This is a genomic window from Fodinicurvata sediminis DSM 21159 (assembly GCF_000420625.1).
Classification (GTDB): Bacteria; Pseudomonadota; Alphaproteobacteria; order Kiloniellales; family DSM-21159; genus Fodinicurvata; species Fodinicurvata sediminis.
This window is the reverse complement of sequence record NZ_ATVH01000013.1, coordinates 111248-336069: the sequence shown is the minus strand read 5'-3', so window position 1 is coordinate 336069 and position 224822 is coordinate 111248. Positions and strand designations below refer to the sequence as shown.

216 protein-coding genes, 2 tRNA genes, 1 pseudogene and 1 riboswitch (2 of these 220 running past the window's edge) are annotated in these 224822 nt (G+C 62.3%); of the genes and pseudogenes, 74 read left to right on the top strand and 145 right to left on the bottom strand.

Annotation, left to right across the window (positions count from 1 at the left end; all coding sequences use genetic code 11):
• Together G502_RS19030 and G502_RS0106625 are read right to left on the bottom strand one after the other, a co-directional pair.
• Positions 1-748: the 5' portion of an ABC transporter permease gene (locus G502_RS19030; RefSeq protein ID WP_022727876.1), read on the bottom strand. The gene continues 35 nt to the left of window position 1, outside the view; the window shows 748 of its 783 coding nt (coding positions 1-748); the start codon lies at positions 746-748; the stop codon falls past the left edge of the window.
• A gap of 12 nt (positions 749-760) precedes the next feature.
• Positions 761-1513, bottom strand: a complete 753-nt coding sequence (locus G502_RS0106625; RefSeq protein WP_051152097.1) for an ABC transporter permease — start codon at positions 1511-1513, stop codon at positions 761-763.
• Between the two features lie 195 nt (positions 1514-1708).
• On the opposite strand from G502_RS0106625, the gene G502_RS19025 reads away from it, so the two are divergent.
• Both G502_RS19025 and G502_RS0106615 read left to right on the top strand, forming a co-directional pair.
• Positions 1709-2326, top strand: a complete 618-nt coding sequence (locus G502_RS19025) for a regulatory protein RecX (protein ID WP_022727874.1) — start codon at positions 1709-1711, stop codon at positions 2324-2326.
• 65 nt (positions 2327-2391) lie between these two features.
• Entirely contained in the window at positions 2392-3015 is a 624-nt protein-coding gene (locus tag G502_RS0106615; protein WP_022727873.1) for an FMN-binding negative transcriptional regulator, read from the top strand.
• A gap of 9 nt (positions 3016-3024) precedes the next feature.
• Here G502_RS0106615 and G502_RS0106610 read toward each other — a convergent pair whose 3' ends face one another.
• From G502_RS0106610 to G502_RS19020, 3 genes are read right to left on the bottom strand one after another with little or no spacing between them, the layout of a single operon-like run.
• Entirely contained in the window at positions 3025-3489 is a 465-nt protein-coding gene (locus G502_RS0106610) for a (deoxy)nucleoside triphosphate pyrophosphohydrolase (RefSeq protein WP_022727872.1), read from the bottom strand.
• A complete protein-coding gene (argJ, locus tag G502_RS0106605; protein WP_022727871.1) occupies positions 3490-4719 on the bottom strand; it encodes a bifunctional glutamate N-acetyltransferase/amino-acid acetyltransferase ArgJ in 1230 nt (409 codons plus the stop codon).
• 38 nt (positions 4720-4757) lie between these two features.
• Complete coding sequence (locus tag G502_RS19020) at positions 4758-5759, bottom strand: peptidylprolyl isomerase (protein ID WP_022727870.1); 1002 nt, start codon at positions 5757-5759, stop codon at positions 4758-4760.
• 254 nt (positions 5760-6013) lie between these two features.
• Between G502_RS19020 and secA the strand changes: the two genes are divergently transcribed.
• Entirely contained in the window at positions 6014-8740 is a 2727-nt protein-coding gene (secA, locus tag G502_RS0106595) for a preprotein translocase subunit SecA (RefSeq protein ID WP_022727869.1), read from the top strand.
• Positions 8741-8831: 91 nt separating this feature from the next.
• Here secA and G502_RS0106590 read toward each other — a convergent pair whose 3' ends face one another.
• On the bottom strand, positions 8832-9788 hold the full coding sequence (locus tag G502_RS0106590) for an acetyl-CoA carboxylase carboxyltransferase subunit alpha (protein WP_022727868.1): 957 nt from the start codon (positions 9786-9788) through the stop codon (positions 8832-8834).
• Between the two features lie 96 nt (positions 9789-9884).
• Here G502_RS0106590 and G502_RS0106585 point away from each other — a divergent pair, with 96 nt between their 5' ends.
• Positions 9885-10091, top strand: a complete 207-nt coding sequence (locus G502_RS0106585) for a DUF6494 family protein (RefSeq protein WP_022727867.1) — start codon at positions 9885-9887, stop codon at positions 10089-10091.
• A gap of 25 nt (positions 10092-10116) precedes the next feature.
• Here G502_RS0106585 and G502_RS0106580 read toward each other — a convergent pair whose 3' ends face one another.
• From G502_RS0106580 to zapE, 5 genes are all read right to left on the bottom strand, one after another.
• Positions 10117-10899 (bottom strand): succinate dehydrogenase iron-sulfur subunit, encoded by a 783-nt coding sequence (locus tag G502_RS0106580; RefSeq protein WP_022727866.1) that lies wholly within the window; start codon positions 10897-10899, stop codon positions 10117-10119.
• A gap of 36 nt (positions 10900-10935) precedes the next feature.
• Complete coding sequence (sdhA, locus tag G502_RS0106575; protein ID WP_022727865.1) at positions 10936-12723, bottom strand: succinate dehydrogenase flavoprotein subunit; 1788 nt, start codon at positions 12721-12723, stop codon at positions 10936-10938.
• A 26-nt stretch (positions 12724-12749) separates the two neighbouring features.
• Complete coding sequence (gene sdhD, locus G502_RS0106570) at positions 12750-13127, bottom strand: succinate dehydrogenase, hydrophobic membrane anchor protein (protein ID WP_022727864.1); 378 nt, start codon at positions 13125-13127, stop codon at positions 12750-12752.
• 12 nt (positions 13128-13139) lie between these two features.
• Positions 13140-13526 carry a succinate dehydrogenase, cytochrome b556 subunit gene (sdhC, locus tag G502_RS0106565; protein WP_022727863.1) on the bottom strand — a complete coding sequence of 129 codons (387 nt, stop codon included), beginning with the start codon at positions 13524-13526 and terminating at the stop codon, positions 13140-13142.
• Between the two features lie 124 nt (positions 13527-13650).
• Positions 13651-14847 carry a cell division protein ZapE gene (zapE, locus tag G502_RS19015; RefSeq protein WP_245560726.1) on the bottom strand — a complete coding sequence of 399 codons (1197 nt, stop codon included), beginning with the start codon at positions 14845-14847 and terminating at the stop codon, positions 13651-13653.
• Between the two features lie 119 nt (positions 14848-14966).
• Here zapE and G502_RS19010 point away from each other — a divergent pair, with 119 nt between their 5' ends.
• A complete protein-coding gene (locus G502_RS19010; protein ID WP_155957804.1) occupies positions 14967-17471 on the top strand; it encodes a mechanosensitive ion channel family protein in 2505 nt (834 codons plus the stop codon).
• Positions 17472-17551: 80 nt separating this feature from the next.
• Positions 17552-18769, top strand: a complete 1218-nt coding sequence (locus G502_RS0106540; protein ID WP_022727860.1) for an NAD(P)/FAD-dependent oxidoreductase — start codon at positions 17552-17554, stop codon at positions 18767-18769.
• A 15-nt stretch (positions 18770-18784) separates the two neighbouring features.
• On the opposite strand, the gene G502_RS0106535 is transcribed toward G502_RS0106540, so the two are convergent.
• The 10 genes from G502_RS0106535 to G502_RS19000 all read right to left on the bottom strand — a co-directional run bounded on the left by G502_RS0106535 (position 18785) and on the right by G502_RS19000 (position 33156).
• The gene (locus G502_RS0106535; RefSeq protein WP_162140952.1) at positions 18785-19369 is read right to left on the bottom strand and encodes a septation protein A; all 585 of its coding nucleotides are present in this window, start codon (positions 19367-19369) and stop codon (positions 18785-18787) included.
• Positions 19370-19464: 95 nt separating this feature from the next.
• A complete protein-coding gene (locus G502_RS0106530; RefSeq protein ID WP_022727858.1) occupies positions 19465-20625 on the bottom strand; it encodes an FUSC family protein in 1161 nt (386 codons plus the stop codon).
• 42 nt (positions 20626-20667) lie between these two features.
• On the bottom strand, positions 20668-21870 hold the full coding sequence (locus tag G502_RS0106525) for an aspartate transaminase (RefSeq protein ID WP_022727857.1): 1203 nt from the start codon (positions 21868-21870) through the stop codon (positions 20668-20670).
• A 129-nt stretch (positions 21871-21999) separates the two neighbouring features.
• Positions 22000-23214: an MFS transporter gene (locus G502_RS0106520; protein WP_022727856.1), complete on the bottom strand. Its 1215-nt coding sequence runs from the start codon at positions 23212-23214 to the stop codon at positions 22000-22002.
• Complete coding sequence (meaB, locus tag G502_RS0106515) at positions 23211-24257, bottom strand: methylmalonyl Co-A mutase-associated GTPase MeaB (RefSeq protein ID WP_022727855.1); 1047 nt, start codon at positions 24255-24257, stop codon at positions 23211-23213. The genes G502_RS0106520 and meaB overlap by 4 nt, the downstream gene beginning before the upstream one ends.
• Before the next feature lie 76 nt (positions 24258-24333).
• The gene (locus G502_RS19005) at positions 24334-26121 is read right to left on the bottom strand and encodes an ABCB family ABC transporter ATP-binding protein/permease (protein WP_022727854.1); all 1788 of its coding nucleotides are present in this window, start codon (positions 26119-26121) and stop codon (positions 24334-24336) included.
• Positions 26122-26176: 55 nt separating this feature from the next.
• Complete coding sequence (locus tag G502_RS0106505) at positions 26177-28729, bottom strand: coiled-coil domain-containing protein (protein WP_022727853.1); 2553 nt, start codon at positions 28727-28729, stop codon at positions 26177-26179.
• Positions 28716-30875 carry a methylmalonyl-CoA mutase gene (scpA, locus tag G502_RS0106500; RefSeq protein ID WP_022727852.1) on the bottom strand — a complete coding sequence of 720 codons (2160 nt, stop codon included), beginning with the start codon at positions 30873-30875 and terminating at the stop codon, positions 28716-28718. The genes G502_RS0106505 and scpA overlap by 14 nt, the downstream gene beginning before the upstream one ends.
• A gap of 126 nt (positions 30876-31001) precedes the next feature.
• Entirely contained in the window at positions 31002-31892 is an 891-nt protein-coding gene (locus G502_RS0106495) for a TIGR01459 family HAD-type hydrolase (protein ID WP_022727851.1), read from the bottom strand.
• A gap of 70 nt (positions 31893-31962) precedes the next feature.
• Positions 31963-33156: an EAL domain-containing protein gene (locus tag G502_RS19000; RefSeq protein WP_022727850.1), complete on the bottom strand. Its 1194-nt coding sequence runs from the start codon at positions 33154-33156 to the stop codon at positions 31963-31965.
• A gap of 122 nt (positions 33157-33278) precedes the next feature.
• Here G502_RS19000 and arsC point away from each other — a divergent pair, with 122 nt between their 5' ends.
• Positions 33279-33626: an arsenate reductase (glutaredoxin) gene (gene arsC / locus G502_RS0106485; protein ID WP_022727849.1), complete on the top strand. Its 348-nt coding sequence runs from the start codon at positions 33279-33281 to the stop codon at positions 33624-33626.
• A gap of 10 nt (positions 33627-33636) precedes the next feature.
• Here the strand turns inward: arsC and G502_RS0106480 are convergent, their stop codons facing one another.
• Together G502_RS0106480 and G502_RS0106475 are read right to left on the bottom strand one after the other, a co-directional pair.
• Positions 33637-34695, bottom strand: a complete 1059-nt coding sequence (locus tag G502_RS0106480) for a quinone-dependent dihydroorotate dehydrogenase (RefSeq protein ID WP_022727848.1) — start codon at positions 34693-34695, stop codon at positions 33637-33639.
• A 4-nt stretch (positions 34696-34699) separates the two neighbouring features.
• Positions 34700-35065 carry a DUF952 domain-containing protein gene (locus tag G502_RS0106475; RefSeq protein ID WP_022727847.1) on the bottom strand — a complete coding sequence of 122 codons (366 nt, stop codon included), beginning with the start codon at positions 35063-35065 and terminating at the stop codon, positions 34700-34702.
• 190 nt (positions 35066-35255) lie between these two features.
• On the opposite strand from G502_RS0106475, the gene G502_RS0106470 reads away from it, so the two are divergent.
• The 5 genes from G502_RS0106470 (at position 35256) to G502_RS0106450 (ending at position 40007) form a co-directional block, all read left to right on the top strand.
• Entirely contained in the window at positions 35256-36092 is an 837-nt protein-coding gene (locus G502_RS0106470) for a branched-chain amino acid aminotransferase (RefSeq protein ID WP_026989155.1), read from the top strand.
• Positions 36093-36168: 76 nt separating this feature from the next.
• Positions 36169-37008, top strand: a complete 840-nt coding sequence (dapF, locus tag G502_RS0106465) for a diaminopimelate epimerase (RefSeq protein WP_026989154.1) — start codon at positions 36169-36171, stop codon at positions 37006-37008.
• A 64-nt stretch (positions 37009-37072) separates the two neighbouring features.
• A complete protein-coding gene (mtaB, locus tag G502_RS0106460) occupies positions 37073-38380 on the top strand; it encodes a tRNA (N(6)-L-threonylcarbamoyladenosine(37)-C(2))-methylthiotransferase MtaB (protein WP_022727845.1) in 1308 nt (435 codons plus the stop codon).
• The gene (gene ftsY, locus G502_RS0106455) at positions 38377-39315 is read left to right on the top strand and encodes a signal recognition particle-docking protein FtsY (RefSeq protein WP_022727844.1); all 939 of its coding nucleotides are present in this window, start codon (positions 38377-38379) and stop codon (positions 39313-39315) included. Before mtaB ends, ftsY begins: the two co-directional genes overlap by 4 nt.
• A 2-nt stretch (positions 39316-39317) precedes the next feature.
• The gene (locus tag G502_RS0106450; RefSeq protein ID WP_022727843.1) at positions 39318-40007 is read left to right on the top strand and encodes a YggS family pyridoxal phosphate-dependent enzyme; all 690 of its coding nucleotides are present in this window, start codon (positions 39318-39320) and stop codon (positions 40005-40007) included.
• Positions 40008-40017: 10 nt separating this feature from the next.
• Here the strand turns inward: G502_RS0106450 and G502_RS0106445 are convergent, their stop codons facing one another.
• The 3 genes from G502_RS0106445 to G502_RS0106435 all read right to left on the bottom strand — a co-directional run bounded on the left by G502_RS0106445 (position 40018) and on the right by G502_RS0106435 (position 41933).
• Positions 40018-40545 (bottom strand): L,D-transpeptidase family protein, encoded by a 528-nt coding sequence (locus G502_RS0106445; RefSeq protein ID WP_155957803.1) that lies wholly within the window; start codon positions 40543-40545, stop codon positions 40018-40020.
• A 157-nt stretch (positions 40546-40702) separates the two neighbouring features.
• Positions 40703-41254 carry an alkylhydroperoxidase, AhpD family gene (gene ahpD / locus G502_RS0106440; RefSeq protein WP_022727841.1) on the bottom strand — a complete coding sequence of 184 codons (552 nt, stop codon included), beginning with the start codon at positions 41252-41254 and terminating at the stop codon, positions 40703-40705.
• A gap of 130 nt (positions 41255-41384) precedes the next feature.
• Positions 41385-41933 carry a peroxiredoxin gene (locus tag G502_RS0106435; protein ID WP_022727840.1) on the bottom strand — a complete coding sequence of 183 codons (549 nt, stop codon included), beginning with the start codon at positions 41931-41933 and terminating at the stop codon, positions 41385-41387.
• Between the two features lie 324 nt (positions 41934-42257).
• Between G502_RS0106435 and uvrB the strand changes: the two genes are divergently transcribed.
• The 10 genes from uvrB (at position 42258) to G502_RS0106385 (ending at position 53172) form a co-directional block, all read left to right on the top strand.
• Positions 42258-44453 carry an excinuclease ABC subunit UvrB gene (gene uvrB, locus G502_RS18995; protein WP_022727839.1) on the top strand — a complete coding sequence of 732 codons (2196 nt, stop codon included), beginning with the start codon at positions 42258-42260 and terminating at the stop codon, positions 44451-44453.
• 169 nt (positions 44454-44622) lie between these two features.
• On the top strand, positions 44623-45597 hold the full coding sequence (locus G502_RS0106425) for a calcium/sodium antiporter (protein ID WP_022727838.1): 975 nt from the start codon (positions 44623-44625) through the stop codon (positions 45595-45597).
• Between the two features lie 102 nt (positions 45598-45699).
• On the top strand, positions 45700-45894 hold the full coding sequence (locus G502_RS0106420) for a twin transmembrane helix small protein (RefSeq protein ID WP_022727837.1): 195 nt from the start codon (positions 45700-45702) through the stop codon (positions 45892-45894).
• A 40-nt stretch (positions 45895-45934) separates the two neighbouring features.
• Positions 45935-46504, top strand: coding sequence for a cob(I)yrinic acid a,c-diamide adenosyltransferase (locus G502_RS0106415; RefSeq protein ID WP_022727836.1), 570 nt, complete (start codon positions 45935-45937; stop codon positions 46502-46504).
• A 243-nt stretch (positions 46505-46747) separates the two neighbouring features.
• On the top strand, positions 46748-47497 hold the full coding sequence (locus G502_RS0106410; protein WP_022727835.1) for an electron transfer flavoprotein subunit beta/FixA family protein: 750 nt from the start codon (positions 46748-46750) through the stop codon (positions 47495-47497).
• Positions 47497-48444 (top strand): electron transfer flavoprotein subunit alpha/FixB family protein, encoded by a 948-nt coding sequence (locus G502_RS0106405; protein ID WP_022727834.1) that lies wholly within the window; start codon positions 47497-47499, stop codon positions 48442-48444. The genes G502_RS0106410 and G502_RS0106405 overlap by 1 nt, the downstream gene beginning before the upstream one ends.
• Before the next feature lie 48 nt (positions 48445-48492).
• On the top strand, positions 48493-49395 hold the full coding sequence (locus G502_RS0106400) for a 3-hydroxybutyryl-CoA dehydrogenase (RefSeq protein ID WP_022727833.1): 903 nt from the start codon (positions 48493-48495) through the stop codon (positions 49393-49395).
• A 129-nt stretch (positions 49396-49524) separates the two neighbouring features.
• A riboswitch (SAM riboswitch) is annotated at positions 49525-49601 on the top strand.
• 102 nt (positions 49602-49703) lie between these two features.
• A complete protein-coding gene (metZ, locus tag G502_RS0106395) occupies positions 49704-50933 on the top strand; it encodes an O-succinylhomoserine sulfhydrylase (protein WP_022727832.1) in 1230 nt (409 codons plus the stop codon).
• A 261-nt stretch (positions 50934-51194) separates the two neighbouring features.
• Entirely contained in the window at positions 51195-51761 is a 567-nt protein-coding gene (locus G502_RS0106390) for a DUF924 family protein (protein WP_022727831.1), read from the top strand.
• 151 nt (positions 51762-51912) lie between these two features.
• Positions 51913-53172 (top strand): pentapeptide repeat-containing protein, encoded by a 1260-nt coding sequence (locus G502_RS0106385; protein WP_022727830.1) that lies wholly within the window; start codon positions 51913-51915, stop codon positions 53170-53172.
• A gap of 44 nt (positions 53173-53216) precedes the next feature.
• Here the strand turns inward: G502_RS0106385 and G502_RS18990 are convergent, their stop codons facing one another.
• The 4 genes from G502_RS18990 to argH form a co-directional block, all read right to left on the bottom strand.
• Complete coding sequence (locus G502_RS18990) at positions 53217-55721, bottom strand: TIGR02302 family protein (protein WP_022727829.1); 2505 nt, start codon at positions 55719-55721, stop codon at positions 53217-53219.
• Between the two features lie 287 nt (positions 55722-56008).
• Positions 56009-57274, bottom strand: a complete 1266-nt coding sequence (gene lysA / locus G502_RS0106375; RefSeq protein WP_022727828.1) for a diaminopimelate decarboxylase — start codon at positions 57272-57274, stop codon at positions 56009-56011.
• 24 nt (positions 57275-57298) lie between these two features.
• Positions 57299-57478 (bottom strand): hypothetical protein, encoded by a 180-nt coding sequence (locus G502_RS0106370; protein ID WP_022727827.1) that lies wholly within the window; start codon positions 57476-57478, stop codon positions 57299-57301.
• Positions 57475-58950, bottom strand: a complete 1476-nt coding sequence (gene argH / locus G502_RS0106365) for an argininosuccinate lyase (protein ID WP_022727826.1) — start codon at positions 58948-58950, stop codon at positions 57475-57477. Before argH ends, G502_RS0106370 begins: the two co-directional genes overlap by 4 nt.
• 28 nt (positions 58951-58978) lie before the next feature.
• On the opposite strand from argH, the gene G502_RS18985 reads away from it, so the two are divergent.
• Entirely contained in the window at positions 58979-59557 is a 579-nt protein-coding gene (locus G502_RS18985) for a TlpA disulfide reductase family protein (protein ID WP_162140951.1), read from the top strand.
• 36 nt (positions 59558-59593) lie between these two features.
• Here G502_RS18985 and G502_RS18980 read toward each other — a convergent pair whose 3' ends face one another.
• From G502_RS18980 to ftsE, 5 genes are all read right to left on the bottom strand, one after another.
• Positions 59594-61315 (bottom strand): adenosylcobalamin-dependent ribonucleoside-diphosphate reductase, encoded by a 1722-nt coding sequence (locus G502_RS18980; RefSeq protein WP_022727824.1) that lies wholly within the window; start codon positions 61313-61315, stop codon positions 59594-59596.
• 89 nt (positions 61316-61404) lie between these two features.
• On the bottom strand, positions 61405-62142 hold the full coding sequence (locus G502_RS0106350) for a lysophospholipid acyltransferase family protein (RefSeq protein WP_022727823.1): 738 nt from the start codon (positions 62140-62142) through the stop codon (positions 61405-61407).
• Positions 62139-62780, bottom strand: a complete 642-nt coding sequence (locus G502_RS18975) for a YdcF family protein (protein WP_022727822.1) — start codon at positions 62778-62780, stop codon at positions 62139-62141. Before G502_RS18975 ends, G502_RS0106350 begins: the two co-directional genes overlap by 4 nt.
• The gene (locus tag G502_RS0106340; RefSeq protein ID WP_022727821.1) at positions 62777-63676 is read right to left on the bottom strand and encodes a cell division protein FtsX; all 900 of its coding nucleotides are present in this window, start codon (positions 63674-63676) and stop codon (positions 62777-62779) included. Before G502_RS0106340 ends, G502_RS18975 begins: the two co-directional genes overlap by 4 nt.
• The gene (ftsE, locus tag G502_RS18970; protein ID WP_022727820.1) at positions 63673-64395 is read right to left on the bottom strand and encodes a cell division ATP-binding protein FtsE; all 723 of its coding nucleotides are present in this window, start codon (positions 64393-64395) and stop codon (positions 63673-63675) included. The genes G502_RS0106340 and ftsE overlap by 4 nt, the downstream gene beginning before the upstream one ends.
• A 152-nt stretch (positions 64396-64547) precedes the next feature.
• Here ftsE and G502_RS22815 point away from each other — a divergent pair.
• The 4 genes and pseudogenes from G502_RS22815 to G502_RS0106320 all read left to right on the top strand — a co-directional run.
• Positions 64548-64646: pseudogene (locus tag G502_RS22815) on the top strand (MJ0042-type zinc finger domain-containing protein); the annotation flags it as partial.
• Positions 64647-64721: 75 nt separating this feature from the next.
• The gene (locus G502_RS0106330; protein ID WP_022727819.1) at positions 64722-65273 is read left to right on the top strand and encodes a DUF3426 domain-containing protein; all 552 of its coding nucleotides are present in this window, start codon (positions 64722-64724) and stop codon (positions 65271-65273) included.
• Between the two features lie 115 nt (positions 65274-65388).
• A complete protein-coding gene (locus G502_RS0106325; protein WP_022727818.1) occupies positions 65389-65760 on the top strand; it encodes a response regulator in 372 nt (123 codons plus the stop codon).
• A 161-nt stretch (positions 65761-65921) separates the two neighbouring features.
• Positions 65922-67100: a diguanylate cyclase gene (locus G502_RS0106320; RefSeq protein ID WP_022727817.1), complete on the top strand. Its 1179-nt coding sequence runs from the start codon at positions 65922-65924 to the stop codon at positions 67098-67100.
• A gap of 267 nt (positions 67101-67367) precedes the next feature.
• Here G502_RS0106320 and G502_RS22230 read toward each other — a convergent pair whose 3' ends face one another.
• Positions 67368-67853: a hypothetical protein gene (locus G502_RS22230; protein ID WP_155957802.1), complete on the bottom strand. Its 486-nt coding sequence runs from the start codon at positions 67851-67853 to the stop codon at positions 67368-67370.
• Between the two features lie 317 nt (positions 67854-68170).
• Positions 68171-68245, bottom strand: a tRNA-Gln gene (locus tag G502_RS0106315).
• 289 nt (positions 68246-68534) lie between these two features.
• On the opposite strand from G502_RS0106315, the gene acs reads away from it, so the two are divergent.
• Entirely contained in the window at positions 68535-70475 is a 1941-nt protein-coding gene (gene acs / locus G502_RS0106310) for an acetate--CoA ligase (RefSeq protein ID WP_022727816.1), read from the top strand.
• A gap of 113 nt (positions 70476-70588) precedes the next feature.
• Here the strand turns inward: acs and lepA are convergent, their stop codons facing one another.
• Positions 70589-72394 carry a translation elongation factor 4 gene (lepA, locus tag G502_RS0106305; protein WP_022727815.1) on the bottom strand — a complete coding sequence of 602 codons (1806 nt, stop codon included), beginning with the start codon at positions 72392-72394 and terminating at the stop codon, positions 70589-70591.
• 202 nt (positions 72395-72596) lie between these two features.
• On the opposite strand from lepA, the gene G502_RS0106300 reads away from it, so the two are divergent.
• Entirely contained in the window at positions 72597-73265 is a 669-nt protein-coding gene (locus G502_RS0106300) for a glutathione S-transferase family protein (protein WP_026989146.1), read from the top strand.
• 244 nt (positions 73266-73509) lie between these two features.
• Here G502_RS0106300 and G502_RS21350 read toward each other — a convergent pair whose 3' ends face one another.
• The gene (locus G502_RS21350) at positions 73510-74364 is read right to left on the bottom strand and encodes a tetratricopeptide repeat protein (protein WP_022727813.1); all 855 of its coding nucleotides are present in this window, start codon (positions 74362-74364) and stop codon (positions 73510-73512) included.
• Positions 74365-74424: 60 nt separating this feature from the next.
• On the opposite strand from G502_RS21350, the gene G502_RS18960 reads away from it, so the two are divergent.
• On the top strand, positions 74425-75324 hold the full coding sequence (locus tag G502_RS18960; protein ID WP_022727812.1) for an SDR family oxidoreductase: 900 nt from the start codon (positions 74425-74427) through the stop codon (positions 75322-75324).
• Between the two features lie 25 nt (positions 75325-75349).
• On the opposite strand, the gene G502_RS0106285 is transcribed toward G502_RS18960, so the two are convergent.
• Entirely contained in the window at positions 75350-76117 is a 768-nt protein-coding gene (locus G502_RS0106285) for an alpha/beta hydrolase (RefSeq protein ID WP_022727811.1), read from the bottom strand.
• A 142-nt stretch (positions 76118-76259) separates the two neighbouring features.
• Here G502_RS0106285 and thrS point away from each other — a divergent pair, with 142 nt between their 5' ends.
• Together thrS and infC are read left to right on the top strand one after the other, a co-directional pair.
• On the top strand, positions 76260-78182 hold the full coding sequence (gene thrS / locus G502_RS0106280) for a threonine--tRNA ligase (RefSeq protein WP_022727810.1): 1923 nt from the start codon (positions 76260-76262) through the stop codon (positions 78180-78182).
• 70 nt (positions 78183-78252) lie between these two features.
• Positions 78253-78774, top strand: coding sequence for a translation initiation factor IF-3 (gene infC / locus G502_RS0106275; RefSeq protein WP_022727809.1), 522 nt, complete (start codon positions 78253-78255; stop codon positions 78772-78774).
• 90 nt (positions 78775-78864) lie between these two features.
• Here infC and G502_RS0106270 read toward each other — a convergent pair whose 3' ends face one another.
• On the bottom strand, positions 78865-79689 hold the full coding sequence (locus G502_RS0106270) for a universal stress protein (protein ID WP_022727808.1): 825 nt from the start codon (positions 79687-79689) through the stop codon (positions 78865-78867).
• 337 nt (positions 79690-80026) lie between these two features.
• On the opposite strand from G502_RS0106270, the gene G502_RS18955 reads away from it, so the two are divergent.
• On the top strand, positions 80027-81319 hold the full coding sequence (locus G502_RS18955) for a DEAD/DEAH box helicase (protein ID WP_022727807.1): 1293 nt from the start codon (positions 80027-80029) through the stop codon (positions 81317-81319).
• A gap of 12 nt (positions 81320-81331) precedes the next feature.
• On the opposite strand, the gene G502_RS18950 is transcribed toward G502_RS18955, so the two are convergent.
• From G502_RS18950 to ribA, 14 genes are all read right to left on the bottom strand, one after another.
• Positions 81332-82075: an ABC transporter permease gene (locus tag G502_RS18950; RefSeq protein WP_022727806.1), complete on the bottom strand. Its 744-nt coding sequence runs from the start codon at positions 82073-82075 to the stop codon at positions 81332-81334.
• A 4-nt stretch (positions 82076-82079) separates the two neighbouring features.
• Positions 82080-82769, bottom strand: a complete 690-nt coding sequence (locus G502_RS0106255) for an ABC transporter permease (protein WP_022727805.1) — start codon at positions 82767-82769, stop codon at positions 82080-82082.
• An 82-nt stretch (positions 82770-82851) separates the two neighbouring features.
• Entirely contained in the window at positions 82852-83649 is a 798-nt protein-coding gene (locus G502_RS0106250; protein WP_022727804.1) for an ABC transporter substrate-binding protein, read from the bottom strand.
• 59 nt (positions 83650-83708) lie between these two features.
• Positions 83709-84488: an ABC transporter ATP-binding protein gene (locus tag G502_RS0106245; RefSeq protein ID WP_022727803.1), complete on the bottom strand. Its 780-nt coding sequence runs from the start codon at positions 84486-84488 to the stop codon at positions 83709-83711.
• 156 nt (positions 84489-84644) lie between these two features.
• Positions 84645-85796: a c-type cytochrome biogenesis protein CcmI gene (ccmI, locus tag G502_RS18945; RefSeq protein ID WP_040487718.1), complete on the bottom strand. Its 1152-nt coding sequence runs from the start codon at positions 85794-85796 to the stop codon at positions 84645-84647.
• Positions 85793-86263 (bottom strand): cytochrome c-type biogenesis protein, encoded by a 471-nt coding sequence (locus G502_RS0106235; protein WP_022727801.1) that lies wholly within the window; start codon positions 86261-86263, stop codon positions 85793-85795. Before G502_RS0106235 ends, ccmI begins: the two co-directional genes overlap by 4 nt.
• Positions 86260-86823, bottom strand: coding sequence for a DsbE family thiol:disulfide interchange protein (locus G502_RS0106230; RefSeq protein WP_022727800.1), 564 nt, complete (start codon positions 86821-86823; stop codon positions 86260-86262). Before G502_RS0106230 ends, G502_RS0106235 begins: the two co-directional genes overlap by 4 nt.
• Before the next feature lie 5 nt (positions 86824-86828).
• Entirely contained in the window at positions 86829-88820 is a 1992-nt protein-coding gene (locus G502_RS0106225; RefSeq protein WP_022727799.1) for a heme lyase CcmF/NrfE family subunit, read from the bottom strand.
• A complete protein-coding gene (gene ccmE, locus G502_RS0106220; protein ID WP_022727798.1) occupies positions 88817-89284 on the bottom strand; it encodes a cytochrome c maturation protein CcmE in 468 nt (155 codons plus the stop codon). The genes G502_RS0106225 and ccmE overlap by 4 nt, the downstream gene beginning before the upstream one ends.
• Positions 89281-89490 carry a heme exporter protein CcmD gene (gene ccmD, locus G502_RS0106215; RefSeq protein WP_022727797.1) on the bottom strand — a complete coding sequence of 70 codons (210 nt, stop codon included), beginning with the start codon at positions 89488-89490 and terminating at the stop codon, positions 89281-89283. The genes ccmE and ccmD overlap by 4 nt, the downstream gene beginning before the upstream one ends.
• 5 nt (positions 89491-89495) lie before the next feature.
• Entirely contained in the window at positions 89496-90266 is a 771-nt protein-coding gene (locus G502_RS0106210; RefSeq protein ID WP_022727796.1) for a heme ABC transporter permease, read from the bottom strand.
• Between the two features lie 176 nt (positions 90267-90442).
• The gene (ccmB, locus tag G502_RS0106205; protein ID WP_022727795.1) at positions 90443-91108 is read right to left on the bottom strand and encodes a heme exporter protein CcmB; all 666 of its coding nucleotides are present in this window, start codon (positions 91106-91108) and stop codon (positions 90443-90445) included.
• Entirely contained in the window at positions 91105-91800 is a 696-nt protein-coding gene (ccmA, locus tag G502_RS18940; RefSeq protein WP_022727794.1) for a heme ABC exporter ATP-binding protein CcmA, read from the bottom strand. The genes ccmB and ccmA overlap by 4 nt, the downstream gene beginning before the upstream one ends.
• 259 nt (positions 91801-92059) lie before the next feature.
• A complete protein-coding gene (gene ribA, locus G502_RS0106195) occupies positions 92060-93211 on the bottom strand; it encodes a GTP cyclohydrolase II (protein ID WP_026989142.1) in 1152 nt (383 codons plus the stop codon).
• A 238-nt stretch (positions 93212-93449) separates the two neighbouring features.
• Here ribA and G502_RS0106190 point away from each other — a divergent pair, with 238 nt between their 5' ends.
• Both G502_RS0106190 and G502_RS0106185 read left to right on the top strand, forming a co-directional pair.
• Positions 93450-94322, top strand: coding sequence for an alpha/beta hydrolase (locus G502_RS0106190; RefSeq protein WP_022727792.1), 873 nt, complete (start codon positions 93450-93452; stop codon positions 94320-94322).
• A 46-nt stretch (positions 94323-94368) separates the two neighbouring features.
• A complete protein-coding gene (locus G502_RS0106185; RefSeq protein WP_022727791.1) occupies positions 94369-95064 on the top strand; it encodes a response regulator transcription factor in 696 nt (231 codons plus the stop codon).
• 6 nt (positions 95065-95070) lie between these two features.
• Here G502_RS0106185 and G502_RS0106180 read toward each other — a convergent pair whose 3' ends face one another.
• The 3 genes from G502_RS0106180 to G502_RS0106170 form a co-directional block, all read right to left on the bottom strand.
• On the bottom strand, positions 95071-95592 hold the full coding sequence (locus G502_RS0106180; protein WP_022727790.1) for a hypothetical protein: 522 nt from the start codon (positions 95590-95592) through the stop codon (positions 95071-95073).
• Complete coding sequence (gene xth / locus G502_RS0106175) at positions 95589-96383, bottom strand: exodeoxyribonuclease III (protein WP_022727789.1); 795 nt, start codon at positions 96381-96383, stop codon at positions 95589-95591. The genes G502_RS0106180 and xth overlap by 4 nt, the downstream gene beginning before the upstream one ends.
• Positions 96384-96836: 453 nt before the next feature.
• Positions 96837-97613 (bottom strand): gamma-glutamyl-gamma-aminobutyrate hydrolase family protein, encoded by a 777-nt coding sequence (locus G502_RS0106170; protein WP_022727788.1) that lies wholly within the window; start codon positions 97611-97613, stop codon positions 96837-96839.
• Positions 97614-97704: 91 nt separating this feature from the next.
• Here G502_RS0106170 and G502_RS0106165 point away from each other — a divergent pair, with 91 nt between their 5' ends.
• On the top strand, positions 97705-98523 hold the full coding sequence (locus tag G502_RS0106165; protein ID WP_022727787.1) for a sterol desaturase family protein: 819 nt from the start codon (positions 97705-97707) through the stop codon (positions 98521-98523).
• 6 nt (positions 98524-98529) lie between these two features.
• On the opposite strand, the gene G502_RS18935 is transcribed toward G502_RS0106165, so the two are convergent.
• From G502_RS18935 to G502_RS0106150, 3 genes are all read right to left on the bottom strand, one after another.
• Positions 98530-99246, bottom strand: coding sequence for a LolA family protein (locus tag G502_RS18935; RefSeq protein WP_022727786.1), 717 nt, complete (start codon positions 99244-99246; stop codon positions 98530-98532).
• Between the two features lie 81 nt (positions 99247-99327).
• Positions 99328-101721: a DNA translocase FtsK gene (locus G502_RS0106155; RefSeq protein ID WP_022727785.1), complete on the bottom strand. Its 2394-nt coding sequence runs from the start codon at positions 101719-101721 to the stop codon at positions 99328-99330.
• 39 nt (positions 101722-101760) lie between these two features.
• On the bottom strand, positions 101761-103002 hold the full coding sequence (locus G502_RS0106150) for an aminotransferase class I/II-fold pyridoxal phosphate-dependent enzyme (RefSeq protein WP_022727784.1): 1242 nt from the start codon (positions 103000-103002) through the stop codon (positions 101761-101763).
• Between the two features lie 272 nt (positions 103003-103274).
• Between G502_RS0106150 and G502_RS0106145 the strand changes: the two genes are divergently transcribed.
• From G502_RS0106145 to G502_RS0106120, 6 genes are all read left to right on the top strand, one after another.
• Positions 103275-103622: a DUF4112 domain-containing protein gene (locus G502_RS0106145; protein ID WP_026989138.1), complete on the top strand. Its 348-nt coding sequence runs from the start codon at positions 103275-103277 to the stop codon at positions 103620-103622.
• A 225-nt stretch (positions 103623-103847) separates the two neighbouring features.
• Positions 103848-105977, top strand: coding sequence for a TonB-dependent receptor domain-containing protein (locus G502_RS0106140; RefSeq protein ID WP_026989137.1), 2130 nt, complete (start codon positions 103848-103850; stop codon positions 105975-105977).
• Between the two features lie 24 nt (positions 105978-106001).
• The gene (locus tag G502_RS0106135; RefSeq protein WP_022727781.1) at positions 106002-107072 is read left to right on the top strand and encodes a hemin-degrading factor; all 1071 of its coding nucleotides are present in this window, start codon (positions 106002-106004) and stop codon (positions 107070-107072) included.
• Positions 107069-107962, top strand: a complete 894-nt coding sequence (locus G502_RS18930) for a heme/hemin ABC transporter substrate-binding protein (protein WP_022727780.1) — start codon at positions 107069-107071, stop codon at positions 107960-107962. Before G502_RS0106135 ends, G502_RS18930 begins: the two co-directional genes overlap by 4 nt.
• 4 nt (positions 107963-107966) lie before the next feature.
• Positions 107967-109067, top strand: a complete 1101-nt coding sequence (locus G502_RS0106125; protein WP_022727779.1) for a FecCD family ABC transporter permease — start codon at positions 107967-107969, stop codon at positions 109065-109067.
• Positions 109061-109873: a heme ABC transporter ATP-binding protein gene (locus G502_RS0106120; protein ID WP_022727778.1), complete on the top strand. Its 813-nt coding sequence runs from the start codon at positions 109061-109063 to the stop codon at positions 109871-109873. Before G502_RS0106125 ends, G502_RS0106120 begins: the two co-directional genes overlap by 7 nt.
• Positions 109874-109960: 87 nt before the next feature.
• On the opposite strand, the gene amt is transcribed toward G502_RS0106120, so the two are convergent.
• Together amt and G502_RS0106110 are read right to left on the bottom strand one after the other, a co-directional pair.
• Positions 109961-111337, bottom strand: a complete 1377-nt coding sequence (amt, locus tag G502_RS0106115) for an ammonium transporter (protein ID WP_022727777.1) — start codon at positions 111335-111337, stop codon at positions 109961-109963.
• Positions 111338-111347: 10 nt separating this feature from the next.
• Positions 111348-111686 (bottom strand): P-II family nitrogen regulator, encoded by a 339-nt coding sequence (locus tag G502_RS0106110; protein ID WP_022727776.1) that lies wholly within the window; start codon positions 111684-111686, stop codon positions 111348-111350.
• A gap of 302 nt (positions 111687-111988) precedes the next feature.
• Here G502_RS0106110 and G502_RS0106105 point away from each other — a divergent pair, with 302 nt between their 5' ends.
• Positions 111989-113281: a UbiH/UbiF/VisC/COQ6 family ubiquinone biosynthesis hydroxylase gene (locus tag G502_RS0106105; RefSeq protein WP_022727775.1), complete on the top strand. Its 1293-nt coding sequence runs from the start codon at positions 111989-111991 to the stop codon at positions 113279-113281.
• A 12-nt stretch (positions 113282-113293) separates the two neighbouring features.
• Here G502_RS0106105 and G502_RS0106100 read toward each other — a convergent pair whose 3' ends face one another.
• From G502_RS0106100 to G502_RS0106075, 6 genes are all read right to left on the bottom strand, one after another.
• On the bottom strand, positions 113294-113800 hold the full coding sequence (locus tag G502_RS0106100) for a PAS domain-containing protein (protein WP_022727774.1): 507 nt from the start codon (positions 113798-113800) through the stop codon (positions 113294-113296).
• An 85-nt stretch (positions 113801-113885) separates the two neighbouring features.
• The gene (locus G502_RS0106095; protein WP_022727773.1) at positions 113886-114269 is read right to left on the bottom strand and encodes a gamma-butyrobetaine hydroxylase family protein; all 384 of its coding nucleotides are present in this window, start codon (positions 114267-114269) and stop codon (positions 113886-113888) included.
• 27 nt (positions 114270-114296) lie between these two features.
• On the bottom strand, positions 114297-114500 hold the full coding sequence (locus G502_RS0106090; protein WP_026989133.1) for a Trm112 family protein: 204 nt from the start codon (positions 114498-114500) through the stop codon (positions 114297-114299).
• A 33-nt stretch (positions 114501-114533) separates the two neighbouring features.
• Entirely contained in the window at positions 114534-115220 is a 687-nt protein-coding gene (locus tag G502_RS0106085; protein ID WP_022727771.1) for an LON peptidase substrate-binding domain-containing protein, read from the bottom strand.
• Complete coding sequence (trxA, locus tag G502_RS0106080) at positions 115217-116161, bottom strand: thioredoxin (protein ID WP_022727770.1); 945 nt, start codon at positions 116159-116161, stop codon at positions 115217-115219. The genes G502_RS0106085 and trxA overlap by 4 nt, the downstream gene beginning before the upstream one ends.
• Positions 116162-116326: 165 nt before the next feature.
• The gene (locus tag G502_RS0106075; RefSeq protein ID WP_051152092.1) at positions 116327-116872 is read right to left on the bottom strand and encodes a prolyl-tRNA synthetase associated domain-containing protein; all 546 of its coding nucleotides are present in this window, start codon (positions 116870-116872) and stop codon (positions 116327-116329) included.
• Positions 116873-117004: 132 nt separating this feature from the next.
• On the opposite strand from G502_RS0106075, the gene G502_RS0106070 reads away from it, so the two are divergent.
• Positions 117005-117079: transfer RNA gene (locus G502_RS0106070), tRNA-Gly, on the top strand.
• A gap of 243 nt (positions 117080-117322) precedes the next feature.
• Here the strand turns inward: G502_RS0106070 and G502_RS0106060 are convergent.
• Positions 117323-117757 carry a GFA family protein gene (locus G502_RS0106060; RefSeq protein ID WP_022727768.1) on the bottom strand — a complete coding sequence of 145 codons (435 nt, stop codon included), beginning with the start codon at positions 117755-117757 and terminating at the stop codon, positions 117323-117325.
• A gap of 200 nt (positions 117758-117957) precedes the next feature.
• Positions 117958-118326, bottom strand: coding sequence for a truncated hemoglobin (locus G502_RS0106055; protein WP_022727767.1), 369 nt, complete (start codon positions 118324-118326; stop codon positions 117958-117960).
• A gap of 105 nt (positions 118327-118431) precedes the next feature.
• On the opposite strand from G502_RS0106055, the gene G502_RS0106050 reads away from it, so the two are divergent.
• A complete protein-coding gene (locus G502_RS0106050; RefSeq protein ID WP_022727766.1) occupies positions 118432-120477 on the top strand; it encodes an ATP-binding protein in 2046 nt (681 codons plus the stop codon).
• A gap of 221 nt (positions 120478-120698) precedes the next feature.
• On the opposite strand, the gene G502_RS0106045 is transcribed toward G502_RS0106050, so the two are convergent.
• Complete coding sequence (locus tag G502_RS0106045; protein ID WP_022727765.1) at positions 120699-122348, bottom strand: BCCT family transporter; 1650 nt, start codon at positions 122346-122348, stop codon at positions 120699-120701.
• Positions 122349-122394: 46 nt separating this feature from the next.
• On the bottom strand, positions 122395-122808 hold the full coding sequence (locus G502_RS0106040) for a universal stress protein (protein ID WP_022727764.1): 414 nt from the start codon (positions 122806-122808) through the stop codon (positions 122395-122397).
• Positions 122809-123110: 302 nt separating this feature from the next.
• Between G502_RS0106040 and G502_RS0106035 the strand changes: the two genes are divergently transcribed.
• Entirely contained in the window at positions 123111-123437 is a 327-nt protein-coding gene (locus G502_RS0106035; protein WP_022727763.1) for a DUF167 domain-containing protein, read from the top strand.
• A 3-nt stretch (positions 123438-123440) separates the two neighbouring features.
• Here G502_RS0106035 and G502_RS0106030 read toward each other — a convergent pair whose 3' ends face one another.
• The 4 genes from G502_RS0106030 to cobS all read right to left on the bottom strand — a co-directional run bounded on the left by G502_RS0106030 (position 123441) and on the right by cobS (position 126454).
• On the bottom strand, positions 123441-124079 hold the full coding sequence (locus G502_RS0106030) for an SCO family protein (protein WP_022727762.1): 639 nt from the start codon (positions 124077-124079) through the stop codon (positions 123441-123443).
• 159 nt (positions 124080-124238) lie between these two features.
• Positions 124239-124991, bottom strand: a complete 753-nt coding sequence (locus G502_RS18925) for a lipid-binding SYLF domain-containing protein (RefSeq protein WP_022727761.1) — start codon at positions 124989-124991, stop codon at positions 124239-124241.
• A 45-nt stretch (positions 124992-125036) separates the two neighbouring features.
• Positions 125037-125681: a histidine phosphatase family protein gene (locus G502_RS18920; RefSeq protein WP_022727760.1), complete on the bottom strand. Its 645-nt coding sequence runs from the start codon at positions 125679-125681 to the stop codon at positions 125037-125039.
• A 20-nt stretch (positions 125682-125701) separates the two neighbouring features.
• Positions 125702-126454 carry an adenosylcobinamide-GDP ribazoletransferase gene (gene cobS, locus G502_RS0106015; RefSeq protein ID WP_022727759.1) on the bottom strand — a complete coding sequence of 251 codons (753 nt, stop codon included), beginning with the start codon at positions 126452-126454 and terminating at the stop codon, positions 125702-125704.
• Positions 126455-126631: 177 nt separating this feature from the next.
• Between cobS and cobT the strand changes: the two genes are divergently transcribed.
• Positions 126632-127666 carry a nicotinate-nucleotide--dimethylbenzimidazole phosphoribosyltransferase gene (gene cobT / locus G502_RS0106010; protein WP_022727758.1) on the top strand — a complete coding sequence of 345 codons (1035 nt, stop codon included), beginning with the start codon at positions 126632-126634 and terminating at the stop codon, positions 127664-127666.
• 36 nt (positions 127667-127702) lie between these two features.
• On the opposite strand, the gene G502_RS18915 is transcribed toward cobT, so the two are convergent.
• Positions 127703-128605 carry a LysR substrate-binding domain-containing protein gene (locus G502_RS18915; RefSeq protein WP_022727757.1) on the bottom strand — a complete coding sequence of 301 codons (903 nt, stop codon included), beginning with the start codon at positions 128603-128605 and terminating at the stop codon, positions 127703-127705.
• 117 nt (positions 128606-128722) lie between these two features.
• Between G502_RS18915 and G502_RS0106000 the strand changes: the two genes are divergently transcribed.
• The 3 genes from G502_RS0106000 to G502_RS22525 all read left to right on the top strand — a co-directional run bounded on the left by G502_RS0106000 (position 128723) and on the right by G502_RS22525 (position 132996).
• Entirely contained in the window at positions 128723-131071 is a 2349-nt protein-coding gene (locus G502_RS0106000) for a trimethylamine N-oxide demethylase (RefSeq protein ID WP_026989129.1), read from the top strand.
• Between the two features lie 90 nt (positions 131072-131161).
• The gene (locus G502_RS0105995) at positions 131162-132826 is read left to right on the top strand and encodes a sodium:solute symporter family protein (protein WP_022727755.1); all 1665 of its coding nucleotides are present in this window, start codon (positions 131162-131164) and stop codon (positions 132824-132826) included.
• 41 nt (positions 132827-132867) lie between these two features.
• Positions 132868-132996 carry a putative transporter small subunit gene (locus G502_RS22525; protein ID WP_022727754.1) on the top strand — a complete coding sequence of 43 codons (129 nt, stop codon included), beginning with the start codon at positions 132868-132870 and terminating at the stop codon, positions 132994-132996.
• A 75-nt stretch (positions 132997-133071) separates the two neighbouring features.
• Here the strand turns inward: G502_RS22525 and cyoD are convergent, their stop codons facing one another.
• From cyoD to G502_RS18900, 9 genes are all read right to left on the bottom strand, one after another.
• Positions 133072-133404, bottom strand: coding sequence for a cytochrome o ubiquinol oxidase subunit IV (gene cyoD / locus G502_RS0105985; RefSeq protein ID WP_022727753.1), 333 nt, complete (start codon positions 133402-133404; stop codon positions 133072-133074).
• Positions 133401-134012, bottom strand: a complete 612-nt coding sequence (gene cyoC / locus G502_RS0105980) for a cytochrome o ubiquinol oxidase subunit III (protein ID WP_022727752.1) — start codon at positions 134010-134012, stop codon at positions 133401-133403. Before cyoC ends, cyoD begins: the two co-directional genes overlap by 4 nt.
• Positions 134009-136054 carry a cytochrome o ubiquinol oxidase subunit I gene (gene cyoB, locus G502_RS18910; RefSeq protein ID WP_022727751.1) on the bottom strand — a complete coding sequence of 682 codons (2046 nt, stop codon included), beginning with the start codon at positions 136052-136054 and terminating at the stop codon, positions 134009-134011. Before cyoB ends, cyoC begins: the two co-directional genes overlap by 4 nt.
• Entirely contained in the window at positions 136044-136958 is a 915-nt protein-coding gene (cyoA, locus tag G502_RS18905; RefSeq protein WP_211217804.1) for a ubiquinol oxidase subunit II, read from the bottom strand. The genes cyoB and cyoA overlap by 11 nt, the downstream gene beginning before the upstream one ends.
• A gap of 129 nt (positions 136959-137087) precedes the next feature.
• A complete protein-coding gene (locus tag G502_RS0105965) occupies positions 137088-137957 on the bottom strand; it encodes a type 1 glutamine amidotransferase (protein WP_022727749.1) in 870 nt (289 codons plus the stop codon).
• Entirely contained in the window at positions 137957-139132 is a 1176-nt protein-coding gene (locus G502_RS0105960) for an iron-containing alcohol dehydrogenase (RefSeq protein ID WP_022727748.1), read from the bottom strand. The genes G502_RS0105965 and G502_RS0105960 overlap by 1 nt, the downstream gene beginning before the upstream one ends.
• A gap of 57 nt (positions 139133-139189) precedes the next feature.
• The gene (locus G502_RS0105955; protein ID WP_026989126.1) at positions 139190-140581 is read right to left on the bottom strand and encodes an aldehyde dehydrogenase family protein; all 1392 of its coding nucleotides are present in this window, start codon (positions 140579-140581) and stop codon (positions 139190-139192) included.
• A 12-nt stretch (positions 140582-140593) separates the two neighbouring features.
• A complete protein-coding gene (locus G502_RS0105950) occupies positions 140594-141964 on the bottom strand; it encodes a glutamine synthetase family protein (protein ID WP_022727746.1) in 1371 nt (456 codons plus the stop codon).
• Between the two features lie 194 nt (positions 141965-142158).
• Positions 142159-143049: a MurR/RpiR family transcriptional regulator gene (locus G502_RS18900; protein ID WP_022727745.1), complete on the bottom strand. Its 891-nt coding sequence runs from the start codon at positions 143047-143049 to the stop codon at positions 142159-142161.
• A 310-nt stretch (positions 143050-143359) separates the two neighbouring features.
• Here G502_RS18900 and G502_RS0105940 point away from each other — a divergent pair, with 310 nt between their 5' ends.
• The gene (locus tag G502_RS0105940) at positions 143360-148237 is read left to right on the top strand and encodes an NAD-glutamate dehydrogenase (protein ID WP_022727744.1); all 4878 of its coding nucleotides are present in this window, start codon (positions 143360-143362) and stop codon (positions 148235-148237) included.
• A gap of 42 nt (positions 148238-148279) precedes the next feature.
• Here the strand turns inward: G502_RS0105940 and G502_RS21345 are convergent, their stop codons facing one another.
• The 4 genes from G502_RS21345 to G502_RS0105920 all read right to left on the bottom strand — a co-directional run bounded on the left by G502_RS21345 (position 148280) and on the right by G502_RS0105920 (position 154334).
• Positions 148280-149413, bottom strand: coding sequence for a hypothetical protein (locus G502_RS21345; protein ID WP_022727743.1), 1134 nt, complete (start codon positions 149411-149413; stop codon positions 148280-148282).
• Positions 149414-149585: 172 nt separating this feature from the next.
• Positions 149586-151007 carry a homospermidine synthase gene (locus G502_RS0105930; protein ID WP_022727742.1) on the bottom strand — a complete coding sequence of 474 codons (1422 nt, stop codon included), beginning with the start codon at positions 151005-151007 and terminating at the stop codon, positions 149586-149588.
• An 89-nt stretch (positions 151008-151096) separates the two neighbouring features.
• Positions 151097-153790, bottom strand: coding sequence for an AMP-binding protein (locus tag G502_RS18890; RefSeq protein ID WP_022727741.1), 2694 nt, complete (start codon positions 153788-153790; stop codon positions 151097-151099).
• A gap of 130 nt (positions 153791-153920) precedes the next feature.
• On the bottom strand, positions 153921-154334 hold the full coding sequence (locus tag G502_RS0105920) for a metallopeptidase family protein (protein WP_022727740.1): 414 nt from the start codon (positions 154332-154334) through the stop codon (positions 153921-153923).
• A 59-nt stretch (positions 154335-154393) separates the two neighbouring features.
• Between G502_RS0105920 and G502_RS0105915 the strand changes: the two genes are divergently transcribed.
• Positions 154394-154744, top strand: coding sequence for a 4a-hydroxytetrahydrobiopterin dehydratase (locus G502_RS0105915; RefSeq protein WP_281170022.1), 351 nt, complete (start codon positions 154394-154396; stop codon positions 154742-154744).
• A 6-nt stretch (positions 154745-154750) separates the two neighbouring features.
• On the opposite strand, the gene lpdA is transcribed toward G502_RS0105915, so the two are convergent.
• Entirely contained in the window at positions 154751-156151 is a 1401-nt protein-coding gene (lpdA, locus tag G502_RS0105910; RefSeq protein WP_022727738.1) for a dihydrolipoyl dehydrogenase, read from the bottom strand.
• A 187-nt stretch (positions 156152-156338) separates the two neighbouring features.
• Positions 156339-157610 carry a multidrug effflux MFS transporter gene (locus G502_RS0105905; protein ID WP_245560725.1) on the bottom strand — a complete coding sequence of 424 codons (1272 nt, stop codon included), beginning with the start codon at positions 157608-157610 and terminating at the stop codon, positions 156339-156341.
• 252 nt (positions 157611-157862) lie between these two features.
• Here G502_RS0105905 and G502_RS0105900 point away from each other — a divergent pair, with 252 nt between their 5' ends.
• On the top strand, positions 157863-158813 hold the full coding sequence (locus G502_RS0105900) for a radical SAM protein (RefSeq protein ID WP_022727736.1): 951 nt from the start codon (positions 157863-157865) through the stop codon (positions 158811-158813).
• A 9-nt stretch (positions 158814-158822) separates the two neighbouring features.
• On the opposite strand, the gene G502_RS18885 is transcribed toward G502_RS0105900, so the two are convergent.
• From G502_RS18885 to G502_RS0105775, 24 genes are all read right to left on the bottom strand, one after another.
• A complete protein-coding gene (locus tag G502_RS18885) occupies positions 158823-159239 on the bottom strand; it encodes a hypothetical protein (protein WP_022727735.1) in 417 nt (138 codons plus the stop codon).
• Between the two features lie 148 nt (positions 159240-159387).
• Positions 159388-161508 (bottom strand): polyribonucleotide nucleotidyltransferase, encoded by a 2121-nt coding sequence (pnp, locus tag G502_RS0105885; RefSeq protein ID WP_022727733.1) that lies wholly within the window; start codon positions 161506-161508, stop codon positions 159388-159390.
• 232 nt (positions 161509-161740) lie between these two features.
• Complete coding sequence (rpsO, locus tag G502_RS0105880; RefSeq protein ID WP_022727732.1) at positions 161741-162010, bottom strand: 30S ribosomal protein S15; 270 nt, start codon at positions 162008-162010, stop codon at positions 161741-161743.
• 18 nt (positions 162011-162028) lie between these two features.
• Complete coding sequence (truB, locus tag G502_RS0105875; RefSeq protein WP_022727731.1) at positions 162029-162955, bottom strand: tRNA pseudouridine(55) synthase TruB; 927 nt, start codon at positions 162953-162955, stop codon at positions 162029-162031.
• A complete protein-coding gene (gene rbfA, locus G502_RS0105870; protein ID WP_022727730.1) occupies positions 162939-163379 on the bottom strand; it encodes a 30S ribosome-binding factor RbfA in 441 nt (146 codons plus the stop codon). The genes truB and rbfA overlap by 17 nt, the downstream gene beginning before the upstream one ends.
• A 40-nt stretch (positions 163380-163419) precedes the next feature.
• Positions 163420-166041, bottom strand: coding sequence for a translation initiation factor IF-2 (infB, locus tag G502_RS0105865; RefSeq protein WP_026989123.1), 2622 nt, complete (start codon positions 166039-166041; stop codon positions 163420-163422).
• A gap of 4 nt (positions 166042-166045) precedes the next feature.
• The gene (locus tag G502_RS18880) at positions 166046-166705 is read right to left on the bottom strand and encodes an RNA-binding protein (protein WP_022727728.1); all 660 of its coding nucleotides are present in this window, start codon (positions 166703-166705) and stop codon (positions 166046-166048) included.
• Positions 166706-166715: 10 nt separating this feature from the next.
• Positions 166716-168251, bottom strand: a complete 1536-nt coding sequence (gene nusA, locus G502_RS0105855) for a transcription termination factor NusA (protein WP_026989122.1) — start codon at positions 168249-168251, stop codon at positions 166716-166718.
• Positions 168252-168256: 5 nt separating this feature from the next.
• Complete coding sequence (gene rimP, locus G502_RS0105850; protein ID WP_022727726.1) at positions 168257-168820, bottom strand: ribosome maturation factor RimP; 564 nt, start codon at positions 168818-168820, stop codon at positions 168257-168259.
• Positions 168821-168988: 168 nt separating this feature from the next.
• The gene (gene trmB / locus G502_RS0105845; RefSeq protein ID WP_022727725.1) at positions 168989-169684 is read right to left on the bottom strand and encodes a tRNA (guanosine(46)-N7)-methyltransferase TrmB; all 696 of its coding nucleotides are present in this window, start codon (positions 169682-169684) and stop codon (positions 168989-168991) included.
• Positions 169685-169692: 8 nt separating this feature from the next.
• Positions 169693-170865, bottom strand: a complete 1173-nt coding sequence (gene metK, locus G502_RS0105840; RefSeq protein ID WP_022727724.1) for a methionine adenosyltransferase — start codon at positions 170863-170865, stop codon at positions 169693-169695.
• A gap of 111 nt (positions 170866-170976) precedes the next feature.
• Complete coding sequence (locus G502_RS0105835; RefSeq protein WP_026989120.1) at positions 170977-171441, bottom strand: helix-turn-helix domain-containing protein; 465 nt, start codon at positions 171439-171441, stop codon at positions 170977-170979.
• 169 nt (positions 171442-171610) lie between these two features.
• Positions 171611-173215, bottom strand: coding sequence for an apolipoprotein N-acyltransferase (gene lnt, locus G502_RS18875; RefSeq protein ID WP_022727722.1), 1605 nt, complete (start codon positions 173213-173215; stop codon positions 171611-171613).
• On the bottom strand, positions 173212-174171 hold the full coding sequence (locus G502_RS18870) for a hemolysin family protein (RefSeq protein ID WP_022727721.1): 960 nt from the start codon (positions 174169-174171) through the stop codon (positions 173212-173214). Before G502_RS18870 ends, lnt begins: the two co-directional genes overlap by 4 nt.
• Positions 174168-174701 (bottom strand): rRNA maturation RNase YbeY, encoded by a 534-nt coding sequence (gene ybeY, locus G502_RS0105820; protein ID WP_022727720.1) that lies wholly within the window; start codon positions 174699-174701, stop codon positions 174168-174170. The genes G502_RS18870 and ybeY overlap by 4 nt, the downstream gene beginning before the upstream one ends.
• A complete protein-coding gene (locus G502_RS18865) occupies positions 174698-175729 on the bottom strand; it encodes a PhoH family protein (protein ID WP_022727719.1) in 1032 nt (343 codons plus the stop codon). The genes ybeY and G502_RS18865 overlap by 4 nt, the downstream gene beginning before the upstream one ends.
• Positions 175726-177150, bottom strand: a complete 1425-nt coding sequence (miaB, locus tag G502_RS18860) for a tRNA (N6-isopentenyl adenosine(37)-C2)-methylthiotransferase MiaB (protein WP_051152058.1) — start codon at positions 177148-177150, stop codon at positions 175726-175728. The genes G502_RS18865 and miaB overlap by 4 nt, the downstream gene beginning before the upstream one ends.
• A 69-nt stretch (positions 177151-177219) precedes the next feature.
• Positions 177220-178110 carry a lysophospholipid acyltransferase family protein gene (locus tag G502_RS18855; RefSeq protein ID WP_245560724.1) on the bottom strand — a complete coding sequence of 297 codons (891 nt, stop codon included), beginning with the start codon at positions 178108-178110 and terminating at the stop codon, positions 177220-177222.
• A 20-nt stretch (positions 178111-178130) separates the two neighbouring features.
• The gene (locus G502_RS18850) at positions 178131-178967 is read right to left on the bottom strand and encodes a GNAT family N-acetyltransferase (RefSeq protein WP_022727716.1); all 837 of its coding nucleotides are present in this window, start codon (positions 178965-178967) and stop codon (positions 178131-178133) included.
• A 57-nt stretch (positions 178968-179024) separates the two neighbouring features.
• Positions 179025-179498 carry a Fur family transcriptional regulator gene (locus G502_RS18845; protein WP_022727715.1) on the bottom strand — a complete coding sequence of 158 codons (474 nt, stop codon included), beginning with the start codon at positions 179496-179498 and terminating at the stop codon, positions 179025-179027.
• Between the two features lie 102 nt (positions 179499-179600).
• Positions 179601-180005, bottom strand: a complete 405-nt coding sequence (locus tag G502_RS0105790) for a Ros/MucR family transcriptional regulator (RefSeq protein WP_022727714.1) — start codon at positions 180003-180005, stop codon at positions 179601-179603.
• A gap of 186 nt (positions 180006-180191) precedes the next feature.
• Positions 180192-180686, bottom strand: a complete 495-nt coding sequence (locus tag G502_RS0105785; RefSeq protein WP_022727713.1) for a GNAT family N-acetyltransferase — start codon at positions 180684-180686, stop codon at positions 180192-180194.
• Positions 180683-181399 carry a tRNA (adenosine(37)-N6)-threonylcarbamoyltransferase complex dimerization subunit type 1 TsaB gene (gene tsaB / locus G502_RS0105780; protein WP_022727712.1) on the bottom strand — a complete coding sequence of 239 codons (717 nt, stop codon included), beginning with the start codon at positions 181397-181399 and terminating at the stop codon, positions 180683-180685. Before tsaB ends, G502_RS0105785 begins: the two co-directional genes overlap by 4 nt.
• Entirely contained in the window at positions 181396-182025 is a 630-nt protein-coding gene (locus tag G502_RS0105775; RefSeq protein ID WP_437123808.1) for a malonic semialdehyde reductase, read from the bottom strand. The genes tsaB and G502_RS0105775 overlap by 4 nt, the downstream gene beginning before the upstream one ends.
• A 215-nt stretch (positions 182026-182240) precedes the next feature.
• Between G502_RS0105775 and G502_RS0105770 the strand changes: the two genes are divergently transcribed.
• A complete protein-coding gene (locus G502_RS0105770; protein ID WP_081649701.1) occupies positions 182241-183317 on the top strand; it encodes a polysaccharide deacetylase family protein in 1077 nt (358 codons plus the stop codon).
• A gap of 30 nt (positions 183318-183347) precedes the next feature.
• On the opposite strand, the gene G502_RS18840 is transcribed toward G502_RS0105770, so the two are convergent.
• The 7 genes from G502_RS18840 to murJ form a co-directional block, all read right to left on the bottom strand.
• A complete protein-coding gene (locus tag G502_RS18840; protein WP_051152054.1) occupies positions 183348-184451 on the bottom strand; it encodes a glucosaminidase domain-containing protein in 1104 nt (367 codons plus the stop codon).
• Between the two features lie 79 nt (positions 184452-184530).
• A complete protein-coding gene (locus G502_RS0105760; protein ID WP_022727708.1) occupies positions 184531-185088 on the bottom strand; it encodes a NifU family protein in 558 nt (185 codons plus the stop codon).
• A 130-nt stretch (positions 185089-185218) separates the two neighbouring features.
• Entirely contained in the window at positions 185219-185746 is a 528-nt protein-coding gene (locus G502_RS0105755) for a universal stress protein (protein ID WP_022727707.1), read from the bottom strand.
• A gap of 41 nt (positions 185747-185787) precedes the next feature.
• Positions 185788-186534, bottom strand: a complete 747-nt coding sequence (locus G502_RS0105750) for a TIGR02186 family protein (RefSeq protein WP_022727706.1) — start codon at positions 186532-186534, stop codon at positions 185788-185790.
• Entirely contained in the window at positions 186531-187442 is a 912-nt protein-coding gene (locus tag G502_RS0105745; RefSeq protein ID WP_022727705.1) for a sulfite exporter TauE/SafE family protein, read from the bottom strand. Before G502_RS0105745 ends, G502_RS0105750 begins: the two co-directional genes overlap by 4 nt.
• Before the next feature lie 220 nt (positions 187443-187662).
• Complete coding sequence (gene trpS / locus G502_RS0105740) at positions 187663-188691, bottom strand: tryptophan--tRNA ligase (protein WP_022727704.1); 1029 nt, start codon at positions 188689-188691, stop codon at positions 187663-187665.
• Positions 188692-188757: 66 nt separating this feature from the next.
• Positions 188758-190332: a murein biosynthesis integral membrane protein MurJ gene (gene murJ / locus G502_RS0105735; protein ID WP_022727703.1), complete on the bottom strand. Its 1575-nt coding sequence runs from the start codon at positions 190330-190332 to the stop codon at positions 188758-188760.
• Between the two features lie 407 nt (positions 190333-190739).
• On the opposite strand from murJ, the gene G502_RS0105730 reads away from it, so the two are divergent.
• On the top strand, positions 190740-191135 hold the full coding sequence (locus G502_RS0105730) for a (R)-mandelonitrile lyase (RefSeq protein WP_022727702.1): 396 nt from the start codon (positions 190740-190742) through the stop codon (positions 191133-191135).
• Positions 191136-191211: 76 nt separating this feature from the next.
• Here the strand turns inward: G502_RS0105730 and G502_RS22885 are convergent, their stop codons facing one another.
• Positions 191212-191451: a VOC family protein gene (locus tag G502_RS22885; protein WP_245560733.1), complete on the bottom strand. Its 240-nt coding sequence runs from the start codon at positions 191449-191451 to the stop codon at positions 191212-191214.
• Positions 191364-191612, bottom strand: a complete 249-nt coding sequence (locus G502_RS22665) for a VOC family protein (RefSeq protein ID WP_245560723.1) — start codon at positions 191610-191612, stop codon at positions 191364-191366. Before G502_RS22665 ends, G502_RS22885 begins: the two co-directional genes overlap by 88 nt.
• Positions 191613-191853: 241 nt before the next feature.
• On the opposite strand from G502_RS22665, the gene G502_RS0105720 reads away from it, so the two are divergent.
• Positions 191854-192915 (top strand): DUF3179 domain-containing protein, encoded by a 1062-nt coding sequence (locus G502_RS0105720; protein ID WP_022727701.1) that lies wholly within the window; start codon positions 191854-191856, stop codon positions 192913-192915.
• Positions 192902-193468 (top strand): hypothetical protein, encoded by a 567-nt coding sequence (locus G502_RS18830; protein ID WP_022727700.1) that lies wholly within the window; start codon positions 192902-192904, stop codon positions 193466-193468. The genes G502_RS0105720 and G502_RS18830 overlap by 14 nt, the downstream gene beginning before the upstream one ends.
• Before the next feature lie 36 nt (positions 193469-193504).
• Here G502_RS18830 and G502_RS0105710 read toward each other — a convergent pair whose 3' ends face one another.
• The 5 genes from G502_RS0105710 to G502_RS0105690 all read right to left on the bottom strand — a co-directional run bounded on the left by G502_RS0105710 (position 193505) and on the right by G502_RS0105690 (position 198454).
• Positions 193505-194293: an ABC transporter permease gene (locus G502_RS0105710; RefSeq protein ID WP_022727699.1), complete on the bottom strand. Its 789-nt coding sequence runs from the start codon at positions 194291-194293 to the stop codon at positions 193505-193507.
• A complete protein-coding gene (locus G502_RS0105705) occupies positions 194290-195060 on the bottom strand; it encodes an ABC transporter ATP-binding protein (RefSeq protein ID WP_022727698.1) in 771 nt (256 codons plus the stop codon). The genes G502_RS0105710 and G502_RS0105705 overlap by 4 nt, the downstream gene beginning before the upstream one ends.
• A gap of 59 nt (positions 195061-195119) precedes the next feature.
• Entirely contained in the window at positions 195120-195812 is a 693-nt protein-coding gene (locus tag G502_RS21925) for an NnrU family protein (protein ID WP_022727697.1), read from the bottom strand.
• A gap of 75 nt (positions 195813-195887) precedes the next feature.
• On the bottom strand, positions 195888-197126 hold the full coding sequence (locus G502_RS0105695) for an MFS transporter (RefSeq protein WP_022727696.1): 1239 nt from the start codon (positions 197124-197126) through the stop codon (positions 195888-195890).
• 8 nt (positions 197127-197134) lie between these two features.
• Positions 197135-198454, bottom strand: a complete 1320-nt coding sequence (locus G502_RS0105690) for a tetratricopeptide repeat protein (protein WP_022727695.1) — start codon at positions 198452-198454, stop codon at positions 197135-197137.
• A 206-nt stretch (positions 198455-198660) separates the two neighbouring features.
• Here G502_RS0105690 and G502_RS18825 point away from each other — a divergent pair, with 206 nt between their 5' ends.
• A complete protein-coding gene (locus G502_RS18825; protein ID WP_022727694.1) occupies positions 198661-199239 on the top strand; it encodes a DUF2244 domain-containing protein in 579 nt (192 codons plus the stop codon).
• Between the two features lie 4 nt (positions 199240-199243).
• On the opposite strand, the gene dapB is transcribed toward G502_RS18825, so the two are convergent.
• Positions 199244-200041 (bottom strand): 4-hydroxy-tetrahydrodipicolinate reductase, encoded by a 798-nt coding sequence (dapB, locus tag G502_RS0105680; protein WP_026989115.1) that lies wholly within the window; start codon positions 200039-200041, stop codon positions 199244-199246.
• A gap of 74 nt (positions 200042-200115) precedes the next feature.
• Between dapB and G502_RS0105675 the strand changes: the two genes are divergently transcribed.
• The 3 genes from G502_RS0105675 to G502_RS0105665 all read left to right on the top strand — a co-directional run bounded on the left by G502_RS0105675 (position 200116) and on the right by G502_RS0105665 (position 203095).
• The gene (locus G502_RS0105675) at positions 200116-200502 is read left to right on the top strand and encodes a thiol-disulfide oxidoreductase DCC family protein (RefSeq protein WP_022727692.1); all 387 of its coding nucleotides are present in this window, start codon (positions 200116-200118) and stop codon (positions 200500-200502) included.
• A 139-nt stretch (positions 200503-200641) separates the two neighbouring features.
• Positions 200642-201844: a multidrug effflux MFS transporter gene (locus tag G502_RS0105670; protein WP_022727691.1), complete on the top strand. Its 1203-nt coding sequence runs from the start codon at positions 200642-200644 to the stop codon at positions 201842-201844.
• A gap of 42 nt (positions 201845-201886) precedes the next feature.
• Positions 201887-203095: a class I SAM-dependent rRNA methyltransferase gene (locus G502_RS0105665; RefSeq protein ID WP_022727690.1), complete on the top strand. Its 1209-nt coding sequence runs from the start codon at positions 201887-201889 to the stop codon at positions 203093-203095.
• A 28-nt stretch (positions 203096-203123) separates the two neighbouring features.
• Here G502_RS0105665 and G502_RS18820 read toward each other — a convergent pair whose 3' ends face one another.
• Positions 203124-203852, bottom strand: coding sequence for a hypothetical protein (locus tag G502_RS18820; RefSeq protein ID WP_022727689.1), 729 nt, complete (start codon positions 203850-203852; stop codon positions 203124-203126).
• A 164-nt stretch (positions 203853-204016) separates the two neighbouring features.
• Here G502_RS18820 and G502_RS0105655 point away from each other — a divergent pair, with 164 nt between their 5' ends.
• From G502_RS0105655 to G502_RS0105640, 4 genes are all read left to right on the top strand, one after another.
• Positions 204017-204346 carry a DMT family transporter gene (locus G502_RS0105655; protein WP_022727688.1) on the top strand — a complete coding sequence of 110 codons (330 nt, stop codon included), beginning with the start codon at positions 204017-204019 and terminating at the stop codon, positions 204344-204346.
• Positions 204347-204498: 152 nt separating this feature from the next.
• Positions 204499-204867, top strand: coding sequence for a DsrE family protein (locus G502_RS0105650; protein ID WP_022727687.1), 369 nt, complete (start codon positions 204499-204501; stop codon positions 204865-204867).
• Between the two features lie 58 nt (positions 204868-204925).
• Positions 204926-205798 carry a class I SAM-dependent methyltransferase gene (locus G502_RS0105645; protein WP_022727686.1) on the top strand — a complete coding sequence of 291 codons (873 nt, stop codon included), beginning with the start codon at positions 204926-204928 and terminating at the stop codon, positions 205796-205798.
• Between the two features lie 31 nt (positions 205799-205829).
• Positions 205830-206213: a MerC family mercury resistance protein gene (locus G502_RS0105640; RefSeq protein ID WP_022727685.1), complete on the top strand. Its 384-nt coding sequence runs from the start codon at positions 205830-205832 to the stop codon at positions 206211-206213.
• A gap of 61 nt (positions 206214-206274) precedes the next feature.
• Here G502_RS0105640 and G502_RS0105635 read toward each other — a convergent pair whose 3' ends face one another.
• A complete protein-coding gene (locus tag G502_RS0105635; protein WP_026989114.1) occupies positions 206275-206970 on the bottom strand; it encodes a response regulator transcription factor in 696 nt (231 codons plus the stop codon).
• A gap of 553 nt (positions 206971-207523) precedes the next feature.
• On the opposite strand from G502_RS0105635, the gene G502_RS0105630 reads away from it, so the two are divergent.
• Positions 207524-207907, top strand: a complete 384-nt coding sequence (locus G502_RS0105630; protein WP_022727683.1) for a hypothetical protein — start codon at positions 207524-207526, stop codon at positions 207905-207907.
• Positions 207908-208029: 122 nt separating this feature from the next.
• On the opposite strand, the gene G502_RS0105625 is transcribed toward G502_RS0105630, so the two are convergent.
• From G502_RS0105625 to G502_RS18815, 5 genes are all read right to left on the bottom strand, one after another.
• Positions 208030-209514: a sensor histidine kinase gene (locus G502_RS0105625; RefSeq protein ID WP_022727682.1), complete on the bottom strand. Its 1485-nt coding sequence runs from the start codon at positions 209512-209514 to the stop codon at positions 208030-208032.
• Positions 209515-209522: 8 nt separating this feature from the next.
• Positions 209523-210959 (bottom strand): dihydrolipoyl dehydrogenase family protein, encoded by a 1437-nt coding sequence (locus tag G502_RS0105620; RefSeq protein ID WP_022727681.1) that lies wholly within the window; start codon positions 210957-210959, stop codon positions 209523-209525.
• The gene (locus G502_RS0105615) at positions 210956-211747 is read right to left on the bottom strand and encodes a TVP38/TMEM64 family protein (RefSeq protein WP_026989111.1); all 792 of its coding nucleotides are present in this window, start codon (positions 211745-211747) and stop codon (positions 210956-210958) included. Before G502_RS0105615 ends, G502_RS0105620 begins: the two co-directional genes overlap by 4 nt.
• Positions 211748-211972: 225 nt before the next feature.
• Complete coding sequence (locus G502_RS0105610; RefSeq protein ID WP_022727679.1) at positions 211973-212542, bottom strand: carboxymuconolactone decarboxylase family protein; 570 nt, start codon at positions 212540-212542, stop codon at positions 211973-211975.
• Between the two features lie 92 nt (positions 212543-212634).
• Positions 212635-213324, bottom strand: a complete 690-nt coding sequence (locus G502_RS18815) for a metallophosphoesterase family protein (protein WP_022727678.1) — start codon at positions 213322-213324, stop codon at positions 212635-212637.
• Between the two features lie 80 nt (positions 213325-213404).
• Here G502_RS18815 and rpmH point away from each other — a divergent pair, with 80 nt between their 5' ends.
• The 7 genes from rpmH to G502_RS0105575 are packed head-to-tail and all read left to right on the top strand — an operon-like array spanning position 213405 to position 219150.
• Positions 213405-213539, top strand: a complete 135-nt coding sequence (rpmH, locus tag G502_RS0105600; protein WP_022727677.1) for a 50S ribosomal protein L34 — start codon at positions 213405-213407, stop codon at positions 213537-213539.
• 4 nt (positions 213540-213543) lie between these two features.
• A complete protein-coding gene (gene rnpA / locus G502_RS0105595) occupies positions 213544-213978 on the top strand; it encodes a ribonuclease P protein component (protein WP_022727676.1) in 435 nt (144 codons plus the stop codon).
• Complete coding sequence (gene yidD, locus G502_RS21920; RefSeq protein ID WP_081649699.1) at positions 213975-214286, top strand: membrane protein insertion efficiency factor YidD; 312 nt, start codon at positions 213975-213977, stop codon at positions 214284-214286. Before rnpA ends, yidD begins: the two co-directional genes overlap by 4 nt.
• 24 nt (positions 214287-214310) lie before the next feature.
• On the top strand, positions 214311-216272 hold the full coding sequence (yidC, locus tag G502_RS18810; protein ID WP_022727675.1) for a membrane protein insertase YidC: 1962 nt from the start codon (positions 214311-214313) through the stop codon (positions 216270-216272).
• A 5-nt stretch (positions 216273-216277) separates the two neighbouring features.
• Positions 216278-216961 (top strand): ribosome biogenesis GTP-binding protein YihA/YsxC, encoded by a 684-nt coding sequence (gene yihA / locus G502_RS18805; RefSeq protein ID WP_022727674.1) that lies wholly within the window; start codon positions 216278-216280, stop codon positions 216959-216961.
• Positions 216962-216990: 29 nt separating this feature from the next.
• A complete protein-coding gene (argB, locus tag G502_RS0105580) occupies positions 216991-217908 on the top strand; it encodes an acetylglutamate kinase (RefSeq protein WP_022727673.1) in 918 nt (305 codons plus the stop codon).
• Positions 217909-217944: 36 nt separating this feature from the next.
• On the top strand, positions 217945-219150 hold the full coding sequence (locus G502_RS0105575) for a phosphoglycerate kinase (RefSeq protein ID WP_022727672.1): 1206 nt from the start codon (positions 217945-217947) through the stop codon (positions 219148-219150).
• A 6-nt stretch (positions 219151-219156) separates the two neighbouring features.
• On the opposite strand, the gene G502_RS0105570 is transcribed toward G502_RS0105575, so the two are convergent.
• From G502_RS0105570 to htpX, 5 genes are all read right to left on the bottom strand, one after another.
• A complete protein-coding gene (locus tag G502_RS0105570) occupies positions 219157-219513 on the bottom strand; it encodes an AzlD domain-containing protein (RefSeq protein ID WP_022727671.1) in 357 nt (118 codons plus the stop codon).
• Positions 219510-220226, bottom strand: a complete 717-nt coding sequence (locus G502_RS0105565; RefSeq protein WP_081649698.1) for an AzlC family ABC transporter permease — start codon at positions 220224-220226, stop codon at positions 219510-219512. Before G502_RS0105565 ends, G502_RS0105570 begins: the two co-directional genes overlap by 4 nt.
• Before the next feature lie 114 nt (positions 220227-220340).
• A complete protein-coding gene (locus G502_RS21340) occupies positions 220341-221903 on the bottom strand; it encodes a PAS domain-containing sensor histidine kinase (RefSeq protein ID WP_022727669.1) in 1563 nt (520 codons plus the stop codon).
• A gap of 61 nt (positions 221904-221964) precedes the next feature.
• The gene (locus G502_RS0105555) at positions 221965-223107 is read right to left on the bottom strand and encodes a DUF2336 domain-containing protein (protein ID WP_026989109.1); all 1143 of its coding nucleotides are present in this window, start codon (positions 223105-223107) and stop codon (positions 221965-221967) included.
• Between the two features lie 299 nt (positions 223108-223406).
• Complete coding sequence (gene htpX, locus G502_RS0105550; protein ID WP_022727667.1) at positions 223407-224279, bottom strand: zinc metalloprotease HtpX; 873 nt, start codon at positions 224277-224279, stop codon at positions 223407-223409.
• Between the two features lie 59 nt (positions 224280-224338).
• Between htpX and G502_RS0105545 the strand changes: the two genes are divergently transcribed.
• Positions 224339-224566, top strand: a complete 228-nt coding sequence (locus tag G502_RS0105545) for a DUF1674 domain-containing protein (protein WP_022727666.1) — start codon at positions 224339-224341, stop codon at positions 224564-224566.
• Positions 224567-224617: 51 nt separating this feature from the next.
• Here G502_RS0105545 and G502_RS18795 read toward each other — a convergent pair whose 3' ends face one another.
• On the bottom strand, positions 224618-224822 hold the 3' portion of the coding sequence (locus G502_RS18795) for a DUF2332 domain-containing protein (RefSeq protein ID WP_245560731.1). It continues 692 nt past the right edge of the window; 205 of the gene's 897 nt are visible here — the last part of the coding sequence; its start codon lies off the right edge, out of view — the gene reads right to left on this strand; its stop codon occupies positions 224618-224620.

Below are 224822 nucleotides of genomic sequence, written 5' to 3'. Positions count from 1 at the left end.
GCCAGGTGAAATAGAACAGGAGCATGCTCGGCATCAGGCTCAGCAGAGGACCGAGCCAACCACTGCTCTCCGTGGTTCCGGTAAAGCCGCCGCGAAAGCCGTCGATGATGTGGAAGACAGGATTGCCGAGAATGGCCAGCTGGCCCGTATCGGGCAGGCTGTCCAACGTGAAGAAGGCACCAGAGAGGAGGCCCAGGGGCAGAACCAGGAAATTCTCCACCAGTGCGAACTGGTCCCACTTTTCGGCCCAGAGTCCGGTCAGACTGCCGATCAGGGAAAAGAGGACACAGCCGACAAGTGCGAAACCGGCGCTGCGCCAGGGTGTGGACAGGGGTATATCGATGAAGATGGAAAAGAGGCCCAGCATGATCGCGCCGGTCACCAGGCCGCAGCAGACACCTGGCAGGACATAGCCGGCCAGGCGTTCCAGCGGTGAAAGCGGTGCCATCATGATGTCCTGAATCATGCCTTCCATGCGATCGAACAGCAGAGGAAAACCGACGTTGTCGAAGGCGCTAGAAAACATGCCCCAGGCGATCAGGCCGGGAACCAGGAACTGCAGGGCGTCAACACCGGGCTGAAAGGTCGTGCCGTCCGGCAATGCCACAGAGAAGACCAGCAGGAAAAGCAGGCCCATGCCCGCTGTTCCACCGGCCATCTCGGGCAGGCTGCGCAGATAACGCACCATCCCACGTCGCAGAAGTGCCCAGAGACCGCGCCAGTTGGGACCGGAAGACAGCCTGTGCAAAGGGCCCCCGTCCTAAGGCTTTAGCTTGTAGCCCGTGGCCATCATCCGATAGGTCAGGGTCCAGAGCAGAACATTGACCACGGCCACGATCAGGGCGCCCATCCAGATGGGACTGTCACTGTGACCGATAATTCCATAGCGAAAGCCGTCGATCAGATAGAAGAAGGGATTGAGGTGGGCCACAAAAACCCAGTTATCAGGCAGCCGCTCGACCGAATAGAAGGTCCCGGACAGGAAGGACAGGGGCATGATTACGAAATTCGTGACGGCTGCGATGTGATCGAACTTGTCGGCCCAGACACCGCCGAGAATCCCCAGAAGCGAGAGCATCATGGATGCGTTGATGGCGTAATAGATGATGGCAAGCGGATCGTGGATGCCATAGCGCACGAATGGCCAGACGGCCAGGCCGGCCACGAATCCCACCAGCAGTCCGCGCGTCATGCCGCCGCCCACATAGCCCAGGACCAATTCGCCTGGTGAAAGGGGCGGCATGAGAACATCGACGATATTGCCTTGAACCTTTGCGATCACCAGGGAGGACGAGGTGTTTGCGAAGGAATTCTGCAGCATCTGCATGATGATCAGGCCGGGCGCCAGGAAGACCGGATAGGGAATGCCTGCAACCGACATGGAACCCCGGCCAAGCGCCAGTGTGAAGACGGCCAGGAACAGGAGTGACATGACCACGGGCGCGACCACCGTCTGGGTCAGGACGTTCAGGAACCGCCGGACTTCCTTCAGGTAAAGCGTCCAGAGCCCCATGAGATTGAAGCGGCCCAAGAGGCGCGGACCGACCTGGGTGACGGGTTCGGCGCGGGACTGAGCGGTTGCTGTCGAGGCGGTTGAAGGCGTATCACTGATCTCGGTCATGCGCTAGGAGATATACCCGGCGCAGGCGGGAAACAAGCGCACTGGTTACAGTTCGCATCTGCGTACGGCACATGGCAGACTGCGCTCATGGATGGCACAAGACGACAGGAACGAGATTCCGACGAGAAGGCAAAGCCGAAGCAAAGGCGCCAGCCGCGCCGGATAACGCCAGGTTATCTGGAACGGGCCGCGCTCTTCTATCTGGAGCGCTATGTGAGCTCAGAGGCCAATCTTCGGCGTATCCTGCGGCGCAAGGTGAAACGTTCTTTCGAGGTGCATGGCGGAGACTTCGAGCAGGCCGAGCGCTGGATTGACGAGCTGATCCTTCGCTTGCGGCGCAACGGTTTCCTGGACGATGCGGCCTATGCCCGTGGGGTGGCGCGGAGCCTGCACCGCAGGGGCAAGTCGGCGCGGGCCATCGAGGGCAAGCTGCGCGAAAAGGGGGTTGAGGCTTCGCAGATCGAAACGGCCCTCATGGAGCTGGAGGAAGAAAAGCCGAATTCAGAATTCCAGGCAGCTGTGGCTTTTGCCCGCCGACGGCGGCTTGGTCCCTTTCGTGAGAGATCTATGCGCGAGGAGCGCCGTGAGCGCGATCTTGCGGCACTGGGGCGCCAGGGCTTCAGCTATGCACTTGCCAGGTGCGTCATCGAAGCTGAGGATGCGGAGGAATTGGAGGCGATTCTGGCGAACGAAGCAGGACTGTAGCCGGGAAGGCAAACCGCGCCCGCCTCCGGATCGAGACGGCCGCGTCGGCCAGGAGGAAAGCCGCCATGTACAGACCCCCACATTTCCGTGTTGAGAATCGCGAAGAAATCCATCAGATGATGCGTGCGACACGCCTGTGCAATCTGGTGACCTCCGGCCCGGAAGGCATACATGCGACAGCCCTGCCCTTGATCCTTGACGATCGGGAGGGCGAACTGGGCACGCTCTACGGACACCTGTCTCGTGCCAACCCCCAATGGACCTCGGAGATCCAGGGCGACGCACTGGCCATCTTCATGGGCCCGAGCGCGTATGTGACACCGGCCTGGTATGGCGCCAAGCAGGAGACGGGCAAGGTGGTGCCCACATGGAACTACACGGCGGTTCACGCCTATGGGACCGTGGAATTCTTCACCGACCGTGAAGCCATGCTGCGGATCGTCTCGCGCTTGACGGAACTCAATGAATCCACGCGTGACTTGCCTTGGGCTGTCAAGGATGCACCAGAGGATTTCGTGGAGGCCAAGCTGAAGGGCATAGTCGGACTGCGCCTGCAGATCACGCAGCTTGAGGGCAAGGCGAAGATGAGCCAGGACAAGTCGTCTGAGGATCGCCAGCGGATCGCAGAGGGACTCTGCGAAAGCGATGACGCGGAAAACCGGGCTGTTTCAAGGTTGATCCCGCGTTAAGGAAGCCCTTTAGAGAAAATCGCGCAACAGGGCGACCAACGGCAGATCGGCCGGCGGCATGGGATAGTCCATCATCCGGACCGGCTTGACCCAGGCCAGGGCTTGGCCTTCCTGACCCTGTGGGGTGCCCTGCCAGACGCGGCAGGCGAAGAGAGGCATCAGGAGGTGAAAAGACTCGTAGGCGTGGGAGGTGAAGGCCAGGGCCGCCAGGCAACTCTGCCGCGTATCGATCCCCAGCTCTTCCTTGAGTTCACGGATCAGGGCGGCTTCAGGCGTTTCCCCGGCATGCACCTTTCCGCCCGGAAATTCCCAGAGGCCTGCCATGTCCTTGCCCTCGGGGCGTTGGGTTAGCAGGATGCGCCCGTCGATATCCACAAGGGCGGCGGCTGCCACCAGAAGCAGATCCGTTGATTCCTGTGACTGGGTTTCGCGCGCACCGGCCTGCCAGCACCCGCTCTCGGCCGGCGGCATCATTCAGCTCCGGTAGTCGGCATTGATATCGATGTAGCCATGGGTCAGATCGCAGGTCCAGACCCGAGCGCGGCCGCGCCCCACACCGGCGTCCACCTGAATCAGTATGTCTTGGCCCTTTACGTGATTGGCTACCGGCGTTTCGTCGTAGTCCGCGACGCGTTGGCCGTTCCGGGCAATCTCCACGCCCCCGATCGAAATGGCCAGACGATCGCGGTCGGCCCGTTCCCCTGACTTGCCCACGGCCATCACGATCCGTCCCCAATTCGCGTCTTCCCCGGCAATGGCGGTTTTCACCAGGGGTGAATTGGCGATGGCCAGGCCCATGCGGCGGGCTGATCGTGCGCTGGTGGCGCCTGTGACTTCAATCGTGATGAACTTGCTGGCACCTTCACCATCCTTCACGACCTGTTGGGCCAGATCGATCAGCAGTTCCTCGAGCGCCCGCGAGAAGCGCCGCAGACGCGGATCGGTGGTACTGCGGATAGGCGTGTTCCCGGCCTTGCCCGTCGCTGCCAGGAGCAGTGTGTCACTTGTCGAGGTGTCACCGTCGACGGTTATGGAATTGAACGAACGGTTGTTCGCACGAGAGAGTAGTTGTTGCAGAACATCGGCGGAAAGATCGGCGTCGGTGGCAACAAATGCCAGCATGGTCGCCATGTCGGGCGCAATCATGCCGGAACCCTTGGCGATGCCATTCAGGGTCACGCGCTTGCCATCGATTTCTGTCGTCCGCGTGGCTCCCTTGGGAAAGGTGTCGGTGGTCATGATGGCCCGTGCCGCAGCTTCCCAGCTGTCCTGACTCAAGCCGTCCTGAAGCAGAGGCAGGTTCTCGGTCAGCTTCTCATCCGGCAGAGGCTCGCCAATCACGCCCGTGGAAGCCACGAAAACTTCCCGGTTCGAGCAATCCAGCGCATTTGCCGTGGCGGTGACGCAGCGCTCCACCGAGGCAATGCCGGCCCGGCCGGTAAAGGCATTCGCGTTACCGGAGTTGACCAGAAAAGCCTGTGCCCGGCCACCAGCCAGGGCTTCGCGGCACCAGAGAACTGGGGCTCCTGCCGTTTGCGAGCGGGTGAGAACCCCGGCCACGGTCGTGCCCGGCGAGAAACGCATCAGCAGGGCATCTGAGCGTCCCTTGTAGCGCAAGCCCGTTGCCGCCGTTGCCAGTTCCACGCCCTCGACTGGCGGAAGGAGGGGGAAGGAATCGGGGGCCAACGGCGACAACTCAGGCATGTCCGGTTTTCTCTCTGGGTTTGGATGGAATGAAGCGGTTACTGGTTCGAGGTCCCGGTCTCGGGAAGGTCCTCTTCCTCCAGAGCGTCTTCTGGAACCGACTGCGGTGCTGTGCCTTTCATCTCGATATCGGCATCGGAGCGCAGATCGGCGAGAATTTCCTCAATGGCCTCGGACGCAATCTGCTGTTCCAGTTCGCCGCGAACCTCGCTCATCTGAGGCGGTTCGGTCATCCGGCTGTCCTCGACCTTGATCACGTGCCAGCCGAATTCGGTCTCTACAGGTTCCTTGCTGTAGCTTCCGTCCTCCATCTCGAAGGCTGCATCCGCGAAGGGTGCGACCATGCGGTCCTGGGTGAAATACCCGAGATCTCCGCCTTCGGTGCCTTCATCCATTGAGTGTTCGTCTGCCAGCTCGGCGAAATCAGCGCCTGCGTCCAGTTCGGCAATCAGGTCTTCGGCCTGTTCCTTCTCCTCAACCAGGATGTGACGTGCGCGCACTTCTTCCTGGGCCTCGAAATCGGCCTTGTACTGCTCATAGGCGGCCTGCAGGCGTTCGTCGGTGGCCGCTTCGTCAATTGCCTGTTGCAGGTAAACCTGCCCGATGGCTTCGCTCTCGGCGCGCGCTACGGCTTCGCGGACTTGCTCGTTCTCGGCCAGTCCGTTCTCGCGTCCGGCTTCCTCCAGCAGCTTGAAGTCGATCTGCCGCTCCACCAGCGCTGGAAACAGGCTGGAAAGCTGTGACTGGTACTGCTGAGGCAAGTCTTGGGCCGTGGCGATGACATCGGCCATGGTGACGTCCTTGCCATTGACCGTTGCAAGCACGCGATCCGGATCGAACCCGGCACCCGCGTCATCTGCCTGAGCGGACTGCTCGGTTGCGTCGTCTTGGGCCTGCACCTGGATTGCACCGCCGGGCACCAATGCACTGCCGGCCGAAAGGAGCGCGGCCAGTGTCAGCGCCGACAGGAGCCGCCGTGAAGATGAGGCTAGGCGTGGCTCGGTTTGGGCAGAAGACAGGGCAGGGATCTGGAATGACATAAAACCTCCGTTACATTTGTAGGCCGGCCGCAATGAGCCGACCGCTAGGGCAAATATGCAGATGGTGCACGAAATCACAAGTGAAGCCCTTGGGATGGTGTTCGTTGCAGCCGGGTTCAAGGTCGCGGCTTTTTGGCCCCGGTCGCTCGCTCACGCGTTGACAGAATGCAGCAGGGGTCATATCTGTCAGACTTGTCGAGCAAGCCCTTACGGGTTCCTGCGCATCTATACGTTCCTCCGACACCGAGGGTTTCATGCTGAGCGCGATTGCCAAGCGCCTCTTCGGGTCTGCCAATGACCGTTACATAAAGTCCCTGCGCCGCGACGTTGAAGCGATCAATGCGCTGGAGCCAGAGCTCGAGACGCTCGACGACGAAGCTCTGCGTGCGCGCACCTTCCAGTTCCGCGAGCGCCTGGAAAAGGGAGAGACGCTGGATGACCTGATGGTCGAGGCCTTTGCCACTGTGCGCGAAGCGGCCAAGCGGACACTTAGCCAGCGCCATTTCGATGTGCAGTTGATCGGCGGCATGGTCCTGCATAAAGGCATGATCTCCGAGATGAAGACCGGTGAGGGCAAGACGCTGGTCGCGACGTTGGCGGTCTATCTCAATGCGCTGTCCGGCAAGGGCGTGCATGTGGTGACGGTGAACGATTACCTGGCTCGCCGTGACTCCGAATGGATGGGCCAGATCTATCGCTTCCTGGGGCTCGAGGTAGGCTGCATCGTGCCGGGCCTGCCCGACGAGGAACGGCGTCAGCAGTATGCCTGTGACGTAACCTACGCCACCAACAACGAGCTGGGCTTCGACTACCTGCGCGACAACATGAAGTACCGCCTGGAAGACATGGTCCAGCGCGAGTTCAACTACGCCATTGTCGACGAGGTGGACTCGATCCTGATCGACGAGTCCCGCACGCCGCTGATCATCTCGGGGCCGGCCGAAGATTCCTCGGACATGTACCGCGCGGTCGACAAGGTCATGCCGAAGGTGACCGAGGAGCATTACGAGAAGGACGAGAAGGCACGTTCGGTTACGCTGACGGACAGCGGGACGGAATATGTGGAAGAGTTGCTCCTGGCTGAAGGCTTGATCGAGGAGGGATCGCTCTACGACATCCAGAACGTCGCCGTCCTGCACCACATCACCCAGGCGTTGCGCGCCCACACGCTTTTCAGCCGGGATACGGACTACATCGTCAAGGATGACAAGGTCGTCATCATCGACGAGTTCACCGGCCGCATGATGGAAGGCCGCCGCTATTCTGATGGCCTGCACCAGGCCTTGGAAGCCAAGGAAGGCGTGACCATCCAGAACGAGAACCAGACTCTGGCCTCGATCACCTTCCAGAATTTCTTCCGCCTCTATCCCAAGCTGGCCGGTATGACGGGAACAGCGGTCACCGAGGCTGGTGAATTCGGTGAAATCTACAGCTTGGAGGTGGTCGAGATTCCGACCAACGTCCCGGTTCAGCGCATCGATTACGACGACGAGGTCTATCGGACGACGGACGAGAAGTATACTGCGATAATAGAGCAGATCGACACCTGTCAGAAGCGGGGTCAGCCGGTTTTGGTCGGTACTGTGTCTATCGACAAGTCCGAACTTCTCTCGAGCATGCTGACAAAGCGCAAGATCGCGCACCAGGTGCTCAATGCCCGCTATCACGAGCAGGAAGCCTATATCATCGCCCAGGCGGGTGCGCCCGGCGCAGTGACCATTGCCACTAACATGGCGGGGCGCGGAACCGACATCCAGCTGGGCGGCAATGTAGACATGCGCATCCAGCAGGAAGCCATGATCCTGGATGACGAAGCGGCGCGTACGGCAAAGACCGAGGAAATCCGCAAGGACATCGAGACCAAGCGCGCCAAGGCGCTGGAAGGCGGAGGTCTCTTCGTGCTGGGAACCGAACGCCACGAGAGCCGACGCATCGACAACCAGTTGCGTGGTCGCTCCGGGCGCCAGGGCGATCCAGGTGGCTCCAAGTTCTTCCTGTCCCTTGAAGACGACCTGATGCGTATCTTCGGGTCGGAACGCATGGATGGCATGCTGAAACGCCTGGGCCTTGAGGAAGGCGAGGCGATCAAGCACCCTTGGGTCAACCGGGCGCTGGAAAAGGCGCAGGAGAAGGTCGAGGCGCGCAACTACGAAGTTCGCAAGAATCTGCTGCGCTTCGACGATGTGATGAACGACCAGCGAAAGGTCATCTTCGAGCAGCGCAAGGACATGATGCGCGCCGAGGATGTCCACGACACGGTCCTGGGCATGCGCGACGAAGTGACTTCCAGCTTGGTATCGCGCTGCATCCCACCAAAGGCCTATGCTGAGCAGTGGGATATCGACACGCTGCATGAGGAATGCCTGCGCCTGTTCGGGCTGGATTTACCGGTCCACGACTGGTCGAAAGAGGAGGGCATTGCAGACCAGGAGATTCTGGAACGCATTCGCCAGGCCATTGAGCAGAAGATGCAGGAGAAGGAAGAGGCCTTCGGCGCCGAACTCATGCGCTCGGCGGAAAAGCAGATTCTGCTCAGCACCCTGGACAAGATGTGGAAGGAACACCTGCTGGCGCTGGATCACATGCGCCACAGCATAGGCCTGCGGGCCTATGCTCAGCGCAACCCGCTGAACGAGTACAAGGCCGAGGCCTTCAACCTGTTCGAAAGTATGCTGGGCAAGGTGCGCGAGGAAGTGACCCTGCTGCTGTGCCACGTCTCGATTCGTGTGCAGGAGCCCGAGTCCCTGATGCCGAAGCGCACGCCACAGCAAATGCAGGAAAGTCGCGAGGATCCAGCCTTTGCTCAGCAGGGTGGTGCAGGTGCCGCGGCCGGCGGATCGGCAGCTGCGTCAGGTGGTGCCGCTGCGACGGTAGAGATGGATCCCAACGATCCCTCAACCTGGACCAAGACCGGCCGAAATTCACCTTGCCCCTGTGGATCTGGCAAAAAGTACAAGCACTGCCACGGCAAACTGAACTGAGGCAAAGCCTGAACTGAGACAAGGTCGGCGACATCTTGCATCGCTCTGGATGGGATCTCTTGTCGGAGATCCCCGTTTGGAGCGGCTGGTGTCAGGACAGGCCCTTCTGTCCCATGGCCAGAAACTTTTCGCGCCGCTCCTTGCGCAGGCTGTCGGGATCCTTGCCGTCTAGTTCCTTCAAGCAGTCGGCAACGGCCTGGCCCACGGCACGAATGGTTTCCGTGCGGGCACGGTGTGCTCCACCGATGGGTTCGCGGATCAGGCGGTCGATCACCCCCAGTTTTTCCAGATCCTGCGCGGTGAGGCGCAGAGCCTCGGCGGCATCCCGTGACTGGTCCGATGAACGCCAGAGAATCGAGGCGCAACCTTCCGGTGAGATCACCGAATAGATCGAATGTTCCAGCATCAGGATGCGGTCGCCGGTGGCCAGTGCAATTGCACCGCCTGAACCGCCTTCACCGATGACGACGCAGACCACGGGGACCGAGAGCCGCAGGGATAGTTCCATGCAGCGCGCAATGGCTTCGGCCTGGCCGCGTTCCTCGGCGCCGACACCGGGATATGCGCCCGGGGTGTCCACAAGGGTGATGAGGGGAAGCTTGAAGCGCTCGGCCATGTCCATCAGGCGCTGGGCCTTGCGATAGCCTTCGGGCCGCGCCATGCCGAAGTTATGAGCAACGCGGCTGCTGGTGTCGTGGCCTTTCTCTTGGCCCACCAGGACGCAGCTGCGTCCACGAAAGCGCCCAAGACCGCCCACGACAGCCTGATCCTCGCCATAGAGCCGATCCCCGGCCAGCGGCGTGAAATCCTCGACCAGCGCCGAGATGTACTCGCGTACATGCGGACGCTCGGGATGGCGTGCCACCTGGCACTTTTGCCAGGGCGAGAGCTTGCTGTAGATGCTGTTCAGCTCCCGCTCGGCCTTGTTCTGCAGATGCGTGACCTCCTCGGCGATATTGATATCGCTGTCGCTGGAGAGGTGCCGCAACTCCTCGATCTTGTTTTCGAGTTCGGCAACGGACTTTTCGAAATCAAGGTAATGTTTCATGATGACCGGGACATATCACAAGCAGGACGGCAGGCCCATAACCTTTTGCTGGTTATACCGGGCTGTCGAACGCTTTTGGCAAGGAAGGGTGACAGCATGATAGACGAAGATGCCTTCAACATGGAACTGCGCAAATTTCTCAAGCGCGTCGGAGTAACCTCCCAGAAGGTGATCGAGGAGACGGTCCGCGAAGGTCTGGAATCGGGCAAGATCGGCGAGGGGCCGATCAAGGCGCGCATGGTGCTGACGCTCGACGGCCTTGACGAACCCCATGTGGTGGAAGGCGAAATCCCACTGAAGTGACGGGACAGCCTGCCGGACGCCACTTCTAGCTCTTGCGTTCCACCATTAGCTTCTTGATCTCGGCGATGGCTTTCGCCGGGTTGAGATGCTTGGGGCAGGTCTTGGTGCAGTTCATGATGGTGTGGCAGCGATAGAGCCGGAAGGGGTCCTCCAGCTGGTCCAGGCGCTCGCCGGTGTATTCATCGCGCGTGTCGGCAATCCAGCGATAGGCTTGCAGCAGGATGGCTGGACCCAGGTAGCGCTCGCCGTTCCACCAGTAGCTGGGGCAGGAGGTCGTGCAGCAAAAGCAGAGAATGCACTCCCAGAGGCCATCCAGCTTCTCGCGATCCTCGGGGGATTGCAGCCGCTCGCGCTCGGGGGGCGGGGTGGAAGTCTTCAGCCAGGGTTCGATGGATTCCAGCTGGGCATAGGCATGGCTCAGGTCCGGGATCAGATCCTTGACCACTGGCATGTGCGGCAGGGGATAGACCTTCACGTCTCCCTCGACCTCGTCCAGATTCAGGGTACAGGCCAGGGTGTTCGTGCCATCTATGTTCATGGCGCAGGAGCCGCAGACACCTTCGCGGCAGGAGCGACGGAAGGTCAGCGTGGGGTCGATCTCGTTCTTGATCTTGATCAGGGCATCCAGAACCATTGGGCCACAGCTGTCCAGATTGACCTCATAGGTATCCATCTTGGGATTTCCGCCGTCATCGGGATTCCAGCGATAGACCTTGAAACGCTTGATGTTCTTCGAGCTGTCACTGCCGGCGGACCAGGTCTTGCCGTCCTTGATCCGGGAGTTGGCGGGGAGCGTTAGAGCAACCATCGATCGTCTGCCTGATTAATTCTCGTTGAACGGAGTTTAGTAGACGCGGGCCTTCGGCGGGAAGGTCTGTACGTCGTTGGTCATCGGCTGCATGTGCACGGGACGCGAATCCAGTGTTGCCTTGCCCTTGTCATCGACCCAGACCACCGAATGCTTCATCCATTTCTCGTCGTCGCGGTCGGGGAAATCCTCGCGGGCGTGCGCCCCGCGGCTTTCCTCGCGGGCGCCGGCGGATTCCATCGTGGCAACGGCCTGGTAGATCAGGTTGTCATATTCCAGGGTTTCCATCAGGTCCGAATTCCAGATCAAAGAACGGTCGGAGACCGAGATATCCTGCCGCCGGGTCCAGACATCCTTCAGCTTGCTGCTGCCTTCGCCCAGGGTTTCCCCGGTTCGGAAAACGGCGGCATGGGTCTGCATGACCTTCTGCATGTCCAGACGATGGGCAGCGGTCGGCGTTTCGCCCTTGGCATTGCGGAAATGATCCAGGCGTGAGAGTGACATCTCATCGGCATCGGCCGGAAGCGCACGGTGGCCTTCGCCCGGAGTCATAGTTTCCGCACAGCGCTTACCGGCGGCACGCCCGAAGACCACGAGATCCAGCAAGGAGTTGGACCCCAGGCGATTGGCGCCGTGCACGGAGACACAGGCGGCTTCGCCGATAGCCATCAGCCCGGGCACCACCGTGTTGGGGTCGCCGTCCTTCACCGTCAGGACTTCGCCGTGGTAGTTCGTCGGAATGCCGCCCATGTTGTAGTGACAGGTCGGCAGGACCGGGATCGGCTCCTTGGTCACGTCCACACCGGCAAAGATCTTGGCCGATTCCGAGATACCGGGCAGGCGCTGATGCAGGACCTCGGGATCCAGATGCTCCAGATGCAGATGTATGTGGTCCTTGTTCGTCCCGACACCGCGGCCTTCGTTGATTTCCATGGTCATGGAACGGCTGACCACGTCGCGGCTGGCCAGGTCCTTGGCCGATGGCGCGTAGCGTTCCATGAAGCGCTCGCCTTCGGCATTGGTCAGATAGCCGCCTTCGCCGCGCGCACCCTCGGTGATCAGGCAGCCGGCGCCATAGATTCCGGTGGGATGAAACTGCACGAACTCCATGTCCTGCAGCGGCAATCCGGCGCGCAGTACCATGGCGTTGCCGTCGCCCGTGCAGGTATGCGCAGAGGTGCAGGAGAAGTAGACGCGGCCATAGCCGCCGGTGGCCAGGATCACGCGGTGGGCGCGGAAGCGGTGAATGGTGCCGTCATCCAGGTTCCAGGCCACGACGCCCCGGCATTCCCCGTCCTCCATGATGAGGTCGAGGGCGAAATATTCGATGAAGAATTCCGCGTGATTGCGCAGGGACTGCTGGTAGAGGGTGTGCAGGATGGCGTGTCCGGTTCGGTCGGCCGCAGCGCAGGTGCGCTGGGCCGTGCCCTTGCCGTAGTCTGTGGTCATGCCGCCAAAGGGCCGCTGATAGATCTTGCCGGCCTCGGTGCGGCTGAAGGGCACGCCATAGTGTTCCAGCTCGATGATGGCCGGAATGGCCTCCTTGGTCATGTATTCGATGGCATCCTGATCGCCCAGCCAGTCCGAGCCCTTTACGGTGTCGTACATGTGCCAGCGCCAGTCATCCTCGCCCATGTTGCCAAGGGCTGCGGAGATGCCGCCCTGGGCGGCCACGGTATGACTGCGTGTGGGGAACACCTTTGAGATGCAGGCTGTCTTCAGCCCCGCGCGAGCCAGTTCCAGAGTGGCGCGCAGGCCGGCACCGCCGGCGCCGACCACCACCACGTCATAGGTGTGGTCGATTTTCGTGTATGCCTCTGGCATCGTATCTCGCCTTTGAATTCTTTAGGTTATTGGAACAACAGGACCAGGACTGAAATCACGCCTATGGTCGCCAGCAGGATGCAGGCTGCCTTGATCAGGAGCAAGAGCGCGAACTTCGGACCCATGGCATGGACATAGTCCTCCACCACCACCTGAAGGCCCAGCCAGGCATGATAGAAGGTGGCCAGGATCAGGAGAATCAGCAGCGAAGCCGTGAAAGGCCCGCCGGCCCAGAGCGCGAAGTTCTGGTGGCTCTCTCCGAGCATGGACAGCACGGAGGCAATGAACCAGATACTGAGCGGGATCAGTGCCAGCGCCGTCATACGCTGGGCCCACCAGTGATGAGTTCCATCCTTGGCAGAACCGAGATGCCGGACACGTGACAGGGGCGTGCGCAAGTTCATTTCATCGCCTCCTTACATCACGGCCAGGCCGATGGCCCAGCTCAGGAGTGTCAGAACGCCTGCGGCAATCAGCGCGGCCCAGCCTGATTTGTAGACCGTTGGCAGCTCGAAGCCGTACCCGGCGTCCCAGAACAGGTGCCGGATGCCGTTGCAGAGATGATAGAAGAAGGCCAGGGTCCAGCCGAACAGGAGAATCAGCCCTATTGGCGAAGCAATGAAGCTCTGGGCGGCCGCGTAGCTCTCCGGTCCTCCGGCGGCGGCGGCCAGCCAGTAGATCAGCAGAAGCGTGCCCACGGCAAGTGCAACACCCGTGATACGGTGAAGAATGGACATCACCGAGGTGATCTGCGGCTTGTAGACCTGTAGGTGCGGTGAAAGCGGGCGGTGGTCGGCAGACATGCTTTTCCCCTCGTTCCTGGTGGCCGTCCCGAACCTGACGACACAACAGAAATGGTTTAGTGCGCTGCGGGAGGCAAGTCAATGAAACGGCCAAGTTGCCGCACCTCCAGTGATCGCATGAAGGTCAGACGACTTCCTCGCTGTGTGCATCATGACCGCTCTGGCATGGGGCCGTGTCAATGTGTTCACGCGCGCGTCGGCTGCGGGATTGTTCGATGTACTCCCGAGACTGCATCTCCTGCAGGCGGCTGACTGTTCGGGCAAATTCGAAAGTCCCGTCGCCTTCCGGATAAAGATCCTCCGGCGGACCATCTGCTGTCATGAACAGGACGACAGAGTTCTCGTAGAGCGCGTCCACCAGATGCATGAAGCGTCGGGCCTCGTTGCGCTGGTCGGCTCCCATGCAGGGAACGCCGGACAGGATGACCGTGTGATAGCGTGCGGCCAGTGCCAAATAGTCGCTGGCACCCAGGGGGCGTTCGCAGAGATCACGGAAGGACAGGCGCGCCACGCCGTGCCCGGCGGCCGCCACCTTCACCTGCCTGCCCTTGACCGTCAGGCTTTCGGGCTGGGCTTCCACCCCGTCCGTCAGGTCGGAGAAGACCTGTTCGAGAGTTTTGCGATTTTCGGCCGTCAGGGGGCTGTAGTAGACGGGCTGTTCCTGCAGGCGGTCCAGGCGATAATCGCGACCTGCACCCAAGTCGTAGATTTCGAGACGGTCCTTGAGCAGGTCAATGAAAGGCAGGAAGCGGTCCCGCTGCAGTCCCCCTTCATAGAGACGGTCGGGCGCAAAGTTCGAGGTTGCCACCACCACGCAGCCTTCCTGGAACAGGGTTTCGAACAAACGGCCCAGAATCATGGCATCGGCGATGTTCTCCACTACCAGTTCATCGAAACAAAGCAGCCAGGCGGTTTCGGCAACATCTCTGGCAACCTCGGGCAGTGGGTCGGCTTTTTCAGCATTGCCGTTCTGCCGTCGGGCGTGGAGCCGATCGTGAATCTCGGCCATGAAGGCGTGAAAGTGGACCCGCCGCTTGCGGCTGACAGGGGCGGTTTCGTAGAACAGATCCATCAGCATGGATTTACCTCGGCCCACGCCACCCGCCAAGTAGAGTCCCTTCGGCGGTTCAGGCCCATTGCGGGACAGGCCGAACAGGGATTTCAGAGTCCGCTTGCGCCGCGGGGGCCGATAGTCCTGCAAGGCCTCGTGCAAGGCATCCAGGCGTCGGGACGCCTCTTCCTGGGAAGGGTCAGTCGCCAGCGCATCACCTTCAACCAGATGGCGGTAGCGTGCCAATGGGGACTTGGACTTTTCCGTCACCTTCTTTCCACAGCCTCTTGCGATCCATGCTGTTCATAGTTGATTGTAGGCGGCCGAAAAAGGGGCAATCCACACCCGTGTGACTTGATCGCGCAGCAGGGAGCGACAGTTTGGACATCATGAAAACCGCCTGGAAACATTTCTCCCCCATCCCCATGGCGGGCGCCCTGCTTTTGGCGTGCCTGCTTGCCCTGAGCCCTGCGCCGACAGCTTATGCACAGTCAGACGGGAGCAGTGGCGAAGCCGCCAGCAATGCAGAGAGTGCTGCTGGCTCAGGGGCTGAAACAGAAGGGCAGGCCACCTCGCAAGAGGTGAGTGAACAGGACCTGCGCGAACTGGTCCAGACCCTGGAGAACCCGGAAGAGCGCGAAAAACTGATACGACAGCTGCAGGCATTGATGCAGGCAGCGCCTGAGGAATCGGGGGATAGCGCATCTTCAGGTGAAGACTCCACAACTGCCGAGTCGGCTGAAGGTTCGGGCAATAAAGAACGCGAGCGGGAACAGGGCGGTTTGGGCGCCCAGCTTCTCGGCGCGGTATCGGACTCCTTCGCCGGCCTGTCCGACCAGCTTGTCGATGCGGGCTCGGCCTTGACTGAGTTGCCCATGGAGGTCGTGTCCGCTGCCGAGGAGCTTCAGCAGCGTGATGCGTTCTATCGTGCCCTGGAGATCATCGGAAAGCTGGTCCTGGTTTTTGTCGCCGGCCTGGCCGCCGAGTTCGTGGTCAAGCGCCTACTGGCGCGCCCACACAGGACCCTGGATGACCGTGCGGGAGATTCCTTGCTGATTCGTGTGCTTTATCTGCTCTTGCGCACGGTCCTGGATGTCCTGCCCATTGCCGTCTTTGCGGCTGTGGCCTATGGGGTCCTGCTTGTAAGTGAACCGCGGGAACTCACGCGGCTTGTGGCGCTGGCGCTGATCAACGCCAATGTGGTTTCGCGCGTGGTGGCGGCCGGTGGCCGGATGCTGCTGTCGCCAGGCGTTTCCGGACTGCGCATCCTGCCGCTCAACGACGAAAGCGCCACCTATGGCTATCTCTGGCTACGCCGTCTGACGGTGCCGGCCGTCTATGGCTATTTCCTTCTGGATGCGCTGCTGCTTCTGGGGCTTGATCCGGCGGCCTACGAATTGCTTTTGACCGTGCTTGGCCTTGTGCTCACCGCACTTGGTGTCGTCTTCATCCTGCAGATCCGCCAGCCAGTGGCCGAACGCCTGCGCGGCAAGCCCGAGCAAGGCGGACGCCTGTCGGGCGTACGGGCCCGGCTGGCCGACATTTGGCATGTGCTGGCGGTGGTCTATCTGCTGACGGTTTTCATTGTCTGGACGCTGGAGGTGCCGGGTGGTTTCCTCTATCTGGCACGTGCCACGGTCCTGTCCCTGGTGGTGCTGGTGATCGCCCGGCTTGCCAGCCAGTTGATCGGCAAGCTGGTGGACAAGAGCTTTCAACTGAATTCAGGCCTCGCGGAAAGTTATCCGCTTCTGCAGATGCGGGCAAACCGCTACCTGCCGGTCTTCCACAAGATCCTGAATGTCTTCATAGCGATCTTCACATTTCTCGCGCTGCTTCAGGTCTGGGGGGCGGCGCCCTTTGCCTGGCTGGCCACGGATGCCGGCAGTGGTCTGCTCGGCACGATCATGTCGATCCTCCTGATCGTCGCTGTGGCACTGGTGGCTTGGGAGGTCTTTACGGTCGTGGCCGAGAAGCAGCTCAAGCGGCAGGCCGAGAGCGAGAACAGTCAGCGTATCCAGACACTGCTGCCCCTGATGCGCAACGCCTTGCGCATTATCCTGGTGGTGATGGTGGCCCTGATCGTGCTGGCTGAATTGGGCCTGAACATCGCCCCGCTTCTGGCCGGCGCCGGGGTTATCGGGTTGGCCGTGGGTTTCGGGGCCCAGACCCTGGTGCACGATATCATCACCGGTGTCTTCATCCTGCTGGAGGACAGCATGGGTGTGGGTGATGTGGTGACCCTGGGCACACACACCGGCACGGTCGAAAAGCTGACCATCCGGACGATCCAGCTGCGCGACCTGGAAGGCAACGTGCACACCCTGCCCTTCAGCCAGGTTTCGACGATCCAGAACTACAGCAAGGAATATGCCTACTCGCTGATCGAACTGGGTGTTGCCTATCGTGAAGACGTGGACCAGGTCATGGAGATCATGCAGGAGGTGGCCGACAGCATGCGCAAGGTCGAACCTTTTGCCAGCAATATCGTCGGCGAGTTCGAGATCTTTGGGCTGGACCGTTTCGAGGATTCCGCCGTGATTGTCCGCGGGCGCTTCAAGACCAAGCCCTTGATGCAGTGGGGAATCCGGCGCGAATTCAACCGCCGGATCAAGCGCGTTTTCAACGAGCGCGGTATCGAGATACCCTTCCCGCACACGACGCTGTTCTTTGGCCAGAACAAGGATGGCTTGGCTCCGCCGGCCCATGTGGTGCACAGCGAGGCTGACGAAAGCACAGTGCCGGTGCCCATGACCAGCTGGGAAGAACAGGGGGAAAGCGGCAAGAAAGAAAACCTAGAGCGCGGAAAGCCGCGTGAAATCCCCGAGGAGCACCCCGTGGAAGAGAGTGACGACAACGATAGCTCCGAGGACGGAGGCGAGGACGGATCGCGTTGAACACGACCCTGTGCTGTGCTTTCTAGTGCATCTCGAAATGCCCCGTCGGCCGTGAGCCGACACAGTCAGGGAGTGCAAGGGTGACAGGACAGCCAGGTGATAAGAGGCAGAGCGCGACGGACAGCTATGATGTCGTCATCGTGGGCGGCGGCGTGATTGGAAGTGCGGTTGCCTATTTCCTGCTGGCCGATCCGGATTTCCAGGGCCGTGTCGCTGTCGTTGAAAGGGATCCGACCTATCAGACGGGTGCAACGGCCCGTTCGGCCGGCTCCATTCGCCAGCAGTTCTCCACAGCGGTGAATGTGCGCATTTCACAGTATGGTGCGCATTTCCTGAGGAATATTTCAGATTACCTGGCTGTTGACAGTATGGTTCCGGACGTCGGTTTCCAGGAAAGGGGCTATCTCTTCCTGGCCACGGATGCTGGCCGGCAGGTCCTCGAGAGCAACCACGCGACACAGAAGGCCGAAGGTGCGGATACAGCCATCCTGTCAGCCGAGGAGCTACAGGCGCGCTTTCCCTGGATGCGCGTGGATGATCTGGCCGGGGGATCTCTCGGGCTCTCGTCCGAGGGCTGGTTCGATCCCTACGGCCTGCTGCAAGCCTTTCGCCGCAAGGCGCGGCAACTGGGAGCCACCTACCTGGAAGATGAAGTGAGCGACCTGTCCGTTGAACAGGGGCAGGTTACCCAGGTCAAGCTGGCGAGTGGGACCAGTCTGTCCTGTGGCTGGCTGGTCAATGCGGCCGGAATCCGTGCGGCCGATATTGCCGCCATGGCGGGGGTTGAAAGGCTGCCCGTCCATCCGCGCAAGCGTCAGGTTTTCGTTTTCGACTGTCGGGAAGACCTGCCGGGCTGTCCACTGGTGATCGATCCCAGCGGCCTCTATTTCCGGCCCGAAAGTGGCGGCTTCATTACCGGAATCTCACCGGGCGAAGGCGAAGAGGACCCGGATTGCGACGACCTGGAGGTGAACCACAACCTGTTCGAGGAGCGTCTCTGGCCGCTGCTGGCCGAGCGCGTGCCGGCCTTCGAGGCCATCCGTCCGACGGGTGCCTGGGCGGGTCACTATGACGTCAACAGCTTCGACCACAACGCCATTCTGGGCCCCCATCCGGAGGTTTCCAACTTCCTGTTTGCAAACGGATTCAGCGGACACGGGCTGCAACAGAGTCCGGCCGTTGGACGGGGTCTGAGCGAATTGGTCGTCCACGGCTCATGGCGCAGCCTGGACCTCTCGGCTTTTTCCTACAGCCGCCTGCTGGAAAACCGGCCGATCCGTGAGCTGAATGTGGTCTGAGCCAGGCGCTGGCCTTCAGGAATCCTGGGTCTCGGCGCCGTTGCCCTCTTCCAGTTGATGGCGCAGCAGGAAGGGAACCTGCGTCATCATGAAGGCAAAGGTGATGACGATCTGGCCGATGGTGTCGAAGGCCACCCAGAAGTCCGTGGACTGCGTACGCCAGATCACTTCATTGGCCGCCGCCATGATCAGAAAGAACACCGAGAAACGAATGGTCAGGGGGCGCCAGGCTTCCTCCTTAAGCGGAAAGGCTGTGCCCAGCACCAGTTTCAGGACAGGCCGTCCGAACAGATAGGAGCCATAGAGCACCACCGCGAACAGGATCTGCACGATGGTAGGCTTGATCTTGATGAAGAGGTCGTCTTCGAAGAAGAGGGTCAAACCGCCGAATACGGCCACCACGCCGGCAGCCAGTAGGGCCAGGACCGGCACTTTCCGGGCCACGGAGTAGGAGAGGATCAGGGCCAGCAGGGTTGCCCCGATCAGCACGGCCGTGGCCGTCAGGATATCCGCAGTCAGATAGGCGATCAGGAAGAGGGTAAGCGGCACGTAGTCCGTTACCGGCTGTAGCCAGCCAGGGGCGGGCTGAGTTCTAGACACGAAGGTCGCTCCATCCATTCAGGAATTGCAGGTCTTGTACAAACTATCACTTGCTAAGGGCAAAACAAAGGCAACACGGCAAGCCTCCGTATTCTTCATTGCGCCTCTTGACCGCTTTCCGGATGGTCATTGCTCTCCTGATCGTGCCTGCGACGTGAGTCGGACTGACGTTCGGCTATGCGGGCATCCAGATCGCGCAGGTTTTCGCGGAAATTCTCCAGCGTAAAGGGCAGGGCATAGATCTGCCCGACCTCCGTGGTCGGGAGCGGCTGGGTCAGGTGTTCCTGGCGAATCTGTTCCAGCGCGTCCGAGAAATGCTCTAGGGCGGCCTCTACATCCTCCAGGGATGGCGGTGGATCGGCCGTTTCATAGGCCCGCGCGGCCTGGCGCAGGTGGCTGCGGATCGTTTCGGCCACTTCCTCGAAGACGGGGGAAAGGCGCTCGGCGATGGGACGCGGCATTGGCTGCGCCAGGGTTCGCCCGATAAAGACCACGTCACTGCGCAGACGCCTGAGATTTCGGGCGAGCGGTTCGGGGTCGGGGGCTTCAGCCATGCGATTGGCGCGCTCCCGGCGCACTTCGCCCACCGTGGTCTCCACTTCCGCCAGCAGGGTGCGCAGGCGCTCGTGCAGGCTGTCGAGCCGCTCGTCCGGCGGCTGCTGGCCAAAGGAGTCCTCATAATGGCGCAGCAGGTCCTCCATCAGGCGCAGGCTTTGCGCGGCCTTCCCGACCAGCTGTTTGTGTGCCCGGGCCGGCAGGACGAAGAGCGAGACGCCAAATCCGATGAGCGTGCCGATGAAGATTTCCAGGACCCGGAAGGCTGCCGACTCCACAATGTGGGTATGGCTGGGATCAGCCAGCAGAACAATGGCGGCGGTGACCGGGGCAATGCGCATGGGTGGACGGAAGGCGGCGAGCACGGCCAGTGGGCCCAGGGTGATGATCACCGCCAAGCTGCGTTCCTCCATGGTTTCCGGCTGCAGCAGCAGGGCGACCAGTCCGCCGGCCAGGGCCCCGAAGAGCGTCCCGATCATTCGATCGCGGCCCGTGACGAGGGTGGCGCCGACGCTGCCTTGAACCACCAGCAGGGCCGCAATCACGATCCAGTAGTCCTGGGGCAGGTCGGCAAGTCGGGCCACCAGCATGCCCAGCAGGCCTGCCACAATCAGGCGAACCGAAAGCTTCAGGGCCACACTACGATTGCGCAGGGCCCGCCAGGCCGCACGGACTCTTAGCCGCAGGGCCAGGCCTTTCACGACCGGATTTCTCCGCTTTTCGTCGTCGCCGCGATCGGGTCCTCAGGTGAGAGCCGCGCAGGCGCGCTGAATCCGCTGGCAGGCATCCTCGAGGGCCTCCGTGGCGGTGGCGTAGGAAATGCGGAAATGCGGCGAGAGGCCGAAGGCGGCACCCTGCACGACCGCCACGCCCTCGCTTTCCAGCAGGTAGGTCACAACATCCTCGTCGTTCTCCAGCGTCTTGCCCTCGGGCGTTTTCTTGCCGATGAGGCCGGCACAGGACGGATAGACGTAGAAGGCGCCCTCCGGGCGCGGACAGGAGAGACCTTCACACCGGTTGAGAGCCTCGACCACCAGATCGCGGCGCTGCCTGAACACCTTGTTGTTCTCGTCGATGAAGTCCTGCGGGCCGGACAGGGCCTCGACTGCGGCGGCCTGGCTGACCGATGAGGGATTGGAGGTGGATTGGGACTGGACCTTGGCCATGGCCTTGATCAAGTCCTTCGGGCCGCCGGCAAAGCCAATGCGCCAGCCGGTCATGCAGTAGGCCTTTGAGACCCCGTTGACGGTCAGCGTACGCTCGTAAAGCTTGGGTTCGATCTGGGCCGGCGTGCAGAATTCGAAGTCGTCGTAGACCAGCTTCTCGTACATGTCATCCGTCATGACATGGACCTGTGGATGGCGCAGCAGGACATCCGTCAACGCCTTCATGTCCTCTCGGGTATAGCCGGCCCCCGTGGGATTGGAGGGGCTGTTGAGAATGATCCACTTGGTCTTGGATGTGATCGCCTTTTCCAGGTCTTCGGCCAGCAGCTTGAAGCCGTTGTTCTGGGGACAGGGCACGATCACCGGCTCGCCCTCGGCCAGCAGCACCATGTCCGGGTAGCTGACCCAGTAGGGGGCGGGAATGATCACCTCGTCGCCCGGATCCAGGGTTGCCATGAGGGCGTTGTAGAGGATCTGCTTGCCGCCGGTGCCCACCGTGATCTGGTCGCTCTCATAATCCAGACCGTTATCGGCCTTGAACTTGGCGACAATGGCCTCCTTCAGAGCGGGCGTGCCGTCAACGGCGGTGTACTTGGTGTCGCCGGCCTCGATGGCGTGGATCGCGGCCTGCTTGATGTTGTCCGGCGTGTCGAAGTCGGGCTCTCCTGCGCCCAGGCCGATCACGTCGCGGCCAGCCGCTTTCAGCTCGCGCGCCTTCTGTGTGACGGCAATGGTGGGGGAGGGCTGGATGCGCGACAGACGTGAGGCCAGGAAAGACATGGTTGAGGGGTGTCCTGCAGCTTGAGAACGAAAAGGAATTGAAAAGTCCGCCTGAGTGCGGGCTTGGTGGAAACTCTAATCCAGTCCTGCTGCGGCATCAACGCTTCCGGTATTGATGGTCGGTGCCTGTCAGGCCGGTTTTTCCTCTCTCGCGGGCATCTGTGAACGATAGACCAGCGTCAGCAGTCCCGTCAGTACCAGGAAGGGCAGTACGGCCATGTTTATGACGGTCCAGCCGGCCGCGTAGAAGGCAGCCCCCGACGAACCCGAGGCCACGGCCACGATGGCGAAGGTCATGAATTCGTTGAGCGCCTGGGTCTTGGCCTTTTCCTCGGGACGATGCGCCTCGGTCAGCAGCGTGGTGCCGCCGATGAACATGAAGTTCCAGCCAACGCCCAGCAGCAGCAGGGAAATCCAGAAGTGAACCAGCGAGACGCCCGCAATGGCGACGGCTGCGCTGGCGAGCAGCATCAGGCAACCGGAAAGCAGGATCGCAAACAGTCCGTAGCGCGCAATAAGCGAACCCGTGATGAGGGCGGGGGCAAACATTCCGAAGACATGGGCCTGGATGATCCAACTGGCCGCATCGACCCCATGGTCGTGATGCACGGCAGCCAGGGGCGTGGCGGTCATGACGAATACCATGACGGAGTAGGCGGCCACGCCATTGGCGATGGCCACGAAGGCGCGCGGTTGTCTAAGAATGGTCAGCAGCGGGCGACCGCTGCCCTCGATTTCGCTTTCCTGCGGCGGGGGCACCCGGACCAGGGCCGCAATCACGCTGCCAAGCAGGGCCAGGCCAGCCAGGGCCAGGAAGGAACCGGCATAGTCCACAGGCGCCAATAGGCCGCGGGTCCAGACCGAGATGACCGGTCCCAGGATCGAGGCCACGACCCCGCCAGCCATGACATAGGAGATGGCACGCGCCCGTATGTCATGTGACACGACTTCGGCCGCGGCAAAGCGGTAATAGAGGGCAGTGGCCTGGAAGGTTCCCAGGAAGAGATTGGCGAAACAGAACAGAAGGAAATTGCCTTGCAGGATGGCCCAAGTGGACAGGCCGCCGCCCAGGACACCGGCCAGGTTGCCCAGGATGAAGCCCGGGCGGCGTCCCCAGGCCTTCATCAAGTAGGACGCTGGAATGGTGGACAAGGCCGTACCAACGGTCAGCAGGGTAAAGGGCAGGGTGGACAGGGCCGGTGTCGGCGCCATCTCGGCTCCGGCCAGGCCGGTCATGGTCACGCCGATGATAGCGCAGGACAGATAGATGGCCTGGCAGATAGACAGCAGCAGGACGTTGCGAGAGCCGGGGAAGACAAACGCGGACGGGGTGATGGTGCTCATTCGTTATCCTCTCTCCTGCCTGTGCCCAGAAAGGCCTGCAGGAGTTGTTGGGCCGCACGTCCGGGGGGCAGGAGCCCTTGCGTCACGTCGGTTTCCGCCTGCTCCAGCAAGTCTGCAACCTGCGGGTCGTGACGGAAGGCCAGACGCAGTTCCTCGTCGATTTCGTTCCACATCCAATCACGCGCCTGGGCATTGCGCTTCGCAGTCAAGCCAGTGTCGCCGAGGGTCTCGAGATAATCCGCGATCCTTTGCCGAACCGCCTCGAATCCGGATTTCTCCAGGGAAGAACAGGACAGAACCGGAACCTGCCAATCCTCGTTCAGGGGGCGCAGCATGCGAAGCGCAGACTTGTATTCGGCCACGGCGCGACGCGCCGCGTCTTTCAGCTTGCCGTCGGCCTTGTTCACCACCACCAGGTCCGCCAGTTCGACGATGCCCTTCTTGAGGCCCTGCAACTCATCGCCGCCGCCCGGCACCAGTAGCAGCAGGAAGAGATCCACCATCTCCGCCACGGCCGTTTCGGATTGTCCCACGCCCACGGTTTCCACCAGGATGTGATCGAAACCGGCCGCCTCGCAGATCAGCATGGCTTCGCGCGTGCGCCGTGCGACACCGCCCAGGGAACGGCCGGTGGGCGACGGACGGATGAAGGTGTCCGGGGCGCGTGAAAGCAACTCCATGCGCGTCTTGTCGCCCAGGATGGAGCCGCCGGTGCGACGTGAAGAGGGGTCCACGGCCAGTACGGCAACGCGATGACCCGATTCGATCAGGTGCATGCCAAAGGCCTCTATGAAAGTGGACTTGCCCACCCCCGGAACGCCCGAAATGCCGATACGCACCGAATTTCCGGTCTCGGGCAAAAGCAGTTGGAGCAGTTTTTCGGCCCGCGCCCGATCGTCCAGCCGCGTGGATTCCACCAACGTGATGGCACGGCCAAGCGCGCGCCGGCTGCCGCCGCGCAGCTGCTCGGCCAGCTTCACCAGCTGCGGGTCATCGATCGTCTGGTTTGGAGTCGTCTCTGGATTGCTCTGGGCGGAGGTCATGATCGGGCAATCTATCCGCGGTGCTGGGACGCTGCAAAGGAATAGAGGCTGTTATTTCTGAATTCCGAATTCATTTTTAGATTTGCATTTCTCCAGGCTCCTGCCGATCTCCTTTTTCCTGCTGCCGCCGCCACATGGCGGCGTAAAGCCCGTCGCGGGCCAGCAGGTCGCTATGGTTGCCGCGCTCCGCGACACGCCCGGCTTCCAGAACCACGATCTCGTCGGCATCAACGACGGTGGACAGGCGGTGGGCAATGACAAGCGTCGTGCGCGCCCGGCTTACTTCGTTCAGGCTTTTCAGGATTTCCTGCTCCGTCTGGCTGTCGAGCGCCGAGGTGGCCTCGTCGAAGATCAGGATCGCGGGCTCCTTCAGGACCATTCGGGCGATGGCCACACGCTGCTTCTCGCCGCCGGAAAGCTTCAGGCCGCGCTCGCCAACCTGGGTGTCGTAGCCTTCGGGCAGGCTGGCGACGAAGCGGTCGAGCTGGGCGATGGCCGCGGCGTGCTCGACATCGGCACGGCTGCAGTCCGGGCGGCCGTAGGCTATGTTGTAGCCAAGTGTGTCGTTGAACAGCACGGTGTCCTGAGGAACGATCCCGATGGCCGCGCGCAGGGAATCCTGGCTGACCTCTCGGATATCCTGTCCGTCGATCCTGATGGCGCCACCGGTGACATCGTAGAAACGGAATAGCAGGCGCGAGAGCGTGGATTTGCCGGCCCCGCTGGCCCCCACGACCGCCAGCTTGCGTCCAGGGGGGATCTCGAAACTCACGCCTTTCAGGATTTCGCGCTCAGGCTGGTAATAGAAGCGCACCTCCTCGAAGGTGACCCACCCCCTTTCCACCTTCAGTGCCGGGGCTTCGGCACGGTCGGTCACCTCGGCCGGCACGCGCAGCAGCGAAAACATGGTTTCCATGTCCACAAGCGACTGCTTGATCTCGCGATAGACGAAGCCGAAGAAATTGAGCGGTTGCGCCAGCTGCATCATGTAGGTGTTGACCGCCACGAAGTCACCGATGGTCATGGTACCTGCCGAGACCCGGAAGGCAGCCATGACCATCAGGCTCGTGGCGCCGATGGAGATGATGGCGGCCTGACCGATGTTGAGCAGGGAGAGGCTGGTCTTCGACTGGGTGGCCGCCCCTTCATAGATGCGCAGGCCCTCGTCCAGGCGCGCGGCCTCGCGCTCCTCGTTGTTGAAGTACTTGACCGTCTCGTAGTTGAGCAGACTGTCGATGGCGCGCGTGTTGGCCTGCTGATCGCTTTCGTTCATGCGCCGGCGCAGCTTCAGGCGCCATTCCGTGATGCGGTAGGTGTAGACGATGTAGAGCAGCACGGTCAGGAAGGTGACCGCGGCGATCTCGAAGCCGTAGAGCCACCAGAGGATGCCGGCGGTGAGGGTCAGTTCGATGACCGTGGGTACGATGGAAAAGAGGGCCAGTGACAGAAGCGTGTCGATGGCCTTGGTGCCGCGCTCGATGACCCGCGAGAGGCCTCCGGTCTGACGGTCCAGGTGAAAGCGCAGGGACAGGGCATGCAGGTAGCGGAAGGTGCGCAGTCCCGCCCGGCGCACTGCGCGCTGGCCGACGCGGGCGAAAAGCGCATCGCGCAACTCCTGGAACGACAGCGAAATGATGCGCGCTGCCCCATAGGCCAGGATCAGCCAGACCGGCAACAGCAATTCGCCTGAAACCGCCCCGCTCGACTCGGCAAACGCCGTCAGGTTGTCGACGGCAGCCTTGTAGATCAGGGGCACGCCCACCGTGGCAAGCTTGGCGGCCACCAGGAAGATCATGGCGGCAACGACGCGTCGCTTCAGGTCCGGGCGATCCGGAGGCCAGAGCTCGGGCAGCAGGTCGTACAAGGTTTTCCAATGCGACCGTTGAGTGCCCGTATCCAGCTTGAGCTCGGGCTCCTTGTTACTCCTGCGCAAGGCCGGGGCGCCCCGTGGAGCGGGCCAGCAGAAGGTAGACCTTGCCGACGTCGGCGGTCATGAAGGTGGCGGTCAGGATGTTTTCCGGATCGCAATCGGCAGCCTGATTCACCAGGGCTTCGAACTGGGTCATGTAGCGGTTGGCCTGCTCGCGGAAGTTCTCGTCGTTCTCGTAACGCTGAGTGATGGCCTGCTGTGCATAGCCATCCTGGCGGCGCTTGAGCAGGCGGCGCAGGAAAACGTTCTTCTCGCCCTTGCGCCAACGTTTCCATAGGTCGTCGGGCACGTCCTCCTCGAGGAACTTTGCCAGTTCGACGGAATTCGACTGCAGGTCCTGCAGCATCACGGTGGCACTGCGCAGGAACAGATCGCGACGTGTTTCCAGGTCGCTCTGCTTCAGGCGGACCGACGTCTGGCCGGCTTCATCCGAGGCCTGGCGCAACTCTTCGGCCTGCTGTACGCAAAGGTCGCTAACCTCCTTCAGCTGACGCGCTGTCTGTTGCACGGTGCGCGAAAAGCTTTCGCTCTGGCTGTCGAAGCTGCGGCCCACCTCGCTGGCGCGCGCCAGTGCCTTGTCCGTGGAATCCATAAGGGCGGCCGCGCGCTCGTTCAGGGTTTCGCCGACCTGGCGCAAACGCTCCAGGATCTGTTCGCTCTGCCGGCTCAGCGACTGTGTCTGGCTGTCCAGTTCACCCTTGACGCTTTCCGATGTCTTGACGGCTTCGCGGCTGGCCTCACGCAGGTTCTTCTCCTGATCGGACATCAGCCCGCGCGTGGCCGTGGAGAGTTTCTCCAGTTCGGTGACCAGGCCGGCCAGGCGGCGCAGTTCCTCGCGCACAGCCCCGCTCAGGTTGCCGGCCGAGCGTTGGGCGGCGGTGGAGGACGCGTTCAGGGCCTCGTTCTGTTCCTGTAGGCTGCCGAGCGTATCCTTGCCGGCTGTCTGGGCTTCCTGCGAGCTGTGGGTCAGCTCCTCGGCCAGGCCGCGCAGGGACTCGCTGCTGCGTTCGATTTCGGCCACGGCACCGTCGGTGGCCGCGCGCAACTCCTCGGCTCGCGTCTTGAAGGTGCCGCCCGCCTGTTCGGCGCGTTCGAAGGCCCGGTCCGAGGCGGCGATCAGCGACTGAACATGTGGACGCACGGCGTCCCCGGCCTCCTGCAGGCGGCGCACCACATGCCCTGTCATGTCGGCAAAGCTCTGCGAGGTAGCCTGGCCACTGGCTTCCAGATCACTACGCGCCGATTCCACCGCGCCGCGCAGCCGGCCAGCGGCCTGTTCCGCGGTGTCCGAAAGCATGGCCGACTGCTGCTGGAAGCTGCTGCCCAGACGGCGGGCCTCGGCGGCAGTTTCGTCGAAGGCCGAGTGCAGTTCAGCGACGATCGGCTGTATCTGCTCGGTCAGGTTACGCGTACGGCTGTCGATTTCGGTGGAGAGCGCCTGCAGATCTTCAAGCTGGTTGCCCAGCGTGGCCTTCAGGTAGTCGGCCTGGTTGACACCATGATCGAAGGCTGCGCCCAGCTGGGACACCTGATCGCGTACGCTTTCGCCGAAAGAACGGCTTTCCTCGGCCAGCTCGCGGGTGCTGCTGCGAATGGAACTGACGTCCTGTTCCAGGGCAGAGCGTACCTGTTCGGTTGCTTCGCGAATCTGCGTACAGGTCTCCTGCAGTTCGCCGGCATAGCGTCCCATGACAGAACTGGCCTGGGCACTGCCCTCCACGGCGACCTCGGCGGCATGGGCCAGGCGCGAGACGGGTTCACCCAGGGCCTCGGCCACGTCCTTGGCAGCAAAGCGCGCGCGACTGGCTGCGCGTTCCAGCGCGGCCACCTGCTCTTCGGTGGTGCTGCGCGAACGGTCCAGCTCGGAATTGAGCGTCTGGGTGGCCGAGGATATCTGTTCGGCGCGTTGCCCCAACGAAGTGTCCAGCGCCTGGCTCAGGCTTTCCAGTGACTGTGTGCGTTTTTCCAGGGCCGTCTGTTGTTTTTCCAGCCGCTCCGACAGGGCTTCGCCGGCCTGGGACACCATGTTCTTCTGTTTCTCGAGGCTGTCGGCCAGCTCGCGGGCCCGCTTGTTCTGTGCGTCGGCGGGGGCCAGCAATTCCTTCAGGTGATTTCCGAGAACGGCATTCTGTGCCTGCAGGCGCAGGCTGACAGCGATGAAGAACAGCAGCAGCCAGAGGAAGAGCAGGGGCAGGAGCGTCCCCGATGCAATCAGAGCCAGTTCGTGAGGCAGCAGGGATTCCAGGACAGCCCAGCCAAGCTGGCTGTCCAGGTACCACAGGACCCCGGCAATCCAGACGCCGCTGATCAGGATGCCGAACAGCAGGAGTCCGGGTGCCATGGCCCGGCGTTCGGACAGGGGGTCGGGTTTTGTCTCGTGACCCGGTTCCGGTTTTGGGGCGCCTGTCTTATGGGAATCCGCGGTCTTGCCGGACGTGGTGCCTGAGGTCTGACCTTTCGATTCGGACGAAGCGCTTGCCTGCTGCGCCTGCACGGTTAATCCCCCCTGCTTTTCTGTCGTTTGTCCATCATTCTGCGGCATGGCTTGCCTGTGTTTCGAGCAGACGCATGATTTCGTGGGCCGCCTCGGGGATATTGGTGCCGGGGCCGTAGATGGCCGAAACCCCCTGATTGCGCAGGAAGTCATAATCTTGCGGCGGGATCACGCCGCCGCAGACCACAAGCACGTCTTCTGCCTCCTCGGCTTTGAGCGCTTCCATCAGGCCGGGCACCAGCGTCTTGTGGCCGGCCGCCTGGCTTGAGATTCCGACCACGTGCACGTCGTTCTCGATGGCCTGGCGCGCCGCTTCCTCGGGTGTCTGGAACAGCGGGCCCACATCCACGTCGAATCCAATATCGGCAAAGGCCGTGGCAATCACGCGGGCGCCGCGATCGTGCCCGTCCTGCCCCATCTTGACCACCAGCATGCGCGGGCGCCGCCCGTAGCGTTCGGCAAAGCCTTCCACCTCCTGCTGGATGTGACGGAAGCCCGCGTCGCCTTCGTAGGCAGAGCCATAGACACCGGCAATCGAGCGGGTCACGGCGCGGTGCCTCGTGAAGACCTTTTCAAGCGCATCGGAAATCTCCCCCACAGTGGCACGGGCGCGCGCCGCATCGATCGACAGTTCCAGCAGATTGGCCTCGCCCTCCTCGGCGCCCGCACTCAGGGCTTCCAGGGCCTTGAGGCAGGCCGATTCGTCGCGTTCGGCCCGCAGTTTCTCCAGCCGCGCCGTCTGGGATTTCAGCACCTGGCTGTTGTCGATGTCCAGGATGTCGATTTCCTCGGCCGCATCAGAGCGATAGCGGTTGACCCCGATGATGCTCTCCTCGCCCCGGTCGATACGCGCTTGTCGGCGGGCCGCGGCTTCCTCGATGCGTTGCTTGGGCATGCCGCTTTCCACGGCCCGGGTCATGCCACCCAGATCCTCGACCTCGGTGATCAGCTCGCGGGCCTGCTCGACCAGGGAAGCCGTCAGACTTTCCACGTAATAGCTGCCGCCCAGCGGGTCGACGACATTTGTAATGCCCGTTTCCTCCTGCAGGATCAGCTGGGTGTTGCGGGCAATGCGGGCCGAGAAGGGCGTAGGTAGGCCAACGGCTTCGTCGAGGGCGTTGGTGTGCAGGGACTGCGTGCCCCCCAGGGCCGCCGCAAGCGCTTCGATGGTGGTGCGCACCACGTTGTTGTAGGCATCCTGCTCGGTCAGCGACACACCCGACGTCTGGCAGTGGGTGCGCAGCATCAGCGAACGCGGATCCTCGGCCGCGAAGAGATCGCGCATGTAGTCCGCCCAGAGGTAGCGTGCCGCGCGCAGCTTGGCGACCTCCATGAAGAAGTTCATGCCAATGGCGAAGAAGAAGGACAGGCGCGGGGCGAAGGAATCTACCTGTAGCCCGCGCGCCTGGGCGGCGCGTACGTACTCCAGTCCGTCGGCGATGGTGAAGGCCAGCTCCTGGACCGCCGTCGCGCCGGCTTCCTGCATATGATAGCCGGAAATGGACACCGAGTTGAAGCGCGGCATCTTCTCGGCCGTGTAGGCGATGATGTCGGCGACGATCCGCATGGAGGGCTCGGGCGGATAGATATAGGTGTTGCGGACCATGAACTCCTTCAGGATGTCGTTCTGGATGGTCCCGCCCAGCTTCTCCGGCGGTACGCCCTGTTCCTCGGCGGCGACGATGAAATTGGCCATGACCGGCAGAACGGCGCCGTTCATGGTCATGGAGACTGTCATCTCGTCCAGGGGGATGCCGTCGAAGAGGATCTTCATGTCCTCCACAGAGTCGATGGCCACGCCGGCCTTGCCCACGTCGCCGCGCACCCGCGGATGGTCGGAGTCGTAGCCGCGGTGGGTGGCCAGATCGAAGGCCACGGACAGGCCCTTCTGCCCGGCTTTCAGGTTGTCCTTGTAGAAGGCATTGGAGGCCTCGGCGGTGGAGAAGCCGGCGTACTGACGCAGGGTCCAGGGGCGGCCGGCGTACATGGTGGCGCGCGGCCCGCGCAGGAAGGGGGCGAAACCGGGCAAGCCGGGCTCAAGTTCGAGCGCTTCCAGGTCTTCCGCCGTGTAGAGTGGCTTGACCGTGATTCCTTCGGGCGTCTGCCAGTTCAGGCTTTCGGGATCGCGATCCTTCAGTTCCTTGGCGGCCAGGGCTTCCCAGTCTTCACGTGACGGCTTGGAAAAATTGGCCATGGGCTCCTGCCTGCTTGTGGTTTGGGCGCTGGCGGCGGAGTGGCTCCGCTACCCTGCGCATATAACCATTCGCGAACCCGGCTGTCCATTTCCCGCAGGCTGGCAGCTGCGACGGGCTGGTTATCGCTACCAGCGGAAGACGGGAAGGGCCGCTGCCGGTGTGATGCCACGATCGCTGTAAAGTCCATTCAGGGCGTCTGCCGAGGGCAACTGACCTTCCTCGATGCCCAGGGCTTCGGCATGGATGCCGCCAACCACGAAGAGTCCATCCACCCCGGCGGCCTGTGCCCCCGCAATGTCGGTGCGCAGGGAATCGCCCACGGCGGCAATGCGGCTGCGATCGATGCCCTCGAGCAGTGCGAAACAGCTGTCGTAAATCTCCACATGCGGTTTGCCATGGTAGCGCACCCGACCGCCCATTTCCTCGTAGGCTTCGGCCAGAAGGCCGGCACAGATCTCGCGCTTGCCGCCGCGGATAACCTCCAGGTCTGGATTGGCACAGATCATGGGCAGTTTGTGGCTGACCGCCTCTTCCAGTTCGTGGCGGTAGTTGTCCAGCGTGTCCTCGGACATGTGGGCGCCGGTGTTCAGCACAAAATCGGCCTCGGGAATGGCTTCCACGAAGCGATAGTCCAGGTCCTGGCGCATGCCCTGGTCGCGATCCGGCCCCAGATGGAAGCAGGCCTGACCCAGCGACTGGTAAAAGGAGTCGGGCCGCGTCTTCAGGTGGCGCCAGGTCTCTTCCCCCGAGGACATGACACCCTGATAGAGATCGGGGCGTATGCCCATCTCGTTCATGCGCCCCTCGACCTCGGCGGCGCGTCGTGGCGCGTTGGACAGGATGACGATCTTCTTGCCCAGGGCCTTGAGTTCTTCAAGGCAGTTCAAGGCATGCGGAAAGGCGGTGACGCCGTCGTGGAGAACGCCCCAGAGGTCACAGATGAAGCCGTCATAACGCTCGGCCAGGGGTGCAAAACCTTCAAGGGCGGGAGGGGAGGTTTGTGTGTCTGTCTTCATGGGCTGTCTTCTGCCACAAGGTCGGCTGGAAGGAAACCATCAAGCGCAGACAGCCACGCCTTGCGTTGGTTCAGGCAGCAGGCCGGGCGAAACGTGGTTCTCCGAACAGGTAACCCTGGCCAAAGTCGATGCCGTAATCCAGCAACTCCTTCAGCAATTTCTCGTCCTCGATCTTCTCCACGATCAGGTCGATATCGCTTTCCGAAAGTTCAGTAATCAACCCCACAACGGCATGGGATCCGCGTGCCTGGGCCAGGCTTTGCAGGACATCGGCCTCGATCTTAACGAAGGCGATGTGACGGGCGGCCAGGTCGTCGAGGTCCAGGTAGAGGTCCCGGATGCGATCCAGGGAGAAGCGGCAGCCCAGATCATGGAGCTGTTCCAGAAGTTCGCGGATGCGTGGTCCGTGCTGGTCCAGATCTTCCTGGGGGAACTCGAAGACCAGATTGGCGGCCAGTTCGCGATGTGAGCCCAGATAGTCCACGAAGTCGGCAAAGAAGTCCTCGTCATGCAGGGTCGAGACCGACAGATTGCAGAAGAAGTCCACCGAGGCATGGCGGCGCTGGATGCCGCGCACCAGCTGGATGCAGCGGAACAGCAGCATGTTGTCTATGGCGGCCACCAGGCCCGCCTGGCGTGCCACCGAGAGGTAAACTTCGGGCAGCAGAACATTGCCCTCACCGTCCCTGAGGCGCGTGAAGCATTCGTAGAAGCGGCGCTTGCGCTGGGGCAGGCTGACAATGGGCTGCAGGACCACATCGACGCGGTCGTGACTCAATGCCTCGCGCACGAGGGGCAGGACCTCCTCCGCATCAAGGGGCATGTCGTCTTCGGTCTCCGTGCGGGTCAGCACCTGTCGGCTCCCCGCATTGCCCGTTTCTCCAGACAGGTCCTCGACCAGCGATCGCAGCATCCGCACTTCGGTCATCACCTCGTCCAGGGCGGCCTGCTGACTGGCGGAACTGCGGCCGATCCCGCTGTCTTCCAGCGCGCTCAGCAGACTGCGCATCTCGCGTCTGGCCCAACGAAGCTCTTCCTCGGTATGACGCGCGCTCTGCTTTAGCAGCATGATCTGGCGCCGGCTTTCGGTCTGGCTGCGCCGGCGGTCGACTCCTTCGTGGATCAGGGCGCCGGCAAGGAAGATCGTGCAGGCCAGCAGGATGGCGCCTCCGAGCCCGAGCGCCGGCCACAGGCTATGGCTTGCCAGCCCCACGCCCAGGGCAAGCAGAAGATAGGACAGGAAGGCCACGATATTCAGTATCATTGCGACAGACTGCTCCGCTTCCTCTTGAAATAAGGTTAACGGAAAGCTACCACGTTTGCAGGTATCCTCCGCCTGTTCCGGATGACCCGGAAGGGGGATGGTCTGGGAAGAGGAGTTGTCCGGTGGCGGTCACCATCTATCACAATCCCCGATGCAGCAAATCCAGGCAGGCGTTGGCCCTCCTGCGTGAGCAGGGTGTGGAGCCGCGTATCGTCGAGTACCTGCGAACACCACCGGATGCCGAAACCCTGAAGGGTCTGCTCGAGCGCCTGGAGCTGGCGCCGCGCGAGTTGATGCGCCGCAAGGAAGCGCCCTACAAGGAACTGGACCTGGACAATCGCGGGCTGGAAGACGCGGCCCTGATCCAGGCGATGGTGGACAATCCCATCCTGATCGAACGTCCCATCGTCCTGAAGGGCGAGAAGGCCGTGGTGGCCCGCCCGCCGGAAAAGGCGCTAGAGATTCTTTAAAGGCGAAGCCTTAGTCTGAATCGGCCCCAACGGCCTGCGCAAGCTGACTGTAGCCATCGCGCTCCAGGCAAGCGGCCAGGCCTTGATTGATCGACTGGACCAGCGCGGGCCCCTGGAAAACCAGCGCAGTGTAGAGCTGGATCAAGGAGGCGCCGGCGCGGATCTTGCGGTAGGCGTCCTCGGCACTTGTGATCCCGCCGGTGCCAATCAAGGGGATCCTGCCTTCGCTCAGACGATAGAATTCGCCCAGCAGTTCCGTTGAGGGTGCCATCAAGGGACGTCCGCTCAATCCTCCGGCCTCGTCGCGATGGCGGCTTTTCAGCCCGTCCGGCCGGGTGATCGTGGTGTTGCCGATGATCAGGCCCTGCAGCGGCGCCTGCAGCGCCACGGCGGCAATGTCGGCGCGGTCCTCCGGCGTCAGGTCGGGCGCGATCTTGAGCACCAGTGGCGGTGCCGGTGTGGGCAGTGACTCCTGTACGGCGGCGATCAGTTTCTCCAACTCGCCGCGGCCCTGCAGGGCGCGCAGGCCCGGCGTGTTGGGTGAAGAAACGTTGACGACCAGGTAGTCGGCCAGCGGGCCCAGCTGGGCCGCACCCTGGGCATAGTCGGTGGCCGCCTCGGCACTGTCCTTGTTCTTGCCAAGGTTGATGCCCAGCAAGCCCCGAGCGCCACTCTCGCGCCAGTGGCGGATGCGGGTGGCGGCGGCCTCGATGCCGGCGTTGTTGAAGCCCATGCGGTTGATGACGGCCCGGTCCTCGCTCAGGCGGAACAGCCGCGGGCGTGGATTTCCGGCCTGTGGACGCGGAGTCAGGCTGCCCACCTCGACGAAGCCAAATCCCAGGGACAGCGCGGGACCCATGACCTCGGCATCCTTGTCGAATCCGGCAGCAAGACCCAGCGGAGAGTCGAAATGCCTGCCCCAGAGGTCGATGCCCAGGCGGGGGTCAACCACTGGGGGAACGCTGCGGACCAAGCCGCTGCCAAGTGCGCGCAGGGTCAGGCGATGGGCCCGCTCGGGGTCCAGTGCGTGGAGCAGCGGACGGGCCAAGGCGAAAGTGTCGAAAGCCATGGGCTCAGGCCTCTTCGTCCACATCCAAATCCGGGAAGACATGCTGTCCGTCCGCACCCAGCGGCAAGGGCCAGCTGCGTTTCACGGCCTGGGGGAGAAGCGGGCCGTAGAGGTGGGGAAAGAGGGCGCCGCCGCGCGAGGGCTCCCACGCCATGGCGTCACCCAGGGCCGCGCTCTCGACCTGCAGCAAGACCAGTCCCTCCTGGCCGGCGCGATGCTTGGCCACACTCTCGCGCAGCTGATCCGCGGTGGAGAAATGGATGAAGCCGTCGCGCCGATCATCTTCGGACCCCTGATAGCGGCCTTGCTGGAGTGCAGTATCCCAGTCGGCCTGGGGACAGACATGGTAGATAAAACGGGTCTGCGTCATGATCTCCTGCGAATCTCTGGTGCATCTGGAGTGCAGAGTAGCGATTGTGCGTGGCAATGCCAGAGCGCGAGTCCTGGGCAAGCAGATTTCGGCGCGTTGCCGAACAGCCTGTGATGGTGTTTGCCGCCTGCAGTGCGATTGAGTAGGCTGACGACCTGGAACAGCTGTCAGTCTGTCGGGAGGACGCCACGTGAAGGTCTGGAATTTCCATGAAGGCGAATGGATCGAGGGGAACCCGCCGCTGATGCGGCCCATGAGTCATAGCTTCTGGCTGGGCTCCATGGTCTTCGACGGGGCGCGTGCCTATGAAGGGATTGCCCCTGATCTGGACCTGCACTGTGCACGGGTCATCGACTCTGCGCGCAACATCGGACTGGCGCCTTTCCACAGCGCGGAGGAATTGCTGGAACTCTGCCACGAAGGCCTGAAGCATTTCGATGCGCAAGACGAACTCTATATTCGGCCGGCCTACTGGGCCGAGGAAGGATTCGTCGATCCGGATCCCGAAACCACGCGCTTCTGCCTGACAATCCATGAAGCCCCGATGCCAGAGCCCAAGGGTGCGGCCATCACGCTCTCGCCCTTCCGCCGGCCGACGCCGGAAACCGCACCCACGCACGCCAAGGCCAGCTGTCTCTATCCCCATGCGGGGCGCGCCCTGCGCGAGGCCAAGGCGCGCGGTTTCGGCAATGCAGTGATGCTGGACGCGTTGGGCAACGTCGCGGAGTTGGCGACCGCGAATCTCTGGCTGGGCAAGGATGGTGTGGCCCGCACGCCCGTGCCCAACGGCACCTTCCTGAACGGCATCACGCGCCAGCGGGTGATCAAGCTGTTCGAGGAGGCCGATGTGCCGGTGGAGGAGACCCGCCTGACCTACCGCGACTTCCTGGAGGCCGACGAGGTCTTCAGCACCGGGAACTACGGCAAGGTCATGCCGGTGACCCGCATCGAGGACCGTGAACTGCAGCCGGGTCCTCTCTACAAGACAGCCCGGGAACTCTACTGGGATTGGTCGCACTCCGGGTGATGGCTTCCCGCGCCTTTGACCGCACGCTGCCTGGCCTGTCATGGACGCGAAGCGGCCAGGGGCCTATAAGAAGGCCATGAGCGCACGCATTCCCTTTCGCAAGATGCATGGCCTGGGCAACGATTTCGTGATCGTGGATGCCCGAAAGACGGGCTTGTTCTTCACTTCCGAGCAGGCGGCGCGCATCGCCGATCGCCGGCGCGGTGTGGGCTGTGATCAGGTGATCGTCATGGAGCGGACCGGCGAGGACGCCGACCTCTTCATGCGTATCCTCAACGCCGACGGCAGCGAGGCCGAGGCCTGCGGCAACGCCACGCGCTGTGTCGCCTTTCTGCTGTTCGCCGAAACCGGGCGTCGCGAAGCGGTGATTCGGACCCTCGGCGGTCTGCTGCCGGCGCGCCTGGGCCAGGATGGTACGGTCAGTGTGGATATGGGGCTGGCCTATCTCGAATGGGATGAAGTGCCGCTCTCCGAAAAGACCGATACGCTGCATCTGGATTTCGACTGTGGCCCGCTGGTGGATCCCGTGGCGCTGTCCATGGGCAACCCGCACGTGGTCTTTTTCGTCGAGGACGTGGATGCCATCGACCTGGAGCAGCTTGGGCCCGAGATCGAGCATGATCCGCTGTTCCCGAAGCGCACCAATGTGCAGATTGTCTCGCTGGCCGGACCGGATCACCTGCGTCAGCGTATCTGGGAGCGCGGCGCCGGCCTGACGTTGGCCAGCGGCAGTGGTGGCTGTGCAGCCATGGTGGCAGCGGCGCGGCGTGGCCTTGTCGGGCGGCAGGCACGTGTGGACCAGCCGGGTGGGACTCTGACCCTGGAATGGCGCGAGGACGATGGCCATGTCTGGATGACCGGGCCCGTCGCCACGGCCTTTACCGGTGAACTCGACCCCAGTCTGTTGCAGGGCTGACACCCGCCGTGTGAACAGGGATGGGCATGGACTCCGGGGCCTTCAGCCCCCTATAAGGCGCTTTATGCAGACAGCTTCCACCATAGCCCGTTCCGAGGGCCGGGATTCACAGGCGCAGCAGGAGCCGGAGGTGGTGACCTTCGGCTGCCGCCTGAACGCCTACGAGTCCGAGGTGATGCGCGCGCATGCGCGCGCCAACGGGCTGAGTGACGTGGTGGTTTTCAATTCCTGTGCCGTGACGGCCGAGGCAGAACGCCAGTTCCGCCAGGCCGTGCGTCGGGCGCGCCGCGAACGCCCCGAGGCCATGATCATCGTGACCGGCTGTGCCGTGCAGGTGGACCCGGAACGCTATGCCGCCATGCCCGAGGTGGACCGGGCGCTTGGCAATATGGAGAAGCTGGACCCGCGCAGCTTTGCCGCTGAAGGCGTGCCGCGCTTGCTGGTCAACGACATCATGAGCGCGCGCGAAACGGCCGGCCATCTGATCGAGGGCTTTGCCGAGCGCACACGAGCCTTTATCGAGGTGCAGCAGGGCTGCGACCATCGCTGCACCTTTTGCATCATTCCCTATGGGCGCGGCCCCAGCCGTTCGGTGCCCATGGGCGAGATCGTCACTCAGGTGCGCAAGCTGGTGGCTGGGGGTGTGCGCGAGGTGGTGCTGACCGGCGTTGATGTCACCTCCTATGGCAGCGACCTGCCCGGACAGCCAAGCCTGGGCCAGATGATGCGCCGCCTGCTGGCTCTGGTGCCGGAATTGCCGCGTCTGCGTCTGTCTTCGCTGGATCCCGTGGAAATCGACGACGATATCTATCGCCTGCTGGCCGAGGAACCGCGGCTGATGCCGCACCTGCACCTCTCCGTGCAGGCGGGCGATGACATGATCCTGAAGCGCATGAAGCGCCGTCACCTGCGCGGCGATGTGCTGGAGGTCAGCCGCAGGGTGCGCGCGCTTCGCCCCGACGCGGTCTTCGGGGCCGACATCATCGCCGGCTTCCCTACCGAGAGCGAGGAGATGTTCCAGAACTCCTTGCGGCTGGTGGAGGAAGCCGGGTTGACCTGGCTCCATGTCTTTCCCTATTCCGAACGTCCGGGCACACCGGCCGCGCGCATGCCCGCCGTGCCGAAGCCCGAGCGCAAGGAACGCGCGGCGCGGCTGCGCGCCGCCGGCCAGAGGGCGGAAGCAGCCTTCCTGGAAAGCCGGATCGGAACGAGAGCTCAGGTCCTTGTCGAAGAGGACCCGGGGGACGGCAAGGGACCACGCGGGCGCTGCGAGCATTTCGCGCCGGTGCGTCTGGACGGTCAGATCGGGGCGATACAGAAAGCAAGAATTCTGAATTCAGAAAATGGTGAACTGACGGGAGTGCCTATATGAGCGAAGGCGGTGGCTGGTTTTCACGGCTGAAGAAGGGGCTTTCGCGCTCTTCCTCCAAACTGGGGGAGGGCATTACCGGCATCTTCACGAAGCGCAAGCTGGACGACGAGGCCCTGGAAGAGCTGGAAGACCTGCTGATCTCCTCCGACCTGGGGGTGTCCACCGCTGGCAAGTTGACGTCCAATCTGGCGAAGACGCGCTTCAACAAGGATGTGTCCGACATCGAAGTGCGCGAGGCGCTGGCGGAAGACATTGCGGGAATCCTGGAGCCAGTGGCACAGCCCCTGACGCCCGATCCTGGTAAGCACCCGCATGTGGTGCTGGTGGTTGGTGTCAACGGCAGCGGCAAGACCACCACCATCGGCAAGCTGGCCAAGCTGAACCGCGAAGCCGGGCGCTCGGTGGTTCTGGCGGCGGGTGATACCTTCCGCGCCGCGGCCATCGAGCAGCTCAAGGTCTGGGGCGAGCGTGCCGGTTGCGAGGTTGTCTCCGGCAAGCAGGGGGCCGATGCGGCGGGCCTGGCCTATGAAGCGCTGGAGCGCGCGAAGGCCAGCAACGCCGATCTGCTGTTCATCGATACGGCCGGGCGTTTGCACAACAAGGACAACCTGATGGCCGAGCTGCAGAAGATTCGTCGCGTGCTGGCCAAGCAGGATCCCGAGGCGCCGCACGACGTGCTGCTGGTCCTGGATGCCACCACCGGCCAGAACGCGGTGCAGCAGGTGGGCACCTTCCGCGAGCTGGTGGAGGTTACCGGCTTGGTGGTGACCAAACTGGATGGCTCGGCGCGCGGCGGCGTGCTGGTGGCGCTCGCCGAGCAGTATGGCCTGCCGGTCCATGCCATCGGCGTGGGAGAATCGGCTGAGGACCTGCGCCCCTTCGAGGCGGAAAGCTTCGCACGCAATCTCATGGGGCTTTCCGAGAAGGGAGAATAACCATGCCGGCGGGCAATGAGCCTGACATAGCGACCAACCTTGAACAGATTCACGAGCGCATCGCCCGCGCAGCACAACGGGCCGACAGGAACCCGGATGATGTCACTCTGATTGCCGTCTCGAAGACGCATGACCGCTCACTGGTGGAGGCGGCTCTGGCCACTGGCCAGCGCGTTTTCGGCGAGAATCGGGTGCAGGAAGCCCAGGCCAAGTATCCCGACCTGAAGGCGGCCAACTCTGACCTCGAATTGCACTTGATCGGCCCTCTGCAGACCAACAAGGCCGAGGATGCGGTGGCCCTGTTCGACGTGATTCAGACCCTGGATCGAGAGAAGCTGGCGAAGGCCCTGGTCAAGGCCATGGACAAGCTGGATAGGCGCCCGCGCTGCTACGTCCAGGTCAATGTGGGGGAGGAACCGCAGAAAGCAGGGGTTCTGCCCGAGGAAGCCGATGCCTTCATAAGGCTGTGCCGCGATGACTACGGTCTGCCGGTCGAGGGGGTCATGTGCATCCCGCCTTTGGAAGAGGCGCCGGCACCCTATTTCGCGCTGCTGCGGCAGATCGCCGAGCGCAATGGCCTGTCCGGCCTGTCCATGGGCATGAGCGGTGATTATGAAACGGCCGTGGAACTGGGGGCCACGCAGGTTCGCGTCGGAACGGCCATCTTTGGCGCGCGCCCTCCCCAGTCGTGAGGCTGCCGTTTCAGTGGTCGCGCACCTCTACCATTGAGTCGGGCGTGATGCCTGCCAGCACGATTTCCAGATCCGGGCGCCGCAGGGCCACGCAGCCCAGTGTGGGCGGATACTCCGGCTTCGCACAGTGCAGAAAGATGGCGCTGCCCAGATAGGGCTGGGGCGGGCTGTCATTATGGCCCAGCACCACGAGCAGGTCGTAGAGTTCGTCTTCGCGCCAGAGCTTTTCGTGGCTGGCCTCGAAGGGCAGCTTGACCAGGCGATTGTAGTCGGGGTGGGTTGGGTCGTCACACCAGCCATCATCGGGCCGAAGCCCCCGGCAATCGATTCGGCAGGGCGGCGGTGCGCCGCGGTCCGGCCGATAGAAGAGGCGGCGCAGGGGCCAGTGGCCAAGTGGCGTGGCGCCGTCACCTTCGCGTTTGTCGGCTGCCGGCACGACACCGCCACGCCCAATGGCGCAATGGAATTGCCTCTGGCCGAATTGGGCCAGCCAGCCATCGCTTCCGGAAAAGACAATCAGGTCTTCAGGCTCTGACATGCAGGGCATGATAACGCCCGGCCCTCAGTGAACAAGCATTTGTTCCCATGGCCAGAAAGCAAAAACCCTGGCGCACCGGGGGAGAGAACTGCGCGCCAGGGTTTTGAATTCGGAATTCAATCAATTCCGAAAGCTGCAATCTCCAGAGTGTGCCGGCTCAGGCCGCGGCCTGCTGGGCCTCTGGCATGGCGTCCTCGCCGGTCAGCGTGGCGGAGACGGCATGGACCACGGCGGCGATGCGCAGGGCGTCCTGCACGGCTTCCTTGCTGGCGCCCTTGTTCAGGACTTCACGCTCGTGGGATTCCAGGCACATGCCGCAGCCATTGATGGCGGAGACGGCCAGGGACCAAAGCTCGAAGTCGAGCTTGTCCGCACCCGGATTGGCAATCACGTTCATGCGCAGACGCGCAGGCATCTTGCCGTATTCCGGATTGGAAAGCAGGTGCAGCGAGCGATAGTAGATGTTGTTCATCGCCATGATGGCCGCTGCCGACTTGGCTGCCTTGGTTTCCTCATCGGACAGGTGCTGGCTCGCGTCTTCGGCGATGGCGCTGATGACCTTGGAATTGCCGCTGGCAAGTGCAGAGGCCAGTATGGCGCCCCAGACTTGGCGCTCGTTCAGCGCGGTCGAACTCTGGATGTTGGAGAGATTGAGCTTCAGATCCTTGGCGTAGTCGGGGATCTGGCTCTTGAGAGTGTCTATGGACATGGCAATAGCCTCGGCTGGTTGCTGACGGTTTCAGGATGAGGGGTGAATATGGGCGTGCCGGATCGTCGTTCGGTCTCTTGCGAGGCCGGCCCCGAAGGGCCGGCCGGCAAGATCCTGCTTACGAAAGCAATCAGGCGACCTGCAGAACCTCTTCGCCCTGCTGCCAGTTGCAGGGGCAGAGTTCGTCGGTCTGCAGAGCATCGAGGATGCGCAGGGTCTCCTGCGGGTTGCGGCCAACGCTGAGGTCGTTCACGGAGACGTGGCGGATGATGCCGTCGGGATCGACGATGAAGGTCGCGCGCAGGTCCACGCCCTCGTTCTTGTCGAGGATACCCAGTTCCTGGCTGAGCTCGCGCTTCAGGTCCGAGAGCATCGGAAACTTGAGGTCGCGCAGGTCTTCATGGTCGCGCTTCCAGGCCAGGTGCACGAATTCGCTGTCCGTGGACAGGCCCAGGATCTGCGCGTCACGATCGGCAAATTCCTCGTTCAACTGACTGAAGGCCGCAATTTCCGTCGGGCAGACGAAGGTGAAGTCCTTTGGCCAGGCGAAGAGCACCAGCCACTTGCCTTCGTAGGACTTGTCCGAAATTTCGGTGAAAGCTTCGCTGGGGTTCTTCGGTTGACCCTCGGGAACGGCCTGAAGTTTGAAGGAAGGAAGCTTGTCGCCAACTGTAAGCATGATCTGTCTGTCTCCTATCGAATGTTTAGTTGCGCTACAAATGTTGCAGTGCAGTATCCACCCATATGGGCGGTTCGGGGTGTCTTTCCAACAGAGGAAGAAAATTTTTTGGAATGCTTCCAAAACGCGATATTGAATTAAGAGGCTTTCGCATCTCCGTCAAGAGAAATTTTTGGAATGGTTTTAATCTTCATGTTTATGTCCTGACAGAGAGGCCAAAATTCTGCACACCTCGTATGTGAAAGGCTGTTGAAGGTAAAATTTTAATCCGGAAGGACGTCTGCCCTCTGGCTCAAGGAGCGATTGCCTCTTACATAGGGCAGGATGTCTGAAGCAGTCACACCCACCAAACCCGAAGACAGCAGCGTTTTTCAGCCGCCAACCGGAACGCCGGCCGGCTTCGTCCTTGCATCCGATTTCGAGCCAGCCGGCGACCAGCCCCAGGCGATCACCAGCCTGACCGAAGGATTGCATCAGGGCGAGCGTGACCAGGTTCTGCTGGGGGTCACGGGGTCCGGCAAGACCTTCACGATGGCACATGTCGTCCAGAACCTGCAGCGCCCGACACTGGTCCTGGCGCCCAACAAGACCCTGGCGGCACAGCTCTATGCCGAGATGAAGTCCCTCTTCCCGGAGAATGCGGTGGAGTACTTCGTCTCCTACTACGACTATTACCAGCCCGAAGCCTATGTGCCGCGCAGCGATACCTACGTGGAGAAGGAATCCTCGATCAACGAGCAGATCGACCGTATGCGCCACGCCGCCACGCGCGCGTTGTTCGAACGTCGCGACGTGATCATCGTCGCCTCGGTCTCCTGCATCTACGGTATCGGTTCGCCCGAAACCTATGCCCGCATGACCCTGTCCCTGGAAGCCGGGCAGCAAATCGATCAGAAGCAGCTTCTGGCGGGTTTGACGGAGCTGCAATACAAGCGCAACGACATGAATTTCGTGCGCGGCACCTTTCGAGTGCGCGGTGACAGCCTGGAAATCTTCCCGGCCCACTATGAAGACCGGGCCTGGCGCGTGTCCCTGTTCGGCGACGAGATCGAGGCCATTCACGAGATCGATCCCCTGACCGGCGAGAAGGGTCCGAACCTGAAGTCGGTCAAGGTCTATGCCAACAGCCACTACGTGACACCGCGGCCGACGATCCTCCAGGCCATCGAGCAGATCAAGGCGGACATGAAACTGCGCGTGGACGAGTTCGTGGCCGGCGGCAAGCTGTTGGAGGCCGAAAGGCTGCAGCAGCGCACCGCCTTCGATCTGGAGATGATGGAGGCCACGGGCTCCTGTGCCGGCATCGAGAACTACTCGCGCTATCTCTCGGGTCGCCAGCCCGGCGAGCCACCGCCGACATTGTTCGAATATCTTCCTGAGGATGCACTGCTGATCGTGGACGAGAGCCATGTGACGGTCCCTCAGATCGGCGGCATGTACCGCGGCGACTATGCCCGCAAGTCGACGCTTTCGGAGTACGGCTTCCGCCTGCCCTCCTGCATCGACAACCGGCCGCTGAAGTTCGAGGAATGGGACCTGATGCGCCCGCCCACGGTCTATGTCTCGGCCACGCCGGGCAAGTGGGAGATGGAGCGCACCGGCGGTGTCTTCGTCGAGCAGCTGATCCGCCCCACCGGCCTGATCGACCCGCGCTGCGAGATCCGGCCCACGGAGAGCCAGGTTGACGACGTGATCGCCGAGTGCCGCGCCACCACGGAGCAGGGCTATCGCGTGCTGGTCACCACGCTGACCAAGCGCATGGCCGAGGACCTGACGGAATACCTGCACGAAGCCGGCCTCAAGGTGCGCTACATCCACTCGGACGTGGACACGCTGGAGCGCATCGAGATCATTCGCGACCTGCGGCTTGGCGTCTTTGATGTCCTGGTGGGGATCAACCTGCTGCGCGAGGGGCTTGATATCCCCGAATGCGCCCTTGTCTGCATCCTGGATGCGGACAAGGAGGGCTACTTGCGCTCCACCACCTCTCTGATCCAGACCATCGGCCGGGCGGCGCGCAATGTGGACGGGCGCGTCCTGCTCTATGCCGACAAGATGACGAAGTCGCTGGATGCCGCAATCGGCGAGACGGAGCGGCGGCGCGAGAAGCAGAAGGCCTACAACGAGGCCAACGGAATCACGCCTGAGACCATCCGCAAGCAGATCTCGGACATTCTGGAAAGCGTCTACGAGCGCGACCATGTGACGGTGGAGACAGGCGACGAGGAGACCCGTCATCTGGTGGGCAACAACCTGAAAGCCCATTTGGAGGATCTGGAAAAACGCATGCGCGATGCGGCCGCTAACCTGGAGTTCGAGGAGGCAGCCCGCCTGCGCGACGAGATCCGCAAGCTGGAAGCCAGCGAACTGGAATTGCCGCCTGGCGCAGCGGGTGGCACTGCTGGTCAGGATGGCTTCACGGACAAGGTTGCCCGTGCCGAGGCTCAGAAGAAGAGCCGGAGTTCCAAGGGCGGCGGCAAGAGTGGTCAACCTACAGGGCGGGGGCGCCGAAAGGGCTGACGGCCAACAGTTTTGGCATAGAGGCGGCCGGGGAGCTGCCTGCCATCAAGCAGATTAGGGGGAGTTCGATGGAACCGACTTGTAAAGCGACTGGAAAAGCCAGATTTAGGGAGACAGTCGCTGCTGCATCTGTCTTCCACCCTGCACCGTAACCAATTCCAGGCTATTCATGGTATACATCCTACTTCTCGCCGGCCTGATCCTCTTGTGCGGTGGGGGTGAATTCCTGGTACGCGGTTCGGTCGGGGTTGCGCGACAGCTGGGAATATCACAGCTGCTGATCGGCCTGACACTGGTGGGCTTCGGCACGTCCTCACCTGAACTCGTGGCCTCCGTTCAGGCGGCCCTGGCCGGGGCACCCGGTATTTCCGTCGGCAACGTTGTCGGCTCGAACATCTCCAACATCCTCCTGATTGTCGGCTCGACCGCGGTCATCATGCCGATCCTTTGCAGTCGCTTCGCCCTGAAGCGTGATGGCACGGTGATGCTGTTGGCGACAGTCATCTTCGGTGTTGTCTGTTACCTGGGCTTCATCTCGCGCGGGATTGGCCTTGTCCTTTTCCTCTCGCTGGCGGCCTACCTGACCTTCTGTTATGTCCAGGAACGGCGCAGCACAGCGGCTGCGCGTCTGCACGAGGCCGAGGCAGCCGAAATCGAGGCCCTTCCAGGTTCCTTGACGAAAAACCTGCTGGTCGCGCTTGGCGGTCTGGTGGCTGTGCTTGTGGGCGCCAGCCTTCTTGTGGACTCGGCCATTGAGTTGGCGCGGCTGGCCGGCGTATCGGAAACCCTGATCGGCCTGACGGTGGTGGCCATTGGCACCGCGTTGCCGGAACTGGTGGCGTCGGTGATTGCTGCGCTGAAACGTCACGCCGATGTGGCCTTCGGCAACATCCTGGGCTCGAACCTCTTCAACCTGTTCGGCATCATGGGCGTTACCGCCATGGTGAAGCCCATAGCCGTACCCGAAGAGATCATGCGCCTGGATTACTGGGTATTGCTGGGGGCATCACTGCTGCTGATCCTGGCCGCGACGATTGGTCTGCGCATACGGCGCTGGCAGGGTGCAATTTTCGTCATTCTCTATGCCACCTACCTCTCCTATCTCTATTCCACGGCCGTGACTCCGGTGCCGGCCCCGGTTTAGGGTTTGAGCAGACGCCGCGATGGGATTATGGCTTGTGGGACAAGACCAGCGGCGGCAAGGCCTTCAGCCTTGACGACCTGAAACACAGGATAGACTAAGCTTATGAACGGTTTCATGATGATCCTGGTGGTGATTGCCATGATGCTCACCCTGGGTGTCCTCTTCGCAGGCCTCTTTTCCATGGCCCGGGGCGGAGAATTCAATCAGAAGTATGGCAACAAACTGATGCGCTGGCGCATCATAATGCAGGGCGTGGCCCTGCTGCTCTTCGCATTGGCTGTGCTGGCCGGCAACTAGGCTGCGCATCCGGAACACAAGCGCATCCGGGAGAAATCATTTGGTACAGCTGACCCGCATCTATACCCGCGGCGGTGACAAGGGGAAGACCTCGCTGGCTTCCGGCCGGCGCGTTCCCAAACACGACCTGCGCGTAACCGCCTATGGCACGGTGGACGAGGCCAATGCCGTCCTGGGCCTGCTGCTGGCAGAGGACGGACTGGTGGACAGCGAGCGCAGCCTGCTGGTCAGGGTCCAGAACGACCTGTTCGATCTGGGGGCCGACCTGGCCACGCCGGAGGATCCGGAAGCCGAATACCCGCCGCTGCGTATCACCGAGGCTCAGGTGACCTGGCTTGAACAGCAGATCGATCACTACAATGCGGACCTGGAGCCGCTGAAGACCTTTGTGCTGCCCGGCGGGACGAAGCCGTCGGCCTGGCTCCACCTGGCCCGCACCGTGGTACGTCGTGCCGAACGGGATGCAACCCGGTTGGCCGAAGAGGAGCCCCTGAACATGGAAGCGGTCAAGTACGTCAATCGCCTGTCAGACCTGCTGTTCGTGCTGGGACGCTATCTGAATGAAAAGGGTCGGAACGACGTTCTCTGGGTACCGGGAAAGAATAGATAAGGGGATCGACTGCCACCGGCCGGGCTTTCCGGCCTTGCAGGGTGGTGAGGAAACAGGGCGGAGCGTGCAATTGACACAGGCTGTAGGCCTTCCTATGGTGCAGCGCACAGTCCCGGAGAGCGCCCGTTTTCAGGCGCATGACGGGGCGGGACAGAACCACTGGCCGCGCGGGCAGCGTCCTGCCGGTTTCCATCGCAAAGACGAAAAGCCTCATATAACGAAAGCAGGACTGCAGGATAGCCCATGAAGGTACTGGTCGCCGTCAAGCGCGTCATTGACGCCTACGTCAAGGTCCGTGTGAAGTCCGACGGATCCGGCGTTGAAACCGCGAACGTCAAGATGTCCATGAACCCCTTCTGCGAGATCGCTGTGGAAGAAGCGGTGCGCCTGAAGGAACAGGGAATCGCCAGCGAAGTGGTCGCGGTTTCCTGTGGCCCGCAGGTCAACCAGGAGACCATTCGCACGGCCCTGGCCATGGGCGCTGATCGCGGCATCCTGGTCCAGAGCGACGAGGAATTGCAGCCGCTTGGCATTGCCAAGCTGCTCAAGTCGGTGGTCGAGACGGAACAGCCCGATCTGGTCCTGCTGGGCAAGCAGGCCGTGGACAATGATTTCAACCAGACCGGCCAGATGCTCTCGGCGCTGCTGGGCTGGTCCCAGGGCACCTTCGCCTCCAAGATCGAGCAGCAGGACGGCAAGCTGCGCGTCACCCGCGAGATCGATGGCGGGCTGGAGACGCTTGACCTGGCAACGCCGACCATCGTGACCGCCGACCTGCGCCTCAACGAGCCGCGTTATGCCTCGCTGCCCAACATCATGAAGGCGAAGAAGAAGCCGATCGAGACCATCGAGGCTGGTGAGCTGGGGCTGGATATCGCGCCGCGCCTGAAGGTCCTGAATGTCTCCGAACCGCCAGCCCGCCAGGCTGGTGTGCGTGTCGAGAGCGTTGCGGAACTGATCGACAAGCTGAAGAACGAAGCGAAGGTGATCTGATGAGCATCCTGGTAATTGCCGATCACGAGAACACTCAGCTGGGCGCCGCAACGCTGAGCACCCTGAACGCGGCACAGCAGATCTCTGCCCAGGGCGGCGGTGACATCCATGTCCTGGTCGTGGGCAAGGATTGTGCTGAAGCGGCGAAGGCCGCCCAGAGCCTGCCCGAGGTCAAGAAGGTGCTTCTGGCGGACTCCGAGGAGTACGATCATCTGCTTGCCGAAAATGTGGCGCCATTGGTCGTGAAGCTGGCCGAAAGCTATGACTACATCCTGGCCGGCAGTGCCACCTTCGGAAAGAATGTCCTGCCGCGCGCAGCGGCTCTTCTGGATGTCCAGCCCATCAGTGATATCGTGACTGTCGAAAGTGGCGACACCTTCGTGCGCCCGATCTATGCCGGCAACGCGCTCGCCAAGGTGCAGAGCGGCGACAGCAAGAAACTGATCTCCGTGCGCGGTACGGCCTTTGATGCCGTTTCAGCCGAAGGCGGCAGCGCGGAACTGGAAACACTTGAAGGAGCCGGTGATTCCGGGCTTTCAAGCCATGTGAATTCGGAGTTGACCGAGTCCGAGCGCCCTGAACTGACCACGGCCCGTGTGGTGATTTCCGGTGGACGCGGCATGCAGAGTGGCGACAATTTCGTCATCCTGGAGCGTGTCGCCGACAAGCTGGGGGCTGCGCTGGGGGCAAGCCGTGCTGCTGTTGACGCGGGCTTCGTGCCGAACGACTATCAGGTCGGCCAGACCGGAAAGGTGGTGGCGCCCGAGCTCTACATTGCCGTGGGCATTTCCGGCGCCATCCAGCACCTGGCCGGCATGAAGGATTCCAAGGTGATTGTCGCCATTAACAAGGACGAGGAGGCCCCGATTTTCCAGGTGGCTGACTACGGCCTGGTTGCCGACCTCTTCGAGGCGGTGCCCGAGCTGGAAAAGGCCCTGGACCAGTAAGCCTTTTCATCGGCAACAGGCCCCTCAGGAAGAAAGAGCCAGATCAAGATGTCCCAGGATAACAGCCGAGCAGACTTCACCATCTCGAAAGTCGGTGTCATTGGCGCCGGACAAATGGGCAGCGGCATTGCCCAGGTCTGTGCCCAGGCGGGCTACGAAGTCCTGCTGCAGGACCTTGGCAGTGAACAGCTCGACAAGGCCCTGGCCGGAATCGAGAAGCATCTTGACCGTCAGGTGAAGAAAGAGAAGCTCTCCGACAAGGACAAGGAAGCCGCGCTCAAGCAGATCTCGAAGGCTACGGCGATCTCGGAGCTCTCCGGTTGCGACCTGGTCATCGAGGCGGCGACGGAGAACGAGGATGTCAAGCGCAGCATTTTCCACGAGCTCTGCGAGGAGCTGAAGGAAAATGCCATCATCTGCACTAACACCTCCTCGATCTCGGTAACCCGCTTGGCTTCGACGACGGATCGTCCCGGCCGCTTCATGGGGATGCACTTCATGAATCCCGTGCCTGTGATGCAGCTGGTGGAGCTGATTCGCGGTATTGCCACGGATGAGGACACCTTCGCCACGATCCGGGAACTGACGGAACGGTTGGGCAAGACGCCAGTGGCAGCCGAGGACTTCCCGGCCTTCATCGTCAACCGCATCCTGCTGCCCATGATCAACGAGGCCGTCTATACCCTCTATGAGGGCGTGGGCTCGGTGGAGGCCATTGACACGGCCATGAAACTGGGCGCCAACCATCCCATGGGCCCACTGGAACTGGCCGACTTCATAGGCCTGGACACCTGCCTTGCGGTAATGCACGTGCTTTACGACGGCCTGGCCGACAGCAAATACCGGCCCTGTCCATTGCTGGTGAAGTATGTCGAGGCCGGCTGGGTTGGCCGCAAGGCGGGACGTGGCTTCTATGACTACAGCGGGGACACGCCTGTTCCCACACGATAGAGCCTGTGGTTGCCAGGGCCCGAGTTGAAGACCAGAGATACCAGGAGAACCCGCAGCGCCCGTAGGTGCGGACTCCCAGGAAGATATGGCTCGGCGTCGCCTTGACAGGATCGGGGCGGCGGTCTAGCACTATAAGCCCGTGGCGATTTGTTGACCGGATTGCGGCCACGTTAATCAGCAGCTAAAGGGGTCGGCGCGCCTGTAAAGTCGAGACGGCCGTTTCCCTTGCCAGAGACGGTCTTTTTTATGCCCGCAGGATCAGATTTCTGCGGGTGCGACAAACCAGGGATTCCAAGGAGGACGCGCCGATGAACGATCATTCCAGTCACGATATACCCGGCTGTACCGACAGCGGTCACCCAATCACGGAGGGTTGGAGCGAGGCCACGCTGCTTGTCCAGGGTGGCGTGCAGCGCAGCGGTTTCGATGAAACCTGCGAAGCGCTCTACATGACGTCCGGCTATGTCTATAGTTCCGCCGAGGAAGCAGAGGCCGCGTTCAAGACGGACGGCCTGCGTTTCGTCTATTCCCGCTTTCGCAATCCCACAGTGGAGATGTTCGAGCAGCGCCTCTGCCAGCTGGAAGGCGCCGAAGCCTGCCGCGCCACGGCCAGCGGCATGGCTGCCGTCTGGGCTGCGCTGATTGCCCAGCTGGAATCAGGCGATCGTGTTGTGGCTTCGCGGGCGCTCTTCGGATCCTGTACCGTGATCCTGAATCAGCTGCTGCCGCGTTTCGGCATCGAGACGGTTTTCGTCGATGGCGCCGACCTGGAGCAGTGGGAGGCGGCACTGTCCAAGCCGACCAAGGCAGTTTTCCTGGAGTCGCCTTCAAATCCCGGCCTCGAACTCGTCGACCTGGCCGCTGTGGCTGAGCTGGCACACAAGGTCGGAGCCTGCGTCGTGGTGGACAATGTCTTCGCCTCACCGCTTCTGCAGAAGCCGCTGGACTTGGGCGCCGATGTCGTTGTCTACTCCGCCACCAAGCACATCGATGGGCAGGGGCGCTGCCTGGGAGGCGCTGTCCTTGGCAGTCAGCAGTTCGTCACGGATCATCTGACCCAGATTTTGCGCCATACGGGCCCTGCACTCAGCCCCTTCAATGCCTGGCTGCTGCTCAAGGGGCTTGAAACCCTGCCCTTGCGTATCGAGCGACAGAGCGCCAGTGCCGCGCGCATTGCCGATTTCCTGGCAGAGGAGCATGGTGTTTCGCAAACGCGCTACCCCTTTCGTGCGGATCATCCTCAGGAAGCTCTGGCCCGCCGTCAGATGCGTTCAGGCGGCACGATGGTCACCCTGGAGGTCGAAGGCGGCAAGGAACGTGCTTTTCGCTTTCTGAATGCCCTGAAACTCATCCGAATCTCCAACAACCTGGGCGACTCCAAGAGCCTGGCCACACATCCCGCGACCACCACCCACCAGCGTCTGATACCCGATGAACAGTTGGCTCAGGGAATCACGCCCGGCCTGATCCGGCTTTCGGTGGGCCTGGAAGACGCAGCGGACCTGGAGGCCGACCTGAAGCACGCCCTTGCCGCGTGAGAGGTTACAGCTGGCTGGTGAGAACCGGGGTCAGCAAGCTTGGCTTTTCCCGTCGCGTTATGGTAGCTCATTCAATGGCATGAACATCAGTGGTAAGGCAGTGCTGCTGTTCAAGGATTAAATCGCTTGTGATGACGACCCCGGTTCCGGCCTGCCTGTTTCTATCAGGTGCCGCCTTGGGTAGAGAGTTACGCGGTGCCTGCTACGTGGCATGAATGGCAGGGCGCTAGGTTTGGGGATCTGGAAAAGAGGGATCTAGGAATGACCGGTGCGGAGTCCGTTGCTCAGGCTCACCCCAGGCAGGTGCTTGATTTCTGGTTCGCATCGGAAAGCCGGCCCTACTGGTTTCAGCAGTCCCCGGCCTTCGATGTTGCGGTGGGAGAAGTCCTGGGCCCGCTGCATCGCCTGGCTGTTGCTGAAGCCCTGGAGGATTGGCGGGAGACCCCTGAGGGTGCGCTGGCGCTCGTGTTGTTGCTTGACCAGGTGCCAAGAAACCTGCACCGGGGCCAAGCGCTTGCCTTTGCCTTCGATGCCCGGGCGTTGGCCATCGCGGACGGTGCGATTGCAGCGGGCTTCGACCAACAGCTTTCCATGGAGGAGCGCTTTTTCCTCTATCTGCCCTTCGAACACAGTGAAAATCTTGACGACCAGGAACGTGCCCTGGAACTGATCTCGGTGCTTGGCGACGAAACCTGGACCTACTATGCCCAACGCCATCGGGACATCGTTGCCCGATTCGGCCGCTTTCCCCACCGCAATGCCGCACTTGGCCGTGAGACCACGGAAGCCGAGGCGCAATTCCTGAAAGAACCTGATTCGTCCTTCTGACCGGAAAGCCGTTCCTTACCTGATTGGGATGACTGTCATCCCGCAGAAATTTTAGGAAGATTGCATCAACCTTCCATTAACCTTGATTTGGCGATAATGCTGTCCAAGGGGGGCCAGCCCGCGGGGCGGCCGAGGATGGGGAGGTCAGTCGATGCAACAAGAGACAAGCAGCGATTTCGAGAAACTGGACCAGGAACAGGTAAACGACTCCAGAAAGCGTCACGAAAAGCTGATTCGCGGCCAGGATGGAGGCGTGCGTGCAGATTTCTCCTTCAAGGATCTGCGCGGGCTGGATTTTGCCGGCGCTGATCTCAGCGAGGCCAACTTCACCGGCGCTGCGCTCTATGGCGCCAACTTTGCCCGGGCCAAGCTGGATGGTGCCAATCTGTTTGCTGCGGACCTGAGGGAAACCAACTTCACACGCGCCAGCCTGCGCCGTGCGGACTTGCGCGGTGTCCTGTTGCGTGGCGCAATTCTCGTGGATGCCGATCTTTATGACGCCGACTTGCGGGAAGGCGTTATTGCCATGCGCAACCGCAAGAACGGACTGAACTTTCTTGAACACGAGAAGGATCCCTCGGATCTGGATGGTGCGCTCCTGATCAATGCCAACCTGGAACGGGCCCGGCTGTCCGGCGCTTCTGCGGTGGCTGCCGATTTTACCGATGCGGTGATGAAGGGCTGTCGTCTGGTGCGTGCCAACCTGAAACGGGCAACACTACATGGCGCAAATCTGGACGGAGCGGACCTGAGCGGTGCCGATTTGTCGGGCGCCGACCTGCGTGATGCCGTGATCTGCCACACCCAAACCGTGGAAACGGACTTCTCCGGCGCCGAGATGAATGGTGTGCTGAGCGATGTACCTGTGGGCAAGCCGTTAAGCAGTCTTCCACGACCGCTTGCGGATATGCTGAAGGACCACAATCGCTATGTCAGCAGCCTGGGGCGTGAAGGCCGCACGGCAGAGCTGGACGAGATCGACCTGCGCTCTGCGGAGAGCCTGGCGGGACTGAATCTGGCCGGCATGAAGGCCCGTGGCGCCGTCTTCTATGGCCTGGACATGAAAGGCGTTCACCTCCAGGGCGCCCAGCTTGAGGGCGCGGATCTGCGCATGGCCGATCTGACGGGGGCCGACATGCGCGGTATCAACCTGACCGGCGCGCGTCTGCACCATTGCAACCTGCGCAACTGTGACCTGGGGCCATTGCCGTTGGGACAGGACCGTCTGCTGTCCTCAAGGATGCAGCGAGCCGTACTTCACCATGCAGACCTGCGCGGCGCAAGCCTGCGCAAGGCAAACCTGACGGCGGCCGTGATGAGCCATGCCGATATAGCCGGGGTTGATTTGCGTGGCGCGACACTGGCCGAGACTGTCCTGCCCAAGCAGGCGCCGGTCCGTATCAGTTCATAAGGGCTCGGCCTGGCCGGGTGACGTACGGCTGCCACGAGCGGTTATCAGAATTGTTCCAGCAAGCGATCCAGATACTCGCGTTCCAGTTCCGGACGATCCCGCTGCCCGCTGCGTTGGCGCAGTTCATCCAGGATTTCCCGGGCTCGCTGGAGTTCACCCGCTTCGGGTAGCTGCACCGCCTCGCCCTGGTTGCGTCCCTCGCCTCCAAAACGACGGCCCAGAGGGTCGCGCCCCTGTCCATCCTGCTGGCCCGGCGGGCCGGCAGCGCCCTGGGGCGCGCCCTGCCCCATCTGTTGGGCGAAATTCTCCAGAAGGCTGTCCATTCCCTGCTGCAGCTGATCCAGTGCCCTGGCCTGAGCCTCACCGGCCGGCCCGGGCTGGCCTTCCTGCAAGGCATCCCGGGCAGACCGCATGCTGGTTTCGGCCTGTCCGAGCGGCTGGGGAAGCTCTCCCGTCATGTTGCCGTACTCGCGCATCAGCGCACCCAGCTCACGCCTCAGGTTTTCCTGCTCCTCTGCACTCTGGGACAAAGCATCCCCGTCTTGCGATCCTTCTGCGCCGCGCTGTTGCCCAGGTCCGCTGTCCTGGCCAGGTCTCTGGTCATCACGTGAGAAGGGCTCCGAGGGGGTCTGTCGGGACTGCCTGAAGCTTTCGTCCAGCAAGTTGCTCTGTCCCTGCATGATGTCCTGCAGGCGGTTCATCATTTCACGGGACTGCTGCATCTGCTGCTGCATTTCCGATGACGGCCCGGCGCGCATTTCCAGGTTCTCCAGAATGGACTGCAGTTGAGCCAACATCTCTCGGGCGGCTTCATGGTTACCGCTTTCCATCAGTTCGCGTGCCTGATCCAGCATATCCTGAAGCTGACCGGCACTGACGGCTTGCTGATTGCTTTGAAGCTGCTGGTCCGGCTGCAGCGTGCCATTCTCGGCTGCGCGCATGGCCTCTTCCATCATGGCACGCAAGTAGCGCTGCATGGCGGATTCCATGTCCTCCATCAACCCGGACAAAACCTCGTTCGAGGCTCCAGACTCGAAGGCTTCCTGCAGCTGTTCCTGCAAGTTTCTCAGGTCCTGTTCCGCGAGTGCGGATTCTCCTTCCTCCAGATGCAACGCCGTATCCCACAGCAGGCGCTGCACCTCTTCAATGGCCTTGCGGCTGCGATCGCGCAGCAGGCGCTGTTCGGCCGATCGAATGGCAAGGGCCACAAGGACGTCGTTGCCATAGGCCCTGTTATTCGCGCCAACTTCGGCCAGTGTCCGGGCGACCCAGAAATGCAGCCCCGGCTTGAGGATCAGGCGCTTGCGCTGCTTGATCAGTATTTGGGCAACGGGGTGTGTAAACTCACGCTCAGGCAAGGTTACTCTGACTTCTTCGCTCTTCCCGAGCTGGCTGCGCGCATCCTCGGCCTCGAGCCAAACCTGGGCCTTGAGACCCGCCCATGGATGGGCCGTCAGGTTTTCTAGACCACGACCTTCGGCTTCACGGGGCGTTCCTTGGGGCAGGCTGATCGGCAGCTCCAGCTGCTTGCCTTCGATTGACGAACTTATGGGACGAATCACGAGCCGGAGTGCTGCCAGTCCCTGGTCGTCCTTTGCCTTGTATGCAAACTGCAGGGATTTGCGCTGTGTCTTTGAAGGTGTTTCCTCGAATCGGACAGTGGGAGGCTCGTCAGCATATATATCCACGGTCCAGCTGCCCAGAACCTGCCCATCCTGTACAATCGCAACCTCGCTGTCCTGACGCAGGGGGCTTTCGATCTCGAAAAAGCTCTTTCCGTTCGTCTCGAAGTCTTGTTCGGACTCGGCAAATTGCAGACTGGGTGCCGCATTGCCTCCATTCACACGCGCGGTCAGCCGGCTGCCTTCCGGAACAGCCAGTTGCCTCTTGTCCTGATCAAGATAGATCGGCGCCAGGTCCACGTAATTGGGTGGTGAGATCCAGGCCTCAAGTTCTGCTGTCTGCAGGCTGCCTGACGGCGCCGCCGCGGGATTGACAGCGGCTTCCAACCTTTCCTGCCAGTTTGCGCCCACCGCGAAAAAGGTGACCAGCAAGAGCAAGCAGAGTACGGCCCGCAGGCCGAATGGGTCCACGCGGCTCCAGCCGGCGCGTGGGGCTTCCAGCTTCAAGGGGCCCGACTGCGCCTGCAACCTCCGTTGATGCAAGCGCCAGAGCCCGCTCGAGAGCGTGTTGGCCTCTCCGGCGGGTTGGTCCTCCAGTCCGCTGATGGGGCGATGCGCAAGTGCACTGTCGCGTTCCAGGCGTCGCTGTGCTGCGCTTCGGCTAGGCCAGGTCAGGCCGTGCAGGGCACGGTAGATGAGCAGCAGGGCCGCAAGGCCGAAACCGGCCAGGATCAAACCGTGCAACCAGCCGGGTAACAGCGGTAGCACACCGCTCAAGGCCACGAGCAGGAAGGCGCCAGCTAGTCCAGCCAGAGGCCAGACTCGCGGCCAGATGGCTTCCCACAGCAGGGCGGCGCGGGAAAGCAGCTGGAGCCACTGCAGGCGCATCAGATCGACTCCCGAAACGCCAGCAGAGCTGAGCACCATGTAAGGAACTTCCGGAGCGCCAAGCCGAAGGGCGATGCGCCGGGTTCAGGGACGGGATTCATGCTTTCAGATCTCGTGGACAGGCACCTCATGCTGAAGCTCTGTCCCGCAAGGGCATGCCTTGAGGTGGAGGAGCTGCAACAGGGGGCCGCACGCGCGACTTCATAGCGGACTCTTTTCTACTCTGGCAGTTCTCGATCAGGGTAACCGAGCTGCCAGCCTATCTGAAGTGTCGGTTTTCAGACTGTCCGCAAAAGATGGCAGTTTGCAGGCAGTGACTGCGGCCGCTATGACCACTCCGGCAGCTGTTCCATGGCCATCAAGTCTGCATGTCCGGGCCGGGTACGGATGATGCTGTAGCTACCGCCTGAAACCATGACTTCAGGCGCCGGCAGGCGCGAATTGTAGGTCGAGGACATGGTGGCGCCATAGGCGCCTGCGGCACAGATGGCCAGGCCATCGCCCGGGCCCAGTTCGGGCAGGACGCGCCCCGAGGCAAAGACGTCGCTGCTTTCGCAGACAGGGCCGACAACGTCACAAGCCTGTTGCTCTGTGTCCGGACGCGCTTCACGCAGGGGCAGGATCTCATGCCAGGCGTCATAGAGGGCCGGGCGCAACAGGTCATTCATCGCGGCATCCAGGATGACAAACCGCCGGCTGCGTCCCTGTTTCACGAAGAGGACGCGGGACAGCAGTATGCCGGCGTCCCCGACCAGGTGGCGCCCCGGCTCGAAGATCAGGGGCACCCCCAATGGGCCGAGGGTGCGGCGGACCACGGCAGCGTAGTCCTCAACGGAGGGCAGGCCCTCGCCCTGGTAGGCGATTCCGAGCCCGCCGCCGGCATCCAGGCGTTTCAGGTCATGCCCGGCATCGCGCAGTTGGGTGAAGAGGTCCGCGATTCTCTGGAAGGCCGCTTCGAAAGGCCCCAACTGGGTGATCTGCGATCCGATATGCACGGCCAGGCCTTCGATTCTCACACCTGGCAATGCATCGGCCAGCTGCAGCAGTTCAGGCACGTCCTGGAAATCGATGCCGAATTTGTTCTCGGATTTTCCGGTGGTGATCTTGGCATGCGTCTTGGCATCCACGTCGGGATTGACGCGCAAGGCCACGGGAGCTGTTTTTCCCTGGTTGCGGGCGACGCTGTCGAGGCGGCGCAGCTCCTCGCGGGATTCCACGTTGAACTGCAGGATGCCGGACGCCAGCCCCAGGGCCATTTCCGCATCGCTCTTGCCCACTCCGGCAAAGACGATCTTCTCGCCGGGAATGCCGGCTGCCAGGGCGCGGCGCAACTCACCTTCCGAAACCACGTCGGCGCCGGCACCCAGTTCGGCAAAGCAGCGAATGACGGCGAGATGCGGGTTGGCTTTCACGGCGTAACAGACCTGGGCGTTCAGACCGGCTTCCTTGAGGGCGCCGGCAAAGCGCCGATAGGCCGATTCCAGGGCCGTCTGGGAATAGACGAAGGCGGGCGTGCCGACCTGGTCCATCAGGCGGTCCAGCGGCAGGTCTTCAGCATGCAGGATGCCGTTACGGTAGGCAAAGGTGCTCATGATTAAACGGTGCTTCCAGCCGGGTCAGTCGTCTTCGGGGTCACGCGCGGGTACAACGGTCGAAGGCTTCGGGTAGACTTCGGGGTAGGTGAAGGCGTCCTCGCGCCCCTCGGGGGGATTGATGGTCCCCTTCTTTCCACAGGCGGGCAGCAGCAGGGCCGACAGGAGTGCCAGCATCAAGGCGGAACGAGACAGACGTGTCATGACAGGAACCTTTCCCGGGCTGCGGCAATGGCCTCGCGAACACGCTCGGGTGCTGTACCGCCCTGAGAGCGGCGGCTGGCCACCGAGCGTTCCACGGTCAGCACCTCGTAGACATCTTCGGTGATGCGCGGCTCCACGGCCTGCATCTCCTCGAGCGTAAGCGCGACAAGGTCGCGGCCGTCGGCTTCGGCCTTGGCCACCAGCGAACCGGTTACGTGATGGGCCTGGCGGAAGGGCAGGTTCAGGACGCGTACCAGCCAGTCGGCCAGGTCCGTGGCGGTGAGAAAGCCCTTGGTGGTGGCCGCATGCATGCGTTCGCGATCGGCCTTCATGTCGCGCACCATGCCGGTGGTGGCCGAAAGCGCCAGCGCCAGGGTGTCGGCGGCCTCGAAGACCGGCTCCTTGTCTTCCTGCATGTCCTTGCCATAGGCCAGCGGCAGTCCCTTCATGACGATCAGCAGGGAATTGAGGGCGCCGATCAGTCGGCCGGGCTTGGCGCGCACCAGTTCGGCCGCATCGGGGTTCTTCTTCTGCGGCATAATGGAGCTGCCGGTGGTGAAGGCGTCGCTCAAGTGGATGAAACGGAAGCCCTCGGAACACCAGATCACGATCTCCTCGGCGAAGCGCGAAAGGTGTACACCCAGCAGACTGGCCGCCGAGAGGAACTCCACGGCGAAATCGCGGTCCGAGACGGCATCCAGGGAGTTGGCCATGGGCCGCTCGAAACCGAGCGCCCGGGCCGTCATCTCGCGGTTGATGGGAAAGCTGGTACCAGCCAGGGCGGCGGCCCCCAGTGGCGATTCGTTCAGGCGCTTGCGGCAGTCGGCGAAGCGGCCGCGATCACGGCCAAGCATCTCCACATAGGCCAGCATGTGGTGGGCGAAGGTGACCGGCTGGGCTGCCTGCAGATGGGTGTAGCCCGGCATGATGGTCTCGGATTCCGTTTCGGCCTGGTCCAGCAGGGCGGACTGCAGGTCGGCCAGCAGGCCGTCCAGCACATCGATGGTATCGCGCACCCACAGGCGGAAGTCGGTGGCCACCTGATCGTTGCGCGAGCGCGCGGTGTGCAGGCGGCCGGCCGGTTCGCCGATCAGTTCGCGCAGGCGAGATTCCACATTCATGTGGATGTCTTCGAGGGCAGCGGAGAAGGTGAAGTCGCCGTCTTCGATTTCCTGCCGGATTCGTTCCAGGCCGTCCTGGATGGCGGCATTGTCCTCCTGGGTAAGAATGCCGCATTCCGCCAGCATGGCCGCGTGTGCTTGACTGGCCTTGATATCCTGGGCGTAGAAACGGCGGTCCACGTCGATGGAGGCGTTGATGCGCTCCATCACCTCGGAGGGTGCCGTGGTGAAGCGGCCGCCCCACATCTGGTTGCTGGGCGCGTCGCTTTGGGCCTCGCCCGGCGTGCTGCCGGAGGCCTTTGCGGAAGTGCTGTCGGACCCCTTGCGGTCCCGGGAGGAGTGCGTACTCATGAGCGGAATTGTTTAGCGGATGACAGGCATGAACAAAAACCTTTTTCGTGCAGGTGCGGTGCTGGCCAGCTTCCTGTTGGCCGCAGGGTTGGCCGCGGCACAGCCGGCTCCGCCGCGCGAAGGCGTCTTTGCCGACAGTTATGTCGAGATCATCCCCTTTGGCGAGACGCCTGAAACGGGATTCACCCTCTACGAAGAGGGTGAGGAAGTCGAACGCCAGATCGGCGATTTCGAGGGGCAGCTCCTGGTGGTCAATTTCTGGGCCACCTGGTGTGCGCCCTGTATCGAGGAGCTGCCGGACCTGGAGGCGTTGCAGGTGGAGCGCGGCGGCGAGGATCTGCAGGTTCTGACAGTTTCCAATGATCGAGGCGGTGCAGGGCAGGTGTTGCCGTTCCTCGAGCAGCACGGCCTGGGAAATCTGGACGTCTACCTGGATCCCAAAGGCGAGCTGGCCCGGGAATTCCAGGTGCGTGGTCTGCCGACCACATTCATCGTCGATCCGCAAGGCCAGGTAGTGGGCCGCATCGAAGGCATCGCGCCCTGGAATGGCCTAGAGGCTCATGCGCTGATCGACTTTTATCTGGAAGGCCGTCATCGCGAGGAGTGAGCCAGCTGCCTCGACAACGATGGTGAAGCAGCCGGCTTACGTGACCTCCAGGACCGCACCGCGCACCGGGCTGGGACGGTAGGTGGTGCAACCCTTGCAGCCCAGGTCCCAGGCCAGGTCGTAGAGATTCTTGAACTCCTCGAAGGCCATGTCCTCGGGCACGTTGACGGTCTTCGATACCGCGGCGTCGATGTATTCCTGAACCACGGCCTGGGTTTCCAGATGGGCGCGGGGCGACAGACTGCGGGCGTCCACGAAAAGATCTTCCGGCGGATCCGTCCGAAAGTGCTGCCGATAGAGCTTGTAGGCCGGGTCCGTGACCTCTTCCTGCTGTCGCGCTCCGCTGCGCGTCAGGACATTGCGGGTATAGCCGAAGGCAAAGACAGGCTCGATGCCCGAAGAGACGTTGTCGGCCACCAGGGAGATGGTGCCTGTGGGTGCGATCGAGGTCAGCAGGGCATTGCGCAGGCCATGTTCGCCGATTCGTTCGCGCAGGCCCTCGTCCAGCCAGCCCAGTCCTTCGCCGTCCAGGAAGTGCCTGGCATCGAACAGTGGAAAGGGCCCTTTCTCCTTGGCCAGATCGCAGGACGCCTCGTATGCGGCCTGGCGCAGGATCGTCATCCAACGCCGTATGGCCACCAGCGCTTCGGGGCTTCCATAGCGCAGGTTGCAGCAGATCAGGGCATCAGCCAGCCCGGTCACGCCCAGACCGATGCGGCGCTTGGCATGCGCCTCGCGTTCCTGTTGAACGAGGGGAAAACGTGAGGCGTCAATGGCATTGTCCAGCAGGCGTACGGCCGTATGTGTCACCTGATCCAGGGCATCCAGGTCCAGATCCGCCTGTTCCGTGAAGGGGTGGCGGACAAGTGCCATGAGGTTCACCGATCCCAGAAGGCAGGCGCCATAGGGCGGCAAGGGCTGTTCTCCGCATGGATTTGTTGCACTGATCTGCTCGCAGTAGGACAGATTGTTCAGCCGGTTGATGCGGTCGATAAAGATCACTCCGGGTTCGGAGTAGGCATAGGTGCTTTCGAGAATCCGATTCCAGAGTGTACGTGCCGGCAGGCTGCGCCAGGTCTTACCCTCGAATCGCAGTGACCACTTGCGATCCTGACGTACGGCTTCCATGAAGGCGTCGGTGACCAGGACCGAAAGGTTGAAGTTGGTCAGACTCCCCTTCTGCTGCTTGGCGGAAATGAACCGCTCGATGTCGGGATGGTCGCAGCGCAGAGTCCCCATCATGGCGCCGCGCCTGGCGCCGGCGGACATGATGGTGGCGCACATGCGATCCCAGACCTCCATGAAGCTGACGGGTCCGGATGCCTCGGCGTCGATGCTATGAATAGGGGCGCCCGCGGGCCGCAGGGTCGAGAAGTCATAGCCGATGCCGCCACCCTGTTGCAGGGTCAGCGCCGCCTCGCGCAGATGCTCGAAAATGCCGCCCAGATCATCGGGAATCGTGCCCATCACGAAGCAGTTGAACAGGGTGACGTCACGTTTGCTCCCACTACCCGCCAGAATGCGCCCTCCGGGCAGGAAACGGAATCCTTCCAGAATATCCTGGAACCGCCTTTCCCAGTCGGCCGGATCCTTTTCCTGGGCGGCCAGGGCGCGCGCCACGCGTTGCCAACTGTCGGCAATCGTCTCTTCCTTGACGCTGCCGTCCGCCGCGCTAAGGCGGTATTTCATCTCCCATATCCTCTGGGAGAACGGGGAAAGCGCCGTTTCTGCGCCTTGATTCTGTGAAAAGTCCGTCATTGACGAATCCTGGTCATCCCTGAAGTGCCTGTTCAGCAGGTTCGCGCGGCACTGTAATACCACGGATTTGGCGTGAGCGCGGATACCCTTCAAGCCGAAGGTCTATGCTGCCCCGACCGATCGTGCAGCGCGCGGCTGGCCTCCTCGATGCTTTCGCGCAGGCGGGACATGACCTCGTTGCGTGACAGGCCGGTCGGTAGTGGAGGCAGTATTTGAAGCGTGATGCAACCGGGATACTTCAGAAAGGAGCGGCGCCCCCAGAAATATCCGGAATTCAGTGCGACTGGAACCAGAGGAGCTTCGTTTTCCAGGGTCTTGTACAGGGCCGCGACTCCCGGCTGGTAGGGGCGGGTTTCCCCGGGTGCGGTTCGCGTGCCTTCGGGAAAGATGATCACCGGCCGGCCCTCGGCCAAGCGGGCGCGCGCCTGTTGCTGGAGGCTGCGCAGGGTGCGGGCGGCGCCGCGCCGGTCTATGGCGATCATGCCCATGTGCTTCAGGTAGGAACCGAACAGCGGGATCTGCAGAAGTTCCTTTTTCAGAATGTAGACCGGCCGGTCGAGCAGCAGGACAAAGACCAGGGTGTCCCAGGCCGATTGGTGCTTGCTGGCAATCAAGGCCGCACCGTCGGGCAGATGACTGCGGCCCTCGAGCCGCCAGTTCAGTCCGACAATCGTGCGCAACAGGAAGAAGACACTGCGTGCCCAGAAGCGGCCGCCAGCCCAGATGTAGCGGGGCGGGAGGAAAAGCAGCGGAATGTAGGCCAGGGCCAGAAACGTGGTCCAGATATAGAACAGGCCATTGAAAACGAGCGCGCGCAGACGTGTCACGGCCGTGTCCCCTCAGCGCCAGCCTCGTCCGTCAGGGGCAAGGGCCTGCGCACGGAAGCGATCAGATACTTGGCATATTCGTTCATCAGCAGGGCCAGGCTGCGCGCTCGCCAGCGCCAGTCTTCCTGTCGGAAGGCGTCCGGAAAGACGGGTTCCGCAAGGATCTCGACACCCGGGATCGCGCGCCGCAGCTCTAGGAGGCTGCGGGGCATGTGGTAGGCTGCCGTTACGAGGCGCAGGGAACGCAGTTCGTTGTGACGGGCCCATTCCCCCGTTTCCTGGGCATTCTCGCGGGTGTTGCCGGCTGCATAGCCCAACTCGATGCAACACCGCAGTTCCTCGGGGTTGCGGGCGGCCACTTCAAGCAGTTCATCCACCTCCACGCCATGATAGACACCCGAAACAAACAAGCGTTCGGCCCGTTCTTCTTCCAGAAGTTTCAGTCCCTGGTCCAGCCGGCCGCTGCCACCGGTCCAGACCACGACGGCATCCACGGATTCGCCCGGCTTTTCGGACTGGGTGGGAATGTTGGAGGCAAAACGTGCCAGACCGAAAAGAAAGGCGGCCAACAGCAGGACAGGCAAAAGAAGGATCAGCCGGCCGCGGTGCTTGCGGCGCGAAGCGGATTTTACAGTCATGTCAGCCGCGCCAGGGTTCTCAGTACAGTGTAGCGCGCCGTTAGCAGCGCCACCAAAGCGGTGAAGACAGGCAGAAACAGAAGCAGAACCCAATCCATATAACCAAGGGAGAGATCGGGCAAGAGGGCTGTCGGTTGGCGATCCACCAGCCACTCCAGGCCAAGCAGCGTGGCGACGGCTGCCAGCAGACCGATAAGTCCGCCCCCCAGTCCCAGGCGAAAGGCATGGCTCTGGAACTGTGCGGCGACATAGCGGTCGCGTGCGCCGATCAGGTGCAGCAGCTCAATCATCTGGCGATGGATCGCCAGCCCTGTGCGTGTGACGAAGATCACGGTGATGACGGCGGCCGCCCCAACCAGCAGCACGACCAGCAGGGCCACGGTCTGGATCGACTGTGCGAAATCCAGCAGTCCGCCGATCCAGCGTTGGTGGTCGTCAACCTGGGCGCCGGGTGCCAGAGTCTGGATTCGAGTTTCGAAATCGTCGGGCAGGCTGAGGCCTTCGCGCAGTTCGAGGGTGATGAGTTGGGGGATGGGCAACTCGGCTTCGGTGGCAAGATCGCCAAGCCAGGGCTCTACCAGTTCCGCGCTGCGCTGGCGGTCCAGGACGTCCACGCCTTGGACGGCTGGCACCTCCAGCAGGTATTCGACCAGGGCATCGATATCCGCCGATTCGGCGGGATTGCCCTGTGCAGAGAGGGCCGCATGCGGAACCTGGATGGTGATGCGGCCCGAGAGGTCCTGGTCCCAGCGATCCGCAATCTTCTGGGCGGCGAGTGCGCTGACCAGCGCGATGGCTGCCAGATAGACCATGAAGGCAATCAGCCAGGGCAGGAAGCGGGCAGAGGCGTCTCGGGACAGGGGCAGGTCGCGCGGGCGACGGCGCAGGGAGATCATGATTTTCCCTCCCCGGCTTGCGGGTGTTCGGCCTCCAGATCTGCCCCCCTGCCTGGATCGCCGGCCGGCTGGTAGAGGCTTCCTCCCGAGAGATGCAGGGCCGGTTTGCCGATACGCTCCACAAGGCTTTCATTATGGGTGGCGATGATGACGGTCGTTCCGCTACGGTGCAGTTCGACGAAAAGGTGCATCAAGCGCATGGCGATGCGATCGTCCACATTTCCGGTGGGCTCGTCGGCGACGATCAAGCTGGGGCGGCTAATGACGGCCCGTGCGATGGCAATGCGCTGCTGTTGCCCCCCCGACAGGGTTGCGGGCAAGGCATTGATGCAGTCGGCCAGGCCCACCCAAGCCAGCAGCTCCTCGACCTTGGCGCGCAGCCGCGCTTCAGGTTCGCCGGAGATGCGCAGCGGCAGGGCGACATTCTCGAAGACGGAAAGGTGTCCGATCAGGCGGAAATCCTGGAAGATAACGCCGATGCGCCGGCGGAGCAGAGCGCGTTCGTCGCGGTCCAGTTTGGAGACATCGCGGCCAAACAACGAAATGCGGCCCTGACTCGGCCTTTGGCCCAGATAGAGCAGTTTGAGAAGAGAGGATTTGCCTGCGCCGCTCGGCCCCACGAGGAAATGAAAGGAACCGGGCTCCAGACGGAAATCCAGCCTCTGCAGGATGTCCGGTCCGCGCCCGTAGCGCAGGTAAACATCTTCAAAGCGAACCAATGATACAGACGTCCTTGTCGCGATCTGCCCGACTCCGCTCCGGGCCGGGCTCAAGATGGCATGCGCCTGCTTCGGGGTAAAGCGGCGCTGCTTGCGTTGGACGTGGGCGGACGTTTATATGGAAGAAATCTTATGGGGGACCGTAAAATCCGATGATTCTGACCTGCCCGTCCTGTCAGAGCCGCTTCAGAGTGCCGGACGGCTCACTCGGTACCGAGGGACGCCGGGTTCGTTGCGGGGATTGCCGCCACGTCTGGCATGCCATGCCGGAACCAGCCGACAGCCCAAGCCCGGAGGCTGCACCGGGGGAAGAGGCTATGGGCAGGATGGCCACGCCCTCCGGGCCCGCTGGCCAGCGGGCGGCCGAGGCGGATGTGGGGCCGATCTCCGATGCTTCCGCCTGGGCACCTCGACCGAGCGCAGAGCGCGACAAGAAACCTGTTCCGCGGGGTCTGCTGGTCGGCTGGGGCCTGTTGGTTATCGTGATCCTTGGCCTGGCTGCCGCGGGCTGGTTTGCGCGGGAAGAAGTCGTGGCGACCGTTCCTGAGACGCGGCCCCTCTACGAAAAGCTGGGACTGCCCCTGGCGGTGCATGAGCCCCAACTGGTGGTACACGATGTGGTGTCTCTGCGCAGGACTGTGGACGGACAGGAGCAGCTGCAGGTTCAGGGGATCGTGACCAATGAGGGCGCGCGTGAAGTGGCTGTGCCCGAGATGCGTGCCGTGATCAATGACACCTCGGGTGATGAGCTCTACAGCTGGACTTTCCGGCCGAATGGCGCTCGTCTCGCGCCCGGGGAGTCCACCGAATTCCAGACGACTGGCGAAGATCCGCCGGACGAGGGATCCATGTCGTTGATCTTTCTCGAGCAGGACTAGGGTGACCGCTGCCTTGAAGCGGACACATAACCCCTGAATGATGCCAAAGAATCTTTGATTTGGCCGTTGTCATGGGGGACTATGACAACTTGCCACACGCTATTCGAGACGGGACATGGCGCATATCCTGATAGCTGAAGATGACCTGGCAGTTCGAAGTTTCGTTTCCAGGGCCCTGGAACAGAAGGGCTTTGACGTCACGGCCGTGGGGGATGGCATACAGGCGCTTGAAGCCCTCCAGAATGACGGATACGACTTGCTGGTCACGGATATCGTGATGCCCGGTCTTGACGGCATCGGATTGGCGCTGCGTGTGACACGGGATTACCCGGAGTTGCCAGTGCTTCTCATGACGGGCTATTCGGCCGAGCAACAGCGCGCCTATGACCTTGAGGAACTGATCTGCAAGGTGCTGATCAAGCCCTTTACCCTGAAACAGGTTTGCGATGCTGTGGAAGAAGCCTTGAATCAGCGCCAGGCAAGTTGAGCGGTTAACCCGGTCTTTACCGTCCTGCCATCATGATCATGTGCGTTTTCACCAACGAGTCCAAGGCACTGACATTTCGTCAGCTATAGGATCGTTGGGTCTCTTCACGCCCTGAGCGAAGTTGTTGCCGACCCACAATGAAAGCCGACTTTTCCCGGATAATGGATCCGCTGGGCCCGGAAAAGCGCCTGGCCAATCGCTATATCGCGGGGCTTTTTCTGATCCTGCTGCTGGCCGCCGGCTCCAATCTGGTGATGGATCGGCTTCTGCTGGCTGAGGAAAAATCGGCTGAAGTCATTGAGTTGGCGGGCCGCCAGCAGATGCTTTCGCAACGTATTATCCAGTTGGCCTATCGCTACGTTCTGGCGGAAACGCCCCATGAACGGAATTACCTTCACAGCGGCCTGGACCTGGCTGTCCGCGAGATGCGCCAAAGTCACGAAGAGCTGCTGAAGCACGCTCCTTCGCAGATCTATACCGATGTGGCAGATCCCATCTACTTCGACCCGCCCTATCGTCTTGATATGCGCGTACGCGGCTTCCTGGGTGCAGCCGAGGGTCTTTTGGCCCACGACCCCGGAGCGCTCGACATAAACAACCCCTATCTTCAGCATCTGCGCGAACACGAGGGCAGTCTGGTGCTTCAGGGATTGGGGTTGGCCGTCGAGCGCTACGTCGAACAGGCCGGCGATGCCATGCGGTATATGCGCTGGATGCTCTGGACCCTCTTCGGTCTGCTGCTGCTGACCGTGCTGCTGCTGGGTGCCGTGATCTTTCGTCCCGCCTTTGTGCGCCTCATGGAGCGCGCCCGGGAGCTCCATCGGGAAGCAGGCACCGACGTTCTGACCGGCGGTCGCAACCGTCGTGGGTTCCTCCATTGGGCCGATATCTTGCACACACAGGTCAAACGGCAAGCCGGTTCCTGCACGCTGCTGGCCCTGGATATCGATCACTTCAAGGTGATCAATGATACCTATGGCCATCAGGCGGGAGACCAAGTGCTCACCCGGGTCGTCGAGGCCTGTACGCGGCATCTGCGCCAATCGGATGTTCTGGGACGGGTGGGCGGCGAGGAATTTGCCGTGCTGTTGCCTGGTATTGCGCCGAAGACCGGAATGGCCGTGGCGGAGAAGCTGCGACGGTTGGTGGAGAACCTGGAGGTGGAGGCGGGGACAGAGACGCCTTTGAGCTGCACGGTGAGCATCGGCGTGAGCGAACTGCTTGTGCAGGACGAAAATCCAGCGATGGCCCTGGCACGGGCGGATGCCGCCCTTTATCGTGCCAAGGCCGAGGGCCGGAATCGCGTCGTCCTGGCGGCTTCAGATGATGATCCGAACTGAAGCAAGAAGCGGTGAATGGTTGGGGCGGCAGGATTCAAACCTGCGAATGCCGCTACCAAAAAGCTGTCAAACAACGCAGCCACATTCTCAGAGGGTGAACAGTGCATGTGCCCCTACCAAGGTCTAGGTCTTTAAGGTTTGGCCTGCTTCACTGTTGTCTTGGTCTATAGGTTTATTCACGTCCATCCCTTTGATATTGCTAACAAATCCCAAAATCGGCATATGGCATATTGGGATGGGTGATGCCATTTGAGACAAAGAGCAATCTCAACTACCTCCAAGGTACGAAAAAATGCTCTGTTCAAGTTCACCAGTTGATACGCAAGAGCCATCAACCACTATCTGGCGACCGTCCCAGGCATCTCTTCCAACTACTTCATATTGACCGAAAAAGTTAACGTTAACCTTGGTTTGTTCCGTACTTTCAGGCCGCACAGTCACGTTTAGTGACCCAGTACGCGTGATACGAGGGTCTCCAAGCAAACCTGTAGCTTTAATGTTGCCGCAGTCAAGGAAACGTTCCGATGTCTCAAGCTGATATTTTGCGGTAATGAGACCAGATTCTTTGGATAATTTTTCGATGGTGACGTTGTGATCCGCAAACCAGTCGACAGTCCGGTTCCATGCCGTGTCGTAGGAGATCTGGAACGATTTTGATTTTTGATAATCTTGCTGAGATGGCGGCTCGACAGAGATACTGGAACATCCGGTGAGTAAAATTATGAATCCCACTGCCACGAAATATTTTAGCATGGAAAGCCCCCTCTGACTTTGGTGTTTATCTTTAGATGCAGCGTTTCTGAGTCTGCAGTACTTAGTGATTCCTAAGTATCACGTCCTTCCCAGGGTGTGTCTAGATGTGATCTTAGTAAATAATCTATCCAGGTATTAGCCGATTAATATCAGGTCTATCGCAATCCAATTATTTCTTATGTATCGGAGCATGATCGATTTTTGCTTAGTGAAGACTGGGTAATTCTGAAAAATTATTATATGATATAACCGCTTTATGAGCCGAAGAGCTCTATAAATTTTCCTTAGCACTCATTGTTTCTGAGAAACTGAGGGGATGGTTGGGGCGGCAGGATTCGAACCTGCGCATGACGGTACCAAAAACCGTTGCCTTACCACTTGGCTACGCCCCATCACGTCAGACGTGACTTTCGCATCGTCTGGGCCCGGAACTTAGCGCTGTCGCCCCCGTCCCGCAACACTCGCTTTGCATGCTGAAGGCCACTTGTGGGCAGCGGTCTCGGAGGGGGTTCTGGCCAAAAAGTGCAGCGTTATCGGTATGGTAGAACAGGACCATGGTTGAGTCGGGCCTTTATTCCCGCTTTAATCCCTCCCAGATATGAGCAAGACGATAAGCGACAACCCGATGGGTTCGATCCCGCGGGTTTCATTAAAACAGTCAAGAGGGAGCGTCGCATAAAAATGTCGGACTCGCAGGTCATCCCCGTCAAGGAGAACATTGCTCGCAGCGCGCATGTGGATGCGCAGGCTTATGAAGAGATGTACCGCCGCTCGATCAAGGATCCGGAAGGCTTCTGGGCCGAGCATGGCAAACGCATCGACTGGATGAAGCCTTTCAGCCAGGTCAAGGATGTCAGCTACGACCCGGATGATGTGCATATCCGCTGGTTTGCCGACGGTACGACCAATGCGGCCGTGAACTGCATTGATCGTCACCTGCCGGCCAAGAAGGACCAGGCCGCCATCATCTGGGAAGGTGATGAACCCGGCGAGGACAAGACCATCACCTATGGCGAGCTGCATCGCCAGGTCTGCCGAATGGCCAACATCCTGAAAGCGCGCGGCGTCACGCGCGGCGACCGGGTGACCATCTACATGCCAATGATTCCCGAGGCGGCCTACGCCATGCTGGCCTGTGCACGCATCGGTGCGATCCATTCCGTCGTCTTCGGCGGATTCTCGCCGGATGCCCTGGCCGGGCGTATTCAGGACTGTGAATCCAACTTCGTGATCACTGCGGACGAAGGGTTGCGCGGCGGCCGCAAAATTCCGCTAAAGGCCAATACGGACAAGGCGCTGGCCAAGTGTCCCGGTGTGAAGCACGTCCTGGTGGTGCGCCGCACGGGCGGTAACATCGATTGGCAGGATGGCCGAGATCTCTGGTACCATGAGGAATTCGAGACTGTCGGCGACGACTGTCCGGCCGAGGAGATGGGGGCCGAGGATCCGCTTTTCATCCTCTATACCTCAGGCTCCACGGGCAAGCCCAAGGGCGTGTTGCACACCACGGGCGGCTATCTGGTCTATACCTCGATGACCCATGAATACGTCTTCGACTACAAGGACGGTGAGGTTTACTGGTGCACGGCCGATGTCGGCTGGGTGACCGGCCATAGCTATATCGTTTATGGGCCGCTGGCCAACGGTGCCACGACCCTGATGTTCGAAGGCGTGCCCAACTATCCGGATGCCGCACGTCACTGGCAGGTCTGCGACAAGCACAACGTCAGCATCTACTACACGGCACCGACAGCGATCCGGGCCCTGATGCGCGAAGGCGACGCGCCGGTGAAGAAGACCAGCCGCAAGTCCCTGCGCCTGCTGGGGACCGTGGGTGAACCGATCAATCCGGAAGCCTGGCTGTGGTATTACAAGACAGTGGGCGAAGAACGCTGCCCCATCGTCGATACCTGGTGGCAGACCGAGACCGGCGGCATCATGATTTCACCCTTGCCCGGCGCCATAGACCAGAAACCCGGCTCGGCCACCAAGCCCTTCTTCGGGGTGAAGCCGGAAATCGTCAATACCGACGGCAAGGTCCAGGAGGGAGCTTGCGAGGGCAATCTCTGCATCGCCGATTCCTGGCCGGGCCAGATGCGCACGGTCTACGGCGACCATGACCGCTTCGTGCAGACCTATTTCTCCACCTATCCCGGCAAGTATTTCTCGGGTGACGGCTGCCGCCGCGACGAGGATGGCTATTACTGGATCACGGGCCGCGTGGACGACGTGATCAACGTCTCCGGTCACCGCATGGGCACTGCAGAAGTCGAGTCGGCCCTTGTTGCTCACAAGAAGGTCGCCGAGGCCGCCGTGGTGGGCTATCCCCACGACCTGAAGGGGCAGGGCATCTATGCCTATGTGACCCTGGTTGCCGGTGAGGAGCCCAGCGAGGAGCTGCGCAAGGAGCTGGTGCAGTGGGTGCGCCAGGAGATCGGGCCCATCGCTTCGCCCGACCTGATCCAGTGGGCGCCCGGACTGCCCAAGACCCGGTCGGGCAAGATCATGCGCCGCATCCTGCGCAAGATCGCCGAGAACGATTACAGCAACCTGGGGGACACCTCGACCCTGGCCGATCCTGCCGTGGTGGATGACCTGGTGGAAAACCGCATGAACCGCTGATTCTTCGGTTCATAGTCCTGATCAAGAAAAAGGCGGTCCTCTGTGACCGCCTTTTTCAATCTCGAAGTCTGTGTTCTGGCAGAAGCCTGTATTTTCCGGGTCGCGGTTCTTCCTCAATCCTCGTCCATGCGCAGGGCGGCCAGGAAGGCCGACTGGGGGATTTCCACATTGCCGAACTGGCGCATGCGCTTCTTGCCTTCCTTCTGCTTTTCCAGAAGCTTGCGCTTGCGGGTGGCATCGCCACCGTAACACTTCGCGGTGACGTCCTTGCGCATGGCCCCGACCGTCTCGCGGGCGATCACCTTGCCGCCGATGGCGGCCTGGACGGCCACCTTGAAGAGCTGGCGCGGGATCAGGTCCTTCAGCCGGGCGCAAAGCGCGCGTCCGCGCACCTCGGCCTGGCTGCGGTGGACCACCAGAGCGAGCGCGTCCACCGGCTCGCCGTTGACCATGATGGTCAGCTTGACCAGATCGCCTTCGCGATAGCCGTCCAGCTGATAATCGAAGGAGGCATAGCCGCGGGTGACCGACTTCAGACGGTCATAGAAGTCAAAGACCACTTCGTTTAGGGGCAGGCGATAGACCACCATGGCGCGGGTGCCCACATAGGTCAGGTCCAGCTGCTCGCCGCGTCGTTCTTCGCAAAGCTTCAGGATCGGCCCCAGGAAATCGTCGGGCACCAGGATCGTTGCCTTGATCCAGGGTTCCTCGATGTGATCGATCTGGGTGGGCTCGGGCATGTCCGTGGGATTGTGAAGTTCCTTCATCTCGCCGTTCTTCATGTAGATATGATAGACGACGGAAGGGGCCGTGGTGATGAGGTCCAGCCCGAACTCACGCTCCAGGCGTTCCTGCACGATCTCCAGGTGCAACAGGCCCAGGAAGCCGCAGCGGAAACCGAAGCCGAGCGCGGGCGAGACTTCGGGCTCAAAAACGAAGGAGGAATCGTTGAGCGCCAGCTTGCCCAGGGAATCGCGCAGGTCCTCGTACTGCGAGGTGTCGCTGGGAAAGAGGCCGCAGAAGACCACTGGGACTGAGGGCTGGAAGCCTTCCAGCGGCTTTTCGCAGGGGCGTTTTTCCTCGGTGATGGTGTCGCCCACCTTGGCATCGGCGATGTCCTTGATGCCCGAGATCACATAACCGATCTCGCCGGGTCCCAGGTCGTCGACCTTGGTCTTGCCCGGTCGGAAGACACCCACCTGGGTGACATCGTGGAGCGCCCGGGTTCCCAGCATGCGGATCTTCATGCCGGCCTTGATGCGCCCTTCCATGACACGCACCAGGGTGACCACGCCCAGGTAGGGGTCGAACCAGGAGTCGACAAGCAGTGCCTTCAAGGGCGCTTCGGTATCGCCCTGGGGCGGGGGCAACTGCTGAACGATCGCTTCCAGCACGTCACTCACGCCCTGACCTGTCTTGGCGGAAATCTCCAGGGCATGTGATGCGTCCAGACCGATCACTTCCTCGATCTGTTCCTTGATGCGGTCGGGTTCGGCGGCCGGCAGATCGACCTTGTTGAGCACCGGGACCATCTCGTGGTCGTGCTCGAGGGCCAGGTAGACATTGGCCAGCGTCTGGGCTTCGACGCCCTGGCTGGCATCGACCAGCAATAGCGAACCTTCGCAGGCCTTGAGCGAGCGGCTGACCTCGTAGCTGAAGTCCACGTGACCTGGAGTGTCGATCATGTTCAGGACATAGGTCTCGCCATCCTGGGCCTTATAGGTCAGGCGTACGGTCTGGGCCTTGATGGTGATGCCACGTTCGCGTTCCAGGTCCATGGAATCCAGGACCTGTTCCTTCATCTCGCGTTCGGTCAGACCACCGCAGACCTGGATCAGCCTGTCGGCCAGTGTCGACTTGCCGTGATCGATGTGGGCCACAATGGCGAAATTTCGAATATGCCTGAGGTCGGTTGTCATAGAGCTCTCGATCGAAAGGCTGAGAGACGGGGCCCCGTGTCATGGCCCAGCCCGGTTGCGGCGCAAGATAGGGGGGAATATGTCAGCTCGCAACGCCTGTGGACAGGTTGCGGCCAATGACCTTGGGTCTTGTGGCATTTCTCAGGCACGCAGCAAGGGAAGACTGTTCAGGCGGGGGGCGGCAACGCTATAGTCCAAGCCCATGAGACTCCTCTATCATCTCCCACTTGATCCCGGGTGCCGGAAGATCCGCCTGTTGCTGGCGGAAAAGGGCCTGGAGGTCGAATTGAAAACCGAGCAGGTCTGGGAACGGCGTGATGCCTTCCTGAGGCTGAACCCGGCGGGTGAGGTCCCTGTCCTTGTGGAAAGCGACGGGACCATTCTGCCGGATGCCCAGGTTATTGCCGAATACCTGGAGGAAACCTGCAGCGAGCCCTCCTTGTTGGGAGCCACAGCCCTGGATCGCGCCGAAACGCGGCGCCTGGTCAACTGGTTCGATCGAAAGTTCGCGCGCGAGGTTTCCGAGTTGCTGATCGAGGAAAAGGTGATGAAGCGCCTTTTGAGCATGGGCAACCCCGATTCCTCGGCGATTCGCGCCGCCAATCACAACATCCATCATCATCTGGACTATATCGGCTGGCTGGCGGAGCGACGCAACTGGCTGGCTGGGGAACACCTGGGCCTGGCCGACCTGACGGCGGCCGCGCATATTTCCTGTCTGGATTACCTGGACCACGTTCCTTGGGACCAGCACCCGGGTGCGCGTGACTGGTACGCAAGAATCAAGTCGCGCCCCTCCATGCGGCCGATCCTGGCGGACTACCTGGCCAGCAACCCGCCACCGAAGCACTACGCGGACCTGGACTTCTGAAGTTTAGATAAAGAAGTCTACAAAAGTGTATTCAGTATAATATGCTAGGTTTCTTTTCTGGTCTGGTGAAATATCACACGATTTTTTTGTATACCCACAATATATAATTTAAGAGTGCTTGGTTTACCGTTGACGGCCCCCTTCAATGAAATTACAGCTATCACTGTCTTCCATCTCAGCTTGTGGTTTTACAGCTACGGGCAAGACTTGACACCCGCCGGCGAGCACTTCGCCGGCGGTTTTTTTATTCGCGCTCCGTATCGGCTTCATTCGGAGGCGATTCTTCGCCCAGTTGTTCCAGGTTCTCCTCGGCAATGCGGGCGGCTCTTGTTCCCGGCTGGGAATTGATAACGTCCTGCCAGAGGCTCGCTGCCCGGGTTGCCTGCCCCAGTTCAACGCGCATGATGCCTTCCTGAATTTTGAGACCGGGATCTCCCGGCGCGAGCTCGCGGGCACGCAGCACATCGTCCAGGGCCAGTTGCGGTGCATCCACCCGGCGGTAGGCGCTGGCTCGCAAGGTCAGGACATCCACACGATCCGGCGCCAGGTCGTGTGCCCGACTCAAGTCATCCACGGATTCCCAATAGCGTTCCATGTCGGCCAGTGCGATGCTGCGGTCGATATAGAGTTCCACGTTATCGGGCTGGTGGCTGAGGGCTTCTGTCTGTGCGTCATAGGCACGTTCCGGCTGCTCCGCCATCATCCAGGCCCAACCCTCGTCAGCGAACAGCTGGCCTTTGCGCGAATCGGGGACATGTTCACTGAGTTGCTGTAATTGGCGGGCTGCTTCGTCATAGCGCTCCAGGCCGATCAGTGCCTCCGCGGCACAGTGCTCTGCGGCTGGCTCTGCATCCGATTCGTCCTGCCAGAGGCGGGCTGCAGCCAAACCCTTCTCGGGCTCGTGGCGCGCCAGATCCATGCAGCGCTGGTAACGTTCCTGGCTGTCCCCTTCCGCAAGCTCTTCCGTGCTCTCTTCCCCGTTCTTTTCCGACGTTGGAGGGGCGTCCTGGGCCAGGGCCGGCTGTCCGAGCAGCAGAGCCGCCAGCAGAAGGAGCGGGCCGACGATGCGGCAGGTTGGAGCTTTGCGAATCCAAGACATGTTGCGAAGTTTCCCCTTTCTCCGCTTGGCCGACAAGGTCTGCTGGGGCATCTTGCCGGGATGAGGGAAGAACGAAAAGAAGACGTTTCTGCAGGGTCGCCCAGATTCTTCTGTTTCGGTCTAGGATTCAGCGCCCTGAATCTTGCCGAGCGCCTGCAGGCAAGAGGCTGGCAGGTCGCCGGGACGACCCGCACGGTCGAGAAGGCTGCGGCGCTTCGCGAACGTGGGATCGAGGTCTGGCTGTTCGATAACGAGACACCGCTGGCCGATCCGGCAGCGGCGCTGGCCGGCAGTGACTACCTGCTCAGTTCCGTGCCGCCCTCCGCGGACGGTGACCCCGTCCTGAATGCACATGCGCAGGATATTGCCAAGCTCCATCCCTTGAGCTGGGTCGGCTATCTCTCGACGACCGGTGTCTATGGAAATGCGGATGGAGGTTGGGTGGATGAAGACTCTCGCATCCACCCAAGCGGTACGCGCGGTCAACGCCGTGCGGACGCCGAGGCAGCCTGGCTGGAACTTCACAGGACGGAAGGCCTGCCGGTCCATCTGTTCCGCCTGGCCGGAATATACGGGCCAGGCCGCAACCAGCTGGAAAGCCTGCGGAAGGGGAAGGCGCGCAGATTGCACAAGCCGGGCCAGGTCTTCAGCCGTATCCATGTGGACGACATTGCCAAGGTGCTGGAAGCCTCGATGGCCAATTCCTATCCGGGCCGGGCGTACAATGTCTGTGATGACGACCCGTCCGATCCGGCCGAGGTGGTGACCCATGCCGCCGAACTTCTGGGCGTCGAACCGCCGCCTCTCGTCCCCTTTGAGGAGGCGGATCTCTCACCCATGGCGCGCAGCTTCTATGACGACAACAAGCGGGTCTGCAATCGACGGATCAAGGAGGAACTGGGCGTCCGTCTGGACTATCCGGATTATCGAAGCGGCCTCAAGGCCTTGTTGAAGACCTGAAGACGGCTTGCCGATCCGGTCGTGCTCAGTTGATCTGCTGTGTGAGCTGGTCCAGGGTTTCCTTCAGGTGGCCCAGCTCACGCTCCGTCGAAAAGCGATGGTCCGCATCCTTCACGAACCTGATCTCGACATCGGGTGTCGTCAGGGTTTCGGCCAGGCGAATGGCCGTGCGGTAAGGTACATCGCTGTCGGCCATGCCGTGAAGCAATCGGACCGGGCTGGCAATCTCCAGCGGCTTGCGCAGCAGCAGACGCTGGCGGCCATCCTCGACCAGGGACCGTGTGATGATGTAGGGCGACTCGGCATAGTCCGATGGCACCTCAAGACGCCCCTTGTCCATGACCTCCTGACGCATCTCGGGTGTCAGCTGTTCCCACATCAGGTCCTCGGTGAAATCCGGGGCGGCGGCGATGCCGAGCAGTGCGGCGACACGGTCCGGACGGGCCAGGGCGGCAAGCAGCATGATCCAGCCACCCATCGAAGAGCCCACCAGGATCTGTGGCCCCTCGGTCAACTGGTCGATCACGTCCAGGGCGTCGGCCGTCCACTGTCCGATGGTCCCCTCCTCGAAGGTGCCGTCGGATTCGCCGTGTCCGGAATAGTCGAAGCGCAGGAAGGCCTGCCCTCTGGCCTGGCAATGGCGTTCCAGCTCCGTGGCCTTGGTCCCGGTCATGTCGGACTTGTAGCCGCCCAGGAAGACAACACCTGGCACGGTCCCCTCGAGGCGTCTCCAGGCAAGGCGGGTTCCACTGGATGACGTCAGAAATTCTGCGGGTCGTTCTGCTTCGCTCATGACGGCTCCTGCTCTCTCTGGCATTCTCTTGACTGCACCGCAGGCTAGCAGGCCCGGCTTTTCTTGACAGCCTATGAAAAGCCCCCTAAGTCCCGGCACTCTATCGGTTTTGTGACTCTCGTTTGGGAAGGAAGGCACCGGCATGGTTGCGATTACGCTGCCGGATGGATCGGAAAAGACGTTCGATGGCCCTGTGAGCGGCCAGGAAGTGGCGGATTCCATCGGGACCGGCCTGGCAAAAGCGGCACTGGCCGTGAAGGTGAATGGCGAGCTGCGCGACCTGACGCGCCCGATCGAGCAGGACGCCCGGCTGGAGATCGTTACGCGCAACCACGAAGACGCACTGGAGTTGCTGCGTCATGATGCGGCCCATGTCATGGCCGAGGCGGTTCAGGAACTCTATCCCGGCACCCAGGTGACCTTCGGACCGGCGACCGAAGACGGTTTCTATTACGATTTTGCACGCGACGAGCCCTTTTCCGAGGAGGACCTGGAAAAGATCGAGGCGCGCATGCACGAGATCGTCAAGCGCGATGAATCCATCAAGCGCGAGGTCTGGGATCGCGACGAAGCAATCACTTTCTTCGAATCCATCGGCGAAATCTACAAGGCCGAGCATATCCGCAGCCTGCCCGAGGACGAGGTCATCACCATCTATCGCCAGGGCAATTGGCTGGATCTCTGCCTGGGCCCGCACCTCCCCACCACCAGCAAGCTGGGTCACGGCTTCAAGTTGCTGAAGGTTTCGGGTGCCTACTGGCGCGGCGACTCCAGCAACGAGCAGCTGCAGCGCATCTACGGCACGGCCTGGGAAGACGAGAAGCGCCTGAAGGCCTACCTGACCATGCTGGAAGAGGCGGCCAAGCGCGACCATCGCCGGCTTGGGCGCGAGATGAAGCTGTTCCACCTGCAGGAAGAGGCCGTTGGTTCGGTGTTCTGGCATCCCCATGGCTGGACGCTCTATCGCACGGTGGAAGAGTACATGCGACGGCGCCTGGAAGACGCCGACTATCACGAGGTGAAGACGCCCCAGCTGATTGACCGCAACCTCTGGGAGGCCTCCGGGCACTGGGAGAAGTTCCGCGAGCATATGTTCATTGCGGAAAGCGAGGATCGCATCCTGGCGGTCAAGCCGATGAACTGCCCGGGCCATGTTCAGATCTACAAGCAGGGCATCACCAGCTATCGGGACCTGCCCTATCGCATGGCGGAATTCGGTAGCTGCCACCGCAACGAGCCCTCGGGGGCGCTGCACGGTCTGATGCGCGTGCGGGCCTTTACCCAGGACGATGCCCATATCTTCTGTACCGAGGACCAGATCGTCACGGAAACCAAGCGTTTCTGTGACCTGTTGAAGACGGTCTACCAGGATTTCGGATTCGCCGATATCACGGTCAAGTTCTCGGATCGTCCCGAGACCCGGGCTGGAAGCGATGCCGTCTGGGACAAGGCCGAGAAGGCGCTCAAGGAAGCCACCGAGGCAGCAGGCCTCCACTATACGCTCAACCCCGGCGAAGGCGCCTTCTATGGGCCAAAGCTGGAATTCGTCCTGAAGGATGCCATCGGCCGGGATTGGCAGTGCGGCACCCTGCAGGCGGATTTCGTCCTGCCGGAACGCCTGGAGGCGAGTTATGTGGCAGAGGATGGCAGCCGCCAGCGCCCGGTCATGCTGCATCGGGCCATCCTGGGCTCTTTCGAGCGCTTCCTGGCGATCCTGATCGAGAATTTCGCGGGTCGCTTTCCGCTGTGGCTGGCCCCGCTACAAGTGGTCGTGACCACGATCACCAACGATGCCGATGATTATGCCAAGCAGGTGGCCGAGCAGCTGGAAGCCGCAGGTCTGCGCGTGGAAACGGATCTGCGCAACGAGAAGATCAATTACAAGGTCCGCGAACATTCCCATGCGAAGGTTCCGGTGATCGCCGTAGTTGGCAAGCGCGAGGCCGACAGCCAAAGCGTCAATCTGCGCTGGCTTGGCTCAAAGGAACAGGAGTCGCTTGCGCTGAAAGAGGCAGTGAATAAACTGGAGTGGGAAGCTCGGGCGCCCGACAGGGCCTCGGAGTGAGCAATGGTCCCGGCGTGCCGGGACAGCGGACTTAACAGAAACAGGAGACATATCCATAGCAAGACCACCAATGGACGCGGCACCTAGCAAGGATGGACCGCGCGTAAATGATCAGATTCGCAACCCCAAGGTTCGACTGATCGATGAAGAAGGGGAAAATGTCGGCGTCGTCGAGATTCGCGATGCGATGGAACGCGCCGACGAAGCGGGACTCGATCTCGTCGAGATCGTCCCGAATGCGGATCCGCCCGTCTGCAAGATACTTGATTACGGCAAGTACAAGTACGAGGCGCAGAAGCGTGCCAACGAGGCGCGCAAGAAGCAGAAGACCATCGAGGTCAAGGAAATCAAGATGCGCCCCAACATCGATCAGCACGACTACGATGTGAAGATGCGGGCAATCCAGCGTTTCCTGAGTGAAGGCGACAAGGTCAAGGTGACCATGCGGTTCCGCGGGCGCGAGATGGTTCACCAGGAATTGGGCCTGAAGCTCTTGAACCGGGTGCGCGACGAGACCGAAGAGCTCGGCAAGATCGAGCAGTCTCCCAAGATGGAAGGCCGTCAGATGACCATGGTGATGGCCCCACGTTGAGGATGGCCTTGCCAGACAAGGGGTAGAAAAACAGGAAGACCGGCGGGAGCTCCCGCCGGTCTTCCTGCATATGGCTTCCTGTCGGGTTGCTCAGTGGGACATGAAGACCGGAAGCGGGCTGCGCCGCAGCAGCGTATTGGTGACGCCTCCGAGGACAATTTCACGCCAGCGGGCATGCCCATAGGCGCCGGTAACGATCAGGTCACAGCCAAGACCTTCGGCTTGCTTCATGATCGTTTCGCCGGTGGGGCCGCGTGCGGCCTGGCTGTCGCTCTCGACATTGACTCCGTGACGGTCAAGATGTGCGGCAATCTCCGCACCGGGCAGCTGCTGGGAATTATCGGATGTCACCGACAGCAGGGTCACCTTTTCGGCCTCGCGCAGGAAGGGCAGGGCGTCCGACACGGCACGGGCGGCCTCGCGACTGCCATCCCAGGCCACCAGGATGCGGCGCCCGATGGACGCCGGCGCGCCCTTTTCCGGAATCACCAGGACCGGGCGCCCGCTTTCCAGGATCACGGCCTCGGCCAGGTCGCGCAGGCCTTCGGGCGTCTGTTTCAGTCCCACCTGGCCCAGGATCATGAGGTCCGAGTAACGGCCATGAAGACTGGCCGAGTCCTCCGGTTCACCAGTCACGGCTCTCCATTCGCCGGCGGCTTCGCGGCCAGCCTGGCGAAGCTTTTCCTCGAACCGCTTTCGAAGCGCGCTCATGTGTTCATCGTTCTCCTTGGAGATGTCGCGCACGAGCGCCTTGGGTATCACGGCAGCCCCATAGGCAGGGACCGGCTCCGGCGGCCGGATCCCGAGTCCCACGAGATGGGCATCCTTGTCGCTGGCAAGGGTGACGGCCGCATCGAGACGGGCCTTGCCAGCCGGGGTATCATCGACATGTACGAGCAGGGTTTTCAGTGTCATTCGCTTCTCCCAATCGCGGGGTTCAGGCTGGTCAACTTTTCCTCATTCGTATGTGTGTTTTTTCCAGAGGGATTCAATTTTTGACTGAACCCCGGAAATGACAGCTTGACTTTTTGCGCTGCACCATAGACATAGTAGGGCACTTCACCGGATCACCCGACTGCGTGCGGGACCCTTTCAAGGTGTCCCTGTCCTCCGGTAGAAGCCTCAATATTGAAACATCGTCAGCCTTTTCACGCGGGGCTTTCATACAGCCCCGGGCGCACGCCTTTCCTGGAAAGACGTGCAATCCGCCATATTGTGCGGCAAGTCCGGGCCAACCGGAAATACAGGTAAATTGACTTCATTCAACGATCTCGGCCTCAATGCCGAGCTTCTCAAGGCACTGAGTGCCCAGAACTTCGAAACCCCTACACCTATTCAGGACCGCGCCATTCCGCTGGTGCTGCAGGAAAAGGACCTGCTGGGCATTGCCCAGACGGGAACCGGCAAGACAGCCGCCTTTGGCCTGCCGCTTCTGCAGCGTCTGAAGGCGCAGGACCGTCGCCCGGCACCCAAGAGCTGCCGCTCCCTGATACTCAGTCCGACACGTGAACTTGCCGGACAGATTGCAGACCATCTGCGCAGCTATGCCCGCTTCACGCGCCAGCATATTGCCTGCGTTGTCGGCGGTGTGCCCGTCCGCAAGCAGGCCATCGCGCTCAACAAGGGTGTCGACGTGCTGGTTGCCACGCCGGGCCGGCTCCTGGACCTTGTGGACCAACGCGCCGTACAGCTGCAGGACGTCGAAGTCCTGGTGCTGGACGAAGCCGACCAGATGCTGGACCTGGGCTTCATTCATGCGCTCGAGCGCATTGCCAAGCTGGTTCCGAGCAAGCGGCAGACCCTGCTGTTCTCGGCCACCATGCCCAACGCCATCGCCGGCCTGGCCGCCAAGTTCCTGAACGATCCCGTTCGTGTCGAGGTGGCTGCTGCCGCCACGACGGCGGACCGCATCGACCAGAAGATCGCTTTCGTCCAGGGTGGCGGCAAGGCAAATCTGCTGCGCGAGATCCTGTCCGACGCACCGGATGCCCGCGCGCTGGTCTTTACCCGCACCAAGCGCGGCGCGGACCGTGTGGCCCGCGATCTGGAGACGGCCGGTCTGCAGTCGAACGCCTTGCATGGCAACAAGAGCCAGAGCCAGCGCGAACGCGCCTTGGGCGCCTTCCGCAAGGGTAAGGCACGCATCCTGGTCGCCACCGACATTGCCGCACGCGGCATCGATGTGAGCGGTGTGACGCATGTCATCAACTATGACCTGCCGAACGTACCGGAAAGCTATGTGCACCGGATCGGCCGGACAGCCCGTGCCGGTGCATCCGGACTGGCGATCTCGTTCTGCAGTCCGGACGAGCGAACATATTTGCGCGATATCGAGCGTCTGACAGGTGGCAACCTGGAGACTCTGGATGGCAGTGCCCGACCGGCGGAGATGTCCGGCAACAGCCGCGGATCGGCTTCCGCAAAAGCACGCAAGAGCGGCGGGCGGAACGGAGGCCCCGACAAGCGTCCAGCAGGTAACGGACAGGCCCAGCGCAAGCGCCGTCCCAACGGGAACAGCCAGAAGCCGCAGCGCCTGGCGTCCTGATCTTCCAGCCGTTCAGACGGGCAGGTTTTCCTGTGCCGGATCGGTCGCCTTTTGTGCCTGCCTGCGTTCTTCGGGTCGCAGGTGGGCCATCAGGCGTTTTTCCACTCGCTTGAAGATATAGAGAATCCCATAGCTGCAGGCCAGATAGATCAGGCCCGCGGCAATGTAGATCTCGTAGACCGCAAAGGTGCGGGCGACGATCGAACGGGCCACACCCGTCAGGTCGAGCAGGGTGATGATCGAGACCAGCGAGGTGGCCTGGAACAGGAAGATCACTTCGTTGGAGTAGGCCGGCAGGGCCAGCCGAAAGGCCTTTGGCAGGACAATCCTGCGGAAAAGCAGCCAGCCGCTCATGCCGCAGGCGCGCGCGGCCTCCACCTCCCCATGGGGAACCGCCTGGATCGAGCCGCGGAGGATTTCCGCCGTATAGGCGCCCGTATTGAGGGTCAAGGTGAGGACGGCGCAGAAATAGGCTTCCCGGAAATAGGTCCAGAGTCCAAGCGCTTCCAATTCCTCCCGGAACTGTCCCCCGCCATAGTAGATCAGGAACAGCTGCACCAGAAGTGGCGTGCCGCGGAAATAGAAGATATAGGCATGTGCCGGCCAGCGCAGGAAGGGATTGAGCGAGAGCCGCATGAGTGCAGAGGGCACCGCAACAACCAGTCCCAGAAAGACGGAAATGACGGTGATCTGAAGGGTGAGGCTCAGCCCGCCCAGAAGCTGGGGCAGAGACTCGACAACAAGTTGAAGGTTCATGCCCTCATGCCCTCCGGATCCCGCGGTTGGCCCAGGCTTCGAGGCGCTGCTGGATCAGAACCGAAGCCAGGGTGATTGCCAGGTAGAGCAGCGAGGCAATGAAGAAGAAGGTAAAGGGCAGTCGTGTCGCCCCCATGGCGATGGAAGCGGTGCGCATCAGCTCCTCGAGCTGGATGACCGAGATAAGGGCCGTCGCCTTGATCAGCACCATCCAGACGTTGCCGAGTCCTGGCAACGCAAAGCGCCAGACCTGGGGCAGGATGATGCGCCTGAAGACCAGACTGCGATTCATGCCGCAGGCCTGAGCGGCCTCGATCTGGCCTTTGGGTATGGACTGGAAGGCGCCGCGAAAGACCTCGGTGGCAAAGGCCCCGTAGATGAATCCCAGGGTCATCACGCCTGCCAGGAAGGGATTGAAGTCGATCCGCAGATCATAGCCCAGATCGCCGGCCAGGTTCTGGATCAAGGTCGGCGTACCGTAGAAGATCAGCAGAATCAGTAGAAGTTCCGGTATGCCGCGGATAACCGTTGTGTAGAGGTTGGCTGCCGCGCGCAGGAGGCGGCTGCCGGACAGTTTCGCGCCGGCGCCCAGGATGCCGAGGCAGATGGCCAGGGCCAGTGAACAGAGTCCCACCATGATGGTGACCTGCAACCCCTCGAGCAGCATCCAGCCATAGCCCTGCAGATCAAGCATGCAGCCCCCGTTCAAGCAGCGATATCAGGTCACGACAGGAGGAGCCGCACCGGTGTCATGGCGCGGCTCCGATGTCCTTGCCTCAACTGCCGTAGGCGTCGAAGTCGAAGTACTTGTCGTTGATTTCCTTGTAGGTGCCGTTCTCGCGGATTTCAGCAATTGCTTCATTGAAGGCTTCAAGCAGTTCGTCCTCACCCGGACGCACCGCAATGCCGACACCCTCGCCATGCCATTCCTTCTCGCTGTAATCGGGGCCGACGAATTCGTAATCCGCGCCTTCATCCTGGTTGAGGAATCCTTCAAGCAGGACGACGGAATCGGCCATCACCAGATCCACACGGCCATTGGTCAGATCCAGGTTGGCTTCCTCCTGGCTGGCATAGAGACTGAGGTCCACGTTCGGGAAGTTGTCCTTCAGGAAGTTCTCGTGGATCGTGGCGCGCTGTACCCCAACGGTCATGCCGTCCAGGACTTCCGCGGCTTCATCGATGTCCTCGGGGATCTCCAGGTCCATGTCCTCGGGTTTCACGAACTTGGCCGGCGTCTGGTAGTACTTGTCCGTGAAGTCGACGACTTCCTTGCGTTCCTCGGTAATGGACATGGAGGCGATGATGGCGTCGTACTTCTTGGCCAGAAGGCCGGGGATGATGCCGTCCCAGTCCTGGACCACGAATTCGCAGTTGAAGTTGGCGGCATCACAGAGGGCTTTTGCGATTTCCACGTCGAAACCGGCCAGTTCGCCATCGGAATCGATGTAGTTGAAGGGCGGATAGGCCCCTTCGGTTCCGATCAGGACCTTTTCCTGGTCCTGGGCCTGGGCATTCAGGCCCACTGTCAAGGCGGCCGCCAGCGTGACGGCTCCAAACAGTTCTTTCATCATGATCAAGCTCCCTTTTCACTCATGGTCTTGCACCTGGGTCCGCTCGTTTTCCTGTGCACTCAGGACCTCAGGTGAGCCGCCAGAAACTTCTGGCTGCGTTCCGATTGTGGCGATTCGAATATCCTGTCCGGCGTGCCGCGCTCCTCTATCTGGCCTTCGTGCAGGAAGACCACTTCGCTGGAGACCTCGCGGGCGAAGCCCATTTCGTGGGTCACCAGGATCATGGTCCGGCCCTCCTCTGCCAACTGGCGGATCACACGCAGCACCTCGCCAACCAGTTCCGGATCCAGGGCCGAGGTCGGTTCGTCGAACAGCATGACTTCAGGTTCCATGGCCAGCGCGCGGGCGATGGCTGCACGCTGCTGCTGGCCTCCGGAAAGATGGGCAGGATAGGTGGCCGCCTTCTCGGCGATCCCAACCTTCTCCAGCAGGGCCATGGCCTGTTCCTCGGCCTCGTGCCGCGGTTTTTTCAGGACATGGACCGGTGCCTCCATCACATTCTGCAGGATGGTCATGTGGGTCCAGAGATTGAAAGACTGGAAGACCATTCCCAGACGACTGCGGATGCGATCCACCTGGCGCCGGTCGGCGGGAATGCTGTGGCCAGCCCGGTTGCGTGTCAGCTTCAACTCTTCCGTGCCCAGGAAGATGCGGCCTGAATCCGGAATCTCCAAAAGGTTGATGCAACGCAACAGCGTCGACTTGCCCGAACCGCTTGCGCCGATCAGGGTGATGACATCGCCCTTCTCCGCAGTCAGGGAGATTCCCTTCAAGACTTCCAGGTTGCCGAAGGACTTGCGGATATCCTCTACGCGCAGTGCCGGATCGGCTTGCCCCATAGTTGTGCATCCCTGTGACCTGCCGCGACTATTGGCTGTCGCGGTCATGTTCTCTTTGCAATGACGACAAGGCCTTGCGGCCACTTGCCATTCATATTGCCGGGGAGTCTAGTCGCCAGATTGGCGTGATGCCAAGCTGAAATCGTATGTCGACTGCTATAGCCGCTGTTCCAGGCTATCCAGAGCGCGTTGCAGTTCATCACGTTCTGGAGAGTCGGCGGGAAGCTGTTCGATCTGCTGGCGGGCATTTTCCAGCGCTTCCACAGCAGCGTCCCGTTCCTCCAGGACCAATCGTGCCTGGCCCAGGCGCAGCCAGCCTTCCGGATCCTGGGGGTTGTCCTGCAGCCGAGCTGCCAGGCCATCAACCATGGAACGAATGTAGGCTTCCTGTTCCTCGGGGTCCATGTCCTGAACGGACGGGCGCTCTGCCGTACTTTCGCCGCCGTTGACCTCTTCCGGATTCAGACCCAACTCCTGTGCGGTGGCGGCAATCTGCTGCATCAGCATGGGCCGCCAACCGGCATCCTGGGGTGTGTCCTCGGCCAGTGCGATCCAACGATCCAGCGCGGAACGCAAGTCCCCACGCTGATGCAGGGCGAGGGCCTTGTAGAAGCGGGCCCGAGCGTCCTGCGGATTTCCGCTCAATGCAGCATCGAAGGCGCGTTCGGCACCCGGGCTGACCTCGCCCTGATTGACGGTGACCAGAGCTTCGCCCAGTGCGGATTGCAGGGCCGGGCGGGGACCGTCGCTCAGCTTCAGAGCTTCCCGGTAGGCTTCCGCAGCTTCCTGCCAGCGCCCCAGAACACCATAGCTGCGTCCCAGCATTTCCCAGCCCTGTCGGTCATCGGGGTTGTTTTCCAGGCGCGCGCGCAGGCCCTGGACCATTTCAGCGATATTGCGCTGTTCCTGCACTTCCTCGCCCCGTTGGGCCAGGGGTTGGCCCGGCAGGCCGGGTTGCCCAAGCCAGAGATAGGTTCCGAGGGTTCCAAGGGGCAGCAATGCCAGAAGCGCCAATGCCATCAGACGCGTGACCTTCTTGGGCAGGCCAATACGCTCCGGCCGCTGCCGTGCGTCAGCGGCCAGCAGTCGGCGCTCGATTTCAAGTCGGGCGGCCTTGGCCTCCGATTGGGCGAGAACCCCCCGTTCCAGGTCTCGATCGACCTCGCGCAGCTGGGCGCGATAGACCTGCAGGTCCTCTTCGCCAGCCGAGTCGTTGCCGCGCCCATCGCCTTTCAGCAGGGGACGGACCAGGAGAATGGCAATCAGGGCGGTCAGGGCCGCGGCCAGGATCCAGAACAACCAACTCACGATTGCCTGTCCTCTTCCACGAGCTGTGCCAGGCGGCGCTGCTCAGATTCACTGAGCTGGTCAGTCGCCGATTGGTTCGGGCGGCGTTTCCTCAGATAGACAAGCAAGGCGGCCAGCCCCATGACAAAGACGAGCGCTGGACCGAACCAGAGCAGCCAGGTAGAAGGCTTCATCGGCGGCCGATAGAGAATGTAGTCGCCATAGCGCGAGACCAGATAGTCGCGGATCTGGTCCTCGTCCTGACCGGCGGCAAGACGTTCGCGGATCAGGATGCGAATATCCCGGGCCATGCCGGCGTTCGAGGTCTCGATGGTCTCGCTCTGACAGACGACGCAGCGAATCTCGGCGGAAAGCTCCTTGGCGCGTGCCTCCAGAGCCGGGTCGTCCAGCTTCTCGTCGGGTTGCACAGCCAGCACGGATCCCGGAAGAACAAGGCAGAACAGGACCAGCAGGATGATGCGCCTCACCGCAACTCCTCCAGGATCGGCAGGATCAGGTCGTCGAGCTCGGTCTCGTGAATCGGGCCGACATGGCGATAGCGTATAATGCCCTCGTTATCCACGAAGAAGGTTTCCGGTACACCGGAGACGCCCCATTCCAGCCCAGCGTCGCCTTCCATATCAGCGCCAATGGCGTCGTAGGGGTTGCCCAGTTCGTCCAGCCACGCCAGTGCTTCTTCCGACTCGTCCTTGTAGTTGATGCCCACCAAACGGATGTCCTCCTGGCGTCGCAGGTCGGTCAGGATGGGATGCTCGGCACGGCAGGGCATGCACCAGGAGGCAAAGACGTTGACCAGCGTGATGCCCTGACCGCTGAGATCCGCACTCGACAGGCCGGTGGAGGTGCTTTCGCCAGGTTCGCTGCCGCGTATGGGCGGCAAGCTGAATTCCGGGACCGGCTTGTCGATCAGGACAGAGGGAATCTCGCCGGGGTCACGATCCGGGTCCAGGCCCCAGACGAAGAAGGCCGCGGCGGCGGCGAAGATCAGGAGCGGGAGGACGAACAGCAAGCGGCGCAGCATGGTCATGATTCCTATTCCGCGGCAACCGGTGCCCGGGTGTTCTGTCGTGCGGCGCGGCGCGGGGCACCGACCCTGAGCCGCCTGTCGGCAAGGGACAGCAGGCCACCGAACATCATCATGGCGGCCCCGGCCCAGATCCAGGGCACCAGAGGCTCGTAGTAGATACGTGCGGTCCAGTCTTGCCCTTCCTCAGGCGGTTCGGTGATGGTGGCGTAGAGATCGCCAAGCCCATTGGTCCGGATCGCCGCCTCGGTGGTATTACGCCCGGCAACGGGGTAGTAGCGACGTTCGGGTTCCAGCACGCCAAGGCTGCGGCCATCCCGCGTGACCTCAAAGATCCCGGTGGTGCTGCGGTAGTTGGGGCCGGGGCGGGTTTCCACATCCTGCAGTGTAAGGGTAAAGCCGGCAATCTCCAGATTGTCGCCGCGCTCGACGGCTTCCACCAGTTCCGACTTCCAGGCGCTGGAGCCTGTCATGCCGATCATGCAGACAGCCAGGCCGGCATGAGCCAGGGACATGCCATAGGCGGAACGCGGCAGGCCCCGCGCCCTGCGCCAACTGTCGCCCAGGGGGATGCGGAACAGGCGGACGCGTTCGGCCCATTCGATGAGGGTCGCCGCCAATAGCCAGACGGCAAAGCCCATGGCCAGGACAGCGAGCACCGGTCCGCCATTCTGCAGGTACCAGGTGGCCAGGGCCACCACCACCGCCAGAAGGGCCGCGATCCGCAGGCGTCCCAGTACACCGGCCAGGTCGGCCCGCTTCCAGGCCAGGAAGGGTCCGATGCCCATGGCAGCCACCAGGGGCAGCATCAGGGGCACGAAGGTGTAATTGTAGAAGGGCGGTCCGATGGAGACACGCCCGCCGGTCAGGGCCTCGAGAAACAGCGGATAGAGCGTGCCGATCAGCACCGTGGCGGTGGCCGTTGCCAGAAGCAGGTTGTTGAGCAGCAGACCGCCTTCGCGGCTGACCGGCGCGAAAAGACCGCCGGCCTTCAGGACCGGTGCACGCCAGGCGAAAAGAGCCAGCGAGCCGCCGGTGGCAATGGCCATCAGGCCCAGGATATAGCTGCCGCGTTCGGGATCCACGGCAAAGGCGTGAACCGAAGTCAGCAGGCCGGAGCGCACGATGAAGGTGCCCATCAGACTGAGACTGAAGGTCAGGATGGCCAGCAGGATGGTCCAGGCCTTCAGCGTATCGCGCTTCTCGACCACGATGGCGGAATGCAGCAGGGCCGTGCCCGCCAGCCAGGGCATGAAGGAGACGTTCTCCACCGGATCCCAGAACCACCATCCGCCCCAGCCCAGCTCGTAGTAGGCCCACCAGCTGCCCAGCGCGATTCCGCCGGTCAGGCTGCACCAGGCGGCCAGCGTCCAGGGCCGCACCCAGCGCGCCCAGGCGGCGTCCACGCGGCCTTCCAGCAGGGCGGCCACGGCGAAGGAGAAAGCCACGGAAAAGCCCACGTAGCCCAGATAGAGCAGGGGCGGATGGAAAGCCAGGCCGGGGTCCTGGAGCAACGGGTTCAAATCGTTGCCATCCAGGGGCGGATTGGCGACGCGTTCGAAGGGATTGGAGGTCAGCAGGGTGAAGGACAGGAAGCCGAGCGCGATCCAGGCCTGGACCGAGAGGACCCGTGCCTTCAGGGTCGCTGGCAGATTGCGGCCGAAGACGGCGACACCGGCGCCACAGAGCGCCAGCATCAGCACCCAGAGCAGCATCGAGCCTTCATGATTGCCCCAGACGCCGGTGACCTTGTAGAGCATCGGCTTGGCCGAGTGGGAGTTCTCCACCACGTTGGCCAGCGTGAAGTCACTGACCACGTAGGCATGGGTGAGCGCCGCAAAGGCCAGGGCGATGGCGCCCAACTGCCCCAGTGCGGCGGGGCGTGCCACTTCCATCCAGCGGCTGTCGCCCCGCAGCGCCCCCACAAAGGGAACGAAGCCCTGGACGACGGCCAGGACCAGCGCCAGGACCAGTGAGAAATGCCCGAGTTCAGGTATCACTGGCCTTTGGCCTCCGCTGGGCTCTCGCCGGATTCGGGCCGCCACTCCCCGCTTTCCTTCAGGGCGTCGGCAACCTCGGCCGGCATGTAGTTCTCGTCGTGGCGGGCCAGGACTTCACGGGCCTGGAATACTCCATCCTCACCGGCCTGACCTTCGGCCACCACGCCCTGGCCCTCGCGGAAGAGGTCGGGCAGTGCGCCCTGATAGGTCACGGACAGATCGTGTGTGCCATCGGTTACAACGAACTCGACGCGATTGCCGTCCAGGTGTTCCACGCTGCCTTCCTGGACCAGCCCGCCGATGCGCGCCGTACGTCCTTCGGGCAGGCCCTTGGCCTGCACGTCGCTCGGGGAGTAGAAGAAGACCAGATTGTCCTCGAAGGCCGTGAGGATCAGCGCCGCCGCGCTGGCGATGCACAGCAATCCGGCAAGCGCGATATAGAGACGGCGCCGCTTGCGAGTCATCGTCCTGCCTCCGGATTATCCGCGCCAGCCTGGTCCTGCAGGCCTGCTTCCCTTCGTTTCAACTCCTGCAGGCGCTGTTCGCCACGACGCAGGTCCTGTTGTGCGAGCAGGAACAGCCCGCCCATGACCAGCAGGGCCAGGCCGTAGCTGGGCCAGACGTAGGCACCGTAACCGCCCATGGAGAGAAAGGAAATCAGGCCGTCCATGAAAATCAGCGTCCCAACATGATGCGGCGATCCAGGGCCTCGGCCCGCTGGGCCACCAGAGCGGCCCGCATGCGCAGCAGGACCACCGCGAAGAAGAAGAACATGAAGCCACCGGCCATGACCAGCAACGGCCAGAGCATGGCCTCATGTATGGCAGGTGTGCCGATCCGTGTGACGCTGGCCGGCTGGTGCAGGGTGTTCCACCAGTCCACCGAGAACTTGATGATCGGCAGGTTGACCACGCCGGCCAGGGCCAGGACAGCTGCCGCCTTGCGGCCGCGCTCGGCGTTCTCGAAGGCGTGGGTGAGCGCCATGTGTCCCAGGTAGAGGAACAGCAGGATCAGCACCGAGGTCAGGCGGGCATCCCAGACCCACCAGGTGCCCCACATGGGTTTGCCCCAGAGCGAACCGGTGACCAGTGCAAGGAAGGTGAAGGTCGCGCCCACAGGGGCAATGGCCGTTGCCGCGATGCCGCCAAGTGGATGACGCCAGATCAGCAGAGAAGCACCGGCTGCCGCCAGTAGGCTGTAAGCGAATAATGCCATCCAGGCCGCCGGCACATGAACATACATGATGCGCACGGATTCACCCTGCTGGTAATCAGCGGGGGCAATGCCCAGGGACCAGACAAGCCCAACGCCCAGGCACAGTAGGGCCAGCCCCAGAGACCAGGGATAGACAAGGCCGGAGATACGCAGGAAACGGCCCGGGTTGGCAAAACGATGCCAGGACCCGCCGCTTGCTGTTGGCCTGGATGTTGAAGTTGCGCGCGTCACTTTAGTCTTCGGTTTCCCGATGCCCTCTGCCTTGTCCAGGCCCCTGCCTGGACAAAGGGGTGCATATCGGCGCCTAAAATGGCTTTTCAGGGCCCAAAGGTCCAGAGCGATCGCCTTGCAGTGCGGCAATCCACCGCCCCTGCAGGGGTGAATCAGGGAATGGTTTGGGTTCCCCGCTATTCCGCAGCTTGGCGCAAGGCCGCGGCGCCTGCCAGGGCGGCCAGGGGAAGGCTCAACAGCAGGACGGCAGCCAGCAGAAGAAGGTGAGGCCTTGCGGCCAGGCCGGTCAGGACGGCATCCACGGCCCCGGCCCCGAAGATCAGAACTGGAATATAAAGCGGTAACACCAACAGCGGCACCAGGACGCCGGCTCGGCGTGCGCCCAGGGTCAGGGCCGCGCCCAAGGCGCCCAGGGCGCTGAGCGCCAGGGTTCCCAGAAGCAGCGAGCCCAGCAGGACCGGCAGGGCATGGGCCGGCACGCCAAAAAATATGGCCAGTAGCGGCGTGGCCAGGATCAGAGGGCCCCCGCTCGCAAGCCAATGAGCGAGAATGCGTGCCAGCACGATGCCCTCCAGCGGGACCGGTGCCAGCAGCAGCAGATCCAGGGTGCCGTCCTCGTGATCCGGGGCGAAGAGGCGGTCCAGGGACAGCAGGACGGACAGCAGCGCCATGACCCAGATCAGTCCAGGGCCAAGCCGCAGCAGAAGGTTCGGCTCCGGGCCAACGGCAAAGGGGAAGAGGGCCGCCCCAAGGATGAAGAACAGCACGGCCAGCAAGACGTCACCACTCTGACGCAGGGCCAGGCGCAGATCGCGCCACATCAAGGAGGCCAGTGCGCTCATGACTCCAGTTCCCGCAACCGCTCCGGCGTGACGGCGAAAGCGCTCAGGTCCAGGCGCTGTTCCTCGACGGGCCAGATGTCCTGATGGGTGGCCAGTACGACGACCCCTCCGTTGCGGCGATGCTGCTCGATCTCGTTGCGCAGGGCCAGGACCGCAGCCTTGTCCAGCCCCACCAGGGGTTCGTCCAGAAGCCACAGCGGCATTTGCGCGACTTTCAGGCGCGCCAGTGCCAGGCGTCGTCCCTGGCCCGAGGAAAGTACCCGCCCTGGCCTGGCGGCCAGGGATTTCAGGTCAAAGGCCTCCAGAGCATCGAGGATCCGGTGCTGCGGCTGTCCATGGAAACGCGCCCAGAAGGCCAGGTCCTCCTGAAGTGTCAGGTTGGCCTTGATGGCATTGCGGTGACCGACATAGCCGATACCGGGGGATTGGCTGTCTCCGCCATGCAGCGGTGCCTCGTTCCATAGAAGATCCCCGCCGGATGGAGGCAGAAGGCCGGCCAGAATTCGCAGAAGGCTGGACTTGCCGCTGCCGTTCGGGCCGGTCAGCAGCAGCAGGTCACCGCTTTCCAGGTGGAAATGAAGGTCGCAGAAGACCGGCCAACCGCTGCGCAGGCAATCCAGGGCGACGCCCTCCAGCCGGTTGGGCTGGGTCGAGGGGTGCTGCTGTGCAGGGGAATGCGGGGCCGTGCTCATGATGCAGCGCTATAGCAGAGACAGGAGGATCTGCCAAAGCGCGATCAAGACAAGAAAAAAGCGGCCACCGGGGGTCGGTCCGGTGGCCGCGGTTCCAGCCTATGCTTGGGGGCATTGAAGGAGGTCGACTGGAAAACCTCTGACAGAGAGGGGAAGTCTCCGTGTAACTCTGAAAGTGGGCCGCGAATGTGTTTTCGAAAGGCCCCAAATAAGGCGTAAATGTGATTTCCACCGGCATATCTGTCCGGCGGCCGGTGCGCTAGATTTCGAACATGTGTCCAAAGCGTCGCGCCTTGGTGTCCAGATAGGCTTCATTGTGGCCGTTGGATGGAAAGCTGTGGGTCACACGATCCTCGACCGTGATGCCGTGACGCGCCAGGTCGCTCACCTTGTCAGGATTGTTGGTCAGCAGGCGGATCCGTGTGAAACCCAGATGCTTCAGCATTTCCGCCGCCGGCTCGTAGACGCGTTCGTCGGCATCGAAGCCCAGGGCCTCGTTGGCTTCCAGGGTGTCGGCCCCCTGGTCCTGCAGGCGATAGGCGCGCAGCTTGTTGACAAGACCGATGCCACGGCCTTCCTGGGCCAGATAGAGCAGGATCCCGGCACCTTCCGCCGTCATGGCTTCTATCGCCCCGCGCAGCTGGTCGCCGCAATCGCAGCGCAGCGAGCGCAGCAGATCACCTGTGAAGCATTCCGAATGCAGGCGGGTCAGGACGGGATACTCATCACTCGGGCTGCCCACGACGATGGCAAGGTGTTCACGTCCACCGTCGGCCGGGCGAAATGCAACGATCCGGGTATTCTCAGCGCCCAGCAGGGGCACTTGGGCCGAAGCCACCTGTTTCATCATCAGTGCGGCAGTGCCGCGGTAATGTCGTATCTGGGAGGGAGAAACGGACAGCATGCCTTCGGGCTTTTGTCCGACCGGCCGTATCAAGGCTGCGGGCAGCAGGCGGGCAAGCTTTGTCAGTTCCAGCGCGGCTTCTGCCGATGCCTGCGGAAAGGGCCGTATGCGCGCGGCCAGGTCCTCGCGATCGTGGGGCGCCGAATCCTTGCTGCCATCAGCGGGATTGGCCAGTTGCACGATATCCTCAAGGGCCAGCCCTGTGCAGTCGAGCGCCAGTGGGGCGTCCGCTTCGCTGACGAGGCCGAGTGCTTCGGCACGTGGGGCGGACAGGAGCAAGCAAACATCCTGTTCTTGGCCGTTCTGGCGCAGCGCCGTCATTGCCTCGTGGTCTGCGTTTTCGGCAGAAAGCACCAGGTGGCTCTGTTCTTTGGCGCTCCTGTCACTCCCGAGGAAGACCAGGCAGGCGCGGCGCAATTCGGAAACAGCGCGCTCCACGGCGATCCTGGAGTCGGGATCGAGCGCATCCGGACCGCTTAGGGGACTGTTCACCGGGAATTCATTCATGAAACCAACTTTCCGCTGCTTGCTCGCCATCAAAAGGTAGTTGGGGACAACTTGGTCATTCAAGCGTCACGAGGTGCCCCAAGACAATGGTTTAGCTTTTATAGCTGCCATGTTCATACGAACAGAACTCTTAATTGGTTCACGGGTAATTGCTTCTCAAGTTGGCGGTAGCATTGATTTGCCGTATAGCGTGGATCAAGAATGTTGCCGCGAGTACAGGAAGAGGGGCAAAGGGATCATGAATGATGTTACCTGGCGCGGCTGGGACAAGGCGGAACTTGACCGTCAATTGAACCAGCGCCAGCACACGCCCGAGCACAGCCAGCACTTCAGCCGCTGGGCGGCCGAAAGCGCCGTCGCGCGCGAGGAACTGGCGGTTCGTCGGGATCTGGCCTATGGTAAGGGACCTCTGCAGAAGCTGGACTACTTCCTGCCTAGTGAGGCTGGGGCGCCGCTGCTTGCCTTCATCCATGGCGGATACTGGCAGTCTCTGGACAAGGGCGACTTCAGCTTTCCCGCAAGTGCCTTCAAGGAGGCCGGGTTTGCCTATGCTTCGATCAATTATGACATGGCGCCGCATGTGAGCATTCCGGAGATGGTGAAGCAGATACGCGATGCCGTGGCCTGGCTTCACGAGCATGCCGAGGAACTGCAGTTTGACCCTGACCGCCTGGTCCTGGCTGGGCATTCGGCAGGCGGTCACCTGGCGGTCATGGCCTTGCTGACAGATTGGCAGGCGGACTACGGCTTGCCGCCCGACACCCTGAAGGGCGTGGGGTCGATTTCCGGGCTCTATGATCTGGCACCCCTGGCACAGAGCTACCAGCAGCCCATTCTGCAGCTGGATGAAGCGGCTGTGCAGGCGGCCAGCCCCCAGTACAACATTCCCCCGGCATCAGTTCGCCGGTTGCCCAAGCTTTTCATGGCCGTCGGACGGGCGGAAACCGAGGAATTCCAGCAGCAGCAACGGGATTTCGCGCAGGCCTGGAAGGCGGCGGGCCAGACGTCCGAAACCCTGGAACTGCCGGGTCGCAATCACTTCAGCATTGTCGACAGCCTGGCGGACAGCCGGCATGCTGTATTCAGGGCCCTTTGCCGGCTTGCAGACTGAGCATTGCTGATCCATGCAATCTGATCCGGAAAGGCACTAGAACGAGATGCGCGCCGCGGCTCCACGCAAGATACTGCTGGTCGATGATGACGCAGAGTTGCGCACGACGCTGGGCGAACAGCTGCGCCTGCACGAGGAATTCGTTATCCAGGAAGCCGAAAGTGGGGCCGAGGGCCTGAAGATCGGGCGTGAGGAGTACCATGATGCCCTGCTTCTGGACGTCGGCCTACCGGACATGGATGGGCGTGATCTCTGTCGCCTGCTGCGACGGGCCGGGGTGAAGGCGCCGATCATCATGCTGACGGCCATGGACAGCGATGCCGATACCATTTTGGGCCTGGAATCCGGCGCCAATGACTATGTAACCAAGCCGTTCCGCCTGGCTGTGCTCATGGCCCGGCTGCGGGCGCAACTGCGCCAGCATGATCATAGCGAGAATGCCGTTCTGTCCATCGGACCCTACAGCTTCCACCCGGTCTCCAAATCCCTGGTGCACAGCGAAAGCGGCCGCAAGATTCGCCTGACCGAGAAGGAAACGCAGATTCTGCGCTATCTCCATCGTGCCGGTGCGCGTGCTGTTCCGCGGGACACCTTGCTGGACGAGGTCTGGGGGTACAATGCGGGCGTCACAACCCATACGCTGGAAACGCATATCTATCGACTGCGACAGAAGATCGAGCAGGATCCTTCCGATGCCAAGGTCCTGATCACCGAGCCGGGCGGCTACCGCCTGTTGCCGTAAGGGGGCTCAGGTGCGGGGGTCCAGGCCCAGATGGAACAGGCTGTCCCGCGTGGTTTCATCCAGCTCCAGACCCTGTTCTCGGGCAGTCTCCAGTGCGGTTTCAGCCAACGCGTCAAAGCCATCCAGAGTCGATTCGAATTTCAGGCGTCCTTGTGGGTCACGCAGGACAAGCTGGAAATAGCCGCCCTGCATCTCGCGGCGCTGGCGCCGGGTCGCGTAATAGCGCAGGCGCAGATCCTGCAACTGGTCCCAGTCCATTCGGCGCGTCAGGGTCAAGCCCGGAAGCCGGATGGATCTTTCAAGTCCGGCGCGTGCAAGCTGAACCCAGGTTACATGCATGACCAGAGTCCTGAGCCCGAACAGGGCAAACAGCACGGCCAGCGGGCCGCAGATCCAGAGAGCCAAGGGCGCGAAGTCGGAGGCCAGCAGAAGGCCGAGCGCAAAAGCCAAGCCCGCCAGCGCCCGCAGGTCGTCCCCCAGAAGCTGGCCCGGCGGATAGTGAAGGCTGGTCTGCGCTGGCGTGTTCATGTAGCCAGTTCGACCAGGACCGGGACGTGATCCGAGGGTTTCTCCCAGCCACGCATGTCGCGCAGGGTCTTGATTCGCTGGATTTCCGGCATCAGGGGCTGGGAAGCCAGGGCATGGTCCAGGCGCCAGCCATAGTCCTTCTGGAAGGCCAAGGGATAGCGATAGCCCCACCAGCTGTAGAGCGGCTGGTCCGGTGGGGTGAAATGTCGGGGAACGTCCACAAGGGCCCCAGCATCGAGCAGATCGGCCATGCGCTGAGATTCGCCCGGCGTGTGACCGACGCTGCGGACCAGGCGCTTGTGATTCCAGACGTCGTTCTCCAAGGGGGCCACGTTCAAATCGCCGACGATCAGGACTTTCCGCCCGCGTGTGTTGGATTTCGCCCAGTGGGCCATTTCCTCGAGAAAGGACAGCTTGTGGGCGAATTTATCGTTCTTGTCCGGATCCGGGTCTGGTCCACCCGAGGGAACATAGAAATTGTGCAGTTCCAGGCCGCCGGGAAGTTCCACTTCCACATGGCGCTTGTCGTCCTTCTGGCACCAGATCCTGTGATCCCGCTTCTCGAAGGGAATGCGTGAGACAATGGCCACGCCATTGTAGCTCTTCTGTCCACGGAAGGCTTGATGCTGGTATCCCATCTCAGCCAGGGCCTCGCCCGGGAACAGGGGGTCGTCCACCTTGGTTTCCTGGAGGCAGAGGACGTCAGGGGCGTGCTCCTTGGACAGGCGTTCCAGATGGGGCAGGCGCTGGCGCAGGGAATTCACGTTCCAGGTTGCGATTTTCAGGCTCACGGTCCCGCTGCCTCCTTCACATGGGTGATGCAAGAATGACTGTTCGCGCGATCATATGCATCGTGCCGGCAAGGTAAACCGCTTGTGGACAGGAACCACCGGCAAGGGAAGGCGAAGGAGCAGCAGGGGAAAAGCGCCCCATAAGGGCCTGGGTCCCAGGAAGGGCTGGATCCAGGCACCACCCGGAAAAAGGAACGCCCGGTCGGGGGGCAGCCGGGCGTTCCGTAGCTCCGCGGAGACGTGGGAGTTTTGGCAGGGGACCTCAGGCTCCCACTATATAGGTGATTTGATAGACATCACCTTTGACTATAAATTTAGAGCAGTTTGGTCCTGTTGCAATAGATAAGAAGGGTAAGGGACCTGCAATTCCTGCATGCTTGAAGCCCAGTCATTCGCCTGAAGCAACACACGCGGCAGGAGTCCTCGCGGCCCGGGCCAAACAACCGAAACGATTCAAAGCCGATGCCGACCTGCGGCATAATGGCGCACGGCACGGGCAAATGCACTGAACAGGGCGCGTGAAACGGGATTCTCCGCAGCTTTGTACTCCGGATGCCATTGCACACCCAGCACGAAACTCTTGCCCTTGCCATAGCGGACGGCTTCGATCGTGCCGTCCGGCGCCCATGCTTCAACCTTGAGGCTGGAGCCAAGCTGGTCAATGGCCTGATGATGCAGGGAGTTCACCTCGATTGGCTTATCCCCTTCGGGCAGCAGGGTGGCCAGTAAACTGTCGGGGTCTATCTCGATCGGGTGGCGCGGCCCATACTGGATGTCGGGATCGGGGTCGTCCGGTCGACGATAATCCATACGCCCTGGCACCTGATGCACGGCAGGACAGAGACTGCCGCCCAGGGCGACGTTGAGTTCCTGCATGCCACGGCAGATCGCGAACAGCGGCAGGCCCCGTTCCAGGGCAGCTGGGATCAACGAGAGCGTGGCACCGTCCCTGGCTTCATCGAAGGGTGCATGCTGATCGCTTTCCGCCTGTTCGTAGCGTTGTGGATGGACATTGGACGGACTGCCGGTCAACACCAGGCCCGAAATACCGTCCAGAAGGGCGTCGACCTCGAGGGCCTCGCCAAAGGCGGGAAATACAACGGGAAGCAGGCCTGCGGCTTCGTCCACGGCACGCAGGTACTTGTCACCGATGGCATGATAGGAAGCGCCGTCGATTCGTTTCGAACAGGCGGACAGGCCTACGAGGGGACGCGGAGAGGTGGTGATCATGGATCTTTCTCCTAGCGCCGTCGGGGTTATCCCTCAAGCGCATTTCCTCCTGAGCCCTTGTCCACCGGCCGGAGCGGCCTAGACTGAAGGCATGGAGCTGACTCTCGAGAATCTGCTTGCCTGGAAGGGCATTGTCGTTGCCGTCTGGTTTGCCGGTTTTTTCGTGCTCGAACGGCTTTTCCCGGCCGCCCCCTATCCGGAAGGCCGGGGAAAGGCTGTGTCCGGGGGACTCCTCGCCCGGCTTGCGGTCTCGGTACAGCGTGTGATCCGCAACCTAGGGCTCTGGTTGCTAAATACCGGCCTGTCACCCCTGGTGGTCCTGCCGCTGTCGGTCTGGGCCGCGAGTCATGCACTCGACTGGCGGCCCCAGTGGTGGACGGGCCTGCCGGGTCTCGCGCTGGATCTCATGATCCTGGACTTCCTGATCTACTGGTGGCATCGCGCAAACCATGAGTTTGCATTCCTCTGGCGCTTCCATGAAGTCCATCACCTGGACCGTTTCCTGGACAGCAGCAGTGCGTTGCGGTTTCATTTCGGGGAGGTGTTGCTGTCGGCAATGGCGCGCGCCGGCGTGATCGTGCTTCTGGGGTTTCCGGTCAGTTCGATCCTGGTCTTCGAAGCCCTGGTCCTGCTGGCCAGCATTTTCCATCATTCGAACCTGCGCCTGCCTCCTGGCCTGGAAACGGCATTGTCCAGGCTGTTCATCACACCCTCGATCCACTGGGTGCATCACCACAAGGTCCGGCGCGACACTGATTCCAACTACGGAACCCTGTTCAGTTTCTGGGATCCCCTCTTCGGCTCGCGCAGCTCGAAGGCACGCGACCCGGACATGCCGATCGGCGTGGAGCGGGAAGAGGAGCGTCCCTATCTGAAGCTGCTGCTGCGTCCCTTCCGGCTGCGCGGGTAGGCTGCGTCAGCGTCCGCGGTTCTGGTTGCGCGGATCCATGCCCGGGGCCATGACGCCGGGAAGGTTCTGGACGTTGAAGGTGCGCGGTTCGAACTCGACATCATAGGAGAGATTCGCCAGCGAAACGGTCGTCTCAACCCCCTGTGCATCGGTCACGATCCAGCGCTTCAGGGTCATAGGGTCCCGGGTCAGCTGGATCTCGATGCTGCCCATGCCGGGTTCGTCCGCCTGCTGCAGCAGGATGGCGACGGTGCCGTCGCGCTCGCGGACGCCGAGGACTTCAAGGTCGTCAGCGGCAAAGGAAACGTCTTCGCGCAACAGCAGCCAGAGCGGCGTCTGGCGCAGGGGCAGCATGGTGGCTTCCTCCAGTTCACGATCATAGACCGTCAGATTGAAGCCATCGGCCACCAGCAGCGTGGGGTTGGGACTGTCGTACTCGAATCGCATGCGCCCCGGCCGCCGCAGTGCCACCTCGCCTTCGGCATAGTTGCCTGTCGAAGTCACCTGCGCGAAACGGCCTTCCATGGTGCCAATGCCGTTCAAGTATTCCTCGACCTCTTCCAGGATCTCACGTTGTTCCTGGTCCAGCTCGTCCAGCGACGCGCTGGCAGACAAGGGGGAGAGAAGCAGCGCGAACAGGGCCAGCAGAAGGGCCAGCGGCCGGACGGAGAGGCTTGCTCTGGACTGCGGTGTGCTCTCGAGAATGCTCGGGATAGGGCGCATGTGCGAATCTGCCTTTCGTCGACTTTTTGTTCGCCCTAGAGATGCGGACCCATTTGGGCCATTCAAGGGCGCAAATGCGACCTATCCTTGATCTCCGTGGTCGGGCAACAGCACCTCGCGGCGTCCCACGTGATTGGCCGGGCCGACCACGCCCTCGGCCTCCATCTGTTCGATCAGGCGGGCCGCACGGTTGTAACCGATTTGCAGCTGGCGCTGGATGAAGGAGGTCGAGGCCTTGCGGTGCTGGGCCACAACGGCCAGGGCGCGATCGTAGAGTTCGTCGCCGGATCCGCCGCCGGAGCCGTCGTCTCCCCCCGGCAGGCCGGGGAACCCCGGTTCGTCGCCGCTTTCCTCGGTCACGCCCTCGACAAAGGCGGGCTGTCCCTGAGCCTTCAGATGGGCAACCACAGCCTCGACCTCGGCATCGCTGACAAAGGGACCGTGAATGCGCGAGATGCGCCCGCCATGGGCCATGTAGAGCATGTCGCCCATGCCCAGAAGGTGTTCCGCGCCCGATTCGCCCAGGATCGTCCGGCTGTCGATCTTGGAAGTGACGTTGAAGGAGATGCGGGTCGGGAAGTTGGCCTTGATGGTGCCGGTGATGACATCCACCGAGGGGCGCTGTGTGGCCATGATCAGGTGAATGCCGGCCGCACGGGCCATCTGGGCCAGGCGCTGGATGGCGGCCTCGACCTCCTTGCCCGCGACCAGCATCAGGTCCGCCATCTCGTCGACAACGACGACGATATAGGGCAGGGGTTCCAGATCGAAGGCCTCTTCCTCGTGGATCGGCTGGCCGGTATCCGGGTCGAATCCGGTCTGGACGCGGCGGGTCAGCACCTGGCCCGATTTGCGCGCCTCCTCGATGCGCGCATTGTAGCCATCGATATTGCGCACCCCCAGCAGCGACATGGAGCGATAGCGGTTCTCCATCTCGCGAACCACCCATTTCAATGCGACCACCGCTTTCTTGGGTTCCGTGACAACCGGGGTCAGCAGGTGCGGAATGCCGTCATAGATGCTGAGTTCCAGCATCTTGGGGTCGACCATGATCATGCGGCAGCGTTCCGGCGGCATGCGGTAGAGCAGCGAGAGGATCATGCCGTTGATGCCCACCGACTTGCCCGAGCCCGTGGTTCCGGCAATCAGAAGGTGCGGCATACGGGCCAGGTCGACCACCTGCGGCATGCCGCCGATATCCTTGCCGAGAACCAGCGGCAGGCTGCCTTTCGACTGTTCGAAGGCTTCGGCCGCCAGCAGCTCGCGCAGGTAGACCGTTTCGCGCTTGGCATTGGGCAGCTCGATCCCGATGGTGCTGGAACCCGGGACCACGGCTACGCGCACGGAAACGGCCGACATGGAGCGAGCAATGTCGTCGGCCAGCGTGATCACACGGTTCGTCTTGGTGCCCGGCGCCGGTTCCAGTTCGTAACGGGTCACTACAGGCCCGGGGCGTACTTTCACGATTTCGCCACGTACACCGAAGTCCTGCAGGACCGTTTCCAGCAGCCGTGCGTTCTTTTCCAGGGCATCCCGGTTCAGCTGTGCGTCGGGATTGGCCTTGGCTTCGGTCAGAAGGGTGAGGGGAGGTGCCTCATAGCCGCTGGGCCCCAGGGCCAGGGAACCCTGGACATCTTTCTGTGCCTTCTTGCTTTGCGCCGGTCGGGGCGCACGCGGGGCAATCAGGTCGCCTTCCTCGGTTTCAGCAGGCTTCTCAGCCGCTGGCTCCGGCGGTGCGGGCGCTTCCGCGGCTTCCTTCGTCTTGGCCGTGCGCTTCTGGGTTGGTTGCTTCTTCCGTGTGCGTACAGGTTCGGATTCGGTCTCTTCGGCAGCACTGTCCCGCTGGCGGCGTAACAGTGCGCGCAGCTTACCGGCCAGGCGCGTGGGGCCCTGCCAGAGCGCCCTCCATTCCCCCAGACTGACAGCCAGGCTGAAGAGGCCCAGGAAAAGGGCCAGTGCACCGGATGCCACGGCCAGCATGGTCGGCATTAGATTGCTGGCTTGATAGGCATGGCCAAGGATGAGGGCACCCGAGAAGCCGCCCAGGCCGCTGCGCAGGGGCCAATCCGAGGGCGGCGGTATTGCTGCCAGGGTTGTCGCGGCAAAAAGGACCGCAAACAGACCGGCCAGGAGCCGCAGCCACCAGCGGGGTACGGCGTGGTTCCGGATCAGTCGCCACCCCCAGGCGATGAAAAGCCCGCAGAGACCGAACACCGACAGCCCCAGGCTCTGCATCAGAATGTCCGCCAGGTAGGCACCGGGCAGTCCAAGCAGATTGTTGACCTGGTCGCGCGCAGCGCGGTTCAGTGAGGGATCCTGCGGATCATAGCTGAAACAGATGGCGGCCAGGACCAGGCCCGCAAGAATGATGCCCAGTCCAGCAAGTTCGATCAGGCGCAGGCGTAGGAATCCCCCCGTGCCCGAAGGCAGCAGGCGTGTACGTTTTGCTGTACTTGTGCTGCGTGAAGCGGCCATATTGGCTATCGGCTCCCCTGCCGTGAACGCCTGTGGGCTCTAGAGCATTTCCGCCAGACGGTCCAGCGCCTTCTCTGTGACCTGCGGCTCGTGGACCAGGGCCACCCGGATATAGGGGGCACCTGGGTTGTCTGCCGGATCCGCTCCTTCTTCGTCCGGGCAGAGATAACGGCCGGGCAGCACGCGCAGGCCCGCTTCCTTCCAGGCGCGCAACGCGAAGGCCTCGCCATCGCCCACCTGGAGCCAGGCGAAGAATCCGCCCGCCGGCATGCGCCAGCCGGTCTTGGCCCAGAGCTTTTCCTCGGCCATCTCGAACAGGGTGCGGTAGTAGCAGCGCGTTTCCACCACGTGAGCCTCGTCGCGCCACAGGGCCGCACTGGCATGTAGAACAGGCGTGGGGACACTGGCGCCGCCATAGCGCATGAAGGCGTCGATCCCGTCCACCAGTTCTCCGTCACCGGCCACGAAGCCGGAGCGCAAGCCGGCAGCACTGGAGCGCTTGGACAGGGAATGGAAGGTCAGCAGGCCGTCCGTGCCCGCGGGGCCCTGGACGGCCTCCAGCAGTCCGGCCGGCGGTTCGTCCGTATAGATGTCAGCGTAACACTCGTCGGCAGCCAGCACGAATCCATGACGTTGTGCCAACTCGATCCAGGCGCGCCACTGTTCGCGCGAAGCCACTGCGCCTTCCGGATTTGAGGGTGAGCAGAAAAAGGCGATCGCCGTACGGTCCAGGACGTCCGCGGGCAGGCCTTCGTAATTGGGCAGGAAGTTGTTGTCGGCGCGGGCCGGGACAAAGACGGGCTCGGCGCCGGCAGCAAGCGCACCGCCGGCATAGACGTGATAGCCGGGTGAGGGGATAAGGACCTTGGTGCGCCCCTCGGCCGCGCCGCGGTTGATGGCCGTCAGGGTCGCGAAGAACAGGCCTTCGCGGCTGCCCGGAAGCGGCAGGATCTGGCGGTCGGCATCCAGGGTGTCCGGGGACAGGCCATAACGCCGGACCAGCCAGTCATGGCAGGCGGCCCGGAAATCCGGGGTGCCGCGAAACGGCGGATAGTATGACCAGTCATTGGGATAGGCCGCCAGTGTTTCGGCCAGCAGGGGCGGCGTCGGCAGCTGGGGGTCGCCTATGGATAGGCTGATGGGGGCGCCGTCGGGCAGGGGGGAGGCGCCGGGCTTCTCTCCGTCCAGAAGATGCGAAAGCCGCATGAAGGGCTGGTAGACGCGCGGGTCGCGGCGGGCCTGGGCTGTGGCGTTTGACGAAGCAGGAGAGGTGGAGGTCATGAAGCTCTGTGCTTTCTCTGGTTGCAGACACGGCGACTCGGATCATGGCGCAGGGATTCCGAGCGGGACAAACCGGAAACAGGAATCCAGCTGCCGAAGATAGAATCCACTTCTAGGGGTGGTCAAAAGACGACTCCCAAGATATCGAAAGAACAAACACGGAATGTTCTCGTGTTGCCGGCCAGTGTGCAAGGCTTTCACACCGACCTGTCTCTTCCCATCTTTAGCGAATGTTGTCGACGACCTCCAGCCTTGAAGAGACTCCGACGAAAGTGGAGACTGCCCAGCGCCTGGCCCGGTTGGAGCGTCTGGCCGACCTGCTCGACACCCGTTGGCGCATACCGGGGACCTCCCTCCGATTCGGACTGGATGGCGTGGCCAGTATCCTGCCTTTGGCCGGGGATACGGCAACGGCCTGCGTGTCGGGCTATCTGATCTGGCAGTCCGCGCGTCTGGGCGCTTCGCGCATGGCGCTGTTGGGCATGGCTGCCAATGTGGCCCTGGACTGGGCCGTTGGGTCGATCCCCCTGCTGGGCACGCTTTTCGATGTGGGCTTCAAGGCCAACCGCAGGAACATGCGCCTGTTGCGTCGGCACCTGGAGCGCAAAGCCAAGAGCTGAGTTACGCCGCGGCCGGCCAAGCACGCAACGGAATTCCAAAGAATAGTAGGATTGAGACTCATTTTCATTGCAAATGAGTCTCAATATTTATATTGCTGTCTCCGGTAAAGGGAATGCAGGCCCTCGTTGTGAGGGATGGGGATGAAAGTCCGAGACAGGTGAGGGGTCAGGCACCTGTCTATGGATTTCGACTGCGATTCCCGCAAACTAGGGGACACGACAGCAATGCAGAACACTTTTATAACCCGCCTGACCATCGGGATGGGCGGCATCGCACTGGCGACAGCCGTCTCCATGCCTGTTCTTGCCCAGGGGGACATTGACTCCGAACAGTTGGCCGCCACCGACGAACGCAATGCCGCCGAGCTCAATCTCGACCCCGTCAGCATCACCGCCACACGCAATCCCGTGGCTGCCTTCGACTATCCGGGCATGGTCTCTGTGGTCGATCGCGAGGAGATGGACAGGCGCCAGCCCTCCAGCCTGGACGATGTTCTGGGTTACCTGCCAGGCGTGCAGTTCACCGGCGGACCCCGCCGTACCGGCGAGATGCCTAGCATTCGCGGCTTCAGCGGAGCCGACCTGGTGGTCCTGCTTGACGGCGCACGGCAGAATTTTCTTTCTGGCCACAGCGGTCGCTTGTTCGTGGATCCCAGCCTGCTCCGCGAGGCGGAGGTGCTGCGCGGCTCCAGTTCCTCGCTCTATGGAAGCGGTGCCACAGGCGGTGTGATCGAGCTGCGCACCATCGGGGCCGACGATATCCTGGGCGAGGACGATACGGTTGGACTGCGCACCAGCCTGGGTGGGCAGAGCGTGAACCGGGAATGGAATGTCACCACCACGGCAGCCGCGCGGCCCGACGAGAATGTCGGTCTGCTGGCCAGCGTGACGCGTCGGGCCTCGGGCCGAATTGATCTGGGCGACGGCAACACGCTGACCAACACCAACGACGACATCGTCTCCGGTATGGTGAAGAGCAATTTCACCCTGGGCCAATATCACAATCTCGAGGCCTCCGCCCTGTTCTTCAACAACGATGCCCGCGAGCCGATCAACGGCCAGGGAGCGGGAGGACAGGACAAGGTCGAAAAGTCAATCCGCAATCGGACCTTCCGTCTCTCCTACAGTTACGACAATCCAGAGGAAACACTGATCAACCCTCAGGTGACGGCCTACTATGCGGAGAATAAGGTGGAGGACCTGCGCCTGGATGCCCTGGGTGCGGGGCCGGAGGGCGAACGCCTGTTCAGGCGTATCGAGACGGTGGGATTGCGCGGCGAAAATCGCTCCCATTTCCGCTTTTCGGAAAACAGCGATGTCACTTTTACCTACGGAGTGGAGGCACACCGGGACAAGCAGACCGGACGAGTCGACGGTGGGCCAAGGGAGTCCGTACCTGATGCCGAATCGGATTATGCAGGTGCCTTCCTGCAGGGCGAGTTCTCCTTCCGCGAGCCATTCGGGGCACTGCCCGGAGAGATTCTCCTGATTCCCGGCCTGCGTTACGACTACTACAAGTCAAGCAGCGATAATGCCGAGGACAACAAGGACACTGCACTTTCGCCGCGCATCGGGGCCAGCTACCTGCCGACGGACTGGAGCTTGCTGTTTGCCAGCTATGGCGAGGCCTTCCGTGCGCCGACCTTTGGTGAACTCTACCCTTCTGGCGTGCACTTCCAGATACCCGGCTTCGGAGTGAACAACTTCATCCCAAATCCGGATCTGGAGCCGCAAAAGACCCGGACTCTCGAAATCGGTGCGGGTCTCGATTTCAAGGATATTTTCGTGGCGCGTGATCGTTTCCAAATCAAGGGCTCGCGCTACTGGACAAAGGGCAAGGACTTCATCGACGTGGAAGTCGTTCAGCCCGGACCCCCGGCTTGCTTTCCGCCAAACTGCAACGGGACGACCCAGAATGTGAATGTGGAGGATGCGAAGCTGTCGGGGAATGAGATCGAGGCTTCCTATGATCATCCCCGCTTCCGTTTGTCTGCCAACTATGCCGATATCGACGGTGAAAATGAAGAGACAGGCGAGAAGCTCGGCGTGCTCTTTCCGCGTCGCGTCAATCTGGACGGCACGCTGAAACTCCCGGAATTCGATTCCTTCCTCGGCTGGCGCATCCTGGCGGCCGATGATTTCGACAAGACCGAGGATCCGGCCGAAGAGCGTGACGGCTATGTGGTGCATGACCTCTATGCCGGCTGGGTCCCCCAGGAAGGCCCCCTGGAAGGTCTGCGAATCGATTTCGGCATCGATAACGTTTTCGACAAGACCTATGCCCGTACCTACACCGATGCGCCCGAACCCGGGCGGAATTTCAAGGGCATGATCAGTTACACGCTGACCTGGTAGGGGCCAGCCAAGGAGGAGAGGACCATGGACAAGCAGATATCTGAAACACAGGCCACAGGGTCAGAGCTTCACGCCCGCCTGGCGGCCCTGAAGGCAGCGGAGCCGGGCCTGCGCGCCTGCGATCTGGCGCAGCGCCTGGAGGTCAGCGAGGCCGAGCTGCTGGCGGCCCGCACCGGCGATGGCGTGATGCGCCTGAGCGAGGACTGGCATGCACTGGTCAATGCGCTGCCCGAGTTGGGCCGGGTCATGGCACTGACCCGCAACGAGCATGCGGTGCACGAGAAGCACGGCACCTACAGCGACATCCGCCTGATGAAGGCGCATGGCCTGGTGCTGGACCCGGAAATCGACCTGCGGCTCTTCTTCAATCGCTGGTCTTTCGCCTTTGCCGTGGAAGAAGAGGTGAAGAGCGGGCTGCGCCGCAGCCTGCAGGTCTTCGACCGCAGCGGCACGGCCGTGCACAAGGTCTATACGGCCCCGGACAGCGATCCCGGTCAGTTCTGGCGGGTTGTCGAGCGTCTGAAGGCGCCGGACCAGACACCGGCCATTGCCGTGGGCGAGCCCTATCGCGAGAAGCCCGAGCTGCCGGATGGGGAGATCGACGTGGAGGCTCTGCGCACCGCCTGGGACGATCTGAAGGACACCCACGACTTCCGCACCCTGCTGCAGAAGCATCGCGTGGGACGGCTGCAGGCGCTGCGGCTCACCGGGCCGGGTTATGCCAGCAGGCTGCCGGAGGGCGCGTTCCGCCGGGCCCTGCAACTCGCGGCTGAACGCCAGGTGCCGATCATGATCTTCGTGGGCAGCCATGGTGTGATCCAGATCCACGGCGGGCCGGTCACGAACCTGCGCGAGACCGGTTCCTGGTTCAACGTGCTGGATGCGGATTTCAACCTGCATCTCCACGAACCCGGCATCGCTTCGACCTGGCAGGTGCGCAAACCCACCAGCGACGGCCGTGTTACCTCCATCGAGGCCTATGACACGGAAGGGCGCCAGGTCGTGCAGATGTTCGGTGTGCGCAAGCCGGGCGTTCCGGAGCGCGAGGACTGGCGCCAGCTGGTCGCCGACCTGATGGAGGAACTGGCGGAATGAGCCCGGGGCGCGTTCTTCGATTCGGTTTCCTCCTGGTCGGTTTCCTCGCCGTCACCGCCCCGGCATCTGCCCGGGAGACCGTGCCCGAACGTGTGGTCTCCATCGGCGGGGCGGTGACGGAACTCGTCTACGAGCTTGGAGCGGAGGGCCGGTTGGTGGCCGTGGACAGCACCAGTCAGTATCCGCCGGAAGCGCTCGAACGCCTTCCGGATGTGGGCTACCTGCGCGCCCTTTCGGCCGAACCGATCCTGGCGCTGGAGCCGGATCTGGTGCTGGCGCTGGAAGAAGCCGGGCCACCGGAGGCCCTGGCCCATCTGCGCGATGCCGGCGTGCGCCTGGAGGTTGTCCCCAGCGATCCCACGCCGGCCGGTGTCGCGGAGAAGGCCCGCGTCATCGGTGCAGCGCTGGGCTTGGAAGAAGAGGCGGATCGTCTGGCTGAGAGTCTGGAAGTCGAACTGAGCGCCCTGGAGACCGCCCTGGAGGGTGTCGAACCGCGCCCGCGGGTCCTGTTTCTGCTGTCGGTCGGGCGCGGCGCGCCCATGGCCGGCGGACGCGAAACGGCGGCGGACGGGATCATTTCCCTGGCGGGCGGGCAGAATGCCGTGCGTGCTTTCGAGGGGTTCAAGCCCCTGAGTCCGGAAGCGGCTCTCTCGGCGGCCCCGGAGGTATTGCTGGTGACCCGCAGCACCCTTGAGGCATTGGGTGGACGCGAGGCCCTGCTGGCCCGGCCGGAGATAGCCGGCACGCCGGCCGGCGAGACGGGGCGTCTTGTCGTCATGGATGCTTTGCTGTTGCTCGGCTTCGGGCCGCGCACGCCGCAGGCCGTGCGGGAGCTGGCCACCGAACTGCAGCCGGACCTCGCCCTGCCGGATTCGCCGGGAGATCAATGACCCCATGGCGCTGTTGAGCCTGTCCCTGCCGCGTTCCAGTCTGCGCAACCCGCCCGAGCGACGGCATCTGTTGATGGCTGGCTTGGTGGTGGGCTTGCTCGCCGTCGTGCTGCTCTCGCTCGGCCTGGGTGCGGTGCGCATTCCCGCGGGGGAAGTGCTGGCTGTCCTGGCCGAGACAATGGGATTCTCCACTGCCAAGAGCGTACCGGATCAAATGCGGCTGGTCCTGCTGCATATCCGTCTGCCGCGCACGCTGCTGGCGGCCCTGGCCGGAGCCGGCCTGGCGGTTTCCGGGGCGGCGCTGCAGGGTCTGTTCCGCAACCCTCTGGCCGATCCCGGCCTGATCGGTGTGTCCAGCGGGGCCGCCTTGGCTGCGGCGACCACCATTGTCTTCGGTGGCGTGCTCTTCTCTGGCCTGCCGCCGGAACTCTTGCCCTACCTCCTGCCGCTCGGCGCCTTTGGTGGTGGCCTGATCGCCGTTCTTCTGGCCTATCGCCTGGCCAGCGGGCACGGGCAGACGGATGTCGCGACGCTGCTGCTGGCCGGCGTCGCCCTGAACGCCATTGCCGGCGCGGGCATCGGGCTGCTGATTTTCGCCAGCGACGATCAGCAGCTGCGTGACCTGAACTTCTGGATGCTGGGCAGTATTGCCGGGGCCAACTGGTCCGCCTTGCTCCCGGCCCTGGCTTTCCTGGCGCTGCCTCTGCTTGCTCTGCCTTTCCTGGGCCGCGCGCTTAATGCCTTGCTGCTTGGGGAAACCGAGGCGGCACATCTGGGTTTTCGTGTGGAGCGGGCCAAGAAGATCATCCTGCTGCTGGCGGCGCTGGCCACCGGGGCGGCCGTTGCGCTCTGCGGCGTCATCGGTTTCGTCGGGCTGGTGGTGCCGCATCTGGTGCGTCTGGCGGCGGGTCCCGACCATCGCTTCCTGCTGCCCGCCTCAGCGCTGCTGGGCGCGGCCCTGCTGCTTCTGGCCGACCTGCTGGCGCGCACGCTGGTGCTGCCGGCGGAACTGCCCATCGGCATCGTCACCAGCTGCGTGGGCGGGCCCTTCTTCCTCTGGATGCTGCTGCGCCAGCGTGCCCGCGGGGGAGGTGCGCTGTGCTGAGCGCCGAGTCCGTCACCCTGCACCTGGGCGGGCGCCCGATCCTCGAGAAGGTGGATCTTTCGGTGGGACCGGGCGAGTTCCTGGCGCTGGTCGGGCCCAACGGGGCCGGCAAGTCCAGCCTGCTGCGCCTGATGGCGGGCAGCCTGGCCCCGACGTCCGGCAGGGTATGCCTGGACGGTCAGGCGCTGGATCGCCACGATCCCAGGACCCTGGCCTGTCGCCGCGCGGTGCTGCCCCAGAGCAGCTTGCTGAACTTCCCCTTCACGGTGCGAGAGGTGGTCTGCCTGGGCCGCTCTCCGCATCGCACGGGCGCCGCGCGCGACCGGCAGGTGGCCGAGGAAGTTATGGCTCTCGCCGAGGTCCTGCCGCTCGCCGGGCGCCGCTACACGGAACTCTCGGGTGGCGAGCGTCAACGGGTGGAGCTGGCCCGCGTGCTAGCCCAGATCTGGACTGAGCCGAGTGAGGAGCCCGAAGGCGCGACACCCCGCTACCTGCTGCTGGACGAGCCCACCAGCAGCCTGGATCTGCGCCACCAGCAGACGGTCATGAGAGCGGCCCGGCGGCTTGCGGTACGCGGTTTCGGCGTGCTGGCCGTGCTGCACGACCTGAACCTGGCGGCCCGCAATGCCGACCGCCTGGCTCTGCTGGCGCCTGGCCAAAACGGCCATGGCGGCCATCTTGTGCGACAGGGCGGGCCCGAACAGGTGCTGGAGGCCGACCTGTTGAGCGCGGTCTACGAGACGCCGGTGGGCCTGCTGTCCGGCGAGCCTGGTGCGCCGCCGGTGATTCTGCCGGCACAGGCCTGAAGCCTGTTAAAAAAAGCCCGGCCACAGGGGCCGGGCTCGAGTTTCGGCGGAGGACGCCGTTGCTGATTCTGTAACCTTGTCTTGTACTCAGACCGTCTTGGAGCCCTGGGCGAACTCGGGGTAGGCCTCGAGGCCCAGTTCCGTCTGGTCCAGTCCGGACATCTCCTCCTCCTCGCTGAGGCGCAGGCCCATGATGGCCTTGAGGACCAGCCAGACGATGGCCGAGGTGATCACCATGAAGGCGCCGATGGCTACGATGCCGATGATCTGGACCACCAGGTCGCCGCCGCCGAAGATGCCCACGGCCAGCGTGCCCCATATGCCGGCGAAGAGGTGCACCGGAATGGCGCCGACCACGTCGTCGATCTTCAGCTTGTCCAGCAGCGGCACGGTGACCACCACGATGATGCCGCCGATGGCGCCGATGAGGATGGCCAGCAGCGGGCTGCCCACATCCGGGCCTGCCGTGATGGAGACCAGGCCCGCCAGCGCACCGTTGAGCGCCATGGTGAGGTCGATCTTCTTGTAGATGGCCCCGGTCAGGATCACCGCCATCACCACGCCGCCGGCCGCGGCCAGGTTGGTGTTGGCGAAGACAAGCGACATCTCGGTCACGGCCGCGGCAGAGTCCATGGCCAGGACCGAGCCGCCGTTGAAGCCGAACCAGCCGAGCCAGAGGATGAAGGTGCCCAGGGTGGCGAGCGGCAGGTTGGCGCCCGGGATCGGGTTGACTCTGCCGTCGGCGCCGAACTTGCCCTTGCGTGCCCCCAGGATGATGGCCCCGGTCAGCGCGGCCCAGCCGCCCACGGAGTGGACGATGGTGGAGCCGGCGTAGTCGGAGAAGCCCATCTCGGTCAGCCAGCCGGCGCCCCAGGTCCAGGCGCCCTGGATCGGATAGAGGAAGCCGGTCAGGATGACTACGAAGACCATGAAGGGCGCGAACTTGATGCGCTCGGCCAGCGTGCCCGAGACGATCGAGGCAGCGGTGGCCACGAAGACCATCTGGAAGAACCAGTCGGACATGACCGAATAGCCGGCATCGACGACCTGGCTGAGGACATCCGCATCCTCGCTGCCGGCCACAAGCGCCGCCTCGGCACCGCTCGGGTTGTAGAGCAGGCTGATGGAGCCGATCCAGCTGCCGACATCCACGTACATCAGATTGTAGCCGATCAGGTAGTACATGATGCCGGCGATGGAATAGAGCGTGATGTTCTTCAGGCAGATCGCCGCTGTGTTCTTGCTGCGCACCAGGCCGGACTCCAGCATGGAGAAGCCGGCCGCCATCCACATCACGAAGGCGCCGCAGATGAGAAAGAGGAAGGTGTTCAGGATGAAACCGACTTCGCTTGAGACCCCGGCCGAGACTCCTGTGGCCTCCTCCTGCGCAAAGGCGGTGGTGGTGAGCAGACTGCCGACCGCAAGCACGGCGGCGCCCGTTGAAATCTGGCGCAGTTTCGTCATGCGCTTTCTCCTAAAGTGCTTCGCTGTCGGTTTCGCCGGTCCGGATACGGACGGCGTGCGAGATGTCGAGGACAAAGATCTTTCCGTCACCGATACGTCCGGTGTTCGCGGTTTTCTGGATGGTCTCCAGAACCCCTTCGACGACCTCGTCGGCCACGGCGACCTCGATCTTCACCTTCGGCAGGAAGTTCACGGCGTATTCGGCGCCGCGATAGATTTCCGTCTGTCCCTTCTGCCGGCCATAGCCCTTCACCTCGCTGACGGTCAGTCCCTCTATGCCACTGGCGGTGAGGGCTTCTCTTACATCGTCGAGCTTGAAGGGCTTGATGATGGCAACAACCATTTTCATGAGCCTGGTCCCTTCTCTTGTTCCCGTTTCGCCGCAACCTCTGCCTGCCTCGTTGACGGTCACGTCATGGGGTGCAGCGATGGTTCAATCGAAGGACTTCAAGAAGCGTGCCAGTTTGGGAGGTCTCTATTAAAAGAAAGCAATATCAGTGGGATAACTCTCTTTAAGTCAGGACATTGACTGACTACAGAATATAAATATGCACACAAATTAATCATCATCTCATTGCTGCACATTTTTTAATCAGACCATTATGACGCAGAAGGCTGGACAAGGCGGTGGGGAGGGCTGATTCTGATGCCATGATCAAGCAGACATCGTCCCCGCGAGAAGAAGACGCTTCGCACAGGCCTGTCGAGCGCCATTGCGACGTAGTGATTTCAGGTGGCGGGCTGGCCGGCCTGACTCTGGCCGCTGCACTGTCTGGTGCCGGCCTGTCGGTCGAAGTGGTGGATGCCCAGACACCCGAGAAAGTACTTTCGGCGCCGTTTGACGGGCGCGCATCCGCCATCGCCGCCGGTTCGCGACATATCCTGGAGGGGATCGGTCTTTGGTCCCTGCTGGAAGACAAGGCGGAGCCGATCGAGGAAATCCGCGTTTCAGATGGGCGGATCGATCGCCGTGCCTCGCCATTGTTTCTGCATTATGATTCCGCAGAGCTCGGTCTTGGACCACTTGGGCACATCGTGGAGAATCGCGATCTGCGCAAGGGGCTCCACCAGCTGCTGTCCAGGCAAGAGACCTTTCACCTGCATGCCCCCGACCTGGTGGTCGACAGCCGGCGTGATGCGAACGGCGCCCGGGTGATCCTGAAGAGCGGCACCGAAATATGCGCACGCCTGGTCGTGGCGGCGGAGGGGCGCAACTCTCCCCTGCGTCAGGCTGCAGGCATTCCGGTGAAGACCTGGAAATACCGCCAGCACGGGCTGGTCTGCACCCTGGTGCATGAGCGTCCGCATCATGGGGTCGCCCATGAACATTTCCTGCCATCAGGACCCTTTGCGGTGCTGCCCCTGCGCGACGATGACGCCGGCCGGCATCGTTCGTCCCTGGTCTGGACCGAGCGGCCCGATTTGGCCGAGCGCATGATGGCTCTCGTGCCGGAAGAGTTCGCCCGGGAGGTGCAGAGGCGCTTCGGGGACACCCTGGGTCAGTTCTCGGTGGAGGGACCGCGCTGGTCCTATCCGCTGTCCCTGCTGCATGCCCAGCGCTATCATGATATCCGTCTCGCCCTGCTGGGCGATGCCGCGCATGTGATCCACCCTATTGCCGGGCAGGGGTTCAATCTGGGTCTGCGGGATGTGGCTGCCTTGGCGGAATGTATCGTCGATACCCGGCGTCTTGGATTGGATATCGGGGCCGAGACCGTTCTGGAACGCTATGAACGCTGGCGCCGATTCGACAACATGATGCTGGCCGGAATCACCGATGGCCTGAACCGCCTGTTCTCCAACGACATTCCTCCGGTGCGCCTGGCGCGGGATCTTGGTTTTGCCGCTGTGGAACGTTCGCCTGGACTCAAGCGTTTCTTCATGCGTCATGCCATGGGCCTGGTGGGGGATCTGCCGCGCCTGACACGTGGCGAGCCGCTATGAGCTGGCGGGTCCTCAGCCGAAACGCCAGATTCCGGATTCGATGACGAAGAAGCCCACCAGCAGGGTTATGCGGTCCTGGTCGTCGCCAAGGGGAAAAAGGTAGCGCCGGCTGGGATAGCTGCGCCCCTGCGCGAAGTTGTGGAAGTCGTGGCGTTGGCAGGTCGGTTGGCGTGTCCGCAGAGGTGCTTCGTAGGCTTCGCGATAGTTATGCCAGCGGGTTTCCAGCAGAGCCGGTCCCAGTTCGTGTCCGGTCCAGTCGACACCGCTGGCGTCCACAATATGCGTTCCCATCAAGCGATAGCGGAGTTCCCAGGGCCCCGTCGACCCCGGTCCCTCATCGCCGAGAACCTGGACCACGAAGAGACCGGGCAAGAGCGAGGGCGGTAACTCCTCGGGAAAGAGTTTCGATTTTGGCGGCATGGAGCGACCGTCACGCAGGCTGTCCAGGTGAGCGGAAAGATAACGTATGGCATCGCTGGCATCTTCCTGGAAGCCATAGGCCTTCGCATCCACGACCATGTCACCTTCCCGTTGGCTGTATCAACCAATAGGCTAAACTATAGGGAAGCTATTGCAATTATTTTAGTTTGCCTTGAAGTGGCGGCTATCTACGGGACGGTGGATCGCGAGACAGGCCGCGCGCCTCCAGGTTGTCCAGATACTCCTGCCAGAGTTCGTCTTTGCGTTCGCCGAGCTTGTAAAGGTAGTCCCAAGAATAAAGGCCCGTATCATGCAGGTCGTCGAACTTGATGCGCACGGCATAGCTGCCCACCGGCTCGATGGCGAGAATGCCCACATGTCTGCGTCCGGGCACGATCTGTTTCTGGCTGGGGGCGTGTCCCTGGACCTCTGCCGAAGGACTCTCCACCCGCAGGAGCTCTGCCGGCAGGGAGAAGTGCCGGCCGTCCTCGAAGGTCACTTCCAGTCGCTTGTCCTCCGAGACATAGCGGATCTCGGACGGGTGGTGCTTGATGTCGTGCTCGCCCATGGCTGCTCTGTCCCGTGGTCCTTGCTATCAGTCGTCGAGGGCACGTGCCTCGTCCGGCAGCATGATGGGAATGCCATCGCGAATCGGATAGGCCAGCTTGGCCTGACGGCTGATCAGTTCATTGCGTTCGCGGTCGTATTCCAGCGGCCCCTTGGTCAGGGGACAAACCAGGATTTCCAGCAGCTTGGGGTCCACGGCGCTGGTCGATGGGCTGTCGGACGGGCTGTTCATCTCCTGGTCCTCCAAAGGGCTCTCCGGTCTGCTTCAATGTTGTCGTGCGCCTGCGCGCGCTTCCATCACGGCCATCTCGAGGATCGTGATAAGGATTTCCGCGCGCTTGTCCATGTCCGGTGCCTCGAGCAGAGCCTGTTTCTCGCGCGGGTCGAAGGGACAGATCATGGACAGCGAGGTCACCAGGCGTTCTCCCGGTGCGGCCTCGATGGACGACCAGTCGGCAGACAGTCCGGTCAACTGGAAATAGTCCTGCAGGATGGTCTGCAGGCGATCGCGCTCGAAATCCTGGGACAGGCTTTGTGGGGAGAAGTCCTCCTTGAAAGCCGACCAGTCGGGACGGATGCGGCGATAGCCGTCATGACCCTGCAACTCCTCGGAAACCCGAAAGCGCACAAGCCCGCTCAGCGTAATCTGGCAGCGTCCGTCCCCGTTTTCCTGAAAGGCCTTGATGCGCCCGGCGCAGCCGATCTGGTAGACCGGTGCCGCACCGACGTCCTCGTCCGAATCCTCGTCCTCACGGCCAGCCGGTAGTCTGGGCTGGATCATGCCGATCAGGCGCGGCCAGGCCAGCGCATCACGGACCATCGCGAGATAGCGCGGCTCGAAGATGTTGAGCGGAAGGCTTCCGCCCGGCAACAACAGGGCGCCGGGCAGGGGAAAGATGGGCAATTCGTCCGGCAGCTCGGCAAAGCCGGGGCCGAAAGGGTCCCGAATCATGCGAACAGCAGCGACGACAGGCGACGCCGGGCGTCCTGGGTCACGGGATCCGTGGGGCCCCAGGCCTCGAAGTACTTCACAAGCTGCTCGCGGGCTGCTCCTTCATTCCAGTCGCGCTGGCGGCGGATGATCTCCAGAAGGGCATCGGCCGCGGCTTCCTTGCGGCCCTGGGCGAAGTGGGCCTGCGCCAGGTCGAAGCGGGCCTGATGATCGGCGGGATTGGCCTCCAGGCGCGCTTCCAATTCGTCGGCGTCTCCGCTCTCGGCCGCTTCGCGCGCCAGCTCCAGGGCCGAATGCACGGCCTGAATCTCGGGGCTGCTGCGCAGCGGCTCGTTCAGGTCTTCCAGCGCCTGCTCGACTTCCTCCGTGTCACCCAGGTCAATCCGGCAGCGCAGCAGGCCAGCAAAGGCCCCGGCATTCTCGGATTCCTGCTCAAGGATCGAGATATAGGTCTGCATGGCCTCTTCAGTCTCCCCTTCCTTGCGCTGGGCTTCGGCCTGTTGCAGCAACTCCTCGGTCGAGGCGCCGGGTGCGGAGACCCCTGCAGCCTCGGTGACGCGCGTGATGAATTCCTTGAGCTGGCTTTCGGGCAGTGCCCCCTGGAAACCGTCGATGGGCTGGCCCTGATAGAAGGCGTAGACCGTAGGCAGGGACTGGATGCGCAACTGCTGCGCAAGCTCCTGGTTCTGGTCCACGTCGATCTTGACCAGCTTGACCGTCCCGCGTGCTTCCTTGACGACCTTTTCGAGTGCCGGGCCCAACTGCTTGCAGGGACCGCACCAGTCTGCCCAGAAATCAACCAGGATGGGCTGCTGCATAGAAGCGTCGATGACATCGGCGCGGAAAGACTGCAGGTTCGATTCCTTGATCAGGTCTCCGGCTGCGCCGGCTTGCTCCTGTGATCCGTTTCCGGACGAGGACAGGCCAATGAGAGGCTCCATGTCTTATAACTCCGCCTTGCTGCTGTCTGGACAAGATAGTTCCGGACATGCCGCCGTAAAGCCTGACGACCGTTGCCCGGCAACAGCGCAAATGTGGCGGTTTGGAGGTCGCGAAACAAGGGTGTGCGGGTAGGAGAAAGCACACGCCGCGCGGAAAGCGCCAACTCAGTCCAGAGATATCACCTGCGGATAGTGTCCGACCGCCTCGAGGAAGGTCAGCAGGTCCTTCGGCGAAACGGCGGTTGTCCTGCTGTTGTCCAGGGGATGAAAATTCAGGGGATCATGGTCCAGCAGCGCGGAATCCAGGACCATCTGGACTGCGTCCTGGTGGTCATTGATGACGGCAAAGGGCGTGACGGCGCCCGGAATTACACCCAGATACTGCATGAGGCGTTCAGGCCGGCCGAAGGACAGACGGTAGCCGCCCAGGCGTTCACCCAGGTCTTTCAGATCGATAGCGCGGTCTTCCAGGCAGGTGACCAACCACATCCCCCCCTTCTTGTTGCGCAGGAAGAGATTCTTGGTATGTCCACCCGGCAATTCGCCACGTAGAGCGCGCGATTCCTCAACGGTGTAAAGCGGCGGATGCTCCACTGTGCGGTGGGCAATGCCCAGCGCGTCCAGTTTATCGAAAAGGGCTTCCGGTGTTGCCGGGGCACGGCCATCGGCCAACTGGGCCAGGACCTCGCCATTTTGCTCTGTTTCGCTCATGGCGGCGACCATAGCGCGCAAATCCAGCCTGATAAAGCACCAAGGGGCGTCAAGAAGCGGTTTGAAAAACTCTGCAGAAAGACTCTTGCATTGCATCGTCCAAGGCGTTAAATCCCCAACACCCTACAGGACGCGGGCGTAGCTCAGGGGTAGAGCACAACCTTGCCAAGGTTGGGGTCGTGGGTTCGAATCCCATCGCCCGCTCCATATCCACAAGGGTCCGTTCTGGACAGATGGTTTACATTTGATACCGGAGACATGGGTTACACCCTTTTTGCAAAAGGGTTGCTTATGGTCTGCAAGGTTTTCTGTTCCAGATCGATATATCCCAGATCATAGTGCATGAAGCTTACGAGTCCGATCGGGTCGTCGATCTCTTCACACCAGCCGAATGCGCCAATCAGTTCAAAGTCGCCGGCTATGACCCGGATCGATTGAACCGGGGGTGCTCTATTCCGCCATACTGATGCCGGATCCGCCGATCTCTTCGGGCAGGTCCCGGAATTTCGGCAGTCCGTCCCGTATCCGCAGGACCGTTTCCTGGTAATGCACGTGAACCCCCGGGCTGAACGGAAACTCGGACAGAATCGCGGGATAGACGTCTGTCAGGTCGAGTTCCGGGTGTTCAGTGAGAAGGTGTCCACCACAGGTTCTGCACCATTTGCGATGGCTTTGCGGTGTTTTCTGATAGGTGACGGTGTTCTCCTCGCCCCTGGTGACCTGGACGGCCTCCGGTTTCCATAGGGAGAAGGCGTTTACCGGCCCGGCGGACCAGTGCCTGCAGGATTCGCAGTGACAGTAACCCATGGCCTCCGGTTCACCGCTGACAAGCAGTTCCACGGCGCCACAGAAGCAGTGTCCCTCATGGCTTTTGGTGCTGTTCATGTCTCCTCCTCACGCACGGATTTTGCGTGTTGACTCAAGTGTTATCCGACCGGCGCCAGGGCAGGCGCTTGTTCTGAAGTTCGAAACAATACGCTGAAGCACTCAGATCAGCCCCGGTTCCGTGAATCGCAAAATTCACGCAAGTGGTCTATTGATAGGGACGGGCCAAGGGCCCGCCCCCAGACTCACCTGCCCTGTACTTATCTGTGAACGATTTCTTCCTTGAGCGAATAGGCGATGCCCAACACTTCGTCGCAGACCGGCTGCGGATAATCCATCTCCCTCATCGCCTGCATGATGTCGTCGACCACGGCGACGAATTCGGCCGCGCTGACGTTCATGCCGGTATGCGTTTCGATCATTGATCGACCTGTGTACTCCACCGGTCCGCCGGAACCGGCCGCGAGAAACTCCTTGACCTTCTCGCGGGCGTGATCCGTCTCTTCGTCGGTGAGGGCCTTGTATCGGGGATTGACGACCTCGTTCTGGAGATGGAGATCGACGATGCGGTTACAGAGCTTGTCGATACCATCCTTGCGGCCTAGTCTGTCATAAAGCGTTTCACTCATGGCAAAATGCTCCTTTACTGCTTTACGTTTTCAGGCAGGTGCACCGCGCACCTGTCCGATAGACGTAACAACCCTTGTTACAACCGCGACAAAGGGTGCCGAGCCATGACGGACGCAGACTTCTCGCCGATTCGTGTCGCCCTCGATGCCGGGGACTTCGCCCGGGCCCAGACCCTGCTTGCCGAACTGTCCATCTCACCCTCGGCCGAGCTGTTGGAGCTGCGGGCACAGGCGGCGTACGGCGCAGGCGACCTGGAAGGAACGCTGGCTGCCTACGGGCAGCTTTATCAGTTCCACCTGGAAGACGGCCAAACTCACGGTGCTGCCTTCGCCGCCGTCATGATGGGCATGTACTTGATGATGGACTCGGGCCTGATGGCCACCGTGCGTGCGTGGCTGTCACGCGCGGAGTGCCTGATAAACGATGCGCCCGACAGCCCGGTCTGGGCGTGGCTCGCCGCGGTGCGGACCTACGAGCGCCTGATGTGTGGCGATATGCCGGGGACGGGGCATTGGGCGCGCAAGGCCATGGAGGGAGGAAAAAGGCACGAGCTGGCTCCGCCGTCGATCATCGGGCAGGTCGCCCTGGCACGGGTCTGGATCCATGACGGCGACATCGATGAAGGGCTGAAAGCGCTGGACGATGTTGCCGTGGAGCTGAGTTCCGGCAATCTCGACCCCCTCACCACGGGCCAGATGTGGTGCGAGGTTATCTGCGCGATGCAGTGGATCGGCCAGCATGACCGTGCCGAGGAATGGACCGAAGCAATGGAACGATGGCGTCAGGGGGCTGCGTTCGGCGGACTCAACGGACGCTGCCGGGTGCACCGGGCGGAGATCATGCGCCTGCGAGGCCCCTGTGACGAAGCCGAGCAGGAGGCGCTGCTGGCATGCGAAGAGCTGCGCCCGTGGATGCGGCGGGAGTTCGGCTGGCCACTGACCGAGCTTGGCAACGCGAGACTGCGCAAGGGCGATTTCGCAGGGGCTGAAGAAGCCTTTCTGGCGGCACACCAGAATGCCTGGCTGCCTCAGCCGGGACTGGCATTGCTGCGACTGGCCCAGGGCCGGGTTGAGGAGGCCTCGGCGATGATCGAGAGTGCCCTCGAGCATCCGTTCGACATCCCCTCGAAGGAGCGCCCGCCTTCGGGTGGCCTGCGGCGGGCGCCTCTGCGGGAGGCCCAGGTGGTTATCGCGCTGGCCGCCGGTGATGACCAGGCGGCCCGTACCGCCGCGGCCGATCTTACCGAGATCGCCCAAATGTACCAGAGCCGCACATTGCAGACCTCCGCGCTCGCCGCGAAGGGACGCTTGGCGTTGCATGACGGGCAGCACTGCGAGGCTATCCGCCTGCTGAGCGAGGCCGTCATGGAATGGGTGTCGCTGCGCATGCCGTTCGAGGCGGCGACACTGCGTGTTATCCTGGCGGCAGCCCACCGAGCGGCGGGCGACGACAACACCGCCGAGCTGGAACTTGACGCCGCCTGTCGGGCCCTTGAGGCACTCAACGCCAGACCCTGGGCTGACCTGGCTCGTGAAGAGGTTCCGTCGGTATCTGTAGGGACGGCGGCGACCCGCGAACAGTGCGTCTTTCGCCGGGAGGGAGAGATGCGCACGGTGACCTTCGATGGCCGCACCGTGCGCCTTAAAGACCTCAAGGGCATGCGCTACCTGGAGCGCCTGCTGGCAGAACCCGGCCGGGAGTTCCACGTGCTCGACCTGGTGGCCGTGGAGCGAGGCGCCTACCCGGTTGGAGGTTCTGCGGATGCTTCCGGCATGGATGCGCAATGCGGCCTGGAGGTGTTCGATTCGAAGGCCCGCGAGGCATACCGGCAGCGGCTTGCCGAGACGGAGGAGGACATCGCGGAGGCGGAGGCTGCCAACGACTTGCATCGGGCGGAGCTGGCACGGGCCGACCGCCAGTTTCTCATCGATGAACTCTGCCGCGGCGTTGGTCTGAATGGCCGGGCTCGAACCATTGGTGATGGTTTCGAGCGCGCACGCACCAGCGCAACCCGTTCGCTACGATACACCCTCGAGCGGATCGCCCACCATCATCCGGGCCTTGGCGAGCATCTGGAACGGACTATACACACAGGCACCTATTTCACCTACAAGCCCGACCCTCGCGCAGAGGTGAACTGGAAGACCTGACGGGCCCATCCAATTCGTGATCGGCCAACAAATCAGCGCTTCATACCCGCCGACTCGACGTCCGGCAGGCAGGGCTGGGTGGACCTGCCAACTGGGCCCGAACGGAAGTGGAACGGCCACTTTAACGACTTTTATCAGGACGCATTCCAGTGAGATTCTTATGCACGCAAAAGGGGCGCCGTTGATGCGACGCCCCTCTTCCTGCCTGTATGTGTGGGTCTTCAGCGTGGTTCGCGCATCAGGCCCCTCACGATGGCGTAACAGCCGAGCAGCAAGACGACTGTAAACGGCAGACCGGTAGAGACGGCCGCCGCCTGCAATGCGCCCAGTCCACCGCCGATCAGCAGTGCAATCGCCACCAGACCCTCGAAGGTGCACCAGAAGACACGCTGGCTGACTGGAGCATTAACCTTGCCGCCGGCCGTGATGGTGTCAATCACCAGACTGCCCGAGTCGGATGAGGTGACGAAGAAAACGATCACCAGGACTACGCCAACTATGGATGTGATGGTTGCAAGTGGCAGGCCATTCAGCATCTCGAACAGCTTCAATTCGAGTGCCGCATCGGCAATCTGGCTCATGCCGGCCTCGTTGATCAGGGTAATGGCTGTTCCGCCGAAGGCGGTCATCCACAGAACCGAAACTACCGAGGGGATAAGCAGCACGCAGGTGATGAACTCGCGTACCGTGCGGCCACGGCTGACGCGGGCGATGAACATGCCCACGAACGGTGACCAGGAAATCCACCAGGCCCAGTAGAACGAGGTCCAGCCCTGACGGAAGTTGTCATCGTCACGCCCGAAGGGGTTGGACAGTGGAATCACTTCCTGGCCATATGCCAGAAGATTACTGAAGAAGCCGGTGGCAATGGCAAGTGTCGGGCCAACCACGATGACGAAGAACAGAAGGATGGCGGCCAGTCCCATGTTGATTTCTGAGAGGACCTTGACGCCGCCCTCCAGACCACGGAGCACCGATATCAGGGCAAAAGCGGTGATGAGGATGATCAGAATTACCTGTGCGTTGATACTGTCAGGCAGTCCGAAGACGAAATTCAGCCCCGCAATAGCCTGGGTAGCTCCCAATCCCAGTGATGTCGACAAGCCAAACAGCGTGGCAAAAACCGCCAGGATGTCGATGATGTGGCCCGGCCAGCCCCAGACCTTGTCGCCGAAGATCGGATAGAACATGGAGCGGATGGTCAGCGGCAGGCCCTTGTTGAAGGAGAAGAGGGCCAAGGCAAGGGCAACGATGGCATAGATCGCCCAGGGGTGGAGCCCCCAGTGGAAGATCGTTGCGGCCATACCCAGGCGGCGGGCCTCCACTTCGTTGCCTTCGGCTGCTCCCAGTGGGGCCCAGTCCGTGCGGACGCCGTCCTCGACGGTCGTGCCGCCCATGGAGGTGCCGTAGTGTGCAATCGGCTCGGCAACGCCATAGAACATCAGGCCGATGCCCATACCCGCGGCGAACAGCATGGAGAACCAGCCGAAATAGCTATGGTCTGGGGTGGCCTCCTTGCCGCCCAACCTGACATTGCCCAGCGGGGTGACGATTAGCGCCAGACAGAGAATCACGAAGACATTGCCCCCGATCAGGAAGAACCAGTCGAAGCGCGATGTCAGAAAGCCACGCAATTCTTCGAAAGCGGGGCCGGCCGCATCCTGGAAGATGATCGTGAGCAGCACGAAGGCAACCACGATGAGCCCCGAGACCACGAAAACAGGGTTGTGGATATCAAGCCCGAACGGACCGATCTTGGGTTGAATGTTGTCCTGACCGACCTGGTAGTCGGTATCGATTGTCTCGGTCGCGCCCTCGGGCTCCGGGACCGCTTCCTCCCCTTCGTTGGGGTTATTGGGATCTTCCTGCATCTATTGCCCCTCCCTTGTCATAGTTGCTGTTCAAGACCTATGCGCATCAGCGCACGATGAAGACCGAGGTATCGGCATGCTCGGCGATGTAGCCGCCGTGCGAGGCCCAGACATAGTCCAGGACATTCGGCACATGGCTGGCCATGACCACCAGATCCGCGCCGGATTCCTCGATCGCCTTGCGCAAGGTCTTGTTGATGTCGATCGCCGGGTCCGTCGAGGTGTAGTAGACGGAATCCGTCTTTACGCCGTGGCTCTCGCCCTGCTTGTTGGCGAAGGCGGCAAGTTTCTCGCCATATTCCTTTGGCGTATGTGCCACCGGCGAGGGCGTTTCCGGCGTTACGCCGACATAGCAGAGTTCCGCTTTCCAGCTCTTGGCCAGTTCTGCTGCTGTGTCGAGGGCTTTTGTAAGGTTCTCGGCATGGGTGAGGTCGACCGGAACCAGAATCTTCTTGTACATCTGTTTCCCCCTGTTTCTGATGGTGCAGTCCCGTATGGAGCGGGGTGCTTTACTTGAGTATATTCCAGCCGGCTGCGCGAAATACTCAAGTCATGACGCTATCACTAGTATGTGCCGACGCAAAGCGTGAATGCACATTTTGAGTGGCGCAAGTTCTTGTTTCTCCCGGCAGGCTCGGCCAGGAAGAAGCGCTCAGCCCTAGCAAGTTACCCCAAACGTAGGTACAGACGTAAGCTAGGCCTTTCCGGATGGTCAATGTTCAGGATAGTGTCTGGATACTGTAAACTTGAAGTGGGAAGCTCTTGCAGTCGTGTGAAAAGCCCTACAGCGCCAAAAACTCAGGTTTAAGACTTCGGGTTCGCCTTACGCCTAGAGCTAACCGCAATGCAGTGGATGGCCTTGTTCAGGACGCACAGGGACAAACTCTTTTGCAGTTGAGGTTGAAGGCGCCGCCGGTCGAGGGGGCCGCCAACAAGGCGCTGGTCAATTACCTGGCTTCGGAACTGAAACTGCGCAAGGGCGACGTAGAGATCGTCGCAGGCGCAAAGTCGCGGGTGAAGACTCTGCAGCTCAGCGGCGTGCCGAGTGACTTGGCGGCAAGCCTGGACAGGTTGTTGCAAGATGGCTGAGGTCTACTTGATATAGCGCTCCAGGCCCTCCGCCAGTTCATCGGCTGGGGTCTGGTGCGTATAGTGCGTCAGGTACTCTCCTTCAGGCCCCATCAGATAGATATAGGAGGAGTGATCCATCAGGTAGTTGCTTGCCGAGGCGTCTTCGACCTTTTCATAGTAGACACGATACTGCTTGGCCGCCGCGGCGATTTGATCCTTGGTGCCGGTCAGGGCAACAAGGTCGGGATGAAAATGCTCGGCATAGCTGGCCATTTCCTCAACCGTGTCGCGTTCCGGGTCGACGGTGATGAAGATTGGCACCACCTGGTTCGCCTTGGCGGGTGCACCTTCCTCCAGCAGGTCCAGGGCCTGTGTCATGTTCGTCAAGGCGGTGGGGCAGACATCCGGGCAGAAGGTGAAGCCGAAATAGATCAGCATGTATTGGCCCGAGAAATGGCGGGCTCGGCGCAGCTCCCCATTCTGGTCCGTCAATTCGAAAGGCCCGCCGATCCTTGCTTCACCGGTGCTGCCGCCGTCTATGCGGCTCTGAGGGGGTGGTGCGGGCTCGCGCAGGTACCATGCAGCCGCCAGGCCGATCAGCAGCAGGATGAAGCCGGCGACGAAGATGATGAGCGCACGTTTCAGAAGACGGGATTGCATTGCTCTGTTCGAATCCGAAAATCTGCCTAGAAGAGAAATCGATATGCTGTCATAAATCTAGGGGTTCCCGTCCCTTGGATCAGGCCGGAATCCTGGTACTCCACTGCGGCAAAGTGCCCCGGCGACAGCCGTCGGGGCAAAAGCAAAGCTGACCAGGTCCTAACGTTGTGTGGCCGTGCGCAGAGCCTCGCGCAGGCCGTCCGCCTGCGGATTATGATAGGCCCTGTTGATCACGATCTGTTGTGGCTCCACACCCGCGGCATCGTAATATGCGGCATTCAGACCGTCCTTGCGGAACATGCCTGCACCTTCCAGGGCGCCGCCACCGAAGAGGCCCTCGGTGCGCGAAAAGGCCAGCATGTCGGCATCCAGGTTGGTGGTGGTGCTGGCGCCCAATCCCTTACCCATTGGACCAAGGGCCACGGAAACATCGCCGCCGAACTTGACCTGGTCATCCAGGATCGACTGGACGGCCGACTTGTTCATGACCGTGAAGACTGCTTCCGATACCTGTCCACCGATCTGCAGGCCGATGCTGCCAGACGCCAGGGTATAGAAGGCAGGTGAAGACCACTCACCGTCATCGCCCTTGACAACCAGGAGCCCGCTGCCCCCTTCAGCACCGATGATGAAGCCGCCCTTGAGCAGCCGAGGGAAGATCAAGACAGCTTCAGCCTGACGAATGTAGTTGGCCAATTCGCCCTGTTCGGGATCCCGCAGCATGGATTTCAGGGTGGTCTCGGCCGTGGTGACAATGTCCGCGGCATCCTGCCTCTGATCGGCAGCGGCCGTCGCGCTCTGCTGCATCAGGGCGACCATGAGAGTCAGCGCAAAACAGAGCGCGAGTGTCAGACTGCGTCGCAAGGTTGTCAGGTTTTTCGGGCTGCGAGAAACGGCCAAGCATTGCATCATCTTATCCTTGAAAGTTGTCCCTGTTCGTCAGCTTCGCATCAAAGCTCAACTTTGAGGCGGAAAATTGACCAGTGACACGCGCCAGGAATCCTCCGCCGATATATCATGTGGGGGTTCCGCTGTGTCGGAAAAATGATCCATGCGTGTCAAAGAGCAATTATCAACCGCAAAGCGAAGAGCGCGTTCCGGTTCCAGGCCAAGTGCTACCCCCAGGGCGGCGCGAATGGTGCCGCCGTGGGCCACACAGATGATGTCCTTTCCGGCATGCTCCTGGAGCAGGTCGTTCATGGCATAACGAACCCGCTCCATCAAATCGGCAAAGCTCTCCCCGCCTGGCGGGCGAGTCCGTGCCGGTGTGATCCAGAATCGGTGCCAGTCGAACTCGTCGCGTTGGCGCAGCTGGTCATGGGTCAGACCTTGCCAGTCTCCGAAGCCCTGTTCGGCCAGGCGCGGATCGACATGGGGCTCGGCCAGCTCCAGTCCGGCATGACTGGCGAAGGCTTCCGCAGTCTGCCGAGTGCGGCGCAGGTGGCTGGTCACCCAGACCGCATCGCGCGGCAAGCGCTCTGCGACCTGCCGGAAAAGTCGTGGGTCGCTGCAATCGCAATCCACATCGTTGTCCCCATAGATGATGCCGCCGCTGTCGACCGGGGCATGGCGAATCCACCACCAGTGCGTCGTCTTGTTCATTCGTGTGTTCCGTACTTTCCCTACCAGGCAGCGGCTGTCAGCAGAACCAGCAGGTCCACGGACTGCTGTAGCGCCCCCATCGTGTCACCCGTGTAACCGCCGAAGATCTTCCGCATGGCAATCAGGAAGATCAGGCAGTAGAGGGCGATAAGTCCGATCAGGGCAAAGGTAAAGCCGAAAGAACTGAAAAGCAGGGAAATCAGAACGGCCAGGCCGCAGGCCCAGAGGACGACACCGCCTTCGGGTTCTCCCAGGCCGGCCCCCAGGCCGTCACTGCGCGCGGGACTCATGAAGAAGGCGGCCAGGGGCAGCACGGCGCGCGAGGCTGCGGCCGCGATGATAAGCGCGGCAACGACCTCTTCCACCTCGGCCAATTCAGCCAGAGCGGCGGCCTTCAAGACAACGATAACGATCAGTGCCAGGGTGCCTGTGGTTCCGATGCGGCTGTCGCGCATGATCTCCAGGCGCCGCGCGCGATCGACCGGGGCCCCCAGGGCATCGCTCATGTCGGCCAGACCGTCCTCGTGTAACGCGCCGGTCAGCTTCATCAGCGTGGCCAGGGCCAGCAGTGCAGCGATCAGAGGAGGAAGATTGAGCCAGAGTGCAAGGGCGTAGACGATCCCGCCGATCAGGCCAATCAGCAGCCCGGCCAGAGGATAGGCCCTGAGCGCGCGTGTACGTTCTGCATCGCTCGGCCAGCCTCGGGATGTCACGGGCAGGCGTGTCAGGAAACCAAGCGCAAGGGCGAGGTCACGACTCCATTGCTTCAGCATTTCACACCTTTTTCGGTTTCGAACCAGCCACAGGCCATTTTGCTTAAACGCGTGCCGGTCTTGCCAACGTGCTTGTCATCAGACGGGTGCCTGTAGGACAGTCCGCGACAGCCAGTACCCGAAGAATACAAGCACGGCAGGCCGGGTGAAACACCCTTGCCGGGACAAGGACAAAACATGAGCGATTCCCAGGACGAAAACGCCAGTCTGGACGAGATCCGGCAGCTTCTGCCCGAACTTCCCGGTCCGGACATGGATGCAGGCACGACCGCCCTGCAGCATCAGACGAAGCTGACCAAGCCTGCAGGCTCGCTCGGCCGCCTGGAGGAGTTGGCCGTCTGGCTGGCCACCTGGCAGGGACGCGGCCGTCCTTCCATGGACCGGCCGCGCGTGGCGGTATTCGCTGGGAACCACGGTATAACGGAACATGGAGTCTCGGCCTATCCCGCCAGCGTGACCGAGCAGATGGTGCAGAACTTCATCAATGGCGGCGCTGCCGTGAACCAGTTGGCCGGAAATGTCGGCGCAGACCTTCGGGTCTATGAAATGGCCCTGGACCAACCCACTGGCGATTTCACGCAGGGCCCCGCCATGAACGAGGAGGACTGCGCGCTGGCGCTCTCCTACGGCATGATGTCGGTGGAAGAGGGCTTCGACGTGATGGCCGTCGGCGAGATGGGGATCGGCAACACCACCGCAGCGGCCGCGCTTTGCTGTGCGCTGTTCGGGGGCGAGCCTTCCAACTGGGTCGGCAGCGGCACCGGTGTGGATGAAGCCGGCCTGACGCGCAAGGCCGAGGTGGTTACAGCTGGCCTGGCCGCGAATGAAGCCGAGATGACGGATCCCTTCGAGATCCTGCGCTGCCTGGGCGGCCTGGAACTGGCCGCCATCGCCGGGGCTATCCTGGCGTGCCGCATGGGACGCATTCCCGTGGTTCTGGATGGCTTTGCCTGCACGGCCGCTGCCGCCGTGCTGCATGCAGCCGATTCGCGAACGCTGGATCACTGTATTGTCGGGCACCAGTCGGTCGAGCCCGGACATGCCCGCCTGCTGGAAATACTTGGCAAGAAGCCGCTGATGGACCTGGGCATGCGTCTGGGCGAGGCCTCGGGTGCCACGCTGGGCATCCAGGTCCTGCAGTCGGCCGTTGCCTGTCACATCGGCATGGCCACCTTCGAGGAGGCCGGCGTCAGCGGGCCGGTCGGAAGCTAAGCAGCTATAGCCCCGAGCACGCCGGCAGTCCGTTCGTTACCTTCCGACGGATTGGAAAAGCCAGTCACGCAGGGTCTGTGCTGCTTCACTCAATGCCCGCCCGCGTGGCTTGAGAAGGTAATAGCCCGAACCGGTGTGGACAGACTGTGGGATAGGCCGGACAAGTGCCCCGCTATTCAGGTGGTCGTCGACCAGGTGGCGCCAGCCAAGAGCCACGCCCAGGCCGTCGCAGGCCGCCTGGATTGAGAGGGCATAGGTGTTGAAAGTGAATCTGCGCGTGTCTGCTGTCGGATCGATTTGTTGTTCGCGCAGCCAGGTCCGCCAGTTCATCCACTCCGAATGATGGCTGGCCACTTCGATCAAGGTCGCCTGCGCCAGGTCCTCTGCCGTCTCAAGGCCAATGTCGTCGCCATAGGCCTTCGTGCAAACGGGAAAGATCTCCTCGTCCAGCAGGAGTTCGGCGTCATACCCGGACCAACGTCCTTCCCCTCGCAGGATCACAAGGTCGAAGTTTCCCTGCAGACATTCCTCGTCCTCGTCCGTTGAAACCAGGTCGATATCGATATCCGGATTGTCCTGTCGGATATGGCTCAGCCTCGGCACCAGCCACAGGGTCGAGACCGACTGGGTGGCTGCGATGCTGATGTGCGGGCGCAGCTGTCCCTTGCGCAGATCCGCAGAGGCAAGTCTGATTTCATCCAGCGCCTTCCGCACGCTTTTGAGATAGGCCTTTCCATTGGGGGTCAACTGGACGGAACGATGGCCACGTACGAACAGGCTGACCCCAAGATGCTCTTCCAGCAATCTGATCTTCCGGCTGACAGCAGCCTGGCTCAGGTTCAACTGTTCGCCGGCTGCCGTGAAGCTGCCCTGAAGCGCCGCTGCCTCGAATGCTATGAGATAATCCAGTGGGGGAAGCGGCGTGCGTCGTTCTGGCATAAAGATTCCTGGGCCTGAGGCTGGAGTAATTCTTCTTCAGGGCCCTCTGTTGTCAAGCTACCGTTTGTAGGAGTTCATGCAGACGGTGAAGAGGTTCCTTTGCTGCAACAGTTCGAGATGCCAGCCAAGCGCGGGCCGATCCTGGAGCCGGGCCTACCGGTGCTTCCGCCGGATGTGGAACGCCATCCAGTGCCTGGAGGCGGGTCCCGTGCCGTCGAGATCGAGGCTGGTGATGAAATCTGGGTGGTGGACCGCGAGGGCTTGCAGCCCTGCGAGCTTGTTTTCTTCAAGCCGGACGGCACGGCAGATCCCGAACGGATAGGCGCCAAGCCTGCAGGAGACCCCAAGGGGCTGCAGCGGACCCTGTCTGTGGACGAGGCGAGTGCACGCCGTGTTCGCCTTGGCCTGGAACGGGCAGGGTTCGATCTTGGCAGGGCGCGCTGTGCCAGGGTGTTCGAGAGTGCGTCGCGCCCAGGTGACAGTGAAAGCTTCCGTGCCGATCACGATGGCCTGTTGATCGTTGCCGCGCCGGGTGAACCCATGGAAGTGGACTCCCAGGCGCCGCCAACGGAAATCCTTCTTTACATTCGTCGTGGCACACCCCGGTCGCTAGAGCGCAAACATCAAGCGCCGGAACCGCTGGCCGATCCCCTGAGCGATATCAACATCCAGCCGGGCAATGCGCAGACCTATGAAGTTCGCAAGGGGCAGTACATCCAGGTCCTGGATGTACAGGGCCGCGAGTGCTCCGACTTCCAGGCATTGGACATGCGGGCCGTCGAGCGCGGGGTTCTGACGGATATCGATCCCACGACCACCCGTGCCCTGATGGGCGCGCTCTATCCCGCGCCCGGACTCTACGCGAAGTATTTCTCGGTCGACATGCAGCCGCTTGTTGAGATCGTCCAGGACACCTGTGGTCGGCATGACACCTTCGGCCTGGCCTGTACGGCGCGCTATTACGAGGACCTGGGTTATCCGGGGCACGTCAATTGCAGCGACAACATCAATCGCGAGATGGAGCGCTATGGCCTGCCCACGCGCGCAGGCTGGCCGGCCATCAATTTCTTCTTCAACACCATGCTGGACGACACGAACGCCATTGGAATGGACGACCCTTGGTCGCGCCCCGGGGACTACGTACTGCTGCGGGCGCTGACCGACCTGGTCTGCGTTTCCACGGCCTGCCCCTGTGACGTTGATCCGGCCAACGGCTGGAACCCGACGGACGTACAGGTCCGGGTCTATGGCGAGAACGAGGATTTCCAGAGATCGATAGGATACCGCATGACGGTCGACGCCGATTTGCAGCACACAAAGAAGACAGCCTTTCACGAGCGCCTGGCCCAGAAGACGCGCAATTTCGTGGAGTACAACGGGTATTGGTTGCCCAACGATTTTTCCAATCACGGCGCGATCGAGGAGTACTGGGCCTGCCGCGAGAAGGCCGTGGTGATGGACCTGAGCCCGCTACGCAAGTTCGAGGTCACCGGCCCGGATGCGGAGCCTCTCATGCAGCTTTGCCTGACCCGGAACATGAAGAAGCTGAGTGTTGGCCAGGTCATGTACAGCGCCCTCTGTTACGAGCATGGCGGGATGGTCGATGACGGGACCGTTTTCCGTCTGGGCGAGAACAACTTTCGCTGGGTCGGTGGCTCGGATGTCTCCGGCGTCTGGCTGCGCGAACAGGCCCAGAAGCACAATCTGGATGTCTGGGTGCGCTCTTCCACGGATCATCTGCACAACATTGCCGTACAGGGGCCGCGCAGCCGTGAAATCCTGCGCGAGATCATCTGGACACCCCCGGATCGTCCCACACTGGATGAACTGGGCGTCTTCCGCTTCACCGTGGGGCGGATCGGGGACTTCCATGGCCAGAGCGTCGTGGTTTCGCGAACCGGTTACACGGGCGAGCTGGGTTTCGAGATCTTCTGCCACCCCAAGGATGCCGAAGCCGTCTTCGATGCGGTCTGGGAGGCGGGGCAGCCCCATGGGCTGATCCCCTTTGGCCTGGAAGCCCTGAACCTGGTGCGCATCGAATCTGGACTTGTCTTTGCCGGGTTCGAGTTTTGCGACCAGACCGACCCCTTCGAAGCGGGTATCGGTTTCACTGTGCCTCTGAAATCCAAGGAAGACGGCTTCATCGGTCGCGCGGCCCTGGAGGACCGCAAGGCGCATCCGCGCCGCAAGCTGGTGGGTCTGGATCTGGAGGGCCAGGTGGTACCTGCCAGCGGTGACTGTGTGCGTATCGGTCGCGCCCAGGTTGGCGAGGTCACCTCTGCCATGCGCTCGCCCATCCTGGGGAAGGTCATCGCACTTTGCCGCATGGATGTGGCCCATGCAGAAGAGGGAACCGAAGTCGAGGTGGGCCAACTCGATGGATTCCAGAAACGCATTCCGGCCAAGGTCGTGAAGGCGCCGCACTTCGATCCGACGAAGGAGCGGGTGAAAGGCAACTACGATTGACGTTCGGGTTGGAGGCGCCGGGGTTTCCGGCGCCTTTCTCATTCTGGCGGTTGTCAGTAAAGCCAAGAATTATACGGGGGACAAAACGTAATGGAGACTCTCTCCTACCAATTCTCGCTGCCAGTGGTCATCGCACTTCTGGTGGCCTTCTACGGGGGCACCTTCCTGCTTTCGTTGATGGTCAGCCGCAAGAAGGAGAATGCGGACGGCTACATGGTTTCAAGCGGCCAGGTCGGTTTCGGCATTGCGGCCGCCAGCATGACGGCGACCTGGATATGGGCAGCATCCTTCTATGGTGCCGCGACCTCCGGCTACAAGTATGGCCTTTCGGGCGCACTGCACTACGGCCTCTGGGGCGCCTTGATGATTCTCTTCATCTATCCCTTCGGGATTCGTATCCGCAAGCTGGCGCCCAACGCGCATACCCTGGCCGAAGTGATGCATGCGCGCCACGGTTCCTCCAGCCAGCTGATCATGGCCTTCTCGAACCTGTTGGGCAGTATCATCAGCCTGATGGTGAACTTCACCGCTGCGGGTGCGCTGGTTTCCATTCTCTCGCCCCTGACCTTTGTGCAGGGTGTACTCATCGCCGGCATCGGGGTGCTGATCTATACCTTCTGGTCGGGTTTCCGTGCATCCATCGTGACGGACTTTGCCCAGCTGGTCGCCATGATGGGCGTGGCCATCGTCATTATTCCCTGGGTCCTGTTTAACATGGGGGGTACCGATGCCTTGAGCGAGGGGATGGCCAACCTGACCGCCGAGCAGGCGAACTTCTTCTCCCGGACCGCCATCCTGGAGCAGGGGGCGCCCTTCTTCGTGGCGGTGCTGGCCTATGCCATCGGCAATCAGACCATTGCGCAACGCCTGTTCGCCGTGCGCCAGGACATGATCAAGCCCACCTTCATAACGGCAACCATCGGCTATGGGTCCGTGGTCATCGGACTTGGCATGCTGGGAATGTTGGCACTGATGGCCGGCATGGAGCCGGCCAACGGGGACTTCAACAACATCATTCCGCAGATGGCGTCCAGCTATCTGCCGCCTTTCGCGATCGCCCTGTTCTTCATTCTTGTCATCGGCTCGCTGTCCTCCACCGCGGACTCCGACCTGTCCGCGCTGACAGCGATCATGATGACGGACATCTATGCCAAGAACCTGGCCCGTGGAAATGTGGATCCGCGCAGAATGCTGTTCCTGGGGCGCGTGACCATGATCGTGGCAACTATGATCGGTCTTGTCCTGGCCAGCTACTCGCTGGATATCCTGGTGATGCTGGTTTTCGTCGGTGCACTCTGGGGCGCGATCGTCTTTCCCGTCATTGCCAGCTGCTATTGGGGCCGGGTGACGAACGTGGCTTTTACCTCGGCTGTGATCGGTGGCCTGGTGCTCTTTACCATCGTGCGCTTCGAGCTGCTGCCCATGGAGGGTGTAATCGGCACCTTCTTCGAGATCATCGCCGGCATTGGCGGGGGTGTGGTTCTGGGCCTGATGACCTTTGGCTTCCTGGGCCGCGTGGCCGGCCTGGTGGTTGGTGTCGTAATGACCGTGCTGCTGACCTGGTACTTCATCGGGTTCCTGGCAGATTACACCGTCCTGCTCGGCTCGTTGACCGCCTACGGTGCCAGTACGGTGATCTGCTTTCTGCTCAGTATGGCAAGCAAGCACGGGTTCGACTTCAACCTGATCTCGCAGAGAGTCAGGTATTTCCAGGACACCGCCACCCCGGAGGGCGAGGCCCGGAAACATGACTGATCGCACCGGGCTTTATCCTCAAAGAACGCAGGAGTAGGAAGATGGGAACAATACTGGCTGCATACGTCCTGGTCTGGCCACTGATATCGGCAGTGGTCCTGGCCGTCATCGTCCTGGCTTTCCTGAAGGACCTCAAGGCCGCAAAGGCCGACCACAGGGACATGGTCTGATACCATGGTTTCCGGGACGGCCAGCCACGATTTTAGAAAGCGCGGTAATCGGCCGTCCCGGGGACATCCCCGGGATCAGGTAAACATGCGCTGGTGCAGGTCGAACATGATCCAGAGGCTGCCGCCGATCATGATGAAGATCAGCACGCAGGCAAAGGCGATCGCCAGCAGGGTTTCGCGGGGGGTCGTCGAGATGCCCAGGTGCAGGAAGAAGCGCAGGTGGACCAGGATCTGGACCACGGCGGCGGCTGCGATAACAAGCAGCGTCTGTGTTTGTGGCAAGCTGCCCGTTGCGACCAGGGCGAAGGGGATGACCGTCAGGACCAGCGCCAGAACGAAGCCGGTCAGGTAGCGTCTCAGGCCTGGCAGGACCGGTTGCACGGTGTTGTTCGGGGACGAATCGGTCATTCCAGCACTCCCGGCAGATAGACCACGGAGAATATGCCCACCCAGATGATGTCCAGGAAGTGCCAGAACAGGCCCAGTCGGGCCAGGCGCGAGGACACGGGGGCGGTGAGCCCCTTCAGGGCCACCTGGCTCATTATGACCAGGATCCAGAGCAATCCGACTGAGACATGCAGGCCATGCGTGCCCACCAGCACGAAGAACGACGAGAGCGCGCCGCTCTGATCCGGGCTGGCGCCGGCGGCTATCATGCCCTGGAACTCCACGAGTTCCATCAGGACGAAGCCCAGGCCCAGCAGGAAGGTGACCAGCAGGAAGGCCTGAAGCAGGCGGGGCCGGTTCGCTTTCTGGGCCAGGCTGGCCAGGCCGAAGGTCAGACTGCTGGTCAGCAGCAGCAGGGTCTCGCCGAAGGCGTGCGACAGGCTGAACTGGCTTTGCGGCGAGGGGGCATCGGCAATGTTGCCGGCCATGACCACGTAGGTCGCGAACAGCAGGGCGAAGATGACGGCATCGCTGAGCATGTAGAGCCAGAAGCCGAGGGTCCGCTCTTCATAAACGTCCGCATTTGCGGCGCCTTCAGCGGCGGAGTGGACTCTGTCCTGGGCCGTCATGGCGTCTGTCCCTGGGAAGTCGGTGTGTCATCCTCTGCAGTCCGGCCGCTGGCCGGATCAGCCGCCCAGCGTGCTGCGGCCTGGCGCAGTTGGCGGTGGCGGGTTTCGATGCGTTCGACCTCTTCGGCCGGAAGTCTGTATTCACGCTCATCATCGAAGCTGCGTGCAATGATGGTGCCGGCAATGGCCGCCAGGGCGGCAATGGCCAGCCACCAGATATGCCAGACCATGGCAAAGCCGAGCAGGAAAGCCAGGACGCCCAAAACGACCCCGGAGGCTGTGCTGCGCGGCAGTTCGATGTCGCTGTAGTGTTGCGGTAGCGCCTCGGCCTTGCCCTGCTTCTTCATCTCGTGGAAGGCATCGATGCTTTCCACCTGGGGCGGCACAGCGAAGTTGTAGGCTGCCGGCGGCGAGGCGGTCATCCATTCCAGGGTGCGTCCGTTCCAGGGATCGCCGGTCAGGTCCCGTCGGTCATGGCGGGTGCGAATGCTGACAACAAGCTGGATGATCATGCAGGCGATCCCGAAGAGGACGACCACGGCGCCCAAAGCCGCAACGATCAGGTAGGGTTGCCACTCCGCCACATTGTACTGTTCCAGGCGTCGCGGCATGCCCATGAAGCCCAGGACATATAGCGGCATGAAGGCGAGATAGAAGCCGATAATCCAACACCAGAAGGCGCGGGCGCCCCAGCGTTCGTCCAGGGTGAAGCCGAACATCTTGGGAAACCAGTACATGTAGCCGGCGAAGAAGCCGAAGAGCACGCCCGGGATCAGCATGTTGTGGAAGTGCGCGACCAGGAAGGTCGTGTTGTGCATCAGGTAATCCACCGGGGGCATGGCCAGCAGCACACCGGTCACGCCGCCGATGACGAAGGTCACCATGAAGCCGAGCGTCCAGAGCATTGGCGGCGGGAACTCGATGCGTCCCCGGTACATGGTCAGCAGCCAGTCGAAGACCTTCACGCCGGTGGGCACCGCGATGACCATGGTGGCGACGCCGAAGAAGGCGTTGACGTTGGCGCTGGAGCCCATGGTGAAGAAGTGGTGCAGCCAGACGGTGAAGGAGAGCAGCCCGATCGCCATGGTGGCGATGACCAGTGATGTGTAGCCGAACAGGCGCTTGCGCGAGAAGGTTGCCACCACTTCGGAGAAGATGCCGAAGGCCGGCAGGATCAGGATATAGACCTCCGGATGGCCCCAGATCCAGAAAAGGTTGATGTAGTTCATCATGTTGCCGCCGTCTGCATTCGTGAAGAAGTGCAGGCCGAATATGCGATCCAGGGCCAGCATGGAGACCACGACAGTGAGCGCCGGGAAGGCGAAGATCATCAGCAGGCTGGAACAGAAGGCGGTCCAGGTGAACAGCGGCATGCGCAGCAGCTTCATGCCCGGCGCACGGCGCTTGAGGATCGTGACGACGAAGTTGATGCCGGTCAGGGTCGTGCCCACGCCGCTGACCAGAATGGCCCAGATCCAGTAGTCGACCCCCACCGAGGGGTTGTAGGCAATCCCGGAATAAGGCGGATAGCCGGTCCAGCCGGCGGTCGAGAAGGTGCCCAGGACCAGGGAGATCATGACCAGAGCGGCGCCGGCAGCGCTCAGCCAGAGGCTCAGCGAATTCAGGAAGGGAAAGGCCACGTCCCGTGCCCCGATCTGCTGCGGCATGATGACGTTGATCAGGCCCGACAGGAACGGCATGGCCATGAAGAAGATCATGATCGTGCCGTGCGAGGAGAAGATCTGGTCGAAGTGGTCGGGTGGCAGGTAGCCGTCGGAATTCAGCGCAAAGGCCTGCTGGGCACGCATCATGATGGCGTCGATGAAGCCGCGCAGCAGCATGACCAGCGCCAGCACGATGTACATGATGCCGACCCGCTTGTGGTCGACGCTGGTCAGCCACTCGCTCCAGAGATAGCGCCACAAGCCGAACCAGGTGATGAGTGCGACCACGGCCAGACCGCCAAAGACGATCAGGCCGGCACCTCCCATCGCGACCCAGCTGTAGAAGGGCAGGGCGTCGAGGGTCAGTTTACCTAGCATTCCGGGATTCCTCGACGGATTCGGAAGAGATCTGGGTGTGCGCCGCCTGCGAGTCTGGACGCGCGGCGTACTTCGCAATGATGTCCTGGAACAGGTTTTCCTTCACGTCAGCATAATAGGTCACGGGATGATTGCTGCTGGGTTTCGCCAGCGCCTTGTAGCTGTCTGAATCAAGCGAATCCGGGGCCTTGCGGGCCTGTTCCACCCAGTCATCGAAGTCTTCTCCTGTCTGGGCGATTGCCTTGAAGTGCTGGCCGAAAAAACCGTCGCCGCTGTACTGGACATTGCGCCCCGTGAAGGTCCCGGGTGCGTCGGCCAGCAGGTTGAGGCGTGTCTGCATCCCCGCCATGGCATAGATCTGTCCAGCCAACGCCGGGATATGGAAGGAATTCATTACGGTGTCGGAGGTGATACGCAGGCTGAGCGGGCGGTCACTGGGAAAGGCCAGCTCGTTGACCGAGGCGACGCCCTGCTCGGGATAGATGAACAGCCACTTCCAGTCCTGGGCCACGACCTGGACCTCGAGCGCTTCTTCCTGTGTGTGCAGCTGCTTGTAGGGATCCAGCTTGTGTGTAGCATTCCAGAGCAGGATCCCCAGGGCGATCACGATGAGCGCCGGCACGACCCAGATGACGGTATCGACCAGGCCTGAGTAGGACCAGTCGGGATCATAGCGCGCCTTGCTGTTCGAACTGCGATAGCGCAGCACGAAGAAGAAGGTCATGGCGAAAACGGGAATCACCACGACCATCATCAGGGCCAGGGCGGTGAGCAGCAGGTTGCGTTCCGCAAGGGCTTGCGGTCCCGCTGGATCAATGAGCGGTGCGTCGGCCAGCCCGCAGCCACTGGCCATAACAGCCAGGCCGCACGCCGTCGCAGCCCGAAGATATCTACGCACCTTCATGAGTCCCCCGTTCCGAGCCGCCTTCCCTGGCCCGTGCGATCATCGGGGCGCCCCCGATTCGCGGCAGCATTGTGGAACGCTTCACTGTCTGCGATCAACCCATTGAACGCAGAAGGCAGGCGATCCGAATCAGCCGCGGCCCCGCGCGCGGGCGGTCGGGATGACCAGCTGGTCCAGCCAGTTGCCCAGTTCGCGATTGCGCGCGGCAGCATTCAGGACCATTCCATTGAGGCCGTAGAGCCAGCCCAGGTCCTTGCGGTCAGGATCGGCCTGCAGGGCCTTCAGGTCCTTGGTGAAGCGTTCCAGGGTCGGCATGTCGGGAAAGAAGCCATCCGAGAGCATGCGATCACGGTAGCGCAGGATGACCGTGGCGATCTCGTTGAAATCATACTCCGGATGATACTGCACGGCCCAGCAGACGCTGTTATCGTGGCGAATCTCGGCGGCCTGGATGCGGCTGACGTCGTTGCCGGCCAGCACCGTCATGCCCGGCGGTTCCACTGAAACCTCGTCCAGATGCACGCAGATGGCGTCAAAGACCGGGTCCTTGCCGGCCAGCAAGGGGTGCGATCCACCTTCCCCCAGAAGACGTATGCGCCGGGCGAAGCCGATTTCGCGGCCCAGCGGATTGGCCCGGACTTCGCCGCCGGCGGCCACGGTGGCCACCTGCAGCCCCCAGCAACTGCCGAAGATGGGTGTGCCCGAGGCAAAGGCGGCATGCGCCAGGTCCACCTGGCGCGTCACCTCCGGCTCGTCGTTGTAGACGTTGAGGGCCGAACCGGTCCAGGCGATCCCGTCATAGGCAGCCAGTTCCCCGCTCAGGGGCAGGCTGCCACCAGAGGTGTCGGCGGGATGGACGCTGTCGCATTCCACGTCGGGATTGAGCGACTTGAGCACGGAAATGTAGTGATCGGCAGTCCGTGTTCCGCCCAGCGAGGCATGCGCATCGTTGAGCTGTGGCGTGTTGCCGTCCACCACCAGGATGCGCAGCTGTGCCATTACACGGCCTCCCGCAGGGTCCCGCTCTGGGCCGAAAGGAAGATATGCTCAAGGGTCTCTGCGGTCAGTTGCTGCGGGTTGCCGCCGGCCGAGGGGTCCTCGATGGCCATGCGGCCGATGTCGGCAGATCGCTCGGCATCGACGCCGATCTCGGCCAGGCTGTTGGGGATGTTCATCGCTTCCCGGAATTCCAGCACCCAGTCCAACACGCCGTCGAAACCGCCCTTGGGCAGGTCCAGCACGCGTGCCACCAGGTCCATGCGCTCGGCAATGACCGGGCGGTTGTGCTGCATCACATAGGGCAGGATGATCGCGTTGGTCAGCCCGTGGTGGGTATCGTAAAGCGCGCCCACAGGATGGGCGATGGCGTGAACGGCGCCCAGGCCCTTCTGGAAGGCTGCCGCCCCCATGCTGGCGGCGGCCAGCATGTTGGCGCGCGCCTCGATATCCTCGCCATTCTCGTAAGCACGCGGCAGGAATTCCTTGATGATCCGCATGCCCTCGATGGCGAAACCGTCGGCCAGGGGGTGGAAACCCGGCGCGCAATAGGCCTCGAAGCAATGCACGAAGGCGTCCAGTCCTGTCGCCGCGGTGACCTTGGCCGGCAGTCCGATGGTCAGGCCCGGATCCTCGATGACGATTCCCGGCAGCATGCGCGGATGGAAGATGATCTTCTTCTCGTGCGTGGCCTCGTTGGTGATGACCGAGGCGCGGCCCACTTCCGAGCCGGTGCCCGCCGTTGTGGGAACCGCCACCACCGGCGCGATGGCCTCGGCGTTCGCACGCTTCCAGTTGTCGCCCACATCCTCGAAGTCCCAGATGGGACGCGTCTGTCCGACCATGAGCGCCACGGCCTTGGCGGCATCCAGGCCGCTGCCGCCGCCAAAGGCAATGATGCCGTCATGCCCGCCTTCACGATAGGCCGTGACTCCGGCGTCCACATTCGCGCCTACCGGGTTGCCCTTCACCTCGGCGAAGAGTGTGGTGTGCAGGCCCTCACCCTCAGCGATGGCGAGGGTCTCCTGGACAATGGGTGCATCCTTCAGGCCTGCGTCGGTGATCAGCAGGGGGCGTGAAATGCCCAGCTGGCGGCAGGCTTCGGGCAGCTCGTGGATGCGGCCGGGGCCGGCCCATATGTTGGTGGGATAACCCCAGTTTCCGGAAAGCTCGGTCATGGTCGGATGTCCTCTTGAGATCGTGGCGCGCAGAGTGGCTGCATCTGGTGTTACGAGTCAGAGCTTCGTGCGAAGATTGAAGGACTTGGGCCGTGTCAGGGATTCATAGCCCAGGCGTGACAGCGTGCAGCCGCGGCCCGAATCCTTGACGCCGGTCCAGGCAAGCGCCGGGTCCAGGTAATCGCAGCGGTTCATGAAGAAGGTGCCGGTTTCCACCGCATCGCCGATGCGCTGGGCGGCTTCGGCGTCCGAGGTCCAGACAGCGGCCGTCAGGCCAAAGTCGCTGTCATTCATCAGCGAGATGGCTTCCTCATCGGAATTCACCTTCATGATCGCCGCAATCGGGCCGAAGGTTTCCTCGCGCATCACCCGCATGTCGTGATCCACGTCCACCAGAACCTGCGGCGCCAGATAAGCCGAGCCCTCCTCGTTGGCAGGGAACTCGGCGGGATCCACTAGGGCGCGCGCACCGGCCTCCACGGCCTCCTTGACCTGGCCGCGCACGAAGTCGGCGGCGGCGGGGCGCACCATCGGACCGATGGTCGTTTCGGTCTCCAGCGGGTTGCCCAGGCGATAGCCACGGGTCTGTGCGACGAAGGCCTCGACGAAGCTGTCATAGAGCTTGGAATCCACGTAGATGCGCTCGATACCGCAGCAGGACTGTCCGGAGTTGAAGAAACTGCCGTCCACCAGGCTGTCCACGGCATGCTGCAGGTCGGCGTCGGCGCGCACGTAGGCCGGGTCCTTGCCGCCCAGTTCGAGTCCGGCACCGGCAAAGTGGTTCGAGATGGCTTTCTGCACCGTATGTCCGCCCTTAACCGAGCCGGTGAAGCAGACAAAGTTGACGCGCGGGTCGGCCATCATCTTCTCGGAGATCGGATGGGAAAGGTGCAGTGGCTGGAACACGCCCTCGGGCAGGCCGGCGGCAGCGAAGGCTTCGGCATAGCGCTCTGCGGACAGCGGCGTTTGGTGCGAGGGCTTGAGGATGACCGCGTTGCCGGCTGCGAGTGCCGGGATGACGGCGTTGACCGAGGTCAGGAAGGGATAGTTCCAGGGTGCGATGATGGCGACAATGCCCTGGGGCTCGCGCCGGATGAAACGCTCGAAGCCGTCCTTGGGCGTCGGCCGGATGTCGGCCAGTGCCTCGGGGGCAATCTCGATCATGTGGCGTGCGCGTTCCTCCATGCCGCCGACCTCGGCCGGCGCCTGGGAAATCGGGCGGCCCATCTGCCAGGCAACCTGCTCGGAAAGCTGGTCCTTGCGCTCGACCAGATAGTCGATGGCGCGGCTGAGAATGGCACAGCGCTTTTCAACGGGGGTATTCCGCCAGATGCGCTGGCCCTGGCGGGCGCGTTCAAGGGCCCGGTCCAACTCTCCCTCGTCGGCGAGCGGGCGTTCCACATAGACGCTTCCGTCAACGGGACTGACGGTCTTCAGCATTTCAGTCATCTGGTTGGTTCCTCAAATAATCTCGAAGTAGCGGTTGAGCTGCCAGTCCGTAATGGCCTTGCGGGCCTCGCGATCTTCCCATTCGCGCGTGGCGGCATAGTGTTCCACGAAGTCCTTGCCGAACAGTTCGTTGGCCACCTTTGAACGCTGCAGCCGTTCGGCGGCTTCGCTCAGGGTGCGGGGCAGCTGCTGGCTGCGGGTGGTTTTCTTCTCGTAGGCATTGCCTACCACCGGGGCTGTCGGTTCGATCTCGTTCTCGATGCCCCAGAGCCCGGAGCCGAGGGCGGCGGCAAGCGCGATATGGGGATGGATGTCGGCCGCGGAAATGCGGTATTCCACCCGCTGCGCCTTGGGGGATCCACCGATGGCACGCAGCGCCGTGGTGCGATTCTCGAAGCCCCAGGTCGCAGCCGTCGGCGCCCAGAAGCCCGGGATGAGGCGCGTGTAGCTGTTCACCGTGCAGGCGATCATGGCTGCCAGTTCGGGCATCAGCTTCTGCTGGCCGCCGATGAAGTGGCGCATGCTGTCGCTAATGGCGTTGTTCTTGGAAGGATCGTGGAAGACGGGTTCGCCGCTCTTCGCGTCCTTCAGCGAGATGTGGATGTGGCCGCTCTGGCCCGGCCAGTCGGGCGACCACTTGGCCATGAAGGTGGCCATCCAGCCATTGCGCTGGGCCAGTACCTTGGTGAAGGTCTTGAACAGCGCGGCCTTGTCGGCGGCGGACAGGGCGTCGTCGACGGCGATGGCGGCTTCCAGGACGCCGGGGCCGGTCTCGGTGTGCAGGCCCTCTATGGGGAAGTCCATTTCACGGCCCAGGTGCATCAGGTCTTGATAGAATTCCGAGAAGACGGAGTTGCGCAGCACGGAGTAGCCAAAGAAGCCCGGCGTGATGCACTTCAGGTCCTGGTAGTTCTTCTCGCGGATGCTCTGGGGTGTTTCGTCGAACAGGAAGAACTCGAACTCGCAGGCGGCCTGGGGCGCAAAGCCCATGTCGGCGGCGCGTTTCAGCACACGGCGTAGAACACCGCGCGGACAGACAGCTTCGCCCTTGTCCGCGAACTCGCCCAGGAAAAGCAGCGTGTTGTCCTCGAGCGGAAGTTCCCGGCAGGTCTCGGGTAATATGCGCACCTGCGCGTCGGGATAGGCAGTGTGCCAGCCGGTGAAGCTGGTGTTGTCGTACATCTGGTCGTGGGAATCCCAGCCCAGCACCACGTCACAGAAACCGAAGCCGCCTTCCAGCGCCGAGAGGAACTTTTCGCGCGACATGTACTTGCCGCGCATGATCCCGTCGCTGTCGAAAACCGCAACCTTGATGTCCTTGACGTCCCGCTCACGTATCAGTTTGACGGCATCTTCCGCAGTCTTCACGTCTACTGCCCGCATGCACCCGCTCCCTGTTTGATTGTCCGGCTGCACAGTTTCCATGCGCCGAATTGAGGATTTTCCGCAAGTTCAAGTCCGAAGCTGCGCAGCTTTGCGCCGCTGCAGGATCGGATTGGATAACTTTTTCCAAGTATGGAAAATAATGTCAATTCTGAAATTATCTGTTCATTGGCTTGTGCCCCCTCTCAAGCTGATCATTTGTCCGTATCGGGTACTGGAAGGGCCCAGGCCGTACGTACCGCCTCCAGATCCTTCAGGCGGTCGGCGAAGCTGTCGCCCAGGCGGTCCATGACGGCGGCAATCAGGGCCTCCACCGTCATCATCAAGGCGGCCGAGGAGTCCCAGCCGAAGGGGCTGACGGTACGTACTGCAATGACGTGGTCTGCCTGGGCGACGGCCGGCGACATCCATTCGTCGGTGAACAGAATGATACGTGTCCTGCGCCGTGCCGCCTCGTTCACGAAAGCGGCAATGTCGGGCTGGTAACGGCGCACGTCGAATGCGGCCAGGACGTCGTTGCGCCCCAGATCCAGAAGCTGGTCCGGCCAGGCTGCGCTCTGTCCGCCCACTTCGTGAACATTGGCGCGCACGGCACGCAGGTGCAGGAAGAGATAGTGCGCCAGGGCAGAGGTGAAACGTCCCCCCAGGACATAGAGCGGACGTTTGGGCTGACAGAGCAGCTCGACGATGGCGTCGAATTCGCTGCGCGACAGACTGTCGATGGTCTGTTCGATGTTCTCGCTGACCTGGGCGCCGAAGCGGCTTAGAAAATCCTTTTCGGGCGCGTCCTCCTGCTGTTGGACCTCCCAACGGCCCAGCGGCGAGGACAGACGGGTGGTCAATTCGCTGCGCAACACCGACTGGAATTCGGGGTAACCGGAAAAGCCCAGCTTGCCCAGCAGGCGCAGGATGGTAGCCCCACTGACTCCGGCCCGTCGGGCAAAGACGGTGATGCTTTCCAGTCCGGCCATGGGATAGTGGCTCATCAGCACGCGTGCCGCCCGGCGCTCGGAAGGTGTCAGCCTGTCCATGATGTCGCGCAACTGATCCGAAACGGGCCTCTGGGCCGTGGTGCTTTGCGGCATTCCCTGTTCCTCAAGGCATGTGAAATCATAGTTCCGCTGGCGTCGGATTGTGGCAAAGCTGCGAGGGGAAATCACCTCAATCCTGGGACAGAACTCCAGTTTGGATAGTCATGGGCGGGGCAGAGGACTGGGCGCCTTTGATCGGGGAACTGCCTCCTTGCCGATTTTTCGGGCAGTGTTATCGTGCATATGAAAGCTCTTGTCGCGCGTTGCGGGAAACAGGCCGGCTCTGCCTGTGGCTTTCCCGCACCGAGCGAAGAAGAACAATTCCGGGTGTGCCGCACGATCGGCAGAATAAAGAGGGCGCTCCATGGTTACCATCAGCGAGGATCAGAAGTCGGATCTTGTCTCCCAAACGCTTTCGACATTCGAGAGCAAGTTGAAGGACAGTGCCCAGGCCAAGATTGCGCAGGAATTCGCCAAGGCCTTCCTGGATGATGCGCCGCCCGAGGATATTCTGGACGAGACGCCGGAGAACCTGGCCGGAGCCATCGCCTCGCTCTGGCACTTTGCGGGACAGCGCCAGGCCCGGACGGCCAAGCTTCGCGTCTACAATCCAGATGCGAAACAGGATGGCTGGACGAGCCAGCACAGCGCGCTTGAGATCGTCAACGACGACATGCCCTTCCTGGTGGATTCGGTGACCGCGGCGCTGAACCAGCTGGAAATCGAGGTCTATCTTGTCGTCCACCCGATCCTTCTGGTCGAACGCGATGATGCGGGCAACCTGACTTCCGTTGCCGATCCTGCAGATCCCCAGAACATTGGCCGCCCGGAATCGAACATGCTGCTGCTGATCAGCGAGCAGCCGAAATCCCGTCACAAGAAGATCGAGAAAACCCTGTCCGCAGTTCTGGAGGACGTACGCGCCTCGGTCGAGGACTGGCGCCTGATGCGGCAGCGCTGCTGGGATATCATCAAGGAACTGGACCGTGATCCGCCGCGTCTGCCGCGCGATGAGATATCCGAGGGGATCGCCTTCCTGGAGTGGCTGGACGACGACCACTTCACCTATCTGGGCTTTCGGGAATACCGCTTTACCGGCAAGGGAAAGAACGCGGTGGCCGAGATCGATACCGAAAGCGGCCTGGGTCTGTTGCGCGATCCTCAATTCTCGGTTTTCGATGGCCTGCGCGATCTGGGCAAGCTGCCGCCCGATGTCCAGGACTGGTTGAAGAAGGCCGAGTTGCTGCGCATCACAAAGGCCAACAGCCGCTCCACCGTGCATCGGCCGACTCACCTGGACACCATCGCCGTCAAGACCTTCAACACCAAGGGCGAGGTGGTCGGCGAACGCCTGTTCATCGGCCTGTTCACCTCGACGGCCTATTCGCGCAGTCCCCGGCACATACCCCTGCTGCGGCACAAGGTGGACGAGACTATCGAGCAGGCAGGGTTCGTGCCGGGCAGTCACAACGGGAAGGCCCTGCTGCATATCCTTGAGACCTTCCCGCGCGACGAGCTTTTCCAGATTCACCAGGATGAGCTGACCAAGATCGCGCTGGGCATCCTGAACCTGCAGGAACGCCAGCGTACGGCCCTGTTCGTACGCAAGGATCCCTTCGAGCGCTTCGTTTCCTGCCTGATCTACGTTCCGCGCGATCGCTTCGACACGAACCTGCGGTACAAGCTGCAGGACATCGTGACCGAAGCCTATGCCGGCGAAGTGAGTTCCTTCCAGACGATGCTGGGCGATTCGCCGCTGGCCCGCCTGCATATCATCGTCGCCACCAAGCGCGGCAAGGTTCCCAAGGTGGATGTCCGCGAGCTGGAAAGCCGCATTGCCTATACGGCGCGCTCCTGGGTCGACAGCCTGGAACGCTGTTTGATCGAGCACTACGGGGAGCAGCGCGGGCATGGCCTGCTGCGCTGCTATGGCCGGGCCTTTTCGGCGGCTTACAAGGAGCGCTTCACCGAGAAGCAGGCGCTGAAGGATATCCAGTTGATGGAGAAGCTGGATGATGAAGGACCTGCCATAGAAATGGACCTTTATCGCCCTGCCGGATCTGATGCCGAGCAACTGAACTTCAAGGTTTTCGTGCCGGACCGGCCTGTGCATCTGAGCGATGTCATGCCCATGCTGGAGAACATGGGCCTGCGGGTCATCGGCGAGGTGCCCTATGTGCTGAAACTGGATGACGACCAGAAGAAGGGCAAGGAAGCGCCGCGCGAGATCTGGATCCATGATTTCGAACTGGAGCGCCAGTCCTCGAGCGACCTGGATGTCGAGAAGTACCGGGAGGACTTTCATGAAGTCTTCCAGCTGGTCTGGTCCGGCCGGCTCGAGAACGACGGCTTCAACCGCCTGGTCCTGGCCGCCGGTCTGGCGGCCCGGGAAATTCGCATCATGCGCGCCTTCTGCCGTTATCTGAGGCAGACGCAGATACCCTTCAGTCAGGCCTACATGGAGGACACGCTGGCGCGGAACGCAGGTCTGACCCGCCAGATTTCGGAGCTGTTCCTGCGTCGCTTCGACCCGAAGCGTGCGCGCAATCGCAAGCAGACCGAGAAGGACTGTGCCCAGCTGGTGACGGAGATCGAAGCCGCTCTCGACGATGTCACCAACCTGGACGAGGATCGCATCCTGCGGCGGTATCTCAATCTCGTCCTGTCCATGCTGCGCACGAACTATTTCCAGCGCGATGAGACAGGCGCGCTGAAGTCCTACATCTCGTTCAAGTTCGATGCCGAAATGCTGGAGGAGTTGCCACAGCCAAGGCCCTTCCGCGAGATCTTCGTCTATTCTCCACGGGTGGAGGGCGTGCACCTGCGTTTCGGCGCCGTGGCCCGCGGCGGGCTGCGTTGGTCCGACCGGCGCGAGGACTTCCGTACCGAGATCCTGGGCCTGGTCAAGGCACAGCAGGTGAAGAACGCGGTCATCGTGCCTGTGGGGGCCAAGGGCGGCTTCGTGCCCAAACGCTTGCCCGGGCCCGAGGCCGGCCGCGATGCCGTGATGAACGAGGGCATCGAGTCCTACAAGACCTTCATTCGCGCCTTGCTGGATGTCACCGACAACCTGGTCGAAGGCAAGGTGGTGCCCCCCGAGAATATGGTGCGCTACGACGACGACGATCCCTACATGGTGGTGGCGGCCGACAAGGGCACGGCAACCTTCTCGGACATTGCCAATGGCGTGGCGGCCGACTACGGCTTTTGGCTGGACGATGCCTTCGCCTCGGGTGGCTCCGAAGGGTACGACCACAAGGAAATGGCCATCACCGCACGCGGTGCCTGGGAGTCCGTCAAGCGTCATTTCCGGGAAGTGGGGCACAACACCCAGGAAGAGGACTTCACGGTCATTGGCGTGGGTGATATGTCGGGCGACGTCTTCGGTAACGGTATGCTGTTGTCGAAACACATCCGCCTGATCGGTGCGTTCAATCACCTGCATATCTTCGTGGATCCCGACCCCGATGCCGAGGCCTCCTGGAAGGAGCGCAAGCGCCTGTTCGATCTGCCGCGCAGCAGCTGGACGGATTACGACAGCAAGCTGATCTCGAAGGGCGGCGGTGTCTTCGACCGCAAGGCCAAGTCGATTCCGGTCAGTGCGGAAATGAAGGCCTGCCTCGGGTTGGAGAAGGACAAAGTCACGCCCAACGAGCTGGTCACGGCCATCCTGAAGGCCCAGGCCGACCTGCTGTGGTTCGGGGGAATCGGCACCTACATCAAGGCCTCCTCGGAAAGCAACGCCGAGGTCGGTGACCGCAACAACGATCCCATCCGTGTCGACGGACGCGATCTGAATGTCCGTGTGATCGGCGAGGGCGCCAACCTGGGCATGACCCAGGAGGCGCGCATCGAGTTCGCGATGGCGGGCGGACGGATCAACACAGATGCCATCGACAACTCGGCCGGCGTCGACTGTTCCGACCACGAGGTCAACATCAAGATCCTGCTGCGTGGTGCGGTCGAGGCCGGGAAACTGAGCCGCAAGCGCCGCAACGCGCTGCTTGAGGAGATGACCGAAGAGGTTGCAGCCTTGGTCCTGAAGGACAATTACCTCCAGACCCAGACCATCAGCATCAGCAATCGGCTGGGCGTGCGCCTGCTGGACCGCTTCGCGCGTTTCATACGGGCCCTGGAGAAGGCGGATTTGCTCAATCGCAGTCTCGAGGCCCTGCCGGATGACGAAACGCTGAAGGATCGCGCCACGGCCAACATCGGTCTGACGCGTCCCGAACTGGCGGTTCTGCTGGCCTATGCAAAGATCACACTCTATGAGCCGCTGGTCGAATCCTCCCTGCCGGACGACAGCTGGCTGGACCGTGACCTGCTGGAATACTTCCCGCAGCCCCTGCAGCAGAAGTATGCCAAGTACGCCCGGGAGCATCGGCTGCGCCGGGAGATACTGGCGACGCAGTTGACGAACGAAGTGATCAACCGCCTGGGCATTACCTTCGTCTTCGAGATGATGGAGCGCACGGGCGAAAGTCCCGAACAGGTTCTGCGTGCCTATGTGGCCGCCCGGGATTCCCTAGGCCTGCCCGAGCTCTGGCAGGAAATCGAGACCCTGGACAACAAGATCGATACCGACCTGCAGGCCAAACTGCTGACCGAATGCGGCCGTCTGGCCGAGAGGATCAGCCTGCGCTTCCTGCGCCAGGGTGAGAAGCCGCTGGACATCCGTGCCACGGTGGAACGGCACGGCAAGGGGAGTAAGGAACTCTTCGAGGCCTTGCCCGAACTGCTGGAGGAACCTGACAAGGGTCTGCTGGAACAGGAGGCGCGTGAGTACGTGGCCAACGGCGTACCGGAAAGTCTGGCATGGCGCGTTGCCGGTCTGAAGCACATGACTCCGGCCAGCGACATCATCCAGTTGGCCCAGACCTCAGGGCGCAGCGTCAAGAAGACGGCCAGTCTCTATTTCGATGTCGGTGCACGCTTTGGATGTGACTGGCTGAGACGGACGGCCGCCCGGCTGCCCCGGGATGCGGCCTGGACACGGTCTGCCATAACGGCGCTGGTCGACGATATTTATGACTATCAGGCAAATATCACGGCCGAGGTGCTGAGCCTGACCGAAAAGGACCGCGCTCCGGAAGATGCGCTGAAGATCTGGACCGAGCAGCGCTTCCTTCAGGTTAATCGCCTGGATCAGCTGTTGGGCGAGGTTTTGAATGCCCAGAGTCCCGACCTGGCCATGCTGACCGTTGCCAACCGACAGCTGAAGGCCCTGATCAACGGCTGAGGGCATGAGCCGGGAGCGGCGAGGACGAGACCGATCAGAGGGTCACTCGTCCTCCAGGGCCTGGTACTTCAGAAGGGCGGCCTTCATCTGTTCGGCCACGTTGCCGCCCGTCTGACCCGTGGCATTCATGTCGCGGAAGGCAGAATCGTTTGGAGCTGACAGGCCGGGGGCTGCGGGGAGTGGACGGCTCTCGTCCCTGGGTTCACCGGGCATCACGTTCATGGCGGAACCAGGCAGGCCCATTGTCTCTCCACCCTGCATCGAGCCCGCCGACATTTTCTGATCAGCTGCGGCGCCGCTCACGCTTTCGGGAAGCGGTGGACGTTCGCTTGCGGCTGCCGTGCGCCCACGCAGGCTGCCTCTATCCAGAGGCATGAAACTGTCCGCCGGGGGCGGGCCGCCGGTACTCCGGTTCGCAGGGGCCGACAAGGGGGCCTGGGCTTGCTGAATCTCGCCCGGCTGGCCGCCGTCTGCTGGATTGGCTGTTGTGGCGGCCGTGGTCGGCAGAGTCGCGGAGGGGTTCAGCGCGTAATAGTCTCCGTCCTTCTTGTCCTCGGGCACGGACTTTTTCCCAGGTACGGCATGACTTTGCTGGGCTGAACTGGGAGAGGCCTGTTGGTCCGAGGCAAAGGCGCGCAAGGCATCCATGCCCGTCAATTCTCCTGTATCTGATCCTGAGGCAGGGGCGGTGCGCGTGTCCACACTCGACTGACGCGCGCTCTCGTTGCTCTGGGTCATCTGGGCTGGCGCTTGCTCGGCTGCGGCGCTGCGGCTTCCGGATTCGTTGGAGGCATATTGCTGTCCGCCCTTGTCGATGGGTGCGGCGTCCTCACCGAACACCTGGGCAATCACCGTCTCGCCCATGTCACGTCCAGTGCCTTCTTCCAGCAGACTGTTGGCAATGGCCGAGACGAAGCCGGTCGGGCCGCCATAGAGCATGCCACCCAGAATCCGGGCCGGGGCTTCCATCTGGTCCCCGGTGATGGCCCGATAGGCCATGTTGACGCCCGGAATGTGCTGCAGCGGATTGACGACATCCAAGACGTCCCAGAAGCTGAGATCATCATGCTCGGGGACCTTCATCTCCCCGGGACGATGCGCACCCTCGGAGTAGGCGCCGTAGTTGCGCGGACCCTGCTCGTTCTGGCGTATGTGGTTCTGGCTTTCGATTCCCATGCTCATGCCAGTGGTGAAAGCAAGAGCGATGCCAGTTTCGGCCCTCACGTGGAACCACGAAGAATCAAGGAGTTATCTGTGCGCCTTTCAGGGAATGAGCGTTCACTCGGCAGCTTTTTCCCGGCGCCTGTCGAGGACGGGAAATTCTGTCCTCTGTGAAGAGGTTCCCGGTTCAGACAACGCGGACGTTGTGGAACTGCCAAGGGTCGTCCAGGTCCAGGTCTTCGCGGAACAGCGTCCCGCGTCCGGTCAGCGGGGTCCAATCGGTGTAGGCCCCGGTCATGCGGCCCAGATAGGGTTCACAGATCTCCAGGATGCGTGCGTGATCCAGTTCCTCGGGCTCGACAATGCCGGCCTCGGGGTTCTCGATGGCCCAGACCAGGCCCGCGAGGACAGCAACGGTCACCTGCAGGGAGGTGGCATTGTTGTGCGGCACGAGCCGCCGGGCTTCTTCTATGGTCAATTGCGAGCCATACCAGTAGGCATTCTTGCCATGGCCCGCCAGCAGGACACCCAATTCGTCCATGCCATCGGTCACTTCCTCGACGATCAGCCGCCTTCGGGATTGCATCTTCCAGCCGCGCCCGGCCAGTTCGTGCAAGCTGAGCACCGCGGCGTCGCAGGGGTGGTAGGCATAGTGGACCGTGGGGCGATAGACGACCTGGCCATCCTCGCGATGTGTCAGGTAATCGGGCAGCGAGATGGCTTCGTTATGGGTGATGAGAAAGCCATGTATCGGTCCGGCCTGTGGGGTCCAGGTTCGCACCCGGGTGGCAGCGCCAGGGCGTTCAAGATAGATGGCTGCATCGGCGCCGAAGTCGTGGCGTGCGCCGTCGGCCGGCAGGGCCTTCTCGTGTGTGCCCCAGCCCAGCTCTGCCGGCTGAAGGCCTTCACTGTAGAAGCCGTCGATGGACCAGGTGTTGATGAATTCATCCACGTCCTTGGGTGTGCGACTGCGCTGCGTGTCGCGTTCGGCGATATGTATGGTGCTGACGCCCAGCTTCTGTGCCAGTCCACTCCAACTCTGCTGGCTCTGGCCTTCCGGCAGGCTGTGGCCCAGATCCCTGGCAATATCCTGCAGCGCGACCTTGACGAAGTGATTGACCAGGCCGGGATTGGCACCGTGGGTGATGACAGCGGTTGGGCCGGCGCCCAGTTCGCGGCGTGCGGCCAGCATCTCTTCGCGCAGGGCGTAGTTCGACCGCTGTGAGGGTGTGAGATTGTCGTCGACATAGGATCCGAGCCAGGGCTCGATGCAGGTGTCGAGATAGAGGGCACCCACTTCGTGGGCATAGCGCGCCAGGTCCACCGAGGAGACATCCACCGAGAGATTGAGCAGGAAATCCCCCGCGCCCAGGTAACGCCCAAGCACTTCGCGGTAATTGTCGAGGGTAAGTCCCTTCGTGATGTAGGCGGCGTCGTATTCGGCGGCAATTGGCTCCGGCTCTGGGTCGGGATTGATGATGACAATGTTCTCCGGTGCCACGCCGACATGGCGGCGCAGCAGGGGCAGGACACCCTGGCCGATCGAGCCGAAACCGATCATCACGATCCGGCCGTTGAAGTTGACGTGCTTAGGCGTCGTTTCGGTCATGGTCTGCTCTCCTTCGGAGTCCGCTGCTGTAAAGGCTGTTTGGATCGACGTCGAGCCAAATTTGGGCCAGTTTCTGCCGAATATGGGTGTCAGCGTCGCTTTTTCGGCAGAATCGCCATTTCACCACGCAGCAGTTCCGCCATGGCTTCAGGCGTTTCCGCCTGGGCCAGGCGTTCGCGGGCAATGGGCGTCCCGAAGCTGACGCGAAGCGCCTTGAGACGGGGCAGGCGGCGCGTGCGGGGCAGAGCCTCGAACGTCCCGGCCAGGCGGGCCGGGACAACCTGAACCTCCTTGGGCGCATTCAAGACCAGATGTCCAATACCCGGCAGGAATTTCTGCAACTCCCCATCGGGGGATCGCCAGGACTCCGGAAACCAGATCACGGATTCGCCCCGTTCCAGGACTTCCAAGGCAAAGGACAGGGCCGAGGTTGGGCGCCGTTCATCGACAGGGAACATGCGCGCCGAGCGGGCCAGAAGACGACCGGAACGACTTCCGAAAAGCCGCCCCTGGTCACCGCTCCACCAGGCGCGGGAGAGCCTGCGGTAGCCAAGTGCCGCCGCTAGGGCCAGAGGGTCCAGATCACTGACGTGGTTGGCAATATAGATCGTCGGGTTCTGAGAGACGAGGGGCAGGTGTTCCTCGCCACGGACAGTCAGGCGGAAGAGTCCGCGCATCAGCAGCCAGTCGACGGCATAGAGACCGGCACCAATGACCTGTTCGTACGCGCGGCGTGGTGCCAGCCAGCGGCGTTCCTCCTCGGACAGCGGCGCGATAATCTCGCGGGGCTGGTCGGCTCCTGCTCTGCCGGTGGCCTCCTGCAGGCTTCTTTGCAGAAGTTCGCGCAGGCTGCCGATCTCGCCCGCTTCCTCGTTGGACAGCTGGAAACCGAAGCGGTGCTCCAGTTCAAGCGCAAGTGTCACCCATTCCAGGGAATCGATGCCCAGGTCCAGTTGCAGGGATGCGTCCAGATCCACGGGCCGGTCCGCGTAACGCGCCTTCATGTAGCTGAAGATCTCGCCGGCGGGAGGACTGTCGAGCAGGGCGCGGTCGGCTTCGTCGAGGGAGGAGTCCGCTCGCGCGGTGATGCCGGCGCGGGCCTTCCGGTAGAGCTCGGGCAACTTGAAACGCTGATATTTGCCAAGCCGGGTGCGCGGCAGGGCTTCGCGGCTGATGGCAAAGCCGGTCGGGCGTTGATAGGGGGCCAGGCCCTGGCCCTGTTCGCTGAGTGCGATACGGATGACCTGGTCGATCTGAAGGTTGTTGCCGCGCCCGATTTCGGCCTGATTGGGGACCACCAGGGCGACCAGGGAGTCGTTCTGCTCCAGGATCGCGATTTCCTCGATGGCCGGATGCTGGACATAGACCTTCTCGACTTCCTCGGGAAAGACGTTCTTGCCGCCACCCAGGACAATCATCTCCTTGACCCGGCCCTGGATGGTTACAAAGCCCTGGCTGTCGATGTTCCCCAGATCGCCAGTCCGGAACCAGCCATCCTCTGTGAAGGCTTCGGCGTTGGCCTGTTCGTGGTTGCGATATCCCTGGAAGAGGGACGGACCGCGTGCCTGCAGTTCTCCAACGCCATGCTCATCGGCGTCCGCGACACGCAGGTCCATGCCTTTCAGCACACGCCCCTCGGTGCCAATCTTCTTGTGACGCCCGCCACCATTGTTGGTCAGGATCGAGGAGGTTTCCGCAAGGCCCCATCCACTGCGGGTGTCCCAGCCCAGGCTTTCCAGATTCCAGATCAGGTCCGGCTCGAAGCGGGCCCCGCCCGAGGCGAGCAGCCAGAGGTTCGGGGCAAGCCGTCGATGCAGGCTGCGGAACAGCTGCCGTCCGACCCTGAGGCCGGCGTAGCGGCGCAAGCCGTAGGAAAGCGCAAAGAGCATGCGAAACAGCAGGCGTGCAGGCAGCCCCGAAGAGTCGACACGACTGCGGATTCCGGAATAAAGCGCGGCGTAGAGTTTGGGAACACCGACTACGGCACTGACGCGCCCGATGCGCAGCGCGGTCATGATCTGCTGTCCCGAGACCCCTTCCGGCAGCACCAGGGTACTGCCCCCGGACAGGGCGGTCAGCAGCCCGATGGTCAGGGGAAAGACGTGATGCAGCGGCAAGGGCAGCAGCACCCGGTCGCGCGGGGCGACCACCCTCTGTTCCAGAAGGGCATGGACATTGTGCAGCACATTGGCATGGCTGAGGTAGAAGCTCTTGGGCGTTCCCGTCGTGCCGGAGGTGTAGACCAGCATCTGCGGATCATCCGGGTCCAGGGGCGGGAGAGCGCTGCTGGAGCCTGCCTGCAGCTCCTGCCAGTGCCGGGGACTGTCGGGACTGGCCCCGATTCCGTCCAGGCGAAAGAGTTTGAGATCGAGTTCCTGTCTGTCGGCTACGCCGCGAACGCGCTCCACATGACCTTCGGCAAGAAAAGCGGCCTTGGCACCGGAATCAGGGACCAGAACCTCCAGTTCGACATCGCTCGTCAGATCGTCCAGGGCGACCGTGACGGCGCCGAGGCAGGCCAATGCCAGGCGCACCACGGCCCAGTCGATGGAATTTGGGCCGAACAGCAGGACGTGATCGTCGGCACCCAGGCCTTCCGCCAAAAGGGCCCGGGCCAGGGTCTCGGCCTGATCGCCCAGATCCGCATAGCTGATGGAGGTAACGGACTCTCCCTGTACCGATGCGATCGCGGTGCGGCCGCCATGCGCTGGCAGCCTGGACACGAGATCACGCAGGCTTTCCGCCTTTCCTGGGCCAAGGGTCTTTTGGGAGGGTGTCGCCATGAATCCTCGAAGCTGTTTCAGGACAGGTCTAACCGATTTTCATACTGCCGTGCAGTCCCACAGCTTCGAGATCTGCTTGGCGACCACCCGGCAAACCCCCGCGAAGGGGCTTCAGTGCCTGCCATTGCGGTCAGGGCGACTGTTCTATGCGCTCCATGTCCTCATCCGAAAGGCCGAAATGATGGCCGATTTCATGGATCAGGACATGTCGGACGATGCGTGTCAGGTCTTCCTCGCTTTCGCACCAGTAATCCAGGATGGGGCGACGGTAGAGGAAGATCATGTCAAGATCTTCGGGCTGGTCACTGACCCCGCGACGCGTCAGATCCACACCCTGGTAGAGCCCCAGCAGGTCGAAGGGTGATTCAAGGTCCATGGCCTCTAGAACCTGTTCATCCGGGAAATCCTCGACCCGAATGGCGACGTCTCCGGTAAAGCGCCGCAGTTCCAGGGGAATTGCCATCAAGGCTTCCCTGGCCATGCTTTCCATATCGGGAAGGCTGGGCGGTGCGCCGAAGCTGTGCAAAAGTTCAGACTGGCTCATCAACTGTCTCTTCAAGAGCATAAAAACCGTTCCTTGACCGGAGAGCTTGGCACCGCCACCTGAGCCTTGTCGAGACACAAAGGAAACAGGCAGAGACCATGCGCGAGAAACTTCAAGACGATGCCCGCAAGTCCGCCCTTGCCGACCTGCCGGGCTGGCAGGAAGTCGATGGGCGGGACGCGATTGCCAAATCCTACCGGTTCAAGTCTTTCAATGAGGCCTGGGGATTCATGTCCCGTGTGGCCATGGCTGCAGAAAAGATGGATCACCATCCCGAGTGGTTCAATGTTTACAACCGCGTTGACATCACCCTGTCAACCCATGACGCTGGCGGTGTGACCGATCTGGACATCAAGCTGGCCCAGAAAATGGACCGTTTCGCGGCGCGCACGTCGGCAGCCGAGGAGTAGCGTTCATCAGGTGTGCAGCGGCCGTCCATGGACGGCCAGAGCTGCCTCCTTGACCGCTTCGTTCAGGGTCGGATGGCCGTGGAAGGCGCGCGCCAGATCCTCGGCCGAACCACCGAATTCCATCGTGATGACGGCTTCGTGGACCAGGCTTCCCGCATCCGGACCAATGATGTGCGCGCCCAGCAGGCGATCGGTGGCCTTGTCGGCCAGCACTTTCACGAAGCCCTCGGTGGCGTTCATCGCCCGGGCGCGCCCGTTTGCGCTAAAGGGGAACTTACCCACGTTGTAGTCCACACCCTCTTCCTTGAGAGTGTCCTCTGTCTTGCCGACCGAGGCCACTTCCGGCCAGGTGTAGACGATGCCGGGCACGGTCTCGTAGTTCACATGGCCTTTCTGGCCGGCCAGGATTTCGGCAATGGCGACGCCTTCCTCCTCGGCCTTGTGAGCCAACATCGGCCCCTCGATGACGTCCCCGATGGCATAGATGCCCTCGATCGAGGTGGCGAAATGGCCATCCGTTCGCACGCGCCCGCGCTCGTCGAGTTCCACGCCGACCTTGTCCAGTCCCAGGCCTTCCGTATGGGGCTTGCGGCCGATGGCCACCAGGACGCTGTCACAGGTGATTTCCTCGCCGTCGCCGCCCTTGGCCGGTTCGACCTGCAGCTTGATGTTGGTCTTGTTCACCTTGGCGCCGGTGACCTTGGTGGACAGCTTGAACTTCATGCCCTGCTTGGACAGCGTGCGCTTGAACTGCTTGGAGATATCGCTGTCCATGCCCGGGACCAGGCGGTCCAGGAATTCCACCACCGTGACTTCAGCGCCCAGCCTCTGCCAGACCGAACCCATCTCAAGACCGATGTAACCACCGCCGACCACGACCATGTGCTTGGGCACCTTGGACAGCGAAAGCGCGCCGGTCGAAGACACAATGCGCTTCTCGTCGACCTCCAGGCCGGGCAGGTCCATGTGGCCGGAGCCGGTGGCGATGACGATGCTCTTGGCCTCGACCTTGGTCTTGCCGTCGACCGTGACTTCACCCTTGCCGGTGATCTCGCCTGTCCCCTTGAGCCAGTCGATCTTGTGCTTCTTGAAGAGGAATTCGATGCCCTTCACGTTGGCTTCCACCACGGAATCCTTGTGACCCATCATGCCCGGAAGGTCGAGTGAAAGCTTGTCCACCTTGACTCCGAAAGCCCCCAGGCCATGTTGGGCCTCTTCGTACTTTTCCGAGGCCTGGAGCAATGCCTTGGAGGGGATGCAGCCGATGTTGAGGCAGGTGCCACCCAGGGTTTCGCGTTTTTCCACGCAGGCCACCTTCATACCCAGTTGCGCGGCCCGAATGGCGCAGACATATCCGCCCGGCCCGCCGCCGATCACAACCAAGTCGTAGCTCTGTTCCTTGCTCATACGCTGTTTCTCCCCGGAAATCCGGCGCCCTCGCTATATGGGTAGGCCGGGCTTCGACCGTCTGTTCATGTCATGCAATTCGGCGCCGCAAACTTGCCGCAAAGCCGCCTGCATAACAAGCCGCGCCATCAAAATTAATCCCCGGCGACATTAAATCTCCGGCCAGCCCCTGGAGGCCAGAAGCTTCTCAGTCGTAGACGCCGCGAAACAGGCGCCCCTTCTCGGTAACCAGAACGATCATGGTCGATGCAATGCCCAGTCCGGCAAAGCCCAGAGCCATGGGCAGCGGCGTGCCGTTGAAGGCCTGTCCGATGAAATAGCCGAGAAGGGCGCCGCCCAGGGTGGTGATGAACCCCAGGAAGGAGGAGGCGGTGCCCGCAACCTGGCCCACGGGGTCCATGGCGATGGAATTGAAATTCGGCATGACCAGGCCGAAGGCGAACATGGTGATGGCCTGCATGGCAATGAACAACCAGACGGTCTCCAAGCCGAGCAGATTGATCAGGCTGTGGACGATTCCGGCGGCCGTGAAGAGCAGCAGGGCAGAATGCGAGACCCGGCGCATGCCCAGGCGCTCGACGATACGCGAATTGGTGACCGAGGCCATGGCCATGAAGAGTGCGATCGAGGCGAATGCCAGCGGAAATATGGCACCGATTTCGAAGACGTCGACGAAGATCTGCTGCGAGGAATTGATGAATCCGAACAGGCTGCCCATCACCACCGTGGCCGCCAGGGCATAGCCCACGGTGATGCGTGTGGTCAGGACAATGCGGAAGGAGGTGGCGATGGATTTGGGAGAAATGGCGATACGCCGCTCGCGCGGCAGAGTTTCGGGCAGACGCAGCAGGGTCCAGAGGATGAGGACGAGTCCCATGACCGTCAGGACCGCGAAGATAAGGCGCCAGGGTCCGAGGAGCACGAGGATCTGCCCGAGGGACGGGGCGACCACGGGTACGGCGATGAAGACGATCATGACCAGGGACATGACCTTGGCCATGCGACGGCCCCCATAGCAGTCGCGTACTAGGGACAGGGCGATGACCCGGCTGGCCGCGGCGCCAACGCCCTGCATCAGGCGGGCAAAGAGCACCTGTTCAAAGGAGGTGGCAATGACCGAGAGGGCGCCGAACAGGGCATAGATCAGAAGCCCCGCGATCAGGATGGGTTTGCGCCCATAACGGTCCGAAAGGGTGCCGTAGAACAGCTGTGTGAAACCGAAACCGATCAGGTAGGCGGTGATCACCAGCTGGATGCGATTCTCCTCGGTGACGTTCAGACTGTTGCCGATGGAGGGCAGGGCCGGCAGCATGATGTCAATGGCAAGGGCATTCACGGCCATCATAGCAGCCACGATGGTGACGAACTCGGCAAAGCCCATGCCTGGATGGGGGCTGTCCTCTTGAGAGGTTCGCTGTTCCTTCGTAGCGCTCTCCTGGTCGCCTCTGGCCTTGGACATCAAGGTTCCTTGTTCCGTTGCATCGTCCGGGTCACATGAGTTTCCATTCTTACCAGCACTGCGCCACGACTTTCCACGATTGCGCGTGGCTCGTGCGGACAGGGCCGCTATTCGCAAATGACAGGGCTGCCTGCCAGGCCAGCCGGGTTGGGCGATCAAACCTGCGTGAACAAGGGGGCTGGGCGCTTGTCGCGGCGATGGCGGACATGCAGGTTGGTTCGTGAATCAGCCGCAAGGAGTGACAAGGCTACGATGACAACGCTGACAGAACGACCGCAGAGCAGACTCAAGTTCCGCGACCCGGAAATCACGGCCGATGGGGCGGAGCGCGCCCATGTGGCCCTGAAGCGACTGGATACGCTTTGGTTCAATACGGGGACGCTCTGCAACCTGGCATGCACGCATTGCTACATCGAATCCAGCCCGCGCAATGACAGCCTGGCCTATATCTCCCGGGACGAGGTGGTTGCATATCTGGACGAGATCGAAGCCCTGGATCTGGGAACAAACGAAATCGGCTTGACCGGCGGCGAGCCTTTCATGAATCCGGATATCATCGACATCCTGCGGCTTTGCCTGGAGCGCGGCTATCGCGTGCTGCTGCTGACCAACGCCATGCGCCCCATGATGAAGCGTGCGGACGAGCTCAAGGCCCTGCAGCCAATGGCCGAGGGCAAACTGATCCTGCGTGTCTCGCTGGACCACTATGGCCAAGAGGTGCATGAAGCCGAGCGTGGTCCACGCAGCTGGATCCCTGCTATCGAAGGCATTTGCTGGTTGGCGGAACAGGGCTTTGCCATCGACGTTGCCGGCCGCGATCTTTCCGGCGAGGGCGAAGCCTCGCTCAGGGCCGGCTACGCGCGCCTGTTCCGAGAGCTGGACCTGCCGCTGGATGCGGACGATCCGGCCCAACTGGTGCTCTTCCCCGAGATGGACGAGACGGCCGATGTCCCCGAGATCACGACGGAGTGCTGGTCGATCCTGGGTGTGGCCCCGGACTCGATCATGTGCGCCTCCTCGCGCATGGTGGTCAAACGCAAGGGCGAACCGAGTCCCAAGGTCCTCCCCTGTACGCTATTGCCCCATGACGGGAGTCACGACATGGGTACCAGCCTGGCCGAATCCCTCGGTGAGGTCTCGCTGAATCATCCCCATTGTGCGCGTTTCTGCGTTCTGGGCGGCGCGTCCTGCAGCACGCGGTAAATGCCTGCGTCAGGCGCCGGTGGGTTCATGCGAGTCGGGATCCGTCGGTTCCGTTACCGGGGTGTCTTCATGCTCAGGGTGCTGCGCTTCACTGCGGCCGGGCAGTTCCACAAGGAAACCGGCGCCCTTGTCGGTGGAGAGGGGATTGAAGCGCAGGACCAGTTCCCGGCGCATGAGTTCCAGTAGGTAACGGCCTATGGGCAGGAAGAGCGTTTCCCCGCTTTCCGGTGTGGCCGGGTCCAACCGGATGGTCACGGACTTGGCCTCTCCGAAACGGTTTCGCTCGACCATGCGGTCGATCGAAGCACAGGCATGTGCCAGGTCGAGTCCACGCAGGTCGAGCTCCCAGTCCGCGCTGTCCTGACGCCCGATCAGATGATTGGCGGCGCGGAATCCCGGATCGTTGTAGGCGTCCTCGTTGCTCAAGCTGATGCTCCCTTCGCCAGCTGGTGTTGCCCTCTGGGCTTCTGCATGACATAGGCTGGAAAGGCGACGTGATAAAGGCGTTGCACAAAGAAAAAGGGCGCCGGCAGCATCTGCCGGCGCCCGAAACTTCTTGCCAGAAGGCTGCCGCTCAGGCGGTTTCTTCCGCTTCCTGCAGGTCTTCGCCGGTTTCCTGGTCGACAACCTTCATGGAGAGCTTGACCTTGCCGCGGTCGTCGAGGCCGATGACCTTGACCTTGACCGTATCGCCTTCCTTCACGACGTCATCGACCTTGCCGACACGCTCCTGGGCCAACTGGCTGATATGGACCAGCCCGTCGCGCGGTCCCAGGAAGTTCACGAAGGCGCCGAAGTCCATGATCTTGACGACCTTGCCGTCATAGATCTTGCCGACCTCGGGTTCGGCCACGATGGATTCGATCCAGTCCAGGGCTTCCTTCATGGAGCTGTCACTGGTGGCCGCGACCTTGACCGATCCGTCATCCTCGATGTCGATCTTGGCGCCGGTCGTCTCGCAGATTTCGCGGATCACCTTGCCGCCGGTCCCGATCAGGTCACGAATCTTGTCCTTGGGCACGCTGATCGAGGTGATGCGCGGGGCATGTCCGGAAACGCCCTCGCGGGCTGCGCCGATCGCTTTGGACATTTCGCCAAGGATGTGCTGGCGCCCTTCCTTGGCCTGGTCCAGGGCAATCTGCATGATCTCGCGGGTGATGGAGGTGATCTTGATATCCATCTGCAGAGAGGTCACCCCCTCTTCCGTGCCGGCCACCTTGAAGTCCATGTCACCCAGGTGGTCCTCGTCGCCCAGGATGTCCGAGATGACGGCATAGTCGTCGCCTTCCTTGATCAGGCCCATGGCAATGCCGGCCACGGCCCGCGGCAGCGGCACGCCGGCGTCCATCATGGCCAGGGAGGAGCCACAGACCGTGGCCATGGAGGAGGACCCGTTGGATTCCGTGATCTCGGAGACCAGGCGAATCGTGTAGGGGAAGTCCTCCTTGGACGGCAGGACCGGGTTCAGAGCGCGCCAGGCAAGCTTGCCGTGGCCGATCTCGCGCCGGCCGGGTGTGCCGACGCGGCCGGCCTCGCCCACGGAATAGGGCGGGAAGTTGTAGTGCAGCATGAAGTGCTGGCGGAACTCGCCTTCCAGCGAATCGACGATCTGCTCGTCCTGACCGGTGCCCAGTGTTGCCGCCACCAGGGCCTGCGTCTCACCGCGGGTAAAGAGCGCTGAGCCGTGCGCGCGCGGCAGGATGCCGGTCTCGCCGACAATGGGACGGACCGTACGGGTGTCGCGACCGTCAATGCGCTGGCCTGTCTTGAGGATCTGGCCGCGCACGATGTCGCTTTCCAGCTGCTTGAAGAGGCCGCCGAAGAGGGCAAGCTTCTCTTCGTCCTCGCCGAGGGACTCCTCGGCTGCGGTGCGAACTTCGTCCACCGCGGCCTGGCGTTCGACCTTGTCGGCGATACCATAGGCCGTGGCAAGGCGGTCGCCGAATTCCTTTTGCAGGTCGCTGTAGAGCTGGCCCTTGATTTCCGGATCCTCGGGCACATCGCGGGGTTCCTTGGCGGCTTCCTCGGCCAGCGCGATGATGGTGTCGATCACCGGCTGCATCTGGTCATGGCCGAAGTTGACCGCACCCAGCATGATTTCTTCACTGAGTTCACTGGCCTCGGACTCGACCATCAGCACGCCCTCCTGGGTCCCGGCCACAGCCAGGTCCAGCTTGGAGTTCGGCATCTCGTCCATGCGCGGATTGAGCACGTATTCGCCGTTGATGTGTCCGACGCGGGCCGCGCCGATCGGCCCCATGAAGGGCAGGCCGGACAGCGTCAGGGCTGCAGAGGCGCCGACCATGGCGACAATGTCCGGGTCGTTCTCCAGGTCGTGGCTGAGCACCGTACAGATGACCTGGGTCTCGTTGCGGAAATTCTTGTGGAACAGCGGGCGGATCGGCCGGTCGATCAGGCGCGAAGTCAGTGTTTCCTTTTCCGTCGGCCGGCCTTCGCGTTTGAAGAAGCCGCCCGGGATCTTGCCGGCGGCGAAGGTCTTCTCCTGGTAGTTGACCGTCAGGGGAAAGAAATCGATGCCGGGCTTGGGCTGACGGGAACCGACGGCGGTGCAGAGCACCACGGTTTCGCCATAGGTTGCGAGAACGGCGCCGTCGGCCTGGCGCGCCATGCGACCGGTTTCGAGCACGAGCTTGCGCCCGCCCCAGTCGAGTTCCTTGCGGGTGACGTTAAACATGTTGTGTCCTTTGTGTCCTGGCCGGCTGTGAAATGAACACCGGACCCGCGAAAGCCGCGCAGCCTGCCTTCAAGGCAGGAGCGCGGCTTGCGACGGCCCGGTTGCACACGAGGCGGGTGTGCCGACCGGCCACCCGCCTCAAGATAGATTTCTTGCTGATGATTGTCAGACACAGCCCACCTCCGTCAAGGGAAGTCAGGGTTCTGTGTAGACCGGTCATTATACCTATGACCTAGCGGCGGATGCCGACGCGTTTGATCAGGGTCTCGTAACGGCTCTTGTCCTTCCGCTTGAGATAGTCAAGCAGGCGCCGCCGCTGTCCGACCATGACCAGCAGGCCGCGGCGGGAGTGGTAGTCCTGCTTGTGGCTCTGCATGTGTTCGGTCAGGTTCGAGATACGTTCCGTCAGAATGGCGATCTGCACTTCAGTGGAGCCAGTGTCGCCTTCCTTGGAACCGAATTCCTGGATGATTTCCTGTTTGCGCTCGGGCGTAATCGACATCGTCAGTCCTTTCCGTCTTCAAGGGTTGATCACGCGGACCGGACGCAGCTCTCCAGCCTCGAAACGGGCAATGGCCACAAGCCTGCCATCTGTCATGGCACAGACCGTGTCGCCGGGTTCGAGATCCTGGAGCCGCTGTAGATGCGAACGCGCCAGAACGGATACCGCCTGGCCGCTGCGCATTCTTTTCGCCTCGGTCTCCGTCAAGGCTAACGCCGGGATGTCGTCCAGCGCCGTCTCGACAGGAAGCAGGGCCTGCTCGCAGGCCGCAACATGCTCCAGCTGCTCCAGGCTGTCCAGCGAAATTGCATGGCTTTCGTCAAAGGCGCCCACCGAGAGGCGCCGGAGCACGGAGATGTGGGCGCACGTCCCAAGGGCCTCGCCAAGGTCGCGTGCCAGGGAGCGCATGTAGGTGCCCTTGCCGCAGGCGACTTCGAAGACGGCCGTATCGGGATCGGGCAAATCCACCAGCTCGATCGAGTCCACATAGACGGGGCGTGCGCTCAGGGCGACCTCCTCACCGTCGCGTGCCAGGTCATAGGCGCGCTGGCCGTCCACCTTGATGGCTGAAAAAGCCGGCGGTACCTGGTCGATCCAGCCATGAAAGTTGCCCAGGACGTCGCGGATCTGTGTCTGCGATGGCCGCAGGTCGCTGCGCGCGATCACCTCGCCTTCGGCATCGTCGGTATCTGTGACTTCGCCCCAGCGCAGCGAAAAGCGGTAGGTCTTGTCACCGTCCATGACGTAGGAAACGGTCTTGGTGGCTTCGCCCAGGGCAAGTGGCAGGATACCCGTGGCCAGAGGGTCAAGGGTGCCGCCGTGACCGGCCTTGCGGGCATCCAGGTGACGGCGCACGCGGTTGACCACGTCCGTGGAGGTGATGCCCGACGGCTTGTCGATGACCACCCAGCCATTGATGGCCTGCCCCTTACGACGTCGTGCCATCTTCATCCGTTTCGTGGTTGTCTGCCCGGGCGGTCTCCGAGTCATCGAGATCGCGGCGCACACGCTCACGGCGCAGCAGTTCCTCGACACGCTGGGCTTCGTCGAAGGAGGAATCCATCTGGAAACTCAGTCGTGGTGTATAGCGCAGGTCGCTCTGAGCCCCCAGTTCCTTGCGGAAGAAGGCCGAAGCACGGTTCAGGGCCGCGACCACGGGATCGACTTCCTGGCCGCCGAGCGGCAGGACGAAGGCTGTTGCGTTCTTCAGGTCGGGGCTGACACGGACTTCGGAAACGGTGACATTCACCCCTTGAAGGTCCGGGTCGCGTGCGTGTCCGGCGTTGACGATGGTCGACAGCTGATGGCGCAGCTGCTCGCCCACTCGCAACTGGCGCTGCGTGGGTGGTTTTCCCGATGAGCGTGTCATGATCTCGCTGCCTTGCCGAAGGTCCTGGCGCAGCCTGTGATTACAGGCTGCGCGCGATCTCCCGAATTTCGTAACACTCGATCTGGTCGCCGACCTGGATGTCGTTGTAGTTCTCGAAGGCCATGCCGCACTCGTAACCCTGCTGCACTTCCTTCACTTCATCCTTGAAGCGCTTCAGGGTTTTCAGCGTGCCGTCGTGGATCACCACATTGTCGCGCAGCAGGCGCACCTTGGCGCCACGCTTGACCTGGCCTTCCGTGATCATGCAACCGGCGACCTTGCCGACGCGGGTGATGTTGAAGACTTCGCGGATTTCCGCATAGCCCAGGAAGGTTTCCCGCTGTTCGGGCGAAAGCATGCCGGAGAGCAATGCCTTCACGTCATCGATGACGTTGTAGATGATCGAATAGTAGCGAATCTCCACGCCGTCGCGGCGCGCCAGTTCACGGGCCTGGGCGTTGGCACGCACGTTGAAGGCGATGATCGGAGCGCCTGAAGCACGCGCCAGGGTGACATCGGACTCGTTGATCCCGCCGACGCCGGCATGAAGGATCTGGACCTTCACCTCGTCGGTGGCGAGCTTCTCGAGGGCCGAAGTTATGGCTTCCAGCGAGCCATGCACGTCGGACTTGATGACGATCGGCATGGTCTGGGCTTCGCCCTCCTTGATGCGGTCCATCATCTGTTCCAGCGATCCGCGGCCCGAAGTGGCGCTGGCCAACTGGGTCATGCGCTTCTTCTCGCCGCGGAAATCGGCCACTTCACGTGCGCGGGCATCGTCCTCGACCACCACGAAGTCATCGCCGGCTTCCGGCGTGCCGTTCAGGCCCAGCACCTCGACGGGCTCGGAGGGACCGGCCTGCTCAACCTTCTCGCCGCGATCGTTCAAGAGCGCGCGCACGCGTCCGGATTCACTGCCGGTGACGAAAATGTCGCCCACCCGCAGCGTGCCGCGCTGGATCAGGACGGTTGCCACCGAACCGCGGCCCTGTTCCAGGCGCGCTTCCACCACCACGCCGCTGGCGCTGCGGTCGGGGTTGGCCTTGAGCTCAAGGAGTTCGGACTGCAGCAGGAGCGATTCCACCAGATCGTTGATGCCATCGCGGCTTATGGCCGAGACCTCCACGCAGATGATGTCGCCGCCCATGTCCTCGGGGACCAGTTCGTACTGCAGCAGTTCGGTCTTCACGCGCTCGGGATCGGCTTCGGGCTTGTCGCACTTGTTGATGGCGACAACGATGGGAACCCCGGCCGCCTTGGCATGGTTGATGGCCTCGACGGTCTGGTCCTTGATGCCATCATCGGCGGCCACCACCAGGATCACCAGGTCGGTGACATTCGCGCCGCGCGCGCGCATCTCCGTGAAGGCTGCGTGGCCCGGTGTGTCGATGAAGGTGATCTTGCTGCCACCCTCGACGACGATCTGATAGGCGCCGATATGCTGCGTGATGCCGCCGGCCTCGTGCGCCACGATGTCCGTGGAGCGCAGGGCGTCCAGCAGCGAGGTCTTGCCATGGTCCACATGGCCCATGACCGTCACCACGGGCGAGCGGGGCTGCAGCGCCTCTTCGGGATCGGGTCCGCCGGCAAGGCCGAGTTCGATGTCCTCGTCCGAGACACGCTGGGCCTGGTGTCCGAATTCAGTAACCACGAGTTCCGCCGTGTCGGCATCAATGGTCTGGTTGATGGTGGCCATGACCCCCAGTTTCATGAGGGTTTTCACCACTTCACCGCCGCGCTCGGCCATGCGGTTGGCCAGCTCCTGGACGGTGATGGCCTCGGGTATGACAACGTCTCGAATGATCTTGGAACCTTGTTGCAGTTGTTCGCGCGAGCGCTCCTTCTCCTTTTCCCGCCTGCGGCGCACCGCGGCGAGGGAACGCTGGCGCTCTTCCTCCTCGTCCTCGTCAAGAGCACGGGTAATTGTCAGCTTGCCCTGGCGGCGGCGCTGTTCGCCCTTGCCGCGTGAGGGGGCGGGCTTGGCTGCGCTGCGCTTCTTGTTGCGCGCCTCACTGTCCTCGCCTTCGCGCTGTGCCGGCTTGCGTGCGGCAGGCTTGTCCTCGGCAGGCGGTGCAGCTGCGGGTTCGGCAGCCTCCTGTGCACTGGCCTGGTCAGCTTCGCTTGCCTGGGCCGACTCATCGGCTTCGCCTTCGGCCGGTTCCGCTGTCTCCTGGCCGTCTGTCTCGTCCTGGCTCTCGGCTTCAGCCTGGCGGTTGGCCTCTTCCTCCTCGGCGCGCTTGCGGGCCTCTTCCTCTTCGGCCTGACGGCGGGCTTCCTCTTCGGCGGCGCGCTTGCGGGCCTCTTCCTCTTCGCGGGCCCGGCGCTCGGCTTCTTCGCGTGCCTTCTCGATGGCGCGCAGGCGTGCATCGCGTTCGGCGCGCGTCAGATTGTGGTCGTTCTCGACCTCTGCCGCCTGCTCCTGCAGGGCAGCCGCTTCCTTGCGCTGCTTCTCGGCCGCCTGCTGGGAGGCGACTTCAGCGGTGCTGTCTTCGGGGCGATAGGCACGCTTGCGCTTGACTTCGACCTGAACCGTCTTGCTGCGTCCGTGGCTGAAGCTCTGACGCACCTGCCCGGTCTCGATCTTCTTCTTGAGCTCGAGCTTCTTGTTCTTGTTCAGCGTCAGCGGCTTCTTGCCGTCCGTCTTTTCGTCCGTAGTCGTCATCTTCTCAAACGCTCGCTTGTCCTCGTTGCGGCCGGGATTCGTCCGCATTATATGCTTTCAGCCGCGCCGCCTCGCGCCGCAGCCGTTCGGCCAGACCGCCGGGGAGAACCGCCACGTGAACCCGTGGAGACTGTCCCAGAGCCTCTCCCAGCTCGTCGGCCGTGAAAAGCTCGATTACCTCAAGTCCCGGCGTCTGTCCGACGCCAAGGGTTGCCAGCCGGGTGCGCGGCGCTCGGGATCCATCCGAGGCCTGCAGCAACAAGGCGGCGTCGCCCTTTTTCAGGAGCCCGTGCACCTTGTCATAACCGGCCGCCGTTTCGCCAGCCCTGCGTGCCAAGCCAAGCAGCCGAAGGCAGCTTTGCTGCAACAGGTGGTCGACGCGATCGGCCAGATCCCCGGGCACGGTCACCGCCTGCTTTGCACCCCGGGCAAACAGCTTGCGCGCCATGGCCTTTTCCACCATCCGGCGCTCTGGCGTCAACCAAAGTCCGCGACCGGGCAGCCGATTGGCTATGTCGGGGACCACAGTCTGGTCCGGCCCCACAACAAAACGCAGCAGAGTTTCACGCGGACGCACGGCACCGCTGGCCAGACAGCGCCGTTGCGGGCCTGCCGGACTTTCGCCGTCCCTATCGGTCTGCGCGATTTCTTCCGCCGCCATCATGCCGTCAGGCTTACTCCTCTTTCACCGTTTCCTCTGTGCCGGCCTCATCCTCGAACCAGTGGGCGCGGGCCGCCATGATGATAGCGTTCGCGGTCTCCTCGTCCGGGGCCAGGTCGCCCAAAAGTTCGATCAATTCATCGCCGGCCAGGTCGCCCAGGTCGTCCAGCGTCCGGATCTCCGCCTCACCGAGGCGGGCCGCCATGGCCGGAGTCATGCCCTCGATGTTCACGATGTCGTCGCTGACACCAGCGGCCTTGCGGGCCTCTTCGTAGCTGCGCTCCTGCTCGTTCAGAGCCGTCTGCGCGCGCTGACGCAACTCTTCGGCGACCTCTTCGTCAAAGCCTTCTATCTCGGTCAATTCCTCGATGGGCACATAGGCCACCTGGTCGACCGATGTGAAGCCTTCTGCCACCAGAAGATGGGCAATCACCTCGTCCACGTCGAGGGCATCGATGAAGCCCTGGGAACGCTGGTGGAACTCTTCCTGGCGGCGCTGGCTTTCCTCTTCCTCGGTCATGATGTCGATATCCCAGCCGGTCAGCTGGGTGGCCAGGCGGACATTCTGGCCGCGCCGTCCGATGGCCAGAGACAGCTGGTCGTCGGGAACCACGACTTCGATGCGGCCCTGCTCCTCGTCGAGCACGACCTTGCTGACCTCGGCCGGCGCCAGGGCGTTCACCACGAAGGTTGCCGGGTCGGGTGACCAGGGAATGATGTCGATCTTCTCGCCCTGCAGCTCGCCCACCACGGCCTGGACACGGCTGCCGCGCATGCCGACGCAGGCGCCCACCGGGTCGATGGAAGTGTCATGACTGATCACGGCGATCTTTGCGCGGCTGCCGGGATCACGTGCCACCGACTTGATTTCGATGATGCCGTCGTAGATCTCGGGCACTTCCTGTGTGAACAGCTTGGCCATGAACTGCGGATGGGTGCGCGACAGGAAGATCTGCGGCCCGCGCTGTTCCTCGCGCACGTCATAGATATAGGCGCGCACGCGGTCGCCGTTGCGCAGGGATTCGCGGGGCAGGGTCTCGTCACGCCGCAGCATCGATTCGGCGCGGCCCAGATCGACCGTGACGTTGCCGAATTCGTTGCGCTTGACGATGCCGTGGACGATTTCGCCGACGCGGTTCTTGTATTCCTCGTACTGGCGCGCACGCTCCGCATCCCGGACGCGCTGCACGATCACCTGCTTGGCGGTCTGGGCGGCAATGCGCCCCATGTCGATGGGCGGCAGTTCCTCGCTGAGTACATCGCCGAGTTGAGCTTCCGGCTCGCGGGCGCGGGCCTCCTCAAGGTCGATCTCGGTGAACTCGTTCTCGACGGGATCGGCGACTGTGTGACAGCGGCGCAGCTTGACCTCGCCTGACTTGCGGTCGATCTCGGCACGGATGTCGTGCTCCTGGCCATACTTGGCGCGCCCGGCCTTCTGAATGGCCTGCTCCATGGCCTGCAGCACTTCATCGGCCTCGATGCCCTTTTCCCGGGCAACAGCATCGGCCACCTGAAGCAGTTCCGTACGATGGAGGGTCGTCGATTCCATCTGGTTCAATCCCTATTCCTGTTCGATCCGTCCTGCATCGCGGCAAGGAGGTCGTCAGTCAGCACCAGCTTGCCCTTGGCGATATCGCCAAAGGCCAAGCGCTCAATTTCGCCCGTCTCGCTTGCCTGAAGCAGAACGGTCGTGTTCTCCAGCCCGCGCAGGCGTCCCCGCCAGCGCTTGCGGCCGTTGTGCGGCACCTCGAGTTCCAGCTTGGCCTCGAACCCGGCGTAGCGCTCGTAGTCCTTGAGCCGGGTCAGAGGCCGGTCAAGACCCGGCGAGGAGACTTCCAGCTCGTAGCCCCCCGCAATCGGATCCTCAACGTCCAGCAGGGCCGAAACCGTCCGGCTGAGTTCGGCACAGTCGTCCACACCCATGCTGCCATCGGGCCGTTCGGCCATGATCTGCAGGACCGGGCGACCCTCGCCGCCACTCAACTGGACGCGCACGATTTCGAAGCCCATGTCCTCTACGGAGGGGGCAATGATACGTTCGACCTCTGCCGCCTTTCCCTCGCTGGTCCGCGCCAACTCGGGAACGGCTGTCCCGTTGTCATTCGAATGCTCTGGCACGGTTCGGCTGTCTCCTCCGCACAAGCCCGTGCGGTCTAATAAAAAAAGGCGGGCCGCGGGCCCACCATTTTTTTGTGGCGCAACCGACTTAACAGTCAGGTTGTACCCTATGGCATAGGCGGAAACTAGGACTCTCGACGGCTTTTTTCAAGCCTTTTGATGCGCTGTCTAGCGCCGCCGGAATTTCAGGAAGATCGGCTGGCGCCCCTGGGCAATCGCTTTTTCCTCATAGCGGGTTGCCGGCCAGTCCCGAGAGCGCTGCTGCCAGTCCTGCGGACGCCGTGCGGTCCACTCGAAGGCGGCATGATCCATCATGTGGCGCAGCATCCAGACCTGATAGCCGGGATCGTCGCTGGCCAGCCGGAATTCGGCACCCGGCTTCAGGGCCCTGGCCAGGGCATCCAGCGTTTGCGGCTGTATAAAGCGCCGCTTGTGGTGACGTGTCTTGGGCCAGGGGTCCGGGAACAGCAGGTAGGCCCGGTCCAGGCAATCATCCGGCAGGTGGTCCAGCAGCAGCCGGGCGTCATCTTCCAGGATGCGCACATTGTCCAGATTGCGCTCACGGCACTCGCGCAGAAGAGCGGCAATGCCATTGCGAAAGAATTCGACACCGATCATGCCCACTCCGGGGTAGGCTTCGGCCTGGGCCGCAAGGTGTTCACCGCCGCCGAACCCGATTTCGAGCCAGATTCCGTCAGGTTTGCGTGTGAAGAAAGACTGTGGATCGAGTGTTTGCCCGGGATTGTCCGGAAGGGGTATGGCGCGCGCGGGAAGTTCCTGCTCGATCAAGCGGCGCAGACCTTCGCGAAGCGGCCGCCCTACGCGCCGGCCATAGACCTTGCGCTGGCTTTCCTGACTGGACATGTCCGGACTCAAGCGTTGAAGGCGGATTTCAGGTCCTCGACCAGATCCAGGCGTTCCCAGGAGAAACCGCCATCCGCCTCGGCCGGCCGCCCGAAATGTCCATAGGCCGCCGTGCGGGCGTAGATTGGTCTGTTCAGGTTCAGGTGCTCACGGATGCCTCGCGGCGAAAGATCCATCAGCTCGCGCAGGACCTTCTCGAGCCTTGCCGTGTCCACCCGGGCCGTTCCGTCGGTGTGAATGTAGACACTCAGAGGACGGGAGACGCCGATGGCATAGGACAGCTGCAGAAGGCAGCGGTCGGCCAGGCCGGCGGCCACGACGTTCTTGGCAAGGTAGCGTGCGGCATAGGCTGCCGAGCGGTCGACCTTGGTCGGGTCCTTCCCTGAGAAGGCCCCGCCGCCGTGCGGGGCGGCGCCGCCATAGGTGTCGACGATGATCTTGCGGCCCGTCAGGCCGCAGTCCCCGTCCGGGCCGCCGATGACGAAGCGCCCGGTTGGGTTCACGTAGAACTCGTCTTCCGGGCACATCCAGCCCTCGGGCAGGCAGTTGACCACATGCGGGCGCACGATCCGGCGCACTTCATCCTGCGTCAGGCTTTCGTCATGCTGGGTGGAAAGCACGATGGATGTGGTGCGGGCGGGTTGGCCGTTCTCGTACTGGAGCGTCACCTGGCTCTTGGCGTCGGGCCCCAGTTTCGGTTCCGCGCCCGAATGGCGTGCCTCAGCAAGGGATCGCAGGACGGAATGCGCGAAGTGGATCGGTGCCGGCATCAGACTGTCGGTCTCGTTGCAGGCGAAGCCGAACATGATGCCCTGGTCGCCAGCGCCTTCATCCTTGTTCCCGGCTGCATCCACGCCTGCGGCGATGTCAGACGATTGCTGGTGAACCAGTACTTCGACCACCAGATCCTTCCAGCTGAAGCCCTCCTGGTCATAGCCGATATCCTTCACCGCCTTCCGGGCAATGTCCTCCATGACAGCCGGCGTAATGGACTCCGGACCGCGCACTTCGCCGGCAAGCACGATCCGGTTGGTCGTGGCCAGGGTTTCCAGGGCGACGCGCGCATGGGGATCCTGGGACAGGAAGGCATCGACAATGGCGTCGGAAACGCGGTCGCAGACCTTGTCCGGATGACCTTCCGATACCGATTCGCTGGTAAAGAGATAATTGCCGTGTTCCACGTCTCGCTCTGCCTGCTGATGCTCTTGAAACGGTTCCTGTCGAAGGAGCCTCACGGCGCACGAATCTGCCGAGTCCGGAGCAGGGGGACAAGCAAAAAAGACGCTGGAACGTCAGTTCCCGTTCTTGTCTTTCAGGCTTCCCAGGGCCTTGGTCATCTCGAACAGGCGGCGGCGCAATTCGGGGTCCTGAATGCGGTAATAGGCCCGCACCAATTCCAGCGTCTCGCGCTTGTTCAGAGGATCGTCCTTGCCGTTGTCCTGCTGGGCGCTATCGGGCAAGCCGCCAGCCTTGTTCGGCGCCTGGCTGGCAACCTCTTCGGGCAGATCCTCGAAGAAGTAGTTCATGTCGGTATCAAGTACATGGCAGAGATCGTAGAGCCGGCTGGCGCTGACCCTGTTGGTGCCGCGTTCGTACTTCTGAACCTGCTGAAAGGTCAGGCCAAGGGCCTCCCCCAGTTTTTCCTGGCTCAATCCAAGCAGGGTCCGGCGTTCGCGTACTTTGGTCCCCACATGAATATCGACAGGGTTGGGACGACCGCTTCCGCGCCCGCGCTGTCCGGTTTCGCGTCGCGCCATGTTTCCTCCAGCCATCATCTGCTTGCACCTTTGCAGCTTCGAAGAGCGCTTTGGATATTACAGAAGCAAAGAGGCCGTCAACCTGACGGCATGGTTGAAGACAGGGGGAATCGGGTTCAATCCTGTGTCAAAAATGAAACGTTCTCAAGGCGTTACGGCTGGGTTTTGGTCAGCTTTTCGCGCCCCGCTGGCGAAATGCCAGGCTGGCCCCGAGCAGCAGAACGACCAGAATGGCGACTGACCAGCGCCCAAGCTGTGCGTAGGGAGGCGGAGTCTCGACAGGGCGCGGCAGTTGCGTGTCGATGACACCCACGGCATTCAACGGAAGGCGCTGTAATATCCGGCCATAGGGGTCGATCACGGCGGAAATGCCATTGTTGGCGGCCCGCAAAAGCGGCAGCCCCTCCTCCACGGCACGCAGGCGCGCTGCAGCAAGGTGCTGATAGGGACCTGAGGACTGTCCGAACCAGGCATCGTTGGTCACATTGAATATCCATTCGGGCCGCGGCGAATCGGGATCGACGACACGGCCGGAGAAGATCACCTCATAGCAGACCAGAGGTGCCGCCGGTGGCAGGCCAGGCGCTTCCAGAATGGCGGGGCCCGGTCCAGCCGAGAAGTCCATGGTGCCTTCCGTGATCTTAGTCATGTCGATCAAGCTGCGCAGGGGCACGTACTCGCCGAAGGGAACCAGATGGAACTTGTCGAAGCGTTCGGTGATTCCCTGCTCGGGCGTTATGACGAAGATCGAATTGTAGAGCTCCTGAGCGTCTTCCGACCCGTCCAGGGCCATGGCTCCGGTCAGCAGGGCTCCACCCTCGGGAAGGATGTCCTGCAGGGCGGACAGAACCTGGGATTGTCGATTGAGATAATATGGTGCGGCCGTTTCGGGCCAGAGGTAGTGAGTTATGTTCTGACCGGACTGGGCCATGGACATGCGCATGTGTTGCAGCAGGTTATCCTCGCGACGGTCGGCACGCCACTTGTCCTGCTGCGAGATGCTGGGCTGGACGAGGCGTAACTGGCTTTCGGGCTGCATCTCGCTGCCCGGTTCGGGCGCGGCCTGCAGGCGAAGGAAGCCGCCCACCCAAAGCAGGAGAATGGCGCCGAAGGTCGCCAGCAGGGCCCGGCCTCCTCGGGGTGAACGCGCGGGGCCGGCCAGAAGTGCCGGGGCTGCAGCCGCCAGCAGCGTCAAAGCGGACAGCCCCCATACGCCCAGAAGCGCTGCACCCTGGAGAGGAACCGCACTGAAGGTCCATACGGATCCCAGCAAGTTCCAGGGAAAGCCAGTCAGCAGGACAGAGCGCAGGAACTCCGCGGCCAGCCAGGCGGCAGCCAGGAACAGGAGGCGGCTCGTTCCGCGGCCGCCGAAACGCCAGGTGGCCCAGATTGCCAATGCCGGGAAGAGGGCGAGTCCAGCCGAGAGGCCGCCCACGGAAACGGGCATGAACCAACCGAACTTGGCCAGGTCCACAGTCATTGCGATGCCGATCCAGTAGAGGCCGGCGATGAACTGGCCGAACCCGAAGCTCCAGCCAATCAGGAAGGCCTGGCGATCGCGCTGTGCCCCGTCGAGCAGCCAGAGCAGGCCGCTGTAGGCCGGAACAAGCAGTAGGACCAGGTGCAGAGGTGCAAAGGCAGTCGCAGAGAGCGCACCGAGGAGTATGGCCAGCAAGCTCCGCCGCCAGCCGGTCAGGTTTCGCAGGCCTTGCGCGCAGCTGTCCAGCCAGCCGATGGAGGTCTGTCGGCTGTGTGTCGGGGCGTCGTTGTTCACGAGTCCGTGTCCGCTCCTGGCTGCTTGTTGGGTAGGTCGCGGACACGAAGCCGGCGGACACGTCTCAGATCGGCCTGCAGCACCTCGAAGGTGATTCCCGAGGCGGCGTGGTGGATCAGCTCCCCGCGTGCAGGGACCCGTCCGGCCAGGTAGAAAACCAGCCCGCCCAGGGTATCGATGTCCTCCTCGCGCTCGTCCTCGGACAGGACCGCGCCCACTTCTTCCTCGAAATCCTCGATGGGGGTCCGGGCATCGGCAACCAATGCGCCGTCCTGGCGCCAGGTCATCTTGGGTGCTTCCTGTTCGTCGTGCTCGTCGTCGATCTCGCCGACGATTTCCTCGACCAGGTCCTCGATGGTGATCAGGCCGTCGATGCCGCCGAATTCATCGACCACCAGGGCCATGTGGCTGCGCTTGACGCGCATGTCGAGCAGGAGGTCGAGAACGCGCATAGAGGGAGCCACGAACTCGATGGGACGCAGAATGTTGGCCAGGCGGAAGCGCGACTTGTCGCGCGTGCCCGTGATCACGTCCTTGATATGCACCATGCCGACCACGTCATCGAGGGAATCGCGAAAGACGGGAAGGCGGCTGTGCCCGGCCTCGGCATGGATCTCGACCAGTTCGTCATAGCCGGTTTCGAGCGGTGCGGCCACGATGTCGGCGCGCGGAACCATCACGTCATAGGCGGTCAGGTGGCGCAGCTTGAAGACGTTGGTCAGGAGCATGCGCTCATGACCGCTGATCGGCGAGTTGGCCTCCTCGTCGTTCTCGTCGATCTCCCCTATGATCTCTTCCAGGGTATCGCGCAACTGCTGGGATTCGCCGTTGCGTCCGCGTAGCCGCGCCATGATCCAGCCGAGGGCACGTGTAAGGCCACTGGACTCGTCAGAGGAGCCGTTGGAGCCGTTCGTTGTGTCGTCTGACAGGCTTGAAGTCGTTTCTTGTCCACTCATGGTCCGCCTTTTCCCGCCGGTGCGCCTGCCGCTTCCGCATAGGGATCGGCAACGCCCAACTCGGCGAGCAGTTCTACCTCCAGTCTTTCCATTTCCTCGGCGTCTTCCGCCTCTTCGTGATCATGACCCAGCAGGTGAAGCACACCATGCAGGGTCAGGTGACGCGTATGATCGCGCAGTGTCTTGCCCTGCGCGCGCGCTTCACGCGCGCAGCTGTCGTAGGATAGAACGACATCGCCCAGCAGGCGCATGCCATCGGGCAAGAGATCATCGCTGGGGAAGGAGAGGACGTTGGTGGGCCGGTCCTTGCCGCGGAAATTCCGATTCAGGTCATGCAGGAGCGGGTCGTCCGCCAGGACGACACAGACCTCAATATTCTCCTCCAGCCCGCGCAGGCCCATGAGGACTGTTTCGTGCAGCAGCGAATCCGCCTCCGGCAGGGCCGCCAGCCAGGCTTCGCTTTCATGGATGATGTCGATGTCTCGGGTGTATTCGGTCAGTCCCGAGGGACTTGGAGGCTCGTCGCTCATGACTCCTCGACCTTCTGGCCCGGGGGTGAGCTTTCGAAAAGATCCTTCTCCCGCGTGCCTTTGGCATCCCGGTTTTCATAGGCGCGTACGATCCGCGTGACCAGGGGATGGCGAACCACGTCCGTATCCGTGAACTGGACGAAGCCGACCCCGTCAAGCTTTGCCAGCAGATAGGCCGCATCGCGCAGTCCCGAAGGCTGGCCGCGCGGCAGGTCCACCTGGCTGAGGTCGCCGGTAACCACCATGCGACCATTCTCGCCCAGGCGGGTCAGGAACATCTTCATCTGCACGGGCGTGCTGTTCTGGGCCTCGTCCAGGATGACAAAGGCATTGGACAGCGTGCGTCCGCGCATGAAGGCCAGGGGGGCAATTTCGATTTCGCCCGTTTCCATGCGACGCGCCACCTGGTCGCCAGGCATCAGGTCATGCAGGGCGTCGTAGAGGGGACGCAGATAGGGATCGACCTTCTCCTTCATGTCGCCGGGCAGGAATCCCAGGCGTTCGCCGGCCTCCACCGCCGGACGGGAGAGGATAATGCGATCGACCTGGCCTTTCATCAGGTAGCTGACGGCCGTGGCCACGGCCAGATAGGTCTTGCCGGTACCGGCGGGGCCGATGCCGAAGACCAGTTCGTTGCTCAGCAGTGCTTTCACGTAGGCGATCTGGCCTGGTGAACGGGGCGTGACGTGACGCTTGCGCGTGATCAGCTTCAAGTCCCCGCCGTGCATCGCATCCAGCGAGGTCTCGGAGTCTTCCGCACTGCGTCCGGCTGCCAGGCGCGCTGCGGCGTCCACTTCGGCCGAATCCACATCCATGCCTTTCTTCAGGCGCTGGTAGAGGGCCTGGAGTGCCTGCTTGGCCGCCAAGCGGGAATCTTCCGGACCACTGACGGTGACAAGATTCCCGAACGAGGACAACGAGACGCCCAGCTGGCGTTCCAGGCGCACCAGGTTTTCATCGTGTTGGCCGAACAGCAGCGGCAGCAGAGAATTGTCGTCGAATTCGATCTGAAGCGGATCGCTGGTCAAGCTGTGGCCCTCGTTTCGCTGGCTGGCGTTTCGCTAGCTGGGGCGCTCTCGGTCGGGGCGACTGCCATGCCGTTCCCGGGCTCTCTCGTCACGACCGCGCCGATCAAGGAGTTGGCGTGGGCCTCTTGGATGTCGGCCTCCACCAGCTGTCCGATCAGCCGCGCGGGCGCATTCACGACCACGGAGGTCATGTAGGGGCTGCGTCCGATCAACTGGCCCTCGTACTTGCCCGGGCGCTCGAGCAGGATGGGCTGGCGCCGGCCCACCAGGGCCCGGTTGAAGGCCATCTGCTGCTCATTCAGAAGGTTCTGCAGGATCGACAGCCGTTCGGAGGCCACCTCTGCCGGAACCTGGTCCGCGATGTCCGCTGCCGGCGTACCCGGACGGGGGCTGTACTTGAAGGAATAGGCCTGGGTGAAGCCGATATCGGTCACCAGTTTCAGGGTGTCGGCAAAATCCTCGTCACGCTCGCCCGGGAATCCGACGATGAAGTCCGAGGACAGCGCCAGGTCAGGCCGTGCTTCGCGCAGTTGATCAACGATGCGGTAGTAGAAATCGGCCGTATGCTTGCGATTCATGGCCTCCAGAATGCGATCGGAGCCCGATTGCACGGGAAGGTGCAGGAAGGGCATGATCCTGGGCTCGTCACGGTGAGCCGCGATCAGTTCGTCGTCGACATCTCGCGGATGAGAAGTGGTGTAGCGCAGGCGCTCCAGCCCCTCGATCTCGGCCAGACGGCGCAACAGTCGGCCAAGACCCCAGGTCCGTCCGTCGGGTCCGTCGCCATGATAGGCGTTGACGTTCTGCCCCAGCAGGGTGATTTCGCGCACGCCGCGCCGCGCCAAGCTTTCGGCCTCGGCGACGACGGCTGAAACGGGGCGCGAGAACTCGGCGCCGCGCGTGTAGGGTACGACACAGAATGTGCAGAACTTGTCGCAGCCTTCCTGGATGGACAGGAAAGCCGCCGCTTCGTCGCCCAGGTGCTCCTCGGGCAGGGAATCAAACTTGGAGTCCACCGGGAAATCGGTATCCACCAGTCCGCGTTCGCCGTGTTCGGTGGCGCGGGCCACCAGTTCCGGCAGCCGATGATAGGTCTGGGGACCGAAGACCATGTCCACTTGTGGCGCGCGCCGGACGATCTCCTCGCCTTCCGCCTGGGCGACACATCCGGCAACAGCCAGCAGCATCTGCCGGCCGTCGGCGGCGGCCTGTTCCTTGAAGTGGCGCAGGCGCCCCAATTCGGAGAAGACCTTTTCGCTGGCCTTCTCGCGGATGTGACAGGTGTTCAGGATGATCAGGTCGGCTGCCTCGGGCTGTGCGACGTCGCCATAGCCAAGCGGCGCCAGCAGATCCGCCATACGGGCGGAATCATAGACATTCATCTGACAGCCGTATGTCTTGATATAAAGGCCTTTCGTCACACTCCAACTCGCATCGTTCTTTGGGGGCCGTTTTCAGATCCCACCATGGTTACACACTAGCACCAGAGATCAGCGCGCGACAACGCCGGCATCCTCCTCGGGAGTCTGCTCGCTGTCTTCCAAGCTGTCATCCCGTTCTTCCGGGCTTTCATCCTCGGGTTCGCGTCCCGAAAGGGCCCGCATGACACCGGCCGATACCATCGCCTCGCAGTGCTGGGCCAGGGCCTTGCGTGAGCCGAAGTCCTTCACCGTAACCGGTGGATGAAATTCCACAATGACGGTCAGGCGTCCCAGGCCCAGCGCCCGCCATGCATGATCCGGCAGTTCCATGTCGCCGAACCAGGCAAAGTAGGGCCGCAGGAACCGTCCAAGCGGCAGTCCGTCGAGATGGCTGTAGGTGATGGAGACGGGCTGGACTGTCAAGGGCTGGTCGTGAGGGCGCCGTTCGGCCACCGAGAAGAGGGCGGACTTGAAGGGCAGGACGCGGTTGCCGTCACTGCTGGTGCCTTCGGGAAAGAGGATCAGGTTATCGTCCTGTTCGAGACGGCGTGCGATCTGGTCCCTGTGGTCCGCCGTGCGGCTGGAACGGCGTTCGACGAAGACCGAACGCTGCAGCTTCGCCAGCCAGCTGAAGAAGGGCCAGTGCGCGATCTCGGCCTTGGCAATGAAGCTGCCCTTGATGCAGCGGCCCAGGATGGGGATGTCCAGGTAGGAGACATGGTTGCAGGCGTACAGCGTGGGGGACTCATCGGATTGATGACCACGGCGCCGGACTTCTATGCCCAGGATGCGGCAGACCTGACGATGATACCAGTAGGGGAAGTCACGCGCCCTGTCCGAGCCCAACCCGACCAGTAGGGCCTGCACGGGGAGCAGCACGAGGGTAAAGATCGCAAACAGCAGAATGCGCCGTAGGGACAGGAGGGGCGATCCCAAGGCAGCAGTAGGCGTGGCACTCACCGTCCGTGTACTCACATCCCTCAGTGCCCTTCACCTGAGGCCGGACGAGTCTCGCCCTCATCGCGGGTCAGATGCTTGCGATATTTCTCGGTGACGCCATCGGTCTTGACCACGACGCAGACATCGGTCGTGCCGAAGGAACGGTCGACCACGGCGCCGTCGCCGACCCAGCCTCCCAGGCGCAGGTAGCCCTTGATCAGGGGCGGCAGGCTCATAAGGGCCGCCTTTGCATCGATCTGCTCCGAGGTGAGCAGGTTCATGTCGGTATAGAGCTCGGGCAGAGCGCGCGGGCGCAGCTGTTCGGGGGCCGTGTGGTTGTGGTGCAGATAGGCCAGTGGAAGGGCCAGCTTGTCCACATCGGTGCCGAACAGGCTGGCACAGCCGAACATCAGGTCAACGTTGAAATGCAGGACATAAGCCGCAATGCCGCGCCAGAGCACCTGCATGCCGATACCGGTTCGGTGCTCGCGATGAACGCAGGAACGGCCCAGTTCCATGATCTCGCCAGGATAGTCCATCAAGGGCGAAATGTCATATTCGCCCTGGGTGTAGAACTGGCCAGCCTTCTGCGCCTGCGCGCGGCGCATGAAGCGATAGGTGGCGATCACTTTCTGGGGCGGTGCCTCGGGCGAGTTGTCGAAAACCAGAAGGTGATCGCAGTAGGGGTCATAGGAATCGAATTCCAGGCCCTCACGGCGCATTTCATCCGTGGGCTCGACCGCCATTTCCTCGACGAAAACCTGATAGCGCAGGCGCTGTGCAAGCCGAACCTCGTCCGGAGTCTCGGCCAATCGAATGTGCAGGTCCTTGGACTTAACATCGACAGGCCGCGGCATTCCGTCCGCTGTCAACTCCATGTTTTCGCTTTCCCTGTTCGCGGAATCCCGGCTATTCCCTGTGGCGTGGCCCACGGGTCAGCCCGTCTGCCTACGGCGTTTCACGCGTGCCTCGGATTCCTGGATGGGCCCGTCCTTTTCCGAATCCTTCAGCTTGACCGCATAGAGTTCCAGGCGATGATCGATCAGGCGATAGCCAAGCTTGTGAGCGATTTCCTGCTGCAGACGCTCGATTTCCTCGTTGTAGAATTCGATGACGTCACCGCTCTGCATGTCGATCAGATGGTCGTGATGGTCTTCGGTCGCCTCTTCGTAGCGCGAACGCCCATCCCCAAAGTCATGCCGCTCCAGAATCCCGGATTCCTCGAACAGCTTGACGGTCCGGTAGACCGTCGCAATTGAGATGCGCGGATCCACCTCTGAGGCGCGCTGGTAGAGCTGCTCGACGTCAGGATGATCCGTGGCCTGGGAGAGGACGCGTGCGATGACGCGCCTCTGCTCGGTCATTTTCAGCCCGCGTTCGGCGCAAAGTTGCTCAATACGTTCCGGCATCACCTTCTCGAAACTTTCCCTGATCCGCAGGCATTATAGCCGGAACGGGGGGATGCTACGCAATGGATTTCCTGAACCTCTGCATGGACATGGCGCAGAAGATTACTTCGCACGCTTGCCCAGACCGATATCCTTGGCCAGCTTGCTGCGCTGGCGGGCGTAGTTCGGAGCAACCATGGGATAGTCGGCCGGCAGTCCCCATTTCTCGCGGTACTCTTCCGGCGTCATGTCGTAAGCCGTCTTCAGGTGCCGCTTGAGCATCTTCAGCTTCTTGCCGTCCTCGAGACAGATCAGATAGTCGGGCGTAATCGACTTCTTGATTGGAACGGCCGGTGTCGGCTTCTCAGGTTCCTTCACGGCATCCTGGCCAACATTTGCCAGGGTCGAATAGACCTCACGAATCAAGCCGGGCACATCTGCAGGCGCTACGGCATTATTGGAGACGTGGGCTGCGACTATGTTGCTGGTCAGTGATAATAGTTCGCTGATTTTTGGCTCTTCGCTCATCGCTCTTTCTCTTAAACTGTTTCGAGCCTTTATATATAATTTTTCTCTTGGATGACAATACGCATTTCTGTCGCAGCAAGTATTTTTCTATTTGCGCGTTTTTGCCACATATAGAAGTGATTTGTTCAGCCCGTGGAAAAGGGCGACGCTGTGCAATCAAGAAGAATTGTGGCAAGAAATGACAAACTAATAAAGATGATACTCCATAATCAGGGCGTCCACTGGTTGTGTCCGCCCGTGATCGTAATACCCCGGTCGCCGACCGCTTACAGCAAATCCCGCATGCTGATAGAGGGCGACAGCGGATCCATTGTCTTCGGCTACTTCCAGAAACAGATGCCGGGCGCCGGCCAGGCAGGCTTGGTCGGTAAAATCCTGCAGCAAGGCCCTGGCCAATCCGCGTCTACGCGCCGATGGGATCACGCCCAGTGTGATGATCTCGGCTTCGTCCGCAGCTGTGCGGAACAGGCAGAAGCCGGACAGTCTTCTGTCTTCGGTGCCTTGTGGCATCGAGAGGCGCAGGTGGTATCCCGGCAATGTCAGAAGTCCCTGCAGGGTGTCCTGGCTCCAGGCGTCTTCCGGAAAGCAGTCCTGGTGCGCGGTTTCCAGCTCCGGAAGGTCCGCTTCCTGACCGGAAACTATGCGGAAGGAGGGGGCCTGGATATTGGAGACAGGGGTCATTCCACCGCGGCTTTCCTGGGCAAGGTGACATCCGGTGCGCGCAGGTAGAGGGGGGCTGCCGGCAAACTCTGTTGCCGAGCAAGCGGACGGCTGGCCCAACGCGCAAGCGTGCGCGCATCACAGTGCCGTATCGAAGACAGGATCCGGTGCTCAGAGCCTTCCAGGCCGGGCAGGCTGGACACGCGCTCCGCAGCATCTCCGACGAGCCAGGGGCTTCCCACTGGAAGCTGGGACGCCAATTCCTCTGTCGTACAACTGACCGGCGGTCCCAGGGGGGGGCCGCTTGACGCATAGCTGCGCAGGAAGACGTCCTGCCGCCGGCTGTCGATCAGGACCGACAGTGGGGATTCGCCGAGGGGCCGGTCATGTCCTGCCTCCCGCGCCTGTTCGGCCAGCAGGGTGAAGCTGTCCAGACACAAGAGAGGGCAGCCCAGACCAAGGGCCAGGGCCCGGGCCGTGGAAAGCCCGACGCGCACACCAGTGAAGCTGCCAGGTCCGACGGTCACGGCCAATGCGCTTATGTCATGATAGGCCGTTTCGGCTTCTTCCAGGATCTCGGCAATCATGGGCAGGAGGCGTTCGGCATGACCCCGTGCGCGTGTCTCGAATCGGGAGGCAGTTATTTGGCCGGCGTGGGCCACGGCAGCCGACCCGGCGGAGCCCGATGTGTCTATGGCCAGAACGACAGCGGAAGAGGACGTCGAAGCGGTCATGTGATGCGGCAGGCCTCGTCGAATTCAAGGCGCGGCAGTCGATCGTGCAGGACGGATGGATCGCCGTAGCCCAAGTTGCAGAGAAAGTTCGAGCGTACTGTCGTACCGGCAAAAAAGGTCTTGTCCACCCCTTGGTTGCTGAAACCGGACATGGGGCCGCAACCCAGTCCCAGAGCACGTGCCGCGATGATCAGGTAGGCGCCCTGCAGGCTGCCGTTGCGAAAGGCATTCTCTTCACGGGCCTGTTGCTTTGCTTCCCCGGCGAACCAGGAGCGGGCATCCGCATGGGGGAAGAGGCGGGGCAGCTGCTCATGAAATTCCGTGTCATAGCCTATGATGGCCGTGACCGGGGCTTTCATCGTTTTCTCCACATTCCCCTTGGACAGGTGCGGGCGCAGTTGTTCCTTGGCTTCCTCGGACTTCACGAAGACAAGGCGCATGGGCAGACAGTTGGCGCTGGTCGGCCCCATGCGCGCCGTTTCCCAGAGACGTCGCAGCAGGCTGTCGGGAACGGGCCGCTCCTGCCAGGCATTATGGGTGCGCGCCTGCAGAAAGATCCGGTCCAGGGCGTTCTGATCGAGACTTTTCTGTTCGGGGAGAGTCTTGGCATCCATATTTTCGTTCACCTTTCCGTCTCCTTTCACGCTGCTGCAGCTCTGTCACCTGGTGACAGGGGTCTTGTCGTTACAGGGGCACGTGGTGCCACCGCTGGAAAAGGGCAAGTTTTACCTTTGAAGGCTTGTCGCTGCGTTGGCCACTGACGTAGTTTGAAGACTGAAACAATGGCCCATGGATTGAACGGACTTTCGTTCGGCCGTGCCCAGAGGGGGGCTTTGCGATCATGAAGCACGCGCGTGAATCAGGACCTGTCCGATCAAAGGTGGCTTGCCTGTCGGCTGCACTTGGCCTGGGCCTTGCGCTTTGCGCCCTTTCTCCGGTGGTCGCAGAGGTCAGCGAATCCGAGCTGGACAAGGGCGCGATCGTGCTGATGTACCATCGCTTTGGGGAAAGTGACTATCCCAGCACCAACGTAACCCTCGAGCAGTTCGAGGCGCAGTTGGAGAAGTTGGAAAGCGGTCCTTATGAAGTCATGGCCTTGCCGGAGATCGTTTCGGCGCTGGATTCGGAAATGCCCCTGCCTTCACATGCCGTGGCCATTTCCATCGACGATGCCTATCGCTCGGTTTACACCGAAGCTTGGCCAAGGCTCGAGGAAGCCGGTTTCCCTGTCACACTCTTCGTGGCGACCGACGTCCTGGACCGGGAAACGGCTCCCTACATGACCTGGGATGAACTGCGCGAGATGGCTGAGTCCGACCTGGTCACCATCGGCCACCAGACCGCCTCACACCCCAGCATGCCCCAGGAAAGCCTGGAACGGAACGAAGAGGAAATCCGGCGTGCCAACGCACGCTTCAAGAAGGAGCTGGGTCAGGTGCCGGAACTCTTCGCCTATCCCTATGGCGAGAGTTCCACCGCCGTGCAGGAACTGGTTGCGGCCTCCGGCTTCACGGCCGCCTTCGGCCAGCACTCGGGTGCAATCGGCGTAACGCTGAATCGTTTCAATCTGCCGCGCTTTGCGTTGAATGAGAGATTCAGCGACCCGGAACGACTGGACACGATCGTCAACGCCCTGCCACTTCCGGTCCGGGACGTGACGCCCGAGAATCCACTGGTCAGCGAACAGGACAACCCCCCTGTTGCCGGCTTCACGGTCGACGAAGCAGCCGGCGCGCTGGATCAATTGTCATGCTACAGCAGTGGTCCCGAGGTTAAGCTGGAACGGCTCGAACGTCGTGTCGAGCTGCGCTTTTCCGGTCCTCTGGCCGAAGGTCGCACGCGCTTGAATTGCACCCTGCCGGCCGGAAACGGACGCTGGCGATGGTTTGGCCAGCAGTTCCTGGTGCCCGAAGGCTAAGCAGATGACGTCGGGAGCCAGATTTCGTGCTCAGCGGCGGGTTTCAAATGCGCGCAGGCGGGCATAGAAGCTGCTGCTGTCATCCAGCCGCGCTGTTTCCAGCGCACGCAGGTCATTGGTTCGGATCAGGCCGCGTAGCTTTCCGACATAATTGTTGATTTCGGCGTATTGCTCGAGGTTTGCGGCCAGGTCATAGCCGTCGAGCGTATCCTTGCGCGCCACGGCCTCGGCGCGTTGGTGTCGGAAGTTTCTGTAGGCTGGATGGGTGTTCAGGTTGTGCATGTAGGAGCGCACGGATGCCATCAGATCCTCGAAAGCCTGGACACGGACCGAACGGTCGGCTTTCGGTACAAGTGCTTCGGAGCTCTTGCCCCAGGTGCGTTGCCCGAAGATGGCATTTCCTTCCTGGGCAAAACGGGACGTACCCCAGCCGCTTTCCACGATGGCCTGGGCCAGGGCCAGACTTACGGGAATGACATCCACACGGCGTTTCAGAGCCTCGGGGTTGCTGTCTTCGACACCATACTGTTCGCCCAGTTCGTCAAGCCAGGAGTGTTCTCCGACACTCAGGCTTTCGCCATCCGTGCGCTTTTCAAGCAGGGCCAGCATGTGCGCCCGTTTCTGCTCGATCTCCTGGTTGGCCAGCAACACAAGCGGCAGGATACTGCGGATGAAGGCGCGCTTCTTGTCGTCCACCGAGTGAAGTTCATCGAGATCGCGCGGCAGGCCGGTCACATAGACACGGGGAACTTCCGCATGGCCTTCCCGCACATCCGAGAGGCGGTAGTCGATGCGTTCGAAATTGTTCTTGAGGTCCTTGGTGCTGGCCGGAGCAACAACTTCGATGTTCCTGAAATCGGGATCCGTCAGGTCGGGAAGCCCGTCTTCATGACTGCGGCTTGCCGTCTGACGTGCCGTATCAATGGCGGGCTCTCCGCTTGCGCTGGCCGCGTCCGCTTCCTGGGCGCGCGCCGAGTCCACAGGACTGATGCTGGGCAGGTCCAGGCCCGCCGTCTGCCGGGAGTCCGGCCCGGTCTCGAACGATGCAAATATAGCCGTCAAAGCGACTGCCACTACCAAGCCCAGCACAGGCCCCTCTGTGCCGCGGCCAAACCACCGCCGTTTTCCGTCCATCTCTCGTACTTTCCCGAACAAATATCTCCACTGGCCGAATCTGCCCAGATCGACCGCTGTGGAGACCGTGTCTAGGCCATCAACTGATGGCGCGAACTTCCACCACTTCCGGCACGTAGTGCCGAAGCATGTTCTCGATACCCATTTTCAATGTTGCCGTCGATGAGGGACAGCCTGCACAGGCGCCCTGCATGTGCAGGTATACCACGCCCCGCTCAAAACCCTGGAAGACGATATCCCCGCCGTCCTGGGCAACCGCGGGACGGACCCGCGTTTCCAGGAGCTCCTTGATGGTGGAGACGATCTCGTTGTCCTCACCGTGATCCTCTTCTTCCTCGGCCTCATGGGTCTCGGCATCAAAAAGAGGACGCTTGGCCACGAAGTGCTCCATCACAGCGCCAAGGATGGAGGGTTTGAGGACAAACCATTCCTTGTCCTCGGTCTTGCTGACCGAGATGAAGTCCTGGCCGAAGAACACGCCGGAAACGCCCTCGATCTCGAACAGACGCCGTCCCAGCGGAGAGACCTGTGCCTGTTCGGCCGTCTCGAAGCTGGCTGTTCCCTTGTCCATAACCGGCTGCCCCGGGATGAACTTCAGCGTTGCCGGGTTCGGAGTTTCTTCCGTCTGAATAAACATTCTTCTGCCCTGTTGCGTTCGCCACGAACTCAATTCGCATGCCGTCATCGGCAAGAGTGGCCTGACAGGAAAGTGGAGCAGCTTGGCCCCGAGTTCAAGCTCACTGCATGCATAACGGCAATGCAGGAGGTCAGGAAATGGCGTCTATGTGCTCTTCGGTCAGGTTGTCGGGCACGATTGTCACGGGCACACGCAAGCGTCCGACGGACTTCCCGGTCAAGGTGGAGACCAGCGGTCCCGGTCCTCCGGGCCCCGTATTGGCGCCGAGGACAAGGATGGAAATGCTATCCTCTTCTTCCAGAAGCTTGAACAGCACGTCGTTGGTCACGCCCTCGCGCAGGTAGAGGATCGGCATGGAGCCGGCCATCTCCGTCACGCGCTTCGCGGCACGCTGCAGCAGCTGTTCGGCCTCGCTGCGCGCTTCCTGGGCCAGGAGTTCGCCAACGCCCAGCCAGGTCTGAAACTCCGAGCGCTCAAGGACGTAGAGAAGCGCGACGCGCCCTCCTGTGTGCCGGGCCCGACGGCAGGCATAACGCAGGGCGATCTCAAGCTCCTCGGATTCGTCGACCACGACCAGCATGACACGCTCGGTGTTGCCCTCGGTCTGCTCGTCCGGTGAAGCTTCCGTCTCCGGCTTGTTGTCGTCGTCTTCATCCATGATCCGATTCCACTGTCGGGGCCAGGGCGCTTGCCATGCGGTCAGTTACGCCGGAAGGCCAGATGTGCAAACCATCCTGCCATCAGTGCGGTCAGGACAGCAACGAGACCGTACAACGCAGGGCGGTCGTACGCGAAGGCATAGAGGTCCGCCTCGATACCCACCTTGCTGACGGCGAGCGGCGTGGATTGCGCGTTCACGACCTGTCCATCCTGAAGCAGGTAGATCTCGGCGGAATAGATACCAGTGGGTACATTGGTGGGCAGATAGACCGAGGTGCGGAACAGGCGGTCGCTGAGAATCGACACGCGCCCTGTGCTGCGAGAGTACAGGCCAGCTTCCTGCTTGCGGCGAATGAGCGCGCGGCGCCACTTGCCCGCATCCTCAGGGTCCAGGCGATCGCTGTCCCTTGGCGTGAAGCGCAGGCGCGAAACACCGAACTCCTGATTCTGCAGGATGGATTCTTCGGCGATCTCGTTCAGGGGACGGTTGCTGGCGATAGCATAGAAGCGGGGGACATCACGATAGACGACGCTGGCCGTGTTCATCCAGATGCCGGCAACACGGCTCTTGCGCATCACACGCTGCTCGCTTTCGGGGCCGCGCACCACGACGACGATGTCGCCCGGCTCTTCGATCGCGCCGAACATAAGAACCTCGGAGCCGGTGAAGCCGGTGGTGATGGCAACCAGATGACTCGAAAGATCCGCCACGAGGGGCAGTGCGCGTGCCGGCAGGGTCAGGCCGGCCACCAGCAGCACGAGGAGGATCAGGCGGCGCACCTTCATGGATCGATCCCCAGGCTATAGAGATCGTCGGGCGTTACCACCAATTCGAAGCCCAGGCGTGCGGCAACGGCCAGAACCAGGATTCCCAGGAGGATGCGCAGCGTGTCCCCGGGCAGACGGGCGCCGAGGCGGCCCCCCAGTTGTGCGCCGATCACGCCGCCCACGATCAGCAGCATGGCCAGTGCCAGGTCGACGGTCTGGTTCTGGCTCGCCTGCAGGAAGGTGACGTTGGCGGAGACGAAGATGATCTGGAACAGCGAGGTGCCGATGACCACGGCCGTCGGCATGCCCAGCAGGTAGATCATCAGGGGCACCAGGATGAAGGCGCCGCCCACACCCATGATGGCACTGACCACACCGACCATGAGGCCGATGCCGAAGGGCAGCAGGGCAGAGATGTAAAGCCGCGACTTGCGGAAGCGGGTCTTCAGCGGCAGCCCATGGACCCAGGTATGGATGTGCAGCTTGCCAGGGGCCAGCTTGCTGCGTCGGCGCAGGAAGGCCCGCACGCCCTCCCACAACATCATGCCGCCAACAATGGTGAGAAGGGTGACGTAAGACAGGTTAATGACCAGGTCGATCTGGCCCATTTCGCGGAGCAGCGAGAAGAGTGCGACACCAAGCGTCGAGCCGACGAAGCCGCCGCCCACCAGGACCGCCCCCATCTTGAAGTCCACGTTTCCCCGTCGCCAGTGCGCGAAAACTCCCGAAACCGAGGAGGCCACGACGTGATTGGCCTGGGTGGCCACGGCGATGGCCGGAGGGATGCCGATCAGGACCAGCAGGGGCGTCATCAGGAAACCGCCGCCCACACCGAAGATGCCGGACAGAAAACCGATCACAGAGCCGAGGCCAAGCAGCAGGAAAACGTCGACGGAGATTTCGGCAATCGGCAGGTAGATCTGCATGGCGGCGCTCAGGACCCCCCGCCGCTGTCTTCAGCGGTGACTTCTGTTCCCGGCAGCCGCTTTCTGGCGATCAAGGCGCACTCCCTGCATACATCGAACGCGTGTCACCCCGCGGCGACACGCGCTGGGCACGACCTCGAACTTACCTGCTTGCGCCGCCAAGTCCAATGTCCAGTACCACTTGCGATCTGACAAGGGTAGCTGATCCCAAGGACTTGTACTAGGGACGCAGGAAGCCGACGATTTCCTGGCATTCGCGGACGATGGGCTCGGCAATGGCGTTCGCGCGCTCGGCCCCGTCGCGCAGGACGGCGTCCACATGTTCATTGTCGGTGAAGAGACGCTTCATTTCCTCGCCGATGGGACCCAGGCGGCTGACGGCCAGATCCGTCAGGTCCTTCTTGAATAGCGAGAACTGAGCCCCCTCGTACTGGGTCAGGACCGACTTCATGTCACGGTCCTCCAGCGTGGCGAAGATGCCCAGCAGATTGTAGGCCTCGGGCCGCTGCTTGCGTGTTTCCTCGGGCAGGTTGCCGGCATCGTCGAGCACGTCGGGGCCCGGCAGAGGCTCGGGATCGGTGGTTGCCTTGCGGATCTTCTTGGCCACCGTGTCCCGGTCATCGGTCATGTTGATGCGGCTCATGTCCGAGGTGTCGGACTTGCTCATCTTGCGCGTTCCGTCGCGCAGGGACATGACGCGGGTCGCGCTGCCCAGAATCAGGGGGTCGATGACGGGAAAGAAGTCCACTTCGTAGTCGTAGTTGAACTTCTGCGCCACGTTGCGCGCCAGTTCCAGGTGCTGCTTCTGGTCCTCGCCCACCGGCACGTGGGTCGCCTTGTAGGCCAGGATGTCGGCGGCCATCAGGTTGGGATAGACATAGAGGCCGGAACTGGCGTTTTCGCGGTGCTTGCCCGCCTTGTCCTTGAACTGGGTCATGCGGTTCAGCCAGCCGATGCGGGTGATGCAATTGAAGATCCAGGCCAGTTCGGCGTGGGCCGGCACCTGGCTCTGGTTGAAGATGATGGAGGCCTTGGGATCGATGCCGGCCGCCAGGTAGGCCGCCGTGATCTCGCGCGTGTGGGCGCGCAGCTCCGCCGGATCCTGCCAGAGCGTGATGGCGTGCATGTCCACGACGCAGAAGATGCTGTCGTAGTCATGCTGCAGGGTGACGAAGTGACGGATTGCGCCCAGGTAGTTGCCAAGGTGCAGGTTTCCGGTCGGCTGAACGCCGGAGAAGATACGCTTCATGCTTTTGCGACCATCATCACTGGAAGAAGAAAATCGGGCGGTTTATCGCCCCTGACCGGCGTGGGGTCAAGCTGTGCTCTGAGGCGGCTTCTGCTGCCTGCGCCGTTTCAGAAGGGATTTGAGCTCGGCCGGGCTGACCGCACCGAGAAGCAGCGCCGCCAGGGCATAGACGGCCAGGCCGCTGCCCACCAGCAAAGCCAGGGCCGCCGCCTGTCCCAGGGGGCCCATTTCGAGCCATCCACCAACCAGCGGTGCCAGGAGCAGCAACAGGCCACCCATCAGGCCACTGGCCAGGAGGCTGCGCAGGCCGCGGTTCAACAGGCGTCGATCCGGCTCAAGGAAACCGCGTCGCGACAGCACCACGACCAGCAGCACCACGTGCAACCAGGACGAGATCGCCGTGGCCAGCGCGATGCCCACGAAGCCGATCTGCCAGAACAGCAGCAGGGACAGCACCACGTTGGCCAGGATGGAGATCACGGTCAGATGGAAGGGCGTGCGGGTGTCTTCGCGCGCGAAGAATGCCGGCTGGAACAGCTTGACCAGCACATAGGAGGGCAGGCCGATGGCGAAGGCCGCCAGGGCCTGACCGGTGGCCTGCGCCGCCTGGTCGTCGAAGGCGCCGCGCTGGAACAGGCCGGTGACCAGGCTTTCGGGGATCAGCGTCAGCGCGAAGGTGGCCGGCAGGGTCAGCAGCAGGGCGTACTCCAGGGCCCGGTTCAGGCTGTCCCGGGCCGCCTCGCCGGCGCCGGCGCGCAGCTTGCGGGAGAGGTCGGGCAGCAGCACCACGCCGATGCCGATGCCGAGGATCCCCAGCGGCAGCTGGTAGACGCGGTCGGCGTAATAGAGGTAGGACACGGCGCCTGCCTGCAGCGTGGCGATCATGGTGCCGATCAGCAGGTTGATCTGCATCACGCCGGCCGAAAGCACGCCCGGCACCATGAGCGCCAGCAAGCGGCGCACCCCCGGCGTCAGGCGCGGCCGCGGCAATCTCAGCGACATGCCGGCGCGCCGCGCACAGAGGGCCAGGAAGATCACCTGGGCCAGGCCGGCCAGCGTCACGGTCCAGGCCAGGACATGGCCCGGCGCAGTGGCGAAATGCGGCAGGGCCACCGTCAGCGCGGCGATGAAGAAGAGGTTGAGGATGATCGGCGCCGCGGCGGCTGCGGCGAAGCGGTAGAGCGAATTGAGCACGCCGCCGAGCAGCGCGGTTACCACCATGGCCAGCAGGTAGGGGAAGGCGATCCGGGTCAGCTCGACGGTCAGCGCGAACTTCTCGGAGTCCTCCGTGAAGCCAGGGGCGATGACCAGCATTAGCCAGGGCATCAGCGCCAGGCAAAGTACGGTGAACAGCAACAGTCCGGACAGCATCACCGCCAGCACGTCGCCGGCAAAGCGTCGGGCTGCTTCAGGTCCTTCCTGTTCCAGCCGGGCAGAGAACAGCGGGACGAAGGCGGCGTTGAAAGCCCCTTCTGCGAACAGGCGGCGGAAGAGGTTGGGAAAGCGAAACGCCACGAAAAAGGCGTCCGCCACCGGTCCGCTGCCCAGCCCGGCGGCGATCAGGATGTCGCGAATGAAGCCCAGGACTCGGCTGACCGCCGTCAGCCCCCCGACCGTGGCGAAGGAACGCAGGAGTGCCATAAGAGGCAGTGTCTAGCCGATCCGCGTGCCGCGAGAAAGGCCGGAGTTGGGCAGGGCCGTGGCAGTTCAGTCGATATAGCTGCTGTCTTGTCCCTTTCCCTGCCTTGGCCTCGGGCCTGTGGCCGTCGAAGGGGCGCGAGAGGCAGTCTTTGTAGAGGTCTAGGGCCAATGATGGTGTTCTGCGATGGGCAGGGGTTGTACGGAGCTGGGTGTCGCGAATTGAGGCAACGCGGCTTTTCCCCTTCATTCCTGAATCCCCGATATAGTGCCGATGCAGTGCAAAGGGCCTTATCTGAAAGGGCCTTCGCTCATACATACAAGACTGCGAGTGGATAGAATGGGGTTTTCTGTCGCTTTGCCATCCCAAGGGGCGACAGCCTCGATCACAGAGTCACGGAGGCCATAAATTGGATATTCAACGTAACGGGTCGAAGCCATCAGCCACGGGGTCCGAGCAGTACTTTACCGGTACCGTGCGCCTCGACAGCCCTTTCCAGGCGCCGGAACCCGCGCGGGTCGGCGGTGCCATCGTGACCTTCGAGCCCGGTGCCCGGACGGCGTGGCACACCCACCCGCTGGGCCAGACCTTGTTCGTCACGGCCGGCCTGGGCTGGGTACGGCGTGAAGGTGGACCCAAGGAGGAGATCCGGCCGGGCGACATCGTCTGGATCGAGCCGGGCGAGAAGCACTGGCATGGCGCCACGGACAAAACCGCCATGACCCACATCGCCATTGCCGAGCCGCAGGATGGCGCGGCCGTCGAATGGATGGAGCAGGTTTCGGACGAGAATTACCTCGGCTGACTTGGGCGCCTGGACAGCGGAAGCGGGGCGATGAAGACGTCCCTGCCTTATTTGGACTGTCCAGCAGGTCCGCGCTTTACGAGTCCGCTTCCCACACCATGGCCTCGATCTTGTGGCCGTCGGGATCGTGCAGGAAGTAGCCATAGTAGGGCTCGCCATAGATCGGGCGCGGGCCGGGTTCGCCGTTGCCCGTAGCGCCTTTGTCTAAAGCCGTCTTCCAGAAGGCTTTCACTTCGGCGCGGGTACTGGCGAGAAAGGCGACATGACTGCCATTGGCAGCGCCGGCGGTTTGCCGTCGATGGGGGTCTGGACCCAGAACTCGGGGAAGGCATGACCATAGGCCACGGCACCCGGATGCTCCATGAAGCGGCCGATGCCGAAAGTGCCCAGAACGGCGTCGTAGAAGTCTGTGGCGTGTTCGAAATCGTTGGTGCCGAGGGAAACATGGGACAGGATGCTGGACGGTTCCTCGGACATGATGACCTCCTGAAAGTTCATGATATGTTCCATGCTGCTTCAGGCTGCATCGAAATGCAAGTTACAAGATATGGTAATCGCCATCTCGTCACGGATTGAAGGTGCGGTCCTGCGCTAACGCAAATGTGAAAGGATGTGAAAGGTGAGGTGATAGAGCGCGTGCCGCCTTCTGTGCCAAGCTGCAAATCACAGGTGGATCGCCTGCCCGGTTGTTTGACGAAATCCGTACGGGGAGGAGTCGATGCCCGAGATCACACGACGGATATTCCTTGAGAACACGGCTGTCGCCGCCGGCGGCCTCGTCGTGCCCGGTGGTATTCTATCGGCCTCCGAAAAGACCGCCACGCCCTTCCCGACGGTGCGTGACGAGGGGCGTCTCGTTTCGACGTCCCTGGAGGCCTATCGCGAGGCGAAGCTATCGGGTGGGCCCGGCAAGGACGGAATCCCGTCCATCGACAAGCCGGACTTCTGGACGGCAGAGGAGGCGCAGGACTATCTGGAGGACGGTGACAAGGTGATCGGACTGATCGAGAACGGGCACGCACGGGCCTATCCCCAGCGCATCCTCGTCTGGCATGAAATCGTCAACGATGCGCCTGGCCAGGTGCCGCTGGCGATTACCTACTGTCCGCTGACCGGCACCTCGCTGGCCTTCGAACGCGGTGAGACGACCTTCGGGGTCAGCGGCCGCCTGGTGAACAGCAATCTCATCATGTACGACCGCCAGAGCGACACCTGGATTCCCCAGATCCTGGGAGTTGCCACCGAGGGGCCGCACGCGGGGGTGGCCCTTGTGGAGCGCCCGCTCGTCTGGACGACCTGGGGACGCTGGCGCAAACGCCATCCCGGCACGCAGGTATTGTCGACCCGGACGGGGTTTGCCCGCAATTACACGCGCGACCCCTACGGCAGCTACACTCCGCTGGAGGGCTATTACCGGCCAGAGGCTTCGCCCATCTTCCCGCTCATGCAGGAGGACGAGCGCTTTCCGCCCAAGTCCATCGTCCTTGGCGCCCGCACGGCAACGGAAGCCGTGGCCTTTTCCAAGGAGAGGCTGCGCGAAGCCGGCCAACTGGTCCTTGAAGGACGTGAGACGACCTTCGTCGCCGTCCATGACGAGGGGCTCGATACGGGATACATATTCGAAGTCCCGCGCCCGCTGAAGGAGTCGGCCGTGGTGGAGGGCACCGGACCCGGTAACGTCCGCTGGTCTGAGGACCTGGACGCGCGCGCCCTAAACGCCTTCGAAGCGATGTGGTTCGCCTGGGCGGCCTTTTATCCGGACAGCCATGTTCACGAGTGAAGTGCCCCGCCAGCTCCTGGAGGATTCGCGGGCCCGGCTGATCCTTGGGGCGACGACGCTGGTCTATCTTCTGCTCTATCTGGTGGCCCTGGGAGACCTGTCGTTCGACGGTACGCTTAGGGCGTTCGACGGTTGGCTCGTTCCGAGAGCGGACGATATTTGGACGCGAGCCCGGGTTCCCTTCCAGTTCGAAGCCATCGGCGTAGTCGAGCTGCCGCTTGCCATCTGGCTGGTTTCGCCCCTGAACCTGCTCACCGGTCTTGCGCTGGGGACCCTTGCTGGCCTCCAGTTGGCGCTGACACGCGTTGCCCTGCTCTGTACGCGCAGCTGCGGCATCCGGCCGCCGGTGGGACTGCTAGCCGCGCTGCCGGCCTTGCTGGCCGGGCACGCCTGCTGTGTTCCGGCACTGTTCATGCTGCTGGGTCTGCAGGTGACGGCCACGATGATCACCCTTGTCAGCATCATGATCCCCCTGGCTTTTCTCCTCCTGGCGATCGGTGCCGGGGTCACATGGCGCTACGCCCATCGCCGCTGTCGCGAGGCCTATGCATGAGAGAGGCTTCGTGGCCTCCGGAACGAATGTCCAAGCCTACTCGCCCACCTGCAGCAGTAACCCGCGCTTGCGGGCCACGTGGAAGGCATAGAGAAAGAGAAACATGCCGAGTGCCAGATAGACGGCGTTGAGAACCAGGGCGTGGATCAGCAGGTCGGTGCGGAAGGTGTTGTCCAGCAGGATGGCACGCATGCCCTCGAAGACCGGGGCCGTGGGCAGGGTCCAGGCCAGCAGCTGCAGGGCCGGCGGCAGCACCTCCACGGGATAGTAGATGGCGCTGATGGGGGCGATCAGGAAGATCGCCAGCCAGGCCACGGATTCGGCGCCCTGGCCGACCCGCAGGATGAGGGCGGAGACCATCATGCCGATGGACCAGCCCATGACCAGCAGGCAGGAGAAGAAGGCCAAGAGCGGCAGGCCGAGCGCGAAGATCGAGACCTCGTAGAAGACGATGGCCAGCAGGGCGGCAGGCACCACGCCGATCAACGTGCGAATCAGGCTCATGACCGTCAGTGCGGCCATGAACTCCGCTGGGCGCAGGGGGCTGACCACGATGTTGGCCAGGTTGCGCGACCAGACCTCTTCCAGAAAGGACAGGCTGAAGCCCAACTGGCCGCGGAAGAGGACGTCCCACAGCAGGACGGCGGAGACCAGGAGGCCGCTGGCCTGAGCGATCACCGAGGAGAGCTGCAGCAGGTACATGGTGATGAAGCCCCAGATCACCATCTGCACCGTCGGCCAATACATCAGCTCGAAGATGCGCGGCCAGGAGCTGGCCAGCAGGTAGAGATGGCGCAGGCACATGGCGTAGAGACGCCCCGTCATGATGCGGCCTCCCCATAGGCCCCGTCCGGCTGGCGCTGGTTGCGCGCGATGTCCAGGAAGACCTGTTCCAGGTTGCCACGGCCGTGGCGGTCGAGCAGCTCACGTGGCGTGCCGGTTTCGACGATCTCTCCGGCCCGCATGATACGCACCTGGTGGGCCAGGCGCTCCACCTCGCTCATGTTGTGCGAGGCCAGCAGGATGGCGGTGCTGCTGCGCTGCTGATAGTCCTGCAGGTAGCCGCGCAGCCAGTCGGCGGTGTCGGGATCCAGGGAAGCCGTGGGCTCGTCCAGCAGCAGGATTTCTGGCGCGTTGATCAATGCCTTGGCCAGCGAGACCCGCGTCTTCTGGCCAGAGGAAAGCTTGCCCGTGGGTTTGCGCCAGAGTGGACCGAGATCGAGGTCGTGGGCCAGTTCCTCAAGCCGGGCCTTGGGGTCGGGGCAGCCGTAGAGCCGGGCGAAGAACATCAGGTTCTGGCGCACGCTCAGGCGGCGCGGCAGATCCACATAAGGACTGGAGAAGTTCATGCGCTGCAGCAGGCGGTAGCGATGGCGCAGCATGTCGCCGCCCAGCACCGTGATCTGTCCCGATGTCGGCAGCAGCAGGCCCATCAGCATGGAGATGGTCGTGGTCTTGCCGGCGCCGTTGGCGCCCAGCAACGCCAGTGTCTGCCCACGGTTCAATGTGAAGTTGACATCCTTCACCGCGGCAATGCCGTTGAAGTGCTTGTTCAGGTCCTGAACACGGATGGCCTCATCGTAGTGCGGCACGGCTATGACTCCGGCATGGAACAGCAGTGGCCCCCTGAAAAGGAGCGCGCAGGTTCGATCTAGTGCGGCAGGGGCATGACACCAAACAGAAGCGGATGCAGGTAGAGAAAGATCACATAGGCGACCAGGCCCAGGACCGGCCGCCAGATCCCGATGCCGCGCCAGTCCATGGAGGTGCGCCCGGTGGCGATGGCCGCGAAGGGCACCACCGAGGTGGTCAGCTTCATCGGCCCCCAGGCGCCGCCCAGCTGAGCTTCGCGGCGCTGGTCGATATGATGCATGCCGCCCAGGGCCAATACCAGGAAGCCGCCCATCAGCAGCAGGCTGGCACTGTCGCCATTGGCGATGATGTGGCTGACGGCCCAGAGCACGACGCCCCAGAGGAAGGGGTGCCGCGTGATGCGCAGGATTCCCGGTGCGGGGTCCTGGGCCTTTGCGGCTTCCTCCTGACCCAGGGCCGTGGCTGCCCGCGTACTCATGCCAGCCACCACAAGGATGAAGGCGAAGGGCATGATCAGGATCGGAACCCAGGCTAGCGCCGGGATAGGTGTCCACAGGAGGATCCGCGGCGCAGCGCCATAGGCCTGCAGCGCCCAGGCGAAGGTGACGAGCGCAACCAGAGAATAAGCCAGACGGAAACCACGTTCCCCTAGCCGGTCCAGCAGACGCGTGCGAAACGCGGCACTGGACAGCAGGAAGTGGCTTCCCACGAAGACCACAATGGCGGCGAAGAGTTCGTTGAGATCGACCATGGCGCGCAGTCTAGGCCCCTGACTCACAAGACTTCAACCAGACTTGCAGGAAAACGGACAGATGAACAGTCATGGTCATTTCGGGCCTGCGTTCATGGCCTGTGGAATCGGCTGCAGTCTCTGGTTCACGGCCAGGGCCGCCAGCGCCAAGGCAAGCGGCGCGAACGACACCCAGAGCACCACGTCCCAGCCATGCGCGGTCAGCAGGTTGCCCGAGTAGAAGGACCCGACGGCCATGGTCCCGAAAACGGCGAAGTCATTCAGGGACTGCACCAGGGTTCTTTCTTCGGGGCGGTGACATTCCAGGACCATAGCGGAGGCCCCTACAAAGCCGAAGTTCCAACCAAGGCCGAGCAGGATCAGCGTCAGCCAGAAATGCACGACGTCAACGCCGGTCAGGCCAATGGCAATCGATATGGCCGTCAACGCCAAACCGCTTGCCACCACGCGCGCGGCGCCAAAGCGCGTAATCAGCCTTCCTGTAATGAAACTCGGCGCGTACATGGCAATGATGTGCCATTGCAGGCCAAGATTGGACATCTCCTGTGACAGGTCATTGAGGTGCATAGCCAGCGGCGCCGAGGTCATGATGAAGTTCATGAGCATGTAGGACACGACGCCACAGATGACCGCCGTGATGAAGCGGGGCTGGCGAAGGATATCCCCGAGGGGGCGCCCGCCCCGGACCTCCGCTGCCGTTGGCTTCGGCACACGGACACCCAGAAGTATGACTCCGCAGAGACCGGCGACAACGGCCTGTGCCAGGAACGTCGCTGCGAAGAGGTGGGGCTCCCACAGGTTCATGGTGAAGGTGACAAGCTGTGGTCCGATCACCCCGGCGAAGACGCCCCCGGCCATGACGATCGACAGGGCCCGGGGGCGGCGCTCCGGCGCAACACAGTCGGCGGCCGCAAAGCGGAAAGAGAGGACCACCGCGGCATAGGCACCTCCGAAGAAGGTGGCCGCGCAGAACAGCCAGAAGGATCCCAATACGATCGCCAGCGCAGCCAGCACACCGACGAGGACGCCGCAGCCTGTTCCCATCAGGAATGCGGCGCGGCGCCCATGACGCCGGGCGATGGCGCCGGCCGGCAGGGTGCAGGCGGCCATCCCGATCACGAACACGGTAATGGGCAAGGTCGCCAGTTCCTTGCTGGGCGCGAGCGCATTGCCGACGATGGCGCCGGTTGCATAGACGATGGCGGCGTTTGCGCCGCCAAGCGCCTGGGCAAGAGTCAGCCGCAGAATATCCGCGCGCCCGGACTGGGCTTCAGGATTGCGCAGAGTCTCAGCGTTGGCCGCTGTATTGGACATTCAGAACCTCATCTCGTGACAGCCTCGCGCCAGCGCAGGTCGCGCGGTGAAGGGCGACGATGCAGCCGTCGGTCCAGAAGGTCACGTGCCTTGATGGCTTCGCCGCCCTGCATGAAGGCAAGAAGGCGCATGTCCTCGACCATCTCGCGCTGAGCGCCACTGCCTCCAATGCGGACGACCTCGTCTGCGACCGGCTCCAGAATGCCTATGCAGTTCCTGTACTGCTCCTCGGCGAAAGCCTGGACGGCCTGGCAGAGGGCAGGTGCCACCGGTCCCGCACCCAGGGCGCCCGACTCATCCAGGTGTTTCAAGGCCTCAACACGCCGTTCCAGCGCGGAGCTGTCACCGGTCGCCGCCGCAAGTATGGCCATGTGGACATCGATGAATGCCAGGCCAGGTTTCTGGAAGTAGTCTTCGGAATAGGCCGCGGCTTCCTCCCAAAGGCCGTCCGGCACAGCATGGCCGTAGGCCTGTAGGCGCCACAGGAAGGAGGCCGTGTCACTGACGACATTGATGGGCAGTCCAAGCGAAACCTCCGGGCGGATGGACTCGGTATAGATCGTGAGGGCACGCTCCACATCGCCGCGCTCCAGTGCCGCCAGCGCCGCATGCCAGGCGATGTGGCCGTGGAGCGTTCCACTGCAATCATAGCCTGGCAGCCATTGGGAGATCACCGCCTCCGTTTCTTCGATTTCGCCCGCTTCATAAAGCGCATGAGCCAGGGCGTGCGCTGCGTTCGCGTTCTCTATCCGCAGTTCCAGACCGCGCTGCGTGAGGTCTCGTCCGAGGACCAGATTGCCGTTTTCGGTGTGGGCCCACCCGCGGTAGGTGAGGAACCACCAGTCATCGGCCTCGAAATGCCGGGCATGGCGCTCGCAGAGATCCACCCGCGCCTGGTCGTGCGCTGCCATCCCGGAAAAGGCAAAGAGGCCGAAGGCACCGAGAGGCAACGAGAAGATCAGGATATCGCGCGGCCAGCTGTCGAGGTGTGTGCAGATCTGCTTCAGCGCCTCGGCCGAACGGCCCTGAATGACGAGGGACAGAATATCCACATGGCTCTGCTCCCGCGCATGTCCCTGTCGCGCAACGAGAGCCTCTGCCGCTTCGATCCGCTTTCGGGCGTGGGGCAACTCGCCACGGATGGCGTGCAGACGTGCGCGTGCCGCGTGGGCGAGCGCAAAATCCGGGTCGGCTGCAAGGGCCTGGTCCAGGCGTTCTGCAGCACCCGGCCAGGCCGAAAGCAGCAGATCCACACCCTGGCGATAGCGCTCGGCGGCAAGGTCGGAGTTGGTCGCAAGCGACAGGTTGCGGCTGTCTAGGCAAGTCATGGCAGGCTCTGCACAAGGGAGGGATGAATTCAGAGTGCGTTCAACTGTCTATACGGCATACACGGCGCCGCTGCATCCCTGAAGCCGGAAAGTTCGCGAGGGGATCAGCGTTCTTTCAGTGTCGGGATGATCTATCCTGTCTATCACATCAGCAAATGGCCAGGCGACAGCTTTACGCGGCTGCCGAAAGCGGCATATCATGAGGTATGTCCGATTTTCCGCAGATCGACACACCGGGACAGCTTGCGGCCCACAGCCGCCAGGACGAGGTCGCAGCCGAGGATATCCTGTTCGATGCGGTGCTGGTGCCGCATCGAAGCCTGTCGCCGCGCGGGTTCCTGCTCCTGATGAGCCTGATCGCCGGATTCGGTTTCTGTGCCGGGCTAGGTTTCTTCCTGGCCGGGGCCTGGCCCGTCGTCGGCTTCATGGGACTGGAGTTCCTGCTGGTCTATATCGCCTTTCGGGTGAATTACCGGCGCGCGCGCATGTTCGAGCAACTGGTGCTGACGCGCGACGACCTGGTGGTGCGGCGCGTCAATCACTGGGGCGGCGAGACACGCTGGCGCCTGCAGCCCTATTGGCTGCGCGTCGACATGCGCGATCCGCCAGAGCATGACAGCCAGCTGAGCCTGCGCACCCATGGCAAGAGCCTTGTGATCGGGTCCTTCCTGACGGCCGAGGAACGCCTGAGCCTGGCCCAGGCGCTCCAGGCCGCCCTGGACCGGGTGCGTTCTGGGGACCGGGTGCGCTCTGGAGCTGCGATGCCGCGGGGCGCGGCAGGCTAGAGGGTCAGAGTCCCAGGACGTCGCGCATGCTGTAGAAGCCGGCGCCCTTGCCCTTGGTCCAGAGCGCGGCCTTTATCGCGCCGCGGGCGAAGATGTCCCGATCGCCGGATTTGTGGGCGAATTCAAGACGCTCGCCGGTGGTGGCGAAGATCACGGAATGCTCGCCCACCACATCGCCGCCGCGCAGGGTAGCAAAACCGATGTCGCCGCGCTTGCGTGGGCCCGTGTGTCCGTCGCGCACACGCTGGGCATGTGGTTCCAGGTCGATGCCACGGCCGCGGGCGGCGGCCTCGCCCAGGGCCAACGCGGTGCCCGAGGGGGCATCCACCTTGTGGCGATGGTGCATCTCCAGAACCTCGATATCGAAGTCTTCGTCCAGGGCGGCGGCCACGCGTTCGACCATCAGGCTCAGCAGATTCACGCCCAGGCTCATGTTGGGCGCATAGACCACCGGAACCTTGCGGCCGGCCTCTTCCAGGTCGGACTTCTGCTTGTCCGCCAGGCCGGTGGTGCCGACCACCAGGGCCGTGGTGTGTTCGGCCGCCAACTGGGCGTTCTCGCTGGCCGCCTCGGGTGTGGTGAAGTCGATGACCACATCGCTTGCACGGAACAGTTCCGCTGCGCTTTCGCCGGCAGGAACGCCGAGTCGGCTCACCCCGGCCAGTTCGCCGATGTCGCGGCCGCTCGCCTCGCTTCCAGGCCGTACGGTGCCGCCTGAAAGGTGGCAGCCTTCCGTCTCGCTGCCCAGGGTCACGAGGCGTTTGCCCATGCGCCCTGCACAGCCCACAATTCCGATACCGATATCCGCCATCCATGCCTCCGGGTCCAAGCTTTGTGCTTCCCTAGCGAAGCCATCATGCTATGTCGAGAGCTACCATGTCAGACGATCGACGATTGACGCTTTTCTATGATGGGGCCTGTCCGCTGTGCCAGCGCGAGGTGGCCTTCTATGCCCGGCTGGATCGGGCAGGCCGGATTGCCTGGCACGACGTTTCGCGCGACAGCCGGGGCATGGTGGCCGAGGGCCTACCGCGCCGTGAGGCGCTACGGCGGATCTATGTGCGCTGTCCGGATGGCCGCCTGCTGAGCGGGGCACGGGCCTTCGTGGAGGTTTGGCGCTATCTGCCCGGATTTCGCTGGCTGGCGCCACTGGTGGGCCTGCCGCCCTTCATCTGGCTGGCGGAAGGGCTCTATCGCGCCTTTCTGGTGATCCGGCCCTGGCTGACGGGACGGCGTGGCTGCGATTGTGACGAGGACGCGTGAGCGGATGCAGCGCTGCGACGTGCGGGTGTGCCGGTCGGATCGCTGCCTGCATAGGTGCCTTGTGGGATGGACACTCGGTCACTCTGGCCGGCTGTACTAGCTTGGCGCGCCAGAACACAAGAACAGCGTCCGGGTTTTCATGTCCCTATCCAACAATCGTGTCCTGTTGGTCCTGATCATCGGGCTTGTGGCCTTCGGCCCGCTGTCCACGGACCTCTATCTACCGGCCCTTCCCATCCTTTCCAAGGTGCTGGGCATGTCCACGGGCGATGCCCAACTGACCCTCTCGGTCTTCATGGCCGGTTTCTGCGTGGCCATGCTGATCTATGGGCCGCTCAGCGATCGCTTCGGCCGCCGGCCGGTCCTGAAGGGTGGGATCGCTCTCTATCTGCTGGCGACTCTGGCCTGCGCCCTGGCAACGGACGGACCGAACCTGATCCTGGCGCGCTTCTTCCAGGCTGTTGGCGCAGGTGCAGGCCCGGTCCTGGGACGAACCATCGTACGGGATATCTATGGGCCCGACCGTGCCGCCCAGGCATTGTCCTACGTGGCCATGGCCATGGCGTTGGCCCCGGCTGTCGGTCCTTTTATCGGCGGTTATGTCACCCTGCTGTTCGGCTGGCGGGCCACCTTCATCACGCTTTTCCTGTTCGGCCTGACCTGCCTGTACGGCGTCTATCGCCTGCTGCCGGAGACGAACCGCTATCCGGATCCGACGGCCGTGCAGCCCGCCCGAATTCTCGTGAACTATGGAACGCTTGCGCGCAGCCGCAGCTATCTTGGCTTCAGTCTTGCGTGCGCGGCCAGCTTTGCCGGACTCTTTTCCTTCATTTCAGGCTCCTCCTTCACCCTGATCGATGAATACGGGCTGAGCCCGGATGCCTTCGGGGTCTGTTTTGCGGTCACGGTGATGGGGTATATCGCTGGCAGCTTCTTCAGTGGCCGGATGTCGGTGCGCCTGGGCAAGTCCCGCATGATCCTTGTCGGTAGCCTGCTGGGCCTTCTGGGAGCCGGCTATGGCATGGCCACGGCCTTCCTGGATATCGACAATGTCTATAGCGTCGTGGCGTCCGCGGTGATCTATTTCGGCGGGACGGCACTGGTGATGCCTAACTCCATGGCCGGAGCCATCGGTCCCTATCCGCGCATGGCGGGTGCGGCCTCCTCACTGCTTGGATTCCTGCAGATGGGCGCCGCGGCCCTGGCCGGCGTCGCCGTGGGGCAACTGCATGACGGCAGCCCGAAGGCCATGTCCGCCATGATGCTGGTGTCGGCGGTCATGGTGCTGGTCTTCCTGCTCACGATGATTCCCAGAGCCGGGCAGCAGCAGAAGCCTGCCTGATCCTGCTGGACAGGCGGCTTTGCAGCGCTATCCTGCCGCGCCATGCAGACAACAGTTTCCGATTACGCGGTGGTGCGCCTGAAACCCAAGGTGGAGCGCCGCATTCAGCAAGGTCATCCCTGGGCCTTTTCCAACGAGATCGAGATGGACGAGACGGCACGCGGGCTGCCGCTTGGTGTGCCGGTGCGTCTGCAGACCGCGAATGGAAAGGCGCTGGGAATCTTCCTGTTCAACCGGCATCCCCTGATCGCCGCCCGGCGGATCAGCCGCAAGGCTGACAACGTGATCGACAGCACCTTCATTGAAGGCCGTTTGCGCCGGGCCCTGGCGCTCAGGCAGGCCCTGTTCCAACAGCCCTTCTATCGCCTGGTACATGCCGAAGCCGACGGCCTGCCCGGAACCATCGTGGACCGCTTCGGGGACAGCCTGGTGCTGCAGATCAACAGCGCCGGCATGGAGGCCTTGCGTCCTGAGTTGCTGGAGGCGGTCGATCGCGTCCTGGCGCCGAAACACCTGCTGCTGCGCAACGACACCTCGGCCCGCCAGCTGGAAGGCCTGGAGCAGGAGGTGGAAAGCCTGAGGGGGGACTTCCCGAGCCCTCTGGAGGTACGCGAGAACCAAACGATTTACCTGGCCGACAGCGCAGGCGGACAGAAGACCGGCTGGTTCTACGACCAGCGGGACAACCGCGCATTCGTCCGGCGCCTGGTGAAGGGAGCCGGGATCAGGCGTGTCATCGATCTCTACAGCTTTTCCGGCGGGTTCGCATTGCAGGCGGCCTTGGGGGGTGCCGAGCAGGTGACCCTGGTGGATCGTTCGGCAGCGGCCCTGGAATTGGCGCGTCAGGCTGCAGCGGCCAACGGCGTCGACGGCCGTTGCGATTTCCGCAAGGCCGATGCCTTTGCCGCGCTTGAACACCTTTCCCGCAAAGGCGAAGACCATGACCTGGTGATTGCCGATCCTCCGGCCTTCGTGAAGGCGAAGAAGGATCTGCCCCAGGGCCTGAGAGCCTATCGCAAGCTGGCGCGCCTTTCGGCGGCACAGGTTGCCGAGGGCGGCTACCTGGTGATCTGTTCCTGCTCGCACCACGTGGAAGGCGAGCGCTTCACAGAGCAGGTGCGCCGCGGTATCGAGGATGCGGGGCGCCGGGCCCGAATCCTGCGTTCAGCCGGTGCGGCCCCCGATCACCCCCTGCATCCCGGTTTACCGGAAAGTGCCTATCTCAAGGCGCTGGTGCTGGCCCTGGACTGAACTCAGGACTGGGCGTTGGACTGGGCGTTCAGTTGTGCTGCTCCAGTCGGTCGTAACCGACCTTCATCAGATGGAAGATGTAGAACAGGGCGGCGACGGCAACCATCATCCCGATATAATAGCCGGGACCGTTCACGCTGGCTGCCGCCTGAAACAGCGCGACGAGCGCGATCAGGCCCGAGGCGACACCGGCAAACCAGCACTTGATCCCGCTGTCGGGTACGGGCATCAGCGGGGCATCGCTGTCCGCTGCATCGCCGGTGGCTGCGCCGATCATCCGGAAGATCCCCAGAACGCAGAGCAGGGTCAGGGCCAGGCCGCCGTAGTAGGCGAAACCTCCAGAAGCGCCCGCGGCCAGGAACAGGCCGTAGAGACCCAGCAGCCCCACGCCTGCACCCTTGAGCCAACGCCGGGCGGCTGTATCCAGGAAAGGTTCGCGATCCGAGGTGTAAGACGCCGGGAGGTGCGCGGACGCCGGGATGCCCACGAAGCTATCGGAGGTGCTGTCCTCGGAAGGGCTGTCACCGGATTCGGGTGTGGAGTCTGCTTTCTGTGCGGTGGAGGACTCGGGGCCGTGCGGCAGGGTTTTCTCGACCTCGTCGTAGTGCAGCTTTATGGCGCCGAAGGTGACCAGGATGCCCAGGACCGTCACGGCCAGTCCGATGTGGTAGGTGACGCCCACGCCACTGTTCGCCGCGACGGCCAGACCGCCCAACGCGACCAGGATTGCGAGAAAGCCGACAACTGCCTTGCCCATGAGGTCCTTCCTGTCCTTTCGCTCGAAACTTCAGTGAATCATTGTAACGGCCCTGCTCTGTGGGCCAAGGGGGAATGATGTCGCCGGCGGGAAGGGGTAAGTAGATTTGTGTATCCCCCTGCGCCAGTGAAGGCGCAATCCCCCAATGTTCGAGGGACAAGAACATGGTTTATCTCTATCTCGTGATCGCGATCGTTTTCGAGGTGATAGGCACCTCGGCCCTGAAGCTGTCGGACGGCTTTACCCGCCCCATGCCCTCTGTGGTCACCGCAGTGGCTTATGCCGGCGCATTCTACTTCCTGGCGCTTACCCTGCGCAGCATGCCGGTGGGAGTGGCCTATGCGATCTGGAGCGGTCTGGGTGTGGTGCTGATTACCCTGGTCGGGCTCTTCTGGTTCCGCCAGTCCCTCGACGCGCCGGCCCTGATTGGCCTGGGACTGATCACGGCCGGTGTGCTGGTCATCAACCTCTTTTCCAAGACCGTGGTGCACTAGGCGGGACACGCGCTCATCCCAATGGTTTGAGTATGGGGGCGCAATCCTGACTTCGCGGAATGCGAAGACCCGCTTCCTCCAGCGCAAAGACTTTCCCTCCTGTCTTGTCCAGACTGTTGGCAGTCGAACATGGGAACAGGGAAAGCCAAGCAATGGCCGAAACGAATAGAGAATTGATCGTACTGATGACCCAGGGTCCGGAAGAGGAACGGGCGTCCGTCGGTTTCACCGTGGCCAACGGCGGGATCAGCGCCGGCCTGAAGGTCTCGATCTTCCTGACCAGTTCGGCGGTCGACATCGTCCGCAAGAAGGCCGCCGACAACGTCAGGTTCGAGCCGCTCGAGCCGCTTGCCGGGCTGGTCCAGGACTTCCTTCAGCGCGGTGAGGTCCTCTGGGCCTGCACACCCTGCGTGAAGGCACGTGGCTACAGCGAAGCAGATCTTCTGGATGGGGTCGTCATCAGCGGGGCCAGCCCCATGCATGAACGCATCCAGGCTGGAGCGGCAACACTGAGTTTCTGAATTTGAGCGGGGTTTCTGACGCCAAGCGGGCGCATACCCCAAATTGGGAGGATCAGCCATGAGTGAAGCGGTAAATCAGGATGAAAGGAATGAATACGTCGATTTCTGGAACGAATTTCTTGTTCCGAAGTTCGTGCGCTGGCGGCATATCCTGGTGGACGGCCTGACCCACCACAGCGAGCGGGTCTTTCCGAAGCTTCCCGTTCGCGAGGGCGACCATGTGGTGGATGTTGGCTGCGGCTTCGGCGATACGGCCATCGAGCTGGCCCGCCGGGTCGGTCCGAAAGGCTCGGTGCTCGGCATCGATTGCTGCGAGGGCTTTCTTGCCTTCGGCCGGGAGGATGCACGAAAGGCGCAGGTCGAGAACGTGAGCTTCGTGGAGGCCGATGTTCAGAACCACCCCTTCGAGCCGACGTTCGATTTCTGCTTTTCCCGTTTCGGGACGCAGTTCTTCGAAAACCCCGTTGCCGCCCTGCGCAACATGCGCAAAAGCCTGAAACCCGGCGGCACGATGACGATGATCGTCTGGCGCGATATCGAGGACAATCCCTGGCTTGGGCTGCCCAAGTCCATCATCAAGGATTTCCTGCCCCCGCCGGGGGAGGATGCCCGGACCTGCGGGCCCGGGCCCTTCTCGATGGCCGACAGCGACGTGGTCACCAAGCAGCTGGAGGTCGCGGGCTACGACGACATATCCTTCGAGCGGATCGACGCGCCGTTGCTGGTCGGGCGCAATGCGGACGAAGCCGTGGATTTCCAGCTGGCCCTGGGGCCGGCAGGCGAGGTCTATCGGGAAGCCGGCGAGATTGCCGAACATCGGCATGACGAGATTGCCGCGGCCCTGAAACGGGAACTGGCTCGCCACGAAACCGAGGAAGGGATTGTCCTCGGGTCCAGTTCCTGGATGGTCACGGCGCGCAACCCGGCCTGAGTTCGGCCACCGTTTGAGGGAGTGTGGACTCATGGGTGCAGCAGGACCGGAAAGGCTGAAGGGGCGCAGGAAAACAAGCCTGGTCGGGGCACTGGCTGCCCTGGTGGCCTTTCTGTCCTGCTACGGCACTCTGGGATTGGTGCTGGTGCTCTCCCTTCCGGGAATCAGCCTGGCCGTCAACGAAACGCTTTGGGCCGCCGCCATCCTGAGTGCCACGGCTGTTGCCGTGCTCGCCACAGCAGCCGGCTATCCGAAGCACCGCAGCATCCTGCCGCTGATCCTGGTGTGTGCAGGGGCCGTGCTGATCTTTTATGCCCTGCTGGGGTCCTATCACGTGCTTCTGGAAGGATTGGGGTTCGTGCTTCTGATTGCGGGTGTGGCGATGGACTTCGCAAACGCGCGCAAGAAAAGGTGACAGATCCATGTGAGCCTGAGGCAGAGGTGGCTGGGTGCACGGGTTCCAGGATCCGGGTGGCTCAACAGAGCAGACAGTAGCCATCGCCTTCGGTGACAATGATCCTGGGCTGTTCAGGATTGGTTTCGATCTTTTGCCGCAGGCGGTAGATATGGGTTTCCAGCGTATGGGTCGTGACTTCGGGCTTGTAGGCCCAGATCTCTGCCAACAGTGTTTCGCGGTCGATGGGCTTGCCCCCGGCCCGATAGAGATGCCTGAGAATTTGCGCTTCCTTCTCGGTCAATCGTATCTTGTTCTGTCCTTCCTGAGTGACCAGAAGCTTGGTGGCGGGGCGGAAGCTGTAGGCTCCGATGGAGAAGACGGCATCGACGCTCTGCTCGTGCTGGCGGAGCTGCGCACGAAGGCGTGCCACCAGCACGTTCAGTCGGAATGGCTTGGTAATGTAGTCATTGGCACCGGCATCAAGCCCCAGGACAGTGTCGGCATCGCTGTCCATGGCGGTCAGCATGATAATGGGAGCTCCGATACCGGCCTGCCGCGCCAGACGGCAGAGCTCGCGCCCATCGATATCGGGCAGGCCGACGTCGAGAATAAGGGCGTCATAGTGGTTTGATCTTATGCGCCCTAGGGCCTCCGAAGCGGTGCCAGATTGCTCGGTCGTGAATTCATCGTATATTTCAAGTTGATCCGAGATAGAAGACCGGAGTTCTTCATCATCATCAACCAATAGTATGTGAGAGTATTTATTCTGGTTCATGGTTCGCCCCAATGAAATTTGAATAATTTCAATGTCGCCGCTCAGGCCGTCACGATCTTCGAGATTCCCTGCCGGTAAGAAGACGGCCCTCCGATGCTGAACGGCCCGAAAGCCTGTTGCTGAACAATAGATGCAAGCTGTCCTTGAGATGGACAATTCACGTTTCAGTGAGGCCTTCGGGAGCGAGAAGTCAGGTGGGCGCCAGCATGGATCCATGCAAAAGTCGCGCAGCCCACATTAGGACCCATGAAGCCTGTGATGGCGTTGAAGGGGGTGGGAGGCGAACGTTGACCTTGCAAGCATGTTCTTTTTCGATAAACCGCTGCCGTTCACGCTATTAAGTGTAAGTAAAAGAAAATATTAACATCTATACTTATTAATTGTGCCAAAATCATGAATAATTACCTGTGATGATTTTAATAATCTGTGTCATTTATATACAATGGAAATAATTAACTGGCTGAGTTATTGGAAGTGGACTATCTGGGCTGCACGGCAAGACGGTTTTAAGACGAGACTGTCTTTGCGCAACACATGCCAAAGGAACCACAAAATGTACAAAATATACTTGCCTCTCGCTGGGTTTGCCCTGATCGCTGCCTTTTCGTTGCCTGCTCTGGCCCAGAACAATCCCGGCCTGGAAGGCTATGAAGGTGGAAGTGTCGCCACTGTGACGGCCTTCCATTCTGGAGCAAGCCGTCCCTCGTTTGACGCATCTGGTACTGGATTTGGCAGCCGGTTGGCCATGAACCTCAGTCTTGAGGGCTATAGCGGCGAGGGATCTATCAACAACAAGGCCCGGTTCGGATCACGGCAAGATGGCCCGCAGTATGCGGCCCGGCCCGGCTTTCGCGATTATGGTGATTTCAATGGATATCGTGGGATGAGTGATGATCCCTCCACTGTCGAAGGGCGTGCGCGGGCTTACGGTCGTTGAGCCTTGCTGCTGAGTGAAGGAAAGTCTTCACTTTCCCTCGATGCGGGTCGTGCCAACTCAAAAGCGTGGCACGACCCGTTTTCGGTATGGCTTCAGAGTCCCGTGAAGATCCGGATGGCGAGCTAATGAGCCGGTCCGTTGCCGTTCGCTGAAAGCGGTAGCGTAAGCCGGAAGCTGGTGCCCTGGGCATCGGAGCGCAGCAGCCTGATGTCCCCGCCATGGGCGCGCAGGATTTCCCGGGCGATCGCCAGCCCGAGGCCCGTGCCTCCACTGCGCGCCGAGGCCGCGAAAGGCTGGAACAGTCGCTCTCGCGTGCGTGGGGCCAGGCCGGGTCCATTGTCGCCGATATCCAGGCAGAGATTGTTGTCCTCGACCTGTCCCTGGACCTCGACCCTGGTGGCACCGGCCTGATAGGCGTTGTGTGCCAGGTTCATGAAGACGCGGTAGAGCTGCTGACGATCGCCGTTCAGGTTCAGGCTGTCGGGCAGGTGAACCTGCCAGTCGCGTTCGTCCTCCTGGTCCTGCTGCAGGCTTGTGCCCACTTCGTCCAGAAGTCCCTGAAGGTCCAGGGGCGCGATCTCCAGGTGAATGGGCCCCTCGCGGGCAAAGTTCAGGATGTGGCTGCAAAGCCCGACCGCCCGGTCCAGGGTCTGCATGAGCTTGGGAAAGGCCCGGCGTACGTTCGGGTCCTCGCTTTCCGCCAGACTGTCCGAAGAAAGCTGCGCGGTAGACAGGATGTTGCGCAGGTCGTGATTGATCTTCGTGGCTGCCACGCCGATGGCGGCCAGCCGCGTCTTGCGGTGCAGGGAGGCCCGCAGCGCCGTCTGCAGGTCACGCAGCTGACGTTCGGCCAGACCTATTTCATCCTGGCGGTCCGAGGGACGGATGATGCGGCTTTCGTCCTCGGGATCCTGGCGAAAGGAGATCATGTTTTCCGTGATGCGCCGCATGGGGCGGACCAGGACAGAGAGCAGGGTGACATAGACAAGCGCCGCCGTGATCACCGAGATCAGCAGCGAAAGACCCAGGATGCGCCAGGCAAAGGCCCACATTTCCTCGCAGAGCGGGCCTTCCATCAGGACCATCCGGACCACGGAGTCATTGTCCTTTGGAGAGACACCCCAGAGTTCGATTCGCCGGTCCTCGCTGCGCAGCAAGGTCATGAGGGCATCGCCGATCAATGTGAAGAAACCCGCTTCGCGCAGGTCATAGACGGCTTCGGGTTCGGGAATGCCCTCCATGGCCAGGGTCAGTGAGGGTGTGCGGCCAGGGCGGTAGAGCATGACGGATTCAGCAGGCACGTGCGAGAGCAGCTCGTAGGTCAGCTCATCGTCGATCATGAGGTCCGGCGTTGCTTCCAGGGAGAGGACCGCCAGATGCGCAGTGGCCAGGCGCTCTTCCAGGTAGTTCTGACGGAAATTGGCGACCGAGGGCGCAAAGATCAGCACCTCGGCCAGCATGACAAAGGCGATGGTCAGCAGCAGCAGGCGTGCGGAGAGGCTGTTGTGGAGCGGCGGCAGGGAGAAGCGGCGCGGAGTCCGGCCATTTCCCTTTCCCTCTGGTCGTTCCGTTTCCTCTTCCGATGCGTGCGATCCGTGAAAGGCCATCCTGTCGCTCATCCCAGTCGCAGGAGAAGGCGCACAAGCCAGCGCGTGCGCGAAGAGAAGAGTTTGGGTGTGTAATGGCTTCCGGCCACCTGCTTGCTGATCTCCGAGAGTGTGGGATAGGGCGCGATGATACCGGCAAGTGCGGAGAGTTTCATCCTTCGCGCGATCGCCAGTCCCCAGGGCAGGATGAGTTCCCCGGCCTGAGGACCAATGATCGTGGCCCCCAGGACGGCGCCCGATCTTGTGGCAACAATCTTGATGAAGCCATCCGTTGCGTGCTCGCAGCGTGCACGATCGTTTTCGGCGAAGGTGGACTGGAGGATCTCGACCTTCTTCCCCTGTTGTTGCGCCTCTTCCACGGTCAATCCAACCTGGGCCAGTTCCGGTGTGCAGTAGGTCACCCGCGGCAGCGCTGCGTAGTTGACCCTTGCCGGCAGGCGGAAAAGCGCGTTGCGCAGGATGATTCCGGCCTGGTAGCTGGCGGCATGGGTGAACTGTGGCCCGCCGGCGACATCGCCGGCCGCGAAGATGCGGCGATTGCTGGTGCGCAGGCGCGCGTCCACCTTGATTCCCCGGCTGTCGTGGATAACCTCTGCGGCTTCTAGGTTCAGACCGTCGGTGACAGGCTGCCGTCCGGTTGCCACCAGAAGGTGGCTGCCCTCCAGGGTCGCTTCGCCCCTTTCCGTCTTCAATTGTGCCTGGATACCATCATGCGTCTTTTGGACGGCGGACATGCCTGCGTTTTCGTGAATCTCGACGCCTTCCGCTTGCAGTCGTTCGCGCAGGAGTTCTGCCGCCTGCCTGTCTTCCCGGGGCAGCAGGCGGTTCATTTCGACAAGGCTGACGCGTGCGCCGAGGCGGCGGAAGGCCTGGCCAAGTTCGCAGCCGATGGGCCCGCCGCCCAGGACGATCAGGTGGTCCGGACAATCCTTCAGCGCAAAGATGCTCTCGTTGGTCAGGTAGGGGGTCTCGGCAAGGCCGGATACCGGCGGTACCAGGGCACGCGAGCCTGTGGCCAGGACGAAGCGCCTGGCCCGGATGCGCTGCTCGCCGACGACAAGCTCATGGGGTGAGTGAAAGCTTGCACTGTCACGCAGAACCCGCACGCCGAGCCCTTCGAAACGTTCCACGGAATCATGGGGCGCGATCCCGGCAATGACCTGCTGTACGTGGGCCTGAACGGCTTCGAAGTCGATCCGGGGCGGGTCGTAAGCTATGCCGAAGGCTGCCGCCTTGGCGCCGCTTCGCGCCGCCTTCGCCGCGGCCAGCAGGGATTTCGACGGCACGCAGCCGCTGTTCAGGCAGTCACCGCCCATTTCTCCGCGTTCGACCAGAATCGTGTCGGCGCCCATCTGGGACGCCCCGGCCGCCACGGAGAGGCCGGCCGAACCGCCGCCGATGACACAGATGTCGCAGGTCGTCTCCTCTGTCTTCTGTAGTGTCATGAGTCCTGCCTTTCCTGTTCGCTGCCGGCGTGCCTCTGTGCTCTCCAGCGGCGGTAGAGAACCGGCAGCAGGGACAGCAGAGCCAGACCGATCAGCGGGCCGAAGATCTCGGGCTGGAAAACCAAGCCGAAATTCGGCGTCTCCCCGGCCTCGAGAATGCGCCCCAGGCCGTTGCCGGCCGATGCATAGACCAGAGTGCCCGGCAGTATGCCAAGCAGTGTGGCCCAGAAGAAGGTACCAGTGCGTACACCGGCAAAGGCCGGCACCAGGTTGACCAGCCAGAAGGGAAACAGCGGGATCAGGCGCAGGACCAGCAGGTAGCTGAAGGCATCTTCGCGGAAGCCTGCGCGGAGCTTGTCGAAGGCACTTCCGCTACGGCGCTTCAGGACTTCGCCCAGGGCGGTGCGCGCGGCCAAATAGACCGCCATGGCCCCGAGCGTGGCGGCGATCACCACGGCAAGGGTGCCTGGAATAATGCCGAAGAGGAAGCCGCCCCCCAGGGTCAGCAAGGTGCCGACCGGCAGGGAAAAGGCGACATTCAGAGCATAGAGCAGCATGAAGCCCAGCAGGGCGAAAAGATAGTTCGCGGCCACGAAAGCTTCGAGGCGGTCGTGATGTTCCTGCAGGGCGGCGAAGGACACGTAATCCCCCAGACCCAGGCCGAACCAGAGCAGCGCTCCCGTGACCAGAAGCAAACCCAGGGGCAGGCTGCGCAGCAGCTTCGTCTTCAGGCTGGGAGCGGATCCCGGCGTACCCGGGGAAAGTGGGTGGGGGTTCTTTTGCGACATGATCTGCACGTGTTCCTGGGAGGGCTTTTCAGCCGTGGGGCTGATCCTTTACGGCGAGCCTAGAGTGAAACGCTTCGCAAGGCCATTCACCTTCCAGTGAGAGGCATGTGAGGGCTGAAGCGTCTGGATGTCATATGTGCGTGCAGTCCAGTCTATTCCTTGCAGGCTAGTCGCAGGCTGGCCCCGGAAGCCACTTGCGCGCTTCCGGGGCCGAAACCGCAGGCTTCAGCTGGCCTTCTGCCAAGCCTTCTTGCTAAAGGCGTCATCCAGAGGAGTATCCGCAATGTGGTTCGTGTAGTTGGAAATGGTCTTCATCGCCAGAGCCGTAATCAGGTCCAGGATATGGCGCCGTGAATAGCCGGCATCCAGAAAGGCCTGGATATCGCTTTCCTCGAGCCACCCACGGGTATCGATCATGCGGCGGGTGAAGACAGCCAATGCCTGAAGCTTGGGATCGGGAAGCTCCTTACCCTGCCGCAACGCTTCCACGGTGTCCGCATCCACGCCTGAACGCTCAGCACCCGTGCTGTGCACCGCGACGCAATAGCCGCAGCCATGATAGGCACTGATGAGCAGCAGCACGATCTCCGATTCGGTTTTGGAGAAGGATCCTTGTTCCTTGAACAGGCTGTTGAGCGTGGCATAGGCCTTGAGCGCCGCCGGCGACTCAGCTGCTATGCCCAGAATATTCGGGACGAAGCCATAGGCCTGGGCAATGTTGTTGAGGGTTTCGCGGGACTCTTCCGGTGCATCTTCCGGCGTGTGGATCTGAAAGCCGTTGCTTGGTTTTGTCATGCTTGTTTCTCCTTCGAGTGTCGAGTTTCCAGTGATCTGGCTTCTGCTACGAGGTGGGAAGCAATGGTTGGAAACTTGAAGACACTTGACGTTCACGATTGCGTGAGTCCTGCCGCTTGAGAGAGTGCGCCGGGCCGGAAGATGAAACCGGGTTCATGCGGGTCCTGCGAGACGGGTCGCAGGAACTGTCCGGTATCACTGAGTTCTCTTTCGGGAAGAACGTCCAGGCTTGGCCACAAGCCGGTTTCCAGGGTTCGGGCATAGGCTTCGGACAGTCCGACCGACAGCATCCGGTTGGCTGCTTCCTGATGGTCATAAGTCAGCCGATGGTGCTCGATGCGCAGTCCGTTTCCGTCCGCCTCGAGCAATGCGTACCAGGTGCTGGTCGATCCATCGTTGGCCGGCATGCCGATAACGCCGGAGTTATGCCAGATGCCACTGTCGAGCTGCTGGGTGAAAGGCAGTCCACTATGGCCGCTTATGACCAGGTCACACTGCAGTGCCTGGAGAGTTTTCTGCTTTTCATGGCCTGGTGTGGAATGAAACACGAAGCTGTTGTTGGCCTTGTGCGTGGCATGAAGCACGGCCACACGCAGTCCCGCGTAGCGAAAGAAGATGCAGTCGGGCAGGCCGGGCATCCAGCTGCGCGCTATCGAAGACAGGCATCTGCGGGCGTGCTCGTACCACTCCCGGGACAGGACATCGCAGGCAGAGCCTTCCTCGAAACCGCAACCGCAGTCTTCGGCCCAGTGAGTGTTTCGTGAGCAGGTCTGTCCGGACATTGCCCACCGGCGACATTGACAGGCCGGCAAGCGGGTTCTATACAGCCCGGCAATCTGCCAAACACCGATGGAGAAGTAGGGTGAAGCGCACCTATCAACCCAGCGCGCTGGTCCGCAAGCGCCGTCATGGCTTTCGCAGCCGCATGGCGACCGCAAATGGCCGCAAGGTTATCGCCCGGCGTCGCAGCAAGGGACGCAAGCGTCTGAGCGCCTGAGCCCATGGCTACAGTCCCGAAGGCAGGGCGGCTGCTGAAGCGGTCCGAGTTCCTTCGGGCAGCCCGGCGTGGACGCAAGGCGGCCCGGCCAGGCTTGGTGCTCCAGGTCTATGCGCGCGAAAGGGAAATGGAAAATGGCGCTCTGTCGGATCGGCAGGGCGCTTCGCCATTTTGCGGCATGCGTGTCGGCCTGACGGCCAGCCGCAAGGTCGGGAATGCCGTGATACGCAATCGCGCCCGGCGTCGGCTGCGTGCGGCTGCGGCAGAAGTCCTGCCGGCCTGCGGCCGGCCAGGGACGGACTATGTCCTGATCGCGCGCTCAGAAACGGCGGTGCGTCCCTTCGATGCCCTGCTTGCGGACCTGCGTTCGGCCCTGAAGCAGGTCGAGCACAGGAATTCGGGCAAGGACAGGCGGAAACAGGTGGCAATGGAACAATGACCCAATCCGGCTTTCTCAGGATCACGCGACAGGTGCTTGTGTGGGCACTGATCGTTCCGGTGCGTTTCTATCAATGGGTCATCTCTCCGCTGTTGCCGGCGTCCTGCCGGTACAGCCCGACCTGTTCCGCCTATGCCATCCAGTCCTTGCGATGTCATGGACCCTTGCGCGGCGGCTGGTTGGCCCTCAGGCGTATTTTACGTTGCCATCCCTGGGGAGGAATGGGATACGACCCCGTACCGGAAAGAGCGGAGCCAGCCTGCCATCCCTCCGCTGAGCCACCCGCCGCTTCGCGCAGATCCTTCTGAAGCACCTCGGAGCCGCTATCTCTCATGGAACAGAAGAACCTTTTCCTCGCCATCCTGCTGTCTCTGGTCATCCTGTTGGGATTCCAGTACTTCATCGAGCAGCCACAGCAGCAGGAGGAGGCCCAGGAAGGCACAACCACGGAAGAGACGGCGTCGCAAACGCCGGGGGAAGCCCCGTCTATGGACTCCGGGGATGCCGAGCGCAATCAACAGCTTCAGGAGCGGCCGGAGGCCCTGGACGAGGCCTTGAGCGATGTCGATCCCGATGCCGCGCGTGACGAAATCCTGGAAAGCGGCCCGCGTGTCGCCATCGAAACGCCAAAGGTCGAGGGGTCGATCTCCCTGATCGGCGGCCGCCTGGATGACCTGACCCTGAAGCGCTATCGCGAAACCATCGAAGAGGGCAGCCCGAACATCGAGCTGCTGGATCCGGTGGGCTCGGCGCGCCCCTACTATGCCGATTTCGGCTGGGCGGCCGGCGGCGAGGGTGTGCCCGTTCCGCAGTCGGACAGCGAATGGGAGGTCGAGGAAGGTGAAACACTCACCCCCGACACGCCGGTCACGATCGCCTGGGACAATGGTGAGGGGCTGACCTTCCGACGCACCTATGCAATCGACCGCGACTACATGGTGACGGTCACCCAGGAGGTGGAGAACACGGGCGGCGGCAATGTGACGCTTGCGCCCTATGGCCTGATCTCACGTACCGGTACGCCGGAGACCACCGACTTCTTCATCCTGCACGAAGGCTTGATCGGCGTTCTGAACGACGAGTTGCGCGAAATCAGCTACGGCGACCTGCGCGACGACGGACGGATTTCCGCAACGACCCGTGGCGGCTGGCTGGGCATCACCGACAAGTACTGGATGGTCACCATGGTGCCCGACCAGGAGCAGGAGGTGGAGACACGCTTCCTCTACAGCGGGCGCAACAACCAGGCCAAGTACCAGACGGACGTCCTCTACAATGGCCGGCAACTGTCCGAGGGGCAGACGACCAGTGAGGTGACACGGCTGTTTGCCGGTGCCAAGGAGGTGACGCTGCTGGATCGTTACAGCGACCAGGAAGGCATTCCCAAGTTCGACCTGGCCGTGGACTTCGGCTGGTTCTACTTCCTGACGAAACCGATCTTTCTGGCGCTGCACTGGATTGCCGGGCTGGTGGGCAACTTCGGCGTTGCGATCCTGATCCTGACGGTCTTCATCAAGATCCTGTTCTTCCCGCTGGCCAACAAGTCCTATCGCTCGATGGCGAAGATGCGCAAGCTGCAGCCCGAGATGATGCGGCTCAAGGAGCGCTTCTCGGACGACCGGCAGCGCCTGAACCAGGAGATGATGGCGCTCTACAAGAAGGAAGGGGCCAATCCGGCCTCGGGCTGCCTGCCGATCCTGGTGCAGATCCCGGTGTTCTTCGCGCTCTACAAGGTGCTGTTCGTCACCATCGAGATGCGGCACGCACCCTTCTTCGGCTGGATCCAGGATCTGTCTGCGCCTGACCCGACCTCGATCCTGAATCTTTTCGGCCTGCTGCCCTATGCAGTGCCGGACCTGGGGCCACTGGAGATTCTCAGCATCGGTATCTGGCCGATCCTGATGGGCCTGTCCATGTACGGCCAGCAGTTGCTGAACCCGCAGCCGCCGGATCCGGTCCAGGCCAAGGTCTTCATGTTCCTGCCGCTGATCTTCACCTTCTTCCTGGCCGGCTTCCCGGCAGGACTGGTGGTCTACTGGACCTGGAACAACCTGCTTTCGGTGATGCAGCAGTACGTCATCATGAAGAAGGCGGGGGCTCCCATCGGCCGCAAGGCGAGCCCGCAGCCGGCGGTCCCGGCTGGCGGCGAGGCCGGCGACAAGACGGACGGTGCCGCGGCCGATGAAGAGAATGGCAAGGCTGATGCGGGAGAGAAGAAAGCCGCGAACCAGCAGCAGAAGAAGGGTTCGGGTGGCAACAAGGGGTCCGGTAATACGGGCAAGAAGAAAAAGTAGCTGCCATGGATAGCCGGGATCCTGATGCCGAAGAAGCTGGTTCGGAGAGCCCGGACCAGGCCTGGCTGGAGGAAGGGCGCCTGCTGTTCTCCGCCGAATGCCGGTTCCTGCTTTCAGTCGTGGATGCCGAGCAGGTGCCGGCCAGCGACCTGCCGGAGGTGGCCTTTGCGGGCCGGTCCAACGTGGGGAAATCCAGCCTGGTCAATGCGCTGACGGGCCGGAAGACCCTGGCGCGCACGTCGAACACGCCCGGGCGCACGCAGCAGCTGAACTTCTTTGACCTGGGTGGACGCCTGATGCTGTCCGACCTTCCGGGCTATGGATACGCGAAGGCGCCCAAGGCCGATGTGGCCCGCTGGACGCGCCTGACCCGGGCCTACCTGAAGGGGCGCCCTCAACTGCGCCGTATCCTGCTGCTGGTGGACTCACGCCACGGCCTGAAGACGCCGGATCGCGAGATCATGAAGGAACTGGACAAGGCTGCGGTTTCCTATCAGGCGGTCCTGACCAAGAGCGACAAGATCAAGCAGGAGGCCCTGGCCCAGGTCATCGTGGCGACGGCCAGCGAGCTGAAGACCCATCCCGCCGCCCATCCGGACGTGATGGTGACCAGTTCACAGGCGGGGCTTGGCATTCCCGAGCTGCGCGCCGAACTGGCGACGGTGGCATTGCCACGTCAGTCGGGATAGGCTTGCGCCGCTGAGTCGAGAGGAGTCCCATGACAGGATCGAAGAACTTCGGTGAAACCAAGCAATGGCTGCGCACGGCCCGGACCCTGACCGAAGCGCTGCCCTTCATGCGCCGCTATGCCGGAAAGACCGTGGTCATCAAGTACGGTGGCCATGCCATGGTCGATGATGAGCTGGCCACCATCTTCGCGCGGGACGTCGTGCTTATGAAGCAGGTGGGGATCAATCCGATCGTGGTGCATGGTGGCGGGCCGCAGATCGGCGAGATGCTGACTCGTCTGTCCGTGCAGAGCGAGTTCATCGACGGCCTGCGCGTGACCGATGCCGAGACGGTAAAAGTGGTCGAGATGGTGCTGTCGGGCTCCATCAACAAGGCCATCGTGAATGCGATCAATTCGGCCGGCGGCACGGCCATCGGACTGTCCGGCAAGGATGGCAGCCTGATCCAGGCGCAGAAGCTGCGCCGCAGCCACAGGGATCCGGAATCCAACATCGAGAAGATCCTGGATCTGGGCTTCGTGGGCGAGCCGAAACACGTAAATCCACAGGTGTTGGGCGCGCTGGAACGCGCCGGGATGATTCCCGTGATCGCGCCCATAGGGGTTGGCGTCAACGGGGAGACCTACAACATCAATGCCGACACGGTCGCCGGCGCCGTGGCCAGTGCGGTGGGGGCCGTACGCCTGCTGCTGCTGACCGACGTGGCTGGGGTGATGGACAAGAACGGTGAGCTTCAGACACAGCTGTCCCTGGAGCGCGTCAAGGAGCTGACCGAGGATGGCACGATCAAAGGGGGCATGCTGCCCAAGCTTCAGACCTGTACCGCGGCCGTCGAGGAGGGCGTGGATGCCGCCGTCATCCTGGATGGACGCGTCCCACATGCCCTGTTGCTGGAAGTCTTTACCGACCAGGGTGTGGGAACCTTGCTTCGCCGTGGCGAGCAGTGAGGCTGGCCAGCCTGTTCAGTCGAGAGAGGAAGGATCATGAGCGTATTCCGTACCCTGGATGACCTGGACGTTACCGGAAAGCGCGTCCTGGTGCGCGTCGACTTCAACGTGCCCATGGAGAACGGAGTGGTCACCGATGCCACCCGGATCGAGCGCGCCCTGCCGACCCTGCAGGGCCTGCTGGAGCGCGGCGCGAAAGTCATCTTGCTGAGCCATTACGGACGTCCCAAGGGCAAGGCGGATCCTGCCCTGTCGCTGCGCCCTCTGCTGCAACCCCTGGAAGCCCTGCTGCAGGAGCGAAAGGTGCTCTTCGCAGACAACTGCATTGGTGCAGCGGCCGAGGAAGCGGTGGGTCAACTGAACGACGGCGAGGTGCTGCTTCTGGAGAACCTGCGCTTCCATGCCGGCGAGGAGGCCAATGACGATTCCTTTGCCGACAGCCTGGCAGAACTGGGCGATCTCTACGTCAACGATGCTTTCTCGGCAGCCCATCGCGCGCATGCTTCGGTGGAGGCCCTGGCGCGGCGTCTGCCCGCTGCCGCTGGGCGGCTGATGCAGGAGGAACTGGAGCACCTGGAAAAAGCGCTGGAGAATCCCGAACGACCGGTGGCCGCCATTGTCGGGGGTGCGAAGGTGTCCACCAAGCTGGAGTTGCTGGGCAACCTGGTGGAAAAGGTGCAGCTGTTGGTGATCGGCGGCGGCATGGCCAATACCTTCCTGCACGCCTTCGGGGTGCCCGTGGGCACTTCGCTTTGCGAGAAGGACATGGCGGAAACCGTCGAGGATATCGTCCGTCGTGCCAAGCAGGCCGACTGCGATATCCTGCTGCCGACCGATGCGGTCGTGGCCGAGAAGCTGGCACCCAATACGCCGCATGATGTCGTGGCGGTGCGTGATGTGCCCGATGATCGCATGATCCTGGATGTGGGCCCGATGACCACGGAGCAGATTCGCAAACGTCTGGGAGATTGCCACACGCTGGTCTGGAACGGTCCGCTGGGTGCCTTCGAGACACAGCCCTTCGATGCGGGCACCAATGTGGTGGCTGAGGCGGTGGCCGACCTGACGGCCGAGGGGCGGCTTCTGTCGGTGGCCGGCGGCGGAGACACCGTGGCGGCGCTGGCGCGCGCCGGCGTTCTGGATCGCCTGACCTATGTTTCGGCGGCCGGCGGGGCCTTCCTGGAGTGGTTGGAGGGCAAGACACTGCCAGGTGTCCAGGCGCTGCGCGATTCGGCTGCCTGAGCCAGTTCAGCCGATCACAAAGCCGGCACGCCCCCAGGTCAGCAGAACGAGGCACGCAAAGCCGCTGAAGACACCCAGGAAGAGATTCTTCCGCGTCAGGAAGAAGACGGCAAGCGCCAGCAAGGCAGCCCCCAGGCGATCGATGACGGGTGTTTCGGCCAGGGCCCCGAGCGGCAGGATGATCATGCGGGCGACCAGGCCGGCCAGCAGGGCATAGGCGACACAGGTCACCCATTCGAAGATCAGTGAATCGGTTCGGATGCGCCCGGACAGAGCGACGCCAAGGGAGCGCCAGCCATAGGTCACCGCGAAGGTCACTGCTAGCGCGATATAGGGCCCCCAGCTGGTCAGTGTCTCCTTCATGATGCGCCCTGCTTCTTTCGGGACAGGCCGCCGCCTATGACGAAGGCCAGGCTGCCGGCAACCAGGCCCGTGACCAGCAGCGACATGTCTGGCAGGTAGAGGTGCAGCAGAGGGCCCAGGACGGCGCCCAGGCCAAGCGCCCAGACACGAGCCTTGATGCGCAGGTCCGAGGCGAAGACCAGCATGAAGTAGATCGGATTCAGGAAGACCAAGCCTAGGGAGACAGCCAGCGGGACGCTGCCGGCAAGGAAATAGCCCAGCAGGGTGCCCAGCATGGCGCCTGGCCAGAGCACCATGGAAAACCCCATGAAATAGGCAATTCGAACCGGACGGGGGAGCTCGGGGCAAACCCGCAGGGCCTGGGCCCAGCCTGTGATCGCTAGCCAGTGCACGGCAACATAGGGAAGCCATCGGGGAGTTGAGGCACTGCGCAATATCGGCATCAGAACCACCGTCATGGGCAGCAGGCGCACGTTGGTCAGCGCCACGGCCAGGGCGATCACCAGGAAGGAGGCGCCGGCGGTATAGAGTTCGACCATGGCGATCTGCGCCGGAAGCGCCCAGCCGGTTGCCGTGGACAACAGTCCCTGGAACAGGGTGAACTCGCTTTCGCGGATCAGGGCGCCGAACCCGAGGAAGCTCGAAATCAGGACAAAGCCGGGAACGGACAGGCCGTCGCGAAAGCCACGTGCGAAGGCCTTCGTTTGGGTCAGTTTCCGGGTGGATGACTCAGACTGGTCGTGCGAAGCAGTGATGATGTTTCCCCCTCGACTTCCGGGGGAAGCTATCCCGTCCCGTGTGATAGCGCCAGTGGCCTGGGCTGCATGTCAGGCCTGCAGCACTCGCGAAGCCGGTAGAACAAAGGTGACGCTCGTGCCGTCTCCCGGTGTGCTGTCGATCGTCAGATCGCCCTCATGCAGTTCGATCAGGCCACGAGTGAGCGGAAGGCCGAGACCGGTTCCGGAATAACGCCGGGAAAGCTGGCTGTCGACCTGCCCGAAAGGCGTCAGGGCAATCTCAATCTCTTCAGGCGTCATGCCGATTCCGCTGTCCCGGATCCGGCAGACCAGGCAGCCTTCGGAGTCGAGGCCGGCGTGCAGGTGGACCTGGCCACCCTCGTTGGTGAACTTCACGGCATTTCCCAGCAGGTTGACCAGGACCTGGAGTAGGGCGCGCATGTCTCCCTGGATTGGAGGTAGAAGGTCCTCGATCGACGTTTCCAGGCTGATCTGTACCTCGCTGGCCTTTTCGCGCACCATGCGCAGGGCCGAGGTTACCAGTTGCGCGAAGTCCAGGCGCTCTTCGTTCAACTCCATACGCCCGGCCTCGATCTTGGAGACGTCCAGGACGTCATTGATGAGTTCCAGCAGGTGATGGGCGCTGTGCAGGATGTCCTGTGCATAGCCCTTGTAGGTATCGTTGCCCAGGGGGCCGAAGGTTTCCGTCTCCATAAGCTGGGAGAAGCCTATAATGGCATTCAAGGGTGTGCGCAGCTCATGACTGACGGTGGCCAGGAACTGGCTCTTGGTCCTGTTTGCACTCTCGGCCAGTTCGATGCTCTCGCGCAGGGCTGCTTCGCGCGACAGCAATTCGGTGATGTCGCGCGCGGTTCCACGAAAGCCCTGGAAGACACCGTCCGTCTGGCTGAAGACCGGTACGGCGCTGACCAGGATATGACGTGTACTGTCATCGGTGGTCTTTGCCATCAGTGACAGGTCACGGAAGGGATGCCTGCTCGATTCTCGTGTCAGGTTCTCCAGGGCCGAGGTGTCGCCGCTGAACAAGACGGAGAGGGGGCGGCCGATGAAACTGCGGGGGTGTGCGCCGAGGGTTTCCAGGACACGGTTCGAGATGTAGGTCAGCTTCAAATCCCGGTCCGTTTCCCAGACCCAGTCCGAAACCAGCCGCGAGATATCCTCGAAACGCTCACGCGCTTCGGCGCGTTGGCGCCTCAGGCGCGTGGTGTCCTCGTCGGGCAGGAAACGCACGACCAAAAGCTGCAGTTCATTTTCCGAATCCGCATAGGCCCGCAGCTGGGGATGAAGTTCCTGTCCTGCGCCATTCACAATACGCAGCCGGCTGTCCAGGGCCGGACTCCAGCGTTCCTGCGAGAGCTGGAGTTGTTTGATTTCTTCGGAGAATGCGGCAAGCGGGCCAAGGCCGTTGTCGGCGCCATTGGCCCGGCTCAGCAATTCTGGCAGCAGTTCTCCGAAAGCGGCGTTCTCACTGATGATCTGCCCCTGCCTGTCCACAACACAGAAGGGCGCCGCCTGCTCCAGCAGGTGATCGTGGGCGGTGACAGTCAGGTCTGTTGGCGTGCGCTGGCCTGCGCGCATTTCCATGCCTTCCTGTTTGCCTGGAAAGGTCAGATGCAGTCCGTTACCGGACATCACTTGAGTCCTTCCGTTGCCGATCTTCGCTTCCGCCGGCCGGGGGGGTGCCGGGACTTCTTCACCTGCCCCGCCGTGATTTTCCGCGCGACGATTCCACGCACTGTACGGCATAGAGATACTCCGGATCCCTGCGCCAGCGTTTCAGGACGGCTTCGGCAGCCTCGGGCTTGACCCGATCGAACAGCACCAGGACACGGGAAAGTTCGTTGGGATCCACCTTCTGATCGCCCGGCCGGCCCTTGCGGCTCATCAGGAAGATCGAGGTGAAAACGGGTTTCTCGATCTTGAGGGCCCGGCAAACGATGACCAGTCCTTCGCCGCCTGGCTCATAGACGATGCGCCGGATCAGGCGCATGCGCAGCCCGCTCATCTCTGCGAAAAGCGCCTCGAACAGCGAAACCTCCCCCTCGCGCAGGACCTTCACCAGGAACTCCGGTGTGAGCTCCTCTTCCTCGCGGTAGGTACGTGCCAGCTCGCGCGCTGCGCTTTCCGGCATTTCCTCGCGCGCAAAGCTCTCGTTGCTGGAGTCGGAAATGATGGCTTCGAGCAGGTCGTCCAGTTCCGTGGGGTCGATTTCGTGATTTGCCAGGATGTGCGAGCGCAGCGCGGCACTGACCCAGAGGCATATGCGTCGTGCCAGAGGTTGCGGCAGGTCACTGCGGTGCACCAGCGGTTCCTGATAGGTATCGACGCGCCGCGATTCCTCGACCAGGTACTCCATGGCCGCGTTTGACAGACGGGAGTTGGGGTTGTCCAGAAGAGCCTTGATGACATCCACATGTCCCGCCTCGATCAGGGCATCGGAAACCGATTCGCTGACCTTCCGGCGCATGGCGATGGACAACTGGTGCTGCATGCTGCGGTGCCGGATGATCTCGATCAGGTCCGAGTCCTTGAGCACCTCGCTGGCCAGAAGAATGGGCCGGGCCACCTCGATCTCGTCGTTGGCCAGCATCAGGACCAGTTCCCTGGGGATATCTTCACGTGCGGCCAGGCGCTGGCTGAGCTCCCGGCGGACGACGCCTTCCACTTCCTGGATCAGCTTGTTGAGAATGTCGGTCATCAGCGCGCGTTCGCGCTCGGTCAGCGCTTCGCCCTGGCCTTCGAACAGGTCTCCGATCGTGGCCACGAGGGTGCGGCGCCCCTCCGAGCTGCGGTCGCGGGCCAGTTCCAGCAGTTCTGTCAGATCTTCTTTGTCCACGACGCGGAAGTATCCTTTACCGGTTTTGCCATGGCGGGACGAACGCCCCATGCCTTTAGCCGATTCTTCGGTTTGCTTTTCAAGTGTTTCCATGGCTCGAAAACATATAACCCCTGTTTGAGAAATGACTCTGCGTCAAAGACTTAAATGATTCGTTAAAATCCCCGGTAATTCCTTTACCTGCCCGAGTCGCGCGCAAAATAAGCCGCGGCCAGGTCCCGAATCGAACCGGCCGCGTGACTGTCAGGGTAAGAAGATTAACGATGAAGGCAAGTCCGGCCGCAGGCCGGCAACTTGGATCAGCCCCAGGGACTTGGACTTTTCGCCGCGGCGGGCGCTTGCCCGTCCATCTCTCGCAGGCGGGCCACGCGGTTCTCCGTATTGGGGTGCGTGGAGAACAGGCTGTCCATCTGATTCGCATGCAGCGGATTGATGATGAACATGTGCGCCGAGGCGGGATTCTTTTCGGCGGCCTCGTTGTCGATCTTCGATGCGGCCGTCTGGATGTTCTCCAGTGCCGAGGCCAGCCAGAGCGGCTGGCCGCAGATCTCGGCGCCGATTCGGTCGGCCTCGTACTCGCGCGAGCGCGAGATCGCCATCTGCACCAGCATGGCAACCAGCGGGGCCAGGATCATGATCAGGATCGTGCCGATCAGCCCCAAGGGGTTGTTGCGGTTGCCGCCGAAGAAAAGGGCGAAGTTGGCCAGCATCGAGATTGCACCGGCCAGAGTCGCGGTCAGCGTCATGATCAGGGTGTCGCGGCTCTTCACGTGCGCCAGCTCGTGCGCCATGACGCCGGCGACCTCCTGCGAGGACAGGCGTTTCAGCAGCCCTGTCGTGGCGGCCACCGCGGCGTTCTCCGGATTGCGTCCCGTGGCGAAGGCATTGGGCTGCGGATTCTCGATCAGGTAGACCTTGGGCATGGGCAGCTCGGCGCGCTCGGCGAGCTGTTCCACGATGCCGTAGAACTCGGGTGCGCTCTGCCGGTCGACCTCCCGCGCCTTGTACATGCGCAGGACCACCTTGTCGGAGTTCCAGTAGGCATAGAAGTTCATCGCCACGGCAATGGCGAGGGCGATCAGCATGCCGGTCTGCCCGCCCAGCATGAAGCCGACGGCGAGGAAGAGGCCGGTCATTGCGGCGAGCAGAAGCGCGGTGCGGAAGTAACTCATGGCTCTAGTAAAATGGGTCTGTCGTGGTCCCGTTCAAGGACTTGGCGCTGCGGGTGTGGATGTCCTATATAAAAGGGATGAAACGCTTTTCTTCACATCGTGCCAAGACCGGACAGCCCGCCGTAGTTCCGGATAAGAATACGGCCCAAACCGGACAGAACGCACCTGAAGCGGCGCCCGGAAAGACGGACGCCAAGACAGAAGCCAAGGAGTTGGGCGGCCCGGAGGGGCCCGAACCCACGCGCTATGGCGACTGGGAGCGCAAGGGCATCTGTTACGATTTCTGAGACAATCCCCTGCCTATGGCTGCAGGCGGGTTGACCGCGTGGCTTGCCCCTTTAACAGCCATACCACTCCACCCACTGGCCGTGGAATCCGGCGCGCCCTAGAGCCAGGCGAAAGTCGCCCGGCCAGAGCCTGAGGCTCACGGCGGCTCCGTGGCTGGTGCCATCGTCTTCCATGGCCAGCCAGGCCAGAGGGCTGTCCGCGCGGGCTGTGCGTCCAGCCGATTCAAGCAGGTCACGTCCGCGCGCCTGTCGCTCT

Bases quoted from the DNA above. Each gene is read 5' to 3' on its own strand.
- G502_RS0106625 (WP_051152097.1), bottom strand. From the start codon at position 1,513: ATGGGGCTCTGGACGCTTTACCTGAAGGAAGTCCGGCGGTTCCTGAAC.
- G502_RS19025 (WP_022727874.1), top strand. From the start codon at position 1,709: ATGGATGGCACAAGACGACAGGAACGAGATTCCGACGAGAAGGCAAAG.
- G502_RS0106615 (WP_022727873.1), top strand. From the start codon at position 2,392: ATGTACAGACCCCCACATTTCCGTGTTGAGAATCGCGAAGAAATCCAT.
- G502_RS0106610 (WP_022727872.1), bottom strand. From the start codon at position 3,489: ATGATGCCGCCGGCCGAGAGCGGGTGCTGGCAGGCCGGTGCGCGCGAA.
- argJ (WP_022727871.1), bottom strand. From the start codon at position 4,719: ATGCCTGAGTTGTCGCCGTTGGCCCCCGATTCCTTCCCCCTCCTTCCG.
- G502_RS19020 (WP_022727870.1), bottom strand. From the start codon at position 5,759: ATGTCATTCCAGATCCCTGCCCTGTCTTCTGCCCAAACCGAGCCACGC.
- secA (WP_022727869.1), top strand. From the start codon at position 6,014: ATGCTGAGCGCGATTGCCAAGCGCCTCTTCGGGTCTGCCAATGACCGT.
- G502_RS0106590 (WP_022727868.1), bottom strand. From the start codon at position 9,788: ATGAAACATTACCTTGATTTCGAAAAGTCCGTTGCCGAACTCGAAAAC.
- G502_RS0106585 (WP_022727867.1), top strand. From the start codon at position 9,885: ATGATAGACGAAGATGCCTTCAACATGGAACTGCGCAAATTTCTCAAG.
- G502_RS0106580 (WP_022727866.1), bottom strand. From the start codon at position 10,899: ATGGTTGCTCTAACGCTCCCCGCCAACTCCCGGATCAAGGACGGCAAG.
- sdhA (WP_022727865.1), bottom strand. From the start codon at position 12,723: ATGCCAGAGGCATACACGAAAATCGACCACACCTATGACGTGGTGGTG.
- sdhD (WP_022727864.1), bottom strand. From the start codon at position 13,127: ATGAACTTGCGCACGCCCCTGTCACGTGTCCGGCATCTCGGTTCTGCC.
- sdhC (WP_022727863.1), bottom strand. From the start codon at position 13,526: ATGTCTGCCGACCACCGCCCGCTTTCACCGCACCTACAGGTCTACAAG.
- G502_RS19010 (WP_155957804.1), top strand. From the start codon at position 14,967: ATGAAAACCGCCTGGAAACATTTCTCCCCCATCCCCATGGCGGGCGCC.
- G502_RS0106525 (WP_022727857.1), bottom strand. From the start codon at position 21,870: ATGTCTTTCCTGGCCTCACGTCTGTCGCGCATCCAGCCCTCCCCCACC.
- G502_RS0106520 (WP_022727856.1), bottom strand. From the start codon at position 23,214: ATGAGCACCATCACCCCGTCCGCGTTTGTCTTCCCCGGCTCTCGCAAC.
- meaB (WP_022727855.1), bottom strand. From the start codon at position 24,257: ATGACCTCCGCCCAGAGCAATCCAGAGACGACTCCAAACCAGACGATC.
- G502_RS0106505 (WP_022727853.1), bottom strand. From the start codon at position 28,729: ATGCCGCAGAATGATGGACAAACGACAGAAAAGCAGGGGGGATTAACC.
- scpA (WP_022727852.1), bottom strand. From the start codon at position 30,875: ATGGCCAATTTTTCCAAGCCGTCACGTGAAGACTGGGAAGCCCTGGCC.
- G502_RS0106495 (WP_022727851.1), bottom strand. From the start codon at position 31,892: ATGAAGACAGACACACAAACCTCCCCTCCCGCCCTTGAAGGTTTTGCA.
- G502_RS19000 (WP_022727850.1), bottom strand. From the start codon at position 33,156: ATGATACTGAATATCGTGGCCTTCCTGTCCTATCTTCTGCTTGCCCTG.
- G502_RS0106480 (WP_022727848.1), bottom strand. From the start codon at position 34,695: ATGGCTTTCGACACTTTCGCCTTGGCCCGTCCGCTGCTCCACGCACTG.
- G502_RS0106475 (WP_022727847.1), bottom strand. From the start codon at position 35,065: ATGACGCAGACCCGTTTTATCTACCATGTCTGTCCCCAGGCCGACTGG.
- dapF (WP_026989154.1), top strand. From the start codon at position 36,169: ATGAGCGCACGCATTCCCTTTCGCAAGATGCATGGCCTGGGCAACGAT.
- mtaB (WP_022727845.1), top strand. From the start codon at position 37,073: ATGCAGACAGCTTCCACCATAGCCCGTTCCGAGGGCCGGGATTCACAG.
- ftsY (WP_022727844.1), top strand. From the start codon at position 38,377: ATGAGCGAAGGCGGTGGCTGGTTTTCACGGCTGAAGAAGGGGCTTTCG.
- G502_RS0106450 (WP_022727843.1), top strand. From the start codon at position 39,318: ATGCCGGCGGGCAATGAGCCTGACATAGCGACCAACCTTGAACAGATT.
- G502_RS0106445 (WP_155957803.1), bottom strand. From the start codon at position 40,545: ATGTCAGAGCCTGAAGACCTGATTGTCTTTTCCGGAAGCGATGGCTGG.
- ahpD (WP_022727841.1), bottom strand. From the start codon at position 41,254: ATGTCCATAGACACTCTCAAGAGCCAGATCCCCGACTACGCCAAGGAT.
- G502_RS0106435 (WP_022727840.1), bottom strand. From the start codon at position 41,933: ATGCTTACAGTTGGCGACAAGCTTCCTTCCTTCAAACTTCAGGCCGTT.
- uvrB (WP_022727839.1), top strand. From the start codon at position 42,258: ATGTCTGAAGCAGTCACACCCACCAAACCCGAAGACAGCAGCGTTTTT.
- G502_RS0106425 (WP_022727838.1), top strand. From the start codon at position 44,623: ATGGTATACATCCTACTTCTCGCCGGCCTGATCCTCTTGTGCGGTGGG.
- G502_RS0106420 (WP_022727837.1), top strand. From the start codon at position 45,700: ATGAACGGTTTCATGATGATCCTGGTGGTGATTGCCATGATGCTCACC.
- G502_RS0106410 (WP_022727835.1), top strand. From the start codon at position 46,748: ATGAAGGTACTGGTCGCCGTCAAGCGCGTCATTGACGCCTACGTCAAG.
- G502_RS0106405 (WP_022727834.1), top strand. From the start codon at position 47,497: ATGAGCATCCTGGTAATTGCCGATCACGAGAACACTCAGCTGGGCGCC.
- G502_RS0106400 (WP_022727833.1), top strand. From the start codon at position 48,493: ATGTCCCAGGATAACAGCCGAGCAGACTTCACCATCTCGAAAGTCGGT.
- metZ (WP_022727832.1), top strand. From the start codon at position 49,704: ATGAACGATCATTCCAGTCACGATATACCCGGCTGTACCGACAGCGGT.
- G502_RS0106390 (WP_022727831.1), top strand. From the start codon at position 51,195: ATGACCGGTGCGGAGTCCGTTGCTCAGGCTCACCCCAGGCAGGTGCTT.
- G502_RS0106385 (WP_022727830.1), top strand. From the start codon at position 51,913: ATGCAACAAGAGACAAGCAGCGATTTCGAGAAACTGGACCAGGAACAG.
- G502_RS18990 (WP_022727829.1), bottom strand. From the start codon at position 55,721: ATGGTGCTCAGCTCTGCTGGCGTTTCGGGAGTCGATCTGATGCGCCTG.
- lysA (WP_022727828.1), bottom strand. From the start codon at position 57,274: ATGAGCACCTTTGCCTACCGTAACGGCATCCTGCATGCTGAAGACCTG.
- G502_RS0106370 (WP_022727827.1), bottom strand. From the start codon at position 57,478: ATGACACGTCTGTCTCGTTCCGCCTTGATGCTGGCACTCCTGTCGGCC.
- argH (WP_022727826.1), bottom strand. From the start codon at position 58,950: ATGAGTACGCACTCCTCCCGGGACCGCAAGGGGTCCGACAGCACTTCC.
- G502_RS18985 (WP_162140951.1), top strand. From the start codon at position 58,979: ATGAACAAAAACCTTTTTCGTGCAGGTGCGGTGCTGGCCAGCTTCCTG.
- G502_RS18980 (WP_022727824.1), bottom strand. From the start codon at position 61,315: ATGACGGACTTTTCACAGAATCAAGGCGCAGAAACGGCGCTTTCCCCG.
- G502_RS18975 (WP_022727822.1), bottom strand. From the start codon at position 62,780: ATGACTGTAAAATCCGCTTCGCGCCGCAAGCACCGCGGCCGGCTGATC.
- G502_RS0106340 (WP_022727821.1), bottom strand. From the start codon at position 63,676: ATGATCTCCCTGCGCCGTCGCCCGCGCGACCTGCCCCTGTCCCGAGAC.
- G502_RS0106330 (WP_022727819.1), top strand. From the start codon at position 64,722: ATGGCCACGCCCTCCGGGCCCGCTGGCCAGCGGGCGGCCGAGGCGGAT.
- G502_RS0106325 (WP_022727818.1), top strand. From the start codon at position 65,389: ATGGCGCATATCCTGATAGCTGAAGATGACCTGGCAGTTCGAAGTTTC.
- G502_RS0106320 (WP_022727817.1), top strand. From the start codon at position 65,922: ATGGATCCGCTGGGCCCGGAAAAGCGCCTGGCCAATCGCTATATCGCG.
- G502_RS22230 (WP_155957802.1), bottom strand. From the start codon at position 67,853: ATGCTAAAATATTTCGTGGCAGTGGGATTCATAATTTTACTCACCGGA.
- acs (WP_022727816.1), top strand. From the start codon at position 68,535: ATGTCGGACTCGCAGGTCATCCCCGTCAAGGAGAACATTGCTCGCAGC.
- lepA (WP_022727815.1), bottom strand. From the start codon at position 72,394: ATGACAACCGACCTCAGGCATATTCGAAATTTCGCCATTGTGGCCCAC.
- G502_RS0106300 (WP_026989146.1), top strand. From the start codon at position 72,597: ATGAGACTCCTCTATCATCTCCCACTTGATCCCGGGTGCCGGAAGATC.
- G502_RS21350 (WP_022727813.1), bottom strand. From the start codon at position 74,364: ATGTCTTGGATTCGCAAAGCTCCAACCTGCCGCATCGTCGGCCCGCTC.
- G502_RS18960 (WP_022727812.1), top strand. From the start codon at position 74,425: ATGAGGGAAGAACGAAAAGAAGACGTTTCTGCAGGGTCGCCCAGATTC.
- G502_RS0106285 (WP_022727811.1), bottom strand. From the start codon at position 76,117: ATGAGCGAAGCAGAACGACCCGCAGAATTTCTGACGTCATCCAGTGGA.
- thrS (WP_022727810.1), top strand. From the start codon at position 76,260: ATGGTTGCGATTACGCTGCCGGATGGATCGGAAAAGACGTTCGATGGC.
- infC (WP_022727809.1), top strand. From the start codon at position 78,253: ATGGACGCGGCACCTAGCAAGGATGGACCGCGCGTAAATGATCAGATT.
- G502_RS0106270 (WP_022727808.1), bottom strand. From the start codon at position 79,689: ATGACACTGAAAACCCTGCTCGTACATGTCGATGATACCCCGGCTGGC.
- G502_RS18950 (WP_022727806.1), bottom strand. From the start codon at position 82,075: ATGAACCTTCAACTTGTTGTCGAGTCTCTGCCCCAGCTTCTGGGCGGG.
- G502_RS0106255 (WP_022727805.1), bottom strand. From the start codon at position 82,769: ATGCTTGATCTGCAGGGCTATGGCTGGATGCTGCTCGAGGGGTTGCAG.
- G502_RS0106250 (WP_022727804.1), bottom strand. From the start codon at position 83,649: ATGATGAAAGAACTGTTTGGAGCCGTCACGCTGGCGGCCGCCTTGACA.
- G502_RS0106245 (WP_022727803.1), bottom strand. From the start codon at position 84,488: ATGGGGCAAGCCGATCCGGCACTGCGCGTAGAGGATATCCGCAAGTCC.
- G502_RS0106230 (WP_022727800.1), bottom strand. From the start codon at position 86,823: ATGACCATGCTGCGCCGCTTGCTGTTCGTCCTCCCGCTCCTGATCTTC.
- ccmE (WP_022727798.1), bottom strand. From the start codon at position 89,284: ATGACTCGCAAGCGGCGCCGTCTCTATATCGCGCTTGCCGGATTGCTG.
- ccmD (WP_022727797.1), bottom strand. From the start codon at position 89,490: ATGGACGGCCTGATTTCCTTTCTCTCCATGGGCGGTTACGGTGCCTAC.
- ccmB (WP_022727795.1), bottom strand. From the start codon at position 91,108: ATGAGCGCACTGGCCTCCTTGATGTGGCGCGATCTGCGCCTGGCCCTG.
- ccmA (WP_022727794.1), bottom strand. From the start codon at position 91,800: ATGAGCACGGCCCCGCATTCCCCTGCACAGCAGCACCCCTCGACCCAG.
- ribA (WP_026989142.1), bottom strand. From the start codon at position 93,211: ATGAATGAATTCCCGGTGAACAGTCCCCTAAGCGGTCCGGATGCGCTC.
- G502_RS0106190 (WP_022727792.1), top strand. From the start codon at position 93,450: ATGAATGATGTTACCTGGCGCGGCTGGGACAAGGCGGAACTTGACCGT.
- G502_RS0106185 (WP_022727791.1), top strand. From the start codon at position 94,369: ATGCGCGCCGCGGCTCCACGCAAGATACTGCTGGTCGATGATGACGCA.
- G502_RS0106180 (WP_022727790.1), bottom strand. From the start codon at position 95,592: ATGAACACGCCAGCGCAGACCAGCCTTCACTATCCGCCGGGCCAGCTT.
- G502_RS0106170 (WP_022727788.1), bottom strand. From the start codon at position 97,613: ATGATCACCACCTCTCCGCGTCCCCTCGTAGGCCTGTCCGCCTGTTCG.
- G502_RS0106165 (WP_022727787.1), top strand. From the start codon at position 97,705: ATGGAGCTGACTCTCGAGAATCTGCTTGCCTGGAAGGGCATTGTCGTT.
- G502_RS18935 (WP_022727786.1), bottom strand. From the start codon at position 99,246: ATGCGCCCTATCCCGAGCATTCTCGAGAGCACACCGCAGTCCAGAGCA.
- G502_RS0106155 (WP_022727785.1), bottom strand. From the start codon at position 101,721: ATGGCCGCTTCACGCAGCACAAGTACAGCAAAACGTACACGCCTGCTG.
- G502_RS0106150 (WP_022727784.1), bottom strand. From the start codon at position 103,002: ATGACCTCCACCTCTCCTGCTTCGTCAAACGCCACAGCCCAGGCCCGC.
- G502_RS0106140 (WP_026989137.1), top strand. From the start codon at position 103,848: ATGCAGAACACTTTTATAACCCGCCTGACCATCGGGATGGGCGGCATC.
- G502_RS0106135 (WP_022727781.1), top strand. From the start codon at position 106,002: ATGGACAAGCAGATATCTGAAACACAGGCCACAGGGTCAGAGCTTCAC.
- G502_RS18930 (WP_022727780.1), top strand. From the start codon at position 107,069: ATGAGCCCGGGGCGCGTTCTTCGATTCGGTTTCCTCCTGGTCGGTTTC.
- G502_RS0106125 (WP_022727779.1), top strand. From the start codon at position 107,967: ATGGCGCTGTTGAGCCTGTCCCTGCCGCGTTCCAGTCTGCGCAACCCG.
- amt (WP_022727777.1), bottom strand. From the start codon at position 111,337: ATGACGAAACTGCGCCAGATTTCAACGGGCGCCGCCGTGCTTGCGGTC.
- G502_RS0106110 (WP_022727776.1), bottom strand. From the start codon at position 111,686: ATGAAAATGGTTGTTGCCATCATCAAGCCCTTCAAGCTCGACGATGTA.
- G502_RS0106105 (WP_022727775.1), top strand. From the start codon at position 111,989: ATGATCAAGCAGACATCGTCCCCGCGAGAAGAAGACGCTTCGCACAGG.
- G502_RS0106100 (WP_022727774.1), bottom strand. From the start codon at position 113,800: ATGGTCGTGGATGCGAAGGCCTATGGCTTCCAGGAAGATGCCAGCGAT.
- G502_RS0106095 (WP_022727773.1), bottom strand. From the start codon at position 114,269: ATGGGCGAGCACGACATCAAGCACCACCCGTCCGAGATCCGCTATGTC.
- G502_RS0106090 (WP_026989133.1), bottom strand. From the start codon at position 114,500: ATGAACAGCCCGTCCGACAGCCCATCGACCAGCGCCGTGGACCCCAAG.
- G502_RS0106085 (WP_022727771.1), bottom strand. From the start codon at position 115,220: ATGATTCGGGACCCTTTCGGCCCCGGCTTTGCCGAGCTGCCGGACGAA.
- trxA (WP_022727770.1), bottom strand. From the start codon at position 116,161: ATGGAGCCTCTCATTGGCCTGTCCTCGTCCGGAAACGGATCACAGGAG.
- G502_RS0106075 (WP_051152092.1), bottom strand. From the start codon at position 116,872: ATGAGCGAAACAGAGCAAAATGGCGAGGTCCTGGCCCAGTTGGCCGAT.
- G502_RS0106060 (WP_022727768.1), bottom strand. From the start codon at position 117,757: ATGAACAGCACCAAAAGCCATGAGGGACACTGCTTCTGTGGCGCCGTG.
- G502_RS0106055 (WP_022727767.1), bottom strand. From the start codon at position 118,326: ATGAGTGAAACGCTTTATGACAGACTAGGCCGCAAGGATGGTATCGAC.
- G502_RS0106050 (WP_022727766.1), top strand. From the start codon at position 118,432: ATGACGGACGCAGACTTCTCGCCGATTCGTGTCGCCCTCGATGCCGGG.
- G502_RS0106045 (WP_022727765.1), bottom strand. From the start codon at position 122,348: ATGCAGGAAGATCCCAATAACCCCAACGAAGGGGAGGAAGCGGTCCCG.
- G502_RS0106040 (WP_022727764.1), bottom strand. From the start codon at position 122,808: ATGTACAAGAAGATTCTGGTTCCGGTCGACCTCACCCATGCCGAGAAC.
- G502_RS0106030 (WP_022727762.1), bottom strand. From the start codon at position 124,079: ATGCAATCCCGTCTTCTGAAACGTGCGCTCATCATCTTCGTCGCCGGC.
- G502_RS18925 (WP_022727761.1), bottom strand. From the start codon at position 124,991: ATGATGCAATGCTTGGCCGTTTCTCGCAGCCCGAAAAACCTGACAACC.
- G502_RS18920 (WP_022727760.1), bottom strand. From the start codon at position 125,681: ATGAACAAGACGACGCACTGGTGGTGGATTCGCCATGCCCCGGTCGAC.
- cobS (WP_022727759.1), bottom strand. From the start codon at position 126,454: ATGCTGAAGCAATGGAGTCGTGACCTCGCCCTTGCGCTTGGTTTCCTG.
- cobT (WP_022727758.1), top strand. From the start codon at position 126,632: ATGAGCGATTCCCAGGACGAAAACGCCAGTCTGGACGAGATCCGGCAG.
- G502_RS18915 (WP_022727757.1), bottom strand. From the start codon at position 128,605: ATGCCAGAACGACGCACGCCGCTTCCCCCACTGGATTATCTCATAGCA.
- G502_RS0106000 (WP_026989129.1), top strand. From the start codon at position 128,723: ATGCCAGCCAAGCGCGGGCCGATCCTGGAGCCGGGCCTACCGGTGCTT.
- G502_RS0105995 (WP_022727755.1), top strand. From the start codon at position 131,162: ATGGAGACTCTCTCCTACCAATTCTCGCTGCCAGTGGTCATCGCACTT.
- G502_RS22525 (WP_022727754.1), top strand. From the start codon at position 132,868: ATGGGAACAATACTGGCTGCATACGTCCTGGTCTGGCCACTGATATCG.
- cyoD (WP_022727753.1), bottom strand. From the start codon at position 133,404: ATGACCGATTCGTCCCCGAACAACACCGTGCAACCGGTCCTGCCAGGC.
- cyoC (WP_022727752.1), bottom strand. From the start codon at position 134,012: ATGACGGCCCAGGACAGAGTCCACTCCGCCGCTGAAGGCGCCGCAAAT.
- cyoB (WP_022727751.1), bottom strand. From the start codon at position 136,054: ATGCTAGGTAAACTGACCCTCGACGCCCTGCCCTTCTACAGCTGGGTC.
- cyoA (WP_211217804.1), bottom strand. From the start codon at position 136,958: ATGAAGGTGCGTAGATATCTTCGGGCTGCGACGGCGTGCGGCCTGGCT.
- G502_RS0105965 (WP_022727749.1), bottom strand. From the start codon at position 137,957: ATGGCACAGCTGCGCATCCTGGTGGTGGACGGCAACACGCCACAGCTC.
- G502_RS0105960 (WP_022727748.1), bottom strand. From the start codon at position 139,132: ATGACCGAGCTTTCCGGAAACTGGGGTTATCCCACCAACATATGGGCC.
- G502_RS0105955 (WP_026989126.1), bottom strand. From the start codon at position 140,581: ATGACTGAAATGCTGAAGACCGTCAGTCCCGTTGACGGAAGCGTCTAT.
- G502_RS0105950 (WP_022727746.1), bottom strand. From the start codon at position 141,964: ATGCGGGCAGTAGACGTGAAGACTGCGGAAGATGCCGTCAAACTGATA.
- G502_RS18900 (WP_022727745.1), bottom strand. From the start codon at position 143,049: ATGCCGCAAAGCACCACGGCCCAGAGGCCCGTTTCGGATCAGTTGCGC.
- G502_RS0105940 (WP_022727744.1), top strand. From the start codon at position 143,360: ATGGTTACCATCAGCGAGGATCAGAAGTCGGATCTTGTCTCCCAAACG.
- G502_RS21345 (WP_022727743.1), bottom strand. From the start codon at position 149,413: ATGGGAATCGAAAGCCAGAACCACATACGCCAGAACGAGCAGGGTCCG.
- G502_RS0105930 (WP_022727742.1), bottom strand. From the start codon at position 151,007: ATGACCGAAACGACGCCTAAGCACGTCAACTTCAACGGCCGGATCGTG.
- G502_RS18890 (WP_022727741.1), bottom strand. From the start codon at position 153,790: ATGGCGACACCCTCCCAAAAGACCCTTGGCCCAGGAAAGGCGGAAAGC.
- G502_RS0105920 (WP_022727740.1), bottom strand. From the start codon at position 154,334: ATGAGCCAGTCTGAACTTTTGCACAGCTTCGGCGCACCGCCCAGCCTT.
- lpdA (WP_022727738.1), bottom strand. From the start codon at position 156,151: ATGAGCAAGGAACAGAGCTACGACTTGGTTGTGATCGGCGGCGGGCCG.
- G502_RS0105905 (WP_245560725.1), bottom strand. From the start codon at position 157,610: ATGTCCAAGGCCAGAGGCGACCAGGAGAGCGCTACGAAGGAACAGCGA.
- G502_RS0105900 (WP_022727736.1), top strand. From the start codon at position 157,863: ATGACAACGCTGACAGAACGACCGCAGAGCAGACTCAAGTTCCGCGAC.
- pnp (WP_022727733.1), bottom strand. From the start codon at position 161,508: ATGTTTAACGTCACCCGCAAGGAACTCGACTGGGGCGGGCGCAAGCTC.
- rpsO (WP_022727732.1), bottom strand. From the start codon at position 162,010: ATGTCGATTACGCCCGAGCGCAAACAGGAAATCATCCAGGAATTCGGT.
- truB (WP_022727731.1), bottom strand. From the start codon at position 162,955: ATGGCACGACGTCGTAAGGGGCAGGCCATCAATGGCTGGGTGGTCATC.
- rbfA (WP_022727730.1), bottom strand. From the start codon at position 163,379: ATGACACGCTCATCGGGAAAACCACCCACGCAGCGCCAGTTGCGAGTG.
- infB (WP_026989123.1), bottom strand. From the start codon at position 166,041: ATGACGACTACGGACGAAAAGACGGACGGCAAGAAGCCGCTGACGCTG.
- G502_RS18880 (WP_022727728.1), bottom strand. From the start codon at position 166,705: ATGATGGCGGCGGAAGAAATCGCGCAGACCGATAGGGACGGCGAAAGT.
- nusA (WP_026989122.1), bottom strand. From the start codon at position 168,251: ATGGAATCGACGACCCTCCATCGTACGGAACTGCTTCAGGTGGCCGAT.
- trmB (WP_022727725.1), bottom strand. From the start codon at position 169,684: ATGTCCAGTCAGGAAAGCCAGCGCAAGGTCTATGGCCGGCGCGTAGGG.
- G502_RS0105835 (WP_026989120.1), bottom strand. From the start codon at position 171,441: ATGGCGCGACGCGAAACCGGACAGCGCGGGCGCGGAAGCGGTCGTCCC.
- G502_RS18870 (WP_022727721.1), bottom strand. From the start codon at position 174,171: ATGAGTGGACAAGAAACGACTTCAAGCCTGTCAGACGACACAACGAAC.
- ybeY (WP_022727720.1), bottom strand. From the start codon at position 174,701: ATGAGCGACGAGCCTCCAAGTCCCTCGGGACTGACCGAATACACCCGA.
- G502_RS18850 (WP_022727716.1), bottom strand. From the start codon at position 178,967: ATGGAGTTGACAGCGGACGGAATGCCGCGGCCTGTCGATGTTAAGTCC.
- G502_RS18845 (WP_022727715.1), bottom strand. From the start codon at position 179,498: ATGCCGGAACGTATTGAGCAACTTTGCGCCGAACGCGGGCTGAAAATG.
- G502_RS0105790 (WP_022727714.1), bottom strand. From the start codon at position 180,005: ATGAGCGAAGAGCCAAAAATCAGCGAACTATTATCACTGACCAGCAAC.
- G502_RS0105785 (WP_022727713.1), bottom strand. From the start codon at position 180,686: ATGACCCCTGTCTCCAATATCCAGGCCCCCTCCTTCCGCATAGTTTCC.
- tsaB (WP_022727712.1), bottom strand. From the start codon at position 181,399: ATGACCGCTTCGACGTCCTCTTCCGCTGTCGTTCTGGCCATAGACACA.
- G502_RS0105770 (WP_081649701.1), top strand. From the start codon at position 182,241: ATGAAGCACGCGCGTGAATCAGGACCTGTCCGATCAAAGGTGGCTTGC.
- G502_RS18840 (WP_051152054.1), bottom strand. From the start codon at position 184,451: ATGGACGGAAAACGGCGGTGGTTTGGCCGCGGCACAGAGGGGCCTGTG.
- G502_RS0105760 (WP_022727708.1), bottom strand. From the start codon at position 185,088: ATGTTTATTCAGACGGAAGAAACTCCGAACCCGGCAACGCTGAAGTTC.
- G502_RS0105755 (WP_022727707.1), bottom strand. From the start codon at position 185,746: ATGGATGAAGACGACGACAACAAGCCGGAGACGGAAGCTTCACCGGAC.
- G502_RS0105750 (WP_022727706.1), bottom strand. From the start codon at position 186,534: ATGAAGGTGCGCCGCCTGATCCTCCTCGTGCTGCTGGTGGCCGGCCTG.
- G502_RS0105745 (WP_022727705.1), bottom strand. From the start codon at position 187,442: ATGCAGATCTACCTGCCGATTGCCGAAATCTCCGTCGACGTTTTCCTG.
- trpS (WP_022727704.1), bottom strand. From the start codon at position 188,691: ATGAAGCGTATCTTCTCCGGCGTTCAGCCGACCGGAAACCTGCACCTT.
- murJ (WP_022727703.1), bottom strand. From the start codon at position 190,332: ATGGCACTCCTGCGTTCCTTCGCCACGGTCGGGGGGCTGACGGCGGTC.
- G502_RS22665 (WP_245560723.1), bottom strand. From the start codon at position 191,612: ATGTCCGAGGAACCGTCCAGCATCCTGTCCCATGTTTCCCTCGGCACC.
- G502_RS0105720 (WP_022727701.1), top strand. From the start codon at position 191,854: ATGCCCGAGATCACACGACGGATATTCCTTGAGAACACGGCTGTCGCC.
- G502_RS18830 (WP_022727700.1), top strand. From the start codon at position 192,902: ATGTTCACGAGTGAAGTGCCCCGCCAGCTCCTGGAGGATTCGCGGGCC.
- G502_RS0105710 (WP_022727699.1), bottom strand. From the start codon at position 194,293: ATGACGGGGCGTCTCTACGCCATGTGCCTGCGCCATCTCTACCTGCTG.
- G502_RS21925 (WP_022727697.1), bottom strand. From the start codon at position 195,812: ATGGTCGATCTCAACGAACTCTTCGCCGCCATTGTGGTCTTCGTGGGA.
- G502_RS0105695 (WP_022727696.1), bottom strand. From the start codon at position 197,126: ATGTCCAATACAGCGGCCAACGCTGAGACTCTGCGCAATCCTGAAGCC.
- G502_RS0105690 (WP_022727695.1), bottom strand. From the start codon at position 198,454: ATGACTTGCCTAGACAGCCGCAACCTGTCGCTTGCGACCAACTCCGAC.
- G502_RS18825 (WP_022727694.1), top strand. From the start codon at position 198,661: ATGTCCGATTTTCCGCAGATCGACACACCGGGACAGCTTGCGGCCCAC.
- G502_RS0105675 (WP_022727692.1), top strand. From the start codon at position 200,116: ATGTCAGACGATCGACGATTGACGCTTTTCTATGATGGGGCCTGTCCG.
- G502_RS0105670 (WP_022727691.1), top strand. From the start codon at position 200,642: ATGTCCCTATCCAACAATCGTGTCCTGTTGGTCCTGATCATCGGGCTT.
- G502_RS0105665 (WP_022727690.1), top strand. From the start codon at position 201,887: ATGCAGACAACAGTTTCCGATTACGCGGTGGTGCGCCTGAAACCCAAG.
- G502_RS18820 (WP_022727689.1), bottom strand. From the start codon at position 203,852: ATGGGCAAGGCAGTTGTCGGCTTTCTCGCAATCCTGGTCGCGTTGGGC.
- G502_RS0105655 (WP_022727688.1), top strand. From the start codon at position 204,017: ATGGTTTATCTCTATCTCGTGATCGCGATCGTTTTCGAGGTGATAGGC.
- G502_RS0105650 (WP_022727687.1), top strand. From the start codon at position 204,499: ATGGCCGAAACGAATAGAGAATTGATCGTACTGATGACCCAGGGTCCG.
- G502_RS0105645 (WP_022727686.1), top strand. From the start codon at position 204,926: ATGAGTGAAGCGGTAAATCAGGATGAAAGGAATGAATACGTCGATTTC.
- G502_RS0105640 (WP_022727685.1), top strand. From the start codon at position 205,830: ATGGGTGCAGCAGGACCGGAAAGGCTGAAGGGGCGCAGGAAAACAAGC.
- G502_RS0105635 (WP_026989114.1), bottom strand. From the start codon at position 206,970: ATGAACCAGAATAAATACTCTCACATACTATTGGTTGATGATGATGAA.
- G502_RS0105630 (WP_022727683.1), top strand. From the start codon at position 207,524: ATGTACAAAATATACTTGCCTCTCGCTGGGTTTGCCCTGATCGCTGCC.
- G502_RS0105625 (WP_022727682.1), bottom strand. From the start codon at position 209,514: ATGGCCTTTCACGGATCGCACGCATCGGAAGAGGAAACGGAACGACCA.
- G502_RS0105620 (WP_022727681.1), bottom strand. From the start codon at position 210,959: ATGACACTACAGAAGACAGAGGAGACGACCTGCGACATCTGTGTCATC.
- G502_RS0105615 (WP_026989111.1), bottom strand. From the start codon at position 211,747: ATGTCGCAAAAGAACCCCCACCCACTTTCCCCGGGTACGCCGGGATCC.
- G502_RS0105610 (WP_022727679.1), bottom strand. From the start codon at position 212,542: ATGACAAAACCAAGCAACGGCTTTCAGATCCACACGCCGGAAGATGCA.
- G502_RS18815 (WP_022727678.1), bottom strand. From the start codon at position 213,324: ATGTCCGGACAGACCTGCTCACGAAACACTCACTGGGCCGAAGACTGC.
- rnpA (WP_022727676.1), top strand. From the start codon at position 213,544: ATGGCTACAGTCCCGAAGGCAGGGCGGCTGCTGAAGCGGTCCGAGTTC.
- yidD (WP_081649699.1), top strand. From the start codon at position 213,975: ATGACCCAATCCGGCTTTCTCAGGATCACGCGACAGGTGCTTGTGTGG.
- yidC (WP_022727675.1), top strand. From the start codon at position 214,311: ATGGAACAGAAGAACCTTTTCCTCGCCATCCTGCTGTCTCTGGTCATC.
- yihA (WP_022727674.1), top strand. From the start codon at position 216,278: ATGGATAGCCGGGATCCTGATGCCGAAGAAGCTGGTTCGGAGAGCCCG.
- argB (WP_022727673.1), top strand. From the start codon at position 216,991: ATGACAGGATCGAAGAACTTCGGTGAAACCAAGCAATGGCTGCGCACG.
- G502_RS0105575 (WP_022727672.1), top strand. From the start codon at position 217,945: ATGAGCGTATTCCGTACCCTGGATGACCTGGACGTTACCGGAAAGCGC.
- G502_RS0105570 (WP_022727671.1), bottom strand. From the start codon at position 219,513: ATGAAGGAGACACTGACCAGCTGGGGGCCCTATATCGCGCTAGCAGTG.
- G502_RS21340 (WP_022727669.1), bottom strand. From the start codon at position 221,903: ATGTCCGGTAACGGACTGCATCTGACCTTTCCAGGCAAACAGGAAGGC.
- htpX (WP_022727667.1), bottom strand. From the start codon at position 224,279: ATGAGTTACTTCCGCACCGCGCTTCTGCTCGCCGCAATGACCGGCCTC.
- G502_RS0105545 (WP_022727666.1), top strand. From the start codon at position 224,339: ATGTCCTATATAAAAGGGATGAAACGCTTTTCTTCACATCGTGCCAAG.